The sequence below is a fragment of the Rossellomorea aquimaris genome (assembly GCF_008180865.1).
In the GTDB taxonomy this organism is placed as follows: Bacteria; Bacillota; Bacilli; order Bacillales; family Bacillaceae_B; genus Rossellomorea; species Rossellomorea yichunensis.
The window spans coordinates 514,381-745,066 of sequence record NZ_VTEX01000002.1 but is presented as its reverse complement, the minus strand read 5'-3'; the positions used below and the strand labels follow the sequence as shown (position 1 = coordinate 745,066).

Genomic DNA, 230,686 nt, shown 5'->3' with positions numbered 1-230,686 from the left:
CTGTTTTCCCACTTCAGTCTCCATCTGATCCTCAGGCTCTTCACAGCCACCAACACAGAATAAAAGGAACAAACCAGCCATTATAGATTTCCTCACCAACCAAATCATCCCTTTTAGAAATTCCTTGAGGTCCGTCCCTGAACTTTGGCTCCAATACTTTTAGAGGTCCGTCCCTCAGCTACTGTATCAGACGAACGACAACGTTGAAGTGTTACACCCACGGTATGCTATAATACACATACAAGTTTTGTGCGGAAGGATGAGGATGATGGTGATGAGGGATGTTAAGGTTGAAGGACCTTATAATTTTGACCGGGTACTGGAGAGGCTGGCGCTGGATCCGTTGAATGCAGTGGAACAGGAAAACCGAAGCGTGAAGGTTCCATATTATCTCCCGGATGGGAATGGGGAGGTCATCAAGGTTCAGGCGACAGGCACCACTGATCAGCCTGAATTCAGCATGACTTTTGAAAATGAAGATAACATTGAGCAAAAACTGAACCGGATTTCAGACATTTTCCAGTGGCACACCGGTCTTCGCGATATGCACGAGCACTTCCTGCAGACCGATCTGAAGCCCATTTTCGAGGAGCATATCGGGACGCCCATCATCCTTGAATTCGACCCGTTTGCGACGATTATCAAAAGCATTATCCATCAGCAGCTGAACCTGAAGTTTGCCTTCACCCTGACCCATCGTTTTGTCACGAAATATGGCTGGCAAAAAGACGGGGTCTGGTTCTATCCATCACCGGGAACAGTCGCCGGGCTTACTGTGGAAGAACTGCGGGAGCTGCAATTCAGCCAGCGGAAAGCGGAATATGCAATTGGCATCGGACAGAAGGTAGCAAGCGGAGAACTGGACCTGGACAAACTAGCCGAGCAGCCGGACGAAGAAGTCATCAAGGAACTTACCAAAATCCGCGGCATCGGCCCATGGACAGCTCAAAGCTTTCTGTTATTCGGATTGGGTCGGCCGAATCTCTTCCCGAAAGCGGATATCGGCATCCAAAATGCCATCAAGAAATTATTCCAAATGGATCAGAAACCGACCATGGACGAGCTGGACCAATTCAGCACATCCTGGCATCCTTATTTAAGCTATGCATCCTTGTATTTATGGAGAAGTATCGAATAGAACGGACGTGAACCAATGAAAAAGCAATACGAAAAAAAGCAGCACAATGAAGTGAAAATCGAGCTGAAACAACAGTTTCCTCTGACGATAAAAAAAATCGGCATTAACGGTGAAGGAGTCGGATTCTTTAAACGAAAGATCGTCTTCGTACCAGGAGCGCTGACAGGGGAAGAAGTGGTCGTGGAAGTGACCAAGGTCCACCCGAAATTCACCGAAGCCCGCATCAAAAAGATCCGGAAGAAGTCACCACAGCGCACCAAAGCTCCCTGCCCGGTCTACGAGCAGTGTGGAGGTTGTCAGCTTCAGCATCTCTCATATGAAGGACAGCTGGATGCAAAACGGGATATCCTGCTTCAATCCCTCGAGCGTCACACAAAGCTTAGATTGGAAGACCTGGACATCCGTCCGACGATTGGAATGGACAATCCATGGCACTATCGGAACAAAAGCCAATTCCAAGTGGGGATACACAACGGCAAGGCTATCGCTGGCCTATACAGCATGAACTCAAACAAGCTGATCGACATCGACGAATGTATCGTGCAGCACCCGCTTACGAATAAAGTAACAACGGAAATCAAACGCATCATCAATGATTTCAACATCCCTGTCTTTGATGATAAAAATAAAAAGCCGATCCTGAAAACGATCGTCACACGTGTCGGGTTTGAAACAGGGGAAGTTCAGGTCGTACTCGTAACGTCGGAGAAAAAAATCCCCCGCAAGGAATTGCTGATCAACGAGATCCAGAAACGACTTCCGGAAGTCGTCTCCATCGCCCAAAACATCAATCCGAAAAAAACGGCACTCGTATTTGGGGATGAAACAATCCATTTGTCCGGAAAAGAAAGCATCGAAGAACGCCTGGAAGAGTTCACATACGAATTATCCGCACGCGCGTTCTTCCAGCTCAACCCGATCCAGACGAGCAAGCTGTATAATGAAACGAAGAAAGCAGCTGCCCTCACAGGTGAAGAAAAAGTCGTCGATGCCTACTGTGGTGTCGGTACCATCGGATTATGGCTTGCTAAAGGAGCCAAAGAAATCCGCGGAATGGATGTCATCAAGGAAGGAATCGATGACGCGAAGAAGAATGCAAAGAAATTCGGAGTGAGTCATGCTGAATACTTCGTCGGAGGTGTCGAAACCCTCATGCCTAAGTGGAAGAACGAAGGCTGGCGTCCCGATGTCGTCGTGGTTGATCCCCCAAGAACCGGTTGCGACAACAAACTTCTTGATACGCTGAAAGAAGTAAAACCGAAGACATTTGTCTATGTCTCCTGCAACCCATCGACTTTGGCGAAGGATATCGATTACTTGAAGAAACAGTACAGGGTGGAATATTTGCAGCCGGTGGATATGTTCCCGCAGACCGCACATGTGGAGGTTGTGGCGAAGCTGGTTCTTAAATAAAAATTGTAGGAATCCTCTTTCTTAACAGCGACAATTTTAGAAGAAAGGAAGAGTTTAATGGGAAAGGTGAAGGTAAGGTATCTAAGATATGATGATATTCATGATAGACACTACTACTCAGATACAATTGGACGTAGATTAAATGATGGTTTTGTGATCACAGATATTGAATTCGGCTATGGGATTGAGAGGATCTTCGAAGAAAGAGATGGGTACTGCTTTGTTCGTGATGGCGATGACTTTACTCCTATTATTGTTGATATAGATAATGCAGGTGACATCGATTTCTCCCATGAAGCCGTAAAGAAATTTTTTGAGTATTTGATTGAAACCACACTACAAAGCAAGTAATAGGGCATTCCTCAGTCGTTGAGGGATGCCCATTTTTCATAATACCGGCACATCCTCCAAGCAGATGTCTGGTCAATAAACCTGTTTATCTATTAAGATGTCCCTTGAACAACCACAAGGAGGCAAAATCATGAACAGTAAATATAAAGAGCTATTATCCCCCTATACTTTCAAAAACGGAGTGGAATTAAAGAACCGCATCATCATGGCGCCGATGACGAACTTCTCTTCGGATGAGCAGGGTAACGTTACGGATGCAGAGGTTACTTACTATGCGAGACGTTCCAATGATGTCAGCATGGTGATCACGGCTTGCACATATGTAACGCCTGATGGAAAGGGATTCCCGGGTGAGTTTGGCGGGGACTCCGATGAAATGATCCCAAGCCTTGAACGTTTGGCAAAGGGAATAAAGGATCAGGGCGCTAAAGCAGTCCTCCAGATTTTCCACGGAGGTGTACAATGTCCACCGGATCTGGTTCCAGATGGGGATGTTGTGAGCGCAAGTGAAGTAACGGGTGAGAACGGTGAGAAGAAAGCGAGAGCATTAACAGAAGCAGAGATTGAGAATATCATCGATGCTTTTGGTGAGACGACCCGCCGAGCGATAGAAGCGGGATATGATGGCGTGGAGATCCACGGAGCGAACGGTTATCTGATCCATCAATTCTTTTCCCCGATGACAAATCGTCGTGAAGACCGTTATGGCGGCAGCCTGGAAAAACGGATGACGTTCCCGCTTGCCATCGTGGATAAGGTGAAGAGTGTGGTCGCTGAGCATGGGGATGCATCGTTCCTGGTTGGATACCGTTTCTCACCTGAGGAGCCTGAAGACAATGGATTCACAATGGGTGACACCCTTACCCTTGTAGATGCCCTTGCAGACAAGGACCTTGATTATCTTCACGTTTCCCTTTTCGAGTTCTTCTCGAAGCCAAGAAGAGGCGTTAAGGACGTTGAGAAAACAAGAATGGACTATCTATTGGAAACCATCGGTGACCGTACACCGCTGATTGGTGTAGGTTCGATTTACTCTGCCGACGATGCACATAAAGCGTTCAGTACAGGCGTTCCGCTATTGGCCCTTGGTCGTGAACTGATCATTGATCCCGATTGGTTGATGAAGATAGAAGAAGGAAGAGAAGATGACATTGTGACGGAGATAGATAAAGGGAAACAGGAAGAATTGGTCGTTCCCGATCCGTTATGGAATGCAATTGTGAATACGCCTGGCTGGTTCCCGGGAGTGTAGGGAGTCAGTCTTGAAAAGAAATGCCCTGTGAAGATTCACAGGGCATTTCTTTTATCTAACTTTCACTATGCTGAGATTCTTTGTTTCCCGGTGCGAACCACCCAAACAAGGCGATAGCCACAAGGACTCCGTAAAATGTGAGGGTCCAAAGGGTGCTATGAGGGAAATCGTGATCCAGGATATGAATATCTTCATGAGCCAGTGTGATGACGGCCAACTTCACCCCGACCCAGGCGACAATGGCATAAGCGGTTGTCTCTAAAGCAGGGCGCTTTTCAAGCAGCTGCACAAACCAGGTTGCAGCATATTTGATCAAAATCAGCCCGGCAATTCCTCCGAGGACAACGATGATAAATTGTCCGCCGTCCATCCCGCCAAAATCATCAAGGGGTGAATCGGGGAGTCCAAGGGCAAGGGCCACGGCTGCGAGGATCGAATCAATGGCAAAGGCAAGGTCTGCCAATGCAATCTTTCCGACTGTCGGCCAAAATCCTTTTCCTGCAGCTTCCTCTTCAGTATCTTCACGAATATTTTCATTCTCTTTTCCAAAACGTGCTTTAATGACATGCTTTAAGCCCAGGTAAAGAAGGTAGGCTGCTCCGATCGCCTGGATCTGCCAGACATTCGCAATAAAGGAAATCGCAAACAAGGCACCAAAACGAAAGGCAAAGGCAAGGAAAATCCCGTATTTTATGGCCCTTTTCTTCTCATCGTCCGGAAGGTGTTTCGCAATGACGGCGAGAACAAGGGCATTATCTGCAGATAATAATCCCTCAAGGCCGATTAGGATCAGTAATGTCCATCCATATTCTAACCAGATTGATTCCAAATAAAGTGCTCCTTTCCACTAAACATCGAGCCAACACATAAAGCTGGTCGACCAGTTAATGTAATTCTAGTCCTCAGTCTTTATCATACCACTGATTGTGAATCTAATCCTTTATTGGTATTGGTTTTTTTTAGATATTCTCAATTTCCTTTTGCACTTCCAAATCATTTCATGATATAGTGAACTTACTAAAAATGACAGGAGTGATGGGTGGACGATGAAGTACTGATCTTATTTTCGCGAGGTTTGAAATTCCATATTTCAAATTAACCAAAATAGGATTAGTCTGCCCATTTTTATACATCGTCTGAGCCGTTGATTTCCAAATGGCTTTCTTTGAGCGCGACAGGTACGGCTAATCCTTCCAGAAAAATGGGGAGGATTTTTTTGTTCTCCCTTTGATGAGAGGGGAAGATGGTATGAGAGAATTGATGAAGTTAGTGAATATAAGCTATAAAATGATGGATCAGCCTATCTTTAAAGGGGTCAATGCGAGTGTGCAGGAAGGGGATGTCATCGGAATCATCGGGCAGAATGGTGCCGGGAAGTCTACTCTGCTTCAGTTGATCCACGGGGATTTAGTGCCTTCCGAAGGTACAATCCAGTGGTTGCATCAGGACTTGAACATCGGGATGGTCGAACAGGAAACGGAGTCCTATTCCTTTAACGAAACGACACCTTCTGAAGCCCGGCTGCTGGAAAAATGGCAGGTGCCGAATCATGAGTTTCTGCACTTGAGCGGCGGAGAAAAGCTGAAGGCCCGACTTGCAAAAGGGTTTGCGCAGAATGCCGACCTCCTTCTATTGGATGAACCGACGAACCACCTGGATCACGGGAGTATGGAACTCCTGATGAATCAGATCATGGAGTATAAAGGGACGATCATTCTAGTATCACATGACCGGTATTTTTTAGATGAAGCGGTGAACAAAATCTGGGCGATCGAACATGGGAAGCTGATTGAGCATCGGGGCCATTATTCGAGCTACATGGAAGCGCGAAAACAGAAACGGCTCACGCAGCAGCGTGAATTTGAGAAGCAGCAGAAAATGGTGGAACGGATCGAAAGTCAGATGAAAGAGCTCACATCCTGGTCACAAAAAGCCCACGCCCAGTCCACGAAACAGGAAGGGTTTAAAGAATACTACCGGGTAAAAGCAAAACGGACGGACAGCCAGGTGAAATCGAAGCAGAAGCGTCTTGAGAAAGAGCTTGAAAAAGCAAAGGTGGATGCGGTGCAGGAAGAACATACTGTGCGATTCTCCCTGCAGGCCTCAAAAAAAACAGGAAAGCGATTCTTGGAAGTGAAAGATCTGACGAAAGCATTTGATGGACAAATACTATTCAGAAAAGCCAATTTCACGATCCAGCATGGGGAAAAGGTGTCCATCATCGGACCGAATGGAAGCGGGAAGACGACATTATTAAAGGTAATCATGAGGCAAGAGGCGGCTGACGGTGATGTATGGACTTCACCATCTGCAGAGATCGGCTATCTGACGCAGGAAGTGTTCGACCTTCCCCTTGACGAAACGCCTGAACAGCTTTTCCACAAGGAAACCTTCGAGGAGAGAGGGAAAGTCCAGACGCTCATGAAACACCTGGGATTCCAGACGACCCACTGGCGGGAACCGATCGGGAATATGAGTATGGGAGAGCGCGTAAAGTGCAAGCTGATGAAGTATATTCTAGAAGAAAAAGATGTGCTGATCCTGGATGAGCCGACAAACCATCTTGATCTAGCTTCCCGTGAACAGCTTGAGGATACCCTCTCCCAATACAATGGGACTTTGATTGTCGTGTCCCATGACCGTTATTTTCTAGAGAAAACGACGAGTACGAGACTCGTGATCGCGGACGGCAGGATTCAAAAACAGTTGAATGAGCCTGCTTCAGAACGGGATGACCAGGAAGAACTGCGGTTGAAGCTTGAGACGGAGAGACAGGAAGTGTTGGGAAGGCTCAGTTTTATGATGCCAGGGGATAAGGAATATGAGGAACTGGATCGGAAATTTAAAGAGCTCACGGAACAAATAAATAAGATGAAGTAAAAACGGGACAATTCAATCGAATAAAAACGATTGAATTGTCCTTTTGTTTGAAAGAAAGCAGGTGCTTACATTTCTCTGTATTCTTTTTCCGTCCCATCAGGAAATGTAATCTCCAGCTCGAACTTCTCATAGCCATCCTCAACTGAAAATGCTTCTTTCACTTGTTTGATGACCTCTTGTTCATCGGTATCCTGATCAAACGAGAAATCTTTGAAGATCGGGGTAAGCTTAGCCATCGCTTCATCAGAAGTCAAATTTTGATCATTAAGATCATCCTGATATTTTGCTTCCGTCGAGTCTTTCTCGTTCTCGTAATCCACGTCGATTGTTTTATTTTCCTTGTAATCAACCTCTAAATCAAAGTTCGCAAAAGTAAAAGCTTCATCTTTCGCTCCCTCATTATTATTGGCAGTGTCCTCAACTGGTGCATTTTCAGGAGGGTTCTTAACCTCTTCCTTGTCATTACAGCCGGCTAAAAGAACGAACGAGAACAGAACAGCGAAGATACATGTTGTTTTCCTATGCATACAATGACCTCCTTTATGATGATAAGGATAGTTTACCCAATTGTGGATAAATGAATCGTGTGCTTTCCTATTTCAACAAGAAAAAGGCATTGCACTCAGCAATGCCTTTCAAACACGAATTCTTCCTTATCAAATTACCGCCCGCCAGTCCAGAACTTCAAATGATTGGACTGCCCCTGGCAATAAGCATTATAACCCTCACTCTTGTGCGTATCATAGCAATCACCAGTAAGGTACCCTTGAGAAAAGTAAGTTTCTTTAATACTGCCCACGATAACCACCCCAGCCATGAAGGAAAGGGGAATCAGAACAAATAACCAAACCATTTTCGAAAACCTCCTTTTTTTATAAACCTTGTTAGGTAAAAGCAGGTGAACGTCCTGTAGGTGTTGCTTCTGCTACTATCTTACCATTATCATATGGAAAAATATAGATATTAATACTTGCGCAAAATGGGATTGCCAATAGGTCATGGATCTTGGTGGAATAAGGTTTAGATTTAGAAGGAATTGTAGATCACATACCGGAATAATATTCTTAGGTATGCTCTTTTTTGTTCCGGATCTAGGTTATAATGAATCTACAAACCTCAGGAGGTACATATGAAACAGCAAAACTATGAAAATCACAGTAAGATCGATCCAGCCTATCATGTTGGGATTGCCCTTTTATCCCTCATTACACTCATCCTTACGATTACGTTTTTCGTTAAAAATGTCGGGACAGAGACTTTGTTAAGCTTTGTTGTCCTGTTTGTTGTGTTGACGTTAATCCTCATAGGGGTAAAGCTAAGAACCTATGCTCTTCAGCTTCAGGATCGAATCATCCGCACGGAAGAAAGTTTCCGCTATTATCGTTTAACGGGAAAATCGCTGGATGCTTCGTTATCCCTGAAGCAGATGATTGCGCTCCGCTTTTCACCTGATGAAGAATTTCCAGGGCTAGTGGAAAGAGCAGTGACAGAGAAACTATCACCTAACGATATTAAAAAAGCTATACAAAATTGGCGTGCAGATCAACATCGCGTATAAACAACACAGAAGGACCGCTCACTATTGGGCGGTTACATTTTTGTAAAAGGAGGCTCGTTATGTCGAACGAAGTCATGGTGGATGTAAAAGATTTAGTGAAAAGGTATGGCTCCTTTACGGCAGTGAAGGGAGTGAAGTTCCAGGTGGAAAAGGGGGAGATCTTCGGATTGCTTGGTCCGAACGGGGCCGGGAAGACGACGACGATCGAGATGCTTGTGGGACTTCGGAAGCCGGATGAAGGGACGGCCGCACTTGCGGGATATGACGTACGGAAAGATGTGAACAAGGTGAAAGAGGTGATCGGGGTTCAGCTTCAGTCGACTTCTTTGTTTGAGTTGTTGAAGGTGGAGGAGATCCTTCATTTGTATGCGAGCTTTTACCCGAGTCATGTGGACATCAATCAATTGATCGAGGATATGCTCCTGACCGAGAAGCGGAAGGACCGGATCAAGGGTCTGTCGGGCGGGCAGAAGCAGCGGCTGGCGATTGCCCTGGCGCTGATTCATGATCCGGAGATTGTGTTTCTGGATGAACCAACGACGGGACTTGATCCCCAGGCGCGACGGACATTGTGGGACATTGTGCTGCGGTTGAAGGAGCGGGGGAAGACGGTGATTCTGTCCACGCACTATATGGATGAAGCACATGTGCTTTGTGACCGGATCGGCATCATGGATCAAGGGGAATTGATCGCCCTTGACACACCGACGAATCTGGTGAAAACCCTGCAGTCAACGAGTACGATTGAATTCCATCTCAACAATCCACCTGAACAGGAGTGGTTCATGAGAATGGATGGAGTCGAGGAAGTGGCCATCAAGGACACGTTCGTCCAGCTCTACACGGATGAGCTTCAGCTGGCACTGACCTCCCTCATTTCCATATCGACGGAACATCATTTGAAAATCCAGGATCTCGAGACGCGTCAGGCGACATTAGAGGATGTCTTCATTCATATGACAGGAAGGAAGTTGCGGGAATCATGAGAGCTTATTGGCAGTTAACTTTGGCACAATTACGGATCTTTGGACGAAACAAGCAGGTCCTCTTCTTCACGTTACTCTTCCCGGTCATCCTGATGGTGGCACTCGGGTCATTTGCAGGCGGAGGGAATTCACTGTCTTTAACTGTAGGGGTGACCGACAGGGATGACACCGATGCATCGAAGGACTTAAAGGACTTATTTTATAAAAATGAGGGAATCGAGGCTACGAAATATGAGAGCGTGAAGTCGGGAAAAGAAGCCGTTGAAAATGGGGATATCCAGCTTCTGATCGAAATCCCGAAAGGATATGAAAAGAACCTGAAGGACGGGAACGAGGCTTCCTCCCTTCCTGTATACTATAACGAGAAAAACCTGACTACGTCAGAGCTTGGATTGACGGTGGTGAACGGAATCATCGATCAATACAGCAAGGACATGGTTGACTATAAGCCGTTAGTGACGGTCGAGAAAGTAGGAGTCGAGGCGCTGAACCTTCGATATGTTGATTTCCTTGTACCGGGTATTGTCGCCATGATGATCATGAGCAACAACATGAACGGGGTCGCAGGTCAAATTTCCGCCTGGCGTGAACGGGGGATCCTCCGGAGAATGCAGGGGACGAGATTGAAAGCATCCACGTTCATCGCGGCCCAGATCACGGCGCGCCTGATGCTGAACGGGACCCAGGCATTGCTCGTCGTCCTCATTGCCGATCTCATCTTTAACATCAACGTAGCAGGTTCGTGGCTTGCCATGATTTTCTTTATCATACTGGGAACCCTTGCGTTTATGGCACTCGGCTTTATCATCGCAGGCATGGCGAAGAACCCGGAAAGTGCGGGTCCGATTGCGGGATTCGTGACGTTTCCGATGCTGTTCCTTGGTGGCGTGTTCTTCCCGATCAACAATATGCCGGATCTTATCCAGCCGATCGTGAAGGTGCTGCCGATCGCTCATCTGAGTTCGGCGTTGCGGGAGACGATGAATCTTGGTACCCCTTTTTTGGAATTGGGTACGGAGACACTGATATTGGGTGCTTGGCTGGTTGGCGGGTTTGCGCTAGCTAGTTATGTGTTTAAGTGGGAGTAAGATAGAAAAGTCCAATCGGATCACCCGATTGGACTTTTTTCACGCCCTCTTCTCCAAATCCTTCGCAGTTTGACTCGTTTCTACATCCTTTTCATCCTTCAAGGTACCGAACAAAGCATCGACGAAAGGCGTGGACACCCCGTACCAGTAGTTTTCGTTTTTGTAATGGTGCAGGATATGTGTCTTTTTGAGCCATTTTCCGAATCGTGTTTTCGGCTTGAGGGGGCGATGGGCGACATAGTGCTTCCACTCGTAGACAAAGAACATGAACAGAATGCCGGTGGCAAAGGCAAGGGATGCTGAGATCGAGCCGCTCACGAAGTAAAACAGCAGACATAGGATGAACAGGCTCGGAGCACTGTACCAAATGGGTAAAAACAGAAGCTTCAGGTCATTCGGTTTTTTATGATGATCGTAATGCAGACGCTTAATCAATTTCAGAAGGAAAGCGTTCTTCGGCGACTTGATGTGGAAGACAAAGCGGTGGGTGAGGTATTCACTGAACATGTAGGCGATGATCCCAATCGCAAAAAATAAGAAGGCGGATAAGGAAAGCTCCATGGTCATTAAAAAGCCGACCACCACAAGAAAGATACCTAACATGACCAGAATATCAAAATGTAAGAAGAAATCACGATACAATCGATTCTCTTTCATCCTCAATTGCCCCCATTCATTTTTTGTTTCCACAATCGTAAGCTGGTTTCCATCATTTGTTTAATGAGGCGCACTGCCTGTTCGATGTCCCCTTTTAAGATGAGGGCCAACAGTTTTTCGTAATAGTCACGTGAAGCTTTGCGATGGTCCGGTTCGCAGAAATATTTCTCGGCTATCCTACTGTAGAAGTCTTTGAAGCTATTCAGGATGAGAAGATAGATGGGATTGGGCGACAGCATGGCGACACTCTGCTGCAGCTGCCAGTCGAAATCCGCATATGATCGTGCATCATCCTGTACCTCTTCAAGAGGGACAAAGAGTGAAATGACCTTGAGCCTGTGATGATGGATGGCATCCCTGAAATAGGTAGGGGTCAAAGAGATTCTAAGCTCGAGCATATGATGGATGAAGTCATCGGGTACTTCTTCCTGGTGCTCGAGGATATTCACGATCGTCATTAAATTCCCCTGCTTCCAATAATCATTCACAACCGCAGGCATCCCTTTCCGTCCCGCAATCCATCCGTCCCGTTCCAACCTCTGCAGTGCTTCCCGGATGGTGGGTCTTCCTACTTGAAAGCGGGTGGCCAATTCTCTTTCGGATTGCAGTGGTTCATGAACTTTAATGTGCCCTTCCAGTATGGATTGAATGAGTGTGCCGGCGATAATGTCTGATGAACGTTCTTTCACTGGAATGTCCCTCCTGTTGATTGGTAATACCAATTTTATACTTGGTATTACCATTATATGATCTTTTGCGGGAGATTTGTCAATCAATTCTGAAAATGATTCTGTTGCGTGAAATTCTTGAGGTTTCAGCCAAGTTTGCCCCAGGGAATATTATATAAATACTTATGAGTCTGCATGATCGCTCAATAAGGGTATAAACTAACCATAAAGATTGAATAGAGAAGAGGGAGAGTATAATGAAAGCTGTTCAAGTTACCGGATATGGGGGAATCGACAAATTAGAAGTGGTTGATATTTCGACCCCGACTCCGGAAAAAGGTGAGGTCCTTGTAAAGGTCAAAGCATGTGCCATTAACAATACTGAAATTTGGATGAGGGAAGGGGCTTATGGAACAGAAGAGAAGTCAGGCTGGCGTCCGGAAGGCGTTCACTTCCCAAGAATTCCGGGATCGGATATAACGGGTGAAATCGTAGGGGTAGGTCCAGATGTTTCTGATACTTTGATAGGAAAGAATGTCGTTCTGTTTCCTTTCACTTCAAGCGGCATGGAGGGTTTCGAACACATTTCAGAGGATATGTCATTCATTGGCTCCGAATATGATGGAGGGTATGCCGAATACGTCGTTTGGCCGTCAGAACTCTGTTATGATATGCCTCTCCCTGCATATGAAGAAAGTGCCGTTTTTTCTGTCAGCGGATTGACTGCATGGCATATGGTGGAGCAGATCAAGGCTAAGCCGGGAGAAACGGTCGTCGTTACTGGTGCAAATGGAGGTGTGGGATCATTGAATGTTCAAATCGCCTCCAGAGTTTTTGGATCTAAGGTGATTGCGATTGTAGGTGACATGGGATTGGAAGATAAAATGAAAGAATTGGGGGCTACTCATGTATTATCCTACAAGTCCCAAACCCTTGCCGATGAAATAGTAGAAGTCAATGGAGGTCCGGTGGATTCTGTATTGGATGTAGTCGGGGATGCGTTGTTTGAGACATCCATAAGCGTTTTAAAGAATGGCGGGAAGTTTTGTATATCAGGCTCGGCTGGGGGACAGAAAACGGAACTCGATTTCAGGACCATTTATTTAAAACATATCACGTTATATGGATCGGTCCTGGGTACGAGAGACGAGTTTAGACGGATGCTTGATGCCATTTCTGCAGGTAAGATCAAACCGGTCATTGAACGTACCTTTCCTCTCGAAAAAGCGGGAGAAGCACAAACCTACTTCAAAAATTCAGGAAAACTGGGGAAGATCATTTTGCTTCCGGAAAAATAGTATGACACCAAACATGTGGACGGTTCTGATGCTTCCAAAGCAAAAGAACCGTCCATATGTATTTATTGATGAAAGAAAATCTTCTTTTCTTCCATATCACACTCTATATAAGCCTCAGCAATCCCCATCTCTTCAATCAATCCCCTTGTGACTACTTTGTACTGCAACGATACGTCGAAGTCCATGTCAAAAGGATAAGGATCAAGGGTCACTTCATTTTCATTCACCCACCGGGACATGAGCGGCTGGTTTTCGGGATGAAACATTTCTGTATTCTGAAATCCATTTTTAAACCACGGATGCTCATCCTCTTTATCCGCGCCGGGCTCATTTAGACACAGATATAAGGACAGGTTATCCGAGAATTGCAGTAACCGGAAATGCTGTTGCAGTAATTCTTCATCAAGGTCAGGGAACGACTCCTTAAGTTTCATTTGTCTTCTGGCTTCTCCTGTTAAAAAAACGAGGCAGCCTTTATTTTTAGATTGGGAAAAGAAAGAAGAGAAGTGCAGGCTGCAGAGAAGACTCGCATACGTGTTTACTCTCTCAATCTCGTCCACCCCGATTTTATAGAATGCGAGCTTTGGCAGGAGGGGGTAGTCTGAAAAGGTGTAGGGGATTTTCTCCCTGTCATTCCAGATTGGTGTCTCGTCCAAACCAATCCAGCTGCGGTCGTGCTGATAGGCTGCATATAAGGCATCGTCAAAGAATGCATCTGATTTTAGTAGGGAAGGCTTGAAGTGCTTGATGAGTTCGCCTGATAAAAAGGCGTGGTCGTGCTGCCTGATCATGATAAATGAATCCTTGATTTCACGAATGATCATGATGGGTGGGCTCCTTTCTGTGGGCGTCTATGAATCCATTATAGCAAAGGTGTAGTCTATTACAGGAAAAAATATGGGAGAAGTGATGAGGAGGTCAGTCTTTTCTTCAAATGATAAGACCGTAAGCAAGTATCTGCTTCCGGTCTATTGTCATCAATGGTGAGAATCATGATTTCCACTATCATCTGGAGTCTGCGCATTCAGGGCTTCGACATCAGCCTTGGATAGCTCACCGACAGCGAAAGGCAGGGTCGGCATGATGGTGGATCCGTTGTTTGCGGCATGGACCTTGATGTAATAGAGACCATCTTCCTTCAGCTTTTTGCTGAATGTATAATTCCCGTCTCCGGCATTATCGGCTTCCTCCATCTGATCATGGAAGGAGCCGTCACCTTTCCATATTTCGACATGGACAAAATCAGCATCATCGACGGATTGACTGTTTTGCGTGAGGGCAATCTTGATCGGCTCACTTCCGGAAAACTCTTCAGGCATGGTGATATCCGCCTGAAGCGGGGATTCCTGACGGTAAAGCCCGGCTGCATCCTCTTTCGGGGAACAGGCTCCGAGCATCATGCAGATGAGGATGAGCCCAATGTATTTCGTACGATTTTTCATGAAGTATCGTCCTTTCTTATTCCGCACCGAGGAATTTATTTAAATCCGGGATCCGTTTGATAACCAGCCAGTCAAGAAGCAAGATGACGATCAAGGAAGCTCCCACCAGAGGGAATAGGATACCCAAGACAATCATAAGAAGCAGAAAGAGCTTCATTTTCAAGATGCTTGGCGCTTTCGGTGCGCCCATTTCTTTTTTCGGTTTCCGCTTTAACCATAGATAGAATCCGCTCACAACCACCAGGATGATCCCTAGGCAAATGAAGAGACTGATCAATTGGTTGATGAAACCGAATTGTGTGCCGGTATGAAGGGTAATGCCCATGGCGACGACTTTCCCGCCGATACCGTAATGATCGAAGCGATAATCAGCCAGTACAGCTCCTGAATATTGATCAAGGTGCATGGTGACCTCATTCTGAGCTTTTGCTGGAAAGGCAGATAGTGTAAAGACGCCTTTCTCATCTCCAGGAATGTACACCGTGTAACTCGGGTCGATTCCTTCTCTGTCGGCGATGCTCACGACATCATTGATCGATACGGGAGTGTAGCCTTCGAGTGCCGATACAGGGACTTCAAGGTTTTCCGCTGCCCATGGGACGTCAGCGATTTCTTTTGTTTTCACAACGGACTGTGGTGCTTCTCCTGTCCAAATCGATGGAGGGTATCCGGCACCTGCATTCGTCATGAGATTCTGGAAGTTCGTTCCCCAGAAGCCCGACCAAGGCAAGCCTGTCATGATCAGGAACAGCATTCCCGCTGTAATCCAGAAAGCGGGTACAGCGTGAAGATCCCGGCGCAGGATGCTTTTTCCTTTACCGAAACGGGGGAAGAGCACTCCCGCCAGCTTGTCCTTCTTACGTGGAAACCATAGGAATAATCCTGTGACAATCAGAACGATGGCCCACGAGGCGACAAGCTCAACGATACGGTCTCCGATAGTTCCGGCCATCAGTTCCCCATGAAATTCCACTATTTTATCCATGATCCGGTCCTCAGGCTTTAACTCGCCAAGTGATTTTCCGGTGTAAGGATCCAGGAAGACAGTGGCCGACCCATCGTCGGTGCTGATACCGATTTCACTGGAGCGTTCGGGACTTTCTCCCGGACGATACTTGGTGATTTGTGCATCCGGGTGGAGTTTCTTCACTTCTTCGATTTGTTCAGAAGCAGGAAGTTTCTCCCCTTGTGCTTTCACTTCGTAATACTCTTTGTAAAGATTTTGTTCGATCTGTGGCTTGAATAGATAAATGGACCCCGTCACAGCCAGGATGAGCAAGAACGGGGAAATGATGATCCCGGCATAGAAATGCCATCTCCAAATCGTTTGATAAGGAGACATGTTCGATTTTTTACGCATAGTAGATTCCTCTTTTCTTAGTCATGACAGCAGTCTGAGCCTGACATTTCTTCTGAAATGACCACGATGGCCTCTTGAAAGCTGTGAAGATGCCCTCCAAATCCCGTTTGGAATTGACGGGCCTGTTTGTTCGATTCGAATGCGATTACCTGGGGCTGGCAGCAGTTCAGGTTTAAGTCGGCATCGATCAGGAAAGTGGCGGTCTTCCCACTTATCGTCATATCCGTTAAGAAATCACGACACATGATCTGCACGACCTCTCCCTGAATGTCCCCGTAACGGAGTAATCCACAGTGAGGACAGCAGGCCTGCTCGATCGTGTGATCTTTCTTCACTAATTGAACCGATCTTCTGGAAGTAGCCGGCTTCAGGCAATAAATACAGTTATTTGTGGGAATGGTTTGATCCTTGATGGTTGAAATGCCATTGGAGGTTTTGTGAACCCTGTTCTCTTCAAGGAGTGGCTTCAAGTCCCGATACACCGTCATTTCCGAAACTTCAAGGCGGGAGCTTATATCCGATACACGAAGTGTCCCTTCCTCTTCCAGCCATGTTAAAATTTGTTGCTGTCTGTCGATGGGCAGCATAATCAACGGCCTTTCGAATGAAATCGCTTTATAGTTAAATAGTATGGAAGGATCATAGGTTATTCAAGAGAATGATTGTTGGTAAATGTGAAAAAATGTTGATTTGTAACACAATGGACAATTGGACTTCATATTTTTCACACAAATGGGTTTCTCGGCTTTCATTCTTGATAGAGAGGCATGAAGGAAACGTATTCTAATGGGATTTGGATCATAGAATTTGTAATTAATTTTGAAGGGTTCTGATCTTACTTCAATTCAGGTTTTTGCACGGATGGTACCAGGTTGTCATGTATTGTCACGAATGTTCAGTGTCCAATGTGTCCTTATTCTGGACAGTTTGGGACCTCCTCCCGTTATAAATACGGCCAAATCAAGCTTGGCACAATTCTTGCAATTTAAAAGTTGAATAGATAAAAAAGGGAGGCCATTCAATGAAAATCAGTGAATCAATCGCCATCGTGACAGGCGGAGCGTCAGGGCTAGGGGAAGCGACAGTGAGGCAGATCATCAAGGAGGGCGGGAGAGCAGCCATATTGGATTTATCCGATAAAAAAGGCCAATCGCTAGTGGAAGAACTGGGAGAAAGAAGTATGTTTGTCAGGACCGATGTAAGTAGTGAGGAGGAAGTTTCCCACGCTATTCAAAAAGCTGTGGAGTCTTTCGGAAGTATTAATACGGTTGTCAACTGTGCAGGCATCGCAATTGCATCCAAGCTGATATCACGAAAAGGCATTCATTCTCTCGATACGTTTTCGAAGGTGATATCGATTAACTTAATCGGCACATTCAATGTGATCCGATTGGCAACGGAACAAATGGTGAAGAATGAACCGGGCGAATTGGGTGAGAGGGGTGTCATCATCAATACGGCATCGGTTGCTGCATTTGAAGGACAGATCGGACAGGCAGCCTACAGTGCCTCGAAAGGTGGAGTTGTCGGAATGACCCTCCCGATCGCAAGGGAACTTGCTTCGTACGGTATCCGGGTGATGACGATCGCGCCAGGTTTGTTTCATACGCCAATGTTTGAATCGTTACCGGAGGAAGCAGTTGAATCACTTGGAAAAATGGTTCCATTCCCTAAGCGTCTGGGGCATCCTGATGAATATGCCCAATTGGTGGGAAGTATCCTGACAAACCCGATGCTGAACGGGGAGACCATCCGTCTAGACGGTGCCATTCGCATGCAGCCGAAATAATGGGATACTAAAAGTAGATAGAATGCGAGATCAGGGTTTCAAATCCTCTGATCTTTTTTGTTTTGCTTCCCATTATTTTTTCATTGTACCCAATAAGAAATTGAAGAAGTGACCTTTATTACCCAAAGCTTTATAATAAAAGTAACAGATTGAATTTTCAGACTTTAACAAAGGGGGATTGTAATGATTCAGTTCCGGGATATGGTCACGCCGGTCGATTGTGTGATGACGGAAGATACTACATTAAAAGACGCCATTCTTATCATAAAGGAAAAGAAGTGGAACCTCCTGCCGGTTACAGACAGTGATCGGAACCTTCAGGGTGTGTTCACACGCAGCGGATTATACCAAATGATCCTGGACCAGATGCCGCTTGGTACACCGATCAAAGCTTACATAAAAACGGATACACGAACGATTCGGATAGATACGCCTTATCACGAAATCGAGGAGCTGGTGAAAACCAGCAAGGCGGGAACGGGGATTGTCCTTGATGAGGAAGGCAAAGTGATGGGATTACTGACCAAAACAGAAATGGTGATGACGTTATTGAAATCAGCCAATACCTTAAAGGATCAGCTGGAAACCATCTTGATGCATTCGGGTGTGGGCGTATTGATGACAGATGAACAGTTACAGATCATCTATGCTAATGAAGCGTTTTTGAAGATCACGGGACGCACCATCGACTCCATTCATTCTCACAATCTTCAGGAAGTATTTCCAGGCATGAAAATAGAAAACCATGGACATCACCATGATGAAACGTATCAATGCATCCTGCATATTTCGACCTATGAAACCGTGAACCATAAGCAAGGAAAAATCATTCTTTTCCAGGATATTTCTGAAATTGAAAAGATGGCTGAGGAGCTGCAAACGGTCAAAAAATTGAAGCTCACCATTGAAACGACATTAGAGCATGCGTATGATGGCATCTTGATGACGGATGAACGGAATACCATCACAATGGTGAGTCCACCATTACTTGAACTTTTCAACCTCGAGAAGACAGAGGTGTTGCATCGGGATGTGGACAGTGTGCTGCCCCAATTGAAACTTCGGAATGTCTTTAAGACGGAAACAGCTGAAATCAGTGATTTTTACGAAAGGCAAGGCATTAAATATATTGTGCACAGAATTCCGATCAAGAAGGATGGCAGGGTCATCGGTGCCATCGGGAAAGTGATGTTCCGTCAATTAAATGAGGTAAGCGAGCTGTTTAAGAGGCTGCAAAAGGCTGAAAACAAGGCAAGCTTCTACCACCAGCAGCTGCAAAGATCCGAAGCAGCACGGTTCACCTGGGATCACATACTCAGTGAATATCCTTATATGGAAAAATTAAAGAAAAGTGCGGCCAAAGCAGCGAAGGGCAGGTCGACTGTGTTGCTTAGAGGGGAAAGTGGGACAGGAAAGGAATTGTTCGCACATGCCATCCATAACAGCAGCGCCCGAAGCGAGGGCAAATTTGTCATCGTCAACTGTGCAGCGATCCCTGAGGATTTGCTTGAATCTGAGTTTTTCGGGTATGAGGAAGGTGCTTTTACTGGAGCGAAGCAGCGCGGAAAAGTCGGGAAATTTGACCTGGCCAATGGGGGAACGCTGTTTCTCGATGAAATCGGGGATATGTCGATTGCGCTTCAGGCCAAGCTGTTACGAGTTCTGCAGGAGCGTGAATTTTATCGGGTCGGGGGAAATGAACGCATCAAGGTAGATGTGCGGATCATTGCGGCAACCAATCGGAATCTTGAGAAAATGGTGAAGGAAGGGGAATTTCGGGAGGATCTCTACTACAGACTGAACGTCATCTCCTTGAATATTCCACCATTACGTGAACGTGTTCATGATGTGGAACATCTCACCCATAAGCTCATGATTGATCTCAATTCCATGCTTGGCACGAGCATCACCGGCATTTCTGCCCAAGCGAACACAGCGCTACTTCAATACGACTGGCCGGGAAATGTACGGGAACTTCGAAACGTACTTGAGCGTGCCATGACGTTTGCCGAGCATGGAAATATACAGGTGGAAGACCTTCCGGATTATCTGGTCTCGAAGGTTTCAGAACCACCGATGCCGACCGTCAGTCTTGCAGAGGATGCGGAAGTTGGCGCTATTAAAAAAGCCCTGAATCAATCAAATGGAAACAAAGCACAGGCAGCCAGGCTACTTGGGATCAGTCGTTCAGGATTGTATGATAAACTGAAGAAGTACCAGCTGTCCGTATAGAACGGGTAAGCCGTTCGTAGAAGCTGTCCAAATCAAGGTGTCCAATTTCTGGACACCTTGATTGCTATTCCATCGTATGATCCCTATGATTTCCTTTTTCTGAAAGTTGGCACAATTATTGCATAAATAAGAATGAATGCGTTTTCAAATATTTGATCAATAGGGGGAAATGGATAATGGATATCGGTTCTTATTTAGCACAAAATGCGAGAAAGAAGCCGGAGAAGCTGGCGGTTGTATGTGAAGGAAGAACTTATACGTATAAGCAGTTGAACGAAGAAGTGAATAAACTGGCCCATGGTCTTTTTGGTCTCGGGATCCGTAAAGGTGACAAGATGGCACTGATGATGAAGAATTCTGATCAGTTCGTGCTTGCTTTCTTTGCAGGTGCCAAGATCGGGGCGGTGATCGTGCCTGTCAATTTCCGTCTGACGTCATCGGAGGTTCACTATATTTTCGAACAGTCCGAATCGGTTGTCGTCTTCTGTGACGAAGAATTCGAGGAGACCGTCACTTCTGCCAGGGAAGGTACACATGTCCTGCATGTGATTACAACGGGAACTCCGAAAACAGTGGGGCATCATTCATTCGACCGGGTACCCGTTTCGAATACAGAGGATCCGTCAGTTCAAGTCAGGGACGATGACGATCTGGAAATCTTATATACATCCGGTACGACGGGAAGACCTAAAGGAGCCTTATTCGATCATAAGCGGGTATTCAATGTCGGGCTTACGATGATGATCAGCATGGGCATCAACGAAAGAGAGAACTTCCTTCATATTGCGCCGTTGTTCCATTCCGCCCAGCTGAATCTGTTCCTTCTCTCAGGGGTCGTACTGGGAGCGACCCATGTCATTCACAGGGATTTTCATCCGGTGAAGACCCTTGAAGCGATACAGGAGCATAAGATCACCCACTTCTTTGGGGTGCCTGCCATGTATACCTTTATGCTCCAGGTGCCAAATGCCGCAGATTATGACCTGTCTTCGATTAAACGTTGTGGATATGGTGCAGCACCGATGGCCCCTGAGGTTGTCCGGAAGAGCATCGAATTGTTCAAGACAGACCAGTTTTATAATCTTTGCGGGTTGACTGAAGCGGGACCAGGAGGAATCCTGTTAGATCCGGAGGGCCATAAAGCTCATCTTGGAAAAGGTGGAAAAGCCGCATTCTTGACCGAAGCTAGAGTGGTCAATGAGGAAGGGAAGGACATTACACCAGGTGTGGTCGGAGAGTTCATCCTTAAGGGTGAGTCGATCATGAAGGAATATTATAGGAAGCCCGAGGAAACGGGGAAAACCCTGAAGGATGGCTGGCTGTATACGGGGGATCTCGCGACTATTGATGAGAAAGGCTACATCACCCTAGTAGACCGGAAAAAGGACATGATCATTTCAGGCGGGGAAAATGTGTATTCCATCGAAGTCGAGGAAGTCCTTTATGAGCATCCTTCCGTGCTTGAGGCCGCAATCATCGGGCTTCCTGATGAAACGTGGGGAGAAGCCGTCTGTGCTGTCATCGTACCGAAACAGGGTGCAAGCATTGATGAACAGGAATTGAAAAGCTTCTGTCGTCAGAAGCTTGCAGGCTACAAGATTCCAAGAAGAATCTTTGTGGAAGAAGCCCTGCCGAGAAATGCTTCCGGGAAAATATTAAAATTTCAGCTGCGCCAGTCTCTAAACGGAGTCAAACAATAACTAAAATGTGATTTTCATAGAGGAGAGGGTAACATGGAACACCTATATTTAACAGATGATCACGACATGTTCAGACGGTCATTACGGAAGTTTTTAGAAAAGGAAGCGTATCCTTACTACGATCAATGGGAGGAGGAGCGGATGATTCCCCGCTCCTTCTGGACGAAGATGGGTGAGCAGGGCTATCTCTGCCCGGATATCGAGGAACAATATGGTGGGAGTGAAGTGGACTGGGGATTCTCCGTCATCATCAACGAAGAGATAGAGCGAGTTGGGTCCGGTCTTGTTGGCATCGGGCTTCATAATGATATTGTGGTTCCCTATCTCACAGCTTATGGAACGGAAGAGCAGAAACAACGCTGGCTCCCTAAATGCGCGACGGGGGAAACCATTACGGCCATTGCGATGACAGAGCCGGGAACAGGGTCCGATCTTGCGAATATCAAGACAACGGCTGTACTTGAAGAAGATCACTATATCGTCAATGGTGCCAAAACCTTCATCACCAATGGGATTCACTCGGATCTGATTGTGGTCGCCTGTAAAACGGATCCAAAAGCGAGCCCGAAGCATAAGGGGGTCAGCCTGCTGGTGATCGAGGGGGATGCTCCCGGTTTATCACGGGGAAGGAAGCTGAACAAAGTAGGACTCCACTCTCAGGATACGGCGGAACTCATTTTCGAGGACTGTGTCGTACCGAAAGAAAACCTGCTTGGAGAAGAAGGGAAAGGCTTCGTTTATTTGATGGAAAAGCTCCAGCAGGAACGCTTACTCGTGGCCATTGCCGCACAGACGGCATCGGAAGTGATGCTGAACCAGACCATCGATTATGTTAAAAGCCGTGATGCTTTCGGAAAGCCGGTGAGCAAATTCCAGAATACTCAGTTCAAAATCGCGGAAATGGCGACAGAAATCGAAATGGGCAGGGCCTTCCTTGATCAGCTGATTGCTGAGCATATCGCAGGGGAAGATATCGTGACGAAGGTGTCCATGGCCAAGTGGAAGCTGACCGACAGTGCCAAGAAAATAGCAACCGAATGCATGCAGCTCCATGGGGGATATGGATATATGGAAGAATACGAGATTGCGAGGAGATTCCGGGATATTCCGGTTGCGAGCATATACGCAGGAACCAATGAAATCATGAAGACGATTATTGCGAAGAACTTAGGTTTATAGAGTACGGGATTTCAAAAGCAGAAAGGAAGATGAAACATGCGTGAAGTGGTCATTGTTGAAGGTGTGAGGACACCTGTAGGAAGAAGGAAGGGGTTATTAAAGGATATCCGCCCCGATGATCTGGCGGCACAGGTCCTTGAAGAGGTGGTCAAACGGGCCGGGATTGATCCTGGACTCGTGGAAGATGTGATTCTTGGCTGCGTGTCTCAATCAGGGGAACAGGCAGGGGATATTGCCCGTGTATCTGCTTTGATAGCGGGCTTTCCGATAGAAGTACCCGGGACCACCATTGACCGCCAGTGCGGCTCGAGCCAGCAGGCTGTCCATTTTGCCGCACAGGCGATTTTAGCAGGGGACATGGATGTCGTGATCGCAGGCGGCGTGGAGAATATGTCCAGAGTACCGATGGGATCCAATTATGGGGATGCCGTCCCGTTTAGCCCGAAGCTAAAAGGACGCTACGAAATCATCCATCAAGGATTATCAGCCGAACGGATTGCGGAGAAATATGGATTTACCCGAAAGGAACTCGACGAATTCTCGGCCGAAAGCCATCGCCGGGCGTTGAAGGCACAGGCTGAAGGACATTTCAAAAAGGAGATCATGCCACTTCAAGTCACTGATGAAAATGGGGAAACCACCACTGTGAACGAGGACTCGGGTCCAAGGGAAGGGACGACTCCAGACGTTCTTGCCGGATTGAAGACGGTCTTCAAGGAAGACGGTGTCATCCATGCAGGAAACGCGAGCCAAATCAGTGACGGGGCAGCCGTCCTTCTATTGATGAGCCGGGAAAAGGCAGAGGAACTGGGCTTGACCCCACGCTTCAAGGTTCATACACGAGTGGTTGTCGGCTCTGATCCTACCTTGATGCTGACAGGACCGATCCCGGCAACCGAAAAAATACTGAAAAAGTCAGGATTGACGCTTGAAGATATTGATGTATTTGAGGTCAACGAAGCCTTTGCCTCTGTCCCACTGGCCTGGCTCAAGGAAACAGGAGCGGATCCTGAGAAACTAAACCCGAATGGCGGAGCGATCGCCCTCGGTCACCCACTCGGTGCAAGTGGGGCACGCTTGATGCTTACCATGATGCATGAGCTTGAAAGAACGGGAGGCCGTTATGGATTACAGACCATGTGCGAAGGCCATGGAATGGCGAATGCCACCATCATTGAGCGGCTCGGTTAAGAATGAAATCCTGTTCCGGGCACGAATGAGCAGGTTCAAACAAGGAGGTGTGATATCCGACCATGCTGAAGGGCATTCAAGTAATCGACTTTACCAACTATATACCTGGACCTTTTACCACCCTGCGGCTTGCGGAACTTGGAGCGGAAGTGATCAAGGTAGAATCCCCGGAAGGAGATCCGGCAAGACATAATGGAAACGGCTTGGTGTTCAACGCTCATAACCGTGGCAAAAAAAGTATCGTCTTGAATCTAAAACAGGAAGAAGGGAGAAAGATTGCCCTTGACCTGATCGAAAAGGCTGATGTGCTCATTGAAAGCTTCCGGTCCGGTGTAATGGAAAAGCTTGGTCTTGGTTACAAAGAGGTCAGGAGCATCAATCCTGCCATAGTCTACTGCTCCATCACTGGCTATGGGAACAGTGGGAAGATGTCTCAGCTCGGAAGTCATGATTTGAATTATATGAGTGTGAGCGGGGCCCTTGCACAGCTGAAGGACAAGAGCGGAAGACCGGTTCATCCGAGCCATACGTTTGCCGACTATATCGGCGGATTAACCGCAAGCGAAAGGATCCTGGCCGGACTTGTGGCGAGGGGGATATCAGGAGAAGGAAGCTATCACTGCGTTTCCCTTGCGGAGAGCATGGCTTCCTTGATGACCAATCATGTCCTGATTGAAAAGGAAACAGGATACCCACATGGTGTTCAGGTATTAAACGGTACCGTGATTTCATACGGGCTGTATGAAACGAAGGATAAGGGATTTGTCAGCCTCGCCGCCCTGGAGCCGAAATTTTGGCGGAACTTTTGTCAGGCTCTTGGCAGGGAGGACTGGCTGTCAGCACACTACTCGAAGCCGGATACGGAAAATCCCGTATACTGTGAACTGGTCGATTTGTTTAGGAACAAAACACGATCGGAGTGGTCCGGGTTTGGCCAGGAAGTGGACTGCTGTCTTACCCCGGTTTTGGATGCGGGAGAACTTGTTGAATACCCTTTTTATAAAGAAAAGGGATTTGTTACAAGGGACGGGCAAGTGGACATGTACGGGGATTTGAATCGAGGGGCTGCCACACCCCCTCCGGAAAAAGGGGAACAGACCAAAGAGGTTCTGCGGGACTGGCTTGACGTCACGGATGAGCGGATACTGTATTGGGAGAAGAAAGGTATAATTGGATGAATAGATTAAGAGAAGATTCCATCTTGAGTTTGATGGGATATTTTGAAAAAAAGAAGGGTTTCTCCCTGTGATAACGAAATGATTATAGTGAATGATAGAATCTAGGGAGGTATGAACAATGGGAAGAATGGTACATTTCGAAGTGCACGTGGATGAAATGGAGAGAGCAAAGACGTTCTATGGAGAAGTATTCGGCTGGAAGTTCGAAGACTGGAGTGAATTCGCCGGAATGCCTTACTTTGGTGCGGTTACAGGGGATGAAAATGAGATGGGGATCAATGGTGCGTTGATGCAGCGTCAAAGTCCTCCACCAGAACCGAATCAACCGATGAACGGCTATTCGTGTACGATGGGTGTGGAAAATTATGATAAAACGGAGAAACTGATCCTTGAACATGGGGGCAAGGTTGCCTTACCTAAGTACGCCCTGCCTGGTATGGCTTGGCAAGGTTACTACATAGATACGGAAGGTAATGTATTCGGGATTCATCAGCCTGATAAGGATGCGAAGTAGGATCATTATAGATTGATAAAAACGATGTTGCCTGACCCGCCGTGGGTCAGGCAACATGTGTGATTGGATGGCGATTGAATCATCCGTACTGGTCATGACCGGGCTAAATGATGGAAATACAGGAATTGACATGGCGCGGGATATCTATCGGAATCTGCCAGATGGAAGACCGGAGAAGATGGCAGAGGTTGTGAAAGAGATTGAATAGGTGAGAAAACAGACGTCCTTGAGAAAGGGCGTTTTATTTATGGTTGAGTTCATCTGATGTGGTAAAATAAGGATGAATTCTAGGAGTCTAAGCAATTTTATAAAGATAATTGGGGAGTATGCATTGAAATGGATTCATCTATCTTATCCCTTATCTCGAAGACATTGTTTACAAAAGAGGAAAAGAGGGATCAACTGTGCTGAAAAAATCAAGAAAAACGTTAAGCATCATCGTTCTGGCACTATCACTCTATGGATTGATTTCAAATAATAATGATTTACTTCCTTTTACCATGGCTGGGTTGGCGGTCCTCATGGTAATCATGGGAGCAGAAGATCTTCAGAAAGATCGGAAATCGTATCGAAGTTATCTGTTTTTTGGAGTAGCCGCTTTCTTACTCATGGTTTTCATACAAGGTTTTATATACCGAGTAATCCCATAAAAGGAGGATTCTACCTAATTGATGAATTGTTTAACGTGGAAGTCTGGAGGGGGGAGTGAAAGTGGATTATCTATTAGAACAGGTGAACAATCAAATATTTGTGTTTGCGGTTTGGGATGTTGAATGGAATACATATACGAATGCATACTTTATTCAGGAGGATGCTGGATTGACAGTGGTCGATTCATGTAAAGAGGGTCACTCGGTGTTTCTCCAGCACGCCTTAAACAAAATCGGGAATACGGCTAACGATGTAAAGCGGATGCTCGTTACCCATGGTCATGAGGATCATGTGGGAGGGGTGTCGCTATTCGCTGAGGCAATGAAAGTCATTCATGCTGATGAGACTTTCACGGCTGCGTCTTCCATCAGCAGGGAGCTCTTTGATAGGGGAACGATAGGGAATTTTGAATATACCAAAGTCGGCTATCATTCTCCGGGTTCTGTTATTTTCTTTCATCGGACAACCAGAACAATATTCACGGGTGATTTCCTCTGTTTCTTTGGGGACCCTTTGTCGGAAGGAGGGCTTGTTTCAAAAGGGGACGACCTTAGACAAGCCTGGATTGAATACCTTCAATGTGGTGGGGTTTCAAAAGGGGACTTACCGCAATTTCTGACTGGATTAAGAACTATGAAGGAATATGATCCGGACGTGATGTGCACAGGACATGGGGGAGTGTTAGTGGGAGATCTGGACGTGTTCCTTGATGAGTTAATCTCTATTGGAGAGAAGAGATGAAAAAGGAAGGGAAGGGTGGAAGTAGAGATGCCCAACCCTTCTTTTTTCAACGGGATACTTTTTCTTCCGGGTTCTAAGGTCAGTAAATACATGAAGGCAATGGAGTCATCAATACCAGGGTCGGCAAGTGAAATGGTGTTAATCATGGGAATTCTGTATTCGATTTTCTATAACGTATCTGAGGATTATTCCATTCCTTGATAAAATGAAACGGCAGCCTCAGCCATCTCAAGGATCTTTTCCTTCAGGCTTTTGGGGTTTATTACCTTAACCTGGTCGGCAAACCCCAAAAGATATCCCTTTGCTTCTTCTTCTGTATCAAACGAAAGGGTCACGGGTATCCAGGATGGCCCATTTCGTTCTCCGACTTCAAGGACCCGGGCAAATCGACCGGTAAATGTGAGTCTAGATAAAACCTTTGGCGAGACCTCGACATTCACTTCATAAGAGGGAAGTTTCTGAATGAAGGATCGGGCAGAGGAGGACCAGTACTGAGCAAGGTCGAATCCCTTAGGTCTCTCAAACGTTTCGTCCATAAGGTCGGCTGAGTGGATGCGGGACACTCTGTAATTTCGGATATCACCGTTTTGTTTAGTTCCAACGAGATACCAGAGGTCACCTTTCGCTACGAGCCCGAGTGGTTCAACTAAGCGGTCATCCGTTTCCCCATCGGCACGTTCGTAAGTGATTGATAATTTGATTTCCTGAAATATCGCCTCTTTGATGATTTCAAGTGAGGCAGTCTTGTCTTTCTGCTTTCGCCAGGAGCTTGTGTCGAGATGGATCCGGTTCCAAACATCCTTCGCGTTCTCACGGTAAGTGGCTGGGAGGGAGGCGATGAGTTTATTCCTTGCTTCTTCGGTAGTGCGTGTCAGACCGAGGTCCTCGAGGAGATGAACTGAAGGTGAAACGAACAGAGCACGGATTTCCGTTTCCTTCAACCCGGTCAGATCCGTCTGATAGTCTTCGAGTAAGGACCATCCCCCGTTTTTCCCGCGCTCTGCCACCACGGGGATCCCTGTTCCGCTCAGTGCGTCCATGTCCCTGTAAATCGTCCGCTCGGAAACTTCCAATCTCTCTGACAGTTCTTTTGCGGTCATTTGGCCGTGTGTTTGTAATAATAAAAGAATGGACACCAGTCGGTCGCCTCTCATTTTTTCACCTTTTTTCTGAATGGATTAGTTTTATTTAATTAAATATGACAGTTGGTGTCAAGAATAGGATCGTATAATGAACGTATCTTGTAGATGAAAGGAATGGGTTATATGAAATCACTGACTGGTAAGGTTGCACTTGTAACGGGAGGAAGCAGGGGGGCAGGACGCGCGATTGCCGTTGAATTGGGAAAAGCCGGAGCGACGGTATATGTCACGGGACGCAGCACAAAAGAAAATTCCACGCAAAACTTTCCTGGAACGATCGACGACACGGCTTCACAAATAGAAGAAGCTGGTGGGGAGGGTATTGCAGTCCGTTGTGATCATACGATCGATTCAGAAACAGAAGCGGTCATCAAGCAAATCCGTGAAGAACAAGGCAAGTTGGATATTCTGATCAATAATGTGTGGGGAGCCCATGACATCGGAGTGAATCCGGGATCGTTCTGGGAACTGCCCCTCGCCAATTGGGATACGATGTTCACGGCCGGTGTACGGGCTCAACTGGCTACGAATCACTTTGCCATCCCGTTGCTCCGTGAGAATAAAGAAGCTCTCATCATTCACACGACTTTCTGGGATGATGGCAAATACACGGGGCAGTTCTATTATGATCTGGCGAAGAATGCACTGGTGCGAATGGCGTATGGACTTTCAGAAGAACTAAAAGCAGATCATATTGCGGTCCTTGCCGTTTCGCCAGGATTCATGAGGACAGAGCTTGTACTCGACCATATGGGAGTTGACGAAGAACATTGGCAAGAATCTGAAGACTTAAGGAAATCGGAGACCCCTTATTATGTTGGACGTGCCATCACGGCGCTCGCGATGGATCCAGGGGTGATGGAGAAGACGGGTCACGTGTTGAAAGCCGGAGACCTGGCGAAGGAGTACGGATTCACGGATGTGGATGGACGTTACATTCCGCCGTTTACGATGTAGGATGGGGGTCCCCCTTTAAAAGGGGGCTTTTTCAATTTGTAAACGGCATTCTTAATCAACCTATAAGCCGAATAGACTATTCATGATAACCACTTTCAAAAGGAATAGGGGTGGCATGATGTTTTCGGTGACAGAGATGCGTACGTTCGAGTTATTTTCTGTTCCACATATTGCTGTGCTTTTATTGTTTGTGGCTTTATCGTTTATGCTTGTTTACTTTAAACGCTTCCTGAAGAGGTATCAGGCATACATGAAGGGGACGTTATTCTGGATGTTGGTCCTGTCAGAAGTGTCGTGGCACATCTGGCTCGTCGCAACAGGGACTTGGGAGGTGGGGGATCTGCCTCTGCAGCTATGTTCAGTCAGTACTTTTATCGCGATTTATTTATTCCTGAAGCCGAATCAGAAGGCATTCTATCTGCTGTTCTTTATTGGTTTTCTTCCTCCGATCTTAAGCATGGTAACACCTGAAATGGCATATCAATTTCCTCACTTTCGCTTTCTTAAATACTTCCTTCACCATGGAGCCATTGCGTGGTCCGTCCTATATTTCATCGTGTATGAGGGATACCGGGTGCCAAGAAAAGCTGTATGGACCGGCTTCCTGATGGTCAATCTTCTTGCCCTGCCGATCTTCTTTCTTAACCTTCTTCTCGACACGAATTTCTTCTACTTAGCCAATCCGACGGAATCTAAAACGATCCTTTCCTTTTTCGGTTCGGGTGTCATGTATTATATCACTCTGGAAATTGTGGCACTTGTGGTGTTTTTCGTGACGTATCTTCCGATGGGGATGCTTATGAAGAGGGAGAGGTTGAATGGGTAACCCTTTTCTGATTTCTTTTCGGTGGAAGTGAAATAAGTGAATCTGAAAGGATCTCCCACCATTCCGGTAGGAGAGCCTTCTTTAAACTTGAAACTCAAACTGCTTCGAATACAGTCTGGAATATGGACCTTCTTGTTTTAGTAATGCTTCATGGGTCCCTTCCTCAACAATCTTTCCATCTGACAAAACCACAATTCTTTCAGCGTTTCGGATGGTCGATAAACGATGGGCGATCACGAGCGTCGTTCTTCCCTTTGCCAGTGACTCCAGGGATTCCTTGACGATGCTTTCGCTTTCGTTATCCAGGGCACTCGTTGCTTCATCGAGAATGAGGATGGGCGGGTTCTTCAAGAAGACACGGGCGATACTGACCCGCTGTTTCTGTCCTCCGGATAATCGCACGCCACGCTGTCCGATCTCGGAATGATACCCTTGTGGCAAACGTGTTATGAATTCGTGGGCGTTCGCCTGCCGGGCAGCCATCATCACTTCTTCGTCTGTCGCTTCCGGATGCCCGTAGCGGATATTATCCATGACGGTTCCTGAAAAAAGGTACACATCCTGCTGCACGATCCCGATGTTGCTTCTAAGGAACTTCAAGTCCATGCCTTTCACATTTTCACCATCTACATAAATCCCGCCAGCCGTGACGTCATAAAAGCGCGGGATGAGGGAGGTAAGTGTCGTCTTTCCGGCTCCGGATGGTCCAACGATAGCTGCGTATTCACCTGGAAGAATCTCCAGAGAAAGATCTTTGAATACCGGTTCTAAGGACGAGTCGTAATGAAATGATATGTGTTTCAATGAAATGTGTCCCTTCACGTTAGAGAGAGACTTTGCTTCAGGCTCATTCTCGATGACCGGTTTTGTGTTCATGATTTCCATGAACCGCTGAAAACCTGTGATCCCCTCCTGGAATTGCGTACTCATATGAGTGAGCCTCTGGATCGGTTCGATCATAAAGCCTATATACAGCAGAAAGGTGATCAAATCAGGCAGGTCCAGGGACGCATTCACAATCTGAATGGATCCGAAGATGACGATGGTGATCGTAATCAGTTGAATGAATGCTTCCGTCCCGTTATAGAAGTAAGCTTCTGCACGATAGGTTCCCTTCCGGCTCTCCAGGAATCGTTGGTTCTCCCGGTTGAATTTACTGATTTCAAGAAATTCATTGGCAAACGACTGAACCACGCGAATACCGGATAAGGAATCCTCCACCTGGGCATTGATATCGCCAATCCGTTCTTTGTTATCCGTCAACGCCCGGTTCAGCCTCTTATTGAAATAAAGCGAAAAGAAACCGAGGACCGGAAAGAAACAGAAGACGGTAAGGGTAAGAGGAGCATTGATCCAGAACAGAATCACAAACGCTCCAATAAAACGAACGAGGTATTTCACATAATCTTCAGGACCGTGATGATAAAGCTCCGATACCATTAAGAGATCATTGGTCACCCGGCTCATCAACCGGCCCGTCTTCTCTTTATCATAAAAGCTGAAAGAAAGCTTCTGCAGATGAGCGAATAATTCGCCTCTCATATCGGTCTCCATTCGTGCCCCGATCTCATGCCCCTTGTAGTCCACAATATAATTGCCGATATTTTGGGCGATCACAAGAAGAATCATCAAAACGCCGACCCAAAGGACATCGGTAAAAACCGTGGAAAGACTACCGGCCAAAACATCCTTCGTCACATAACGAACAAGCAACGGAAAAACGAGAGTCAGGGAAGACGTAATCAACGCACAGAACAATACAATAAGAAAAATCGAACGATACGGTTTGTAATACGAAAGAAATTTTTTCACTGGAAATGACATAATATACCCCTTTATGTGTTAGTTCACAAAACACATATAAGGGGGAAGACCGTCAACGTTAAAAAGGTGTTCCACCCTTATATGATTGTACGGTTACCATAGCAATGTTTCTCATGAAAACAGCCTCCTTTAGTTTCGATATATTCATTGTATGATGGGGATGAAGAAAAATAAAGTTAATTTTCTGATAATGAAAGTGAATCATGTGCAAAGAACAAATGGATAAATACTTTCATCACAAAGTATCCAGTTTTGATTCAAATCTCTATATAAAGGTTGAGGGTGAATGGGTGACGGAGTGGAAGGGGGGAACGCAAAATGGTGAAAAGGTACAAATTCAATTACTAAAGGCAAGGGTATACACCTAAAGTGGCGGCCCTCCATTCCCCATACCTGAAACGATATGAATCAGTCATGATTACGGTACAGAACAGATGCGAAAACAAAAAGAAGATTTTTAGAGAAAGAAGAGATAGTAGAGAACAACAACAACGCGCGTGTGACGGGAGCGCGTTGGGATTGTTTCCGTGACCTGAATAATAGATCTAAAACCAGAAATGGGCTGTCGATCATTTAGAACTTGTATGATGTTTTTGTCAGAAAAAAAGAGTAATAGACCAAATTAACCCTTCCAAACATCCAAAAAATCTATGATTCTATCCTTTGTCTTTTGTGCGGATTCTTTATGAAAGTTTGACGAATAGGGGTCACTGAATCCATGTTTACCGCTATATTTCTGAATGTCGATGTGCTTTCGTCCTAATGCCGCAATGACTTCGTCCACCTGAAAGGAGGGTTCTTCTTCTGGGAAAAACAACATGGTTGGACACATCGGTGTGACCTCCAAATAGTTTCTAATGCGTGAACCGTAGAAGCCGATGACACCATCAACCTTTTCATATTCACTGCATAACCAGGCAACCGTTGCCCCCACACTGAACCCTATGATCACGACTCGTTTGTATTCCCGTCGATAGGTTGAGAGAATGGCCTTTATTTTTTCTGACGACTGTTCAAAGCCTATGTGCTCTATGAAATGTTGGAAAGCCATTTCTTCTTGAGAATAATCAAAAGAATATCCTTTTTCTAATAGATCCGGGCAGATGACGTCATTTCCCAGTTCTGAGATGAATTTGCAAAAGCTTTGTATATGCTGGTTGATTCCGTAAATTTCGTGAAGTACTATGACGAGTGTACTGGAGTTTTGTTCAAGTTGAAACATGTTAACCCCTCATATTCTTAAATATATTATTAGGAAGAGGAGGCGCGGAAGGGAAGGACCTTCTACATGCATTTTTATTACTTCCCGGAAACGTGTTTGTCTACTGCCTTGGACCAAGCAGCATCACACCAACCCCAACCAAACAAATCCCGGCACCAACCCAGTCATACACATCTGGAGTCTTCTTATCAATTCCCCATCCCCATAGGACGGACAGCACAATGAACACCCCGCCATAAGCAGCGTAGACCCGGCCGAATGAAGGGAAGGACTGAAAGGTAGCGATGACTCCGTACAGGGCAAGGGCGATTCCGCCTGCAAGTCCCCAAGAGATTGGCTTCCCTTCCCGTAGCCATAGCCAGATGAGGTAGCCTCCGCCGATTTCTGCGATCCCGGCAAGGACGAATAAGATGACAGCGTTAAGCATGTGGATCACTTCCTATATAAGTTTATGTACTTGGATTATAACGTACTTCGATGCCTAAGGTTTAAAACTCACCTTTCCAAACATTTGTCTATTTCCACCAAACCTTCTACAATATAAAGAACAAGAGATGGTTGGAGGTGGAAGTAAAATGGATAACACCGAAAAGCATTATTCAGAGGAAAAGTTTTGGGATAAGTTGAAAAGGTACGGATTGAAGGCGGGACATTCCGTCGTGTATACGGCGCTGCTCCTTTATTTTGTCCTGCAAAAGCCGGATGTTCCGAAGAAGTCGAAGATGATCATCATCGGGGCACTCGGGTATTTCATCCTTCCGACGGATTTTATTCCCGATATGGCCGTAGGAGTTGGTTTTACAGACGACTTAGGTGCCTTGGGTCTTGCGTTATTGCAGGTGGCCATGTATATCGATGATGAGGTGAAAGCGAAGGCCAAGGCGAAGTTGAGTGACTGGTTCGGGGAAGATGTGGATACGTCTGAGGTTGATGGGAAGTTGTAGGGAGATCCTTTGGAAGAGAATCATCCCTTTGCTCCAAAATAATAGGCGCCTGGGTCTGATGAGTTCCCTTTTCAGACCAAGCGCTTTTTTTTATTGGTTATTCATCATGTCATCAATCTGTACCCGGTCATAATCTAATATCCAATTATTACATTCTCTGTATAGGGAACGCAGGTCCTCTTTATCAGACGCAATGATGTCGCAACCACGGTCATCATATAGATGAAAAATCATCTTTCGTGTGACATTCACGAAGTAAATATCTATACCCGCGTGTTGGGAACCTTTTAAAAGTTGAGTCGGATGGGGGAAGTCCTCGCAGGAAATCGCCATTAGGAGTGGTTGATATCGGATATCATGCTTTTGACAAGGCAGGATGAACCGATGTGTGACCATGTTTTCATCTTCTTCTTTAATATGGAAGAGCTCATAAAAAAGCTTGTACCTAGTGTCTTTACGCCTGACATATTTCTGATACACTTTTGTGGGTCTATTCTCAAGAAAACGGTCATCCTTCATGGTATGAACATCCGTAATAAGAAGGATATCATCTGAATCCTTGAATACCTGGTCGAATAGACGAGTGGTTCGATCCTTTATTTGCTTCAGGTTCCTCTTGTTCAAATGATTCACGCCAGGAATGGATATTTCAAAGCGCAGACCATATTTAGATGAATAAAATAGGGATGGCCGAAGCACTAGACCGTCGAAATGATTTTGCATAAAAGGGTATAATTTATTCTGCATACAAGACTCCTATTGAAATGATTGATATGGATCATACATTGTCCAGCGTCTTCTTTTCCTCTTTTTTTTCATATTTTTTCGTAAAGTAAAACGTAAGGATTACCCCGAGTACCACTAAGCCGATACAAACAGATAGAGGGAAGTCCCAACGTGCATAGAGGACCGTCGAAGCCCCGATGATCGTGATCCATTCGAAGGCTAAGAAGGATTTAAGGTATTTCATTGGATGCGCTCCTTTTGTTCCATATTTTTTTATTGGAGGTAGATTAATATTCATCTATTACTTTTCATCGAATAAATCCTCGTCCCCTGTGGTTCTTTGGTTCCATGCTTATCTTCGAGGAATTGTTGATGCCGTCCCGAACGGCTCTTTCGATAACCAGATAGAAATTTAGTAAACTGACTAGTGCCCCCAGAATCATGAATGGGATCTCCATACTTACACCTTGTATATTTTACTCCAATTCTATTCTTTGAACCTTCAAGCCAGGTACAGTGTGGATTAATTCCACTAATTTATCCACCCATTCAACACCATCCCCACATTCATCACCATATGAAAAACGATCGAAGGGTAGATGCTATCGGTCTTTAACACCACGATGGCATAGAATAGTCCTCCGAAAGAAAAGAGGAGGCTGAGTAGCAGCGGGATTCCGATGGATAAATGTAACAAACCGAACCCGAGGCTTGTGACCGTGACGGCATATAGGACGGATACGTTTCGTTTCAACGATGATAGCATGACGCCTCTCCAGATAAGCTCTTCCAGTGTAGCGTTAAGGATGGTAAATCCTATAGCGAATAGGAATAATGTTTTCACCTCACTGACTTCGGGTGACCATATGAGTGGGATGAAGATGGTGCTTGATCCCGCCAGCCCAATCAGTAAGAATGAGGGCAATGATATGGTATGGGAGGGCATGGAGATACGCCTTCTCCAATTCGGGAACACAGTGAAGAAACGGATCTTTTCTTTTGATATCAAGTGTGAAAGTGCTAATGCCAACAGAATAAATAGAAGAAAACTTCTGTTCAACAGGATTTTCGTTTCTTTTGAAACATCCCACTCGTTGATCCAGCCGGTTACAAGTTGAAACAACAGTAACCCGAGCAGGAAGAAGAGGAATAGGGAAATGACGGACCGGTTCTTTTTAGGAGAGAGATAGAGAATGAATAGGCCCAGTAGAGGAAGCAATCCCCAATCGAATACTCTATATGAAAGAAGGGTGATGCCTGAGAAAAACAGGGCGGCCGAACTAATAAGGAAAATCAATTGCTGTGAACGGATCATCAAGCCCCCCTTTTGTTATCCTTGAAAATATTTTAGCATAATTTTCCTTTTTATATGAACTCTTTTTTACATTGTAATGGCGAGTGATTTTCTTGTGGTAAAATAAGGATAGTTTTATAAAAGGGGGAATGATCATGTACAAACATATCATTTGGGACTTCGATGGCACACTTTTTGATACATATCCCGTGATGGCGGGGAGCTTCAAGGAAACGCTTGATAGTCATGGATTCGAAGAGCCGTTAGAGGAAATTACGAAACAGATGAAGGTATCGATCACGTCTGCTCTGAAACACTATGAAAAAAAGTATGGGATTGGGAAAGAGTTCGTCACAGCCTACGACTCCCGCAGAAAAGAAGTGGAATTCGATTTGTCCAAGCCCTTTGAAGGAATCGTGGAGCTTTGTAAGCATATTCATGAAACGGGCAGAAAGAATTATTTGTATACTCACAGAGGAGAGTCTTCGATCAAGATGCTGGAGAATTACGGGCTGACGGGCTATTTTTCCGACTTCATCACCTCTCAACACGGGTTTGAGCGAAAGCCGAGTCCGGATGCCATCCAGCATTTGATTCGAACCCATCATATCGATCTTTCTGAAGCGATCATGATCGGGGATCGGGATTTGGATTTGGAAGCGGGGAAGAATGCCGGGATCAGCTCCTGCTTTTTTACGGATAAGATGGAAGAGAATCCTTATGCTGATTATGTTGTGACGAGTGTGGAAGAATTGTATTCGATCATTTGAGGGTTGAACTACGATGATTTTTTGTGGTTGAGTTCATTTGCTGCAGTGAGTGACAAACTTAAGTGAGCCGAGCAGGAAGCATCGGTGGTTAACAAGAAAAGCGGGTCGTCCTAAGGATGACCCGCTTTTTATACGGGAAGACATAATCGGTCATTTTCATGCTCATACTATAGCATATACGTTTAAAGGAGCGAGTACCATGACTGAATCCCAGCAGACCATGCTTGGCCGTTTAAAAGAGATCCAGGAGAATCAAACTGACATGTGGACCAGCTACTGGCAGCAATATTCGGATTTTGCCACCTGGCCATTTTGGGTGTTGGCTGCATTGTTTATTCTCCCACTGATTGTGCTATTTTTAATGTTGGATAAGCGAAAAGCCCTTCTTTTAGGGTTCTATGGTTATAATGTTCATGTTTTCTTTACATACGTAGATGCCATAGGAGCCAACATGGTGAAGTGGTTTTATCCATATAAAATTTTCCCGTTGCTAGCGAGCTCGGTTTCATTGGATGTGTCCGTAGTCCCGGTTTCCTATATGCTCATGTATCAATTTACATTAAATCGTCATAAAAATTACTACCTGTTCATGTTTCTGCTCAGTGCAGTCTTTGCATTTGCTTTCAAGCCATTGCTTGTTGCGATAGGTTTGTTTGAGATGAGTAGGGGGACGAATTATTTCACCTTATTCATTGGATACGTAGTTGTCGGTCTGATTGCGAAGTGGATCACGAATGTCTTTGTTTACTTTGAAAAGAAAGCTCATTGATCTTTCAGGGTCTCCCGTCTGCCTTTCCCATGACATTGATAAAATCTTCGACAAACATTGGATAGTCCAATTCAAGGTAGATGTTGATGTTTTTTTCAGCCGGCTTGGAAGTGGGCCTGAAATCTGCGATGGACGTTCCCATTCCTGTTCCCGTGGTCAAGATGTTGATCTCTCTTCTGATGGACTTGCCCATTTCCGGGTTCGCCATCAGCGATAGGGTCACGACATCATGCATGGGTGCACCGTTTATTCCAGGAACGAGCTTCTTATAAGCATCAATATAGTACTCCATGACTTCATCCATGATTTCAATCAATGGGTTATCTGACATCTGCTGGATATAACGGATTTGGTCCATGGTGATGATGGCTTTGTTCGAGACATTCAAGGGAACGACGAAAAGGTTGTTCAGATCCCTGACCACCACCTGTGACGCAATGGGATCTCCATAGAAGTTCGCTTCTGCAGAGGGGGTAACGTTTCCAGGAACCAAAAAGGCGCCGCCCATAATGTAAAATTCCTTGATTTCCTCGACGATCTTTTCACCTAATAAGTGAAGGGTGGCAAGGGATGTGTTTCTCCCCACGTCAACTATGGTGATATCGTCCTGTTCCTTGATGATTTTGAAGAGTTCTGAGAAATTGGTCAGTTCACCAGATATGCTCTCAGGAGGTCTGATGGGTCCGAGCCCTTCCTGCCCGTGAATCTCAGGGTAGTAAGTTGGGATTTCCCCTGATGATGGACTATTGGTTCCGCCGATGATCGGGACATCCTCTCGTCCGGCGAGCTTGAGCAAGTAGGCAATATTATCCGTTGCCTGCTCTTTTGTTGTGTTCCCATAGCTGGACACGATAGCGAGTACCTTGATGTCGGGGTTCAATAAGGCGTACATGATGGCAATGGAATCATCAATGCCTGGGTCCGCAAACAAAATGATTTTCTTCATCGGACATTCTCCTAATCAATTATGATGTATTTATATAACGTATCAATGGAAAAAAGGGATTATGCCTTTGAATGGAGTCTATTTATATGAAACTACTGCCCAAACAGAAGATTTGTCATCATTCACGAAACATGTGATGATGAATTCATATCAAATTTATCGGATAAGGAGATGAGGATATGAACGTAGCAGTAGTAGGAGCGAACGGACAAATCGGGAAGCAAGTGATCGGGCTCTTAAAAGAAAGCAGCGAGCATACGCCAAGGGCCATTGTGAGAAAGGAAGAGCAGGCCCGGGCCTTTGAACAGGATGGGGTCCAATCTTCACTGGTGGATTTGGAGGGAACGGTGGACGAGATTACACATGGTCTGAAGGGTGCAGATGCCGTGGTATTTACAACCGGATCCGGTGGCAAAACGGGAGCGGATAAAACATTGCTCATCGATTTAGACGGAGCGGTCAAAACGATGGAGGCGGCCAAACAGGCAGGAATCGACCGGTTCATCATGGTGAGTGCCCTGCAGGCTCACAATCGTGAGAACTGGAACGAGTCCTTAAAGCCGTATTATGTGGCAAAGCATTTTGCCGACCGTGCACTGGAACAGAGCGGATTAACCTATACCATCATCCGGCCTGGCGGTTTGTTGAAAGAAGCGGGTAAAGGGAAGGTGACCGCAGGAGAGAATCTATCAAGAGAGTCGATTCCACGTGAAGATGTAGCGGCCACGATCGTAGCGAGCCTGGACGAAGAGCGTACATTTAATAAGGGCTTCGATTTGATTTCAGGTAATGATGGAATTGAAGAGGCTGTTCGGAACGTATAATGGAGAAGAAGGAATGATCATCCTGAGGGTGGTCATTCTTTTTTTTCTAAAATGATTGGGTGTAGAAGACTCCTTTTTTTGATCCATTCATGTTGAGGGATTGAAGGATAGTGGCAGCTGTTCTCCGTGAAGGAAGCAGAAGGAAATCCCTTAATTCCCGATTGGTGATAGTTGGTTTGATTAATAGGAAGTAGTCGTCAATGGCTTGGAAGTGAGCGGTTTTGGATGAGTGGCGGCAGTGGGGACAATACCAGGTACCGGTCATTCTGGTCATGACTCTTGTGCATTGTTCACAGAGAACCCCTTTTATCAGGTCTGCTTCTTGTAATTGATAGGTGGTCAGGACGGATGAATGGTGTTCTTGATGCTGATTTAATAGAAGTCTTTTAGTTTTTTTGAGATCAATGATTTCATTTTCTTCCCCATTGTATTTTGCATTGAGTTTGCTGATTTCACTGACGAGATTTTGGGCATGAATCATTTTGTCGTATGGGGAGATGAGTCTGTGACCGTCAGCCATCCTCAGAATGGTTGACGGGTTGCTGAATACTACGAGGAATTCAATGGGCGGGCACGGAAGTTTGTTGTTATAAAACCATTTTTGCAGGAACAACATCTGACGTTTCGCCTGTGTAATCGGATCGGGGTAACCGGTTTCGATACCATGGTAATGTTTAGAAAGTTGATTGAATTCCGGGTCAATCGTCAGGGTGCCGGCGATGTTCTTTATTTCAATCGGTAGTGAATAGTGTGGAGTCACAATAAGGCTATCAATCTGAAAGTAATCCGGTGCAAGGGGGAGTTTCAGGTCGTTGAATATCATGTACTTCTTGTCTGTCAGAAAACTTAAGTGATAATCCACGGCTTTTTCTCCGTTGTATCCCGCTTTTCTTTTCTTCAGATCCTTTTCGATGATGGGGCGTTTCGGATGGTCTGGAGGTTGCAGCCTTCTTAAGATGGCCTCGGTTTGGATAAGTTTGCGAGGGAGGGTTCTTACTTTTACGATCAAGGGATCACTCCTTTGTTGGGTTGTTATAGAAAAGTTCTCCATTTTGAGTGGAAATCCTGCTTTTGGGGTTAAATTATTGTTGTTTCATCGATTTTAGACGTGAAAAAAGTTGTAGTGAGGGGCTTATCGAGGTTTTTTCTTCATGTAAGGATTTTATGAACCAGTTTTCACTACTTATGATCCGGTTTTTGAATATATGACCCGGTTTCCACATTTATGATCCAGAATCCTGAAATGTGATCCACTTTTTCATTTTATGACCCCTATGTCGAATTTCCTGGATTTTAGAACTGAATCATACCGAAAGAAGAGTGACCTTCGTGAGGATGTCATTCTTTTTTTGGGAAATTAATGATTGTGATTAGTATCCTATTTTGAAATAATTGGTAGTAAGACTAGGGGGAATTAAATGAACTGTACTCATTGTAATAATGAAATGGTAAAAGGATGTGACGTCAATGTGGAAGGTGTCATATACGGGATAAAGATAAGTAAAAAACGTAAAGGTTTATTCAATAAGGTGTCGGCAAAACCGAAAGCAGCCGTTTGTTCGAACTGCGGCTATGTGGCTTTTTATATTGATGATTTTAAACAATTCAGAGAGTAGAAATATGAATACATAACAATTAATTTTCTCACAACCGATATTAAATGGTGAAGGGGGACATAGCGTGATTAAGAGAAAAGGATTCATTCCTTCGTTGCTATTCGGAAGTATCATTTTGTGCACGATCGCAGTCATTGCGTTCTTTGTATTTCAAGGTGATGAGGCGAGAGAAATAATCAAGGATGGATTCTCAGATGATGAGCAAGTCTCCCAAACGGACGAAGAAGTAATCAATTAACACGGAAACATCAGTAATCTAGAAGCTTTAGATACCTTTATTGATAAGTTGAAAGATAAACAAAAGGCAAAAATCAATGTGATTCAATATGGGATTGAGGGGCAGAGAGTGGTTGAAGAATTGACCTATAATGGGGAGGATGTCCACGTTTATCGAAGTGTAGATGAGGAGTTCATTGAAGAATTCCGGTGTGAAAATGTGTTGATGAATGAAGATGGTCGAATGAAACAGTATATTTTAAAGCAATGTACAGGTAATTTCACTGGGGATACTGTTTTATTATTTGAAAATATTGAGGATTAGTTCCGTTTGTGCAAATCATCAATTTTCTAATAACAACAACGGCTACTGTTTTGCTGATTCGGAAGCAATAGGGGGATGAAAATGACTTTAAAAGTAGGAGACATCATCAGCTTTGAACGGACTTTTAATAGAAAAGATGTTGAATTGTTCACCGAGATTTCAGGTGATGAAGGCATTCACCATTTAACGCCGGATGAACAAGGAAAACTAGTGGTTCAAGGATTGTTGACGGCTACTTTACCAACTAAAGTAGGTGGAGATCATAACGTATTGGCTCGGGAGATGAATTTTGAGTTTTTAAGACCAGTATTTACTGGGGATACCATCATGTGCGAAGTGAAAATTGAAAATTATGAAAGAACAGAAAATGGCAGAACAGCTATCAGGGCCACTTTTTTATGCAGAAATCAGAAAGAAAAAGAAGTTTTAAGAGGGGGTTTTTCAGGAGTAATACTTTAATCCGACTCGCTGGGAATGACGAATACTCTGGAGACATAGCTTGATGGACCTAAAGCAACATAAGGGAGGGAATCATGGGCTTTGTTATTACATTTATGAACATATGGTTATGCAGTTTTCTGATTGCGAGATTGCTAAGTCCGTTTGGGAAGATGTATTGGAGAAATGATTTAACGATTACTTGTGCACAAGCATTTCTGATTACCTTCCTCTTGTTTTTATTTTCTGGAGGATTCAACTGACGTTAATGGAATTAAGATGGCAGCCACCCAAAAAGAAAACCGGATTGACGTTCTGGTTGCTGAAGAGGTTATAACCAATTTCGAGGGGTAACTTTTTAGAGTAGAAATAGATTGGTAGAGGAGTATTTTCAAATGCTGAAAAATAAAGAAGATGTCATCAAGTTGATTGAGAACGACCCTGGCATGATGGAGATTATTAAGGCTGCAAGTTCATTGGATCTACCCGATTGGTGGATATGCGCTGGATTTGTACGTTCAATAATATGGGATACTCTCCATGGATATAAAGAAAGAACCAATCTTCAAGATGTTGATGTCATCTATTTTGATAAAGAAAATTGTGATGAAGGAATCGAAAAAAGGTTAGAAGCAGAATTACGATCCATCATGCCTCACATTCCCTGGTCTGTTAAGAATGAGGCAAGGATGCATGTTGTAAACGATCTTCCCCCTTATACTTCTTCTGAGGACGCAATTTCAAAATTTCCTGAGACAGTCACTGCTCTTGGAGTGAAGTTGGACAGGGAAGGTCATTTGGTCCTAACTGCTCCTTGTGGATTGGATGATGTGATCAAGCTGGAAGTTAAGCCGACTCCTTTTTTTAGAGAGACGGAAGAGCGGGTTTCCATTTATGAAGAGCGGATTAGGAAGAAGGATTGGAAGGGGACTTGGCCTGGGGTTATCGTTCATCATGTATAGAAGAGGAGAAAACGTGAAAAACGCTACAATTCTAAAATATGTATTTTTATTTATAGTTGTTATAGCCCTTACTGCTTCTTGGGCTTATGCAGAAGATCAGGACTCGTATTCAGAACCGCACAAAGCCATTCAGGCGGTGGATAAGGACCTTCAGTTGATTCTTGCCTACAAGCTAGGGGATGAGTCCCTGTACTTTTTCATTAAAGATAAGACCAATCTTGGGGCTACGAAGGTTCGAAAGGGAATATTCGGCTGGAAAAGCGGGATGTTTACCTGGGGGCCGTTTGATCCAGACAGGGATTATGAAAATCTGCAAGGGATCCAAGGTCATGAAGAGGGCTTGGTGTATGGCTTGATCAGAAATGGTGATGAGAGAGTCGTGACCGTTGATGATCAAGAAGCTTCGATGGTGAATTTGTCCATGTTATCCCCCTCAGTAGTAAAGGAATATCAATTGGAGGGGTTATATATTTGGTATTTTAAGAGTGATACCCATGAACAGGTTAAGTTGCTTCGTAAGGATACCAGGGAAATCATCGAATCCCTAGATTTATAGAATCGAATACATACAGGGGGGGGGGAGGACGTGAAATGGATTCATTATGGTTGAAATTCATTCTATTTATCACAAGTTATGCTTTATTGATCTTCTTGTTTAATAAAGGAATGAGAAAGTGGTTTAAAGTGAAAAAGAAGAAGCTGTTATCCTATCATCATTTGAATGGAAAGCACAAGAAGATAGATTGGATGATCAGAATTACCTTCGTTATCCTGATTTTCGTTGGCGGTTTTTACAATGCTACCCTGCCTCCACTAGATAGAATGTGGTTCTTGGAAACTCATATCCTGCTTTTTGTCTTCGTCCTTTTGTCTGAAACGGTTAGAGCAGTTATGGAGAAGCGATACGCAGAAAATAGGAATGATTATAAACTCACTATTTCTCAGTTAACCTTTCTATCATTTTCGTTGTTATTGATCTTCAGCACTGATTTTTTTGGGTTGTTTGAATAATCATACTTAATAAGTACATGACGAATGAAACTTTCACCGGTTTCAAACGTATGTAAGAAAAAGTAAAATTGGCAATAGTGTAAAAGATGCTATTTCTTATTTTAAGGAAAGAAAAGAGGATGGAGATCGTGGTTGAACAGGAAAATGTGGTTTTAGAATGGGTTAAAGCTTTGGTGATCGCATTAGTCGTTGTCTTTATTGTCCGTACGTTCTTAGTCACTCCAATCATGGTGAAGGGATCTTCGATGAATACGACTCTGCAAGACCGGGAGCGGATGATTGTGTCCAAGTTAGGGGATACAGAGCGATTTGATATCGTTGTGTTTCACGCAAATGAGGAACAGGATTATATTAAGCGTGTGATTGGCCTCCCTGGAGATAAGATCGAGTATAAAAATGATACCTTGTATGTGAATGGAAAAGCGTATGAAGAGCCGTACCTTAATGAGCAAAAAGAGAATGTACAGGGTGAATTGACCAGGCCTTTTACCTTGGAGGATACGGCTGTTGGACAATCGACCGTTCCGGAAGGCCATCTGTTCGTGATGGGGGATAACAGAAGGGATAGCAAGGATAGCAGGCATATTGGGGCGATTCCAATGGAGGAGATAGTTGGGACCACGAATGTTGTGTTTTATCCGCTTAAGGATATGAGGATTGTGGGAGAGTAGTTTATTTTGGAAAGACGCTACAAAATCGTAATGGCTTTTTCTCTAGTGCTAGAAGCAACTCATTTAATGAATAAAGATGGGTGTGAAAGATATGGAAGTAAAAGTCTCAAAGAATGACGAAAACTTAAATATCAAATGGCAATTAAGTAACATCATTATTCCTTTATCTGATATTAAAGAAGTGCGAGATGATGATACATATAGCGGTGAAGGGAAAACAGCAATGAGAATAGGTTATCCATATGGACACACGGATAGAGTCGTGATTCAAACAAATTCAGAAACGTTTATTCTGTTCACTAGTAATGGTTTGAAAGAGAAGATTTTGTCGTACATTGGGGCACCAAAAGGATTGTCTTGATCACTAGCGGTCATCTAATTAAGTAAACACTAATAAACAGGGGGAAAACCTATGAAAAAATCAATCACCATTCTCCACACCAACGACCTTCACGGAAACTATGATTTGGTAGTACGGCAGGCTGCGTTCATAAAGAAACGTGTCAGGGAGCTTAAGGCGCAAGGAGAAAGTTATTTATTGGTGGATGGCGGGGATCATTTGGATATGAGCATCAATGAGTGCTTGGCGACAGATGGCCATATGCATTTAGAGATGCTTGCGGATGTCGGGTATCATGCGATGTCTGTGGGGAATAATGAGCTGCTGCGATCGACACCGGCGTTGATACGAAAGCATAGCCGGGAGACCAGAGTGCCGTGGTTGTTATCGAATCTTGTAGAGGGTGACGGGACTTCCATCGGCGGGATGAAAGAAACGCTCCTCGTGACAGTGGATAACGATGTGAAGGTTGGATTATTTGGAGCGACCGATCAATTCGAGGATCTTTATGAAAATAAGCACGGATTCAGGAATCGGGAAACCCTTACGGCCATCAAAAAAGCGGTGGCGGACTTAAAAGCTCAGGGTGCAGATGTCATCGTCTTTCTATCCCATCTGGGTTATGGTGCCGATGTGGAGATGGCGAAAGAAGTCAGTGGCCTGGTCGATGTGATCGTGGGGGCTCACTCTCATACGGTGCTTCAAAGTCCCGTTGTGGAATCTGGTGTCCTGATTGTTCAAGCAGGGTCTCACGGACAATATGTCGGAGAGCTACAATTGGATTTACATATCGAGAATGGTCTTCCTAAGGTTGAATCATTCGAAGGGAAATTAGTAGAAATCACTCTCGATTCCGAAAACGATGCCAGCATGGAAGCCATTTTAGAAAAGGGTCGTGAGGAAACGAATGAATTTCTGTCTGAGGTATTGTTTACGACGAGGGAAGACCTTACTCATGCTGATGTCATTCAGTTAATGGCTGAAGCCGTTCGGGACTACTGGAAGTCTGAGGTTGGCATTATGTATGGTGGAGCCGCTGTGGACCAAGGCTTGGAATCCGGCGATGTGACGAAGGGCGATGTGTACAACAGATGCAAAAGCATGCATTCTCCAGTATTGATGGAGCTTAAAGGTAAACAAATCGTGAGATTGATAGAAGATAGTTTTAATGGGGAGGTTACCTCCAAACAGGTATACGGAAATGGATTCAGGCCGCACGGCATCCCGATTGGGGGTTTAGTGTTTTCTGGAGTTACGTGGAGTCACCATGACGGAATAATTTCTGATGTTAAAGTGAATGGGGAAAGCCTGGTGGAAGAGAAGGTCTACAGAGTAGGGACAGGGTCTCCGTTACTGTACGAAGAAGTATGTGGATATTCTTCGGTGAAGGGGAATACATTGATCGAGGTTGGAAAGACAGAGATGGTGAAGGATGTGTTTATGAATTATCTAAGAGCCTGCCGGGAAAATTCCGTGATGTTAAATCTATAGGATGTCAGTGACCAGGACGGGATTCAAGTGACCGTCCCTGGAACTTCTTTTTGAGTAATGACCCCTAATTTTCAACTTATCTTTTGTCGACAATTGGGGTCAGACTCCCGTTAATCCTGCTATTCAGAGAGAGCGAGATCCCATCGTTCTTCCATTAATGTAGTCCCGGTCCATTCTTCATTTGCCTTTTCTTCCGTTAGTTTAAATTGATATTTCTGGTAGAGGTACCGAGCGGTTGTTAATGTGCTCACAGTCCATAAGAATACATGATCATAGCTGTTTTCTTTACAGAAATGAAGGGCAGTCTCCATGAGCTTTTTTCCTATGCCCATTCCCTGATAGTTCTCGTCTAATACGAACCACCTAAGCTGAGCAACGGTATCACTTGACTTCGCTATGGCAATCGAACCGACGATTTCATTATCTATTTCAGCCACCCATAGTTCTCCTCCATCTGAATTCATCATGAATTCAGTCAACCCTTTCATGACGTAATATTCGAACATCGGTCCAAACTGATATTTTCTGTCGTACAACCTTCCATGCAAGTATGCGACGTATCCCAGATCGCCCGGTTGAAATGGTCGGATGGAAATCACTGGCCGGGCTTGCGGTTCATCCGAATAAATGGTTTCGATTGTTTCCATAGATGAAACTAATTGGGACAGTTCTTGTTCGGACAGGTTTTCAATCATTTTAGCTACTCCGATATTAGCATTTTCAACCAGATCATGATAAATGCCCGTACCCTTGTCGGTGAGGTAAAGGGAATATTGGCGTTTGTCATGGCTGGACTGCTTTTTCATAATGAGGTTTTCGTCTTCAAACCGTTGAATGATCCGGCTCATATAGCCTTTATCAACTCCAAGATTCTCTCTAATCTCTGTGGAGGTACAGCCGTTCCTTTCATGAATGTCTGTTATGACTCGGGCTTCTGTTAATGAAAAAGGCTGGTTATACAGTTCCTGATCAATCTTACCAAGTACATTTGCATATAATCTGTTGAATTTACGGATCTTCTCGATAACTTTAATTGATTCCATGAATAGACCTCCTTGGGATCGTGAATCTATCTACAAAATAAGTGTAATGTATATTAGTTGACTAAGTCAACTATATCCTGTATGTGTAATCTGGAAAAATTCTAACAGGTATATGGTTTATGATACGCTTTGGCAATCTTTGATTACTTGTTTAAAATTAAAACTTTTAGAATTCTAAACAAGTAAGAGTTGGAGAATAGTTCAAAAAAAGGTAAAATAAGAACATACGTTTCGTTCGGAACTTGATAGGGGGAGATAATGGTGACTCAAACAAAATATAATCCAATATGGAATCTCGACAGCATCTTCAAAGGTGGAAGCACATCACCCGGATTGCATGACCATATGAAACAGACAAAAGCCAAGATCATGAAGCTGGAGGAGACCATGAAAAAGTGGACGACTCCACTTAGCGGTTCGGATCAACTAGCAGGCTTCCTTAATCAGCTTAGAGAAATAAAGCAGTCCATATCACAAGCAAGATCCTACGCCATATGTCTTCTTTCAGAAAATCCGAAAGACCAGGGCGCACAATTCTATAGAGGGGAAACCACGGTTCTTCAATCAAAATATGATTCTATTACCAGTGACCTGAAAAGGAAATTAGCCCATACGGAGGAACCGATATGGAAGCGTTTGCTTGATTCAGAGGACTTAAAGGAGTATCGATTCATCCTGGGTGAATGGCGTGAAGAAGCGGACCGGGAGCCTGTAAAGGAAGTGTCGGGCCTCATGGCAGACGGGTACCACGCCTGGGGGCAGTTCTATCAATCGTACATGAGCAGTATCAAGGTCCGGGTGAATGGTCAGGATTTCTCGGTTGGACAGGCGATCAATCTGCGTTCGCATCACGATGCTTCGGTTCGAAAAGAATCCCATGAGGCACTGGTGGAAAAGTGGACGGAACATGAGGGACAGTTCGCGCAAATCCTGAATCATCTCGCAGGATTCAGGTTGAACATGTATAGGAGCGTGGGGATTGGAGACGTCCTCCAAGCCCCTCTCGCCCAAAACCGGATGAAGGAAGAAACGCTGAATAGCATGTTTTCAGTCATGGAGAGATATAAAAAACCCTTTACCGATTATCTGAACGTGAAAGCCTGGATGAACGGTGATGCCAAAATGAAGTCCTATAACTTTTGGTCCCCAATGAATGACCATCACCAAGGAATCGAATACGGAGAAGCCGCCGCGTTGATCGAGGAACAATTTCGTACGTTCGGTCCGGAAATGGGACGGTTCGCGGAGAAGGCTTTCCGCGAAGGCTGGGTCGAAGCGGAAAACCGTCCTGGAAAGTCTGCGGTTCCCATTTGTGCAGGATTTCCGTTAACAGGGGAGTCCAGGGTTTTCATCACCTTTCCCGGCACCTTCAAAGGGGTGTTGACCCTTGTGCATGAACTGGGTCATGCCTTTCATAACCATGCGATGAAATCGGTGAACGGGATGAACAAAGCCTATCCCATGAGCTTGGCCGAAACGGCGTCGACCTTCGCAGAGATGATCATCCTGGAGGCGGCCATGGAAAAAGCGGAGTCGGACGAAGAGAAGCTGTTTATCCTTGATGAAAAATTGAAAAGAAGCGTTATGAACTTTATGAATTTACATGCACGGTTCATCTTTGAAAGGGACTTTCACGAAGAGCGGAAAAAGGGGTTCGTCCCCGCAGCACGCTTGAACGAACTGATGGAGTCTGCCATGGAGAAGGGGTATGCCGGTTCCCTTGATGAAGTTCCGGTGCACTCCTGGATATGGACGCCCCACTTCTATAAAACAGAATCTCCTTTCTATAACTTTCCTTACACCTTTGGGTATTTACTTGCACTCAACTTCTTCGCAAGGGCGAAGGAAACGGGGAAAGGATTCGAGGAGCATTATATGGACCTTTTGCGGGATTCAGGAAGCATGTCGGCAGAAGACCTCGTCATGAAGCATTTAGGGGAAGACATTACCGAAGAAGCCTTTTGGGATAAAGGGATGAGGTTATGTATAGAGGATAGCGAGGAATTTGTAAGATTGGCAACTTCCCGATGAAAAAGATTCAGTTGCTGATAGCCCTTCCTTCTATTCTATTATTATGTGTTTCTCTGTTTTTCGATCTCGATTACATACTCTATCTATCCCTGGCCGGATTCTTACTGGCAATGGTCATCAAGCAATTAAGGATGCGGAATCGGATGTATGAACTGGGGCATCCAGACCGGAATCTTGATCGGCATGAGGATGGGGACGAGGGTGATTCAGAAATCGATGTCAGCGGGGATGATTGAGAACAGCTTAAAAATGAGGAGAGAATTCATGGACAAGGCCTTACATAACATAGTCAAACGATTAAACAAGCAGGATGGCAGAATGGTCATCGGCATTTCAGGACACGGTGCTTCCGGTAAAACTACGTTTGCCAAAAAGCTTTTGACGCTCCTGGAAGGAAAAGGGGTCAATTATATCAACACAGATCCTTATATCGTCAATTCCGACGTCAGAAAGCACACCTCCATCCAATATGAATACAACAATGACATCCATCAATCCAAAATGACCGCCTGCCATCCTGCGGCCCACCATCTATTCGCCCTCGACCGGGACGTCAAGATGGTGAGGGAGGGAATGGATTTCTATACACTGGACGTCCCCTATGAGCGGAGTCAGGTCATCTCGTCCCGAAATGACCTGACGATTGTAGAAGGGATGTCTGTTGCATTCAGCAATCCCGATCTTTACGACCTAAAAATTTACTTTTATACGGATGGTGAGACGGAGCTCTTGAGAAGGGTGATCCGCGATGTTTCCGAAAGAGGGATGGATGTGGAGTATTTACGAAAAACCCACGACGAGCGAAGAATTCAATATGAAGTCTTTATGCATCCGAAGCATGAGAAGTTTGATGTGGTGGTGAGAAATTCGGATGAGGGGTATTGGGTGGAGAAGGACATAGAGTAGGTACAGTTCTAATTATGTTTTTTAAACATGATTGGTATTGAGTAAGTTTGATGACATATAAACTACAGGAGGCTAAATGGTGAAGAGACCTTTAGGTGTATCAATCATTGGCTATTTTTATATTTTTGGCAGCATCGTATTATTGTTTACCGCTATTTTTTATCAGGCTGGTGCCGACACCATTAGCATTGCAGAACGATTTGGAGTATCAGTTGTACCCGAACGGATCATGAGAATTGTAGTGGCATTCTTTTCTCTGTTGATGGCTTATGGATACATGAGGTTGAAAAAATGGGGTTTTTGGTTATTGATCTCGTACTCGGTACTATTTGGATTCATCAGTTTCATATTATTTACGAATGAACCTCAACAGCCCTTTATCGGAAATGTTGTTTTTTCGGTCATTGTCTTGATTTATACGAACTATGTGAAAGAGGCATTTTTCAAGTCTGCTCCGAGAAATCAGTCTATTTAAGACAGGAGAGATACGATGAAGGATAAGAAAGGCACTAACATACTGATCTTCGTCGGTTGGTTGTCGATCATTTTGGCGTTCTTCACCCCCTCGATTTTTCACGGTTTTATCGCCTTTTGCGTGGGGCTGGTCTTAAGAAAGGACTACGAGAAAAAACAGTATGGAATGGTTTTCATGGTATTAGGGATTATGAGTGAGATAGTACCTCATGTGATAGGATTTCTATTGATTGGGTACATGGAAAAAGCGTTTTAAGGGAGTTTATCTACAGAAGATAAGCTGCAGTTGGAGTGAAAGTATTGCAATTCAACGTTGACTGAAAATTGAAACTTTTCTACAACTCTTTTCGTAAGTATTAATAATACGAGGGGGAATGAATATGAAAAAATTCATAACACGAACATCATTAATAACGGCTGCGATACTTGCTATTGGCATTTGGATCGGGAGCCTTCTGTTCTCTTTTTCTTACGGGGAATGGAGCTTTTTCATCGGTCTCGGAATAACAGTGGGACTTTTCTTTTTCAATAGTAGCGGTGGTGCGCTATCGAAAGGGGCTACTATGGAAGCAAGTGAGGCTGGGTGGAAGATTCAGAAGGACAATGAGCTGAAAGCAAATGTAGGTTCAGTGTTTTATGGAGCGGTTTTTTTTACGTTGATCAGTTTTATCATTATGATGGTTACATATTTTTAATGATAGCATAAAAGGTTTCAAGGATATTCTTGACTAGCGATGATTGAGTAGGGAAAGCGAAGGAACCAGCAGAAATAAAAGGTATAACTGCAGTAGAAATAAAAGGACAAAGGTGCTTACAACCACCTTTGTCCTTTTATTATTTCAAAAAATAAAACTTTTTTTGAAAAAAGTGATCCATATCAAAATACGCTTCGTTATCTTACCAGAACACAAAAAACAAAACAAAAAAGGAGAGTTAAAAAAATGAAAAAAACAAAGATACTTAAGAAAATTGCAGCACCGATGTTAGGATTATCTCTATTAGCTCCGACGGTAAGTTTCGCGGCAGAAACGCCGACAGCGGTGACGCCGGCTTCCGACCTTCGTTCCACATTGGACCAATTACTATCTGAACATTATGTATTAGCGGTCAATGCCATGGTGAAGGATTATAAAGATGCACCGGATGAGAAACAGGCATATGAAGCACTCAATCAAAATGCACTGGACATGACACCGGCAATTGAATCGATTTACGGTAAAGAAGGCGCTCAGAAATTCGAAGAGATCTTTGCCGGACATAATGACTACTCTCCGGATTTCGTAGAAGCGGCACAATCCGATGATGCGGAAATGAGAAAAGCTGCGGAAGCCGAAGTGAAAGAATTCGTCAATGAATTCTCAGCATTCCTTGCAACAGCAACAGAAGGAAATCTTCCAGAAGAGGCAGCAAAAGAAGTACTGGCAGCACATGAGCAGGATGTCATCGAAACATTTGACAGCTATGTAGAAGAAGATTATAAAGCGTATCAAACGAACTTCAAAGAAGGGTACGACAGAATGTTTGATATCTCTAAAGCGTTATCCGGAGCGATCGTAACGCAGATGCCGGATAAATTCAATAACACAAAAGCAGACGCACCGGCAGCGGAATTACGCTCTACATTAAATAATCTGGCAGCAGAGCATTTCGCTTTAGCGGCAATGAGTATGCAAAAGGGTGTAAGTGAAGCACCTGATTATGACACGGCGACTTGGGCTGAAGACATGAACACAGAAGCCTGGACGAAAGCCATCGGATCCATTTATGGTGAAGAAGGAGCGGCACAATTCAAGAAGTTATGGACGAGTGAGCACATCAATGCACAGGCAGACCTTGTAAGTGCGACATTAGCAGGTGACGAAGAAGCAGTGAAGGCAGCGAAAGACAGCCTGGGTATGTTCACTGAAGAATTCGGTACATTCCTTGCGACAGCAACGGAAGGAAATCTTCCGAAAGACGCGGCCATCTCTTCTCTGAAAACACATGAAGATCAAGTTGTGAAAACGTTCGACTCGTATGTAGCGGAAGATTACAAAGGAAGCATGGATAGCTTCCGTGAAGGATATGCGTTCATGTTCGGTGTAGGGAAAGCACTGGGCGACGCTATTGTGAAGCAAAATCCTGAGAAGTTCGCATCCAGTGACATGCCGGAACAAATGCCAAACACCGGTATGGGCGGTGCAGCTGATCAACAAATACCAATGGCTGCATGGATCACATTTGTCGCAGTAGCATTAATGGCTGGTGGAATCATCATCAAGAAAAAATTTGCTGATCAACAATAATTCATAGAGCCATGGGAAGAGCGGGAATCTGCTCTTCTCTCTTCTCTTAAGTGGAGGGAAAATGATGAAGAAACGAATACTTATCATACTGATCGCGGTCCTTATGATTGGTGTTGTCAGCTTTCAGGCAATTGCAAAGGACGGACCTGAGAAAGAAAATCAGACAACTCAATCCGATAAGAAACAAACAGTGGAAAAAGAAAAAGTGAAAACCGGGGTGGGTACCGCCCATAAGGAAGAAGAGTTTGTTCTTCTTGACTCTTTAAAGAAGAAAAAAACAGAGCTTGAAGAGCAGATAAAGGTTCAAGAAGAAGGAATTACGCCTTCCCGTGTCCAGATTCCGAGCATGGACATCGATACCAGCATCATTCCCGTGGGATTACTTGAAAATGGGGAAATGGAAGTTCCTGAAGAAACCGATGTGGTCGGATGGTACGACCGCGGGGTGAAGGTGGGGGCAAAGGGAAATGCCGTCCTTGCTGGACATGTCGACAGTAAGAAAGGCCCGGCGATCTTCTTCTACCTAAAGAACATCAAGGTAGGGGAGAAGATCATCGTCACGGATAAAAAGGGGATGAAACGAACCTTCGAGGTGAAATCGAAGGAAAGCTATCCGAGTGCCGAAGCTCCGATCGAGAAAATCTTCGGACCCTCGGACAAACGGAACCTGAATATCATTACGTGCACAGGTACGTTCAATCATGACGAACACCTTTATCCGGACCGGCTGGTCGTGTATACAGAGCTCATATCTGAAACCAAAGTCAATGAGCTTGAAGCTCCTGAACCACCGACGGCAGTCGAATACGATACCGGATCCCTTTCCTGGCACTCGGTCAATGATGATACGGTGATGGGTTACAGAGTGTATAAAAAGTCCTCAGGCGCGGAAAAGTTCGAACATATCGAAAGCATTTCAGCACATGAACGGAAGAGCTTTTTTGATGGAGGGGGTAAAAAGGGAGATTCGTATTATATTACAACTGTGAATATTGAGGATATGGAATCTGACCCGTCTGAAAAAGTGGTAGTGGAATAAGATTTGGTAGGGGCCCCTTCTCAAACGGAGGGTCTCTTTCTTTAGAATGATTAACGAAGCTAAAGGGAGGGGGAGTCTCCTTCGAAGGGGACTCGTTTGGATTAACATGAAATATTAGAGCAGTTTCCCAGCTTATATCCGATATGATAGTACATAAAAAGCCGGGCTCACCAAAATAGAGATCGGCTTATTTTCTATTCAACAAACGTAAGTCTGACCGGCTCAACAGATTCCAGGCTGGCCTGATACAGTGTAATCTCACCCGCAGGAGGATTGGGATCATTGGAGTGACTTTGGAAATTCTCATTCAGTCCGATCGTCCACTCCGCTTCCCCGTCATGGACGAGGACGATGGCAATGGTGCCGAATTGAACGACATTGTCCCAATTGTACTTCTCGATTTTTCCATCGTGGTCGATGGAGATTCCCTCTGTCGTGCTGTCGATCCTTGCACCATCTCCTTTCCACTGACCCTGAATCGTTGGTCCGACATAGGAATACGAAATGCCGGAATCCCTCGCACCGTATGTTCCGATGTACTGATGGATGCTGTTGTCAGCGGCTGGATAGGTCAATACCGCTATATCTTTCTCCAGCCATTTCACCTTGAATTCACCTTTCGTTTGATAAGGTAGCACTTCCTTTGGCCGGGCGAGGATCCGATAGTATGTTCTGTAATAGGCGGCTTTCCCGGTACCTATATCTTCTTTTAGGACGAATTGGTTCTTCATGCCGGGTGAAAAGCTTACAACCTGTGTCGTTTGCTGACCATGGTGGATGATCAATCCTCCTTGAAGAAGAATGAGGATCGCTACCACCACGGAGGATAGGACTTTCCATGTTTTTGGCAAGGTGAAGAGAATGAAGATGGAGGCAGCCATGCCAATGATGATCAGGATATTGAAGAGATAAAACAACCGATTGTCGATGTATTCCACCTTATATGTTGCGTGCAGGAACAGGTAACCCATCTGGAAGATGAATAAGGTGATGGATAGGATGAATAGCACACGCCCGGTTATTTTCTTAGTCGATTTCATCAGGCTGTACCTCCTCTTGGAATGACCAGGTCCGTCCCCGGTCTATTGAGATGAATTTTCCTTTGACCTTCCCACCCTTATAATCGCCGTTCGGACCTTGATTGACATAGACGGCCAGGTGATCTTCTTCTTCGAACGGGACTTCCGCTATGACGAAGACTTTTTCATATTGATCAGGGATGTCCATCGAAGCCTCGTTCCATGATTGTCCCCCGTCTTGTGTGACTTGGAGGTCGGGCTTTTCCGGATTAAGGATGCCAAATGACAGGAAACCGGTATTTTCGTCAACAAATCCGCCATCAGATATGAGTCGCGTGATATCGGGGCGGGGCATCTCATTCCACGATTTCCCGCCGTCTTTCGATAAGTAGACGGTCGTCAATTCCTGTGACATTGTCCGGTCGGCTGAAAGGATCGCATAGGCGAAAGAATCGTTGATAAAGGCGACTTTCCTAAAACGTATGGGCGGAGAGGAGCCTGTTACCTTGGCATCTTCCCATGTCTGCCCTTTGTTATTTGAGTAGATCAATCGGACGCCTTTATCTGGGGAGCTGTAGTCATGAGCATATAAAAAGGCAGCACGATTTTGGTTCAGAACATAGCTCGCCTCGATCAGCTCGTCCTCATTTCCACTATATTCCCCTTCGAAAAGAAGTTCTTTTTCTATAGGGACTTTCACCCACTCATCTCCTTGGTTGTATGTAATCTGCAGCTGATCCTGCTGAAGTGAGTATCCAACTGGGGCAGCTTCGTTCACTGGTTGAAGCGGAGGGGGAACGGGATCACTTATTTCTGGCGTCTCAGGTTGGTTTACGTTTGGCGTTTTTTCAAAAATGAATGTGCCTGCGATGATTCCGATGACCATCAAAAAAGCCGTCCCAATCATGATGTATTTCACGTTATCAGACTCCTTTGGTTATATTTTCTATTTTATCATGAGGGAAGGATTGAATAGGATAACATATTTTGGAATAATAAGGGTGAGGAGGGATTGTATGAAGACTAATGGGTATCTCATCCGTTTATCATTCTCCATCATGTTGATATTTGAAGGAACGCTTGCGATTAATTATAGTAAAACGGGAAATTTTCTTGTGTATAACCTTATCATGACGTGTGTTGGTATGGTTCTCCTTTTGGCATCTTGGATGTGGAGGACCAGGAACAAGGCAAAAGAGGGAGAAATGATATGATGGTTTGGCTTAATATCGGCAGCCTGTTACTCGGACTTTTGGCATGGACACTACCTTTGGTGAACCTCTTCCAAAACAGAAAAAATCACGTCGCTTTTACCATGTTGAGCATGGGGGCGTGCGCCGTATCCCTGTCTTTCCAGATCTTTTATCACTATCATCTGGTCACGATCGGGGACTGGTCCGCGATTATGGACATATCGGGAGCCGTGGCGTTCGCTGCCGCCGTGCTTCTCGGAGGCACGATTCTTTTGAATGCCCTTACATTGATTCCTCATAAGAAAGAGGTGATATCATGACTTCGAATGGAAATGTGAAGATTTGCGACAAAGGTCACACCTATGTGAAAAAGAGTGATTGCCCGACCTGTCCCGTTTGTGAAAAAGAACAAAAACCTGAAACCGGATTCCTTTCCATCCTTGCAGGTCCGGCGAGAAGAGCGCTGGAGAATAACGGAATCAAGAATTTGGAAGAGTTGGCTGCCTGCAGCGAGAAAGAGATTCTGGCTTTGCATGGAATGGGCCCGTCGTCCATACCGAAGCTTCGGAAGGCGCTTGTAGAGAATGGGTTGTCGTTTAAAGGGGAGAGGTGAGGGCACATGAACATCATACATAGACGATACAATCGTATACAATATTACGGCCGAATACGAACGCAACTTGAACAAGAGTACGAAACATATGGGACGAAGTTTGATCATAATTTCGCTATATTTGAATTTCAATATGTCCTTTCGTCTGGATAGGGAGAGTCCGTTACAGATAAAAGTGAAGTATTGGAGAGTGTACCCCTTTGGTTTAATGGGAATTGGTTAGTCGGTGTCCTTGATGATAAAGGGAACATTGCCCTTGTCAAAGTCCTTAAAGCGAATAAAGCTCAGATCAAAATCATCTGCTCTGAGCTTTATTCGCTTTTTTCCCACTCAACACCATCGCATTTCCCAGTACTTTCTTGTTCCGCAAGATCTTTGGGAGAGGCAGGATGTCTGTCAGTTTGTCATCATTCAATTCAATTTCCCCATGCTTCGTCAAGTCAGCTACCAGCTCTGTTTTCTTCCCAAATGTGCTCTCATCCATGAAGAGGTCCATGAAGACGAAAGTACCACCAGGCTTGACCAATCTCAGTGCCTCTTTGATGACCTCCGTTTTATTCTTTGAATCCTTTACTTCATGAAAGGTGAGGCAGCTGACAACCACATCGAATTCACCATTCTGAAAAGGAAGGTGTGAGGCACTTGCCTTTACAAAATGGATGCGATCAGAGACCCCTTCGATCTCTGCGTTTTGTTCACATTGTGCTTTCGAATATTCCCAATTCTCACCCCAATAATCGATCCCGGTCAGTGTGGAGTTTGGAAACGCCTTTGCGAGCTTGATAATCAGTGAACCGCTCCCTGTCCCGATATCCAGTATCTTTCCACTGCCATCCTCGACTTTAGAAACAATCAAATGGTGAATCTTTGACTGGAAACCTCCTCCAAAAGTTGCGAATTGATAGACAGAATAGGAAAGGATAAAGGTTATATAAAGAAACGGCAAGGCGAGCATTCCTGCTAAGACGCGGAAATATACCTGAACGGAGTATAATGTAATCAAGAGAAGAAGAAGTGAAATGCCCAAGAAAATAAGGAGTTTGTTCATTCGAATCCACGTTTGGTAATTTGTTTTTGTATTCATTTAATCCGTCATCCTTAACATCTAGTATTGGTTTGTTATTATTATAAAGGAATTGACATCGTAAAAGAAGGTGAGCAAGTGGACATCAGGCACTTAAAATATTTTATAGAAGTAACAAGATTCAAGAGCTTCACCCGTGCTGCGGATCATTTGTATGTGACCCAGCCGACGATCAGTAAGATGATCAGGAACTTAGAGGATGAGCTGGGGGTGGAGCTGTTCGATCGTTCCCGGAAGCAGCTCGTGCTGACGGATGCGGGACGGGCGATTTTGAAGCAGGCTCAGACAATCGATAAGGCATTCGAGAATGTCCAGCATGAACTCGATGACCTGATCGGCCTGCAGCGGGGGCATATCCGGATCGGACTGCCTCCGATCATGGACGCGGGTCAGTTCATCAAGGTGCTGGGGGAGTTCCACGCCCTCTACCCAGGTATCACTTTCCAGTTGATCGAAAATGGGACGAAGCGGATTGAAGAAGATATCCTCGCCGACCAGCTCGATGTGGGGGTAGGTGTCCTGCCTGCTGCAGAGGAGGATTTTCACCATTTTTCTTTTATGAAAGAAGAACTTCGGATCGTGGTGCCAAGGACCGGATCCGCGGGGCTTGCAAAGAAGCAGGTTTTCTCCCGAAAGTGGTGTCTGAAAGTTCTCAATGGGACTTCATCGGGAAGATGATCGAAGCGGAACTCGGGATTTCAATCCTGCCTAACAGCGTTTACAGGCAGCTAAAGGAGGATCTCGTCGCTATCCGCGTCGTAAAGCCTGTCATCGAATGGGACCTCGCCATTATTTGGAGAAAAAATCAATACTTATCGTATGCCACAAAAGAGTGGCTGACTTTTACCCAGGAACGGTTGATGGGGAGCATTTCTGACTAAGGAATGCTCTTTTTTTGTTGTCTATTTTGGAAAAGTGGAGATTGATACCATTCAGTTGTAAACCATTGCATTGACAGTATCTATGATGATGATAAGAAACATTCATTTCACTTATCCTGCTGCTGGGCTTACACTTTGGGTATCAAACGTTTGAGAAACCACTTTACAATAGAAGGGACTTGTTCTTCATGGCAAAAACGAAGCATCCGAAAGAGAGTCTGGTCGTCAGCACGGACCAGGTGATGATCAATGATTTAAACAACTACAACACCCTGTTCGGCGGGGTCTTGATGAAGAAGCTCGATAACAATGCGACGTTATCAGCGAGACGTCATGCACGGGTGAAAGAATGTGTGACGGCATCAACGGATTCCATCGACTTCCTGTATCCGATCCATCAAAGTGATTCCGTATGCGTCGAATCCTTCGTCTCATACGTCGGGAATAAATCCATGGAAATCTTCTGCAAAGTGATCGCCGAAGACATGATCACTGGCGAAAGACGAATGGCTGCGACAGCTTTCCTGACCTTCGTCGCACTCGATGAAAATAAAAATCCAGTTAAAGTACCGGAAATTGTCCCGGAGACAGAAGAAGAGAAATTTCTGTTCGAATCAGGAAAAGAACGGGCAGAACGAAGACGGGTCCGCCGCAAGCAGAGTAAAATCCTGAATGACATCATTGGACTCGAAAAACCTTGGAACTTGGGAGGGGAAGCATCATGACCACAATGCTGGCTGGAATGAACGAACTGCACGAGGCGAAAAAAGATGTGGAATCGCTCAAACAGGAATATCCTGAGCTGAATGAGCAGCTCATCCACGTCGTAAGCCTGACGAGACAATTACAGTTGAAATATGGATACATGGGATCACTACTCCGTGACAAGGAGCTGCCGGACTATGAGCCGAAGTTTGTAAGAGGCTCGATCCTGTCCCTCTATCAGGAGGAAGTGCAGAAGCTGAAAGAAAACCCTAATATCGTTCAGCTGAAAGACATCATGAAAAAGCACCGACAAATCAGTGATTCGAAATTATTTTTATTGATCCTTGGCGCGAAGCCGGAACTGTTGCAGGGGTCGACGATTATTAAATAATGGATGGATTTGCTGCAGAAATTGAAGATCATTCCGGAAAACTAAAGGAGATAGCTTATCTATAGCGGGTAAGCTATTTTATTGCATAAAAAGGATTGAGATAGATTCTATTTTTTGAAATAATTAGAAAAAGGCATGGAGGATTAAACATGATTTTTCTTGTGAATAGTATCATCGATATCCTGAGTGGGGTCGGGATCGTCTTTTTAATCTTGATCTCCTTTTTGATTTTTACGATTTTAAAAGATAAAAAGTAATGGATGGTAAAGAGGTGGAAACTTGGATATGAAAAAGAAGTGTCTAGTTGTGCTTCAAATCATTGGGGCGGCAGGTTTTGTACTAGGAGTCTTTCAATTTAAAATCGGATTTTTCATCGGTTTCCTCTGTACGGGTCTTTTTTTTTATTCTGGACAATACAGAGAACGTGAAAGTGTGGGCATGGCCACAAGTATCATCGCCATTTCCTTTCTTTCTACTCACTGGCGGTTTAGTCCATGATGAAACGATTGGTAGAAAGCCTCATTTACCTTGTCTTCACGCTGTTTATATTCATTGTGTTATGGAAAGGGACGGCTTTCTTATGGGATGCTTTCGTGCCGTGGAATTATAAGACCGATTTATTAGGGCTCTTAGTTGTAACGCCGATACTCATCGCCTTGTCATTCATTTTATCAACCCTTGCCTTTCAATACACGAAAGATTCTTGAGGAGGTGCATGGGTGAAAGGAGACATTATTCCTTTCCATCCGCAGTAGGTTGAAGAAACCGTGGTTATGTGGAGGGAAGTCCATAAGGGAAAACATGGAGTGGACAGTCACCTGCATTTGTCAACGCCTATCCTTCACCTACAATTTCCGGGGTGGATTGATGGGGACGGGGGTTTAAGACCATCCATGATATGAATAAAAACCATCAGGAGTCCGGGGACATCTGATGGTTTTAAAAGAAGTGAATCCTTAATTCGCTCCATTGATGATGAGGGTCGGTGAGGTTCCCCCGTTGCCGCCCCCGTAAAATTCGACCTGGTTGGCAGTAAAGCCTGCGACCGTTACAGCCTTCAGCCGAAATTGAGTTTTCCCATTTTTGTTCAGTTGTGAGATGGTGGCAGCGGGAATTTCCACATCAATGTAACTTGAGGTGGCAGGGGGTTGAAAGCTGGTGATATTGGTAAGACTCGGACTGGCGGAATAGTCGCTAGATTCAATGGGTGCACTGCCAAAGGTTCCACTCTTGATATCCATCGTGATGGAAGGAACTGTACCGGTAAGGGATTTGGTGTAAAGGCGGATCGTGGCAGACTCTACGGTCATTTGCTCAATCACACTCGTGTCAAACGATAGAATCCCTCTAAAGGTGTCGGTATTGTACATGCCTTTGTCGCCAATTTTGATGTCACCGGTCCCTTTCCCATCTGCAAGGAATTTCCCGGAGAAGCCGTCTTCCTCTGGAATGGAGTTGATGGTGACCCGGTCATCTGGAGCGCCTTCATTTATCACATACACTTCCTGTTTGATGGCTTCCTTTTGCCCTGAACTGTCCTGACTGAAAAATGTAAGGGTTGTATCATCCGTGATCTGGATGGGGTTTGAGTACAGAGTAGATTGCACTGTTGGGTTCGATCCATCGGTTGTGTAATAGGTGTCGGCATCTTGATTCGTCACCAGCTCCACCTCGATGGGTTGAGAATAGGTTCCCCCTTTGGGAGTAGCTGTCGTAACGAGTGCTGTCTCGTCACCTCCTCCAATGTCATCACTGAATGAATCAAAGAATTCCCACATCATCCGGCTCGCGTCTGGACCTTGTGGATCTGTATAGCTGCCTTGTGAACTCCCCCCAGACCATGCATGCCCCATGCTCTGGACCTTCACCATTTTCATCCAAACCTTTCCGTCACCACCTTCATAATCGTTGACGCTATAGCTTCTTCCACCGGATACTGTCCCGTTTTCTGTCCGGTCAGGCTGATCATCCATCCACCCGTCTTCCGACCCATTTTGTGCTAAGTCATTGGTGACCGACCACTGAGTGATGACTTGATCGCCATTCACCGGACTTACCGTATAATCAGAGGTTCCATGGAAAACGATGACGGGCAGAGTGGATGCGCCACTGCCCATTGCCTGATAGGCCAATCTTCCTTGTGTGCCTGGGTTCGGACCACCGCTGGACATGGCAGTGAATGCACCGGTCATACTTGTCGCCGCCTTATACTCAAGCCCTGATCCCACCCCGATTCCTGAGAAGATATCAGGATAAGTTGCTCCCAGGATTACACTCATTGCCGCGCCGGCTGAAAGCCCCGCCGCATATATTTTTTCACTCTGAATTGAATAGTCATTCTTTATAGAATTGACCATCCCGGCAATGATAGCAGGTTCCCCACTTCCACGGGACTGATGGGCTGCTTCAAACCAGTTCCAGCACTTATTAGAATTAGAGCTGCTCGTTTGTTCCGGATAAAGGACCAAGAACCCTTTTTCATCCGCAAGTGTATTCATCTTGGTGCCAGTGGAGAATTGACTTGCATCCTGTGTGCAACCGTGAAGCATTACATATAGGGGATAAGACCTGCTTGAGTCATACTGTTCAGGAATATACAATTTGTAGGGCTTTCCCCCATAAGAACCGTTCAGAAACTGACCTGCAGCAGAAGACGGACCCGGAAACAACGTACTTGCACCTAACAACATCAGCGTAACAACTGTCACCCACACTTGTTTACCTTTCAACAAAAGACATCAACCCCTTTCATCTAATGAGTCAAGTGTAAGAAAATACAGTTACAAATGAGTTACATGGAGATTATGGAAAAAACAGGATTATCCCCGCGATCTGGCGAATAATTTAGAGTGTGAAGGAGGGGGCTTATGTCTGAATCCAGAGTGTTGCCCGAACCGCATCGTTTTTCAGTGTGTTCAGCTGCAGATTTGGCGATAAAAAAGTTCTATAAAAATGTATTTGAAGACATATTCATATTCTTCCATCCATTTATTAAGCCACTGACTATCGACTTTGCATTGTTTAATCCGGATACGTATCCCGGTAAAAGGGAGATCGTGGATCATTGTGAGAAAATCACCTGGCAGGAGTTCATGGGGATATCCAGATTATCGAACTTGGCAGAAGTGGATATCGGCCTCAGAAGTATCATCTTGGGACTGAATAAAAAATATGAAAATCGATCCTTGGCAAAACGTATCATGGAAGTGTGTGAAAAGAGAAAGATTGTGTTTCCTTCCGAGGGGCTCTTCCCAGACCTCGTCATGGATGATCTGCTTCGTGCCATAAAAAAAGAGGGATATGACTGGATATGGTGCGGGGATGAATTTTGCACAGAAAGAAAGCTTGAGCATATGGACGATGTTATACAAGATGATGGCACCATTCTTCATCTGGAACGTCGAAACCTCTTCACCCACGATCAAAAAATCCTCGTGACCACCCATTGGGACAGTCATTTTTCTATGATATGCGGCGATAGTCAGACATTGAATCGAATCGTGGAGTCTGCTGACCTGGAGGGATTCTTCTGTGATGAGGAGACGGAGATCTATTGGAGTATCAAGAATGGTGCTCCATAAAGGAGGAACATATGACCCAACATACAAAAGAAAAACAAAATCGGGTTCAAGAACTTTACCGGAAGAAAAAGAGTGAGGGTCCTTCAAATAATAGTTGGACGCTGATCCTGATTCTCTGTGTAATCCCGGTGCTGATCCTACTTGTGACGAGCGCATTATTCGATCTTGGTGTACCGTTGCCTGATTTTTTCGGAAGATGAGAGATAGGACGTGTAAAAATGAAACATTTACTGATTGGATTGACTTGCTTATTGGTAAGTGCCATTCTATATGGTTCAGCGCTGATTACGGCAGCCATCTATTCCCGCATGTTGGGTGAAACGGATGGCCTCGGGTGGGACAGTAGATACGGAATATATGGGACGGCAATACGGGACGTGGGAGCATTCCCCCTTGTGTTGGCGGTTTTAACAGCGATCACCGGCATTACATTGATCGTAGTATCTATCAGGAAAAATATTCAAGTAGGAAAAGATTGAAAGAAAATCCCGATATGAGGCGGATCTACCGCAATCGATGAATAAAGCTGATGTTGGTGAGGGATGGACGGATGAAAAAATGGTGGATAGCAGCTACACTGCTCTTGATGGTCGTCATAGTGGGAGGGACTTATTTATGGGTAAGAGAGAATCCCCCAATGGAGATTGGCATGATTAGTCAAAATGAGGATGGGACATCTGTCTTGGTTGAAGTAACCAATCATGGTTTCCGTGAAGCGAAAGTGGCGAGGGTCACAGTCAATCATGATGATGCTCCTGAGAAAGTGAAGATGCAGGTGAGTAATCTTTTGAAAGGATACGTCCTTGGTGATGATGATCGAAATGAAAAAGTCGAATATAAGAACCTAAAGGATGTAGTCATCGAAAGGGGATCTTCTCAATCAAAACAAATGGAGAAGTTAAATAATGGAACTGCCACAAAAGAAGATACCATCTATGCAGTAAATGTATTTCATGACGAAAGAGTCCGTCAGGTGAAGATCGAGTATCAGTACTTTGGAATGACGTTTATTGAAACTGTGGAGATCCCTTTTTAATAAAAAGAGGATCTTTTTGAATAGATAATCACATTTAAAGAGGAAACGCTACTCTCCAACTTGAAAGTATTAGTGATATGAAAATACAGGAGGGGAAAAAATGAACGCCAAACAAGTCCTACTCATTCAACTGGATGCCTGCCACGATCAAAATACCTGGTTTGTATCATTGATCAATTCCATCAAGGATCTCACCGAGGAACAAGCAACGTGGAAGCCGAATGAAGCCACCAATTCCATTTCTGAAATCGTCCATCATCTCATCTACTATAATCAACGCCATTTAAATCGATTGAAAGGTATTGAGAATGAAGAGAGTACAGGTGAGAGCACGTTCAGGAATAAGGAAGGTCTCAGTTGGAGTGAAACGTACGAGAGGATTGATCAGTTGATGGCTGACTGGAAGGAGGTTGAAGAGGCGGATGAGGTGAATCTGACTAACTGGACTGAAATCATTGCCCACCTCACCATCCATACCACATACCATGCAGGTCAAATTCTTTATATTCGAAAATTACAGGGGTCTTGGGATTCGCGAGCGGGAGTGAAGGGGTAACGCCTAAGAGAGAGGACTTGGTGGCAAGTCCTCTTTTATGTTGATCGTGCTAGGTCCCTTCTCCCCAACCAAAATGAAATCCCAATGGAGATTACGGAGAGAGAGACAATCATCCACACGACACCTGGCCAGTTAAATTGATGATAGAAGCTTCCGCTGACGGTTCCTCCGACACTCGATCCTGCGTAATAGGCGGATAAGTAGAGGGCTGAAGCCTGTGCTTTATCATGGACGGCCAATCGTCCCACCCAGCTGCTGGCGATGGAGTGGCCGGCGAAGAATCCGTAGGTAAAGACGGCGATACCGATGATTTTCACCCACAGATTCGGATGCAGGGTGGCTGATACCCCGGATAACATGATGATTAGCGTCAGAGGCAGGATTCTTTTTTTTCCATACTGATCGGCGAGCATCCCCATCCAGGTCGAGCTGAAGGTGCCGACGATATAGACGATGAAGATGAATCCGACGACGGTCTGACTGAGTGAGTATGGCGGGGCGATCAGCTCGAATCCGATATAATTGTAGAGGGATACGAATCCTCCCATCAATAGAAATCCGATGGTGAAGAGAAGGGTAAGCCCTGGCACTTTAAATTGGCTGAACAGGGTTCCGGCCAATGATCTAAACTGAAATATCTGCGGTTTGAAATGAGCAGATGGCGGGATAAGCACAAGGAAGATGACGGTTGAAATCAAGCTGATGATCCCCACTCCCATCAACGCGACATGCCAGTTGAAATGGTCGGTAAGGACGCCGCTGATGATCCGACCCGACATTCCCCCGATGGAATTTCCGCTGATGTATAACCCCATGGCCATCCCGAGACTCTTGGCTTCGATTTCCTCACCCAAGTATGCCATGGCGACGGCAGGAAGCCCAGCGAGTGTAATCCCCAGCAGGATCCGGCCAATGATGAGCATATGGAAACTTGTTGCAAATCCTGTGCAAATGGCAAGGAGGGAAGAGGCAAGTAACGAGAAGGTCATGACAGACTTTCTTCCATACACATCTGATAGAGACCCAGCAATTAATAGGCTGATAGCTAAGGCAATCGTTGTGGACGATTGGCTGAGACTTGAGGTGGCTGGTGATATCGCAAACTCCTTGGCGATGTCCGGAAGCAGGGGCTGCGTTCCCCACAGGACGGCGAAGGTGCTGAATCCGCCTGCAAAAAGGGCCAGGTTTGCATGTTTGAAGGCTGGTGTTCCCCGTTTGATGTAATCCATGTAGCAAGACTCCTTCTATACTAATCCTCTTTAATTCCTTCATCATACACCTCTGTTAGGAAGCAAGTTCTTCTAGTAGTAAGGATTCATGAATCATCCTGTCTTAACTTAAGTGTAAATTAAATTACAAAAATGTTAAAAACCCCCACAGTCTGTTTAACGTTCATCTCATGAGGTAAATAACCAATGTACAAACGTACAACACCATTTTTACTAAGCTTAAGGAGGATTTTATTTATGGCAAACAGTAACAGCAATAACAACAGTAAAAACAATGGCAACAAAATGAGTTACGAAGAAGCTGGTCGTAAAGGCGGCGAACAAACGGCTAAGAACCATGACAAAGAATTCTACCAAGAGATCGGTGAAAAAGGTGGAGAAGCAACTTCAGAAAATCACGACAAGAAATTTTATCAGGAAATTGGAGCGAAAGGCGGAAGTCAGTCCGGAAACTCCAATAACTCGAATAACTCCAACAGTTCAAGCAATTCCAATAGCAATAAATAGCCAACGGATGGTTCCCTTAAATTCAAGAAGACCTGTCGACGACGACGGGTCTTTTTGAATTGAATCTATGGTTCATTTATTAATAGCTAAGTGTGCAATATATGTTCTAATAAGGCTAAAGCGGAGTCGATATCATGATAGCTGATCTCGGAGTCATTTTGAGTGATGACGAATGAGTTATTTTTCTTCGAGTAAGAAACCAGCAATACGTCAGAATCACCTTCAGAAAATGACTGGGTAATATCACAATCTGAAAAAGTTTGAAGCGTCTGCAAAATGGTAAGCAGCTCACGATTTCTTGACATTATCTTTAACTCCTTTCTTAAAAAGGGAAGAAAATTGTCTGATTTTGGCTAATTTTAACATAATAGCAAGATGCTTGAAAGGGAGAAAAGTCATGATTCTTATTTAGAAGTATGTATGAATGAAGGCCCTTTAATTGGTAGAGACTATAAGCGAACACCCTTCATAAGCTTTCATTGCCCTCTTAACTTGAAGAGGGTCTTTTTTATAAAAATCTTGTGCACAGGAGACGTGTATGCTGGAGAGATATGATCAAATTAGAGAAAAAGATGTAGTCATTAACCAAGAATACATTCAATATTGGCTGGACAATTGCTTTCTATCCCCACGCTGGTGGTTTATAGTAGTCCTCTTTATCCTATCCTGGGCCATCTTTTTTCGATTAACGAAAAGAGAGGAGTGGCCGAAGCTTCTTTTTCTTGGATTGACTTGGATTCTGGTCGCCGCAAACCTGGACGGAATTGGATATGATCTTGGCTTATGGGGCTATCCAGGACAACTGATCCCCATACTTCCAAAAGCATACGTCTTTGACTATGCGTTGATCCCTGTCACGTATATGCTCTTGTATAAATACTTTCCTAAAGGAAAAGCGTTTCTGTATGCGAATATTATTCTTTCGGCAGGAGCATCGTTTATCGCAGAGCCTATATTTCAATGGTTACATATTTATAAGATCTATCATTGGAAGGTTGGGTTGTCCTTTGTCATCTATATCGCTCTTTCGTACTTGATCAGATGGGTAGTGGAGTTGGTTTTTAGAGGAAAAGGTAGGGAAGATGAATAACAGGTGTGAAGCTTTGATGAATCTTTTACACTTTGAAGAAATATTTTTTTCGTTGTTTTCATTCAGCCACTCGTTTGGAAAATGTTTTTGTATCAATTGTCGGCTACATGAGGCACATCAAATAGGAGATTCAAGAAACACCCTGCCCTCACTTAAGTGTAAATTAAATTACAAAAATGTTAAAAACCTCCACAATTTGTTTGATTTTCATCTCATGAGGTAAATATCCAATGTACAAACGTACAACACCCACTACACTTAAGGAGGATTTAATTATGGCAAACAGTAACAACAACAACAACAGCAACAGCAACAACAGCAACAACAGTAAAATGAGTTACGAAGAGGCTGGTCGTAAAGGCGGCGAACAAACAGCTAAGAACCATGACAAAGAATTCTACCAAGAGATCGGAGAAAAGGGTGGAGAAGCAACTTCAGAAAATCACGACAAGAAGTTTTATCAGGAAATAGGAGCAAAGGGCGGAAGCCAGTCAGGTAATTCAGGTAACTCTAATAATTCCAACAATAATAGCAACTAGTATTTAGAGAATAATCCCCTATGCTGTTTCATGCATAGGGGATTCTTGTGTAAAAGGCCGTCTCCTCATGTTTGTATAAATATCCTAAACGAACTAGTTTTTATGTTATACTTTTATTGTGAATAATTTCACAAGATTGCTTTTGAGGGGAGACAGGATGAATAAAATAAAACCGGCATTGTATACAAGTTTGATTCTTTCTACTTTTTTGATGATTTTTAGCATAATGGACGGGGGCATCTGGCTCTTTCCAATTGTATTTACATATTCCTTTGCAGGTAACCTCGCGTATGGGGCTCCCGTTTCCTTACTTTCAGATTGGTTAACAAGAAAGCTCGTTAAGGGAAGGTTGTTTGTTGCGGCATTCATCCATGCGTTCTTTGGAGCTATTACGTATTTTGTGATAGACGGGTTTGCGTGGTTTGCTGTCATTTGTGCGGTAATCTTCTTCTTCGTAGATGAATGGTTGAAAAGGAAAAAGACAACGGCTCCTCACCGGGAGAACAAGCGATTTTACCTCACATTAGTTATCGTGGTCTGCGTTGTGGCGATTATGATGTTAGCTGTGAATTGGATATCCGGTAACAATCAAGGAGAAAGAATCAAAAACCGTTACCTGATTCCTGAAGGATACGAGGGTACGGTTGTCATCTTCTATGGCATGCCGGAACGACCTGCCCTTGAAAAAGATGGAGAGTTTACCGTCATTCCTATAAAGATTGAGAGTCTGCCCACGTTGATGAGGACGGATATTGAACGGTATGGAATTTATCAAACGTCTACGCAGGACAGGGGTTATAGCATCAATCAGAATCAGTATTTCTATGTGGATGAAGAAGGAAAGCGGACCCTGCTTGATAAAGATTGTATTTACCATAGTGGAGGCGGGGGTGTGACCGGCTCCGATGGAAAAGAGATTGTATATGATAAATTCCAGGTGACGAATTCGGCTTGCAGCAGGGATTTCTCCTTAGATGGGAATGAACGATATTCCGCACAGGGGCGGGAAATAGGGAAGTATTGGTCAAGTTTGTATTAGCGAGACAAAGTTGAAATCTGAAATAAGGGTGTTTATCGTAATATATTTGATTAAATTCTTATAATTAAGTAAAATCTTAATATATTATTTTATAAAAACGGCTGGAGGGATAATAATGGGACAGAGAAGCTAAGACACGTGTCAGCTAAGCGATGCTGTGTAACATTTGGTTCAATGGTTCGATCCGGGTTGCTGGAAGCTGAACGTTCTACTTCTCAATATGGGTTCTATGCAATCCCTTCTAGAGATAAGTAGTTCAACTTCATGCTTTCATCAATCCAACCATTCACTTAGTGGATGAAATTTATCATGATGGAGGTGTAAGCCTTATCCGAGGATAAGGCTGCTAATTGACAACGTCTATAAACTTAATTTTAATCGTTTTATTGATTGCTTTAACTGCTTTTTTTGTAGCGACGGAATTTGCGATTGTAAAGGTTCGGGGTTCCAGGATTGATCAGCTCATTGCGGAGAATCGAAAAGGATCAATTGCCGCTAAGAAGGTCGTGACTCATCTGGATGAGTATTTATCTGCCTGTCAGCTTGGAATTACGATTACTGCCCTTGGATTGGGGTGGCTTGGCGAGCCGACTGTGGAAAAGATTTTGCATCCACTTTTTGATTATTTCGAGTTAAATGAAGCGATCACGCATATCCTGTCCTTTGGTATTGCCTTTGCCCTTGTAACATTCCTTCACGTTGTAGTAGGGGAACTTGCGCCAAAAACGGTTGCGATCCAGAAAGCAGAAGCCGTTACGTTGTTATTCTCGGGCCCGATCATTTGGTTCTACCGGATCATGTATCCATTTATCTGGTTCTTAAATGGATCTGCGCGTGTGCTTGTGGGAATATTCGGGTTGAAGTCGGCTTCTGAGCATGAAGAAGTTCATACAGAGGAAGAGCTTCGGATCCTGCTTTCGGAAAGTTTTAAAAGCGGTGAAATCAATAAGAACGAACTAAAGTATGTGAACAACATCTTTGAATTCGATGAGCGGATTGCGAAAGAAATCATGGTTCCACGAAAAGAAATTGTCTCCCTTTCCATAGACGATACCCTCGCGGACGTGATAGATACCATTCGAAATGAGAATTTCACGCGTTATCCTGTCGTAAACGGTGATAAAGATAACGTCAAAGGATTCGTCAATATGAAGGAGCTTCTGACAGAGGCCATGGTCAACGAACTGGATGAAAACTTTACTCTTCGACCTTTTATCAATCCGATCATTACAGTCATTGAGACGATTCCGATTCATGACCTGCTTGTGAAAATGCAGAAAGAGCGGGTTCATATTGCGGTTCTAATTGATGAATACGGGGGTACTTCCGGCATCGTGACGGTTGAGGATATCCTTGAAGAAATTGTCGGTGAAATTCGGGATGAATTTGACGAGGATGAAGTGGCTGAAATCCGAAAGCTTAAGGATGGACATTACATTCTTGATTCAAAGGTCCTCATCAATGATGTCAACTCTCTTTTGAACATAAACATCGACATCGGGGAACTGGACATCGACACCATCGGGGGCTGGTACATGACGCAAAACCTTGATGCCAAAGTCGGCAGCTTCATTGAGGAAGAAGGGCACCGCTTCAAAGTGATTGAAAAAGACGGAATCCAGCTCCGCTATATAGAAGTGACAAAGATGTAGATATGGAAAAGCAGCAACTGGCTCTTGAAATCGGGCTGCTTTATAGGGGGCATCCTGATTGGATGGTCCCTATTTTTTATCCACCTAGATTTATTCTGATTTGGAACTTCCTTAGAAGGAAAATCTGCACAGGGTCTGGAAATAAGTAAGTATTTTAATGTCAGCAGGGGCTCTACGAATAGTTTAGCTTCTTTTTTTATATGGGATTGAGTTCACGTATCTCTTTTGAAATAATTGGTAGTGACATAGTTTGGGAGGTTACGATGAACGACAATACGTTTAGATCATTTCTTGATGCATGTTTAGAAGTTTGGAAGAATTCCACTATGGAGGTCCGTCCCTGATTGAGGGGATTCGCTGATAAAATCCGTATTTCGCTGATAAATTGATGTGGAAGCTTATGATGTAGTGGAATGATGAGGGGATTCCTGTATATTGGTCTATCCGGGATGTTTTTTTTATCTAAGCGGCCATTTTTACCGAGAAATCGATAAAAAATGATCAAAATAACGCAAGCTTTTCAAAAGAACTACACAACGTGGGGGAAAATACCCAATCAGTATAAGCGCAGGGATTCCGTAACGGAGAGACATAATGCTATAAAGCATGACGATCATTTTCAGGCGAATTTTATATCGATTATAAAGGAGAGAGCTCATGAAACTTGTTCTTCTATTTGGACCTCAAGCAGTTGGCAAGATGACAGTTGGACAAGAATTAGCTAAAATAACGGATTTGAAACTTTTTCATAATCATATGACGATTGATTTGGTCAGTCATTTCTTTGATTACGGCACTAAAGAAGGAAAGAAATTAGTCAGTCTGTTTCGTCGTGAAATATTTGAAGAAGTATCAAAGAGTAATTTGTATGGAATGATTTTTACTTATGTCTGGGCATTTGATATGCAAGAGGACTGGGATTATGTTAATGAAGTCTCCCGGTTGTTCGAGTCCAGGGGAGGCACGGTTTACTTTGTCGAGCTTGAGGCAGATGTAGAAGAAAGACTTGAGCGAAATAAAAGTTCAAATAGACTTGAACATAAGCCATCAAAAAGGGATATTGAATGGTCTGAGGGTGATTTGAAAAAGTCGATGGAGACATACAGATTGAATTCATTAGAAGGTGAAATAAAGTATTCAAACTATATAAAGATAAGCAATACAAACTTGAGTGCGCAAGAAGTTGCAAAGATCATTAAGGGGAAATTTCTATTATAATAGAGAAAAACTTATTCCTCGCGGTAAAGTCAGTTCACTGCTTTGTGTTAAAAAGGGTCAATAGTACAATATCGTAAACATGGAGGTCAAAATGAAAACAGTCATAGCATTCAGCGGTGGAAAGGATTCCACCCTGGCATTATATAAAATTCAACAAAATCCGGAATACGAAATTGATTCATTGCTCGTGACGCTGACGGAAGGGTTCGACCGGGTTTCGATTCATGGCGTCCGGTATGAGTTGTTGAAGAGGCAGTCGGACTCACTTGGGATTCCGCTTCGTGAGGTCTGGATCCCGGAGGAGTGTTCGAATGAGATGTATCAGGAGCGGATGGAGAGAGCGGTCTCAGATATGCTGGAGGACGGGGTTTCACACATGGTCTTCGGGGATATTCATCTTAAGGATGTGCGGGAATATAGGGAGAAGATGCTTTCGGGAACGGGGATCACTCCGGTCTTTCCACTTTGGGGTCGGCCTGTCGGGGAACTTGGCCGTGAATTCATTGACCTTGGATTTCAAACCGTGCTCACTTGTGTGGATATGGATCAATTGGATCGGTCCTTTGCAGGGAGAGTATATGATGAGGCGTTTATAGGGGATTATCCGGAAGAGACTCGTGATATTTGCGGGGAGAACGGAGAGTTTCATACGTTTGTATTTGACGGGCCGAACTTTGCTTTCCCGATCCGATATGAGATGGGGAAGGAAAGAGTGACGCCGGATTATCTCACGAAGAAGGATCGGTTCTTATTCATAGATCTACTACCAGTTAAACCAAGATAACTTTCTAATCAAGGTTGATTTTCCAAACAGATTAACGGTGCAATGCGCATTGCGTGAGTAATTGAACTATCATCTAATGGATAGCTCTTAATAAGGAAAGCCGGCCATTGGGGAAGTGGCCGGCTTTTTTAAAAAATGAACGATCCTGTTTAATCAACGAATGCAAAGATTTACTTAAGATTGTTAGACCCGAGGATCTCAACGTTTACCTTTGGCTTTATCGTCACTTGTTGATAGTCCTGTTTCCACGCTTCGGCATTCCAGGAATCAGGATATTTCGTGGAGAGATCTTTGGCGATTCCTAAAGCGTCACTATTCGCTTTGATTAGAAGGTCGGTAAGTTCCTTTGCTTTTTTCGTGAGTTCCTTTGAAGCCAAAGTATTTAAGCTTTTGAAATCTTCAGAAGGTTTTTCTTCATAATAGCTTTGTATCCTTGCTTGAAGATTAGCTGTAACCGTGCAGGTGACTTTCCCGTTTTCTTTCTTAACATCCATTTTTGTCTTGGCATTATCAATGACAATGGTAAAAGGCTGACTTAACTCGTCTGATTTTATACTTAATAGGGCCCTGTATCCCAATTCATTTCTTAATATGAGCAGAAGTGAGGTCTGGCTTGTTGTCAGTGTATCACCAGTGAATTTATCACCGTTAAATAAAGCCGACCCTGCCAGCATCACCTTGTCTTGGTTATCTTTTTTAATATAGGGGAGAAAGATATCATTGGTCTTGTCTGATATTTCATTCCAAGCCGTAAACGTGGTTTCTTTAGGAATAGATGTTCCTTTTGTCCCGCCTGTAAGCAGATTATCCACCTCGAAAACAATGGGACTATCTTCAAGCTTCAAGGACAAGATTTCATGGCCCTTTCCTTCACTTATCACGATACGCGAGGAGATATATCCCCTGGTGGATCGAAGAATCGGCTCTACTAGTGAAGTGATGCCCTTGGTTTGGGCCAATTCTTCCCCGACAATAATGACAAATGCTTTCCCTACATCCATATTCCCGGATACTTTGTCTTGAAGATCCACCGCAAGCTGGGTGACCGTTTCGTTCTCCGTTTCATAAAATTCATCCATGACTTCAAACTTACCGCCACCAGCACTGCGTATATTAATCGCCCTGACTGTCCCCAAAATCTGATCGGACTCTTCAGCTTTGTCAAAACTGATCCCGTTAACCAGTCTGTTGTCGTTTAGCTGGTTTTGGTCCCAGCACCCTGCCAGAAGGAATACAGCAATGAAAATAACCGGAATCTTTCTCAATAGGAAACCTCCTTTTCCCGTTTCTTTACTAGGTAAGAAAACAATAGCAATATGCATGGAATGGCGAATACGACGGCATAGCTCAAATATTCAACATAGTTGGAATAGAGATCTTGTGAGTCTGGATCTTTCTTTGCGATCGTAAATAGGACGAAAATCAATGTGCTATTCATCAAAACCAGTTTATAGGGTTTGCCCTTGAAAAAAGAAAGACTTTTACTGCTCAGATATATATAGATGACAATCGATGCTGCCAGTGGGACAATCCAAATCGATATAAATAGTAAATCGATACGGTCTACCATTTGAAAATGAAGGGGCCGCAAAAAGTAGATAACGGGATATTTAATTTGTTTCAGGACGGATTCACTGAAAATCAGGATGCAAAGAATGACAAAATAAGTAGTTAAACCTGTTACAAAAACATTGGCCCATGTGATCACTTTTAAGAATGTGGTCCCCTTCTTGGAAGCGAGGGGATATAAAAACAAGATCACCTCAAATCCCAAGATGGCTAACAGACAATCTTTGCTGCCGATGGCAATATCCTTTATACCGGTGTTTCCTAAAGGGAGAATATGATGTAAGTCCAAAGGCAATAGAAAGGAAAAAAAAGAAATTCCGAATAAGAAAAGAAAAAGAATCGATATGAGCCCAAAGAATCTGGCGATAATTCGAATGTCACTAATGGCTAAATACGTACAGGTAAGCATCATCAGCAATCCGATTACCCAATAAGGAGTGATCGTCAACAGGTGTTCTTTTATGATGGACGCAAACCGAAGTAATACAAACGATGCAGTGACGATAAAGTAAAGATACATGATCATATTTACAAAATTCCCTGCATATTTCCCCAGTAAGAATATGGTGATTTCGGCATAGTTTAAATTGGGGAAACGCCTCAATAATAGCCAGATAATACCTAGAAACAGCTGGAGAGCCACTCCTGCCAAAAGGACCGACATCCAGCCGTCTCCTTTACTTGTACTTTGCAATGTATTCGGCAGTGTTAATATGGCGAATCCGACTTGAGTTTGAGTCATTAGAAAAAATATCTGCCAGTTCGTTAGGGATCCTGTCTGTGACATTGACGATTCCACACTTTCGTTTCTGGATTACGTTTGTTTTAAAGTATTATTTCTCTTTTTGATTTTGATAAGTGAATCTTTCATTCCCTTGAAGTGTAATGGGGCTAAGGGTTCCAAGTAAGGTTTTCCGAAAGACTCCAACCTGCAGAGGTGTATGAGTAATACGGAAAGAGCAAGGACAATGCCTAAAAAGCCAAAAAAAGTGGCCGCGAGCATAATCGGGAAAGCCATGATCCTGGCACCTGTCCCCATTTGGTTGACAGGTGCTACGAAAGAGGCGATGGCAGTAAGTGCAACGACGACGATCATCGTGTTGGAAACAAAACCTGCTTCTACTATTGCCGTCCCGATGACCAAACCGCCGACAATCCCGATTGTTTGTGCAATGGGTGAGGGGAGGCGGATCGCAGCCTCCTTCAACAGTTCCAGTACCAGCTGCATCGCAATGGCTTCAAAAAATGGTGGCAGCGGGACGTATTCAATTTGAACTCTGATCGCATATTGAATCCCTATGGGCAGAACTTCTGAATGAAAGGAAACGACTGCAATATAAATGGCGGGTAAGCAGATGGCCACCAAAAAGCTGAATATCCTTATGAGCCGGAAAAACGACCCGATGATCCATCTGCTATTATAGTCATCAGGTGACTGATAAAAGCTGAAAAAGGTAATAGGAGAAACCAGAACATGTGGAGTTCCATCCACGATGACAAGTGATTTCCCTTCTAATAAATAGGATGCCGCCCGGTCGGGTCTCTCGGTTGATAATATTTGTGGAAATACTGAATAGCTGTTGTCTTCAATTAATTCTTCCAGTTCCCCCGCAGATTGAAGCTCCCCGACATTCACCGCTTCTATCCTTTTTATTAACACGTCTAATGGACCATGATCCACCAGTTCTTCAATATAGACAATCGAGGCTTTTGTATTTGTTTTAGAGCCCAACGTATAATTTTTAATTCGTAATGAAGGGTTTTTCACTCTTCGTCTGATTAGGAAGATGTTTTTATCAATGTTCTCCAGAAATCCATCATGGGATCCTTTGATGATATGTTCATTTTCCGGTTCATTAATGGACTTTGAATCCACGGCGCCAACGGGCATCAAAAGGACGGAATGTACCCCTTCTGTTAACAGGGCACAGCTCCCCTCGAGAAGACCATTCACGGTCACTTCGAGATCGGTCGTTCTACTATACTCCGCATTCTTTATCACGGATTCCGGGCCAGTTTCCTGTTTGCATTCAAGAAGAGGTTCAATGATGTTTCGTTCGATCAACTTTTTATCCACCAGGGAATCGATGTAGAGTAGCTTGCATGGTTTGTCTAGAAAAATGAGATCCCTTATCTTCAAATCTTCCGTCTGATACAAGGCGGAGTGAATTCCCTTTATATTCTGTTCGATTCTGTCGACGATCTTTTTAGAAGGACTCATTCGTAATTCACCTGCCGTCTTTTGATGGTTGTTATTATTTTGCCTGAAAAGGGATTATTTATGTTCGGAAATAAGGGAGGATTTCGTGGATGGTGAATGGAACGAAAAGATAGGTGTTCATTCATGAAACAATTACATGGAATCCGGGGGATTAAGCAAAATAAGAAAGATGATTTACAATATGACTGAAGAGGGCATGGGGTATCGCAGTGCTTGACGAGGAGTGAGAGGGAATGACTATACTTGTGACGGGGTTTAACGGAAAAGTAGGGATAGAAGTAGCCAAGAAATTAAAAGAACGGAATGTCTGCATGAAATGCGCCGTAAGAAATGTTGAAAAAGCGAAAGATATCTATGGAGAAGATTATGACTTTACAATGTTGGACTTGTCCGATCCTGGGACGTTTAATGAGGCCTTGGATCAGGTGGATCAAGTATTTCTGATGTATCCCCCAGGAGACAAACTGGAGTTTCAAGCTTTTCTAGAAGCGATGAAGAATAGGGGCATCCAGCATATTGTTTACTTATCCGTCAAGGATGTACAATATCTTCCTTTCATTCATCATCATAAAAACGAAAAGATGATTAAAAAACTGGGTATCCCCTATACTTTCATCAGAGCCGGATATTTCATGCAAAATCTCCAGGACTTTTTGGCAGGTGAAATCAAAGAAAATAGAAGGATATTCATTCCTGCAGGAAAAGGGAAAACCAGCTTTGTCGATACAAGGGACCTTGCTGAAATTGCCATACATGCTTTTCAACACCCTCAAGAGCATACGAATAAGAATCATGTCATCACAGGAGATCGGGCTATCGATTTCTATGAAGTAGCCGAATTGATGTCGACGATACTCGGGGAGAAGATCCAATACTCGAATCCTTCAGTGAAGGAATTTAAATCTTATATGGTGAAAAAAGGTGAAAAAGAGGACTTCGTAAATGTGGTCATCGGGATTCATTTTCCAACCAAGTTAGGGTTGGCGGGGGGAGTCACGCATGAATTCAAGAAAATAACCAATACGGATCCCATTCGATTAGAACGATATATAGAAGATTACCAGGGAAACTGGGAGAAAAACTAGGGGAAGGTATCATTGGATTGTGTCCAAACATCAGCCAAAATCCTTGGGATCATTACATAAAGGTCAGAAAGAGTTGATCCCTTACCGCTTTCTGACCTTTTGGATGCTTCTAAAGTGATTTCTTGTACATAAATAATGAGAGGCGAAATACATAACTGTATAAATCGGAAATGAATAGATGTATTTCCATCCTGTATAAACCACATATTCACTCCACACAAATATCGGCTCTGCTACAAAGGAAATCAAGAAACCATAAAGTATTCCTTTAATAAAGAAATGTGCATGTGGTTAGGAATCAAGGTAATATCCCACGGTTTATAAGAAGGGGAGGACTTCATAGATTGTAATGTCATAAGCCCAATTGAACCCCTATGCTGTCCAGCCAAATCGCGATGAACATGACGCAAAAGGCGATATATAATAATCGGTGGGTACTTTCCATTTGGCGGTGATTTACGCACTTGAGGAAAGAGGGACGGACCTCGAAATGGTTATTGAGGGTGTACAAATGAGAAAAATCTGTCATAAGAGTCCGTCCCTCTGGAGGAGCATATGTTAAAATTTAGTGAAAAGTAATTGTGTAGGAAGAAGGTCAAGCTGGCATTATGATTCTACTAATTATACGTAAAGAGGGATGAGAGATGGCAACCATTAAAGAACTACAAAACCGGACTGAGATGATTCAAGCCTATCCGGTGATGAATGAGTTACGTACCGATTTGTCGAAAAAGACATATCTGGCATTGGTTGAGGAAATGAGGAAAGAGGGATATCGCTTGTTTGCTTTATATGAGGACGATGAGATCGTGTCTCTCGCGGGTATTGGGGAACGGGTCAATTTTTACAACAAACATCATATGTACATCTATGATTTTATCACGTCTTCCAACCATCGCTCCAAGGGATATGGAAAGCAATTGTTGGAGTATGTCCATCGATTGGCTGATGAAATCGGGGTGAAATATGTGGCCCTGGAGTCCGGACTTGAAAGACGGGATGCCCACAGATTCTATGAAGAGAAGCTTGGATATGAGAAATGGTGTTTTTCGTTTAGAAAGAAGTTGTCCTGAATATATGAAGGTCCGTCCCTCAAGTTGGAGGGACGGACCTCTATAGTACATCAATTCCGGATAAGGTAGTCGAATGCGCCAAGTGCGGCGTTCGCTCCTGACCCCATTGAGATGATGATTTGGTTGTATGGGCTGTCTGTACAGTCTCCTGCGGCGAATACGCCAGGAACGTTGGTGGCACCATGTTTGTCCACCACAATTTCACCGAATTTAGTGCGTTCTACAAGGTCGCCGAGCCAGTCTGTGTTAGGAACAAGACCGATTTGGACGAATACTCCCTGCAACTCGACGTGTTTTTCTTCATGGGAATCCCGATCGGTGTAGGTAATGCCATTCACCTTATCCGTACCGGCGATCTCCTGAGTTTGCACGTTCGTGAGCACTGTGACATTCGGCAGGCTGTAAAGACGTTTCTGCAGCACGTCATCTGCCTTAAGTTCAGGATTGAACTCAAGGACCGTGACGTGTTTGACGATTCCTGCAAGGTCGATGGCTGCTTCGATTCCTGAGTTTCCTCCACCGATGACAGCGACATCTTTGCCTTCGAACAGTGGTCCGTCACAGTGAGGGCAGTACGCCACTCCTTTGTTCTTGAACTCCTGCTCACCAGGAACGCCGATGTTCCGCCAGCGTGCACCTGTCGAGATGATCAGACTCTTACTCTTCAGGACCGCACCGTTTTCAAGCTCAAGCTCGACAAGGTCTTTTTTCTCAAGACGGCTTGCGCGCTGAAGGTTCATGACATCGATGCCGTAGTCTTTCACATGCTCTTCTAGGCTTGCGACAAGCTTCGGTCCTTCCGTGTGCTTCACACTGATGAAGTTCTCGATGCTCATTGTATCAAGGACCTGACCTCCGAAGCGTTCAGCAACGATTCCTGTACGGATGCCTTTACGTGCAGCATAGATCGCCGCACTTGCTCCTGCAGGTCCGCCACCGACAACAAGGACGTCATAAGGGTCCTTATCCGATAGCTCATCTGCACCGGGACCTTCCACGATTTTAGAAAGGATTTCTTCCAGGGTCGTGCGTCCACCGTTGAAGAATTCCGCATTCAGGTAGACAGCAGGAACGGCCATCACGTTCTTGCGCTCCACTTCTTCCTTGAAGGCAGCTCCGTCGATCATCGTGTGCGTGATGTTCGGGTTAAGGACACTCATGATGTTCAGTGCCTGCACCACGTCAGGACAGTTGTGACAGCTTAGGCTGACATACGTTTCGAAGTGGTGTTCACCTTTGACACTCTTGATCTGGTCAATGACGCTTTGATCCACTTTCGGCGCTCTGCCGCTGACTTGAAGGAGAGCAAGAACCAGGGATGTGAATTCGTGTCCAAGGGGGATCCCGGCAAAAATGATGCCGGTCTCTTCACCAGGACGGTTCACGCTGAAGCTTGGTGTTCTTGTCAGTTCTACTTTTTCAACACTGATGCGTGATGACATGGAAGAGAGCTCCTGGACAAGAGCCAGCATGTCCTTCGAAATGTCATCGTCGCCTGCACTGACTTTCAGGACGATGTCGCCTTCCATCATCTGCAGGTACTGTTCTAATTGTGCTTTAATATCTGCTTCGAGCATGTTCAGCACTCCTTATAATTTACCAACTAGATCAAGGCTTGGCTTAAGTGTTTCAGAACCTTCCTGCCATTTAGCCGGGCAAACTTCACCTGGATTGTTGCGCACATATTGTGCCGCCTTGATTTTGCTTACTAGAATATCTGCATCGCGGCCGATTCCGCCTGCGTTGATTTCAACTGCCTGAATGATACCATCCGGATCGATGATGAACGTTCCGCGGTCAGCAAGACCATCTTCTTCATTTAATACATCGAAACCGCGAGTGATGCGTTGTGATGGATCACCGATCATCGCATATTTGATTTTACCGATTTTTTCAGAGCTGTCGTGCCAGCCTTTATGTGTAAAGTGAGTGTCCGTAGAAACTGAATATACTTCTACGCCAAGCTCTTTAAGAGTTTCATAGTTATTTTGAAGGTCTTCAAGTTCTGTCGGGCATACAAATGTGAAGTCTGCAGGGTAGAAGCAGAAAATGCTCCATTGACCTTTCAGGCTTTCGTCTGTAACAGTGATGAACTCACCATCTTTGAATGCTTCTGCTTTAAATGGTACGACTTGTGAACCGATTAATGACATAGTGTAAATTCCTCCTAGTAGTTGTGTGTGATTGAGAATCATTAATAGATTATAATAATTCTAATTCGATATTTATTATTATATATATGCGTTTCTTTGTCAAGGGAAAAGATTGAGGTTCTGATAGAAAGGAAGATGGAGTTGAACAAACGATTGCTTGTCCTGTTTACGATGCTATTCACCATGCTTCCCGTCCATATTTATGCGGCGGCACCATTTGTGATGGGGGAAGGGAAAGCGGGTGGTTATCAGTACACGGTCTTAAAAGGGGAAGATGGGCTCATATGGAAAATCGGTTATCAAGATCACCTGGTGACGATTGACGAGAAAGAGGAAAATCAAGCTCATCTGGACCATTTTCGAACGGCTGTGAATGATCTTGGCAGTCACACATTCGGGCTCATTCTAGCGATTTCCTACCTTATCATTGTCGGCACAACCTCACTGGTCTTTTATAAAAAAACCAAACATATCCCCCGGGTAAGTGGGATGATCATAGTTTGTTTGGCTTTGGGTGCGGTGTATTATGCTATTACGTCATTTATAGGAATGCAGGCAGCGATCGAGGATGTGGGATATTATTACGTCAGCTTGACTGATTCTTAATTGTCGGCACTGGCGGTGGGGCAGATTCAGATCCTTTTGTCAAAAAAATCGGTTTAGTGAAGTGATGCAGGAATAGGTTACTACCTGTCGAAAAATACATAAACAAGAGGTGAAATTACATGTATTCTACAGAAACCCTGCCCCAATGGTTTTGGATTCTCTATTACTCCCTCACGATATTAACGATTGCCTCTGCCTTCCTTTCGATTTAAAAACAAGGGTATATATGGGGGGCGATGCTCACTATCTTTGTGACCATTTCCATCCCGGTTGTCGGCATGGTGAATGGAATTTATCGAGGGGAAAATCAGAATGAATTGGAGCAATGGCTGAGCCACCTGAGAATAGGGGAGTTATGGGCTTTCTATCTTCTGTTCGGTTATATATATGTGATCGCCTGGTGGGTGTTATTGATTCGAAATAGAGTTAGTAGACAGGGGTAGTTACAGCGGAATATTAGGAGGGGAAAACATGACAAACATAATCAGATTCAACCTTTTCCTACTGGTATTGTATTCAATTCTTTTCTATTTTTCTATCAGCAGGATGCATCTGTTTGGACATTTTACAGCTTTCATTAATCTATCGATAATCCTCATCCTGCTAGGGTTGGGGATCTATTACCCCAGATTCAGTAAGGGTATTCGTGATGGAAAGGTAAGCAGGATAAAATTAATCTGGAATGCGTCGTTTTTGCTGCTGTTTGCTGGATTTCAAATGTCTACGGGAATGATTCGGGACAGTATATTTTATGTCATTGTCATGATCACGATGGTGTTGATGGTGATGAATTTCAGGAGAAGCCATGAGTAGGGGGGGACAGCCTCTTAAGGAAAAGGTGAATTTTTGAGGGCTTAAAGGGAAGGGACCCCAAGGTATTTGTCAAATACGTTTTTCTGAATGTATAACGGGTAATGTGGAATACTAGTATCTACCAGTAATTAGGAGGTCGTATGATGACAAATGCTTTTGAAGCGATTTCAGCCATAATGAAAAATTTTGTAGATGAAGCACCTAAACCCCCTCTGCATGTGGGAGAAGTGATGGACCTCTGGACGGCATTCACTGCGTTTCATGAAGCTCACGCTCTTTACCAAGTAGGAATGAATACCACCACGGATAATGATGTGCAACATGTGCTACAAAGCGCATTGGAAGGGAGCATGTCAGATACAAAAAAAATAGAGGCATTCCTTTTGAAAGAAGGGGTTCCATTGCCTTTGGTCAACCCTGAAAAACCGATATCAGAGCAAAGTGCCGTGCCAGAGGGGGTTAAGCTGAAGGACGATGAAATCACCAACCTCATATCGGCAAAAGTAGCAGCTTCTATCACCTTTTGCGCTCAGGCAATGTCAAAGACAGTCCGAACCGATGTAGGACTCATGTTTTTTTCCATTCAAATCAACTTAATGAAGTTCGCTGCTCCGTTAAAAAATTTGATGATATCGAGGGGGTGGCTCCGGATTCCGCCGGAGTATAATCCTCCAGGTGCTCCGAGTAAAGAGTGACGCACCCATTTCTCCTCATGAACAAAAAAGAGTGGGAATATAGGCGTAATATGTTTCGCTCAAGGGATCTCTTGTTGCAACAATACGAGAGGTTGAACGTGAAAAAGCTACGAGAACGGTTACTTAAGTGGAATTTTCCCGGCAACCAAATAACCTATGAAAAAAGGCAGCCCGTCAAACGAAAAGGCTGCCTTCTTCATCTATTCTTTTATCGCGAATGAAATTTTATAATTGAATCTATTATCTGGTCCCAATCTTCGCTATGAATCTCATGTCCTGATCCATATAGAGGCATCAATTCAGCATGTGGTATGGCTTTTGCAAGGGCAAGTCCGTGTTCGTATGGCAGTGCTGGATCTTCTGTGCCGTGAATAATGAGAACCGGAATGCTGATCTCATTCATTCTATTGTAATAAGCTTCCCCGCCTTGAAGGAGGGCATGATTAAACCTGCTCGGCAGCTGTTTGGCACGGTCATACTCCCTTTCCGCCAGTTTAACCATTCTTTCCTGTTCATAAGGTTTGGAACCGGCTAACGTCTTCCATCCTTCTGCCAGATATCGAATGGCCACTTCACGATTTGACCAATCGATGGAAGCACTCTTCGCATGGTGATCGAGTATGCGCTGATCCATTGGAGGCAGTTCTTCCATCGCGGTCCCGAATACACTTGATGCAAGGAGTGTAAGGGTCAGTACGCGCTCAGGATATTTCAAGGTAAGAACCTGGCCGATCATTCCACCTAACGACATTCCAACGATATGAGCCTGCTTAATGGAATAAGCACCGAGAACACCCGCTGCATCGTCAGCCATGTCGGTTACGGTATAGTGGGAAGTTCCAGGAGGATAAATGGTTGATTGCCCCAAATCCCGATGATCGTAACGAATGACAAACACCCCTTGATCAGCGAGACGCAGACAGAAATCCTCATCCCACCAATCTAATGAAGACATCGAACCCATGATCAGAAGCACAGCGGGGTCTTTAGGGTTTCCGAAACTTTCTGTACAAATTTCCACGTTATTTATGTTCAGTATTCGTTCAGTCATGTTTTTACCTCCGTATGATTTATTATCTATTCGCTGTCAGGAAGCAGTAGATGAATAAATGCGTTTTGGAGCATGATAGGCAGCCCCACTCATTATCGTATGCGTATCCACTTGATAATCATGACGAGGCCTCCTTTTTCCTTTTGATAAAAAGGTGTGATATCTATATGTATGACTATAACATAGAAGGTTTTCTCCTGAATCCATTTTCCGTATATGTATGTATGGCCTTCTCCGTGACTACATTAAACTTGGTCGAGAAACTTCAGCAGAATAAGGGAATTGGGGACGTAGAGGGACTTTCCTCACAATTGTTTGACTTGGTGAGTAGTTGACTGCAATATGATAATCTGAAAATCGGTTGTTAACAGGACTGATTTACTGAATATTTACTTGGTAAGAAGGAAGTAAGGGAGGCAATAGGTTCTACTGGTTTACCAAAACACCAAATCGGCAACCCTTAGGACATATGTCCTTTCACAAAAATCCGTCCTCCTATTTAATAGAACAAAGAATAGGAGGATGAACGATGAAAGGTGCTTTATTTGCGCTGCTTGGTGGACTTTGCATCACTATGCAGGGGATTTTCAATGCAAGAATGAGTGACGCGATCGGCGGGTGGCATACGACTTCGATGGTTCACCTTGTTGCCTTTACGATTGCGATGACGATATATATGAAAGTAAGAGATGGAAAAGGAAAGAGCTTCAGGCAGGTGCCTTTCCTGTATTTGATCGGGGGATCGTTCGGTGTGATCGTGGTGTTCTCGGAACTGACGGCGATTCACATGATCGGCCCGGCATCGGCCATTGCGATCCTTCTCGTGGCACAGATCGGGACGGCATTCCTTATCGAGTCACGGGGATGGTTCGGGGAGAAGAAGATCCCGGTTACGCCGAGGCAGGCTGTTGGACTCTCAATGATGCTTGTAGGGGTCGTCCTTTTCCAATTGTAGAAAGAAGGAGTCATACGATGAAAGAAATACAGAGTGTTGAACCAGAACATTATATAAAACAATTCGAGCTTGATGAGTTATTCCCGGCGGATTTCAGACAATATATCAAGATGTATTCCTTTGAAAAAGGGGACAATCTTTTTTCGACAGGAGAAGAGCTCGATGAACTATACTTCCTCATGGAGGGGAAAATCAAGATCTTCACCCATACACCGGAAGGGAAGCTGTTGATCAATCGGTTCAAGCGTCCACTTGCCCTGATCGGGGATGTGGAATATGCGAAGGGTACTGCGGTACTCAATTCGGTGGAAGCCGTCACGGACGGGGTTTTCCTATCGGTTCCGTTCACGGATCTCTCAAGGCTTGAGAAGGAGCATCCAGCGATCCTGCGCTTTCTATTTGATACAGTTGCCCACAAGTTTTACACGGAATCACATATCACGAGCATGCACATGCTGTATCCCGTTGAAGTGCGCCTGGCAAGCTACTTACTATCCATTTCAGAAGCGGGCGAAGGGACCATGTTCCATCAGGAGATGCATACGTCCAATCTCATGGAGCTCGCCGAATGGATCGGCACGAGCTACCGTCACCTGAACCGGGTACTGAAGAAGATGGCAACGGACGACCTCATTGAACGGGTCAACGGGTCCATCACCATCAAAGATCTTGAAAAACTCAGCATCCTCGCGAAAGGAAACATCTATGAATAAGGAGGGACTCATATGATCGGAATCGGACTTGCCATCATGGCAGGAATCCTAATCAGTTTACAAAATGTATTCAATGCAAGAGTCAGTGAAAAAACAGGCCCATGGGCAACGACGAGCCTCGTCCTTGGCCTCGGCCTCGTCTGTTCTCTGCCGGTCTTTTATACAATGGAAGATAAAAGTCTGCTGGACTTCAGCGGGGTCAATCCCGTCTTTCTGTTCAGCGGGGTATTCGGAGTCGGTATCGTGTTCTTCCTGATGAGGGGAGTCACGTTGATCGGACCGGCGTATGCGATCTCGATCGCGCTTATTTCTCAGATTACCATCGCCTTTATCGTCAACACAGGTGGATGGTTCGGTTTTGAACCGTCTGCACTTTCCTGGGAGAAGGTTCTGGGGATTGGGTTGTTGATCGGCGGGGTGTTGGTTTATAAGTTGGAGAAGCGGACGGATGAGAAACGGGATGTTGTTCGAGAACGTGAGAGAGTGGGGGCTTAATGGTTTCCCTCTTAGAGAAGGTCTCTCCGGGCAGTTATATAAAATATGAAAAAGCACGCCCATTCCAATTAGGAAAAGGCGTGTTTTTTCATCTCTCATGATCTAGCAAAATCACTTCAGTTTCAATGATTTGATCGCTTGTTTAAGAGTTGCTTCCACTTTAATACCTGAGAGGTCACTGCGGTATTGAATGACTTTTTGGGCGAGGTCGGGACGGATACCGGTGAAGATGGTGGTGACTCCGACCAATTTCAGAGAATCTGCGATTTTCATCAAATGGAAGATGCTTTCTGAATCGATGCTGACGAGACCGGATAAGTCGATGATAATGTATTCCAATTCACCTTTTGCGGCTTCGAACAGGGTATGCTCGATGACCCGTGAGGTCCGTTCGGAATCTACCTCCCCAATGAGAGGGAGGACAGCAACTTCATCAAAGATCGGTACAAGGGGAACGGATAGCATCTGCACCTGCCCGTTTTTCTTTTCAAGGTCCAACACGTTCTCGAGCAATGCAGCCATGGCCATAAATAAGTCCCGATGTTCCTGAGTAAAATGAAACGGACGCAGATCCATGCCGCAAAGGGTACCGTAATTCACCCCATCCCTATAATAAATGGGGACCCCGATAAGCGAGCCGCCGCCAAGACTTTTCGTCACGTCCATGTCTTTCGTTAAGGCTGATACATTCAAATCTTCAATGATGAGTGGTTCACGACCACCCTTTACGATAAATTGTCAGAATGAATCACGATATAAGGTTTCAAAACCAGTTGGCAGAACCACGTCATCACGATTGTATGCCCGGACGATATTGACTTCTTTTTTGTCATTTTTAGCAAGAAAAAAGGTGTTCACATCTACAAACTTACTGATGAGTTCCAGTACATCATCAGCCGTTTCTTCAATCGGTTTGAATGCTTTCAACAATGTATTTGTCATTTTTGTCACCTACTTCCCTTGCTGATTTCATACAGCTATAGATATAGGTGTATAAAAATACCTATACTGACAGTCTATCAGATTTGCTATTTAATAGTATGAGTTTTAAATCCGTTGATAGAAAAAAAAGATGGTGTTCATGAAAAGTGTTTTTATTCGAAAAACCTTTACACCCGTCACATCAAAAAACACGCCTCATCCCAACAGGGAAAAGGCGTGTTCACTTTATCTCAAATCAAACCGATCCGCATCCATCACTTTCACCCAAGCGGCAACAAAGTCACGGACAAATTTCTCTTTATTGTCATCCTGCGCATACACTTCCGCTAAAGCACGAAGCACTGAGTTCGAACCGAACACCAGGTCAAAGCGTGATGCCTTACGAACCACTTCACCCGTCTTCCGGTCGCGGCCTTCATACTTATTGAAGCCGGCCGGTTTCCACTCGATGCCCATATCGAGCAGGTTCACGAAGAAATCGTTGGTCAATGCACCGACGCGGTCTGTGAATACGCCATGATCCGTACCGCCGTGGTTGGCGCCAAGAGCACGCATACCACCAAGAAGGACCGTCATTTCAGGAGCAGTCAGTCCTAACAATTGTGATTTATCCACGAGCATTTCTTCCGGGCTGACAGTGTATTCCTGCTTCTGGTAGTTACGGAATCCGTCTGACACGGGCTCCAGTACGCCGAAGTTTTCAGCGTCGGTCTGCTCGGCCGTTGCATCGCCGCGTCCAGGAGAGAATGGAACGGTTACCTCGAAGCCGGCGTCACTAGCGGCTTTCTCGATGGCTGCGTTTCCTCCTAAAACAATCAAATCAGCGAGGCTGACTTTTTTATCAAGCTTGCTTTGAAGGTCTTCGTAGACTCCAAGGACTTTCTCAAGCTGCTGTGGTTCGTTCACTTCCCAGTCTTTCTGAGGAGCGAGACGGATGCGTGCACCGTTCGCACCTCCGCGCATATCCGAACCGCGGTACGTGCTTGCGGATGCCCAAGCGGTTTTCACGAGCTCGCTCACGGTTAAGCCTGTGTCCAGGATTTTCTCCTTCAGCGAGGCCACTTCACTATCAGATAGATCATAATCCACCGCAGGAACCGGATCCTGCCAGATCAACTCTTCATCCGGAACCTCTGGACCCCAGTATCTTGCTTTCGGACCCATGTCGCGATGAAGGAGCTTGAACCAGGCACGGGAGAAGGCATCGGCAAACTCTTCCGGATTCTCATGGAAACGACGGGAGATCTTTTCATAGTCAGGATCCATACGCAATGCCATATCAGCGGTCGTCATCATCGTCTTCACTTTGATCGATGGATCTTCGGCATCAGGTGCCATATGTTCTTCCGTCATGCCGACCGGTGCCCATTGGGAAGCGCCTGCCGCACTCTTCGTTTTCTCCCATTCATAACCGAATAGGAGGTCGAAGTAGCCGTTATCCCATTTGGTCGGATTCGTCGTCCAGGCACCATCGACACCACTTGAAATCGTATCGCGGCCTTTTCCGCTTCCGTGTGAGCTCAGCCAGCCGAATCCTTGAGTCTCAAGATCCGCCGCTTCCGGATCATCACCTACAAGGTCGGCGTCACCGGCTCCATGGGCCTTCCCGAAGGTGTGACCGCCTGCCACAAGGGCAACGGTTTCATAGTCGTTCATCCCCATGCGTCCGAATGTATCGCGGATATCACGGGCACTTCCCAGTGGATCGGGTTCTCCGTTCGGTCCTTCAGGATTAACGTAGATCAGCCCCATCTGTACGGCAGCGAGTGGATTTTCAAGCTCACGGTCGCCGGAATAGCGGTTGTCAGCAAGCCATTCCTTCTCATTCCCCCAATACACATCTTCCTCTGGATGCCAAATGTCTTCGCGTCCTGCACCAAATCCGAATGTCTTCAAGCCCATGGATTCAAGAGCAACATTACCTGTTAACACAAGCAGGTCAGCCCAGGAAATCTTATTCCCATACTTTTGTTTGATCGGCCATAAAAGGCGGCGGGCTTTATCAAGATTGACGTTATCCGGCCAGCTATTAAGTGGGGCAAAGCGTTGTGAACCTGATGAACCGCCTCCGCGTCCGTCCGTTTCACGGTATGTACCTGCTGCGTGCCAAGACATCCGGATGAAGAATGGACCGTAGTGACCGTAGTCGGCAGGCCACCAGTCCTGGCTGTCTGTCATCAGATTGTGAAGATCTTGCTTCAATGCATCGTAATCAAGCTTCGAGAATTCTTCCTTATAATTGAAGTCTTCCCCCATTGGGTTTGATTTGGTGTCATGCTGGCGAAGGATGTTCAAATTCAACATGTTCGGCCACCAGTCTTTATTCGTCGTACCCCCTGGAGCCGTCGTCGTCGTGATGGCACTATCCTTGTGGTGGGTGACAGGGCACTGTCCTGCAGCTGCTGAGTGATCCTTTTGGTCTGGGCGATTGTTGTTTTCCATTTACATTCTCCTTTCAGATATGTGACACTGGCTTGAATAAACCATTACCATTTGCTAGAGGTGAAGAGTTAGATTATTATGATAATTCTTACTTATATTATAGTGGACGATGAGTCTGATTCAAAGTGAGAAGTGTTCAATCGACGGATTTTTATGGAAAATGTATCAAGTAGAAGGCTTCTTATAGAATAAGAGTAAGTCGAGGGGGAATAACATGAATGAAACAGATTCCGAATATGTCTTCTTAGGTGAAGGGGCGGCTGGTCGGAACCTGTCCATTGATTCTGCTTCCGTGATAAAATATGTTGATAAAATGAATGACGGTTAGGGTGTATGTATATGAAAGTATTGTTGGTAGAGGATGATCGGACGATTGGGGCCGGGTTGGAGTATTCGTTGCGTCAGGAGGAATATGAGACGATTCTTTGTTATGATGCTGAGTCTGCAAAAGCGATGATTCATGGTCGGTTAGAGGAAATCGATTTATGTTTGTTTGATTTGTCGCTACCTGATGGGAGCGGCTATGATTTGTGTGAGATGGTGAAGAAGCGGGACGATAAGCCGGTGATCTTTTTGACAGCGCTGGATGACGAAGTGAACGTTGTGATGGGGCTGGATATGGGTGCGGATGATTATATCACGAAGCCGTTCCGGGTCCGTGAGCTGCTATCCCGTATCAGGTCGGTGCTCCGGAGATATCATAAACAACCGGCACAGGCAAACGTGTGGCTCGATATTGAGGATATCCGTATTAATACGTTAGAGGGCAAAGTGTATAAGAATGGTGACGAGGTAGTATTGACCGCTTTGGAATACCGGCTTCTCCTCATCTTTGCCAATCACGTCGGACAGGTGCTGACGAGGGCCCAGCTTCTTGATCGGATCTGGGACGTGGCCGGTGATTTTGTCAATGACAACACGCTGACCGTTTATATCAAGAGGCTGCGGGAAAAGCTGGAGGACCAACCACAGCGGCCAACGATCATCAAGACCGTCCGCGGTATGGGATATAAGGCAGGCGATTGATATGTGGCGGAATTGGGAAGTTCAATGGTTTTTCATCAGTCTTTTATCCATCAGTCTTGCGGCATTCATATTGGCAGGTTTTCTTTTTTCGATTCGGGTTGCGTTGTTTGTGCTGGTCACATCCGGTTTGCTAGCAGGATGCAGCTTAATCTTTACAAGGTGGCGGTACCGGGAAATTGAAAAGCTTTCGGGTTACTTGAGGAAGATCAGCAGCGGGGATGACAGCCTTGATGTCCGGGATAACCAAGAAGGGGAGCTCAGCATATTAAAGAATGACATCTATAAGGTGACCTTGATGCTGTCTGAGCATCGTTCATTTTTAGAGAAGGACAAACTCACTTTGACCACCGCCCTTTCTGACATCTCACATCAGTTGAAGACACCTTTGACTTCGATGATGGTGATGGCCGATCTCTTAAGTGACAGCACATTGGAGGAGTCCAAGCGTGCCGAATTCACTCAACATATCCGGGTGCAGTTGGAGAGAATCGAGTGGCTTGTTTCTTCGCTTTTGAAATTATCCAAGATCGATGCGGGAACCATTTCGTTTAAGAAAGACAAGGTGGTCGTCCGGGATTTGATTCAGAGTGCGGTGCAACCTGTCTTGATTCCGATGGATATTAAAGAGCAGACATTGAGCGTGAGCGGGGACGAAACGGTTACGTTTACCGGTGATCTTCGCTGGACGGCCGAGGCCCTCATCAATATTCTGAAAAATGCTGTGGAGCACACGGGAGAAGGAGGGGTGATCTCTATTTCATTTTCGGAGAATCCGCTCTACACTGAAATCACCATCGCGGATAATGGACACGGGATTCCAAAAGAAGATCTTCCCTACATATTCAGGCGTTTTTACAAAGGCAAGAATGCAAGCGACGACAGTGTCGGAATCGGTCTGGCGATGGCTTACAGCATCATCACCAGTCAGCAGGGGGATCTTGAGGTCCGAAGTGAAAAAGGAAATGGTACCGTGTTTTCGATTAAATTTTATAAATAGGAGGGTGTTTATTCTTGCTCCCCGTACCCCCTAAAGTGAATAAATTGTCACTTTCATAGTCACTTTAAAGTCATATTGGACAGATATACTAGGGTCTACATCAACATTATGGAGGTACCAAATGAATATTTTACAAATTGAAAATCTGTCTAAGATATATGGCAAAGGGGAAACGGCGGTCAAGGCACTTGATGATGTCTCATTCTCTGTAAGAAAAGGGGAATTCGTGGCGATCATCGGTCCTTCTGGATCGGGGAAATCTACTTTGCTTCACCTGCTTGGAGGCGTCGACCGTCCGACAAGCGGGAAAGTGCTAATCGATCAAACCGATATTTATCAATTGGATGAAACCCAGCTGGCTGTTTTCAGAAGAAGGCAGATCGGGTTGATCTATCAGTTCTACAATCTGATCCCTATTTTGACGGTGGAAGAGAACATCACCCTCCCCATGTTATTGGATCAGCATAAAGTGGATAAAAAGCAGTTGACGGATCTAGTATCGAGATTGGGCCTTCATGAAAGGCTGAACCATCTGCCGAACCAATTATCCGGCGGACAGCAGCAGCGTGTATCCATCGGGAGAGCGCTGATCAGTAATCCGGCCATCATTCTCGCTGACGAGCCGACAGGAAATCTTGACAGCAAGAACTCTACGGAAATCATCGAACTGTTAAAAATGTTCAACAAAACCTATAACCAGACCTTGATCATCATCACTCATGATGAGCGGATTGCACTGCAGGCAGATCGTGTGATCGAGATCGCAGATGGAAAGATCGCTAAGGATGAGGTGATCCGTCCGTGAATATCATCAACAAACTGACGTTACGGCATCTGAAAGAAAACAAAAGAAGAACCCTTGTAACCATCACCGGGGTCATCATCTCGGTGTCGATGATCATGGCCGTTGCGACACTCGGCGTGTCATTCCTGGACATTATGAAAAGGCAATCGATCGCCGACAATGGCGAGTGGCATGTTCAATATCAAAACGTCAGCCCCGATCAAATTGAAGCAATAGCGAATGACGAGGATACGGGAAGCTTGCTCCTATCCAATGAATTGGGGTATGCAAAGCTCGATGGGGCCAAAGTGGAAGATAAGCCCTACTTATTTATAAAAGAATATAATGAAGAAGGCTTTAAGCAGTTTCCGATCGAGTTGAGTAAAGGCCGCCTGCCTTCCGATGAACAGGAAGTGGTCATTTCTGAGCAAATCGCGAATGATGCCGGTGTTCAGTACAAGATCGGGGACCAGATCAAACTGGCTATCGGGAGCCGGATGATGGAAGGGGAAAGCGAGCCATTGGGACAGAATGACTCGCTCCAAAGGGATGGTGAAGGTATTAAGGAGAGGCTTGAAGTGAACTCCATGGAGACCTTCACTGTTACGGGCATCATCGAAACCCCATCATGGGAACCGGCATGGTCTCCAGGTTATACAGTGCTCGGCTATATCGATAAGGGTTCCTTGAATAAGTCGGATATGGTGGATGCGATTGTGGTGTTGGACAAAGTGAACTCCTCCGTCTTTGAGCATGCCGGGAAACTGGCAAAAGAGAATGGGATTGGGAAAGTAGCTTTCAATGATGAATTACTGCGCTACTACGGTGTGACGGACAATGACAATCTCCGCTTCACCCTGTTTTCCTTACTTGGGATCATCATGGCCGTCATCATCATCGGTTCGGTATCGCTTATTTATAATGCATTTGCCATCAGCGTATCTGAACGATCCAGACACTTAGGGATGCTTTCTAGTGTGGGGGCGACGAAGAAACAGAAGAGAAATTCCGTCTTTTTCGAAGGGATGGTCATCGGAATCATCAGCATCCCCCTTGGTTTATTGGCAGGGGCGTTGGGGATCGGAGCTACCTTTTGGTTTATCAATACCTATATTGACGGAGCATTGGGCATTTCGGAGAGACTTCAGGTTGTCGTCACGCCGTCAACGGTCCTGGTTTCCTGTCTGATTTCAAGCGCGACAATTTTCATTTCTACGTATATGCCTGCACGAAAAGCCTCGAAGATTTCAGCAATCGATGCGATCCGCCAGACGCAGGATGTCAAATTGACTGGTAAGACGGTCAAAACGTCCAAGCTCGTCCGGAAGCTGTTCGGGTTGGAGGCGGAAATCGGATTGAAAAATCTGAAACGGAATAAACGGCGTTACCATGCGACGATTTTTTCCCTGGTGATCAGTATCGTTCTCTTCTTATCGGTGTCTTTCTTTACAGATAACCTGAAGAAATCGGCAGTCATGTCCCAGGAAGGCACGAATTTCGATATTTCCGTAACGGCCAATACCGGGGATACAGAACAATTGGAAGACTTGGTTCAACTGGAGAATATCACAGCATACAGCGTCCAAAAAAGTCTGAATCCGACTGCCCTTATTGACAAAGACAAATTTCCTCAGGAATTGAAGGACATGATCGAACGGGATAATATTCCCCTTGATAATGGACGTTATCAATACTATGTGAACTTACATGGATTGGATGAACAGAGCTTTAGAGACTTTGCAAAAAAAGCAGGCGCAGAACTCGAGATGTTCAATGATCCCGGGAAGCCAACAGCCATCGTCATTGATCAGATTTCCTATCACGATCCGACGACGACCAAGTTCATCGAGGCCAAATCGATCGTAACCGAACCGGGGGACGTACTCGATTTGATCTTCACGAACTATGATACAGAGAAATCGAAACCATTGGGATCGTTTACGATCGGGGCCATGACAGACCAAGTGCCCATGGGGATCCGTACCGCAATGATGGGCGGATTGGATGTCATCGTACCGATGAAAACGATGGATGCCTTGATGGATGACGAGATGAAAAAGGAAGTCCGGAGCCAGTTATATATGAACAGTACCGACCCGATGGAAACCCAGAAAGCCCTTGAAGAAGTGGTGCCATCGAATCTGTATATATATAATGTCTATCAAGACAGACAGCAGGAAGAACAGCTCATCCTGTTACTGTCAGTCTTCACGTATGGGTTCATCGCACTGATTTCATTGATATCCATCGCGAACATCTTCAATACGATTTCAACGAGCATTTCTTTGAGAAAAAGGGAATTCGCCATGTTGAAATCCGTTGGGATGACGCCAAAAGGATTTAATAAAATGATCAACTATGAAAGCATCTTTTACGGCGTCAAATCCTTGCTGTTTGGACTGCCGATCAGTATCGGTGTCATGTATCTGATCCACAGATCTGTTGGAGAGACCTTCGATTACGGATTCGAGCTGCCGTGGATTGATATACTATCTGTCATCGCTGCGATTTTTATCATCGTAAGCTCGGCCATGCTTTATTCAATCGGAAAGGTCAAGAAGCAGAATATCATTGAAGGTTTGAAGCAAGAGAATATATAAAAAGAAAGAAGAGATGGGCTAATTGAGGCTCATCTCTTTTTTGCTTAAGTATACTTACTTGTCTTCGTTTCTCTTCTTTATTAATACGTACGCAGTTTCAACCAGAAAAATCGAAAGAAGAAAAAAGAGGACGAATACTTCCGTTATTTCCATTACCCGAAAAGGACGTACGGCATTATACAATGCGTCTGAAACATCAAACCCTTGGAGAATATCGAGACTTAGAGAAAAAGCCATTAAACAACCCATCATTAAAAGGGCAATGCCCATGATTTTCATGCCGATCACACTCCTCCAACTAGTTTCTTCTCTTTGGACTTGTATCATTCAGTCATGCGTTTGTTAATAATTACATAAAAACCCCTCATATGGTTAAAGTAATAAAAAATAAAAGAAGGGGGTCTGAATCTATGCCTTCGTTCTTTAAAGGTCGAAAACCAAAAAAGAACCACCAGTCGAATGCTGAAAATCATGCTGCTGATCACTCGGCAGAACATATACAAGATTCGTTGTCAGTCAATCTTGACATCATTAGAAAGAAAACAGGAAACAGTTCAGACCTCGTCGTTCGTCATCTGAAAATGGGGAGAGATTCCGATATTAAAACAGCAATTGTTTATATCGAAGGAATAGTAGACAATCGAACGATTCAGGAATTCTTATTGCAGACCATGATGAAAGATGATGATAAAGAACAATTGAATGAGCATGATGCGTTAGAACGGATTTCTGAGGACATGATGACGGTTGGGAACGTGTTATCGCTCAATACCTGGGAAGACCTGTTCTCATCTTTAATGGCAGGTGACACCCTGATCCTGATAGATGGCATTTCAAAGGCTTTGAGTGCGTGTACGAGAGGCGGGGAGAAACGCTCCATTTCGGAATCCAACACTCAAATGGTGGTCCGTGGTCCAAAAGGGGCGTTTACAGAGTCGATTGATACCAACACAGCCATGGTAAGGCGCATCATTAAGACCCCTGATTTATGGATGGAGTCTTTGAAGGTTGGCCGTGTAACCAAAACCGATGTGACGCTTATGTATATACATGGCATTGCCAATGAAAAGGTCATTGAAGAAGTTCGTCAGCGAATTAATAAGATCGACATTGATAGTATTTTGGAATCAGGCTATATCGAGCAACTGATCGAGGATCAAACACTGTCTCCCTTTCCCACTATTTTCAACACTGAAAGACCGGATGTTGTGGCAGGGAATCTGATTGAAGGACGAATTGCCATTTTTGTCGATGGTACCCCTTTTGTACTGATTGCACCAGCTGTGTTTATACAATTTTTCCAATCGGCTGAGGATTATTACGCCCGTTTCGATATAGCGACATCGATTCGGCTTTTACGCGTTTTGATGTTCATGATTTCGCTGATTGCACCTGCTACCTTTGTCGCTGTCACCACCTTTCACCAGGAAATGGTGCCGACAACGCTCATTGTCGCCATTGCAGCACAGAGGGAAGCCGTTCCTTTCCCTGCATTCGTGGAAGCTCTTCTGATGGAAATAACATTTGAAATCCTACGGGAAGCAGGAATTCGACTGCCGAAAGCGATTGGTTCGGCTGTATCCATTGTCGGTGCACTTGTTATTGGACAAGCAGCCGTTCAGGCGAGTATTGTGTCACCTGCCATGGTCATCATTGTATCGATCACAGCGATTGCCAGTTTTGCGACACCTTCTTTTGACATGGCCATTTCAGCTCGTTTAATCCGGTTTTTGTTTATGGTTGGTGCGGCCACATTCGGCTTCTACGGAATTATTTTGATCCTCTTGATGATTGTCGTCCATCTATGCAGCTTACGTTCATTCGGTGTTCCTTATATGGCCCCTTTTGCTCCCTTTATACCTGTGAACAATGGAGATACATTTGTAAGGTTACCATGGTGGTCACTAAGACAAAGACCCCGCTTAATTAGTGCCAATACAGTACGGGAAGGGAAGAATCAGCGTCCCGAGCCTCCTGCATCCCGTGCAATGGTCAATCGGGATTTTAAAGAGGGTGGCAACGATGAAGCATAAGTTGATCTTCCTTATAGTATGGGTGACAATGACCGTCTTGCTTTCCGGATGTTGGAGCAAAAAAGAGCTAACCGATCTTGCTATCGTGGCAGCCCTGGGAGTAGATAAGACGGAAGACGGAAAATATGCCATCACCCTTCAAATTATTAATCCCGGGAACGTGGCTGGAGGCATGCGTGGGGGAGGTGGCGGGACTCAAAGCCCACCTGTTACCATCTATTCGGCAACTGGAAATAATTTAGTAGAAGCAAGCAGGCGTGCTTCAAGCAAAATTTCCAGAAGATTATATTATGCCCATACCAACCTGGTGGTGGTTGGGGAGAACCTTGCAAGAGAAGAAGGTGTAGCTACATTAATCGATGCAGTCGATCGAGATCATGAATTTAGAATCACGACAACCATGGTGATTGCCAATCAATCATCTGCAGAAGACCTCGTGAAAACATTAACACCCGTTGATAAAATTCCAGCGAATAAGGTGCTGAAAACGTTGGAATTCTCTCAAAAGGTATTGGGAGAGACTATAAAGACGTCGATCCAAGACGTGATGAAAGGGCTGCAATCCCCTGATGAAGCAACCGTGGTTTCAGGATTTCGCCTTGTGGGAAATCCCAAGCATGCGAGCCAGTTAGAAAACATTCAAGAAAGTGAGCCTGAATCTGCCCTTGAAGCAAGTGGAATCGGCATCATAAAAGAAGGGAAATTAGTGGATTGGTATCATGGGAAAGCGGCAAGAGGAACCGTATGGATCAGAGATGAAATCCAGGGAACAGACATTAACATTGATTGGGAAAGAAAAAAGGAAGCCATCGCCTATCAAACAGTCCGTCAAAAAACAACCGTATCTGCGAAAGTGAAGAATGGAAAGCCCCATATCTCTATTCATACACGTGCGGAAGGAAGTATAGGGGAAATGAATGTACCTGTAGATATCACAGATGTAAAGGTTATTTCAAAGATGGAAGAAGAGCTGGAGAAAGAGGTTAAAAAAGAAATAAAAAAAGCGATTGAACAGGCTCAAACAAATAAAGCGGATATCTTTGGGTTTGGCGAAGCCATCCGGCGTTCCAGTCCCGGTGAGTGGAAGAAGCTTAAACCGATGTGGAACGAGGTGTACTTTCCGGAATTAAAGGTGGATATTAAAGTGGAAGCCTATATCCGCCGTGCGGGATTACGAAACAAATCGTTTCTTTCAAGCTTAAATGATGATCAATAGTGAGGGAAAGGGGGTACCAGTAGAGTGGAGAAAGCCAAAATTAGTGCCAGTCAGCTCTTTGTCTTAATGGTTCTGTTTGAACTGGGGAGTGCTTTACTCGTCCCTCTTGCCATAGATGCAAAACAGGATGCCTGGTTGGCCATTCTGCTTGGAATGGTCGTCAGTTTCGTTCTTTTATTAGTCTATCATAAACTCTATTGGTATTATCCCGATCTGTTGCCTACCGAGTACATGCATAAGATTCTCGGTAAAGTGCTGGGAACCTTGGTTGCCTTCCTCTATCTTTTTTTCTTTATGTATGATGCTTCGAGGGTTCTTCGAGACTTTGGGGAAATGCTGTTAACCTTTGCCTATCCCGAAACGCCTTTATTCATCGCCAATGCACTGTTAATGCTCGTCATTATTTATACGGTCCATAAAGGAATAGAGGTCATCGGGCGATCAGGTGAACTGCTTTTTATGCTTATGTTTATGCTTTCGGTCGTTGGATTTATATTGATCGTGAGTTCTGGTCTGATCGACTTAACCCACCTACAGCCGGTACTTGAAGAAGGGATTGCACCTGTCCTAAAAGTGGTTTTTACTCAAACCTTATATTTCCCGTTTACAGAAGCCATTGTATTTACGATGATTTTGCCGTACATGAATAATCCCAAGAAGGTAAAGCTTACGATGATATGTGCAACGGGGTTAAGTGGAATCAACCTCATACTTACGATGCTCATTAATATTAGTGTGCTTGGTGTGGGTCTGACTGCACGGTCACAATTTCCGCTTCTTAGTACGGTTCAGACCATCCAAGTAGCCGATTTTTTAGAACGGCTGGATGTATTTTTTATGCTTGCCTTAGTGATCGGGATTTTTTTTAAGATAAGCGTGTTGTTTTATGCAGCGGTCATAGGCTCAGCCAGCTTATTTAAGGTCAAATCGCCTTCACGGCTGTCCTATCCTTTGGGCCTGGTCGTTTTATTTATGTCGATGACGATTGCGAGCAATTTTCAAGAGCATATCCAAGAAGGACTAGAGATAGCGATATTTGTCTTACATCTGCCACTCTTCGTGATCATTCCCATCCTCCTGCTTCTTATTGCGTTTTTGAAAAATAGATCGAAGAATAGAGGGTAACTGGGGTGTTTGGATCATTCTTTCGGGGGTGAAGGGAGTTAAAGTAGCCAAGACTTATAGTACCTTAACGATTAAAAGAAGGAAATAAGACAAACTTGTCAAATTTATTCAATAGTACGATAGATCTTAGGAGGTCATTCCATTTGAGTATCCCATTCGAAGTGAAAAGAAACTTTCAGGTCTCCAAAGAAGAAGCCTATGCGAGTCTATTAGATCTTGCTTCTGCCAAACAGTGGATGCAAGGGTTGGTGGGAATAGAGCGGATGGATGAAGGGCCGATCCGTGAAGGCAGTCAGTGGAGGGAAACGAGAAAGATGTTCGGCAAAGAGGCTTCGGAATATTTTGAGGTAGTGGAGCTTAAAGAACCTGATAAGATTGTGCTGCGATGCGACGGCACGAAGGGGACGACAGGCAAAGGAGAATTTATCTTTACCTATTTGCTGACTTCATCAGGTGATCAGACAGAAGTGACGTTACTTGGGGAAATCAGAGGGCTGACCGGCCTGTCGAAATTGTTCGGTAAATTAATGGCAGGCGTCTTTAGGAAGGCTTGCGCAAAGGATTTGGATTCCTTGAGAGATTATTTGGAAAAAAATAAAGTGGTGAACTCCTGACAGTGGCAATCGGAAATGGTATAATCTTTTAGTAGGAAAGTTAGCGCTAATAGCAGTTAGTTTTGATCTCTTACATTTTATTATAATGATAAAACCTTTTTAGGAAGTGGATTTTTATAGAGGCAGCTCTATTTTCGCCACACAATGTCAATTGACAATTGTGTGGTTTTTTTATGTGTAAAAAAGGGGGAGAAAAAAATGAAAACGTGGCAATATGCATTGATTGTTTTTTTAGGTGGATGCTGTTATGGGATCTTATCTACATTTGTCAAACTTGCTTATTCAGCAGGTTTTTCAGTAACAGAAGTGACAGGTGGCCAATATTTATTCGGAGCTTTGCTTACCTGGGTGCTGGTTCTGTTTACAAAAAAGAAAAGGATACCTTTCAATCAAGCTTTCAAACTATTATTATCTGGAATTCCATTTGGACTGACAGGTGTGTTCTATTATCAGGCGCTGCAGACACTGAATGCTTCGCTTGCAATCATTTTTCTATTTCAATTTGTTTGGATCGGCACGTTATTCGAGTGGATCTTATATAAAGAAAAGCCAACTAAAGGTAAAATCATCTCAATTGCCATACTAATAATCGGCTCCATTTTAGCTGCTGGTGCAGTTGCAAAGAGCGAAGTTGTTCTATCCTTGCAAGGGACTGTTTGGGGATTACTATCTGCTGTGACGTTTACCACTTTTATCACACTCAGCAGTTCTGTCGGAAAAGATTCTCCACCCGTCTTGAAAAGTGCTTTCCTTTCAACAGGTGGTTTAATTGTCGTATTTTTAATTTTTCCACCCACGTTTTTAGTTGATTTACCTACTTTGACGGGGGTCGCACAATATGGTTTATTGCTCGGCTTCTTTGGCGTAGCTTTACCACCTCTTTTATTTTCAATCGGCATGCCCCATGTCGGACCAGGGCTTGGCACAATCTTAACGGCTTCTGAACTTCCAGTGGCTGTAACCATGTCCGCTCTAATACTAGCTGAAGTAGTCAGTTTTTCACAATGGATAGGGGTCGTCATCATTCTATGTGGAATCGTGCTCGGCAATTTAAAACTGAAAGGCAGAATGAAATCCATATCATAATGCGAGCACAATGATAAAAAAGAAAAGAGGTCCGTCCCTCAATGCGGTAAAGCTTTACCGTGGTGAGGGACGGACCTTTTGTTTTCTCTTGATCCAAACGTTTTGAACAGTTCATCTGCACTGAGCATGAACAATGTTTACGAGAGTGATTAAATCCCTTCCTTATAAATAAAGTAATCAAAGTCAGCATGCAGCTTCTGTCCGGAAGTGTCCTGGCATTGCATTCCTACGAAGGCTCCTGTGAAAAAGCCTCCTCCCTGGATGTAATCGTCTGAGAGTTTGTAAGAATCGAGTTTAACAGGGACCTTTGTCCAGTTTTCTCCGTCGAAGGAGTAGGAATATTCATAGATGGCAGTGCTTACATTTACACGCAAGCAGACATATTCTACGTTTTCCGGGATGACGATCGGGTCATCTTTCATCGGCTGAGTGAATGTGAAGTTGTCACAGACGGTCAGATCGAGAATCCGGCCGTGTTCTTCGTGCCAGGTGATTTGCAGGGCAGACCAGTTTTGCGTATTGTAGTAGTTTACTAGACCGGCTGCCTGCTGGAAAGTGTCCGGGTTAAAGGCGACCTTGGTTTCGGCAGTGAAGTTGAAATGCTGCCAGCGCCTTGCGATATGGGCCTGTGTGAATTTAGAAGATAACGATTCTCTGCCATATAAACGCAGGTGTCCAGGGTTATCCTTTAATGAAACGATATCTTCACCTAATGGAATGCGCAGGGATTGGAAGTGAAGATTAAGAGAATCATGGTTAAAGTCGTCCTTCTCCTCAACATCTCTTTCCCATTGAACTTCTTCAACAGCAGGTCCCTGTATTTCTACGGACGGTTGATTGCCTCCTGTGACATATGGCCAATCATTTTTCCATTCAAGACGCTGGATGGCGGTTTCCCGGCCGAGTGGACAAAAGCCGCGAGGGTCAAGCAAAGGTTTATTTTCCTGCGGCAGCGGGCGTCCTGTTAAATGAACAAGGAACCATTCATCCGTATGGGTCTGAACGATGGAAGCGTGCCCGGCTTTTTGCAGCGGGTTTCTTGGATACGGGAACGACGTGATCAATGGATTGTCAGGATGCACTTCATATGGTCCCCATAGATCCTTCGAGCGGGCGATGGTGGCCTGATGATCGTATTTCGTTCCGCCTTCTGCTGTGAGCAGGTAGTAATAGCCGTTTATTTTGTACAAGTGAGGTGCTTCCGTCAGCTTGATATCCGTTCCTTTGAAGATGATTTCCTTTTTGCCGATCAGTTTTCGCTCGCTTACACTGTATTCCTGCATGACGATGCCGTAGAAGTTGTGATGGCCAACGCGGTGATCCCAGAGCATATTGACGAGATACTTCCTGCCATCTTCATCATGAAAGAGTGACGGGTCGAAGCCTGAGCTGTTCAAATGGATCGGTTCAGACCACTCACCGTCAATGGTGTCACAAGTAACGAGGTAATTATGGCTGTCCTTCCACTGTCCTTCGACGACTTTCACATCGGTGTAGATCAGCCAGAACCTGCCATCACGATAAGAGAGGGCAGGGGCCCAGATCCCGCCTGAATCGGGATTGCCCATCATATTCAATTGACTGAGGCGGTTCAGGGGACGGGATACGAGTCGCCAATTTTTTAAGTCCTTTGAATGGTAAATCCCGATTCCCGGGAACCATTCGAAGGTAGAGACGGCAATGTAATAATCCTCTCCTGCACGGCAAATACTCGGGTCAGGATTGAAGCCTGGTAAAATCGGGTTTTGAATCGTTGTCATTGTTCTGCACCTCTCCTACTAGAAAATAGATTTACACTTCCTGGATATCGATGGTTAAGAAGTTTTCACTTGCATAAGCAGCCACGCCCAATGCAGTGGCATGAGTGGATAACTGTGAAAAATCGATGCTCAAATCTTTCTGATGCGTAAACAGAGTTTGACCTTGTTTCTTCTTTAATGGTTCTTCCAGCCATTTAGAGCACGATGCCAGGCGATTTCCGATGATGACTTGTTCAGGATTGAAGATATTGATGATGTTATTGATCCCGATCCCCAAATATCCACCGATTTCTTCGAATACACGAATGACATGTGCGTCCCCGTTTTCGGCAAGTTCATTTAAGCTTTCAAGAGAAAGCGCCTGACCGCTTTCGGGCTTGATGCCATGCTCTGTGGCAGATTGGACGAGTGCTTTTTCCGACGCATATAATTCCCAGCAGCCCTGGTTCCCACATCGGCATTCCGGACCGTCGACTTCGATGGTCATGTGGCCAAGTTCTCCGGAAAAACCATTATTTCCTTTATACAGCAGACCATTTAAGATAAGGCCGACGCCGATCCCGATCCCGACACTGACATAAATGATATTGCTGGAATCTTTACCTGCACCGAATTTCTTCTCGCCGTAAGCCCCCGCGTTTGCTTCATTCTCGATTTGAACGGGAACGTTAAATTTGGCTTCCATTGTCTTTCTAAGGTTGATATTCTTCCAATTTAAATTTGGAGCGAGGAGAATCTCTCCGTCTGTGCTGACGGTTCCCGGGACCCCGATTCCGATACCTACCAATCCATAGGGGCTTTCAGGCATTGACTCAATCAGGGAATCGACAATGGTAAACAGTTCGTCCTTTATTTCTTCATACGTTCGATCTTGAAATTTAATCAGTTTTTCATTCCTGATGTTGCCCTGCAGGTCGGTCAGGATTCCGAGAATATAGTTCACACCAATATCCACCCCGATGGAGTATCCGGCTAAATGGTTGAATAACAGCATGACGGGTCTTCTTCCGCCGCTTGAGACTCCGGGACCGGACTCGAGGATCAGGTTTTCGTTAAGGAGCTCACTTACCTGGGAGGAGACCGTTCCTTTGTTCAACCCTGTTTGATTGGCAATGTCTGCTCTTGAGATAGGGGTGAATTCCTGAATGGTTTGTAAAACTAATGACTTGTTGCCTTTTTTGACAACATGCTGATTGTAGGTTTGTGACATTTTCATTTGGAAGCTCCATTCTTTCTCAATTTTTCCTTTAGTGTACCATTTTCTAATTCTATTATAAACTTAGTTTATCCACTAGACAAACATTGTTTTCGGTGGTAATCTAAAATCAGTAACATATCTGGTTTCAAAAAAACGAATATTGGGGGTATTTAGTTTGAGAAATAAGAAAGCGGTTACAACAGTCTTCACTCTTTTTTCCTCTCTGTTACTGATCACCGGCTGTTCTGGATCTGATGAGAAGGCCAATGGGTCCGGAGATGAGAAAACAATCGAGTTCATGCATCTTTGGCCAGAAGGAAGCTCGAAGCAGCACAATGAGATTGTAAGCGGTATCATCAAGGATTTTGAAAGTGATCATCCTGATGTGAAAGTGGACCTTGAAGTGCTGAGCAATGAGCAGTACAAGGATAAGCTTAAAGTACTATCAACTTCGAATGAATTACCGGATGTGGGGATGACTTGGGCTGCAGGATTCTTGGATCCTTATGTAAGCGGGGAGAAGTTTGCACCTTTAGATGATTTGCTTGAAGGGGATTTAAAGGACAAATTCGTCTCAGGTACGGCAGAAGCGTATGAAGTGGATGGAAGCACTTACGGACTGCCCCTTGAATTGAACATTGCCACGGTTTTCTACAATAAAGCGATTTTCGATAAATATAACTTGGAAGCACCGAAAACATATGAAGAATTAGAAAATGTCGTAAAGACGTTGAAGAAAAATGATGTGGCGCCAATCGCTCTTGGAAACAAGGATCGCTGGACTGGATCGTTATGGTATATGTACCTGGCGGACCGGATAGGCGGGGGGGACGTCTTGACGAATGCGATCAACCGAACGGGTTCGTTCGAAGACCCTGCACTTGTTTCAGCCGCGGAAAAAGTACAGGATTTAGTTGGTATGGACGCTTTTGTCAAAGGATTCAATGGTCTTTCAGATGAAGAAGCGAAGAGCATGTTTATGAACGAACAGGCTGCCATGTACTTGATTGCGACATGGGATCTGCCAAACTACACAACCAATGAAGATGTTCCGCAAGAGTTCAGGGATTCTGTCGGATACTTCAACTTCCCGACGGTTGATGGGAATGGAGATATGAACAGCTTCGTCGGAGGTCCAGGGGTAGGACTATTCGTTGCGGAAGACTCGGATGTGAAGGAAGAAGCGAAAGAATTTGCCTCCTTCTTCGTACAGGAATGGGGAGAGAAGTCGGTGACCGATGCCGGGGTCATCCCTGCAACGAAGGTCGATGCTGAGTCATTGGATCTTCCGGATATGTATGTCGACGTATTGGATGATCTAAACAATGCCAGCAACATTACATTATTCGCAGACGTTCAAATGAGCGCAGATGTCGCACAGGTTCACTTGGATATGATCCAATCGCTCTTTGGTAAAGAAGTTACACCGGAGGAATTTGCAAAAGAACATGAAAAGGCACTTTCGGAAGAATAATAGATTTTCTGATGGTCAATTAAAGAAAAGGACATACCCGTAGGCTGGATTGTCCTTTTCTATTTTTAAATATGGGGTTGAATGTTATGAATAAAGTAATGTCTAACAAGTGGATTATCGCCTGTTACGTTCTCCCTGCACTCCTTTTGATCGGTGTCTTCATTTTCATCCCATTAATCCTGACTGCGTACTACGGTTTGATGGACTGGGATGGCATCGGGGAGATGGAGTTCATAGGGCTTGATAATTATATCCATGCGATTTCTGATGAGAAGTTCTGGGATAGTGCACTTCATTCTTTTTTACTTGCTGTATTTTCAACACTTAGTCTGATTATTTATCTGGCAATCTCGTTAATATTGGCTTCAAAAATCAAAGGGGCCGACCTTTTAAGGAAGATCTATTTGATTCCGATGCTGTTGTCATCCGTTGCTATCGCCCAGTTATGGATCAAGGTGTTCAACCCGTCGAACGGGATGCTCAATAGCATACTGATGGAGATCGGAGTAGATGATCCGCCCGCGTGGCTTGCTGAACCATCCGTTGTATTGTATGCCATCTTCATCCCGATTCTATGGCAATATGCGGGTTTCTACATCTTGATATACTATGCTGCCTTGAAGAATATCCCGGAATCCCTGGTGGAAGCGGCAAGAATCGATGGGGCGACACCTCTTCAAATTGCCTATAAAATCAAGCTGCCTTTAATAATGGGAGTCGTCAAGGTGACCATTGTGCTTGCGGTTGTCGGATCACTGAAGTATTTTGATCTGATTTATGTCATGACCGGCGGCGGGCCGAACGGTGCCAGTGAAGTAATGGCTTCTTATATGTATAAACTGGCTTTTTCAAGTAATGACTTTGGATACGGAAGCGCCATCGGCTTCCTGCTGTTGATCATCACATTAATCGTGACCGTCATCGTCCGTAAAGTCACTGCGACCAAAGAAGAAATTCAATATTGAAGGGGGTTAGACCATGAAGCGTGCGGGTTACTTTATTCTCTATCTTTGTTTAGCTATTGTCGCAGTCTTCCAGATATTTCCAGTCATCTGGCTGTTCCTGTTTTCATTAAAGGATAACCAGGATATCTTCTCGAAATCTCCATTTTCCCTGCCTTCTGAATTCAGATGGGAGAATTATGCGAAGGTATGGGAAGGAGGAATCGGGATTTACTTCTGGAACAGTATCTGGATTACAGGTGTAGCGATCATCTTGACGGTATTGTTTGCAAGCATGGCGACATTCGTCATAACCAGAATGCAGTGGAAGCTAAGTAAACTGGTATTGGGGTTATTCATGGTTGGGTTGATGATTCCGATTCATTCAGCCATCATACCGCTATTCAGCATGTTTTTAAATGTGAATTTAATTGATAATCCATGGTCGATCGTCATTACGTATACGGCCTATAATCTGCCGATTACGATGATGATTCTGCTTGGATTCTATTATACGTTACCCCGTGAGATAGAAGAGGCGGCTATAATGGATGGATGTTCGGTTCATCGGATGTTTTTCAAAATCATCCTGCCGATGACAATCCCGATCATGTCGACGACAGTCATTATCAATATGATTTACAATTGGAATGAGTTTGTCTTTGTGAACACATTTATCAGCTCCGATGAATACAAAACCCTTACCGTCGGGATCCAGAATTTCATCGGGCAATACATGACAGACTGGGGAGCCATAGGTGCCACGCTCATTATCAGTGTGCTGCCGATCCTGCTTGCATTCCTCTTCTTCAGCAATAAAGTTGTGGAAGGAATTTCTTCAAGTGCGGTAAAGGGATAAGCAATAAAAAAAATCACTTCGAGAGAGAAGTGATTTTTTTATTATGCCTGTTTCCCCTGAATCCGTTTGAATGCATGCAGGCTAAGCCATGTCGTGATAAAGGCATAAGCGCTGCCGCCGAAGATAAACGCAAGAGCCGGTACCCTGTACATGATAAAGAAAAGGGAACCGAGACAAAGCAGCATCAACAGCGTATGGAGCGGATGGATCAGCATGATCAGAAACGCTTGTTTGATCAGTTGCCTCACGCTCAAATCGAAATGCACAAAGGCCGGTAACAGATAAAAGGAGAAGAATAGAAAGAGCAGCATAAAGGCGAATAGCGGAATATGGGTCCAGGTGAACAGCTCACGGAGATCCATTTGGATATACCAGATATCGATGCCGATCAGGAGTGAGGCGGCGATGATGACGATTCCCAGGCGGTTGCTCTTCCAGAATTCTCTTTTGAAATAGGTCAAGAAGGTACTGAATACCGGTTCCTCCGTATTTCCCCTTAACCAATCCCGTACAATCGCGAACATGGCCACCGTAGAAGGGAAGAAGCCGAACAGGATGCCCCCTGCCAAGGTAAAGAGTACCCATAAAATATTTATGAAAGCGAAACGCGTGATCCATTCAAAGATGGTGTAGATCGCACTGTTTAACGTGTTCATGGACATAGCCACCTCCATCGATGAGTAAGTTGTATGCGCAATCATGAACTATTATACGGTATCGGGGCTTGTTTGGCAGTAGTTTATAAAAACTTAGTTTATTCAATAGACAAACTAACACTATGTTGCTATAATGACGTTGTAAGCATTTACATTTATAAAATGGTGCAGGCGGCCAATCGGTTCGCCCGCATATAAAGAACCTGTTATAAAAGCTGATCACGTTTCGAGTGGCAGTAAGGAAAGTCCGAATCAGTATCGCTCATCCGGATGGGCGGTGAGCCGGAAGTTGAAGCACTTCATTATAAAATTTTAGGAGGAACGATCAATGGCTTACTTTAAGAACATCGACAAAATTAACTACGAAGGTTCAACATCAACCAATCCATTTGCGTTTAAATTTTATAATCCAAAGGAAGAAATCGGTGGCAAAACAATGGAGGAAATCCTGCGTTTTGGTGTAGCTTACTGGCATACCTTCACGATGGACGGCTCCGATCCATTCGGAAGCGGCACAATGATCCGCTCATGGGATCAATATACGGGAATGGATTTAGCAAAGGCACGCGTAGAAGCGGCTTTCGAATTCTTTGAAAAGCTTGATGTACCATTCTTCTGTTTCCATGATGTCGATATTGCCCCGGAAGGAAGCAGCTTAAGAGAAACCAATCAAAATCTTGATACAATCGTAAGTATGATAAAGGACTACATGAAAGACAGCAAAACGAAATTACTTTGGAACACGGCGAACAATTTCACGCATCCCCGCTTTATCCATGGTGCTGCTACGTCCAATAGCGCAGACATCTTCGCTTACTCTGCAGCGAAAGTGAAGAAAGGATTGGAAGTAGGGAAGGAATTAGGTGCAGAAAACTATGTATTTTGGGGCGGACGTGAAGGCTACGAAACCCTTCTTAATACAGACATGAAGCTTGAGATGGATAACCTGGGACGCTTCCTTCATATGGCTGTTGATTATGCGAAGGAAATCGGCTTTGATGCGCAATTCCTCATCGAGCCAAAACCGAAAGAGCCAACGACTCATCAGTATGATTTCGATGTGGCGACAGGCTTTGCGTTCCTTCAGAATTACGGACTGCAGGACCACTTCAAGTTCAATATCGAAGCGAATCACGCGACATTGGCAGGACATACATTCGAGCATGAACTGCGCTATGCACGTGTGAACAACATGCTCGGTTCAGTGGATGCCAACCAGGGCGATCCGTTACTTGGCTGGGATACAGACGAATTTCCGACAGACTTGTATTCTACGACTCTTGCAATGTATGAAATCCTTAAAAATGGAGGACTTGGCCGCGGCGGTCTGAACTTCGACGCGAAAGTGAGAAGAGGTTCTTTCGAGCCGGAGGATTTATTCCATGCGCATATCGCCGGAATGGACAGTTTCGCAGTCGGGCTTAAGGTTGCTCAGAAGCTGATTGATGATAACGTTCTGGATGGTGTGGTTGAAAATCGTTATAAGAGCTACACAGAAGGCATCGGTCTTGAAATCGTGGAAGGAAATTCAGACTTCCGCAAGCTTGAGGAGCATGCGCTGGGCTTAACAGAAGTGAAGCACCAATCAGGCCGTCTTGAGAAGATCAAGGCAACCATCAATCAATATTTACTGAAAGCATACGCTGGAGAATAAGGTTAAACGTAGAAGAGGTGTAGTGATGAAATACGTAATCGGCGTTGATCTGGGAACAAGTGCAGTGAAAATCCTGCTGGTGAACCAAACCGGGGAAGTCGTTCAGGAGGTTTCAAAGGATTACGAACTAATCCAAGAAAGAACGGGTTTCAGTGAACAGGATCCGAAAGCGTGGGTGGATCAGACCGTTGCTGGATTGTCTGATCTCCTGCAAAACTTCCAGGGCGATACGGAAGATATCGAGGGCATCAGCTTTTCAGGCCAAATGCATGGACTTGTACTCCTTGAGGAGAACAACGAAGTGCTTCGCAATGCCATCCTCTGGAACGATACAAGAACGACCGCACAATGCAGTCAGATATACGAGGTCATCGGAGAAGAACGCTTGCTCTCGATTACGAAAAATCCTGCATTGGAAGGCTTTACGCTTCCAAAGCTCCTTTGGGTGAAGGAGCATGAGCCGGAAATCTATGAGAAGGCGAAAACCTTTGTGCTTCCGAAGGATTATCTCCGCTACAAGTTGACGGGGAAGCTGCATATGGACTATTCCGATGCAGCAGGAACGCTGTTGTTGGATATCGGGGAAAAAGCATGGAGCAAAGAAATCTGCGACCTCCTGGGAATTGACCCCGCGATTTGTCCACCATTGGTCGATTCCTATGAGAAGACGGGCAGCATAAGCCCTGAAATCGCAGAATCGACTGGTCTATCCACTTTCACCCAAGTATTTGCCGGGGGAGCGGATAATGCGTGCGGCGCAATCGGATCCGGAATATTAGAAGAAGGCAAGACTCTATGCAGCATCGGGACCTCTGGTGTAGTGCTATCCTATGAATCCGGCAATGACAAGGATTTCGAGGGGAAGGTCCATTACTTTAATCACGGGGCCCCGGAAGCTTATTATACGATGGGTGTCACCCTTGCAGCAGGTTACAGCCTGAGCTGGTTCAGGAATGTGTTTGCCAAGGATGAAAGCTTTGAAGAGTTGGTGAGGGAGGCAGGGACCGTGCCTCCCGGGTCAAATGGTTTACTGTTTACACCGTATGTGGCGGGGGAACGGACCCCTCATGCAGATGCTGCGATTCGGGCGAGCTTTATCGGCATGGACAGCTCCCATGAACGAAAGGACTTTGTACGGGCAGTCATGGAAGGCATCACCTTTTCATTGAATGAATCCTTGGCGATCTTCCGCGGCAGCGGCAAGCAAATCGAGACGATTGTCTCCACTGGAGGCGGGACGAAGAATGAAGACTGGCTGCAAATGCAGGCGGACATATTCAACGCCAGAATCGTGAAGCTCTCGAGTGAGCAGGGGCCGGGAATGGGAGCAGCGATGCTAGCAGCCTATGGGTGTGGCTGGTTCGATTCCCTGAAGGAATGTGCCGATGAGTTTCTGAAAGTAGAGAGAGAGTTCATCCCGAATGACGCCAACGTAGAGATATATAAGGAATTGTTCCATCTCTATCAGGACGTATACGGGCAAACAAAATCGTTAAATGAAAAACTGGTAAACTATCGAAAATAATACCGACAGATGATAAGGCTGCTTCAGAAGAGAGTTCCACTGCTTCTATAGGCAGCCTTTCTCGTATGAAAGAGAGGAGAGGGAAGCATTGAAATATAATCAGCTGGGTAACACGGATCTGAACATAAGTGAATTAAGTTTTGGGACATGGGCCATCGGCGGCGCCTGGGGCAAGCTCGATGACCGGGAAGCACTGAAGGCATTGGACAAGGCGATGGATGCAGGGGTGAACTTCTTTGATACGGCAGATGTGTATGGGGACGGACATAGTGAAGAACTGCTTGCGAAATCGACTAAAGGGAAGGTAGCATCGATCCAGATCGCGACGAAATTTTGCCGCAGCGCCGATATCCATGACCCTCGGACCTATTCAATGGATAGCGTGCGGGCATTTTGCGAGAACAGCTTAAGAAGGCTGGACAGGGAAGCAATCGATCTGTACCAGATTCATTGTCCACCGTTGGAAATCCTAAAGGAAGGCAGCGTATTCGAGGTACTGGAAAAGCTGAAGGAAGAAGGGAAAATCCGCTACTACGGTGTGAGTGTCGAAACAGTAGAAGAAGGCATCTTCTGTCTCGAGCATACAAAGGCAAGCTCCCTGCAGGTCATCTTCAATCTGTTAAGACAAAAACCGCTGGAAAAGCTGTTCCCGATGGCGATGGAAAAGGATGTCGGGATTCTTGCCCGTGTACCGTTGGCAAGCGGGCTATTAACAGGTAAGTTTACAAAAGACACGACATTCGAGAGTGATGATCACCGCAGCTTCAACCGCAACGGGGAAGCGTTCAACGTCGGGGAAACCTTTGGTGGATTGGACTTCAAAAAAGGGGTCGAACTGAGTGATGAACTGAACTGGATCGAAAAAGGGAGAGGCAACCGTACCAGAGCTGCGATCAAGTGGATCCTTCAGCAGGAAGAGGTATCGAGTGTCATTCCAGGTTTCAGAAGTGTCAAGCAGGTCGAGGATAATCTTAAGGCGCTGAATGCAAAGGAATTCAGTCCTGAGGAACTGCAGACATTGAAAAGTTTTTACGAAAAAGAGGTCCATACCCATATTCGGGGAGCATATTAGTAGAACCTCCAGCTAAAGGCTGGAGGTTCCTTTATTTCTCAGTTGAAAAGGTAAATACAGTGCGCTGCTGATAGCGTTCATTCGGCTGCAGGATGACAGGGGGCAGGCCATCATGATGGAGAGAGGCAGGCGGACATTGTGTTTCAAAGCAGACGCCCAAATGCTTTCTCGACGTTCCTCCATGAAGCTCCAGTCCGTTTTGGAGATTATTCGCCGTATACATGACCATGCCGGGTTGATCCGTCTCGATGGTCAGCACACGACCGCTCGTTTGTTCTGTCATCATGACGCTTTCTGACCTGCTGTGATCAAACAGGAAATAGTGATCGTAGCCATGACCGGCAATGTCGTTCTGCTCCGTTTGCGCCGTTATACCGTCTTGCAGTCTGCGCCCCTTACGGAAATCAAATGGAGTATCCGCAGCATCCATCACAGTCCCAGTCGGGATCAACTCCTCATCGAGCTCAAGAAATTGATGGCTGTCGATCGTGACATGATGATGATGGATCGTCTCTTTTCCATTCCCGCTTAAATTAAAGTAAGCATGATTTGTTAAGGTAAGGGGAGTGGGCTGATCCGTCACTGCCTCATATTCGAGAATCAGTTCATTTTCATTTGTTAAAAGGTATGTGACAGACACATCGATCGTGCCGGGATATCCTCCCTCACCGTCCTTACGTGAATAGGAGAGAACCACACCGACCCGGTCCTCATCCTGTAAGGGGTCCGTGTCCCAAAGAACCTGATGAAATCCATTTGAGCCTCCGTGTAAATGATTTTCTCCATCATTTGCTTCAAGCATATAGACATTCCCATCCAGTTCAAAGGCGGCACCCTGGATCCTGCCGGCAACAGGGCCGATCAATGCTCCGAAGAAATTAGGGTTCGTTTCGTAATCCTCAGCCTGTTTATATCCGATCATCACATTTTCAACCGTGCCGTCCTGATCAGGCACCATCACCCTTGTGATGATTCCCCCGTAATTTAATAGACTGACAGACATTCCATGATCGTTCCGTAAGGTATACTCTTTCCAATCCCGTTGAAGATGTTTTATGTCGATTTTCATGCTTCCACCCCATATGTAAAGTAATCTCTTCATCTAGTAAAAGAAGCATCTGTCTTTCAACAGATGCCGCGTAATACGAGACTATATTGCCTTAGATTTTGTTGCAGAAGGCACCTTCCACAGGTCTTCCATTTGTTCAAGTGATTTTCCTTTGGTTTCAGGTACGAACTTCCACACAAAGATGGCGGAAAGCACACTCATCAAACCATATATTCCGTACGTCATCCCGCCGCTGTATTCCATCATCATCGGGTACGTGGAGGAGACGAGGTAATTCGCTGCCCACTGTGCTGCCACCGCAATGGCGACTGCCTGCCCGCGGATGCGGTTCGGGAAGATTTCTGAGATCAATACCCAGCAGATCGGACCCCAGGACATCATGAAGGAAGCCGTGTACACAATGATAAAGATTAACGTGCTGATGCCGATGATATTCGAGAACGCAAGCCCCGCGACACCGAACATCCCGATCGCCATCCCGATTGAACCGATGATCATCAATGGTTTGCGTCCCCAGCGATCGACCGTCATGATCGCAACTACTGTAAAGATGACATTGACCAAGCCCATGACGATCGTCTGCATCATGGAAGCATCCTTTGCTGCCCCCATACTTTCAAAGATCCGGGGTGCATAATACAGAGCCACATTAATCCCGACAAACTGCTGGAACACAGAAAGCAGGATTCCGATGATGATGACGGTTTTCCCATAAGCGAAGGTGGAGAGCTTTTCAGTCGACACATTCACCGATTGTTTGATCTCCCGGAGGATTGCCTTTGCAGATGCGGAGCCATTGATCTTCGTCAGAATCGCCAATGCGCTTTCATCTTTGTTCTTCAGGGAGAGGTAACGAGGCGTTTCCGGTACAAAGAAAAGGAAAACGCAGAACAATATGGCCGGAATGGCTTCTGAAGCAAACATGTATCTCCAGCCGACATCATTGATCCAATCCAGGGGCTGTCCTTTGGCAATTCCCCAGTTGACAAAATAAACGACAAGCATCCCGAATATGATCGCAAACTGATTAAATGAAACGAGGCGTCCACGAATCCCTGCCGGTGCGATTTCCCCGATGTACATCGGTACGAGGGCAGAAGCAAGACCAACACCGATTCCGCCGATGATCCGGTAAAAGTTAAAGGCAATCAGCAATCCCATCGTCGGTTCCCCTGCAGAGAAGAAGAGGAACTCCGGATAAGCGGACCCTAAAGCAGATAATAAGAAGAGGATCGAAGCAATGATCAGCGACTTCTTACGTCCGAATCGTGATGAAAAATAGCCGGAGATCACTCCCCCGATAATACACCCGATCAGGGCACTGGAAATCGTCGCACCGTGAATGAATGAGCTTAAGCCGAGGCCATCGATCAAATAAGCCTGAATCGATTTTTCAGCCCCTGATATGACAGCCGTATCATACCCGAACAGGAGACCTCCGAGCGTGGCTACTAATGTAATAGAAAAAATATAAAGTGAACTTTTTTGCTTTGTCATCATGTGTTGAGGCAGATCCCATTTTGTTCATGATGCTCGCGACAACGCTTACATTATTACGTTAAGAGTGATAAAGCGTTTACAAAAACGAGCATAAAAAAGGACACTGCCGTCATTCCCCCCTTACCTTTTGTTTTATTATTCTGAATTATAGCAGACAATAAATAGTTTGTCTAATGGATAAACTAAGTATTTTTTACCTGTTTTGAAATACTGAAACACCAAAATCCAACAGAATAAGACAAGGAAGTTCCCCAAAAAACGATTGCCCCAGCAGGGTTCCTCTGCTATGATTATCTTACTTATAAAAGAAATGGAGGTTTTTCTGTTGACAGCATCAATCAGATTGCGTTTCCCGCTTTTCACTCGTTAATTGAATACGTTTGAAGGCTCTGCCTATGTTCAGAGCAATGGGATTGATCTGTCTATTTTTAAGAAAACCTGTATTTGTCGGTATTTTTAAAGAGGGGAGGAGTCTCCTCTCTTTTTTATGTCTTAAAAATAACAAGTAGGCAAGGCTTATTTTTATAGTAAATATAATAGAAATGAGTTGTTGGGAAATGAATGTAGTAAATCAAAATCTGAAGGAAGATTGGTTAAGGAATATCATTCTCTTTCTAAGCAGTCAGACGATCTCGTTATTCGGGTCGTCCCTTGTACAATACGCGATCATGTGGCATATCACGTTAGAGACGGAGTCCGGGTTGATGATGACGTTGTTCATCATTTGCGGATTTATCCCGACCTTCCTCCTGTCCCCGGTTGCGGGTGTCTGGGCGGATCGCTATAACCGGAAGCTGCTGATTGTGTTATCGGACGGACTGATCGCGACTTCAACGTTGGTTCTCGCGATTCTCTTCTTAATGGGATACGATTCGATCTGGCTGCTGTTTGTCATGGCAGCAGTCCGGGCCCTTGGAACCGGGATTCAGACACCGGCTGTCGGTGCGATTTTGCCGCAGATTGTCCCAAAGGATAAGCTGACGAAGGTGAACGGGGCAAATGGAAGCATTCAGGCTGTCATTATGTTCGTGTCCCCCATGGTCAGTGCGGCATTACTTGGGATGGCATCGATTGAAATCATCTTCTTCATCGATGTCATTACGGCAGCCATTGCCATCATCACACTGCTGGCCTTCTTAAAAATTTCGGTGCATGAGAAGGCAGCGGGCAAACAAACAACAAGCTACTTCAGTGACTTCAAGCAAGGCTTGCAATATGTCAACAGCCATGGGTTCCTGAAGAAGTTCTTCCTGTTCTTCTCCATCTTCTTTGTTCTGATGGCACCTGCGGCCTTTCTGACTCCGCTGCAGGTCGCCAGAAGCTTCGGGGACGATATTTGGAGACTGACGGCCATCGAAATTGCCTTTTCCATCGGGATGATGGCAGGTGGAGCCATCATTGCTTCGTGGGGCGGATTTAAAAATAAGATTGCCACGATGACCTTCGCAAGTCTGATTATGGGGTTCTGCACCTTTGCCCTTGGCATCGTTCCGGTCTTTTGGTTCTATCTCGTATTCATGGCATTATTCGGAGTGGCCATGCCGATTTTCAATACACCGACAATGGTTTTGCTTCAGGAGAAAATCGAAGAGAATTACTTGGGAAGAGTCTTCGGGGTCATGGGGATGATCTCCACCTCGATGATGCCGATTGGAATGCTGATATTTGGACCCTTGGCAGATATCATCGCCATTGAATGGCTCCTCATCGGAACAGGCGTATTGACCATTCTCCTTTCCGTCATGCTGGGCCGCGATCAAGTGTTGATCGAAGCAGGTAAGCCTGCACCTGCGCTAGAGTGAATATAGTCTTAAAAAGAGCTGTCCTTGTGGCAGCTCTTTTTTCTGTCATGAAATAAAGGAACAGCACTATGTAGGGAGAATACTTATACTAAACAGGACCATTCAATTTAGTTTGCAAGACAGATGAAAAGTGAGGGGGACAGGGGCATGACCAATAACCCAACACCAGAAAGCGAATTGCCCAAGATGAGTAAACCCGCGAACCGTGAGCTTCATAACGCCGGGTTTATCGCCTTGAGCAATTTACCAGCGTGTCGGAATCCGATATTCTGAAGATTCATGGGGTAGGACCGAAAGCAGTGCGAATTCTGAATGAGGCCCTGAAAGAAAAAGGGCTGTCTTTTACAAAAAAATCATAGAACGATTTGATTCAAGTGTAGTTGTGCTGAGATGGACAACCCATAAAATAAAGGAAGTGGATAGAATGGATTCACAAACGGTCATGCAAGAACTGGAGGCACTGGGCAAGGAACGATCGAAGAAAATGTACATATCCAATGGTGCCCACGAGCCGGTCTTTGGCGTCGCGACAGGTGCGATGAAGCCGATCGCCAGGAAAATCAAGAAGGATCAGGCGTTGGCCGAGGAGTTATATGCAACGGGGAATTACGACGCCATGTATTTTGCCGGTGTCATTGCCGATCCGAAAGCGATGACGGAGGCAGACTTTGACCGCTGGATCGAAGGGGCGTATTTTTATATGCTTTCCGACTACGTGGTGGCGGTCACTTTGGCTGAAGCGGATATCGCTCAAGACGTGGCAGACAAGTGGATCGCAAGTGGGGAAGAGCTGAAAATGTCCGCGGGGTGGAGCTGCTACTGCTGGCTGCTTGGGAATCGCAAGGACGAAGAGTTCTCGGAATCGAAGCTCGCGGGAATGCTGGAGCAAGTGAAAGAAACCATCCACATTGCACCTGAACGAACGAAATCGGCGATGAGTAATTTTGTCACGACAGTCGGGGTTTCTTATGTACCTCTTCATGAACTGGCTCTTCAGACGGCAAAAGAAATCGGACCTGTTGAAATGGTACGGGAAGGGAAAAAGAACAGCACCCTGAAGGCTGCCGATGATATTCTGAAGCAAGTGGAGAAAGGGAAGATTGGGTTTAAGCGGAAGTATGTGAGGTGTTAATGAGGGGAGGGGGGCAGCATGCTGCCTCCGTCTCTTTTTTTAAAGCCTTGTGACATGGATCGCTGAAACAGTGGTTCAGATCCTTTTTTCGTCAAGCTTGATCTCCAACGCCATTCCTGTATGTTCTTCTGGACGACTTCTCAAAAATGATACGAATAAACTACGACGCCAGTCCAATCAAAGTTGGAGTTTTAAAGTAATATATTGTATACATGTTTAAAACTCCCGGACAGGGAAGGTCCATCGGTTCGGGAGGGATAGAGCATCATCTTAGGAAAGGGGGTGACATTGCATGAGTATCATATATATCGTCGGTGGTAAGCAGAAGAACAGACTTGCAGCTGAGTGGCACCAATATGAGAAAGGGGTCATTCTTAAACTGGACATGGAAACCAAACAATTGATTGACCGGTTCGAGTATGTATCACCTCCGGAGGTATGCCCGGATCAAGATCCTTCCATCGTGTTCAAAGCAGGAACGGTAAAAGAAAAAACATTATACGTGTGCACGGAAAGGGAAGTCCTGGTCTATTCCTTACCTGATATGACACCAAAAGGATATGTGTCAATTCCTTGTTTTAATGATGTTCATCATGTCCTGCCAGCACAGAATGGAAATTATCATGTCGTCACGACGGGATTGGATATGGTGGTGGAGGTCGATAAGAAGGGAAAGCTTATTCACGCCTGGAATGTCCTTCAGGAGGCTCCATGGGAACGCTTCTCAAAGAAGGTGGATTACCGGAAAGTACTGACAACGAAACCTCACCTTTCGCATCCGAACTTTGTCTTTCATATCGGGGATGAGGTTTGGGCAACACGCTGTTTGCAGAAAGACGCCATCTGTTTAACGAATCCCGACAAGCGGATCGACATCGGCGGAGCCTATATCCATGATGGGGTCCTGTTCGGAGACACACTCTTTTTTACTAGAGTGGATGGTCATGTCGTGACGGTCGATGCGAAAACACTCAAGGTGATAAACGACTATGATTTAAACGAATGGACACACCATAATAAGAAGATCGGCTGGTGCCGGGGGATCAAGATTCTGGATGATCATACCGTCATAGTGGGCTTTACCCGGATGCGTCCAACGAAAAATCCATTGGATGGCCATCAAGCCTATCAGGCGCATGCTGACACCTTGCCAACACGGATTGCCTGTTATGACTTAAGAAAGGGGAAGTTAGTGTGGGAATGCGGTCTGGAAAGATTTGAGTTCAATGCCGTATTTTCGATTCATTGTGAAAACGAATAAAAGGAGGAAAAGAGACATGAAAGATGTAGGTATGGTCATGCCTGTCTATAATCAACTGCCCCGTTACTTACGAGCAGCTCTACTTTCCATTCTCAGGCAGCAGACCTATGACCAATTCCATTTAATCATCGTCATAGACGGGGCAAATAAAGAAACAAAGTCTGTTGTCTACGAATTTGCGATTGATCCAAGATGTACCGTTATTGAAAAAGAGAAGAACGAGGGGATATCCAAGGCTCTCAATACAGGATTTGACTATTTGTTCAAATTAGATGAAGTGAAATATATAACCTGGGGATCAAGTGACAATCTAGTATACCCTGAATTCATTAAGAAGCTCCGTGATAAACTCGTCAGCTCATCCTCTAAGGTAGGATTGGCCTTCAGTGCCTTCGATCATATAGATGAGAACGGCCGATTACTTTTTGATAAGGAAAGACAGGATGCACTTCGAGAATGGCAGCAAACAAGAACAAAGGAAGACTTGTTGGAATCAAGCTTTATCGGCACCTCATTTATGTACAAGAAGAAATATGCGAAACAGATCGACGGCTTCAATCTTGACCCGGTGCAAACGTATGATTTCTGGCTGCGTCTGACCGAAATCTGTGAAATTGCCTTTGTACCAGAGGAATTGATGGGATACCGCTTAAATTCCCCGATGAGTCTATCGAAGAAAATCGTCAAGGAAAAGGAGAAACATCGCTGGTGGAGGGACCAATTCGCCCTTGCCAGGCATCAGGCAAGGAGAAGGAGGAAGCAGCCATATGAAACCACGATCTACTTTCCGGTATACACATTGGATGCAGGGACAATAGAAGAAATCGAGAACCTGTTAGAGCAGAAGTATGCAGATTACTTGCTCGTCCTCATTGACACGACGCACCGGCTTCCTGCCAAATTGAAAGAGCTTGGGATCCAAGACTGTCGAATCATTGTGACGGCTCCGCCGGGGTCGGATCTTGAGCTTCCAGAAACGACCTACAAAATGGTCTATTTCTCAGATTCCACGGACATGACCACAACCATAAATACCATCAAAAGGGTGTTATCGTGAACCGGAAAGGAGAACCATCTTGAAAAAAGTACTATTTGTGTTCTATGTGCCAAGTGGCGGGGTTGAAACCTTGAATCGCCAACGATGTGCAGCGCTTAAAACGTTCAATATTGAAGGCCATAGTCTTTATTATCAAAAAAAGCGGGATTTGCTAAACCCTTCAGAAGGACGTACCTTCATCGGAAAGGATCCCGAGATGATCAAGCGGGTTTTAACAGAAGGGAAGTATAGTGCCATCGTCGTCATCTCTGATTATCAAATTCTTCCTTTATTCAGAAAGTTGGGTTATAAAGGAAAATTGATCATTGAAATCCAGGGGCTCGGATCCAAAGAGAGGGCAAGGCAATTTCTGACTCAGGGTAAATCCATTATAGAAGCTCATGCAGACGCATTGCTTAACCCGAAGACCCCGCATATCGAAAAACTACTCCACGAACTTTTCCCTTCCACCCCGAAATTCAGCTTTAACAACTGTTTTGATACCCGTGCATTCCATTATACTCAAACAAAGAAAAGCGCTTATCCCATCATCGGGTGGACCGGACGGATCGACGATAATAAAAATTGGAGTGAATTCCTCCGTATCGGTCACCGACTCATTAAAGAAGTCAATCCGAACACCCAGCTTTATATGTTTGAAGATCCCAGCCTTTGCGACGCCGAGGAACGGAAGCGATTCTTTCAAATGATCCGTACCCTGGATCTGCAAAAGAATCTATCACTCTTGCACCATGTCCCTCATGACAAAATGCCAAACTATTTCTCTGCCATGGGAGAATCTGGAGGATTCTATTGTTCCACCTCCAAAGTAGAAGGAGCCCCTTACTCGGTTCTCGAGGCATTAAGCTGCAAGTGTCCCGTCTTAACCACCGATTCAGACGGGGTCCGAAGCGCCGTCATCGACAATGAAACGGGAATATACTACACCCTCGGAAATATCCAAGAAGCTGTAAAGGAAGCAAGGGAACTTATGACGAATTCAAAAAAACGGGAAGAAATCCGGGATTCAGGATTAAAGCATGTACAGCATCATTTTCACCCCAATCAGTACAGCACTCATTTCATTCAGATGCTTACCTCGATAGGAGCAATGTGAGGGAGGGAATGCTTCAAGTGATAGTCCCCCCTTGCTGACTTCGGTACAAAACAAGGAATTCATTCCTCCGTGTCGAACTCTATTATAAAACCAAAAACCAGAGGGACAGGTCCCGCGGCTCATTTTGAGACTCCGTGCCAGGGTACCTGTCCCTTTGGCTCTTTGGGTCACTATTAGGAGGTTGGAAATACTCATGCAAATAACCATTCAACCGCCTGTCAGCCTTGAAAGGCTCTCCCAGTATATTGAAAAGAAGAACAATCAATCACAGCATCATATTGGATACTGCGGAGAGAAGGCAAGTGAAATTCTTGACTCAATACAGACGGATTTTTCCGATTTGGGTGTGTCAAATTCCATCCTGGTTGCCTACCGAGGGGAGGAAATGATTGGTGCTCTGGGGTTTGATATCGACTTGGAAGACCAAACCGCAGAGGCTTGGGGACCTTTTGTGGACGAAGAGGAAGATTGGGGATATGTAGCAAATGAACTTATGAGAAGGCTACTTTCTTCTCTGGAAAACCCTTTAGAGAGAATCTATTTCTTTATTAATGAAAGAAATGAACAAGCCAAGGGGTTTCTATCTGATATAAAAGCCGTAGAGAAGGGTGACCATCTCATTCTTAAAGTAAAGCGGGCTCATTTTCATTTAGTAGATTCCTGTGAAGTTGAACACTTTTCTCCTCATTTCAAGGAGGCATTTTCTGAGCTTCATCATTCCGCCTTTCCGGGCGCATATTACAGTGCTGATGACATTCTTGGTTTCCTTTCCGATCAACACAATCAACTTCTCATTATTAAGGATGAATGTCAGCAAATAAAAGGCTATTCCTATATCGAGGCTAAACCTGAGCACGCAGAAGGAGATATTGAATTTATTGCGGTTTCCCCTTTGTATCGAAGACAGGGGATTGGGACCCAACTAGTCAAAGCTTCTATCCAACAGCTTTTCAATCACGATGAAATTGCTGAAATCACCCTTTGTGTCAGCAAGCAGAATCACCAGGCTATAAATCTATATAGAGCTGCCGGGTTTGAAGTTGTTCATGGGGTGATAAGCTATGAATGGATGGCGAAGAGTTAGAGAAGAGAGGTGGGTCATGAAAGAGTGACTCGCCTCTTTTTTTCGTTTATTGACTATCTAATCGATGAAGTACGAGCATAGCTATCGCCTCTCATCATTTCCTTCGTACCGTCCCACTTCATTTCTTTTCTTCAAAAAACCCCTCCTTGTCAATTGAAAATACAATTATTAACAATTCCGCCACAATCCTTTGTCCATTTAACAAATAAAGTAAATCATCCTATACATAATGCAATGGATACCTTACATTTAAGTTAATTAATCCATTAAAGGAGAAATGTGGTAGATGTTGAATAATTCTGTTCGTGAACTGCGCGCCAGGTTCCGTTTTACCCAGCAGGATCTGGCTGATCTAGTTGGCGTCACCAGACAGACGGTCGGATTGATCGAAAAAGGGGATTATGCACCGTCCATCACGCTGGCTCTGAAGATCTCACACGCATTTGAGGTCCCGGTGGAAGAGATATTTCGATTGGAAGAGGAGAGAGGTTCATGTTAAAGAAGATATTTCAGTCACCACTGTTCAATGCCGTTCTCATCATTGGCCTTGGGATCATCATGTTGGGAGATCATTATGCGGCCCATATCCCGGATTGGCTCGTGGTGGATTCGATGGTGCTCGGAATTCCGATCCTCATCATGATGGCGGTCATCCCTGTTTATAACAGACGGCATCCGCAAAATCGGATCAAGCCGAGCGCGATTCCAATGGAACTGCGGGAAGAAGATGAGGGGATGCAGTGGCTGACGTTCAAGGCGACGAGGAAGGTGTATATCTTCTTTGCTTTCGCGATTCCAACCGGCATTGCGCTGACTGCTTATCTCCACCACATTCCTTATGTTCCGATCATTCTATTAATCGGAATGGGCGTCGTTCAATATCTCATTTATTGGTTCCAGATGAAGCGTTTCAGCTAAAGGGGGAAACAGATGGATACTCAGTTGATCATCTCAATCATCATACTCATTACCCTGGCGGAAGTCGGTGCCGTCATCCTGTTTGTGAAATACAGAAGGGGGGACATGGACAGCAACCCGTTCATGACTATCCTGAAAAAAGAGTGGATCATTCTTTTCTATGCTTTATTCAAATGGAAGAAAGGTAATGACAAAGGAGTCCAGAGCTATTATTATCACAAAGGATCGAATTACTTCTGGCTGTTCATCGCGCTCCTTCATGAGCAGGTGATCGAAGGGATTGTCTTTCACATTTACTTAAAGGAAATCGATCCCCTCAGGGCAAATATCCTCGTTGTGCTCCATGTCTACAGCATCCTCTACATGCTGGGGGACTACAACTTAGTCAGGAACTCGCCGATCATTCTGAAAGGGAACAAAGTTGTCATGAACATCGGGGTAAGAAGGTCACTGACCTTTCGTATCAGGGATGTAGACACCATCCAACCGGCAAGGACGCAGTATAACAAGAGCGGTGGCATCATACATGAGAAAAATGCCTACCATGTCAGCATGCTTCCAAGAGTGTTCACACGGGTATTCGGCATGATGGATGAACTGAAATATGAAATCATCTTCAAGGAACCCATTTACGCCAGAGGATATTTCGGCCAGAAAAAAATAGTAACGAGGGCTTTGATATCGATGGACAACCCAGAGCCGTTCATTAGGGATCTTCAGGAAAAAGTGGAGTGCTATGTTGAAAGCGAAGAAACGGAAGATCATCGATTGGTCGCTGCTGCTTATGAGGGGAAAAGACCGAGTATCATCAACGGGAAGGTCTATTTTACGCTTCTCATCCTGAATATATTGGGCGCTTTGGCGATTGCCCCCTATGCAATGGCACGGGAGAATCTTCATGAAGTCATGGGACTGAGCAAGCTATCCTTCACCATGTTATATGTCATTCAGGTTCTGCTGGAAGCGGGAATCCTGCTGTTCATCGCCTTATGGCTCGCTAAGAAGGTGAAGCTCAAGGCACCGATCATCGAATCTTTTTTCAACAAAACCCAACCGCTTCATTCTTTTAGAAAACCCGTCCTGAAATCCGCCCTCTATGGGGTACTCACAGGTGTGGCCATCAGCATCTTCAGCCTGATCGTATCGAAGCCACTCGGAGTGGACAATTCTTCACTCAATGAACCCGCTTGGTGGCTGGGGACATTGGGGTCATTTGGAGCGGCCGTGAATGAAGAATCGATTTTCCGCCTGTTCCTGGTCACCCTGCTCATTTGGCTGCAGGTGAAGATGTTTAAAGGAACGGTGACAAAAGCGAAGAAATGGACGGCCATCATCGTTGCTTCCCTGGTCTTCGGCATCATGCATTATGGTGTGGCGGCGTCCAATTTCGATATGACGCTGGGACTATTCATCAGCATGCTCGTCATCAATGGGATAGGAGGGCTTGTGTTCGGGGCACTCTTCGTCTTTGTGGGACTTGAATTCGCCATGATCGCTCATTTCACAGCGGATATTGTGCTGCATGTGGTTGGTCCGCGGGTGGTGGAGTGAGGGAGCCATGGTGACAGGTCCCATGGCCCCATTTTGATGCCTGGCCCGTTGCATTATTGTATGAACGCAACGGGCCAGGCATTTTTCTATGAATTTGAAGTGTTACATAAAACAGTTAGTGGTAATAGTACAACAACCGTGATGGGAATCAGATCCCCTTTTTCATGCAAGATGCAATGTTTCTGCATAATTGGTGGGTAACAATGAACTATAGCAGATATCGATTACAGAAAAGGAGATGGTCATTTGTTAGAATTGATTGGCGAATCTGCGAAGACCTCACTAGGGTATTTCTGGAAATCCGGTTGGGCATTCGTACTTGGATACTTAATCAGTTCCATGATTCAGGCTTTTGTACAGAAGGATAAAATGGTGAAGTATATGGGGAATCCAAGCTTGAAGTCTGTTGGGTTATCCACACTATTCGGGGCGATCAGCTCCTCCTGTTCCTTTGCAGCCCTGGCAGCAGGGCGGAATCTTTTCAAAAAAGGGGCTCATTTTATTCCGACCCTTGCCTTTCTATTTGCTTCTACCAATCTGGTGATTGAATTAGGCATACTTATTTATATCTTTCTCGGGTGGCAGTTTGTGGTTGCAGAGATGATCGGGGGCATCGTTCTGATCTTTATTACCTGGATTCTTGTGAAAATCACTTATCCAAAGAAGCTTGTGGAGGAAGCGAAGGATCATGTGGAGGACGAGAAGGAAGACGAAGAAGGATTCAATTGGAAAGAGAAAATCAAGTCCAAAGAGGGCTGGTATCAGGTCGGACATGAATTTGTGATGAATTGGCAAATGGTGTGGAAAGAGATTACGATCGGATTCACCATCGCGGGGATCATGGCCACATTCATTTCAGAGAATACGTGGAAAATGTTCTTCCTCGCCGATCACCCGGACTCATTTTTAAAGGTACTGGAAAATGCACTGATCGGTCCGCTCGTTGCCATGCTCACATTCATCGGGTCCATGGGGAATATCCCCATTGCAACCATTCTCGCTTCGAGCGGAGTGGCCTTTGCAGGAATCATGGCCTTCATCTATTCAGATTTGGTCGTACCACCGATTGTTGCGGTTCACAAAAAGTATTATGGTTTAAAAACGGCATTATACATTGCAGGTATCTTCTACCTATCGATCATCCTCACAGCATTAGGAATGCATTATGCGTTTACGGCTATCGGATTAATCCCGGAAAACGCAAAACAAGTGATGAATGAATCACCCTTTCAAATCGATTATACCTTCTGGCTAAACATCGTATTTGCCGTCGTGGCGATGGTCTCTATCTATTTGAATCGACTGTTCATGAAATCCGGACATCACCATTCGATGATGAGCATGGAAGGTGACTCGAAAGTGAAGACGATCGTAACGTATATTTGTATCGGATATTTAGTGGTTGGCATGTTTGTCCATTTTGTGTGATCAGTTCAGTGGGGTTGCCTGTGACTTATGGGCAACCTTATTTTTGTGTGTTCGGCATATGCATATGCTTTCAGGGGAATGTCACGATACTTCCCTTTATCAAAACGAATGAGGTGAAACATGACATTGGGCCTGCCCCCCTGTACACCAAAGTGGTAGTACATCGGGGATCAGGCCCTTTATTGCAGTTACCTTATTCATAAAACTCCTTTGTATCAGCCAGTTTGTTTGGAAGACACAAGAAACCAAATCATTGCTGGAATAAGTACAAGTGAAACGATTCCCCCACCTATCGAAAGGGCGGGATAACTGGAGAAAGCAACGATGACCCCCGATAGCACACCGCCAGTTGCACCTGCTAATGCGACAAAGACGTCCACCGTTCCTTGGGTTTTTGCCCGGGTAGCAGGATCTGTCGAGTCGACAAGAATGGCTGTTCCGCTGATCAATCCAAAGTTCCAGCCAAGTCCAAGAAGTGCCAGTGCAATGGCAAGAATCAGGATTGAATCGGTTGGTGCCATCGCTGCCAGGATTCCTGAAGCAAGAAGCGTCAGGGCAGATGCAAGAACCATGGGCATCCGCCCGATCTTATCAACAAGTACCCCGGTAACGAGTGAAGGAAGGTACATCGCACCGATGTGAATGCCGATAATTAGACCGATGGCCGTTAACCCATGTCCATGATGGCCCATGTGGACAGGTGTCATGGTCATGACGGCGACCATGACGATTTGAGTCAAAATCATCACTGTCGCCCCAAGGAAAACACCCCGTTGGTTTCTTTCGGAAGAAGTGATTATTTCAGTCGCAATACTGTCATCCTTTGTTTTCGGTGCTGTAGAAAGAGCTCTCGCCACGAAATATGGGTCTGGACGCATAAAAGTAAATATGACAATCCCGGCAAGGGTGTATGCAGCAAATGCCAGAATGAACGGTCCGCCCAGGGGTGGAATGCCGATTGATTCGGCAAACCTCCCCATCACATCAACCAAGTTAGGGCCGGCGACTGCACCGAAAGTGGTCGAGACCATGGCAAAACTGACCGCGGTGGCTCTTTGTGAAGGTTTTGCCAAGTCTGTCCCTGCATAGCGCGTCTGCAAGTTAGTGGCAGTACCCGCACCATAGATCAACAGAGAGAAGAAAAGAAGGATAATCGAATTGGATACAGCGGCAGCGACGGCCCCCATTGCACCAATGCCACCGATCAAGAAACCGACAGAAAGTCCGATCCGTCTTCCATAGCGCTGGGACAGCCGTCCAACAAAGAGGGCAGCCCCGGCTGAACCCAGAGTGAATAGGGCAACCGGCATGCCTGAGAAGCTGTCCGTCCCCAGCATATTCTGAGCGAGAAGGGCCCCTACCGTTATCCCGGCAGCAAGCCCTGCGCCTCCAAAGATTTGAGCGATCATGATGATCATAAGCGTTCGTTTATATAGAACTTGTTGATGTTCGGAAGAGTCCTTACACCTTGTAATGGCTTCTTCATTATTTGTAAAACCAGAATTCATCTTCATCCGCTATCCATCCTATTCTGGGGTATTAGTTTGATTCGTTTATTAATCTCCTAATTTTCTAAAGAATGATAGAAGTATATTTTATTATATTCCTATTCAGGTATGTAAGTCCAAGGGGACATGTCCCTTGGACAAGTGAGCCATGGAACGTGCAGGTGGCTCTTTTTCATGAATACAACAAGGATTTCATTTCCCTGTGTCGAACTTTACCTCTAGGGTAAATACCTCGAGATTCGTCAGCTGACAAGAACAACACCGGGGTATAACTGAATTTCAACTTACCGGTGAAGTATATGATATTCCTTCCCAAAGAACATGATGTCAAAGGATCCGTTTCGAAGGGAAGGTTCTTGTAATCCATTAAAGGAGGAAAGCTTATGAACTTTATATTAAATGAAGGAATACAGGTCTTGGATAGAACTCCAAAGACCCTTGAATATTTCCTTTCCGGTTTGTCGAAAGGATGGTTGGAGTGTGATGAGGGGGAAGGGACCTGGAATGCCATTGGAGTTGTGGAGCATTTAATCGAAGGGGAAAAACACAATTGGATACCGAGGTTGAAGATGATCTTCGAAGAGGGTGAAAGTACGGTGTTCCCTGTTTTTGATCGTTTTTCACATTTAGAAGAGTCTGCTCCAAAGAGTCTTGAGGAGAAGATCATGGAATTTGCTTCCCTCAGAGCAACAAATGTGAATGAGTTAAAAGAGTTAGCGGCTCGGTATACCCTTGATGCAACGGGTATGCATCCTGCTTTTGGCAAGGTCAGCGCCCGTGAACTAATCTCCACTTGGGTGGTCCATGATTTGACCCATATTACTCAAATTGTAAGGGTGTTTTCCAATCGTTATATGGAAGATGTGGGGCCATGGAAGGAATATTTAGGGGTATTGAACTCTTAAACATGAGTGAGTCTTCGGATTCGTCAAAATAAATGGAGGGAACAACATGAACAGAAAAATATCATTGATTCGATCAGCACATTTAGCACATGTTGATTATGCATACGCTTCAAGAGTACCTTCGGACATGGATCTCCTGTTTTTGGCTGGAGCCTGTCCTCTTAATAAAGAAGGGGAAGTTCCTCATATCAATGATTACGAACTTCAAGGCAAACTGTGTGTGGAGAATATGAAGGAAGTACTGAAAGAGAGTGGTGCCTCCTTGAAGGACGTGGTATATACCCGGGTCCTTGTAGCTTCTCTGAATCAGTCAGATTTATTAACGGCTTGGAACGCGATAAGAGAAGAGTTTGGGGATCATGACGTCCCGAGTACGTTATCAGGAGTGACTGTACTGGGGTACACAGATCAATTGGTGGAAATCGAAGCGATCGCAGCAGTAGAGAAACGAACAAATGTATAGTTGGAAGGAGGATCATTATGTATATTCCAAAAGATTTTAAGGTCACAGATGAATCGGTTGCCTACGAAATCATGAAAGAACATAGTTTTGCGACTCTTTTTTCTCAACACGATGGATTGCCATGTGCCACTCATATACCCTTAATAGTAAACAGGAAGTACTTATACGGACACTTTGCACGCCCGAATCCTCAGTGGAAAGATATTGAAAATCAAACCGTCCTGGCGGTTTTCCATGGTCCCCATTGTTATATCTCACCGTCCTGGTATGAGACGAATAAAGCAGTGCCGACCTGGAATTACGTGACCGTCCATGTGTATGGAGAAGTCGAGCTTCTGAGGGACGAAAAGGAGTTAATGGAATCATTCCATGATATGGTCATGAAGTATGAAGCTCCTGACAGTCCATACAGATTACAGGATGCAGGTGCTGAGTATCTCGCTGGTATGAGCAAGGGAGTTCAAGGTTTCAAAATGAAAATCAGTAAAATAGAAGGAAAAGCGAAGTTGAGTCAAAATCATTCCTTACAGCGACAAGAGCTGGTGATCAATCAACTTGAACAAATTCCATATACAGATGAGCAACAGATTTCATCATTGATGAAGGCTAATCTAAGAAAGTGATGTTTGAATCACAGGATTGGTTCAGTAATAGTATATAAGTCTGCTTTCTAAATTAGATTTGGTTGATAGGAAGCTTCTATACATCTATGAAAAAACAAGGGTAACTCTATTTGTCTATTTGTTTAACCTGTTTATGCCTAGGGTGATTTTATACTTAGTCATTTCTGCTACGATTATTTTGGTTACCTCCTTCTTTATTTTAAGGAAATCGGGGTTAAGATGTCATGCATTCTACTTGATAGGATTTATAGTTAAATGGCTATTGGGGTTAAATGGTTTTTTTTAGAATAACCTAAAAGACATTAAAAAAGCAGATTAACTCATTAAAATACTGAAAATTAACAATTTTCAAATTGGCATAAAACTTGCACTTAGTTTAAGTGTAGGGAAGATAAGACGTCCCTACAAATAATGAAGTGTGGGGAGTGCAAGAAACATGAAGAAATATTTGAAAATGGCTGCAACGATTGGTTTGTCATTGGGATTATTGGCTGCTCACGGGCCTGCTGAAGCAGCAAGTAAGGATTATACGTATTACGGCTATGGAGACACGACAAACATTACCCGATCTACCACTTATGGGCTTAACTTAATGGGTGGGTCAACAGATGTGGATGAAGCAATGCTATGGATGGCGGAAAAGGCAAACGGGGGGGACTTTGTTGTTCTACGAGCATCTGGTGGTGATGGCTATAATCAATATGTGTACGACTTAGCCGCAAGTAACGGTGTTCCCTTAGACTCAGTGGAAACCATTGTATTAAATAATCGCAATGCTGCGTACGATTCGTTTGTAATTGATAAAGTATTTAAAGCAGAGGCCGTTTTCTTTGCGGGTGGTGATCAGTCTTTATATGTGGACTATATAATAGATACACCACTTGCAGATACATTAAATGATTTAATTTCAATCTACGATGTTCCAATAGGTGGGACGAGTGCAGGACTCGCGATTCAAGGACAATTTGTATATGATGCGAGAAACGGTTCGGTTTATTCAGATGAAGCATTAAGTAACCCAAGCAATCGTTACATGACGTTTACACGCAACTTATTAGATAACCCTTATTTAACAAGCACCATCACGGACACGCATTTCGAGCAATGCGACCGTATGGGGCGATTTGTTGGGTTTATGGCTCGTAATATCATGGACGGTTGGACGACACAGGCAAAAGGGATTGCCGTTAACGAACAAACTGCTTTATTAGTGGAAGCAGACGGCTCAGCACGTGTTGTATCTCAACCGGGAAGTACGGATGCCGCTGTATATATCGCTCGTACAACAGGTGCACCAACAAGTGGCTCACGCTCACCATTAACAATGAAAGACATTGAAATGGTGAAGTTAGAAACAGGTGATACATTCTCCTTCCCGACTTGGACAAGCAGCAACGGCCTGAAATATAAATTAAATGCTCAGAATGGTGTATTGACGTCAACGACCGGAAATATTTACGGAAATCAATAGGAATTTCATTTTTATAATGATCCTCCGAAGTAATTCGGGGGATTTTTTTTGATTTAACCGCATTAAGACGTGGAAGCAGTTGAAAACACTGATATCATCTACCCTCGGAATAAATCCTTACTTTAAAGAGAAACTAGATGAGAGCAAGCTTATTTAGGAGGTTTGTTTAGTGGATTTTCTTCATAAGGTCATTGGATTCCTTCCCGATTTTAACGTATTCGTCTACGCCATATTAACGTTGATCGTACCCATTATCATTATGAAAATAAAGACCTTACTTACTGGTGCAATAAATCAACCCGGCCCACCAAAACAGAAGGAATCAACCCTTAAGATGACAAGCGATCTATCTGAGAATGTATCGATGATCAATGAAGTGCTGGGAGAAAATAATGATATCATAACCCGGGAATTTTTCATGAATGATTCAAGAGCTTCGATCATCTTCACGAGAGGGTTAGTGGATACAGCCATTATCAATAATAATATTTTGGACCCCCTCATGTTCAACACGATAGATGACGAGAGGATCCCTTATTCTCTTAAAGAAATGCTTCCTGTGAGTGAATGTCATGAGGAAACGGATATACATACAATCACCTCCTATATTTTAAGAGGGGAAACAGCATTGCTTCATGAGAAATCTACTGAAGCAATCATTTTAAAGACAAGTGAATCAAAAGATCGGAGTATTGAAGAACCTGTAACCGAGCAGGTGGTGAGAGGTCCCAGAACGGGTTTTAATGAAAATATTAATGATAATCAAGCCATTCTAAGAAAAGCCGGTGTGAATAAGGATCTCAGGTTCATTAGCGTCCAGGTTGGAGAACGATTTAAAAAGGAACTGGTTATCGCCTATATAGAGGGGATTGCCAATGAAACCATCATACAGAACGTGAGGGAGAAGATTGAATCGATTCACATCGATAATGTACCGGAATCTGGATATATTGAGGAATTTATTGAAGAGAATACTTTCTCACTTTTCCCGCAAATTCAAAGCACGGAACGACCTGATCGGGTGATTGCTGCATTGTCAGAGGGGAGAGTAGGCATCTTGCTGGATGGTACCCCATTTGTTTTGATTGCTCCAGTCACCATCAATATGTATCTGCAATCACCAGAAGACTATTATGCTCGATGGATTCCCGGCTCATTGATCCGGTTGTTACGATATACGGCCGCTTTCATATCGGTCTTCACTCCCGCTTTATATATTTCCTTTGTCTCATTCCATCAGGGTCTGATTCCAACAAATCTGGCCATTTCCATTATAGGCTCACGTGAAGGAGTGCCATTTCCTGTTCTCATTGAGGTTCTGTTAATGGAAGTTTCGATTGAAATATTAAGGGAGGCAGGGTTGCGTTTACCAAAACCCATCGGCCAAACCATTGGGATCGTCGGGGGGCTTGTGATTGGAGAGGCTGCGGTGCAAGCAGGTATCGTTAGTCCGGTTACAGTCATTGTTGTGGCCATAACGGCGATCTCATCGTTTTCACTCCCGCAATATACGCTAAGTATTTCATTACGTATCCTACGATTTATAGCCATGTTTTTAGCTGCTACTCTGGGACTCTATGGTGTCATCGTCTTTTTCCTTTTTTTCTGTATTCACCTTGTCCGGTTAAAAAGCTTTGGAGTCCCGTTCCTCGGCCCTGCAGTACCGTACCAAATCAGCGACTGGAAAGACTTTTTAATCAGGCTGCCGATCCAATCAATGAAAAAGAGACCCGAAATTTTGAAGCCTGGCGACAAAATCAGAAAAGGGTAGTCATGGACTTCACTTATTGAAAGGACTTGTCATGAATGAACTTGAATCAACAGGAAATTAGTCCTACTCAAGCGATCATCCTCATTATTAACTTTGTTCTTGGAGTCGGTATATTAACGCTTCCAAGGACCGCTGCTGCTGAAGTAGGGACGCCCGATATCTGGATAACCATTATCATCAGCAGTATTTTTCCCATCATAGTAGGGATGATCATTTTAATCCTTAACAACAGATATCCTGACAAAACTTTTTTTCAGTATAGTAGAGAAATTGTCGGGAGAATATTCAGTGTCATCCTTGGGGTAACAATGATTATTTATTTCCTTACACTCACCAGTTTTGAAGTAAGGGTTATGGCTGAAGTAACCGAAACCTATTTACTTGAGGGGACTCCCATTCCAGTTTTAATTGTATTATTTCTTTGGCTTGCCTTTTATTTAAATACGGATGGAATTAATTCCATTGCACGTGTGTTCCAGGTGATTTTCCCCCTTACCGTCATCATTTTCATCTTAATTGCCACAATGAGTTTAGGTTTATTTGAAATCAATAACCTGCGCCCTGTCATGGGAAATGGAATCCTCCCCGTGTTAAAGGGCGTTAAGACAACGTCACTGTCTTACATTGGGATTGAGCTAATGATTATTTTATCGGCCTATTTAACGGATCCCAAGAAGGGGAAAAAGATTGTTTTTATTGGAGTATTACTACCCATGATTTTTTACCTGGTTACAGTCGTTATTGTCATAGGTGCATTATCAATAGATGGGGTAGGGAATCTTGCCTGGCCGACTATCTCTCTCATCAATTCGTTTGAATTTCCAGGCATCTTTTTTGAACGCTTTGACTCGCTATTTTTGATCGTATGGATACTACAAATATTCGCTACGATCTCCATCACGCTTTATGTTGCCTCTCTTGGTATTTCACAATTATTTAATAAGGACATAAAGGTGTTTCTGCTACTATTTCTTCCCATCGTATTGATCATCTCCATGGTCCCGAATGATATCCACCAATTATTCGCATTAGGAGATTTGCTTGGAAATGCTGCGATCCTTTTATTTGGTATACTGCCAATCCTATTATTAGCGGTCTCTTTCTTAAGGAGGAAATTCAATTGAAGCATGCTGCATATCTTTTCTTCTTACTCACTGTTCTACTGTTGACAGGATGTTGGAGTTCTAAGGATATTGAAAAATTGGACCTTCTATTGGGCGTGGGGATCGATGAAGGGCAAAGGAATAGTCATGAGTATTCAGGAGAGGATGTAATGGATGTGACCTTTCAACTTGTGAATGTGTCCGGCAATCAATCTTCTAACACGTATTCAGGTAATGCAAAGCCTTTTGTTAATGTGAATGAAACAGGTGGATCATTACTTGAGGCCGCACGGGAAGTTTTACTAAAACGAAAAAACACTTTGAACGGGCAACATCAAAGACTGGTTGTATTAAGTAGTAAAATAGCCCAAAAAAGAAATATCAGAGAACTATTGGATTTCTTCATTCGTGATCCCGAGGCAAGGATGAGTTGCCTGGTCATGGTTACGGATGGATTGTCCAGGGACATCATGAACACGGAAACAAATGAAATTCCTGCGGTGCATATAAAAGAGATTTCAGATCATCTTAAAAAATCGAATAAGCTAATTGAACCCATGACTTTTTCCAAAATCAATGCAACGATGGAAGCGAAATCAAGCTTTCTTCTGCAAAATATAGAGAAGAGAAATAATGAAGTCATTCTCAGTGGCGCAGCTGTGATTAAAGGGGACACTCTCACTCAAGTAGGATTTCTAAATGAAGAAGAATTGGTAGGAATGAATTGGATAACGGCTTTAACAGATGGAGGAATCGTAAAGATCAAGGAAGAAGGCAGTAACAAACCGGTTACATATGAGTTGGAAACCGTCGATAGCAAAGTCAAACCTCTACTAAAGAATGGACGAATATCCTTTCAAGTTGATACTAAAGTAAGCGGGCACATATCGGAACTGCTCGCAGAAACGGATGAACTCACCAAGAAAGAAAATATAAAGGACCTAGAAAAACAAATAGAAGAAAAAATCAACGAACAAATAAAAAAGAGTTTAGAGAAAATCCAACAGGACTTGAAAGTGGATGTGTTAGCATTTCACGATTACGTTAGAATTCAACACCCGGACTATTGGAAAAGTCATAAAGATGACTGGGAAGATACTTTCAGTCAGGCTAAAATCGATTATCAAGTAGATGTCCAAATATCTTCGTTGAATATGAATATAAATGAATAAATAAAATGTATTCTAGGTAAGTATATAATGATAAAAAACGCCAAGGTTTCCTTCCAATAAAGGATCTTTGGCGTTTTGCACTATTGGTGCAAGCAGACCTTCCATTCTGCTACTATCAGTCCTTCTTTTGTCGTAATGGATCCGAAGTTCATGTCCCATTCCTGCAAGTATTGGACAACTGGTCTCAACCCTTCCCCAAGAGGGGTCAACTCGTATTCTACTTTGGGTGGAATGACGGGATAGACCTTAACATTTATTTGGTTTGTAAAACAAAATAACCCCTCATGGAGGTTTATATGGATAAATGGGTGAGGGTAGGGAATGTGGATGTAGCGTATTCCGTTGATGGAGACGGACCGGGATTGAGAAGGGCGTTTAATTTCTGAAAGAATATTTGAATGACCTCGATTTATGCAAAAAAAAATGTCCTGCCTCTTTGAATCAAAAGGTGAGGACATTTTAGTCGATTCCCTACTCAGGATCTTTGGATTTAGACAACTTTTCTTTATCTATTGTACCTGGTGGTTCTTCCAACCATTTATTCTTAATCATTATATTTGCACCGTCTTTTGCATATTGTCCTATTTCCAATGAAAGTCTTTCATAGATAAGAACTAAATCATTTCTCTGACTTGCAGCTGCTGCAGTTGAATAATTACCCACCCCAGATGCGCTTAAAAAAGTCATAAGAAATAATGTTAATTTATCTGAAAAAGGTGGAGTCGTCTCGTTTGTAATGGATACGTCTGAAGACATAGGAGATTGTATATTATTATCCAGTAATTTTTTTGAAAATATCTCAATATGCTTTTTTGCAATATCGCTTCCTCGTAACATCCATTTTTGGACATCCTCACGAGGCGAGGTTTGAGCAAAACTTATTGCGAGCTTTGTTCCAAGTACATTGGTTTTAATGTTCATAAATAAATATGAAATTTCAATAGCATTTAAAGGGCGTTCCTTATTAAAAAAGGAAAAACCAGATAAATAGGATTTATTGTCGACAAAATCGTTTCTAGTGGGATATGCAATATAAGGTGCTTTAACATATAGCCCTTTAAGAAGAGCGGCATCAGTACATGCGTCAAACAATTTTGTTGTCTCATGTAATTGTTCAATTAGATAAGTTCTTATGTCTTTTCGAGAAACCATTGAAATAAATCCGCCATAGGCAATTAACCCTGATTTTGACATAAGGTCTAAAAAAGTTAACATAAATTCATCCGTATATAACCTGGGTGCATTTAAATTAACATCTTTTTCAATAGCAAATCCATTAGGTAAGAGCAACCCTTCATCCTTAAAAATAAGAGTGATTTTCTCAATATGTGTTTTTGTAATGGTTCTTGCATATCCAACAAGCGGACGTATTTCTTTATCCTTTGCATGAACATAAAAATATTCTAAGATGCAGTGAGCCATGGTGTCATTCATATAAGCAGACCAAAGGGTGGCAATTTCAGCCGAAGTTAATTTGATTTTGTCTGTTGACATGGTTATCCTCCATTGGAAATGGTTAAGTAGATATATTCTTTACATTTATGAAGAATATTATTAGTAGGAGGTTTACATTAAACTGGCTTTACTTTCACTCCAACCTCTAACCGAACTGAAAATTTGTCGTTTAATTACGGATTAATGATCAAGATGTTGAAAGCTTACAGATTGTTTTGTACAAAGCATAGGTAGGTGGCCAACTGGGAAAGGAATCTGATAAGGAAGAGGACTGGAGATGAAAATCGTATGGGTGTGTTGCCTTTCTCAGCGTAGTATGTGAGAATGCTGACCAAGGAGTCCTGACTTTAAAAAGTGATACGGGAAACGAGAAGGAAACTGAAGGGGATGGTTATCCTATTATGAATCCAACTAATTCGATGCTCTCATGTAAAAAGATTTCTCACAAACGGCTCATATAATGGCATTGTTGGCTCATATATCAGAATTCCTGCTCATATCTCGCCGGAAATGGCTCGTAAAGAGCGAAAAAAAGCCTCACATAATGGGTGAGGTGATGAGAATTGAAGTTGGAGACCCATAAATAGGTCAATATGACGGTCCTTTTAATATGAAAACTAGAGCAGTTTCCTAAAATTTACTCAAAATCTAATAGAAAACGAGCTATTTTAAATAAAATTAGAGTATAAGAGACAAGTCACAGGTCAAGGTGGACCAAGTAAACGGGCCCGCGGCAACCGCCACGGGCCATAATCTATTTCTTATGTCTTCGGAAACGTAAATCCTTCCCCGAACACATCCCTCACATCATGGACCACCACAAACGCTTTCTCATCAATGTGCTGGATCATCTTCTTTAAGAGGAAGAGCTCCTGCTTATTGATGACCACATACAAGATATCCTTGGATTCTTTCGAATAATGACCTCTTGCATTAATGACGGTCACCCCGCGGTCCATTTCAGCGCTCACTTTTTCAGCGATGGCGTCGGTATGAGCGGAAATGATCGTGACGGCCTTTCGGGTATCGAAACCATCAATCAAGTAATCCAGGATCTTCGTACTGATATAGATGGAAATTCCCGTGTACATGGTATTCTCTACCCCGATGACAAACGATGAACCGAGAACGACCACAATATCGAACACGAACATCGTTGTACTGACGGCCCAGCCGAAATGCTGATTCAGCATGCGGGCAATGATGGTGGATCCTCCCGTCGTCCCACCTGAACGCAGGACAATCCCGAGACCTAATCCGATGAACACACCGGCGAAGACCGTGCCGAGCATGATATCGACGGACTTCCCCATGCCTTCAGTCAAATGAATGAAGAGAGAGGAAAAGAAAATCGCAAGCATGGTGTACCAGGTCACGCGTTTATTTAATACTTTATAACCGATCGCTAAGAGGACCCCGTTCATGACGAAGTTCGTGATACCCGGTGACCATCCCAATACATAATAGAGGGTCATGGATATACCTGTCACGCCGCCTTCCCCAAGCTCATTCGGGATCGCGAATAAGTTCACGCCGAGGGCAAAGAAAAGGGACCCTATAATAATCAACGTAATTTCCTTCACAGTCGTATTCATTTCATCACTCCGTTCTATTTGAATACTAGGATACTATAGCACAGGGAAACTTCATGAGGAAGCACTGTTTTTGATTTTTTGTTGCAAATGCAATAAAGTTAGGATAGATTTAAAATATATTATTTACTAAAAATAAGGAGTTCATTATGAAAGGGATTCTTCGTGAAATTGGAATGATTGCAAGGGCGCTGGATTCGATCAGTAATATAGAATTTAAGGAATATGACCTGACAAAAGGGCAGTATTTGTACCTTGTGCGTATTTGTGAAAACCCGGGGATCATTCAAGAAAAGGTTGCTGAGATGATAAAAGTGGACCGGACAACAGCATCTCGTGCCATAAAAAAACTTGAAATCAATGGTTTTATTGAAAAGAAAGAAGACAATCAGAACAAAAAAATTAAAAAGCTTTTTCCAACAGAGAAAGGGGAGACGGTCTATCCCTTTATAAAAAGGGAAAATGATCATTCCGATCTTATGGCATTAGAGGGGTTTTCCGATAGTGAAGAGGAAATGATTTTAAATCTTCTTCAAAGAGTAAGGGCAAATGTCGAAAAGGACTGGGAATATGTTAAAAAAGGAAATAAGAGAAAGTATTGAAGAGAGGAGCCGCTTATGACGATCATGTTAAAAAAATGTACCCTTGAAGATGCACGCACCCTTCAAGAAATTAGTTATGACACATTTAATGAGACCTTTAAGCATCAGAATACACCGGAAAATATGGAGAGCTATTTGGAAAAGGCTTTTAACTTAAAACAAGTGGAAAAGGAATTATCCACTCATTCCTCACACTTCTTTTTTGTGTACGCTCATCATGAAGCCGCCGGTTATTTAAAAGTGAATACTGATGAGGCACAGTCTGAAGAAATGGGGGATGAATCACTCGAAATCGAGAGGATTTATATAAAGAATACTTTTCAAAAACATGGTCTTGGCAAATATCTTCTGCATAAAGCGATTGAAATGGCCAGGGAACATCACCTAAAGAAAATCTGGCTTGGCGTCTGGGAAAAGAATGAAAACGCCATTGCCTTTTATAAGAAAATGGGGTTTGTTCAAACGGGAGCGCACTCTTTTTATATGGGGGATGAAGAGCAAACGGATCTGATCATGACCAAAACACTCTTATAATATTGTTAAAAGGTGGATCGCTATATTCCAAACGACTTTAAAGTCACAGATGAACCGGTGGCTTACGGGATCAGAGAACACCGGCGGCACTTATTAATCAATAAAATGGAAGGACGATTTCCACACATTTATCGCTACTTAAAAACAAGGAGAATACGGTTATTGCGCTGGAAGATGCTATGTCTTTCTATTAAACAAAAAAACAACCGGCAACCGCCGGTTGTCCTCACTCAAATTAACTCTTCTGTGCATTCATCGCTTCCCATTCTTCCTTACTCGGACCATACACGCCGGGAACATTCAAATCAGCCTGTCTCATAAGAGTCGTCAATTGACCACGGTGATGAGCCTGGTGCTGAATAAGCAGACGGAATACGGCTTGCACCGGCATATCCATCCCGAACAGGTTCACCACTTCGTTCATTTTCTCATCTGAAACCTGTTCAGAAACGGCTTCAGCAAGACGAGTACTTACCGTTCTATACGTTTCACTGATTTCTGAGGCAGATGCAGGTGCTTCTTTTCGAAGATCCGGCACTTCAAAGGTGATACCAAGCTGGGCCGGGAAGTAATAAACGGATCCCGTGATATGCCAGGCGACGCTTCCGATGCTGTACAAGTCAGGTGCAACTTCATGTTTCAATGACTCATCCGTCAGTGCATCCAGGACCTTTTGGGTAACGGCGGCTTCTTGTTTCCATTCTTGTACGAAACTACTTACTGTTGTGAACATGGTAATTCCCTCCTTAATGTAATCAACATCATTGTAGCATGTGAAGTGATCATTGTGCTTCTTTTAAGGGCTGACGTTTCTTCCCTAATGACAAACCGCGACGGCCTGGCCAGTCGCGGTTTTTAAATTACTCAGCAATGAGTAACTTCGTCTCACAAGTGCTGAATTCCCCAATCCACTGAGGGCTGACATGCTGATCGGTGACAATATACTCGATCTTTTCAAGTGGGGCGATCCGGACGGTGACTTCCTTGCCGAATTTTGTGTGGTCTGCTGCCACATAGACTTCTTTCGAGATCTCGATGATTTTTTTCCTTGTGACGGCTTCTTCAAGGTTATAATCCGATATGCCTCGCCCAGTGGTGATTCCGCTCGCACAAATAAAGGCTTTGACAATGTTCAACTCATCGAAATTAAAAATATAATCATAGGCGACCACCGAGCTTTCGTGTCTTCTGATTTTGCCCCCGATGATGATAAGTTCGACTTCACTGTTGATGAGTTCCGTGATGACAGGCAGAGAATTGGTCACGACGGTCAGATTTTTTCTATTCTTGATGGCTTTTGCCAATTGGTAGGTCGTGGAGCCGCTGTCGATGTAAATGCAATCTCCCTCTTGAATCTGTTCATTGCATAGTCGCGCGATGTTTTCCTTTTCTTCCAGGTGGCTGACCATTCGATCAGCCATCGCGGATTCCCCTGTGTCAGTTTCGACTAATTTGATCCCTCCATAAATCTTCTCGATCTCATTATTGTCAGAAAGGATGTTTAAGTCTCTCCTAAGTGTATCAATGGATATGCCTAACTCTTCCGTAAGTTCTGCGTGCTTTAGTACCTTCTTCTCTTTTAATAAGTCAATGATTCTTTGACGTCTTTCAAGTGGAAACATAACCTCACCCATTCATTATTGTTACTTGTAGTCTAAGGGTACTGGTGGAATCTTTCAATGATGATCTTGTAAAAATATGAAAACATCTCTGTTAATATATGCAAAAGTTAATTAAAAGTTAGGTAAGATATGTGCAACTTTTACATAACGTTTACACAAAAAGTGACGTCTGTTTACAGAGAGTTTTTATACTGAGGGTGTGATTAAGGAGGTGACGCGTTTGCTTACATTACATGGAGTTCGCAAACAATTCGATAAAAAAGTCGTGTTAGAGGATATCACGATTGACATTAAACAAGGGGAAATCGTTTCGCTTCTGGGTCCGAGCGGGAGTGGGAAAACGACGCTGCTCAACATCATCCTCGGACTGACCAATATGGATGGTGGACGAATTCTCTTCAGCGGGCAGGACGTTTCACATGTTTCCATGAAAAAGCGCGGATTCAATATCGTCTTTCAGGATTATGCGTTATTTCCTAATTTGAACGCGTATCAAAATATCGTGTACGGCCTTAAAAATCAGAAAACGAAAATATCAGAGGCAGAATTGGAGGAATACATTGACTTCCTGGAGCTGAAGCCACATCTGGAAAAACGGATCGGAGAGTTGTCAGGCGGTCAGAAACAACGAGTCGCACTTGCACGGACATTGGTGACCAGGCCGAAAGTGCTGTTACTGGATGAACCGCTTAGTGCACTGGATGGCGTGATCAAGGAGTCCATCAAGGACCGGATCAAGTCGATCGCGAAAGAATTGGGGCTCACGACGATCATCGTCACCCATGATCCCGAGGAAGCACTGACGCTTTCCGATAAAATTCTCATTATTAATGAAGGAAAGGTCGCCCAGTTTGGAACGCCCACGGAAATTATCCAACAGCCAGAGGATGAGTTCGTCCGGGAGTTCATACTAAAGCAATTACAAATTAAGCGAAACAATATTTATGCCCTGTTTGGTGATAGCCATGATTAAAGTGAAATCGGAAATGAGGATCATCTTTTACGCGGCAGTAGGACTGTTTCTAATCTTTTTGGTGCTGCCTCTCATGGTCTTACTGATGAAGTCCCTGGAAAGTGGTCAGGGTTTCACGTTCTCGACGTATCTCGATGCCTTATCCAATAAGGACATATTAACCGCGATCGGGAACAGCTTTAAAGTATCGGCTGTAACTGCATTGATCACAACGGTCCTGGCATTTGTAATGGCCTACTCAATCAATGCAACGAGAATACATCCCACCTTCAAGGGTGTATTGAAGACAGGTATACTCCTGCCCATGCTGCTTCCTACGATTACATACGGGTTTGCCATTATGTACTCCTTCGGAAATCAGGGGCTGTTTTCGAAGCTGTTTGGCTCACCGCTCTTTAATATGTATGGCTTTAACGGGCTGCTTATCGGTTATGTGATCTACACTTTACCGCCGGCGTTTCTCGTCATTCATAATTCATTTCAGTACATTGACAAGAAATTCATCATCGTCTCAAAGCTGATGGGGGACAGTACACTTCGAAGCTTTATGAACACGATTATCCGCCCGCTGTGGGGGACGCTTGGAGGGGCCTTTGTCCTTTCGTTCATTCTCAGCTTTACAGACTTCGGGATTCCCGCCTCCATCGGCGGAACGTATACGGTGGTCGCGACCCTGTTGTATCAGGTGATGCTCGGAGCGATACCGGATTTCAATCAGGGGGCCGTGATCGCCGTACTGATGCTGCTGCCGGCTGTCTTGGGGATATTGCTCCTTCACTATTTGGAGAAATTGAATTTTCATTATGACAAGGTGACGGACACGGAACTGATGCGAAACCGGTGGAGGGACACAGTACTCGGATCACTGTCCTTTCTTATTTTATCAGGAATGGTCGCGACGTTTGCGATTATGTTCATTGCTCCGTTCCTGAAGCAGTATCCGTTCAATAATACGTTTACCTTGGAGCATATCATCGATACGTTCAGCTCCAATGATTTGACGGGAGTCTATAAGAATTCTCTTTACGTTTCCGTACTGACGGCGATCTTAGGAACCATTGTCGCCTATGGAGCGGCCCTGATCAATGGAAGGACAGCTGTGAAGGGGAAATCCGTCATGGACTGGATTGCGATGGTGACGAATACGGTTCCCGGGATGGTGCTGGGACTGTCTTATCTGCTTCTATTCAATGGGACAAGCTTTAAAGGCACCTTTGCGATATTGATCTTCTGTAATTTGATTCATTTTTTCACGACCCCTTATTTGATGGCGAAGCATTCTCTGTCGAAGATGAATCCAGGCTGGGAAACGACGGGGGAGCTCCTCGGGGACAGCTGGTTCAAAACCGTGCGCCGGGTCATCATTCCGAACTCAGCCACGACCATTCTTGAGATGGCGGGCTACTATTTCATCAACTCGATGGTCACCATCAGCGGAATCATCTTTCTGATTACGGCCGAAACGTCATTGGTCTCGAGTAAAATCCAGCAGCTTCAGCACTTTGCCAAGTTTAACGAGATTTTCGTTCTGTCCCTGCTTATTTTCGGAACCAATCTGATCGTCAAGCTGCTTTTGGGCTTTTGGCAAAAAAGAGCATCACTTCAAACGTTTTGAAAGGTGGCGGCCCATGATAGTGGTCGCAAGCCTTGAAAATAAAAAATCTACTCAAAGGGAGAAATGAACATGCTAAGCAAAATGAAAAGAGGGTTTCTACATTTAATGGTGGTATTATGTGTTGCAACGCTGGCAGCATGCGGCAGTTCAGCATCAGGAGAAGAAGAAAAAGTGGTGATCGCAACGAATGGGGATGATGAAGCGGTGGAAGCGATGGAAACCGCATTGAAGGGCGCAGGCTATGAAGGGAAATATGTCCTTCAATCCCTCGGAACATCTGAATTAGGCGGAAAGCTTTTAGTAGAGGGAGATAAAACGGATGCTGATTTGATTACGATGAGTTCCTACTATATTGAAAGTGCTCAGAAAAAGTATGACATGTTTGCTGATTTAACGTTCGAACCGAAGGCATTGGATCAGAATCCAGCCTACTATACTCCGATTCTATCGAATACTGGTTCCATTTTTGTCAACACGGAAATCCTGAAACAAAAGGGCTTAGAGATGCCAACGTCCATCAAGGATTTAGTGAAGCCGGAATATCAAGATCTCGTATCGATCCCGAACATTATGGATTCTTCTACAGGCTGGCTCCTCGTTCAATCAATCATGAGTGAATATGGTGAAGAGGAAGGGAAAGAGATTCTAAAACAATTGATTTCGAATGTCGGGCCGCATCTTGAAAGCTCAGGCTCCGGACCCATCAAGAAGGTGCAGGCAGGCGAGGTCGCCGTTGGATTCGGACTCCGTCACCAGGCAGTGGCCGCTAAGGAAAATGGAGAGCCGATCGACTTTGTCGACCCGACAGAAGGGAACTTCTCGTTAACTGAATCGGTAGCGGTCGTGAAAAAGGATGAAGCGACCACGGAGCTTGCGCAGGAAATGGCAAAGGTCATTATTGAAGACGGACGGGAAGCGTTGATTGAGTCCTACCCGGTGGCGCTTTATGAAGGTGAGACCGTATCTGAGAGTAATAAACCGGCACATTCGAAAACATTTTCTGAGCCGTTGACCGTTGATCTATTGAAAGAACATCAGGAATTCTTTAAATCTGCCAAATAAGGAGGGGGAACCTATGAACGCATATAAGTTGTTAACACCGGGTCCTTTAACGACATCGGGCACGGTCAAAGAAAAAATGCTTGTTGACCGCTGCACATGGGATCAAGACTATAAGACGATCACTCAAAAAATACGGCAGCAGCTGCTTGAACTGGGCGGATGTTCAAACGAGGACTACACGGTTGTCCTCATGCAGGGAAGCGGCACATTTGCGGTGGAGTCCGTCATGATGAGCGCCATTTCTAAAGAGGATAAGCCCCTCCTGATCACCAATGGTGCTTACGGGGAGCGGATTGTCAAAATGGCTGAGGCGATTGGCATGACATTCAGCCAGTACAGTGTGGAGTATGATGAAGTCCCGAAGGAAGATGAGATTAGAAGAATACTAGAGTCAGATCGTGACATTACCCATATCGTAATGGTCCATTGTGAAACGACGACCGGGATCCTGAATCCATTAGAGATGATATCTGATGTATCCAAGCAATATGGGAAAACCCTCATCATTGATGCCATGAGCAGCTTCGGGGGGATTCCAATCAACGTACCGGAGCTTGAGATTGACTACATAATCAGCTCGGCGAATAAATGCATCCAAGGCGTTCCCGGCTTCGGTTTCATCATTGCGAGACGGGATAAGCTGATGGCCTGCGCAGGAAACAGCAAAAGTCTGTCACTCGATTTATACGATCAGTGGAAAGGGATGGACGTGGACGGCAAATGGAGATTCACATCACCGACCCACGTCGTTGCAGCCTTTTCACAAGCGATCGATGAACTGCTGGAGGAAGGCGGTGTTTCCGCGAGGTTCGATCGGTACCAAACGAATAATAGAGTTTTAAGAGAAAAACTAAACGGGATCGGCTTTGAATCCTATATTGCAGACGAGCTTCAGTCGCCGATCATCACATCGTTTATATACCCGACGGACGCATTTAATTTCGAGGACTTCTACACGTACGTAAAAGAAAGAGGCTATGTGATCTATCCCGGGAAGCTGACGGAAGTAAATACCTTCCGTATCGGCAACATCGGGGAAATCTATGAAGACGATATTCAAAAACTTTGCGACGTTATCGCAGTATACATGGGAGATGAGACGGAATGAATAGACTAGAAGCTGTCATTTTTGACTGGGCAGGAACGACTGTAGACTATGGATGTTTTGCCCCTGTCAAGGTGTTTATGGATATCTTCAAACAGGTTGGCATCGTAGTGACCATGGAAGAGGCACGTGCACCGATGGGAATGCTGAAGATCGATCATATCAGGGAGATGCTGAGCATGCCGAGAATTTCCGGTCTGTGGGAGGAAGTGTACGGTCGACCTTTTGGGGAAGAGGATGTAGAAGCTCTTCATTCGACCTTTGAAACGACTCTTTTAATGACTCTCGAGGACTATACGGATCCGATTCCACATGTCATTGACACAGTGGAAAACCTCAGAAATTTGGGGCTGAAGATTGGTTCCACAACGGGCTATACTGGTTCCATGATGGAAATCGTCGTGCCGCATGCAGAGAAGAAAGGGTATCGACCGGATTTCTATATCACGGCGGACGACACAAATTCCTTCGGCCGACCGTTCCCTTATATGATTTTCCGGAACATGGAGGCTCTCCAATTGACGGCACCGTGGAAGGTCGTCAAAGTCGGTGACACGGTATCTGATATGAAAGAAGGTGTCAATGCAGGAGTCTGGACCGTGGGTGTGATTGAAGGGAGTTCAGAAATGGGACTGACTCAAGAGGAGTTTGATAGTCTTTCAGAGACGGAGAAGGACCAGATCCGAGCCAAAGTGGAGCAGGTTTTCTATACGAACGGCGCGGACTTTACGATCCGGACGATGAAGGAGCTGCCGGAGCTGATTGAAAGAATCAACGAAAAGATCGCACAAGGAAAGAGGCCGTATGAGCTTAAACGAATTGAAGCGTGAGGGAGATATAAACAAGAGTTCCTTACGTTCTCAGTGGAATAAGCAGTTATCCGAGCAAAGTACCACGCTCCTTCAGGAGGATGAACGGTCTTTTCTAAAGCAATCGATGTCGACTCCCTGCCTCGAGGCGGTGTCGGATGCGGAAGGCTGTTATATTACGGATGTGAATGGAAAGAAGTATCTAGACTTCCACGGAAACAGCCTTCATCAGGTCGGCTACAAAAACCCGTATGTCGTGGAGGCTGTCAAAAAGCAGGTAGAGGAACTGCCATTCATTCCGAGGCGATTTACTGCGGACATCACGATTCAAGCGGCTCAGGCTCTCGTGAACAAAACGATGTCAAAGGATTATCGGGTCCTGTTTACTCCTTCAGGCAGTGCGGCTGTTGGACTCGCTCTTAAAATTGCCCGCAAGGCGACCGGCCGCCACAAGGTCATCTCCATGTGGGAATCGTTCCACGGGGCAGGACTTGATACGATTTCCGTCGGGGGCGAGTATGTGTTCAAGAAAGACATGGGTCCCCTCATGCCGGGAGTACTGAAAGGGATTCCGTATAATGGATACCGGAATCTCATCAACAGTGAAGATCCTGAAGAGATCGCGTCCTTTTGCCTTCGGTATCTGGAATACATGATCGAAAACGAAGGGAACATCGGTGCGGTCTTACTGGAGCCAATCCGGGCCACCGATACGCATATTCCACCGCGCAGCTATTTTGAAGGACTGGGGAGGATCTGTGATCAGAATGGTATTCTCTTAATCTTTGATGAAATCCCAACGGCCCTGTACCGGAGCGGTACGTTCTACGTCCATCAGCAGTTTGGCGTCGAACCGGACATCCTTGTATTGGGAAAAGGCCTGGGAGGAGGAATTATTCCCCAGGCTGCGGTCCTTGTCAAGACGGAGTACGATTGTGCCGGGGATATCTCCCTCGGACACTATACACACGAAAAACCGGCACTCGGAAGCGCGGCCATCTTAGCTACGATCGACTATATCGATGATCATAAGCTTGGGGAACGCTGTCAGGTACTTTCTGCGTTTATGCGTGACGAACTGAACAAGCTTGCAGAACGCCATGAATGCATTGGAGACATCCGGATCGCGGGACTCTTGATTTCGATTGAACTGGTGAAAGACAAGGGAACAAAAGAAAGACATGATGATTTAGCCGAGCGCGTTTTATACTACTGCCTGGAAAGAGGTTTGTCGTTTAAGGTTTCAGGCGGGAATTGTCTGACGTGGCATCCTCCGCTAGTTGTGACGGAGGAGGAGCTGTGGTGTGCGGTAAGTTTGGTTGATGAGGCGTTCACTGCCTTAGGAAAATAGATTGAGGAAGCAAGGGGAACGCATGACGGTTCTCTTGCTTCAAAAAAGGGGACCACGGGAACAAGTACCGTGGTTCCCTTTTTGAGCCTGTGTGCCAAGGGGATTGGTCATAAAGTCACATTTAGTATGGTGAGAGGTTTTGTTTGTTGTCAATAGTGGTAAAAAAGAACGATGAATATTTTCCTTTTTTTGTCATGGGCTCATTTCGAAATAGAATGAGGAAGAAAAGGGTGGTACGATATCAGTAGCTATTGGGACTTAACAGGTGTTTTAGCGGATCAATCTATAAGGGAGATGCCGATATGGGACTCTACAATGACTTGAACTACATTCAGAGTGTGATCCATTCCCGATCGAGCGATATTCAAGAAAAGATTTCTCGGTTGAGGGAAGCAAAAAGCGCCATTCTGAATGAACAAAGTCAACTACTAAATGAAATAAAGCAAATCCAGCAGCCGGAATTACATAAAAATTGGATGGGTCCGAGGTCCGAAGATTATCATGAGGAACGAGATTCTGCCCTTCAGGCGATGAGGCAAATAGGACATGAAAACTATCACGAATACGTTAGTTCCATAGATTCAAAGATTTACTTATTGGAAGCGCAGCAAGGGGCTATTAGCTTCTATGGCAACCTGGCCAATGATGCAGAATATTTACTTTCCAAAGGTGAAGATTTTTATGATCAGGTTTCCCATAAAATCAGTGACTTGAAAGGGAGGTTATTTTAAATGAATGCGATCCCGGGATCTGGCGGTGGATCAGCGCAGCAAATAAAGCTCAACCATACTGCGGTCATGGCGAAACTTAATGAAGTGATCAACTCCCTGGAACGGCTTCAGCTTAAGCCGCCAGCACAGGAGCAGTTGGGACGGAACAAGCTGAATTATACGGATGCATGGATTCAGCGCGAACAGAACATTCAACTGTTATTGAAGGAATATATCGCCACAGTGGAAAAGAATATTGAAGATACAAAAGCAAATGTAGAAGCTTTAAAACAACAGGATGAAGCCATAATAAGATCCTGATAGAAAGGCAGACGCGACCATTGAAAGTATATGAAGCTCCCACTTTACTCGACGCAATGTCATCACGTCAACATGAATATGAGACATTAAGAGACCAACTTCTTACACTTAAAAGTTCTTTTCAAGCCATTGTGGAACTTGACAATGAATTCCAGGGAAAGGGTGCCGATGCCATTAAAGGCTTCTACGGCGCTCAAATCAATGTCGTTGATATTTGGATTCAACTTGCTGAAAGTAACATCGCTTTCTTCAATGGCATTCAAGGTGACGCAGAAGGGCGAAACCTTGGCAGGGAAACGCTGGAACTTCCATTCCTGGAGGAAGATCTTCATCAAAGCGAGCGACGTTCGGGTGAAATGATCGCTGCACAGCAGCAGGAACTCCAAAGAATCCTCAATCGCATAAGCGACATCCATCCACTGAATGTCTTTTCAAGGGATCGATTCGATACTCATATGGAAGAGGCGAGGAGGCAGCGAGAGGATACACTTGACTCCGTCAATCGATTTGATGAAGAATTAAAAAGGGAATATCAACATTTAGAAGTCAGCGAACAAATACTCGCAGGGCTAATGAGGCAGTTAATGGAATCGTCCAGTCAAGGGAGTCACATCTCACCGCTCTATTTCAACGCGACAGCCTATTATTCCAGTGATGCCTATCAGCTAACGGACGACATCACTGCCCAGACCGACTCTTACTTGAAATTCAAAGAAGCACAAGAACAGGCAAGAGAGCCTAAACCGATCCCGGAAGAGGAAGTCAACGAAAACCCCATCACCGAATCCCTCAACAGTTTCAAAGAAATCGGACAGGATCTCTGGGCCGGGATGGAGAAAAGAAATGAAACCAAATTTGACTCCATCTATGATTTTGGAAACTACATTACGGTTGGCGGACTGGATGTAGGCAAGGGCTTCGCGAGTGGTCTGAAGGAACGCGCTGAAGTAGCAACCGAGTCAGGCTCAGACTTTATCAACTACCTGACGATTGGTGGAATGGACCTTTTCAATGGAGCAGTTAATCCAGATGATTCCTACTCAAAGGAACATTGGTTGAACAGTTTCGGACTGGCAGCACTCCTTGTCGGCGGTGCTAAACCAGGGCTCAACGTGAAAGGCGGCACGAACATATCAACTCCTACACCTAAGACCGTTCCGAAAGTTTCATTGAATCATAGATGGGATCAGATCCGATTAGGAATTAATGATCTTTATAACCGGCCTATGATGGTTGCTGATAATGGGATGTTGGTTGGTGGAGAGCCTGGGTGGAGTCGGTTTTCTGTGGAGAGGACGGTTAATAGGAGAGAACAAGGAACTGGTGATAAGGGTACAGTAAATTCAGATCATACTAATGAAAATTTAGCCAAATCAATTAATGAAGCAGATAGAAACAGATTAGAAGGCTGGAGATTTAGACCGAGCGATGACCAGTACTTGAAATACAAAGAAACATTCGATAATCCTAAATACTATAACCAAGAAACAGGTGATATTAATTGGCCTCCCAATAATGGATTTGATGGTGAGCCAGGAATAAAAGTCCTTGAAGAAGGTGAACGGATTGATCGATATGGGCATCCGAATGGTACTTTTGTATCCCCAGCAGGTATACCTTATGAGCAAAGGGCTTTAGCATTACACAGTGATGGTGCTCCTTACCACGTATATAAAGTTTTGGAACCTTTTGAAGTTGAAGCAGGTATTATTGCTCCGTGGTTTGATAGACCTGGAGGAGGGACCCAATTTTTTACTGGTAACCAAAAGGTATTAGACGTAGACAGTGGAGAAATGGTAGAAGCTACAGTTGAAAATTTGGAGAGACTTGGCTATATACGTGAAATTAGTCAGTGAGGTGACGAGATGAACATTAGCATTGCAGCAAAAATCATGAATAAGGTAGGAAAGCAGATAACAATAGAACCTGACAAGTTAGTTGAAATAAATCCCCCTTATGAAAACTATCACTATCTAAAAAAAGTAAGGGAAGAGTGGGAATTTGGCTTACTGTTGGTAGAGAGACAAGAAATTCCTAATGAAAAAGTGATAAAACTGTTCAAATCAGAAAAGGAAGCAGCAGTGTACTTTTTAATGAATAGGCTGTCTGCCTTCTATTTTGCTAAAAGAATCCGTCCGTTTATGATGGAACATGAGGAATTTGATATTGGTGGTCCGGAATTTAATGAAAGAAAGTTTCATGAAGCCATATATCTAATAGGGATCCCCCCAACTCTGTTTTCTTTAAATGACACCATCTTAAAAACTAACAGAATAATAGTAGATGCAGAAGATGATAAATTTATAGTTAAGTATAGAGGTGAAGATGGGAAGACTATCAGCTCTACCTTACCTATCAGTAAGAAAAGAGCACTTTTCTTTGCTTTTAAGAAACTATTTCTGATTTATATATTTAATAAAGAAGTTAAAGATCTACTGATAGAACATGGGGAGGGAAATAATATTACCGATGAAGACATTAGTGTATTCTTAACTTAAAAATCTTTATAAATAAAACTTAAAGTAGTATTTAGATGAATAGAAAAAAGTTTACAATACTTAACTAATAACACTTGAGGCATTAAAGGAAGAAAAAGCACGGGAACAGTTCTCGTGCTTTTTTTTGCAATAAGCATAGAGGTGTGTGAAATTTGGACATAAATGGTATATATCATTTAATTGAAACAGAATTTAAAGTGGTCAAAAAGGAAAAAGATCTTATTTGCGTCGCACCAGTAAATGGAGAAGAATATCCTGAAACTATTGTTAAATTAACTCTAAATGAAGTAAATAATCATTATGAGCTTTTTGAAGTTGTTAGAGGAAAAGAATACAAAGTAGATGTATTTTCAGATAAATATAAATCCGTAATAGCCTTATATTTTTTTTCGAAAAGTAAGTTAGAAGTGAGAAAACATAATACAAATGGTCGGAATGAGATTGAAAGTGCAGCATCATTAAATGATATTCAAAAGACCTTAAGAACTTTTTCAGATGAACAATATTATGCGTTTTTTAAACTTACGCCAAATAAGATAATTTTAGAAAAAAGCATAAATGATAGGTATAATGTTTTATTCTTAGGTAAAAGTGACTCTAAGATTTATATAGCTGAATCTAGAAACTTGAATAGTGCTACGATTGTTCTATACAATTTTTCTATTAAACTAAGCCAATTTTATGATTCTATTAATAAGACTGAAGTGAAAAATGATCCTGATTTTATAGAAACTCTAAAAGAATTATATCTTTTGGGGTAAAGAATGCAAATATATGAAGCACGGGGACGGATCTCGTGCTTCTTTTTACATTAAGAGGAAGCACCAGAACCGTCCCCGTGCTCCACGGGATTCATGGATGACTACGGAAATATGGTAGAAGCAACAGTAGAAAATTTGTTAGACTACGGGTATATCGAGAAAATAATTGAGTAACGAAGGGAAGATTTCCTTGAATACAAAACAGTTACTACATATTTGTAAAGAATTAGGTATTAAGCTAATTGTAGATGATGCATCAATAAGAGAACAAACAGGATACTATGAAAATTATAATCAAATAGAGGCTAGTAATAAAGAATGGTATTATTCAGAGATGAACTTTGAAAATAGGCCTTCCCCTGAAAGAGAAAAAATAAAAAAATTCCATTATAAAGAGGCAGCAATTAAATTTTTAAAGACGTTGAAGAAACTCTATTTTGAAAAAATTCATTTTCCAAATAATCCTATTAGAAATATGAGAACCTTTGAAGAAACGAAAAAGTTCTTTGATTCTTTAGGCATTAGGGAGGAATGTTATAGTTTCAATAAAATGAGACCTCAATCAATTGTTGCCGAGGTGCTAGATAGTAAGCTGGTAGTAAGTTATATTGATCAAAAAGAAAAGATTAGATTTTCTACGATGCCCTTAAATTTCGAAAGGGGTATTTTTGCAATGTACAAACTGACATATTCCCTTCACCTACTTAAAGTAGTTGAGAAGATATATATAGAAAATGGAGTATTAGAAAATGAATTTGATGATGATGATATTGAGATCTTTATTAAGTAAAGGAAATTTATGGAGTGGTTGATGGGACGTGATGCACAGGGACGGATCTTGTGCTTCTTTTTACATTGGTAGAAAGCATCAGAACCTTCCACGCGTTTCAGGTCCGCACCTTCAAACGGGTAAACCATATATTGGAGGCTTAGAACAATGGTATATAACGAACCTAGACAGCTTAATAAAACCGTAAACTTTATAAAGGAAGCTGAAAAAGTGAAATTGAAGCTAGAGTGTGAAATTAAAGCACACCAATTAGGTCAAGGTAAAGATGGGACTATAAGTCAACTTGAAAGTTTCTATCAAGATATCGAACTAATGATTAGAGGCAAAATCCATATCCCGTCATATCCAAGAACTATTGCTGACTCGGGGGATTTAATAGTGAACTTGGAAAACAATTATTAGATTTATATGAGAAATATAAGAAGCTAAGTTAACTACCGCTGAAAGAAACAATAAGTAACTAGGTGATAAGGGAGCTCGGGGACAAATCTCGTGCTTCTTTTTACATTGATAGGAAGCATCAAGCATCAGAACCGTCACCGTGCTTCTGAACCGTCTCCATAAAATATTAAAGAAAATGCCGAAAACGGATAAGGCAAAAGAGGTATATGAAAACTATTTGAAAGAAAAAGAGGAGAACGGTCAAAGGTAAAGAAATGGATTTCCATTATCAAAAAACGTCCAGAGTAAATAACCCTGGACGCTTTTTAATGATAAATATCAGCTGCCTGTATGTTGTTTGTCTTTTTCCACGGCTTTCAGTCGTTGACCTTCGTCTGCAGAAGTAGTCTTCTCTTGATCGTTTCCATTCATAAGATCGCTGGTAGCACTTTTGAATTCTTTTAATGTGCTTCCGAAAGCACGTCCGATTTCTGGCAGTTTGGAAGGTCCGAAGATGATCAACGCGATGACTAGGACAAGGATTAATCCTGGGATTCCGATATTGGTTAGCATAATTTCCGCCTCCTGATATGTTTATAGAATGGGCATGCCGTGGCGTGCGAATGCAGCTGCTTCTAGGTCTGACATTCCCTGGACTTCGGCAAAGGCCGATAGTGTGTCTGAAATTTTCGGTGCGTAGGCGGCCGGCGGTGCAGCATGGCCCATCAGCCTTCTACGGGATGCATTTTTTCTGGCGAATGGTCCCCAGATCGCAAAGGTCATGCCGGGTGATTGAATATTGATGAAGAATGTTCGGCCGTCTGTAGAGAACGTTGGTCCTGCAAGCTCAGAATTGTTCACTTTATTTTCTGCGAACACGTACGTTTCGCCTTCTGGTGTCATCCCGATGACACGATCGACTCCACCGCCGTCTTCCGCGATCCACAGGTCTCCCCATGGTGTGATGCAAATATTATCAGGCATTTCAAGGTCATTCTGCGCAGTAGATTCATAGAAAAGCTCCAGTGTGTTGGTGGCCGGGATATAGCGGTAAACACGGCCCAGATCTTTATCCCCGGCGGATGTATCATCAAACCAGAACACGCCGCCTTCAAAATAAGCCCCCTCGAGACGGCTGAAGGCAATGCATCCTTGTCTGCCTGCATCAAGGGTCGGTTTCTCTGGATTGACATCCTTCCATACAATCCCGAATTTCTGACCGGTATGGAAAGAGCTTGTTTCGTCTCGGCTCATCTCTTCGAAGGCTGCCGCTTGAAGCTTTCCGCCTTTTTGCAGGGCACCGACCCTTTGACTGCGGTCGTTCGGAAGGAAGCGATACAAGTAACTGGGACCGGCGTCTTCGGTTAAATAGACGATTCCTGTTGCCGGGTCAATGGCCGTGGCTTCATGGGAAAAGGCACCCATGTCGCGGATCGGGGTTTTTGAGATGTTGTTTTCTGGGTTGTGTGGATCGACTTCAAACACATAGCCATGACCTTCTGCAAGCGTTTCTTCACATGTGAGCCATGTGCCCCATGGAGTCGCTCCGCCTGCGCAGTTACGGATGGTACCGGAGGAAGAGACATATTCCTTCATGACTTGGCGGTCAGGACCGATCACCAAGGAAGTTGTCCCGCCCGACTCTTCACGACGGTAAGGATTTTTCCCGATCACGGGATATGGACTATTTCCGCTCAATTCATGGTTTCTCACGAGGATGGTGGAGTTATGGGGACCACTATAGGCGGCCATCCCATCGAACTTGGCTGGGACGGGTCTGCCATCGGATAATGTCCCGCCTTCCTCTGAAATGATCCGGTACTGGAAACCGCGGGGAAGATCCATCACTCCGCCAGGGTCCTTGACAAGCGGCCCATACCCGCCGGCTGCTTTACTATTTTTCGACGTGCCGGCAAATGCTTTATTTCCACCGAAAGACATCAATCCAGTGCTGCCGAGGGCAAGGGCAGCTGTACTGATCCCGCTTGCTTTCAGAAAGTCTCTTCTGTTCATATCGTGTTTATTCACGTTTTTTCACTCCTTAGAACTAAATTCTCTTGACCTGCATGTGACTCCGTCGATTGAGAAGCACGTTTCTTATAGGCGATCGTTGAACATGTAATGCTGATTTCATATAAAAGAAGAAGCGGCAAGATGACGAGTACATCCGACAGGAAATCCGGCGGCGTAATCAACACGGAAATGACAATCAGTAAAAAATAGGCGATCCTTCTTGATTTTTTCAATTTGGCTGGATCCAAAATGCCAAGTACCGTCAGAAAGACGATCACTAAAGGCATTTCAAATAACAATCCAAAAGGGAGAGTAAGGTGCAGCATAAACCGGAAGTATTTTTCCGCCGTGAACATCGTTTCAAATTGGCTGGCTGACAGGGTGGTCAAGAAATTCAGGACGATGGGAAAAAGTAAAAAGTAACCGAACCCAATCCCGGAAATGAACAAAAAGAACAGTGCTGGTATGAAGCGTAAGGTGACTTTTCTTTCTGTCGGACTCAGACCCGGAGCGACAAACCGCCATATTTGGTAGGCAGCGACAGGAATGGTTGCAGCCAGTGAGAAGACAGCGGCAATCATCAAATACACCCAAAGAATCTCACTCGGTCCGAGAATCGCAAGCTTCATGTCTAAATCCCTGATCAGCCACCCGTAGATCGGTTTCATAAAAGCCATCCCCACTATAAGGAAACCAATGAAGGCGAGTACGGTTTTAATGGCCCGGCTCCTGAGCTCTTCCAAATGTCCAATCAGCTGCTGGTTGCGATTTTTCATGGCCTCAGCCTCCTTGGTGCTAGTTCATTTGCATGTGTTTGCCTTTTTGAGCTTGTTTTTTATGGGCTCGGGTGTGCGCTTCATGACGATCCTCTTCCACCTCAGTCGACATTGGTTTCCCTTGAGGAACGGTTGACGTTGATATTTCCTTCAGCCCTTCTGAATCTTTCTCGTAAACAAATGATGCTCTGGTTGAAATATCTGCACCGGGACTCGAGACGAATGGAACCACACGATAATCTGCTCTCCACTCGTTCGGCGTGACATGACAGCGGACATACCCGCGATAATCGTTGAAAAATTTAATATGTTCGTTCTGGGCAAGAATGCGGTCCGTGTCTGCGCGCTTGTCTGCCCCGTTTCCACCTGATGTGATCGACGTGCCGACAAACTCGGCTCCAAGCATGTGGGAAGACGGATCATCAAAGTCTGCCAGGAGATTGGAAGCCCAGTTCGCGTGTACATCACCTGTCAGGACAATCAAGTTATCCATGTTTTCTTTACGGGCAAATTCCGTGATGCGCTCCCTTGCAGGCGTGTAGCCATCCCAGCCATCCATGCTGTAACGAGGTTGATCAGGGCTTGGACCATAATTCCTTTTGGCAAAAAAGATTTGCTGGGCAAGTACATTCCAGGAGGCAGTCGATTTGCCAAGATGATCAAGGATCCATTGTTCCTGCTCGCCGCCCAGCAATGTGCGTGAAGGATCCAGGGATTCTGCCGTCTGGGGAGAGCTTTTATCTCCATTCGCTTGATCTGAACGATACTGACGGGAATCGAGCACCATGAAATTCGCTAAGTTCCCGTATGAGAACTGACGGTAGAGCTGCATGTCCACTCCATGTGGCATCGACGATCTTCTTAACGGCATATGTTCATAGTAGGCTTGGTAGGCAGCCACACGCCGGTTCACAAACTCTTCCACAGACTGGCCTTTTTCCGGGATCATGTCAGCATAGTTGTTTTCCACTTCATGGTCATCCCATGTGACAACCCAAGGGAAAGTCGCATGAGCAGCCTGCAGGTCCGCGTCTGAGCGGTATTGTGCATGACGGTTTCGGTAGTCCTCTAACGAACGGATTTCAGGACCTTTATGGTGTCGTACGTTTCCTGTACTTGCTACATACTCATCAGGACCGTATTCATAAATGTAGTCGCCAAGATGGAAAACGAGATCAAGGTCTTCTTTGGCCATGTGCTTATAGGCAGTATAATAGCCATGCTCATATTGCTGGCAGGAAGCAAAGGCGAAAGTCAGGCTTGCGACGTCTGCATTCAGGGCAGGAAGGGTTTTCGTTTTCCCGATCGGACTGTAATCCTTCCCGACTTTGAACCGGTAATAGTACACCGTACCTGCTTCCAGGTTCCCAACTTCTGCATGAACGGAGTGAGCGAGGGCAGAACTTGCAACTTCCGTACCGCGCTGAACAATACGACGGAAATGTTCATCTTTCGCGATTTCCCACTTCACTGGAATGTTCCGATCAGGCATGCCGCCGCCATTAAGGGGGTCGGTGGCTAAACGTGTCCATAATACGACGCTATCCGGGAGCGGGTCACCAGAAGCTACCCCGAGTAAAAACGGATAATCCTCCAACCCGGCTTCTTCTGCAGAGACAGAAAAACCACCCATCGATTGAGCCATCACCATCCCTAAAGAAATGCCGGCGACTTTCCCCGCCCCTTGGAGGAAGCTGCGACGGTCGACCCCTTTATGTAAGGTCTCTTCATTCAGTTTTTGAATCCAATTTTCCATCGATCTATCATTTGTCATGCGGATGTCTCCCTTCATGAATCTATTGAATCGAACAGTTCATAGTATAGGAGACCATTTTTAAGGTACTGTAAATGAATGTAAACAGAGGATAGAACAGGAGGGTCGTCATTCCCGGGACAAAAGGATGTTTATTAATTGAATATTTCAATAAGTGGGGAAGATTCAGCAGATTTCACCAATTTTTAGTAGGAGGTCAGCCCCAATTTTCTTAACATGGGTGAAAAGAAAACTACATAATAAAATAAATAGCATGGTAAATGGAAAAATGGATTTTCGGTATGCAAAGGGGTTACATGGGGACGGTTCCGACTCTGCTTCTGTGGGTGAGATGAAAGTGGTTTAAGAAAAAAACTAAGAATGGTGATTAAGTATATTCTCTAAGGAACCTGTTTTCAATCATCTCAAAAACGGTTATAGAATAGAGAAAGAAATATTGACCGTAGCAGATTTTGTCCTATAAGATGATATGCTTTCGTTTTAACATTTGCAGTGAGATAATTTGAGAAACTAAAAGCTAGAGGAGGAGTTATTAATGAAGAAAGTCATGAACAAACCTGAAGATTTGGTCGTGGAAATGTGCAATGGGATGGCTATGGCTCATCCGGAGCTCGAGTTTATGAAAAAGTACAAGGTCATGAAGAAAAAGGATTTAAATGAAAATAAGGTAACCTTGATCAGTGGCGGGGGAAGCGGACATGAGCCTGCACATGCGGGACTTGTGGGGAAAGGGATGCTCGATGCTGCTGTGTGTGGTGATGTGTTTGCGTCGCCTTCGCAGATCCAGGTCTATCAGGCGATTAAAGCAACAACCGGTAAAAAGGGAGCCCTCTTGGTCATTAAGAATTACAGCGGGGATATCATGAATTTTAAAAATGCGGCTCACTTGGCTTTAGAGGATGGCATCCCTGTGGAATATGTCAAAGTCGATGATGATATTGCCGTGGAAGACAGCCTTTATACAGTGGGGCGCCGTGGTGTCGCAGGAACCGTGTTGGTACATAAAATAGCCGGAGCGGCTGCTGAAGAAGGCAAGGACTTGATGGAAGTCAAAGCCGTGGCAGAGAAGGCTGCTGAAAATGTCCGCAGCATTGGCTTCGCACTGACATCCTGTACCGTCCCAGCCAGTGGATCTCCGACTTTCAAATTGGATGATGATGAAATCGAATATGGCGTCGGGATTCACGGAGAGCCGGGGACAAGACGGGAAAAAATCGCGTCCGCTGATGAATTGGCACAGCGTATGGTGAGCGACCTTCTGAAGGATCTGAAAATAGAAGATGGGGATTCTTCCGAAATCGCGATCCTAGTAAACGGCTTTGGGGGTACGCCCTTGCAAGAACTCTATCTTTTCAACCATGCCGTTACCAGAATCTTATCGGGTAAAAAGATTGCGATTAACCGTGCGTTTGTCGGCAATTACATGACAAGCATCGATATGGAAGGCGTTTCCCTGACCGTAATGAAGCTCGACGAAGAGTTGAAAACATTGCTGTCAAGCGAGAGTACTGCGCCTGCGTTCAGAGTGGACGGACCGGTACCGGGTGTGGAGTACATCGACCTCGAGGAAGATGATGAAACGAAGCCGGTATCATTCGAGGTGGAAACGCCGGAAGAGTATGCTGTGATCAAGAATAATAAGGCAACACTTGATAACGTGATCTACCTCGTGGATAAAATGAGCGACATCATTATTAAGAATGAAGTACCTTTCTGTGAATTGGATTCACATGCAGGGGACGGAGATTTCGGAATGAGCGTCTCCAAAGGCTTCAAGCAATTGAAACGGGAGTGGAAAGATATCCTGAGTCAGGATAATCTCACAATCGGCAGCTTTTTAGACGCAAGTTCCATGGTTATCATGGAATACTGCGGTGGTGCTTCCGGTCCGATATGGGGATCTGCATTCCGGGCTGCAGGGAAAGCGGCAGAAGATCGAATGGAGCTGACCGTGGAAGAATTCGCTAATATGCTGCAGGCTGCCGTGAAGGGAATCCAGGATACAGGCGAAAGATCCTTCGGCAGAGGGGCAGAGGTCGGCGACAAAACACTCGTGGATGCACTCGTTCCTTGTGCGGATTCCTGGTCAGAATGCGCCGCAAACGGTGATGACTTCAAGACTGCTTTTGAAAAAGGAGCAGCGGCCGCTGTAGAAGGAGCCGAGAAAACCAAGGAAATCGTTGCCCGGATGGGACGTGCCGGTACCGTAGGGGAAAGAAGCCTCGGTCATCCGGATGCCGGTGCCTATGCGCTGGGGGTTATCTTTACGGAGCTTTCGGGGAGTTTGAAGTAAAAATGGAAGGAAGCAAGGGGACGGTCCTCTTGCTTCTTTTTTTTGTGCGTCGGAAGTAGCAATAATGTTTTTCAATACTTTTAAGTCTTTTGAATGAAAATTATTGGGTTAATCAGGCATGGAGTTTATGTTGATTTGTGTCGTTTTTTGCACATATAAACGATGGTGCCTATATCCAAGGTGCCTGCAATAACCCAATTGCTTTATAACAGAATAACGGAAATAATTTAAGATGAACGGTTAGTGAAAATATAGTTTGATAGGGGAGAGAAAACACGGAATGAAAAAAAAGCTGCAAAAAGCGACCATCATTGCGTTAGGAGCAGGGCTCATTTCTGGAAGTCTACCAGTATCGTATTCTGGTCTGCCTTCAGAAGCACAGGCTGCTTCTAAGACACCGGACGTTTTAATCCAAGACTCGGTGAAGGTAGAGGCTCAATCAGGTTCTTCACCCACTGAGCAGGCACTTCAAGAATTGTCTCCAGAACAAAGGGAAGCCCTTGTAAAGCTGCAATCGATCAATCAAACAGGTTTGCATCTGGCACCGGAGATTGATCCGGATAGTACGGAAGAAATTTCTGTTATCGTTGAGTTTAAACAGAGTCCGTCCAAAGTGGCAGTCATAAAAGCCAAAGCAGAAGGAAAAGACTTGTCTGAAGCACAAGCCAAAGCTCAAGTCGAGAAGGAACATGATGCGTTTAATAAAGACTTAGATAAGATATTGGATGGAAAAGGGAAGGGCAAAAACGCTGGATACATAGTAAAACGATCGTATAAAACAGCCTTTAACGGTGTATCTATGAAACTCCCAGCCAATCAAGCGAAAGCATTATTACAATCCAATGCCGTTAATGCTGTGTACAGTGATGCTGACGTTCAAGTAGAACCACTTGTTCAAACGAAAGATATCGATGCTGAACACAGTGGAATCGGCATGTCAGATGAACGTTCCTACTTACAAGTGGACAAGCTCCATGAAGAAGGCTTCACAGGAAAAGGCATTAAAGTAGGTGTGCTTGATACAGGTATCGACTATAACCATCCTGATTTGAAAGCCGCTTATAAAGGTGGATATGACTTTGTCGATAATGATGAAGATCCAATGGAAACGACCTATGAGGATTGGAAGGATTCAGGAAGGCCGGAAGTTTCGGGTGGCAGAGTCTATTATACAAGTCATGGGACGCATGTGTCAGGGACGGTTGCCGGTCAAGGGACGAATCAGAGTAAATTCGCCACAAAAGGGATTGCACCCGATGCTGAATTGCATGCGTACCGTGTTTTAGGACCATATGGATCTGGAACGTTTGAAAATGTCATGGCAGGGATAGAACAAGGGATTGAGGACGGCATGGATGTGATGAACCTGTCACTCAGCGGTGCCCTGAATGATCCAATGAACCCTGTGAGTATGGCTGTGAACCATGCCGTATTAAGCGGGGTAACGATGGTGCTTTCTGCCGGGAATTCAGGGAATGCCATGTATACGCTGGGTACTCCGAGTGCCGCTGCACTGGCGCTCACGGTAGGGGCGAACGATGTACCAGTGACTCTCTCTACGTCAACAGGATCATTGGATGCATTGTCTGTAGACTTGCGTCTCATGGCGATAGGATACGGGGATGATCTTGACCAGCTAGAGAAAGATACCCTTCCAATTGTTTATGCAGGTATGGGAGCGGAAGCGGATTTCACAGGCAAGGATCTGGAAGGCAAGATTGCCCTTATAAGCAGAGGGCAAAGCATTCCACTAGTGAATAAGATCCTGGCTGCAAAGGAACTTGGTGCAGCTGCCGTGCTCCTATTCAATGATAATCCGGAAGAAGGCCATATCCCTGCGTATTTTGCTGAAGGACGGGAATACATTCCCACTTTTTCACTAAATAATGAAGAAGGATTGGCTCTAAAAGAAAAGCTTGAGTCTGGTGAGAATGACTTTACATTTGGAGAAATGAAAGAAGAGAAAACACAAGGTGATACGCTGGCAGAATTCAGTTCGCGGGGACCATCCCGTACAAATTACGATATAAAACCCGAAGTGACAGCACCTGGGGTCTCTATGATGTCCACCGTTCCATCAGATGTAGTGAACGGGGATAATGGGGACGATTATCAATACGCGTATCAACGATTCTCCGGTACCTCCATGTCGGCTCCGGTAGTAGCAGGTATATCGGCACTGTTAATTGGATCGAATCCTGATTTGAGTCCGTCCGACATTAAAACGATCCTGATGAACACAGCAGATCCATTAAGCAAGCCTTACAGCGTATTTGAGCAGGGGGCAGGGCGGGTGGATCCGTATGAAGCCATTCATTCAACAATGGAAATCACAGTAACAGATGAAACTCAACTGATTGAAAACGGGGAAACCGAGACGATCGATGAAGAAACAGGAGGTCTTAGTTTCGGCCGGGTGGTTTACACCGGGGATCACATGTTGGATAAACGTTCTGTAAAGCTTACCAACAATGGGAAAAAGGATAAAACATTTGATGTGACGGTACAATTCCAAACAGGATTGAGTGAATCCAAAGACGCAGAAAAAAATGGAGTAAACGTCACAACCACTGATACCATCACTGTAAAAGGGAACAAAAGTAAAAATACGTCTGTTTTTCTTTCTATACCAAAGACAGCAGAAAAGGGGACATACGAAAGTTATGTCACCTATACAAATATAGAAGATCCTTCTGAAACGTACCAAATCCCTTTCGGTGTAACATATGAAGAAAATAAATTTGAGAAGTTTGACATTGTATCCGGCCAAACGATGGCGTCAGTGGGGTATTCAGATGTCAATCCCTTTATGAAGAATTATCTTATGATGAACTATCAGGTGAAAGGTCATATTAAACGTGTGGATTTCTTGTACGTAGATCCTGAAACAGAAGATATAGTCGGTCATGGTGGGTTCGTCAGTGGATTGAATGTAAAACCAAATAACGGTAATTTGGTATTGAATACAGGGTTTTACTTACCATTCATTGGTGATCAGAAAGAGCCGTTTTCAACGGATCCTGAATACTTGCAATCTCAATTCTCGAATGTGGTGGCTCAGTTCGTTAAACATGGAAATTATACACTAAGGGCCGTTGCTACAGACGATCAGGGGAACACATTTACCAAAGATCAATATGTGTTTGTTGATAATTCTGCCCCTGAATTCTCTATCACCTCCCTGCCACATGGTGTCTATGAATATGAAGAAGGACAGAAATCCGTTCGGGTAGAGGGGAGCATCCATGAAGAAAACATCGACCACATGAAGAAGTATGGGTTCGATGTTAACCAGGCTTCCAACGAAGTTGTACTATACTACAATAAAGAAGTTCCAAAGTACAACCAATACATCACTACTGCTAAATATGCGCCAAATGGAGACGTTCCACTTAATCCGGATGGAACATTTGCAGCTAATCTGCCGCTTGATGATTCCCTTCCGATTCTACCGGTTCGATTCTTCGGTGTCGGAATATCGAGTGCGGTGAATTATCCAAACGCACATGCCACCTACTTCGTCAAGAAAGGAACACCATATGTGGATGCGACACCGGATAAAATTAACCCGACAATGGGAGAGACTGTCACCTATACGATCAAAATGAATAATACCTCAGGAATCAAAGATCAAACCTTTACCTTTGATTATTTGAGTGACCATTTTGAGATAGAAAGTGTAACCGTCCATCCGGAATTGGAGAAAAAGGCAAGCGTTCAGATGAATCATGAGGATACTGCAAATGGAGCGGGAACGAGAAAACAAACGATTCATTTGGACATAAACAATCCAGAGAGTCTAACCGGCACCACCCCTGCTGTGAATGTAAAAGTGAAAGTGAAAGATGAAAAATACTATGAGGGTGTCCTACAATTACAAAATATAACGTCTACCTATACGAATGGGGAAGGCACTGAAGTCTCTCTTCCTAGTGTAGCTGTGGAATCCTATGTTGACCCGTCTTTTTCACAGGTGAAAGTTCCTGTTTTTGCAGAGGGAATTCCGTTTGGGAATGATTTTACCAAAGCAGGGATTGATGGGTATGCAACAGATGATTCCAACAATCAGTACGACGGAACGATTGTCATGGAGAATAACGGGATTGCTGAATATCCAAGACTTTATGTTAAATTGCCGATTACAGACGAAGAATTCACCTACTCCATCCATGTACCGGGGCACTTTAAATATAGCAACCCATTCACGGTCTTTAAGCAAATCGGGGATAAGATCCGAGGCGAATTTGACACCGAGGGCTTTCCTCAGATGATAGCAGGCGATGTCAACGGTGACCAGGTCATTGATATCATGGACGCCATCTATATGCAAACATACTGGGGAACGGATCACCGTGATGCGGATATCAACTTTGATGGTATAGTTGATATGAACGATTTCAAATTCATCGAAACAAACTATGGCCTACAAAATCCTACCGATCCACGTGCACCGAAAGCAAAAACGAAATACAAAAATAAGACGCTGGAAAAAGTGAAGAAGGAATTAGAAAGCTAGAAAGCTAAAGAAGCAAGGGGACGGTTCCCTTGCTTCTTTTTTCGATTAAAAGGAAGGCAGAAGAACCGCCCCACATGTTCCTCCCGATTCTCCCTTTGAAAAGATTGGTCCCTTGGTTGTTAAAAATGGGGAGCCAAGGGACCTGTCCCTATGGTCTCAATCAAAAGTCTTAGAAACATTTCAAACGAATTTCGGAGCCATTCTTTTTGGCAGGATACTAAAATGAAGGAAAAAAGGAGGTACCACCATGATTAAAGGATTATATGAAGCTCATTTACCTGTAAGTGATATGAGACAGTCCATCGAATTTTATCAGAAGCTTGGTTTGGAGCTGGCTTATGAGAGCGGGAAGGTTTCCTTTGTCTGGATTGAGAAAGGGAGAAGCTGGCTTGGGTTGTGGGAGGCGGATGAGGTGAACATCCCGTATCATGCTTCCATCCGGCATATTGCCTTTCATGTCGAAGTGGAGGATATCATTAAGGCGAAGGAATGGTTAAAAGAAAGAGAAGTCGAGGTGCGGGAAGCGTTCGGGTTTTCAGCAGAACGGCAGCCGATCGTCCTTCCCAACAATCCACAGGCCCATGCTTGTCTGTATTTCGATGATCCCGACGGAAATTCACTTGAATTCATCGCTCCATTGCGATTGGATCATCAAGAAGAGTTTGAGATGATGACGCTTGAGGAGTGGATGGATAGGAGGAAGTAAAGCACGGGGAAGGTTCCTTTGCTTCTTTTTTTGATGAATTGGAAGCGGGAGAACCGTCCCCGTGCTTCTATTCTGAGGCAGCATCCCTCAAGAATTCGCTGCAGATTGTTGAGTAAAAAAATGATGGCATCCCTTTGGAACTAAATCCCACCTCAAACGTAAATAAAATAAAGACTCAAAAGTGGGAGGCAAAATCATGAATCAGCTTTATATCAAGCAAAAAGTATTCAGCCTTAGCGGGAAATTCACGGTAAAGGATCAAGAGGAGAAGGACCGATATTATGTGGAGGGAAGCTTTATGAAGGTTCCGAAGACTTTCTCCATAATGAATACAAGCAGGGATGAAGTGGCCCTTATTACGAAGAAGACGTTCAGCTTTTTACCGAAGTTTTTTGTTGAGGTGAATGGTCAAGAGGTATTGACGATCAAGAAGGAATTCTCCATTCTGAAAGCTCGCTATACGATTGATGCGGCAGGCATTGAAGTGCAGGGGAATTGGTGGGATATGGATTTTCAAATATTGCAGCATGGCGAGGTTGTAGGCGAAGTGGGCAAGGAGTGGTTCACTTGGGGCGACAGTTACAGGGTGAAAGTAATGAATGAAGAGATGGAGACGATGATGATTGCTCTTGTTATTGCGATTGATTGTGTGAAGGCGGATGAAGCGGCTGCTTCTTCGGTTAACTGAGAGTGTAAAATGGAACAGCACGGGGACGTATTCGAGGCTTCATATGATGAAGCCTCGAATACGTCCCCGTATAATTGATAGACTAACTTCACTAATCCCAGATAAATAGTAAGTGTTCTTTCAATAATTAAGTAAATAATAAGACTGCAACCCTTTTATAGGATATCAATTCATGTATAGGCGAAAAAACCCTAATAATACAACTAGGTATAGTAGAGCATATACCATTCTAAATTTAATTTTATTAGAATAAAATAAATATATATAGATAACTGTTAAAACTATAAAAATTAATAGATATATATTATCCGACATACTCTCACCGCCGATTTTTAAATTTTATTTATCTAGACTTACATTTATATGTCAAAGCCCAAGTCATATCAAGAATAACACCTTTACCTTTATTATGCGATTTCATGGTTTTCTCTAGTTTTTGACAGTATGCCCCTATGATACCTCCGATACCAGCCACAGGAGGTAACCAGAATAAGGAAGCCAAAAGGAATTGTTCATGATCTGCAGCGTCTTGCAATTGCTTAATTGCTGTTTTAGCTTGTGAATTACTATATGTAGCTCTTACTTCCCACCAATAAGTTTTAGAAGTATAGCCTTTACTAGCAGCAGCAAAAGATGCTTGGAAATTAGATTTATTAGCGATTGATAAATCGTCATTAACTACTACTTGTCCATTTGCCACTTGCCTATTAACTTCTTTAAAAGCCCCTTCTAAAACCTCTACTTGATTTTGAGAATCTTAAAGTTAATATTGTTGTTGCTCCTAAAATAAGTGTCTTTTTCATTTTACAAACTACCCCTATGTAATTAATATTTATGCCCAGTCTTTGAAATTAGATTTCATAGACAGTTATCCCCTTTCTTAAACTTATTAATATTTAATAAGTTTATATTCACCATACAATTTTTTCATTTTCCCCTATTAAAAATATTTTTTCAACGAGAATGATTTTAACATACTATACATTTTTTTCCTTTGTAATCAATCTTAAATAATCCTTAAATTTCATTCTTCCCTTTTTTAGGGTGGTTGTTGAAGGCTTGGGGGAACCGGGGTTAGTCAAGACGGAACGGAGGGACGGGTTCACTGTCCCAGTTGCAAGTTAGACATTATTAGGAAGCTCCAGAACCGTCACCGTGCTTGGGTATATCACCTAGCCTGTCAGTCTATTTTTATTGGAGAGACTTATGTTGCTTTAGGTGAAAATGCCCAGAAAATATAGTTTAGTAGTATATTTTTACTGAAATGTAAAAATGTGTTGATTAAATTTTGTTTTAGCAGGATAATAAATTTGCTGTTTGCGCAAATGGTAAAATTTACGTTTTAAGAGGATGTCTGGAAAATGAAAAAGAAATTAACAAAGGTATTTGGAGTGGTGATAATAACTGCTATTATGATGACACCAATAGCTGCTCAAGCTGCTTTAAAGAATTTTACATTTGATATGACCCACCAACTTACAATTGGTACATATACTTCTACAAAAGAAAGTGTAACGGGTACAATCAATATGACTAGTTGGGGTGGAGATAACTATTTCACTATACATGTTTATGAAAAAAAAGGCGGTTCAAGCGTTTTGATCACTAGATTAGGTTATGAGAAATCTAGTACCGGGTCACCTTACGGAGATACTGATACTGCAGTAGTCAAAGGTCATACGTACACTTATGAATTATGGAAAAATTATAATGGACTTAGAATAAAGGGTTCAGGAACTTTAGATTATTAAGTTTTAGATTTTGAGAGGTTGGAGTTCTAGTATGTTTAATGCGTTGTATCCTACTATAATAATCATTTCTTTATTTACTATTTTTTTGGGTTACAAATATTTAAAAGGATATATATCCGTTCTCCATTATGTTTATTGGTTGATTTTTTCTGTTTATGCTTCAAACCTAGTGGTTATAACACTATTCCCTTTTCCATATCAAAAAGAGTTAATCCAAATCATGATAGAGGACAATTTAGGGGTAGAGCATAATTTCATTCCTTTTAAAGCAATAGCAGACGCGATAAACTTTGGTGATCCAATTATAGCTTTAAAGCAAATCGGAGGAAACATCCTATTATTTATTCCATTGGGATTGGCGTTACCCATTCTATTCCCGACCATAAAAAAAGGTAAGGTTATAGTTATCGGCTTTCTCATAAGTCTAAGTATTGAATTAATACAATACATGGCTGGCTTTTTCCTTGGCTTTAATTATAGAAGCTTTGATGTTGACGATTTAATGACTAATACGTTAGGAACCGTAATAGGCTTGTTCGTATACACTCTACTTTCTAATTTTCTCGGGAAATCAGAATTGTTACTAAATCATACTGTTAAAGAACATAAATAATCATCAAGGCAGAAATTGAGAAATTAAGTTTCTTTTAGGAACTATCTAAAGCTTATCATTACAAAAAACTAATAGATTTCAGGCATTTGAGGAGGAAATAAAATGAAGAAAAAACTGATTACATTTTCTTTACTTTCATTGTTAATAGTAAGTGCGATTATACCTTTGGCAGCTTCTGCGGCTGAAACATGGGATTATGGTTATGACAAAACGAATATGCGCCATTATAACCATTATTACCATTCAAGTTATAGTCATTATACGACAACGACTAAAAATGGCATCACTTATTTTGGTCCGACAGCAAGCCCAGGTTATTGGTCCCGCTTTTACTTAGATTACACTGGTCCATATAAAGTTACTTTTAACAAATATATTAAGTAAACGGCGAAGGGGAATTATATTGTTTGAATATAATTCCCCTTCCTTATGAAAAGGAGAGTAGAAATGATCAAGATTGAGCGTATGAATAAATCTTTTCAACGAAAAACGTTATTCAAAGATTTTAACCTGGAAGTGGGATCAGGAGAATTTATCGGGATCATGGGGAAAAGCGGGCAAGGGAAAACAACGCTCTTAAATATGATGGGCACTCTCGAAAAACCGGATTCAGGGATGGTCGAAATCATGGGGCATCGTTTGGATAATAAGAAGACGCAGAGATTCCTATTAAGAAATCATATAGGTTTTATCTTCCAGAACTATGCGTTAATTGATAATGCAACCGTAAATGAAAATTTAGAAATCGCCCTTAAACATAAGAAAATGACGAAACAACAGAAACGAGAGGCCATGACAAATGCTTTAACGGAAGTCGGTCTTAAAGACTATGAGAAAGAAAAGATCCATACCTTAAGTGGTGGTGAACAACAAAGGGTGGCATTGGCTCGGTTACTTCTGAAGGACCCGGACATAATATTAGCGGATGAACCAACTGGATCTTTGGATGTGGAGAATCGGGACAGGATTGTTTCTCTGTTCCAACAACTACATAACCGCGGAAAAACCATCATCATGGTCACGCATGATGAAGATTTGTCCCAAGTGTTTTCAAGAAAGATACAGCTGTAAAGGGGGAGCACCATGAAACGATTACTCTACTTCCTCCTGACAATCACTTTTCTACTAGTAAGCTTTCTATCTATGAAACAATTCGAATTCCTGCAATTCCAGTCGTTCAATCAACACAATACAAACGACGAAGCTTGGAATGTCATAATCAAAGAGGGTGATCCTCAGAAAGACAAAGATGAAAAATTCCAAATGCTTGAGGAGATTGCACTCAAATCAAAGGTGAACCTGCAAAGAGTTTCGTATGAAAAGAGTGAAAAAAACGAGGATAAAGTAGTATACTACGTCTATCTTTATGATGAAGAGAAATATTTTGAATCCATTCCTTTAACAGAGGGAAATTATTTAACCAAAGGCAGCGGTCCGGATGCATTTCTGTCCACCATACAGACCGGTGATCGAAACCAGATCGGTCAAATGGAAATCTTCCATAGTTTTGATCCGATTGAAATCAGGCCACTGGCAGCTGCTAAGAAAGCCCGGAATCTAACCGGAACTTACACCATCATTGGAGACCAAAAAGCTCAAGAGTTTAAACGAATAGCTGGTAAATACGGATTACCGGTCGAGATCTCCAAAGAACAAACGCAAGGTATTTTCACTGAATACCCTTATCAGAAGATGATGTATATATGCGCTTTGGTTCTTTCCTTATTAATCATGCTTGCTCTGGTCTATGATGTGATAAATCATTTTAAAGCTGTGGCTGTGCGGCTTTTATTCGGAGATAACTTCTTCCATGTCGGAGTGTTCCTGGTAAGGAAATATAGCAAGATCTTTTTAAGTTCATTGGTTTCCTCCATTTTAGGGTTTACATTCTTTTTATATTTTTACAATCAACTTCAACAATTTGTTTCCTTTTTATCTTTCTGGATGGAAAACGTATTAAACATGGTGCTGATCTTGACTTTATTGTTCATTGGGACTTGGATAGGGACAAAATATATTAACATCTCGCACATGATAAAAAATAAAAAGCCAATAAAAATAGTATTCTATATCAATATTTTTGTCAGGTTAGTATTATCTGTCTTTCTTATTTTAGGACTACAGCAAGGATTGAGCACTTTTATCGAGTTGAAAAGTACCAACGCATCACAACAAAAATGGTCTGTACTCAAAGATTACACCTACATGGGGGTTGTGGCGAATCCAGGTACGGAAGTCTTTAACTTTGAACAAGATAGTGAAAAGGGCAGGAACTTTCGTGCACTGTATAAAGAATTAGAGTCTCAGGGAGCTTTTTATATTTCTCCTTCCAATTACTATCTGGACGACTTATCGGATCCCCCGTTAAATCCTAATCCATGGGGTATGGAAGGGAAAAAAGTAGAAATAAACAGAAACTATCTAGATGTTAATCCAATAAAGGATACGAACGGCAATCCTATAACAATCCCTTCCCCGACTAAGAGTGAAATTCAAGTACTTGTGCCCGAAAAATTCAAAACATATCAAAAGGATATTGAACAGTCGATCGAACAAGACTATCAAGGCGTCTATAATCTGATAGATCCCGCACCTGTAGAAGCGAAAATCATCTATGTAAAGAATGAGCAATCCTACTTTACTTATTCTACGCAAATGGCATCCAATCATCATTATGAGATTGATGACCCGATTGCTGTCATCGTAAACGCCGATTTCGATCCAATAATTTTGGCAAATACTGTGGCCCGCGGGTATGGATACTATACGAAAGTCCAGGAACATGATGACCCGTTCAAAGGGACTCAAAACACGTTAAAGAAGTATGAGTTTCATGACATCCTTCAACCAGTATCTGTAGCCTATTCGACTGTAGAGTTAAAAATGGCGAAAATGACAGAGGAGATTCAACTAACATCGATCTATTCTTTACTCCTATTAATCTTGGCTTTTGTTCTGTTGTTTTTTTCTTCTATTTATTATTTAGAAATAAACAAACAGACTCTGGCGATCCAATGGATATTTGGATATTCCTTTTTTGAAAAGCATTATCTAGTCTATTTATCCATACTGGTGTTTTGGAATGTATCTCTTATGATTTCATTCTTTGCCGCTCATACACCTTCATTCATTACAGGAATCGCGTGTTCCCTTGCTTGTATAGATGTAGTGCTGATGACGATCGTAATCATGATAAAAGAAAGGAACGCAGCAAAGGATGTACTGATTGATCAATAACGAGAGAAAGGGAGAGACGAAATGGTTAATAGAAAATCCATGGTATTCATCTTAACGGCAGCTTTTATATTCTTAGCTTCTGGAAGTGTGTACTACTACTTTACAATGGATAAGGAGGAACATACGAGTGTGAAGGAAGGCCTACCTTCTCCGGTACATCAATCGGCCAATTCCACCCCTGTTCCTCCTGAAGAGTCAAGTGATCCTGTGCCTGTTCAGGAGAACAAGTATTATGTCATTTACATTCGTCAAGACAACGGTGCAGGCTCATCCTTCGTACCTGAAACACTTAATCCTGATTTCTCCAACAGCTCTGATTTCAATGTCCGGATTTCGTTCGACGATGACGGAAACATCATAAACGACGGAAAAATAATCGAAATTGATCATTTCGAAATCTCGGACGAAAACAAAGAAACGATAAAAAAGATATCCGGGGAAGACCACTATGATGAAGCATTGAAGGAAATTGAGGAACGAGTGCTGGAAGCGAAGAAGGATCAAGAAGAGAGTAAATCTAGTGAATAAGTGAGAGTTGAGGGAAGCACGGGGACGGTTCTCGTGCTTCTTTTTACATCATTAACAAGAATCAGAACCGTCCCGATAAGGAGTGGTTAGGAGCTACCGGAAGATTACTTTAGGAAGGGGAATTAATAGAGTGGGAGATATGATGATAACTTTACTAATTCTTTTAGGTATCATCCTAATTGTGGAGTTACCCTTACACGTTATGAAGATAAGAAAAACGAAGGTTATTAACTTTTTAACCTATTTAGCTATGGCTTTCATAGCGTTTGGAATAGGAGAGTTCTTTGAGGGTGAGTACTCGGGTTTTACATGGATTCTATCCATTTCATTCATTGGAGTTGCTGTTGTATCTTTGTTTAACAAAGGTGAAGAAGTATGAAATGAATTGACATTTCCTGTTGGGACTTATAAGAGGAAACATTAGCCCTCGCCCTATGCACCTTGTTAGAAAGTGAGTTTGAATGGAATTGGAGAAGTGCTTTGGGAAAGTTAGAGAGGTAAAAGGATGTATTCTATGAAAATGATTCGTTTCTTATGTTTGTTAATGGTGATTTTCTCAAGTCTCGGGATGGCTGGGATGTTCATGGAGGAGCCGATTGTTCCCATTGCGGTTAATTATGGGGCGATATTTCTGCTTTCTCTTGGAATTGTGGTGATGGCGAATAAGAGGAAGGTATAAGGAGAGGAGGGGAAAAGGGATGGTTAACCATAGGGTGTCTGATACTCTTTGTGTTATAGACTTTCGCCCCGAAGACCAGGCACCAACTTTGAAAGAGCTAACTCAAGTGATATTATTTCCTTTGTCTCAAGGAAACGTAAAGGACAGATGCAAGATATAAAATCGCAGCTACCATACCCATCTGATAAGATTGTTCGGGAGTAGAAGATGCTGTACTTACCACTATCACAATGAATAGTCCAAGGATAAACACGAATGCGCCTGATAAGAGTTCTTTAGTCAATTGATATCTCTCCCTTAATAAATGTTTAAGCGGGAGAAGCTTTTTCTACGTTAGTTCCAAAGCCTGCACTCATCTATACTAAATCCAAGAGAAATATCTCTAGATTTCCATTCTAAGTGGCCGTATTCACCAGAAGTATTTGGTGCAGTAACTAAGGCTTGTGAAACCATCTTCTCCATGTACCAATCCCACATCATACCTTACTTCTGTTTCTCCATCAACATTGATTCTGGTAAGACCTGTATGTCTAACTTGTGTTGGACTGTCTGGGAAATGCATGAAAATGTGCAGACGTCTGTTTATCCCTTTTCCTTCCTTACCCTATTGTTCTTCATCCTCAAGGGCAGGTATGATCTGTTCCTCAATTGCATCATCCAGATCTTCTATTTTCACTTCGAGATTGCTGATTAAGTGGTTTTGCTCAGTGAGTAATACGTTTTGCCTGAATACGACGATGGCCATGATGATTAATATGATTAGTAGTAGTGTGGTTTGTATTTTTTGAAACATTTGTTCACCTCTTCATTGTGAATTAGTATCTACAGCTTATCACAATGAACAGGAGGGATTTTATAGTGTAAGAGGTTAATATATCGAAGTTATATAATCCATAGAAAAGGAAAGTTGTAAAAACGTTGCGCAAACGCAACGTTTTTTTCATGAATAATAGACTTGAAGGTCTTTTTCTTATTTTTCAACCTTATTTCCTTCGAAAGAATGGCACTCACGCAACACTTGTTGCTATATTGCAACATTTTGAGATGTGTTTTATAGTTTAAATATTGTAAAACATTAGAATAATCAGTATTTTAGGAACTTTCTAATGTTGGCACACTTCTTGCAATAGAAATAAATGAGTGGATCACTCAGAGGGAGCGAGCACAGTGTTAGTGAAAGATGCGATGACTAGTACTTCTATAAAGTATTTTGAAAACGATTACATTGAAGTTGTTGCAAATCGTTTACTAGAATCTCGAGTGAAGGGCGGGTTGGTTTATAACATTAAGGATGAGTTGGTGGGATGTTTTACAGAGAATGATCTTTTAACTGGCATGCTAAAGAAGAAAAGAGCATTATCTGAAATTCATAAAACGAACTTTCATTTTCTTAAGGAAATGGATGAATTAAAAAATCTGGCCGAGACTGATCACGAAATCTGGCCGGTAACCAATAAGAACGGACAGATTTCCGGATTTTTGACGAAAGATCAGTATTTAGCCACTTTCGCAAGATTTTCTCAACTAGAAGTCAGTCGATGGGACGCGATTTTCAAATCTGCACATAATGGTATTCTCTCGATTGATCTCGAGGGGAAAATCACATCGATCAACCCTCCTGCGGAAAAAATGGCCATGACGTCAAAAGAGAAAGCGATTGGTGAATTTTTGACGGATGTTGTAACACCAAGTGGACTATTAAATGTGATCCGGACTGGTAAAGGTCACACAGAAAAATATCGAGTGGGAAGAAGAATGTATTTAACGCACAGAACACCACTTTATAATGGTGAAATTCTTACAGGGGCAGTAGGCGTCTTTCAGGATATTTCAGAAATAGAATTCGTTTCAAATGAGCTGGAATCCGTCAAGCAGCTTTTAAGAGAGCAGGAAAGTGTCCTAGAAAATTCAACAGATGGAATCTGTATTACAGATGGGGAAGGAACCATTATTAAAAGTAACCAAAGCTTTTGTCATCTTTTTAATCTTGACTCCGACAAAGAAAATAAGACACCTGCCTTTATTAAAGAGATTGTCAGTGAGGTGGTAGCCAAAGGCAAACAGCACAATGTCATGGAAACAAGTATCGGGAACAATAATTCTTTAATCATTTCGGCAAACCCAATTAAAAATAGCAGCAATCAAATGATTGAAAGAATTGTCATTTATGTTAAGGATATGACTGAGTTTGATGCATTAAGGACTGAGCTTGAGAAAACAAAGTCACTGTTAGAGACGTTGCACTTATCTGAGAAAACGGGGTCTTTCATTGCTGAATCATCAGAAATGAAGAGGTTGATCGAAACCGTTGAACAGGTAGCGAAAGTGGATGTCACGGTTCTTTTAACTGGTGAATCTGGTGTAGGAAAAGAAGAAATAGCCAAGTTAATTCAAGAAGCAAGTCCGAGGGTGGAACAGCCATTCATTAAGGTGAATTGTGGTGCAATCCCTGAAACGCTCATGGAATCAGAGCTGTTTGGTTATGAGGGTGGAGCATTTACGGGTGCTTTAAAAAAGGGAAAATCCGGATTGTTTGAACAAGCAAACAATGGAACGATTTTTCTCGATGAGATTGGAGAAATCCCTACCCATCTTCAAGTGAAATTATTGCGGGTCCTTCAGGAGATGGAAATAACCCGGGTGGGTTCGGCGGTCCCCAAAAAGATAGATGTTCGTGTCATTGCTGCTACCAATAAAGATCTGCAAGAACTGGTTCAAGAAGGAAACTTTCGTGAGGACTTATTTTATCGGCTAAATGTAATTCCGATTTCTATTCCTCCTTTAAGAAAGAGAATGGAGGATATACCACTTCTGGTGGATATGTATTCAAGAATGTTTGCTTCTAAATATGATAAGCATCTTAGTTTTTCTAAGAAAGCCATACACGTTCTTAGTAGCTATAAATGGCCGGGAAATGTTAGGGAACTTGTCAATATTGTTGAAAGAATTTATGTAACAGCTACAAACCATGAGGTTAGTGAGCAGGATGTGCTTTCTATGTTCAATAAAATCGATGAGCAAAAAGCGAGTACGAATAAGGCGATCGTTGTAAATGAAATATTGCCACTAAAAGAAGCAATAGAAGAGCTTGAAAGAGAACTGATTTATAAGGCATCTCTAATTGAAAAATCTTATCGGGGCATTGCCCGGGTACTTAAAGTAAACCCCTCCACAATTGTTAGGAAGGTAAAAAAATTAGAAGGGGGACCTTTAAAATCATGAGTACAATACAGTCGATAGTTTCTCCTAATAGTATTGCCATCATAGGGGCTTCAGAAAGGTTTCATCAAAATGCTGGGCGTGTGATGGTCAATCTCCAAAAATCAAATTTCACTGGGGATATCCATTTGGTGAATCCCAATTATGATTCGATTTCAGGAATGGCTTGTTATCCAAGCGTACTTGAGATTAAGGAAGAGATTGATCTGGCATGTATAATCATTCCTTTTATACATACCCCGAAAATTTTAAAAGAATGCGTTGAGAAACAAGTTAAGAATGTAATCATCCTAAGTTCAGGTTTTTCTGAAAGCGGTCCTGATGGAATCATCAGGGAAGAAGAACTTAAAAATATCGTCAAGGGGACAGATACAAGGGTTTATGGACCAAATTCACCTGGTTTTTATCATTTTATTGGGAATTGGGGAATCTCCTTCTCACCTCGATTTGAACCTAAGAATTTTCATAAAGGGTCTGTTGGGTTGATCAGTCATGGCGGAAGTATAGGCAGGGCAGTCCTGGATGCGAATGAGAAAGGTCTCGGCTTTTCCTACTGGCTTTCTCCTGGTAATGAGATGGATATTAACATGAATGACTGCTTTGAGTTTTTGATTCATGATCCTGATACAGAAACGATTCTGTTAATTATTGAATCTATTTCAGAAGAAGAGCGGTTTTTCCGTCTCCTTCATCAAGCTTATCTTCAACGTAAGCCTGTTGTCTTACTCCCGATTGGTCATTCGAAAATTTCAAGAATTGCTGTGAAGCATCACCTTGGTAGAAATAATGATTATGCGATTCCGTGGGATATGGTTAACCATCCAGGGTTAATAAAGGTAGAGAGTATTGATGAGGTGGTCTCGATTTCCTGGCTTTTCGATTCATACAAGAAGGCAAAGGGAGGGAGAACAGTCATTTTTTCATGGGCGGGCGCTACTTCGATTTACTTAGCGGACTTATGCGATAAATATGGCATTGACCTTACGCCTCTATCTGAAGATTTACAGCAACAAATGATTCACATTACCGGAATTGAGAAATCCTTTATGAATCCTTTAGATGTGACCACCATTGTTTATGACGATCTTTCCAAATTGACATCGTGCTTAGAGGTACTTCATGAATCAGGAGATTATGATAATATCATCGTTCCGTTTCCGTTCCAAGTAGACTATCAAAATGAAATATTATCAGGACAAATCCAAAAGTTGATGAGGGAGAGTAATTGTATATTTCTACCTATATTTATGTCACAGGGATACAACGATGAGTTGGCCATAGACACTTTGAAGGAGACAAAGAAACCCTACTTCTTTAATGAAAGCACAGCAATTAAATCATTTTCTGCTTATGTGAACTACTCGGTATCTCAAAAACAAGGGGAGGAACATAATGAAGAAACTATTAAGTCTGGATGATGCACTGCTTCACATTCATAGTGGTGACACATTGTTGGTGGGAGGTTTTGGCCTTTCCGGGACCCCACTGACCCTGATAGATGAACTGGTGAATTCAGATAAAGACAAACTAACCATCATCAGTAATAACCTGGGAGAGGAAGGGAGAGGCCTCGGGAAACTTTTAATTGCCGGAAAGCTCAAAAAGGCAAAAGGATCGTACTTCACGACAAACCGGGACGCAGTCAAAGCCTGGTCTAAGGGTGAATTGGAAATTGAACTCATTCCCCAGGGGACATTAGCGGAAGCGATTCGCTGCGGGGGAGCTGGAATCGGTGGTTTCTATACGAAGACAGGTGTGGGAACGAAACTGGCTGAAGGAAAGGAAGAAAAAGTGATTGATGGTGAACCCTACATTTTTGAAAAAGCAATCAAAGGGGATGTAGCCATTATCAAGGCACTGAAGGCAGATACGCTGGGAAATTTAGTTTATGACAAAACAGCAAGGAATTTCAATCCAGTGATGGCAACGGCTGCGAAGATTGTAATAGCCGAGGTGGATGAAATAGTCGAAGCAGGGTCATTTGCTCCCGAAGAAGTCGTTACACCTCACTTATACGTGGATTATATCATTCAAAACCGCTACGTGAAGGAAGGAGGAAGATACGTTGAGTCATTCTAAAAGAGTCACAATTGCTAAGAGGGTTGCTCAAGAATTAAACGAAGATGAAATTGTAAATTTAGGAGTCGGCATCCCCACACTTATTCCGGATTATCTCGGAGACAAAAAAGTATACCTCCAATCGGAAAATGGACTGCTCGGAATGGGACCTACTCCAACTGGTGAAGACGTGGATATGGATTTGATCAGTGCGAGTAAAAAACCCGTTTCCATGGATATCGGCTCCTCCTTATTTGACAGTTCAGATTCATTCTTGATGATACGCGGGGGACATATCGACACAGCAGTCCTTGGTGCTTTGCAGGTGGACCAAACCGGGGAAGTTGCCAACTGGGCAGTACCAGGCGAAACCATTCTAGGAGTAGGAGGGGCCATGGACTTAGTTGCAGGTGCGAAACGTATGATCATTGCTTCCATGCATTTGTCTAAAGGGGGAAGTTCAAAAATCGTAAAAAAGCTTTCTTTCCCAAGCAGTGGAGTGAGAAAAGCAGACATGATTGTGACGGAGCATGCTGTATTCAAGTTCATTGAGGAGAAAATGTATCTAGTTGAAATCCTTTCCGATGTTTCTGTGGAGAAGTTGCGAGAAATGACTGATGCTCAATTTTATTTATTAGAAAAGATAAAAATACAAACAAATTAAAGGGGATGTAATAATGAAAAAATTTTTAATTGTATTGGCAGCCTTTTTATTAGTGGTATTAGCGGCGTGTTCATCTGATGAAGCAGGAAGCACAAAAAAAGAAAATCCAGAGGGTGCTCCTAAAGACATGGCGTTCGGATCAGCAACGGTCGGCGGGTTCTGGTATACATTGTCTGGTGCTATGGGGGAAAAAATGAGTGAAGTATACCCTGACTCATCTGTAACAGTAGTAGAAGGTGGCTCTGTTTCTAACCTTCTAGGTCTAAGTCAAGGTACTTTCGCTCTTGGATTCAGTAACGGTCAGACGGTTCCAGAGGCTTTAAAGGGAGAGAACGCTTTTAAAGAAAAAGTGGATAATGTCAGCACGGTAGCAACCTTATACCCTAATGTGTTCCATATTGTTGTCCGCGCAGACTCTGATATCAAATCCGTTAAGGACTTAAAAGGGAAAAAAGTGAGCCCTGGAATCAAAGGATATAGCGGTGAGCTTGCTTTCATGGATATCTTAGAGCTTAATGACATGTCTTACGATGATCTTGGTGGAATTGAGTACATTGGTACAGCAGATGGAGCAGACCTTCTTCGTGATGGTCATATCGATGCAATCGTAGGAATGGTTTCCGCGCCTGTTTCCACGTTCCAAGAACTTGATACAACACTTGGAATCCGTCTGATTCCATTGGATGATGAGACGGTTAAAGGGCTTCATGATAAAAATGAGGGATACCTGGAGTATACCGTTGAAGGCGGAACGTATTCAAACGTGAAAGAAGATGTTAACACGGTTGCGGGCTATACCGTCCTGTTAGTTAACGACGATCTAATGGACGAAGAGACAGTTTATAAGCTAACGAAAATGATGGTTGAAGAAAAGGACACGTGGACAACTCTATCCCCCATTATGAAAGACTTTAATGCAGAGTATTCAGTGAAAAACAATGTAGGAAAGCTTCATCCAGGTGCGGAGAAGTATTATAAGGAAGTCGGGGCTCTTGAATAAGCAATGTACCTAATAATATTCATGAAAAGAAGGTGAAAATATGTCTAAACAGATTTCATCACCAGAAAAAGAAGCCTCTAAAATTGTAGCTCAATATGATGAGGACGGCAACCTTAACAGTAAGCTGCGCTCTTTAAAGGGTGCAGCTGCAAGAATCATTACAGTGGTAGCTGTCCTGATGTCATTGTTTCATTTATATACGGCATTCTTTGGAGTATTTGAGTCGATTTTACAGCGGTCTGCCCATCTGGCGTTTGCTTTGATCCTCACATTTGCTATTTATAAGCCATCCAAAAAAGCAGTGAAAAATGAAAGCATTCCATGGTATGACTGGTTGTTTATGATTTTGTCCATTGCCTGCTATTCCTATTATGTGATGAACTCTCAGGTGATTTCTTCACGGATGAGTTATATTGAGCCACTGACCATGCTTGAAGTTACCATTGGTATAGTATCAGGCTTATTGTTAATCGAAGCTACACGACGTGTGATAGGGAATACGCTAGTCCTGATTATTTTCATTTGTTTAGTGTATGGGATTTGGGGACATTTGATCACGGGTGAACTTTCACATCGTGAATTTACCGCCATGTGGATTATTGATCATCTTTTCTATACAGTGACAGGGATTTTTAGTGTCCCTCTTGGTGTATCAGCAACATTTATCTTCCTTTTTATCTTGTTTGGGAAGTTTCTGGAGGTTTCGGGGGCTGGCCAGTTCTTCATTGATTTATCTGTTGCAGGTATGGGGAAATATCGTGGCGGCCCAGCCAAAACGGCCATTGTGGCCAGCTCCATCTTAGGAACTATTTCAGGAAGCGCTGTAGCCAACACGGTGACAACAGGTGCCTTTACAATTCCCTTAATGAAGAAGACAGGATATAGAAGCCATTTTGCAGCTGCAGTGGAATCGGTTTCTTCTACTGGAGGGCAAATCATGCCTCCGATCATGGGAGCCTCAGCTTTCATTATTGCTTCCTATCTAGGAGTGCCTTATATGGATATAGCGGTTGCTGCTATAATCCCCGCGGTCCTCTTTTACTGTTGTTTATATTTCCAGGTCGACTTAAGGGCTAAGCGGCTTGGACTGAATGGTTTAAAGAAAGATGAATTACCAAAGGTTTCAAGCGTTTTAAAGCATGGCTTCATGTTCTTTATCCCCCTTATCGTCATAGTCTTCATGCTGGCATCGGGAGCATCTCCTATGAGGGCAGGTTTATTTTCAATAGGTGTGACGATTTTGGTGGCTGCTTTTAAACGTTCTACAAGACTATCATTCTCGAAAATGTATAAAGCTCTCGATTTAGGGGCAAGGGCTGCCATTGAAACGGCGATTGCTTGCGCAGCGTCAGGTTTTATTATTGGGATCATCGGACTGACTGGAATTGGATTGAAATTCAGTGGAATGATCATTGATATCTCAGGTGGGATTTTGATTGTTACTCTCATTTTCACCATGATCACGAGCATCATCCTCGGGATGGGACTTCCAACGGTTGCGGCTTACATCGTTCAAGTACCTCTGACCATTCCTGCATTGATTGCACTTGGTGTATCACCACTTGCGGCCCATATGTTCGTATTTTATTTTGCCGCTTTATCTGCGATTACACCACCAGTGGCACTGGCGGCATTTGCTGCAGCGGGACTTTCGGGATCGGATCCCATGAAAACCGGGATGACAGCGGTAAGGCTCGGACTTGCAGCATTTATCGTTCCTTATATGTTTGTTTATGGGGAGACATTGCTACTGGTTGGAGATGCTCCGCATATTATTCTATCAGTGGTTACATCCATTATTGGAATCATAGGGGTTGCTTGTGCTGCAGAAGGATGGCTATTAAGAAATGCCCTTTGGTATGAGAGGGTCCTACTATTTATTGGGGCAATCCTCATGATCAATCCGGGGATTGTAACAGATCTAATTGGATTCGCCATTCTGGCACTAGTTTTCTTCTATCAAAAATTCAATCCGAAAAGCACGACTGTTGAACATACAATATCCAGCTAAGGGGGCTTTTAGGTGCAAAATATTACAGTGGTAGGCTCGGGAGTCATGGGAAAAGGAATTGCGTATACCTGTGCGGTTTCGGGTTTTAATGTTTACTTGAATGATATAAACGAAGAAATCCTGGAAAAAGCAAAGAAAGATATATTCAGTCTGTTGGAAGGCAGCTTACAAAAAGGGTTTATTTCTGAAGATCAATATGGGAAGGCAAAGGATCGCCTACTTTTCGAATCGGATTTAGAAACTGCGGCAAAAAATGCTGACCTAGTCATTGAAGCTGTTCTGGAAAAAATGGAATTGAAGATTGATATTTTCAAAAGGTTGGATCGTATCTGTTCCAAAGAAACCATTCTAGCAACTAATACGTCAACCATGAGTCCGACAGAGATTGGGGCTCAGACGTCACGTCCCGATAAAGTGGTGGCGATGCACTTCTTTAATCCGGTTCATAAAATGAAGCTGATCGAAGTCATCCGGGGCTTGGAAACGTCAGATGAGACAGTAAAGCTTGTGAAAGAAGTCGGTGAGAGACTCAAGAAAGAAACGGTCGAAGTAAATGAATTGCCCGGGTTTGTGACTTCCAGGATGAACTGCCTGATTGGGAATGAGGCTATGAACATGCTGATGGAAGGGGTGGCATCGGCTGAAGATATTGATAAAGCATTGAAGCTGGGACTCAATCATCCGATGGGGCCACTTGAGTTGGCTGATTTAGTAGGTTTGGATACCCGGCTAAGAAATATGGAGTACTTGCATCAGACACTAGGTGAAAAATATCGACCTAGTCCTATCTTACTTAAATATGTAAAAGCGGGCCGGTTTGGGAAAAAGAGCGGAAGTGGTTTCTATCACTATTCTTAAGGGAGATGAGAGCGTGCATCAATATGAGAATTTGCTAGTTCAAATCGAACAGGGGGCGATGTGGCTGACGATCAACCGCCCAGAATTCCGGAATGCCCTGAACCTCGAAACCCTTCAAGAGATGGAGGATGCTGTCGGATGGGCAGAGGCAAGCGATGAAGTAAAGGTCATCGTGGTGAAAGGGGCAGGGGAAAAGTCATTTGCTGCAGGAGCGGATATTAAGCAGCTGCAGCAAAAGAAAATGCTGGATGCCCTCGTACCAGGGATGCAGGGACTATATAAAAAAATTCAACAGAGCAGCAAAGTGACGATTGCGGCAGTCGAGGGCTATGCGTTGGGTGGAGGATGCGAGCTTGCTTTAGCCTGTGATATCCGGGTTGCGACAAAAAGGGCAAAGTTCGGTTTACCTGAGCTCAACCTTGGGATCATTCCCGGAGCAGGAGGGACGCAAAACCTTTCAAGGATCATTGGGAAGGGAAGGGCCCTTGATATGATTCTCACGGGTAAGATTATTGATGGAGAAGAGGCAGAAAGGATTGGCCTTGTTTCGTATCTTGCTCCTGAGGGTGAATTGGATAAACAAGTAGAAGAGGTAACAGCTCAGATTTATAAAAAAGGCCCTGTTGCTATCAAACTGGCAAAGCTTGTCGTTCATAAAGGATTTGATATCGATCTCGAGACAGCGATGCTGATGGAGAAGCTTTCACAAGCGGTAGCATTTGGAACAGAGGATAAACAGGAAGGCACTTCAGCATTTTTGGAAAAACGAGCAGTGGAATTTACTAATCAATAAGGGAGAGGTACAAATGGACTTTAATTTTTCAGAAGATATAAAATTCTTAAGAGATAATGTACGGAAGTTTGTGAAAGAAGCAGCGGAACCTTTGGCGATGGAAATTGAAGAGAAGGATATGATACCGGAAAAACTGGTTGAAATGTCGAAGGAAATGGGGCTCTTCGGATTGAGTATCCCGGAAGAATACGGTGGCCTGGGACTTGATATGGTGGGGAAATGCGCCATATATGAGGAGCTTGGTAAAACGCATAATGGCTATACGACCCTGATCGGTGCTCACACAGGGATTGGGTCTGTAGGAATCGTCGAGTTAGGGACAGAAGCACAAAAGCAGAAATACTTGCCTAAGATGGCCACTGGAGAATGGATTGGTGCATTTGCTTTAACCGAACCAAGTGCAGGCTCCAATGCAGCAGCGTTGAAAACGACTGCGGTCAGAAAAGGCGATAAATACATCCTGAACGGTTCCAAGCATTATATTACCAACGCAGTCGATGGGCATGTATTTACTGTAATGGCGGTAACAGATCGTGCCAAAGGAGCGAAGGGGATCACTTCCTTTATCGTAGAAAAGGATTTCCCAGGCTTCGTATTAGGAAAGGTTGAACAGAAAATGGGGCTGAAAGGGTCTCATTCAGCTGAGCTTTTCTTCGAAAATATGGAAGTTCCTGCAGAAAACGTCCTTGGAGCAGAAGGACAGGGCTATATCAATGCGTTAAAAATACTGGCGAATGGTCGCGCCGGACTTGCGGCAAGAAACCTTGGTTCTTGTGTCAAACTTCTGGAACATTGCCTGCAATATACACAGGAACGGGAACAGTTCGGCAAACCGATCATCGAGGTACAGGCCGTTCAGCATATGCTTGCAGAGATAAGTATGCAGATCGAGGTTCTTAGATCGATGACGTATCGTGTTGCCTGGATGACCGACCAAAAGATAAGGGTAGTGAAAGAAGCCGCCATAGCGAAACTATTTGCTTCGGAAGTATATAACAAGGTGGCGGATTTAGCGGTACAAATCCATGGTGGAATCGGATATATGAGCGATTATCCAATTGAGCGTTATTATCGTGATGCGAGAATTACAAAGATTTATGAAGGAACGTCTGAAATTCAGCGCAATATCATTGCGAATGAGCTGAAACGCGAATCCTCATACGTGGGGGTGTAAGGAATGAATCAGCCATATATCGTTGAATCAGTCCGGACGGCGATTGGAAGAATGGGAGGAAGCATAAAAGGTGTTCCTGTAGACCATCTTGCAGAGAAAGTCATTAGGGAAGTATTGAATAGAAGTCAGTCCGAAGTGGAAGTGGATGAAGTCATTCTTGGTCAAGCAAAGCAAAGTGCAGATACCTCAAATCTTGCCCGTCTCGCTGCTTTACGGGCGGAGCTTCCGATTGAGGTTACAGGCTATACCGTCCATAGACAGTGTGGATCGGGACTTCAAGCCATTAATAATGCGGATATGCAAATCCGGCTTGGATATTCCGATGTTGTCGTAGCCGGGGGAGCAGAAAGCATGAGTACGGCACCTTACTATATTCGAAATGCCCGTTATGGTTTCCAAGTTGGTAATTCGCAAGTATTGGATCCAAATACGGAAAGTCAACCGTGCTCTCAGCCTATCGAAAAGTACGGCAACCTGACGATGGGGCTGACCGCGGAAAACCTTGCTGAAAAATATAATATCAGCAGATCCGAGCAGGATGAGTTTGCCCTCAGAAGCCAGGAGCTTGCTCAGTCAGCCATCGAGTCCGGACGGTTTGAAAAGGAAATTGTTCCAGTTGAATATAAGGAAAAAAGAAACACTCTACAATTCAGTACAGACGAACATCCCCGGAGCACGACCATAGAAAAGCTCTCAAAGCTGAAGGCCGTCTTTAAGGAAAATGGCACCGTGACAGCCGGTAATGCGAGTGGAAGGAATGATGGTGCTTCCGCGGTCCTCATGATGAATGAAGAGAAAGTCAATGAGTATGGGATAAAGCCGAAAGCCAAAATCATAGCTCAGGCTGTGAGCGGAGTATCTCCTGAAATAATGGGGATTGGACCAGTGACTTCTACCTTTAAAGCTTTAAAGCAATGTGGACTATCGATAAATGATATGGGTCTGATCGAGCTAAATGAAGCGTTTGCCGCCCAGGCGCTTTCAGTAATTCGTGAATCAGGAATGGATATCAACAAAGTAAATGTCAACGGAGGGGCTATTGCGTTGGGTCATCCAATTGGAGCAACGGGAGCGATCCTGATGACGAAGCTTCTTCACGAGATGGAACGCAGGGGTGAAAAATATGGTTTAGTCACGCTTTGTATTGGCGGTGGTCAGGGAATCTCGACTATTATTGAGAATCTACAAGTCTAGCAGGTGATGTGCCAAAAGGGAGTGTTGTAATGGATAAGCCTCATATTGTTCAGATTCTGCCCATGTACCATCCGGATGGGGAGGAGCGATTGAACAAATACGCCGAAGTAAAGAAGTTCACTGAGTTTAACGAAGCGGAAATATGCGATTACCTCCAACACCATCATGTGGATGGAATCATCCTCCGGGCTCCGGCCAGGATCACACCTGCGATTTTGGACAGTTGTCAGCAAGTCAAAGCCATTTCCGGGGCGGGTGTGGGACTTGATAATATCGATGTACGATATGCGACGACAAAAAGGATTCCCATTTTACATGCACCAAAGCTAAATAGTACGGCAACCGCAGAACATGCGGTGAGCCTGCTATTGGCGGTCATGAAAAAAACGGCTTTTTTCGACAGGGAAACGAGAGCAGGAAACTTTCAGTCAAGGGATGGAGAATATACCCATGAACTGGAAGGGAAGCAACTGGGAATTGTTGGATTCGGGAGCATAGCTCAAAAAGTTGCTCAGATTTTAGTCCATGGTTTCGGGATGAAAGGGATGGCGTATGTAAGGAAAATAGGCAAGGATAAACAGCATACTGCTGATCAAATAGGGGTGGAGTTAACCACATCTCTGGAGAAAATCTTTTCAGATAGTGATGCAGTGAGTTTACATATCCCTCTGACGAAAGAAACAGATAAACTTGTTGATCATCAATTGTTGACCCTTATGAAGGAAACAGCCGTCCTCATTAACACAGCCCGTGGCGGTGTGGTAAATGAGCCGGATTTAGTGGATGTGTTGAATCAGAATCGCATTCTCGGAGCGGGAATCGACGTGTTTTCAAATGAACCGCCGCCGGCTGATCATCCATTTTTTCAGTTGAAACAAGTCACGATGAGTCCACATATCGGGGGAATCAGCCTTGAGGCAGCCCGTCAGACCTCGATCCTGATTGCAGAGAACCTGATCCGTGTGATCAATGGAGAGAACCTTTCAGTCATTGCCAATCAAGCTGAACTTCAAGAAACCGGAAAGGGGGCATTTTCATGACAGCAGAACATTTGCAGAAAGTAAGATCAGATTTTGAAAATAGCCCGTTCTGGAATTTCATCGGATTGGAGCTAAAAGAATTGAAAGAAGGTTATGTTCTACTGGCTCTTCCTATCCAGAAAGAGTTTATTAATGTGAGAAATTCAGTTCATGGAGGTATATATGCGTCTGTACTTGATACAGCCATGGGCATGACGGGACGAACATTAGGATTCGATGAAGTAGCGACACTCCATTTAGATATTCAATATCTAAAGTCAGTCATGGAAGGGACGGTTTATTCAGAAGCATCAATTATTCATCAAAACCGGAATACGGCTTTCATTGAAGGAAGGCTGAAAAATGAAGACGGTGAACTCCTGGGTCACTGTACTGGAACATTTAAGCTCTCGAAGGGTGAAAGAATATGATGAATACAGCTATAACAAAGATGTTTAACATTCGCTATCCCATCATCCAAGGCGGACTCCAGGGACTTGGAACCTCGCCGCTCGTTTCCGCAGTATCAGAAGCAGGAGGGCTCGGGCTCATCACAGCAGGGAGCTATTCGTCCAAGGAAGAGATGCTGGATGATATCTCAGTTGCAAGAAGACTCACCTCTAAGCCATTTGGAGTCAATATTGCCATTGGGATACGTAAACCGATGGATGAATTCGTTGAGGGTGCCATAGAAGCCCATGTACCAGTTGTCTTTACTTCAGGGAACAACCCTGAGAAATATATGGACAGTTTGAAAGGAAACGAAATAAAGGTGGTTCATGTTGTCCCATCCGTCAGGTTTGCCAAAAAGGCGGAAGCGATCGGCTGTGATGCAGTGGTGGTGGTTGGATATGAGTGTGGAGGCCACCCAGGAAGAGAAGACGTCACCAGTCTTACGTTGATACAGAAGGCTGTGGAGGAACTTTCTATACCAGTCATTGCAGCAGGAGGATTCTCAACAGGGAAATCCGCTCTTGCTGCTTTTGCTTTAGGTGCTCAAGGCGTCCAGATGGGTACAAGGTTTTTAGCTTCGAAGGAAGTGGTCCTCCATGAATCGATTAAAAGGAGATTAATAGATTTACAAGAAACCGATACCATCCTTGTGAAAAAATCGATTGGAAAAGCCATGAGAGTGATGAAAACGGAACGGGCGGTGGAGCTTGTCGAAAAGGAGAGAGCAGGAGCCACCCTTGAAGAGATCTTTCCTTATATTAGCGGTGAATCTTATCAGGAATTACTCACTACCGGAAATGACCATTCAGGCGTCATTTCATTGGGCCAGACAATCGGATTAATCAACGAAATTAGAAGTGCTAAAGAGATCATTCAGAACATCGTGGAAGAATATGAGCAGCAGCTTGAGCGATTATACCAGAATCACAGAGGGGAGTGAGGTCATGCCAAACCTGGAGAATCAAGTAGCCATCGTGACTGGTGCCAGCAGGGGCATCGGCAGGGAGATTTCCAAAAAGCTTGCCATAGGAGGTGCCACTGTTTATCTAGTAGACATTCAGGAACAGGCTTTATTGGAGACCTATCATCAGTTCATGGAAGAGAATCTTTCGGTTAAGGCCATAACCGCCGATGTCACCAACGAAGCGGAAGTGGAGAAGCTATTCGCCGAGGTGGAAGGGGAACATGGGAAGGTAGATATCGTCATTAATAATGCCGGGATCATTCGTGACAATCTATTGTATAAGATGAGTTCCAATGACTGGGACGATGTGATGAATGTTCATTTAAAAGGGACGTTCCTTTGCAGTAAATATGCCCAGAAATCAATGGTGAAAAATCAGTATGGACGAATCATTAATCTATCTTCCGTTTCAGCACTCGGAAGCAGAGGTCAGGCGAATTACGCTGCAGCGAAGGCTGGCATACAGGGTTTTACTAAGACGTTAGCCATTGAGCTTGGGAAATATAATATCACGGTGAACGCGATCGCACCCGGCTTTATCATGACAGACATGACCAAAGCAGTAGCAGAACGGCTGGGGATCCCTTTCGAAGAACTGATAGAAGCCAAAGTAAAGCAAATCCCGGTCAACAGGGCTGGTACACCGGAAGACATCGCGCAAGCAGCGAGCTTTTTTGCGAGCCCGGATTCTTCGTTTATTAGCGGTCAGGTGTTATATGTTGCCGGGGGACCAAAAGCATAGGAGGTCGAGGATGATGAAAAAGATGAACATTGCCCTTATCCCAGGGGATGGGATAGGACCTGAAGTCGTAGCGGAAGGTGTAAAGGTACTAAAAATGATTGAGGAAGTCGATCCACGACTTTCTTTCAGCTTTACGGATTTTCCTTGGGGATGTGAGTATTATGTGGAAACCGGAAAAATGATGGCTGACGACGGAATAGATCAATTGAAGGAATTCGATGCCATCTACTTGGGAGCGGTGGGCTATCCTGGAGTTCCCGACCACATTTCTCTTTGGGAATTACTCTTGGAAATTCGCAAAAAGTTTGATCAATACGTAAACCTCAGGCCGATTAAACTCTTGCACCCTGGTTTAACCCCCCTTAAGAATAAAAGTGAAAATGAAATAGACTTTCTAGTGATTCGTGAGAACAGCGAAGGGGAATATGCTGGAGCCGGTGACTGGCTCTTTAAAGGAAAGCCTGAGGAAGTGGTACTACAGACGGGCGTTTTTTCCCGGAAAGGTACTGAACGGATTATCCGCTATGCATATGAAGAAGCACGGAAACAGAAGAAGACGCTGACGAGTATCAGCAAAGCGAATGCCCTTAATTATTCCATGGTCTTCTGGGATGAGGTATTTACCGAAGTAGGGAAAGAATATCCTGACGTCCAAACGTATTCTTACCTTGTGGACGCAGCAAGCCTTTATTTCGTCCTTCAGCCGGAAAGATTCGAAATTGTTGTGACATCCAATCTTTTCGGGGATATCCTGACGGACTTAGGTGCTGCGATTACAGGTGGACTAGGCTTGGCAGCGGGGGCCAATATCAATCCTGAACGAACCTATCCTTCCATGTTTGAACCCATCCACGGCTCTGCTCCTGATATTGCCGGAAAGGGTCTTGCAAATCCACTTGCTGCCATATGGTCTGTCAGTCAGATGATGGATCACTTTGGTGAAGAAGAATGGGGTCGTGCGATTTTGTCGACCATTCAGGAGATTCTTTCACAGAAGGATGTTCTCACCCCTGATCTCGGTGGTGGGGCAACGACTGAACAACTCGGGAATGAATTCAGGGATTTATTAAGGCATCATGCACCTCTTCATGACAAAGTACAAAAGGGATAAGTAACGATTTTCTAAATACGTATTTTAAGTAGTAGATTGTTAGAGACTTAAAGAGAGAAGGGACAACATGTTACGTTTTTCTCTCATCATGAGCATGTGTTTTCTTTATATTGTTGAGACTTTAATGCCAAACGTTTATATTGGTTTGGTTTTTAACATAGTGGCCACTGCCGTATTTTTGCTATTCCTTCCTTTATTAGAATGGAAAGGCCGGATATTTACACTGGGTCTGTTTACTGCAGGGGGAATCATTCACTATACGGTTGGAGATACAGGCTTTGATCTGGTTCAGGGAATCACGCAAAATATGCCCCTGTTATCGATTCTCATTTTAGCTCCACTTCTGTCAGTGCCACTGAGAAGAGAAGGAATCATTGATTCTGTAATCCTTTATTTGAATGAGTTGAAAAACAACCCACGAAAAACGTTTTATGGCATAAGCACGTTTATGTTAACCCTGGCACCTATCTTAAATATGGGTGCCTTGAGGATTGTTCATGGTTTTGTGGAAAGTATACACCTACCGTCCAAGTTACTATCAAGATCCTATTATGTAGGATTTACCCCGGCCGTCATATGGTCACCCTTTTTTGCATCTGTGGGGATTGTCCTATTCTATTTAGATATTACTTATCTCTCATATGTCGCCGTAGGAGTAATGTTTGCCGTTATTCAAATGACGGTGGGGATCGTTCTTTTTCGACCTAGGATCGTAGAAGAGACTGCTGCAGCCGAGGAAAAAAACGTATTGATATCACATGATAAAGGGCCAAAGAAGGATATGTATCTCCTCCTTGGTTTTGTCCTTGGATTGGTAGTACTGTTGATTGTCATGGAGCAGGTATTCCAGAAGTCCATGCTGCTCCTGGTCAGCATCATTTGTTTTCTGGTTCCTGTGGCCTGGGTGATTTTCCGGAAAAGACAATCAATTGTTAAAGAAGAAATCATTCTCTATAAGAACAAGCTCCACTCGCAAAAAATGGAGATCTGCCTCTTCTTAAGTGCAGGGCTGTTCGGGAATGCTGTATCCCATACACCCGTCAAGGAACTATTGGAGAAGTCCATACAGTGGTCGGCCACACAATCCATTGGCGTTTTGTTTCTCTTCATCATCCTTTTGGTAACCTTTATGGCATTTCTCGGAGTGCATCAGATTATCGTAACACCGTTGATATTAACCTCGCTTGATTTTGCAACCATGCCCAATGTAGCGGTCGCTAGTGTTGCGTTTATGTGCATTTTCACTTGGATGCTGTCATCTGCAATCTCGCCGTTGAATGCTATGAATATCATTATTAGTCAGTGTGTTAAGAGGAATGGGGTAACTGTAGCATTTAAGTGGAATGGGGTATATTTTCTTTCGATAACGGGGTTGGCGTTTGTGTATGTGTATGTCTTGAATTGGGTGTGAGGGAGGTCCGTTCCTGGGATTTGGGGACGGACCTTTTCTTGTTTTTCCTACTCCAAACTCCCCGCATAATGATCCTTCACCCAATAAGTCAACGTCCCATCCTGCTCGATGCGATAACGCAGGTCCGCTTTCTGCAATCCTTCAATCATCAATGGACGTAAATCACTCATCATTTGATTACTTTCTTCTATATAAGTAGAAAGGATTTCAGAATGATAGGTATTGGCATTTGCTGATGACATCAGATAATCGACGGCTGCTTGTTTGATGACGTAGTGTTCGACGGTTTTGTCATGTAGCTCCTTAAATTCCCTAGGAGGATTTAGAGCAATGAGCTTCTGATAATTTCGAGTGAGCATCATGTTGGTTTCATTAATGTCGAGTGCCAGGGATGAAAGGTTTCCGTTGGCGGCATTAATCTTGGTCATCAATTGTTTAAAACTTTGATCGCTGGAACTGAAGTATTGCTCTCGCTCCTGCAGGTAGCTTCGTATATTTTGTTCCTGTTGAATTGTGATTTCGTTGTAGATTTTCATTGGTAACCCGCTGGCGAACAATGCCAGGAGGATAAATCCGATGACGCCCCATGACCATTTGGGCGCTTTCTTGCTTTTGGGTCTATACCTGTAATCGTTCCAATAGTCTCTTTCTGTTATAGGCATAAGTGGCTCCTCGTTTCATTCAATACTAGTAAAATACTCCTTTTATGTTACCATAATATTACATGTTGTAATTGCAAATTTAGATAATATTAGACAAATTAATAGATAGGGAGCTTAACCTATGTCACCATTATTTAAAATGCCTGTTCCAGTAAAAATAAACGGGAGATCTTCTAGCATAACTAATTCATTTATCAATGGAATTATTCCTTGTATACAACCAACCGATCAAGAAATTAATGAAGTGTTGACTTTATTGGGTATGACTGATGCAATCGTGTGTGCTTACTGCGGTGATCGTCACACAGAATGGGATCATTTCCGTCCATTGGTGCAAAATAAGCGGCCGACAGGATATATTTCTGAAATACATAACTTGGTTCCAGCTTGCGGGAAATGCAATCAATCCAAGGGTAACTCTGATTGGAGGGAATGGATCCTGAGTGGTGCAAAACTTTCCCCATATACACGAGGCATTAAGAACATCACTGAAATCATTAGTAGGCTGGATACCTTTGAAAGATGGAGTAAACCAGAAAGTGGAGTTTGCTGAAATCGTTGATCATGAAACATGGGAAGAGCACTGGAGAAATTGTGATCGAATCCATCAGTTGATGAGAGAGAGTCAGGTTCTATCAGACAAGATTAAACTGGAAGTTCAAAGACAAGTGTTGAAAAATTCATCAAATGAACATGTAAGCCAATCTGAGGAGATAATAAAAGCAGGGGAACCTTATGATAAGAAGGTAGGTGTAATAGCGAAAACCACTCTAAGAGAAATACTGGAATCGAATAGTGTTCCAGAAAACGAGATTGCACGATTAACAACTGCTTCATATTCGAAGAAAGCATTCAATCTAAGTTTCCCATTACTGAAGCCACTGGATTATTCGTATGATGTTAAACAACAAATTAAAGATGCGTAATAGATATTATTCTTCCCCGATTAGAATAATGGAGAGAGAATACTATTTATGTTCTCAATGGTACGAACCCAGTAAAAAACATTTAATCAAGTGGATTGAGTTGAATAAAGCAGAACTAGTATAAAAGGAGGTAGTGATGGTGGAATTTGACTGGGATTGCAGAGATTATCATCTGTTTTCTACAAGCAATATTGAAAATAGAGTAAACGGAGATAAGTTATTTGTAAGTTTCTTGATGGAGGTTGAAAATCAACACAGAGGTATTCAGGGCAGCTTTAGACTAAAGGAGATAGCTGATCTTATACCAATAGGGACGGCAGGTATCCTTAAACAATCAACATATGGATACTCCTTTATGAGCATGCTTAGTACACAGAAAAGAAGAGACTATTTTATTTTTGAAAACAAAAATATTCAAGATGAACTTACAACTATTTGTAATAACAATTCTAGTAGAGATAATTACTTTTGGAAAAAACATTATGCTAATGAGAAGGTCAAGGTAAATTCGAAGTATATAAGGAGGCAACCAATGCCAACTCCCATCACTATCAGCAAAAATGATCAACCACTATATGAAGCTACCCATATTCAAGAAGCTGCAGGTTACCTTGCTGATTATCTCAATATAAAGAAATCTAAATGCTATGATCCTATTGAGAGGGGATACGTATACAATATTCCCTTCCATTTCGAAGGGGGCGAGTATCGTTTTATAGCACCACCAGAGATTGCTGCTAATCGTCGCCAGGAGTTAGAAGATAGGGATCATAAGAATGCCCGCCGTATCTGGCTGGTGCCGGCGAATCCAAACGAATATGACTTGGAAAGAGCATTCATCCATTATGAAAGCCTTGATTGGAAACGTTCCTTCAACTAAGAAAAATGGTGATATCTTATTTTTGTATGTTTCAGGTAGTGTTAAAAAGGTCAGGTATAAGGTGGAAGTAATAGAGGGATTGGTTCAAACGGATGATACGATCTATGATCAGTCGTTTTGGGTAGATCCAGAGAAGTATGATCAATCCATTGGTGGAGATAAGACGCGTGTCCGCTTGATAGATGTTGTTGATACGGATGGCTTATCACTTTACCGATTAAGGGAGAATGGGTTGAAAGGCAATATCCAGGGTCCATGAAACTTACCGGTGAGCTCCGTGACTACATTATGTCGTTCTTTCAAAAGGATTTATCAACTGAGGTTTATCCTGACGAAGTGCCGGAAATGTGGGAAGGGGAACAGAGAACGATTACGGTTAATTCATATGAACGCAATCCTCTTGCCCGGAAGAAGTGTATCGACCACTATGGTGCCCAATGCCAGGTGTGTAAGATGAATTTCGAAGATACATATGGGGAAGTGGGGAGTGAATTCATCCACGTCCACCACATAACACCCCTACATGAAATTCAGATGGGCTATCAGGTGAATCCGATAGTGGATCTTATACCTGTGTGTCCGAATTGTCATGCGATGCTTCATAGGAAAGAGGATGGAGTGTATTTAACGGTAGAGGAATTGAGAGAGCGCCTCAAAATGAAAATATGCACTCCATAAAAGATAATAAGAAAGCGGCATCTTACTCCCGATGTAAGTTGCGGCTTTCTCTCTTAGCCAACTTTATAACTTCCTTCACATCCGAACCCCTATATATTGAAGTTCTTCTATTATGATCTGTGAAATATATCTCCCCATAATCATGTCCACGGGTAAAGCCGATAATCATAAAATTGTATGTTTGCTTCCCTTTTAATAGGATCAATTCTTGTTTTTTGATGGTAATCCCCCCATTTAAACTACCAGTCAATCTTCTTTGAGTTTCTTCTCTTTTTCTATTTTATCAATTTCCTGAAAAATTTGGTCAATACTTATTCCGGTATTATTATGTATGTTACTCAGTGTAAGTGCACTTGGGATTCTTTTTCCCCGCTCGATCATTCCGTAGCCTTCTTCTGACATGTGAATAGTCCAGGCAAACTCCTCCTGAGTCATTCCACGTTCAAATCTTCCTTGTTTCAATAGTTGTCCCAGTGTTTTCGCAAAAGGCTTATTTTCTTCTTTTACCAAAGAATTCTCCCCTTTTTAACCCCATTATTAAATCGGAGAAAAAAGTACACCACGAACAGGTGGTTGGATTATTGAAAAATATGTAAAAAATTAGATGTATTTTTGCACGTTTTCTATTTTATAAAGAACCACTTCTGAAGATGACTAAAAGGGGGATTAAAAGTATGGAAGGGGTTGGAGTCACGATCTTTGCTCCATGGGCTACCTATAAAATGTTAAAATATAGATAATACAATCCATAGGAGGTCACCAACATGCCGACCTACAACAAGTTAGTGCGGGATAAAATTCCACAAATCATTGAAAGTAAAGGTAAGGTATTTTCAACAAAGACTCTTAACGACAAAGACTACATAAAGTATTTGAAAGAAAAAGCTTATGAGGAACTTGATGAATATTGTGCGGCTGCAACGGGTGGAGAAGCGGTGGAAGAACTTGCTGATCTGTTGGAGGTTATTAGGGCTTTGGCTAAGCAGCATGGATCTACTATTGAAGAAGTGGAAGCAGTGCGGAAAGATAAAGCTGAAAAGCGTGGGGGGTTTGAGGAGAAGGTGTTTCTGATTGAGGTACAGGATTGATTCTTTGGGAGTTTCAACTTACCTAATATATAAGAAAAAGGAAAATAGGGAGTGGCTCTGATGTTACTTTTGCATTAAGAAAAAGCATCAGAATCGTCCAGGTGCTTCTTTTTGTGTGATGTGGTCTTAAGAACCAATCTCTAGGAATGAAACAGGTTAACTCTGCTATTCTCATCAAATGGTATGATGTAATTCGGTGAAAATACATATAAATATTGAACGTTTTCTTCGCGAATGATATGATTTAGTAGCTGATGAGATGAAGAAATTTCTTGAAAATATTTCTCTTAAGAGGGCGGGTTATGAAACTTGAAGATATTCTAACAGTAAAGATAGGAAGAAACCTTTCTAGAGGAAACGATAAAAATGATCTAACTTTAGTGCCTTATTCATACGAAGATTTAATAAATGATTTAGATGGCTCATTTCTAGATGCAAAAGCTAGGTATTGTATTGTGAATTCAAAGCATAAAAACTGCTACTTGAGCAGTCCTGGAGAAGTTGTTTTCAGCTTTGTAAGTTCTAAAGCTGGGATAGTGAGCGACGTAAACCAGGGGAAGATAATCAACCAAAACTTCGCGAAGCTCACTATCGAACATGATGGATTGGATAGCACCTATTTATGTTATGCATTGAATGAATCGTACTCAATGAAGAAACAAATGGCCATTTCCATGCAGGGAAGTACGGTGCCGAAATTAACACCGTCAATATTAAAAGAGCTGGAAATCAAACTGCCAACCCTTGAGAAACAGCGAACTATTGGAAAAGCGTACTTTCATTTAAGAAAGCAGCAAGCATTGGCCAAGCAACAGGCGAAACTGGAAGAACAGCTGTATTTAGAAATGTTGAGAAAACTGGATCATTAAACTAAGAAAAGAAGTGGGGAACGCAACATGGCAACGTTAAATCAAAAATTATTCAGTGCCGCAGACAACTTGCGAAGCAAGATGGATGCCTCCGAATACAAAAACTATTTATTGGGATTGATATTTTACAAGTATCTATCAGATAAACTACTGGAAAAAGTGGTCGTCATAGCCGATGAATCACTGGAAGAATACAACACCCAGGAAAAACAAACAGAATTATACAGGAATTTGTTTGAAGACGAAGAAATCAAAGGGGACCTGATCGAAACGTTGGTCGATACACTGGGCTATGATATTGCGCCAGAATACTTATTCAATGTATTAGCCGAACAGGCGAAACAAAACACATTCCAATTAAATGGTCTAAAAAAAGCATTTACGGACCTGTCAAACAAATATGACCAATTTGGAGGGTTGTTTGATGATGTAGATTTGAATTCGAAGAAACTCGGTTCCGATGATCAGCAACGAAATATCACCATTACAGAAGTTCTGAAAAAGCTCAATCATGTGGATTTAATGGGGCATGGCGGTGACGTCATTGGGGATGCTTATGAATTCTTGATCAGTCAATTTGCCTCAGAAGCTGGAAAGAAAGCAGGAGAATTCTACACGCCTCATGAAGTATCGGATATGATGGCCCGTATTGCGGCAATGGGACAGGAAGACAAAAAATTGTTCAGCGTATTTGACCCAACCATGGGATCGGGTTCTTTGATGTTAAATATCCGGAACTACATCAACTACCCGGACAGCGTGAAGTATCACGGTCAGGAATTGAATACCACCACCTTTAACCTGGCAAAGATGAACTTGATCTTGCATGGGGTGAATAAAGAAGATATGCGTGTACGTAATGGGGATACACTGAACAAAGACTGGCCGACAGATGAGCCTTATACCTTTGATTCTGTCTTGATGAATCCTCCGTATTCTGCCAAATGGTCAGCAGATGATACGTTTTTAGATGATTCTCGCTTCAATCGTTACGGAAAGTTAGCGCCAAAATCAAAAGCAGATTTTGCCTTCCTTTTACATGGGTTCTACCACTTGAAGGATTCCGGAACGATGGCCATTGTCTTGCCACATGGCGTTCTGTTCCGTGGAGCAGCAGAAGGGGTCATTCGGAAGAAACTTCTAGAAGACGGCAGTATCGATGCCGTGATTGGCATGCCAGGAAACTTATTCTTTGGAACTTCCATTCCAACAACCGTGATCATTTTAAAGAAGAATCGTGAAGCGCGGGATGTCCTCTTTATCGACGCAAGTAAAGAGTTTCTTAAAGGAAAGAACCAAAATAAACTTTCGAAAGAAAACATCGATAAGATTGTGGAAACGTATCGAAATCGAGAGAACGTGGAGAAATATAGTCACGTCGCGAGCTTTGATGAAATCAAAGAGAATGAGTTCAATCTAAATATCCCTCGATACGTCGATACGTTTGAGGAAGAAAAAGAAGTGGATATGGCTGCGATTGGTGCCAAAATAATAGACATTCGAAAAGAAAAAGCAGAACTTGAATCAAATCTATATGACATGATTTCTTCGCTACAATCTGATGAAGAAAACGCAGAGTGGATTAAGGGTGCTTTAGAGGTGTTTAATCGTGGAAAATAATCAACCAGAAGTTCGATTCCCAGAGTTTTCTGAGAGTTGGAATAAAGTAAAACTTGGTAACGTTTTTGAACAAACTACAGAATATGTTAACCCAAAGACAAGAAATATTGAGCTTTGGAGCCTGACTGTTGAGAAAGGTCTGACCCCAAAAACTGATAGATATAATCGAGAATTCCTGGTGAAAAAAGAAGATCAGTTTAAAGCAGTTTCTAGTAATGAGTTTATTTATAATCCTATGAACATGACGCTCGGTGCAGTTGATTTGAATCAAACTGGTAAACAAGTTGCGGTATCTGGTTACTATATAACGATGAAAACTTTAAATGGATTCGATAATGATTATTTTAATATCTGGTTGAAGTCTCCTTTAGCTATTAAAATGTATAAATCATATGCAACTGGTTCTCTCATTGAAAAACAAAGGGTTCAGTTTCCAACATTATCCTTAATTAAAGCCTCAGTGCCACCAATGGAGGAACAAAGGAAAATCGGTAACTTCTTTAAACAATTAGACGACACAATCACTCTTCATCAGCAAGAACTAAGCACTCTTAAACAAACCAAACAAGGATTCTTGCAAAAGATGTTTCCAAGAGAAGGCGAGTCTGTGCCAGAGGTTCGTTTTCCAGGGTTTGATGGGGAATGGGAACAGCGTAAGTTGGGGGAAATGATGGATGTAACCTCTGTAAAGAGAATCCACCAATCTGATTGGACGGATAGAGGAGTGAGATTTTTAAGAGCAAGAGACATAGTAGCAATATCTAAAAATGAGGAGCCAAGTGATTATTTGTATATATCAGTTGATAAATATAATGAATATTCAAAGGTGTCAGGTAAAGTTGCTCAAGGGGATTTACTGGTAACCGGTGTTGGGTCAATTGGAGTACCTATGTTAATTTCTGGTGACGATCCTATATACTTTAAAGATGGGAATATTATATGGTTTAAAAATAACCAGACAATACAAGGGGATTTCTTCTATTATTCTTTCATAAATAGCAAAATCCAAAAGTATATACGCGATGTAGCTGGGATTGGAACGGTTGGTACATATACAATTGATAGCGGAAAGAAAACACCAATTTCATTACCAAACTTTGAGGAACAAACTATGATTGGTGAATTTTTCAAGAGAATAGATGATACTATCGCCCTTCATCAACGTGAATTAGTTGCCCTAAAAGAAACGAAGAAAGCTTTCCTACAAAAGATGTTTGTTAAATGAATGGAAAAGAGGGAGAAACGTGACTAAAATCGCTCATAATGATGAACTGGTAGTGGAACGCCGATTGATAGAAGTGCTAGGGGAAGGGCATAATCAGTGGAATTATCGTCCGGATTTAAAGTCGGAAGAAGACCTTTGGAAGAACTTACGGAAGATCATTACGCGAAATAATTTATCCGAAATTGGGGAACACCCCCTTTCGGATAAAGAATTTGATGCGATCAAGACCGAACTACTATCAAAAACACAGACACCTTTTGATGCTGCTAAATGGCTGAAGGGGGAGAATGGAATTGCCCGCATCTCGATTGAACGGGATAATGTATCTCTCGGTTCTATGTCATTGGTGCTGTACTCGAATCAGGACATTGGTGGTGGCATCTCTACATACGAAATCGTTCATCAAATTGCGAAACAAAAGGTAAATGAGGATGGCCGTGATCGCCGATTTGATGTGACCCTCTTAATCAATGGGCTCCCGATTGTTCAGATTGAATTGAAGCAGGTCAGCGCGAAAGACGGCGTATTCCAGGCATACAATCAAATCAAAAAATACGCGGAGGAAGGGATGTTTCGAAACAACATCTTTTCGACGCTTCAGCTCTTTGTGATCTCGAATGAACAGACGACGCGCTATTTTGCGAATGCGATGCCAAAAGACATGCATAAGAAATTCGTGTTTAGCTGGAGGACCACTGAGAATCGGAAAGTAGAGAACCTCTATGAGTTCGTCAAACAAGTCATGAATATCCCGGATGCGCATCGACTGATTGCCAATTATACCATCGTCAGTGAAGATCAGGACAGTAAAGCATTAATGGTCTTGCATCCGTATCAAATTCACGCCATTGAAGCGTTATTCACTTCAGCGATGAAGCACGAGTCAGGATTCGTATGGCATGCGACGGGTTCAGGGAAGACGCTCACGAGCTTTGTATCGACAAAGCTATTAGCTCGGAAACCGGGTGTCGATCGCACCATTATGATCATTGACCGGAAAGACTTGGACAATCAGACAACGACCGAGTTCACCAAATTCGCCTCCGAGTTTAATACGGGTATCTCGTCCGGTACGGCGAAGTCCAACAGCCTAATTGTGGGTACGGAGAGTTCAAAGAAGTTAAGTGAAACACTTCTTTCCGACAGCAATTCCAATACCGTCATTATCACGACGCGCCAAAAGCTGGAGGCTGCTTTGCGCTTTGCCCAAAAACAGGAAGAAAAGAACGGATCTCAACGGTTCAAGAAATTGATCGGGCAGCACATTGTATTCGTGGTGGATGAATGTCACCGTGCGTTAAGTGCAGAAGGAATGGAAGCCATCAAGGGGTTTTTCCCGAACTCGACATGGTTCGGATTCACAGGGACGCCGATCTTCAATGAAAATAAAAAACAGGCGAAGGGTCAATTGGCCCGGACTACTCGTGACCAGTATGGCGAAATCCTTCATACATATACCATTAAAAACGCCTTAGAGGACGGTTCAGTTTTAGGGTTTCAGGTCGAACACGAAGATACCATTGAATCGATTTCCTTGTATGATCATATCTTGGACCAACTGCGCCTGAATGAAAAATACGCAGAGTGCACGGACGATGAGCTCAACGAAATGATTGATGGTATGGATGGGATAGAGAAAGAAACGTATATTCCAAACACGTTGTTTGAAAACGATGAACATATTCAGAGAGTCATCCAAAAAATCCTTCGCCCAGATAACGCCTATACGAAATTTGATTTTAAAAATGGCCGTCCGCAAAAGTCCGCCATTTTAACGACAAGTTCCATCGATATGGCTAAGCGATATTATCATGGTATCAAAGATATGACAAAGAATCCTGATTGGATCGAACATGTATTTGCGGGCCACCCGATTCGGAAAGGCCGCACGATAGAAGACCCTGACTTCCCTCGTATTGCGATCACCTATTCATTGCAGGAAAATGAGGAAACGTCAAAAGAATCGCAGGATGAAATGAAACAGATCATCAAAGAGTACAACGGCTATTATCATACGGCCTGGTCAATAGAAGATATCGAACGATACAATGGGGATATCAATAACCGCCTGGCCCGTAAGAAAGCAGAGTTCAAGGAGTTTGGGAAGCATATCGACCTTGTGATCGTGGTGGATCGTTTATTGACCGGGTTTGATGCCCCGACCATCCAGACGCTATTTGTCGATCGGAACTTAAGCTATGCCAACTTGATTCAAGCGTTCTCCCGTACGAATCGAACATATCCTGGTAAATCGAAGGGATTAATCGTCACATTCCGAAAACCTTCCACTATGGAACGGAACGTGCAGGATGCGACGAAGTTATACTCGAATGAAAACGATGAATCGAAGCTGGTGTATCCAACATACGACGAATCCAAAAAACGCTTTAAAAAGGCACACAAATCATTGCAAACGCTAGTGCCAAACCCAACCGATATTGATGAGCATTCTTCCCTTGAAAAACGAATCGAGTTCGTAAAAGCCTTTCAAGAGCTGAATAATGGGTTCGAAGCGTTGGTGACCTATGATGATTACAACGATGAGATGGAGAAATCAAAGGCCCTTCAAGAACAGGTGAAGACTTTAGAAGAATATATTGGTGTGTACAACACGGTGAAAGGATCACTCGTGGAAGAAGGTGGCGATGGAGAGAACCCTGATTTTTCGGGTATTGAGTTCTATGGGGAAAATGCGATTAAAATCTATGATATAGACTCCACCTATATTGACCGTCTATTAGAAACGTATTCAGCCAATAATCAGGGAATCCGTGATGAGATTGAAAAAGCCCTTCAAAAACTGAATAAATCAGATATCGTGAAAAACGTGTACCATACCATTTTAAATGGCATTGATTCCAAAGAGATTGATATAAAAGAAGATATCTTTGCAGTGAAAAGACGCTTCTTTACCCACTCTTATCATAAAGCGATTGAAGATTTCGCGAACACCTGGTTTGTGGAAGAAAATGAGTTACACTCTTCTGCCGTTCAATATGAGATCGGCTCAGACCCGATCCCAAACATTGGTAGTATCATCAACAGCAAGCGATTTGATCAATATAAAGCCGTACATCCAGATGCAAAACCATTAAAATATGGACCGGAAATGAAGCGTCAGTGGAGACTTAAGTTGGATGAAGTGATTGTACCTTTGAGTGATGAATTAAGATAAAGTCTTTTTATAGACGGTTCTAAACAAAAGAAGCAAGGGACTGATGATCTCTCGCTTCTTTTGCTATTTTAATTAGTGAGAAAGTTGTTTTTCATAAGTTATCAAATGAATTGTAATAGTATATGTTTATCATAAATGCCTGTAGTATAATAGAAATAAGTACCAATTTATTTAATGATTATTGAATCAACATATTTTCTTCTGAATCAAGAGTAGTTAAGCTTCTTTACCACTTATTGTGAATATGTACAATTTAAATTTTATAGTAAGGCTTCCTTATGATCTGAACATGTGTAGTTTTAGATGAAGCTATAGATCATTGGATGATAGACGGGAGAATGTTATATATGGGCAAAGAAAGTCAAGAAAGGGTAGAAGATAATAATTTAAAGAACATAGTTATTGTAGGGAATGGATTTGATATGAGTCTTGGTCTCAAAAGTTCATATCATCATTTTATTGAATATATTAAGTATAGGAAACGCTTCTCTGGAGATAACGAATTATACAACTATAATCGACTATTTTTAAGAAAATACGAGGGGTTTCATTTAAACTGGTCTGATTTTGAAAGTTTATACGAAGAAACTGTAAGAAAAATCAATAATCGATCTCATAAAAATGAAGAACCGCAAGATATTTTTGATATATCATCTATAAATGACTCTATAAAAAAATTGGAAGAAGATTTTCAGGAATATCTTTCATATGAATACCCGAAATGGGTTCAACGCAAAACAATTGAAATTGGAAGTTCTGGGTTTAAAAGATTTACAGAACCAATAAATCCTTTCTTTATCAAAATGATTGAAGATGAAAATACATTCTTTATTAATTTTAATTATACTAACACAGTTGAGGATTTATGTGAGAGTGTACTTTATGATAGCAATTTGCCAGGGTCCAGTATGAAAGTGAAAAATGCAAAGGACAGAGTTTTCCATATACATGGAAGTTTAGATGAAGAAAATATTTTATTTGGAGGTGGATTTACTGACAGTGAGGATATTAATAATATTCATTATTCTCAGTCTTTAATAAATGATAAGTTATTTAGGATTAAAGAAAATGAATCACTAAATACAACAAGAAAAAAAATGATGTCTATTATTGATTTGGAAAAGGAAGAAGCGAATAATAACTTATATATTATAGGACACTCTCTTAAAGGTAGTGACTTCCCATTCCTTTCAAGAATAATAAAAAAAGCAAGCAAGGTATACATTTTTTATTACGGGGATGACTATATTCTTAAAATGGAAGAGATTTTAAGAGAGTTCGGTTCTTCTGTTGCCGAGAAAATTGTATTAGTTCCTTTCTTAGAAATATTATTGCATGATAAATTAATTGTTTCTAGCTATAAAGAATATGAGACTATAAGTTCCTTTTTGCCGAAAAAATTTCCAAATGAAGACATTTTATCGGAGTTATCATTGACTAGGCATCATTTTTCTTTTCAAAATATCAATGAATTAAGAATAAACCAAAGTAATGTAGAAAAAGTGCTTCAGTTAGTGGAGAATTTGCAAACGATTCGAAATGTTTTTAGAATTTCTCGACTTTACATCGAAGAAACCATTGATCCTACTGACTTTAATAAACTTAGTAATTCCAAAGAGTTTTTAAAGAATTTAAAATCGGTCAATAAAGTGATCTTTTCCAACACAGAGATTAGTACTAATTTCTTACACCAAGTATTAGTTAATGGTAGTAACCTGGTTTATATTAGAATGGAACATTGTACATTATTTAATAATATAGATAATTTCTATTTAGATATATCTGAATGTGAGTCTTTAAAGAGATTAGAAATAATTGACTGTTTTTTTAGTTCAGATTCAAAGGATATCTTCCTCATTAAATCTAATGAACAGAATAATATAGAGAACTTAACAATATTAGGAAATACAGATCTTGTAATTGACAATTGTGTTTTAGAACAATCGAAAAATTTAATAGATCTTAATATCGCAATAACAAATAGAAATGTTTATCAAGAAGAGATTCACCTTAAGGATTTGGAAATTTTACAAATTGATCATACCTCTGGATTTGTTCCTAACATAACAGTAGGTAATAATATTGAGGAAATAGTAATAATAGGATATTCTGAAAAATACTTTAGGCTTTCTTCAATTATGAAAAATAACGAAGGTTCAGTAGGATTTCCTAAACTTAGACTTTTACATCTGAAGAACCCCGATATCATGACTTTATGTAATAACGTTATTGTTGATGTTATTTTAGATGTCTTTTCAAAGGATACTAAATTTATTGTTGATAAAGATATAAAGTCTATTAATGAATATTACTTAGAAAATAAAGAGGCTTTTAATGAGAGATTAATAGATAATAATTTTTTATTAAAATTTAAAGATTTATTCGAAGAAATATCAAATTTGGAAGACCATTCAACTATTGAAGAAATTCTAGAAGACACGAGAGCCAAATTACAGAAAATTATTCAATCTGACAAACGGGCTGATAATGAACAAAAAGGATATGATATAAATCAAAAGATTGAATATAATTCAGGGAGAAAACGAGTCACAAATAATTCTTCCACATATACATCAATTGATAGATTTTTGTTTGATTACAAGGTGGGTAGTAAAACACGAGATGAATTGTTAAATGTCTTACAACAAAGGAAAAAACCTGAAATTGTAAGTGGAATTTATTACGATATCTTTAATGAGATTGACAGTGCAATTATAAATTCTATCGATGATGTGCGAGATATGAGACATCAGTGTTTTGCAAAAGCTCTTAATAAAATCATTAATGATTTTTCTGAAAAATGGTTCGTTTCAAAAGATGAACTTAAACTATCGGCTATACAATATGACCGTGCTAACGACATCCCTAATATTGGTAGGATTATTGAAAGCAGAGATTTTAATAAATTCAAAGCCAAACATCCGGAAATGAACACGTTTAGGTATTCTCAACAAATAAAACATTTCTGGAAGAAAGAATTAGATGAAAAAGTAGTGTGGATAAATAATGAAGTTAAACATGAGACTTCGTTAAATCATCTATTTGAATTACTAGAAGATATACATGAAAATAATTTGAATGAAGACGCAGCCCCAACAGAGATTGATGAAGAATGCTCAGTGAAGCATTAGATAGTGTGAAAATTCTTATTTATTAAAGCTAATCGTCGAAGCAAAAGGAAAGAACCTTTATGAACCACTACATGTTTCGATTCCATTCAATGCAGTGCTTTAAAATAAATATAAAGCGTTAAGCGAGTGGGCGTGTCTTATCTTCTAAAGTAAAAGATACGTCCACTCGCTTTTGATATTATCTACTGGGCATTAAGAGCTGGATGATTATTTTACTGCTGAAACAAATGGAGAAGAAGTATTGAATCTGCATAGAAGGAGATTAATCGGAATAGGATGGGGGACTTGAAGAAAAGATCTTTCTGATTAAGGTAGGGGACTGATTGGATGAGTTCAATTAAACTCGATAACCTTAAGGCATGACGCGGACGGGTTACAAGAAGAACCGTTTAAGGTAGATGCTTTATATCATTAGGTATTTAAGACTTCTTTGCATATTGCTGGAAGGCTTTTTTATTACATGGAAATAATTGTGATAAACTAGAGGAAATGACTATTTAGGAGACAACTATGATAATAGAAATTATAAAAGCATTGGCAGAACAAACAAAAATAGTAGAAACGTTAACGCAGAAGAAGAGGAATTACATAAGAAAGATAGATGAAAATGGGATTTTTGTAGAAACGGAGTCATCATTGGAGAAGTTCCAGCGTGGAGAAAAAACGACTTTAATGGAATCTATTTCTTTTGAGTTTCTAAAACAAGCATGGGAAGAGTTTTCCTCGAAACGAGTTGCTACTAAAGAGGACTTTGTTAAAACGAAGGGGAGAACTTCTTTTATTATGTCTTTCTTTGCTAGGCTGCCTTTTGTAAAGGTAGTGGAGAAAGTACAAAAAACAGCGATTTCGTTCATTGAGTTCAAAACAGATGACTTGCCGAATGAGCAAATCCATAAAGTAACGACCTTTTTAGAGGAGGTTATTGAGGGTAAGTATCAACCTGAAAGACTAAGTGAGCAATTGGAAGGTAATGAGTATCGAATCAAGTCAAGAGCACGTCAGGACTTAAGATTGTTAGGTTTCCTGGATAAGGATCAACATCAAAACGAGGAACTCTTCAATGAATACATTCAATCATCTAACAAGATAGAGCTATTAAGGGAACAAATTTTACATAAAGAGTATTTTAGAATCGCGATTGAAATATTGGGCTTATTAAAAGACCAAACCCCAATCGAGAAAAAGAGCGCATTGATTGAGGTAGGAAAACTAGTTGTAAGGAATTCACTTGGGGAAAATCTAATGGTGGATAGTGTAGCCAAAGAAAGAACGACCAATCTCCTTAAATGGCTTCAACATGTAGATTTAATCGATGATGAGTACTCCCCGAATATTCAAGTCAATACACCGAAGGAGCACCTTATTGTGAATACGTCGATACGAGAAAAACTCTTATATATCATGAAAAATTATGTGTCAGCTAAGGCCCAACCTTTTGGGAGGAATGAGCTTGGATCATATGTAAGAAATGATGTACCTAAAGAGTTCAAACAGCTGCATTGTTTGAATGAACAATATGCTGTTACGGGTTCAGTTGGTCAAGGAAACTGGGCTTCTGTTCCGTGGATTGCGATTATGAATAAAGAAATTACTATTTCTACTCAAAGAGGCTATTATATCGTTTATTTATTCAGTGAAGATATGAGTAGACTTTATTTAACGTTGGCACAGGGAGTAACAGAAACGACAAAAGAAGAAATGTTGAAGCGTAAGCAGGAAATCCGTGATCATGTAGAAATGAAGGCTACGGTTAAGAAGGATAATGATTTATATCTTGGTGAGTCAAGTAAAGCGAAGGGGTATGCTTTATCCACTGCTGCTTACATACAATATCTTAGAGATGACATGCCTTCTGAAGGAGAGCTTGTGGACGATTTAGAGAGCATGATTGCTTATTATGAGAGATACATAGAGTATTCTAATACTCAATACGATACAGAGGAGGTTCTACCTGAAGAAGAGGAAATCAAAGTAGAGTTTCAAAATGATGGTAAACTGATTGATCATATTCATGATTATATTTCTACTAAAGGGTACTATTATGATTGCAAAGATATCATTAACTTATACCTTTCTCTAAAGACAAAGCCCTTCGTTATTCTGTCTGGTATTTCAGGAACGGGGAAAACGAAGATTGTTCAGTTGCTCGCTGAAAGTCTTGGTGCCACAGCAGAAAATGGACAATTTGCCCTGATCCCAGTAAGACCTGATTGGAGTGACGGATCGGATCTAATTGGATATAGGGATATTAAAGGAGAGTTCCAGGCAGGACCGTTAACAAAAGTGTTGATGGAAGCAAATCAGCCTGAAAACCGAGATAAACCTTATTTCTTGCTGTTGGATGAGATGAATCTAGCGCGAGTAGAATACTATTTTAGTGACTTATTGAGTGTGATGGAAAGTCGTGATCGTGAGAATGGAGAGTTGACTTCTGCTCCTGTTGTGGAGGAAGAGGAAGTGGGGAGACTTCTTTTACGAGACAATTTCTATATTATTGGGACAGTGAACATGGACGAGACAACTCATCCGTTCAGTCCAAAGGTATTAGATCGTGCGAATACGATTGAATACAATGACGTTGTGTTAGATCATTTTGGTTTTTTAACAAGGGATTCCATTGCTGAACCAGTAGCTTTAGATAATCAACAAATGGCTGGAAGGTTTTCAAATCTGAAGGATGCTTTCTTTGATCATGAGGTTTTGGTGAGAGAGGTCACTGGGCTCCTTGTTGAGGTAAATACCATATTGGAGCCGATCAAGGCTCATTTCGGCTACCGGGTACGAGATGAAGTCTGCTTTTACATGATTTATAACAATGAAGGACAGCTGATGGAGTTTGACGACGCTTTTGACTATCAGCTTCTTCAAAAGGTTCTTCCAAGATTAACAGGCAACGACTTGAAAACAGAAGAAGCACTGAAGAAGCTGTTCCTGTTCTGTACAAGTCATGAGTGGGATGAGATGAATACAACCTCGATCGTGAAAGAAGCTCGTTTTTCAAAATCAGCCGAAAAGCTGTCTAATATGATCCCGAAAATCATGCATGATGGCTTCACTTCTTTCTGGGGTAGTTAAGGATGAATGGATCGGAAACGAAAGAGCTGCTGTACATTGAGACCGAGGGTTTCTCCCTTTATATCAAAGGTATGCCTTATAATGTGAGGTTCGAGAGTTTATCACAGTATCGGAAGCATTCTGCTCTTGAGAAGGAAGCGATGACTTTTACCTATAGCGGCGAGGGAGTTCGATCGGTTGAATTGTATGATGTGGAAACGGATTCTCTTGAAGAAGTGCAGGCGCAGTCTTTTGCACCTATTTTCTTTGAAAATGGAGTCTATCAGATTGTGATATCACCCAAGACAGATAAAACCCTGACCTTTTATCATGAGCACCCAGGTTTAAGGAATGCGGTTGAACCAGTAGGTAGAGGAAGCCATCCAATACTTATGGGGAATTTGCAGTTTATGAATGAAGTGGGATATACGAGCTTTTCGATTAAGCATCATGAGAAGACCTTGCTTGAAGTGAAGCTTGAGATTTTCCCAACGAAATTAAGCTATAAGGATGATTATCGTAAGCTGCTAGAGGAAGTAAATGATGAAGTGTATAATCTAGCTTTTCATTTTATCAAGAAGACGTTTCTCGGGGCTTCTAATCATTTATCGGAGAATCCTTCTTTGACGGAGTTTTATCGGTTGATTGAGTTTTATTTTCAGAGCTTCATCAAGTCGATTCAACGGATTGAGGAACAGCCTCATCACCAGCTGCTAACAGAGCATCAGATGGTGAGAGGGGAACGGATCAAGAGATTGGATAGTAGGGGGAGGAAGCATTTAAGAAGCAATCCTCAGTTGTTTATGGAAGCAGATAATGGTCTCGTGCTGCATGATAAGCCTGTTTTTCCTGTTAAGGGGTTAAATGCTCGAAAAACGATTACCTATGATACGTTAGAGAACCGATTTGTGAAGTGGATGATGGAGCGGCTTACTCATAAGGTAGCGGATCTTGCTGCTAAAATAAGCAGTCAATCTGGTAGGTATGAGCGGAAGGTAGATGAAGAGTTGCTGCTCAAGGTCAAAGGGATGCAAGGTACCCTGAAGGCTTATTTGAATAAACCCTTTTGGAAAGGTATTAGTAGGGTAGATCGAACGGTCACAAGCATGGTGATCCAGAAAAAGATTGGTTATCGAGATGCGTATAAAATCTATCTTGTCGTGACAAGAGGGTTGATGCTTAAGGGTGAGCTTTTCAAAATGTCAGTGAAGGATGTCGCGACGCTTTATGAGTATTGGACGTACCTGAAGATGGGACAGATATTAAGAACGAAGTATGTGCCTGAATATCAGGATGTTGTGGCGATTCGTCATGGGGCGTTATTCGTTGATCTGGATCAAACCTCGAATGCGAAGCAGGTGTTTACCCATCCTCAGACTGGGGAGCGGATTGTCCTTTCTTTTCAAAAGAGGGAAGGGAAGGTACCTACAGTTACGCAGAAGCCTGATATTATGCTTGAGGTGGAGAAGAAGTATTCTCATAATCACTATCATTATGTGTTTGATGCGAAGTATCGAATAGATTTCGGTTTCGGAGCTGATCAGGCTGAAAAGGTTGGACCGTTGGAAGAGGATATTAATACGATGCATCGATATCGTGATGCATTGGTCAAGAAGCATCATGAGAGGGATAGCTATGAGCGGTATTCTTTTGGTGCGTATGTGCTATTTCCTTGGAATGAAGAGCAGGCTTACTTAGAGCATCCTTTTTATAAGAGTATTGATGAGGTGAATATTGGGGGACTGCCGTTTTTGCCGAATTCTACTGTGCTGGTGGAGACATTAGTAGAACGGTTGGTGGAGAGTAATCCTGAGGATCTGCAGGAGGAGGGTGTTCTGCCTACTGGTGCTTGGAAGCATTGGGAGTCTTCTTTGGATGAGAAGGTGCTTATTGGAACGGTCAATGACAGGTCGAATTACCAGGAGTATAAGAGGGGCAAGTATTTTGAGCTGGACTCATCCTCTTTAAAGAGGGGATGGCAGGAGAGTTTGTATGTTGCCTTGTATGTGACTAGTGAAGCGAGTAGTGATGCTGGTCCTTTGAATGGAATTCAGTATTTTGGAAGAGTCGAGGATATTAAGGTTTATGACGGTAAGGTAAAGTTCGAGGTGAAGAGCTGGCACGCATTGAAGAAGATGATCAGGCCTGTTGGATACGGAATCCAGTCGCATATGATGACGACGATGTCATTGTTGGAACAGTCTGAGGAGCTTCCGGAGTTATTTATGAAGTCTGGGGAGGAGATTAAGCTTTGGCGGATGTTGAGGAGGTTGACTAGTAAGGTGTTTACTAGTTTGGATGATGTTTCGGTGGATCGTGCTCGGAAGGTTTTGGCTTATCAGATTGGGCATGTGGAGGTGTTGTTGAATAGGGTTAGTGAAAGGATTGAAGTTTTGCAGGATGGTGAGGTTTTGGAGGTTGTTTCTTTGGAGTTGTTGAGGAAGCAGCCAGGGATGGCTTTTCGGTTAATTAAAGATGCTGTTTTTGAAGAGAATTGAAGAAATATTTAGATATAAGCTAGAACAATAATTAATTAAATATGGAACTGGGAGTGAAGGTATTGAGTATTTGGTTATTTCGCGCTGGATCAAATGGGGAATTTGAGGATAAATTTTTACAAGATAATCGAGTGTACTTAACATGGGACGACCTTGATATTAATCTTAAAAAATTGGATAAGAAAGAAGATCTATATTCTTATTTAGTTGAAAAATATGATTTAGAAAAGCAAAAGACTGCAGTCAATTGGGCGTCTCAAATCTATCCTATAGCTCATAGGATGAAAAAAGGTGATTGGATTGCGTTGCCAAGTAAAATGAATCGTACTATTCATTTTGGGGAAATTACAGGTGAATATACGTACGATCCAAAATTAGGAAGTCCATATTTTCACTATAGAGAAGTTGATTGGTTCGGTCAAGATATTCCTCGGGATAATTTTGAGCAAGATATCCTTTATTCATTAGGGGCCTTTATGACAGTATGTAAAATTCATAAAAATAATGCCGAAGAACGAATAAAGAATATGTATAAAAATAACTGGAAAGTAGTAGACAAACCAATTCCAACTAAAATTGAAGAAACAGAAGACGAAATAATTCCTGATCTAGAAGAATTCATCTCTGATAGAATTTCTGAACATATTATTAAAAAGTTCAAAGGACACAAAATGGAAACATTAATTGAAGAGATATTAAAGGCAAAAGGATTTACTACATATAAGAGTCCCGAGGGTGCTGACCAGGGTGTTGATATCTTAGCAGCAGCTGATACACTTGGGTTTGGATCTCCAAAAATTTGTGTGCAAATAAAGACTACTGACACTCCTGTTGACAGACCCACAATGGATCAGTTAATCGGTACAATGAGTAATATGAACGCTGACTATGGATTGCTTGTTTCATGGAGTGGTTTTAAAAGCTCAGTAAAGAAAGAAATTCCAAAGCAATTTTTTAGAATGAGATTATGGGATTCTACAAAGATTATTGAACAACTATTTGAGAACTATGATTCGTTGAGTGATGATATTAAGGCTGAAATACCATTGAAGAAGGTTTGGATGTTAAATAAAGAAGAATAAATTTCACGAGATATAGATAATTATCAAGCACCCTTTACTGAAAAAGGGTGCTCTTTTTTAATAGTGTTTATCTTTCTCCCTGCTATTAAGGTAAAGGCGCTCGTTTTGATGTGAAGAACACTAATCATAAGTTTATATGGTTTGAAACCCGTTAACATTTTTTGTTAGGGTTCTTTTTTATAATAAAATCAAGCTCGGTTTCATTCTAAATCATCTACTGGTAAAATCAGGTTTATAACCTACTAAACTAACTAAAAATCAAAGGGGTGCGCCTTCCATGACCAATCAAGAACTGGAACGTCAACTTTTAAAAGATTCATACATAGATATTTCCTTCAAACGTTATCTGCAATTCAAGAACAATTCCCTTTACGACGAGTCATATAAAGAAGAGATTCTGTCTCGTTTAAACAATTTTATGGGTGAACAGGATATCACTGAATACACGGTTGTGGATATTGCGAGAAAGCTGCAGAAGGAGAATCCGACTGCTGGGAGCTTTGTTCATTGGAGCAATACAGCGGATTTGGTGAAGTATGCGGAGGAGCGGCCAAGTGAGGTTGCTGACCTATTAAATGAATTGATTTATTCCTCTGCTCCGTTGGAGGAAAGGATTGAAGCTTTCAGGGAGAAGGGGAAGGAATTCAATTCTACTATATCTTTGGGGGCTCCTTTATTCGGATATATCCTGGCGGCACTCGACTATACTAAATATCCATTGTATAAGCAGGAAGTCTTCATGGATTTGAAGCGGTCTTACGGAATTGATTTGAAGCTTTCGAGTGTTGGGTCAAATTATCAGACCTATTTACAATTGTGTGAGATTTCCCTGGCTCATTTAATGGAGAGCTACGTGGATATGACGATTCTTGATATCCAAGATTTCTTCTTTTGCAGTACTCAATATGATCAAATCAAGGTGGAAAGTGCAGTAGATTATTTATATGGTATAGCGACTGAATTGCATAGCTACAAGTTGGACCCTCAAAGGTTGCTGGACACTCTCTCCAAGTTTGATTCGGAAAGTCTCCAAACTCTGAAAGGCCAGTACAAAAATTCTCAGAAGGTCAACTTGATCAAATCCAAGGTCATTGACAAGATTATTGAGTTCGGTTCTGTGACAATTGAAGAGCTTGAAGAAATTAAGAACGAAGTGAAGGTGAAATACGAAACGAATATCCTGAATTCATGGAATGATTTCACGATCTTATTTCAGCTTTACTATGCCGATAAGAAAGCAAAGGTACAGGAGGAACAGAGGAAGATTCATGAGGCGTTAAGGAAGATCGAAGAATTCAAGGAATTCGAGCTGGTTAAAGATAAGGTGCTAAACGGCTTTAACTGGAATCAAAATTTCGGATGCTCGGAGTGCTGGCTGGCGGTTTATGAGAAAGGGCATATCAGTCATAAGACGGCTCCGCAGTTGTTTGTTTCGGTGGATGAAAAGGGTATTAGATATGGCTTGCTCTTTGGATCTGAGCATCCGAGGAGTGGAGAGGGAGATTTTGATAGGGAGACGAATATCGATTCTTTTACCTACGACAAGCTTCACGAGAAAATGGTGAATATATTGACTTTATTTAAAGAAGTGGACAGAGAAGGTTTTCAAGTGGAAGAGGAAAGCTTGGATATTCAGTATTATTACGAAGATAACCTTAGTATTGAAATGTGGCTGGAACTTCTACAGGATGAAGCGGTATTTATGAAAAGTGATTTAGTATACCTGCAAAAAATGCATGAGTTAGGTGGCGGTGCTACGCCTACTCAGTTGGCAGCAGCTCTTGGAAGACATTATTCATCTTTCAATACCCCGGTCGTTCAATTAGCAAAACGAGTTTTGAGATCTACAGGGATCGGTTCTGTTAAGAATGAAGATGGGTCAAGTTGTTACTGGTGCGTACTGTTTAATGGCAAAAATGAAGAGAATGGCCACTTCAAATGGATTTTAAAACCAAATTTAAAAGAGGCTCTTTCAGCAATACCTGTAGAAACTGAAGAAGTCTTTCAACCCTACTCAAAAGAAGATTTCCTTGAAGAAGTCTTCATTGACGACGACCAATACAATAAAATCACCAGTCTTCTGCGCTACAAGAAAAACATTATCCTGCAAGGACCTCCGGGAGTAGGCAAGACCTTTGTGTCCAAGCGTTTAGCCTACTCACTAATGGGAGTAAAGGATTCTTCACGGATCGAGATGGTTCAGTTCCACCAGAATTATGCTTATGAAGATTTCGTGATGGGGTTCAGGCCGGATAAGCATGGCTTTTCTCTTCAGTATGGGGTGTTCTATGATTTCTGCCAGCGGGCACTGGAAAATCCGGGTGAGGATTATTATTTCATTATCGATGAAATTAACCGTGGGAATCTGTCCAAGGTGTTTGGCGAGCTATTTATGCTAATTGAGCGTGACAAGCGGGATGAGTATGTCACGATGGGCTATTCGAAGAAAAAGTTTACGGTGCCCTCCAATGTGTATTTGATCGGTACGATGAATACGGCAGACCGTTCCCTCGCACAGCTGGAAGTTGCCCTTCGCCGGCGTTTTGCCTTTATCACGCTTGAACCTGCCTTTAATGAAAAGTGGTATAAAGCTGTTCAGGAGACAGGAGTATCAGTAGCCATGATGCAGCGAATCACGAATACCGTCACAAAAATCAATGATGAGATTGTGAAGGATTTTCAACTTGGTGCGGGGTATGCAATCGGTCATTCCTTCTTTGCAGGAAAGCCTGAGGAGATGGATGAAGAAGCTTGGTATCAAGGAGTTCTCATGTTTGAGATCCAACCGCTTTTGGAAGAGTACTTTTTTGACCGGCCGGAAATCTTCACCTCTCTGGTAGAAGGTTTGTAAGATGGACCAGATGTTCAAAGTACCAATCCGCAATCTGTTCTGCCTTCTAAGCTATGTCAATGACATGCCGGAGCTGATTGAGAGTCTGAATGATGTGGATGAGGATCTGATCACGTATGACTTCATCGTCAATCAATTCATCAGAGAAGTGGGATGGCTTCACCGGCGGGGGTTCGTCAAGGATTATGTGGAGAAGCAGGAAGTGACCAACCGGCTGGCTGGCAGAATACTAATCAATGAATCCATTCCTTACCTCGTCGGGAGAAAACCGGTACTTGTTTGTGAAAAGGATGAGTATTCACCTGATATCCTGCTCAATCAAGTGATGAAGTCGACGCTGCAGTCAATCTGTGTGAATCGATATGTAAAAAAAGAGACTCGAAAGAAGAGTTTCATGCAATTGGATTATCTTCATGAGGTTGGGGAGATCCAACTAACGAAAAAGATTTTTTCCCAGATTTATTTTGGAAGACAGAATGTGCATTACAAACGGATGATTCACCTCGCTAAGATGTTATTTGAGCTTAGGTTGTTGTCTCACAAACAAGGGAAGTGGAGCTTGTTTTCCGCGGAACTAGATGAAAAAGCCTTGAATGGCATCTTTGAAAAGTTCCTGTTTCATTTTTACCGAATTGAACAGAAGGATTATCGAGTGGCGTCGGAAGTTTTAAAGTGGGGGCTTGAAGGAAACACGTCCTTCCTGCCACAGATGAAAACGGATGTTTCCCTCACCCATCAAAATGGTTTGGAGAAAATCATCATTGACGCTAAATTTTATAAGAATGCATTTCAAGAGCATTTCGGGAAGTCTACTTTTCACAGCCATAACATGTATCAGCTGTTTACATACTTGATGCACCAGAAGAAAGAGCTTCAACTCAGGGGGATATTGATTTATCCCACGAATGGAACGTGTCTTGATGAGAAGTATCAGTGGAGTGAGAATGTCTGGATGGAAGTGATGACGGTGGATTTGGATGGTTCTTGGAAAGAGATTCATAGAAGTTTGATGGCAGTAGTTGATGAAGAAGACGGTATCAAGAAAGATGAAATTCAAGCTAAAATTGATAAGGTTTTTGATAGTATTTCTATCTATCCTGAGTACACTAGTCATATCATACGCATCACGGATTATAAATGGAACCAGGAGATGAAAGACTTTCGGGTGGAGTATCATGTTGGAAGAAGAAAGTATGTATTCCACTACCCAGATGAATTGGACGCCCTCGTCGAAGGTTATGAAGTGAGTGATGATAAGTTAGAACAGTTGGAGAATGAAGTGAATTATATTAAGAGAATGATGGAGAGAGGAATAGGGGAAAAGGAGTATTATCCGCTTACTGAGGTTAAGAGGTGACGGAGTGGTGCATTATATTTAGATAATAAAAAAACGAAATCTGATTGCTCTAGAACCTTCCCTCCCATATAATGATTCGGGGAGGGAATTATTATGAAAAAATTACTATTTATTTTGTCTGCTACTCTACTATTATTAGCTGCGTGTAATTCAGAAGAAACAATAAACAATGAACCACAACCAGTAGAGAAACCTGTTGATGAGGAAGTTCAAGTGGAGGATACGTCAACGAATGAGCCGCCAGTTGAAGAACCTGAGGAAGTAGTGGAAGAAGAGGTAACAGAAGAAGCAATACAGGAAGTAGAATCACCAGAACCACTCACGGAAGAGAAAATAAAGGAAATCATAGACTATTATTCAATCGGAGAAGGCGATGTATTATCCGATGTTTCTGTTGTAGATGGAGAAATCAAAGCAACGATTGATCTAGCACCAAATGAAATGTTCTCTGGAGAGGATATGGCCGTAAACAGATATAGTCAATTATCTGATGAATTATTGAACCATGAGGGTTGGGAAATCCTTACGATTACATATTCAAATATTGGAACAGTTAGTATGAACCGTATGGAGAAAGAAACAAATGATTACGGAGACTACTTTCCAACTTTGACGATTGAAGAAAGATTAAGATGATTTAGTGAAGCATTCTATTTTAGGATGCTTTTTCTTTATATATACGAAGTCAAGGAAACCCTCCCCTCTGTCAATCCCCATCGATAATATTTTGAATTTTCCACCTAATACAGGTACTATATTGATAGTGAGAAAAACTGTAAAAAGGAGGAAATGTTTTGGAGCAGACTTTAATTAAAGCAGATGATTATATAACGCTATGGGGAATCATTGTAGTGTGGGCTTCAGCAAGTATCTACTTAGAACAACGCTACAATTGGGCAGCGAAGATTTCTGGTGCCATTGTTGCGCTGATAGGTGCTATTATTCTATCAAATACGGGAGTTATTCCTACAGCATCGCCGGTTTATGATGCTGTCTGGACATTTATCATTCCTCTCGCCATTCCGCTGCTGCTTTTCCATGTGAACTTTAAAAAGATCTGGCAGGAAAGCGGACGGCTGCTCATTCTTTTCTTGATTAGCTCCATAGGGACGGTTGCAGGGGTGATCATCAGTTTCTTACTATTGAAGGATCATATCCCGGTCCTTGATAAGATTGGCGCCATGCTTAGTGCCTCTTATGTTGGTGGCGGGGTCAACTTTGCAGCGATGGCAGCAAAGTTCGAAGCGCCTGGGGAAATGGTTTCTTCTGCCGTGGTCGCAGACAATTTAATGATGGCCATTTATTTCATCGTGCTAATGATGATTCCGGCCATGAGCTTTTTCAGAAAACGCTTTAATGCACCGCATGTGGAAAAAGTGGAAAGCGGAAGTATGAGAGAAGAGGGAAAGACACTCGCGGAAAGTTTTTGGGAGCGAAAGGATATTTCTCTAAAGGATATTGCGTTGTCTGTAGGGACTGCCTTCCTGCTCGTGATGGTTTCGTTTAAAATCGCAGAATTCCTGGACGGAGTGATTCCTTCCGGTGAGGAGACGTCTTTCTTCCTCAATTTGTTGAATGGTTTGTTCGGCGACCCATACTTAATGTTGACGACATTAACATTCCTGGCACTTTCCCTGTTTCCAAAGTATTTTGAATCGATTAATGGAAGCCAGGAGATCGGTACGTTCCTCATTTACTTGTTCTTTGTGGTGATTGGTATTCCGGCATCGATCCCCCTCATTGTCCAAAATGCTCCGCTACTGCTCGTATTTGTGTTCATTATTGTCGTAGTGAACCTGGCTGTGTCTTTGACTGCAGGAAAGCTATTAAAGTATGACCTTGAAGAGATCCTTCTAGCCAGCAATGCAAATGTCGGAGGGCCGACAACCGCTGCTGCGATGGCTATTGCGAAAGGGTGGAAGGATTTGATTGGACCGATTCTTGTGGTAGGGACGTTGGGGTATATTATTGGGAATTATATTGGGACGACACTTGGATTGTGGTTTTCGAGTTTAATGTGATAGGCTCTGCCATGATTATTTTCTTAACCAGGAAAAGATCCACTCCTTTTATGGAAGGCGTGGATCTTTTTTATATGGTCATTACTCTGATCTTAGACCGGTTCAGGAGTGGATGAACTCATTCTCATATACTCTCTATAACATCTACTTAATTTCTTCTTCTGAAAGAATCGGATTATCTTCCTCCAATGCCTTCAATAACTGTTTTTCCTCATCAGGGTCTGTCACTTGATAACCGTCATCGTTACTGACTTCTTCTACTTCCATTAATAAGTACTTTCGTTTGCCGACTTGGATGTATGAATGCCCCGATTGAATTGCTTTTTTCACATCATCTTGATCAATTCTTATAGGTTCCATTTACATCACCAACTTTAATTTATTTATGTACATTATAAATCATCTGATATTAAGAATGAAGTTTAGGAGATTTTGTCATATATACTGATACCTTACATAGAAGCTTTTATACATTCACAAACCCTCTTTTAAACATTCGGACCCCATCCGAGTGTTTTTTTTATAAAAAATTTCTCCCAAGGGTGTCCATTTCATTCCCCTCCCCCTATATAAAAGATGAATACAAACTGAAACAGGAGTGATTCAAATGAGTGGATGGAGAAAACTAGAAAAAGTCATGGTGGATACGGAAATTTTTCATCACCCGGAGGATATCAGGTTGTATGTATGGATTCTGTTACATGCAACTCACACAGCCGGGGTTCAGGTGGGGGATGTGGTTCTTGGGGAGAGGCAGTACGTCAGGTCGATCGGGAAGCTGCAGGAGGATTTGTGGTTTTACAATGGGAAGAAGAAGGATGCGTATACGGCGTCGAGGATCCAGCGTTCGATTAAGCGGTTGGAGAAGTATGACTGGTTGAAGGCGGAGAAGTTTCAGCACGGGTTTATCTTTACGGTTCGACCTGTGAAGGATCCGTTGTGTGGGGAGTATTTGAAGTGGATGGGATTCCCTATGGAAGGAAAAGGGGATGATGAATCCACTGGTGACCAGCCTGATGAGGGGGCTGGTACCCCTTTGTCCTCGGCACGTGAATCAGATATGAAGGAGGAGCGAATGAGTTGTGAAAACAGACTTAAGAACTTAGAGAAAGAAGAGATCTTAGAGAACAACAACAAAGGAGCTGCTGATGAGGAAAGGCTTCGGGCACTGATCGGACATTTCGTCGGCAGGAGGGGGAGAGGGTTCTTCTTGACACCGATGGACCAGGTGGCGATGGAGCGGATCAGCTTGAACGAGATGTCGACAGCCGAGTTGATTACGTTTATGGACGAGCAGTTTGATAAGCAGGAGAGCATCAACCCGAAGCTGACGATCAACAGCCCCAGGTATTTGGAAAAGGCCCTTGAGTCGTATCTGCCTCCTGAGGTTTCGATGCGGAATCTGGACAAGATGCTGGACGGGTTGGAGGAGAGTGTGACGGAGGCATGACGTTCGGGGAGTTCAGAGAGCTGGTCAAGGTGATCCAGGGGGCCTTCCCTCACAGACAGCTCACCCATGACACGGCGGCGATCTGGTTCCAGCACCTGCAGAACTGTGATTATCATGGGGTGAAGAGGCGGATTGAAGCCCATATCAAAGTGAGCCACTATATGCCGACGATTGCCGAGCTGTATGAACAGCCGGTGGAAGAAACGACAATACTACAAACCATTCACATTTGGGAAAAAGAAGGAGCGGAACGAATTGAGGATGAACGACGAAACGAGTGGACACGACCTGCACCACCCTGGGCACGATGAACAGCTGCTTCGCGAGCTGCATGAAGCGGAAAGCATGATCATTGGAGCTGTTCTTATGGAGCCTGGTGTCCTGGATGAACTGACCCTTGAGGAGAAGCATTTCAGTCTGGTGAAGAACCGCCTGATTTTTAAAGCGATGAAGGGGCTTCAGAAGAAGAGGCTCGAGATCAATCTGGTCATGGTGGTGGAGGAGCTCCGTGATGACATTGAGAATGTCGGAGGGGTCCAGTTTCTCCTGGCCCTTGCCAACTATTGCCCGACGACGGTGAACATCGAGCAGTATGAACAGATCGTCCTGAAGTATTACGAACTGAGCCTCATCAAGAACTCGGCCCATCACTTCCTGAACGCCTACACCCCGGAATCCGCACAGGGCCTCTACAAAGCACTTATAGACATGCATACCAACACGATCACAGACGAAGAAACGAAGGACGACATCATCATGGATCTCTATGAATCTCTTTACATGGAGAGGGACGGACTTCCCGGTGTCTCGACGGGATTCGAGAGCCTGAATGCGCTGACGGGAGGGTGGAAGGAAGGGGAACTCATCATCTTAGCAGCGAGACCTTCCATGGGGAAGACCGCTTTTGCCATCCAGCTTGCTTGGGAATGCACCCGGGAGAAAGGTGTGAGCATGGTATTTTCCCTTGAGATGAGCTCCAGGCAGATCATGCAGCGCCTCCTTTCAAGCATCACGGATATCAACATGATGAAATGGCAGAATCCCTATAAGTATCTGACGAAGGACGAGATGCCGAGGATGCATGGGGCCATGAACGCGGTGTACAAGGCGAAGCTCGAACTCTCGCAAAATGGGATGATCACCCTGCCGGAGATCAGACAGCGGATCATGAATCTGAAGCGGGAGTACCCGACGGAGCCGTTTCTCGTGGTGATTGATTACCTGCAGCTGATCACGGTGAAGGAGCGGTTTGACCGGCATGATCTTGCGATTGGACATATTACGAAGCAGCTGAAGGGGATGGCGAAGGAGTTTGGGATACCGATTATTCTGTTGTCCCAGTTGTCGAGGGGAGTGGAGTCCAGGGATGACAAGCGGCCGAGGCTGTCGGATCTGCGTGACTCGGGGAATATCGAGCAGGATGCAGATGTGGTGTTGTTTTTGTACCGGGATGACTACTACTATTCGGATTCGAAGAACGGGCAGGAAGTGGAAGTGAAGATTGCGAAGAACCGGAATGGGCCAGTGGGGACGGTGAAGTTGGAGTTTGTGAAGGAGTTTGGGCGGTTTCGGGGTGGATGGATGCAGGGGGAGGGTTCTGTTGGTTCGGTTTGAGTGAGCCGGGGGGACAGGTCCCTTGGCTCGGGAGTAAATGATGAAAAGGGGAGGAATTGGCATGTTGGTGACGGAGTATGCGAAGAACGTGTCAGAGTTTCAGATTGATAGTTTGAAGGTGTATGGGGTGGTGATGGGGTTGTTGGATGATGGCCGGGTGAGGCGTGAAGATGGATATGCGTTTATTAGTTATAGGGAGATGTGGGAGGGGTGTCAGGAAGCTGGGATTTTGTCTGGGTATGAAGTGCCGTTTGCGGTGATGATGGATATGTTGGGTGTGGTGGAGGATGGGGGATTGATTGGGAGGGAGAGGGTTAGTGGGGGGAGTTGGGTGAAGTGTTGGTTGGGTTTTGAGGTTTTGTGTGGATGAAAAGGAAAGGAAAATCCACGTGGACAGGACCCGTGGAATTATTTCCTAATTTCGTAAAGTGGGAAGAGGTACATGTCCCCTTGGTTTTTTACTCCTTCGATTCATTCCCCGTATACAAGATAATGCGCGGTCCTTGGACGCCTCCGATGTGGCCGTCGTCTCCCTCGGGAGCTTTGAGCATGGTGCTGAAGCGGATGGTTTTCTTTTCTTTTGCTTTTAATTCAGCGTGGAACGGTGCCTCGTGATTAAGTAGAGGTACAGGTTTATAGTTGTTCTCATCGAAGCTGTATGTGAATGTCAGATTCTCATTGCCGGTGTTCTCAAATGTCATTTCGCAGTCGGCCGTCATGGTCCTGGGGTTATCCCAGTCCGAGACGTCAAACATACATACGCTATCGTCCGAGATATAGTTTACCTTTTCAACCCCTTTTGCCATGAATTGCTGATAGAAGTCCACGGCTAGTGCCGGGGAGGACAGGACAAAGACAAAAGCAATTATCACAGTGAGCAATTGGAATTTTTTCAGAGCGAACCAGAGCACGGTCACACTCGCAATCATCAATACATGTGAAAGTATGGAGAGATGAAAGGCCAGGTTGAGATGTCTCGTCAGAATGATTTCCATTTCAGGTGCTTTTAGTGAGGTAAACGGGAATCTCAAGAGGAACGAAGTGAGAAACAGAACGAATGATGCTGCTAATAATAAGGGTGATTTAATCATGGTTTACCTCCAATCCGGTTTGAGTTTGAAATTTAAAATGGAAGGGTCTTGGCGCCCATCATAAAGAAAATGCTGACGGAATACCTGAACACCACATAAGCAAGCGTCAGTCCGATCACCAGATGTAAGCCCCAACGACGCCGGATGGAGTTCAATAGAATGATATCGAGGACAAGCCAGACAACAGGCAACGCGGCTACAACAAAAAAATAGTAAAAATGGCTGAAAAACCCCAGCACAATCGACGCTGCAATCAACAGTGAAAAAATAACTTGAAGCAGATAAAATATCAACAAACTAATCTTTCTTTTCATCATTTCACCTCTCTTTGCGGGACAGGACAGGGGTAAGGTACATTGTCCCAGGTTGGATGCACAGCACAGTAGTTCTATTTTAAGATAAATACTGGTTTAATAGTAGGGTTTTATTAGAAAAGGAGAGTAGGAGTAGAGTGGGGACAGTTCCGACGCTACTTTTCTCATTTTACAAAAAAACACACCATCTAGTATCCTTCCATGCACAGCTTGGTTCACCGTGAAAAGTAGAACAAGAACCGTCCCGGTTTAACCGAAAGTAGACCGAGGTACATGTTTCGGTTGCCTCTTCACTATTTCTGATTTTTTAGAATTTTCTATTCACTTATACTTTCACCTTATAAATCGTGCTACTATAAAGGATAGAAAGAAAAGAAGAGGGGGGATTAACATATGAAAAGTACCGAGTTATTTATTAATAACCACTTGCTTGACCTCATTTTTGAAAGTACTTATTACGGAATTGTCATTGTCGATTGCAATGGGATTATCCAATACATAAGCAATAACTATTGTGAGTTTTTAGAGGCAGACCGGAATGCGGTGATTGGCGAGCATGTCACAAATGTGATTGAAAATACGAGAATGCATCTGGTGCCACGGACAGGGCAAAAGGATATTGCGGATCTGCAGCTGCTTAGAGGAGAGTTCGTGATTGCCAATCGAATTCCCATTATCGAAGACAATGAAATCCTGGGGGCGGTCGGGACGATCATTTTCAGGGACCTTGATGATTGGAAGAAAATGAACAGTCATATAAAGAGTGTCCTCTCAGAGCTCAATTATTACCGCAATGAATGGGACACCGAAAATGGACTTAAATATTCATTGCATGATTTAATTGGCAAAACGCGGGAGATTACCGAGTTAAAAGAGCGTGTAAAACGAGTCGCCAGAGGGGATATTTCCGTACTGCTCAGGGGAGAGAGCGGAACCGGAAAGGAGATCCTGGCCCAGAGCATACATAAACTTAGTGAGCGCAGTGATAAGCCTTTTGTAAAAGTCAATTGCGGTTCTATTCCGGAACATTTGCTGGAATCAGAGCTTTTTGGTTATGAGGAAGGTGCCTTTACAGGCGCGAAAAAGGGAGGGAAAATCGGAAAGTTTCAGTTTGCGGCTGGCGGGACGATATTTCTGGATGAGGTAGGAGATATGCCTCAGCACATGCAGGTAAAGCTGTTGCGTGTCCTGCAGGAAAAAGAATTCGAGCCGGTGGGATCGCTGAAGCCGAAAAAGATAAATGTCCGTGTGATTGCTGCAACGAATCGTCCTTTGGAAAAAATGATCGAAGACAAACTGTTCCGTGAAGATTTATTTTACCGGATTAATGCTGTTCAGCTTTTCATTCCTCCGCTAAGAGCGCGAACAGAGGATATCCATTTACTTGTTGAACATTTTCTTAAAAAAGTAACTGCCCGTATTGGGAAGCGTGTCACATCTGTACGTCCAGAAGTCCTTTCAATCATCGAACAATATGACTGGCCTGGGAATATTAGGGAGCTTGAAAATGTAATCTATGCAGGTGTCCATCTATCAGATGGCGAGGAAATGGAAATTGAGGCCTTGCCGGATTACATGAAAAGCCAAACCAGCAAGATGGAAGAACGAAGTCTGAAGGATATTATAGAAGAAACAGAAAAGAAAGCAATTGAAAGGGCTTTAAGGCGGTGCGGATATGATAAAAATAAGGCTGCTGAATCGCTTGGGATAGGGAATTCCACCATATATGATAAAATTAAAAAATATAATATTACTAATCCTCTTGAATAAATCCGGGATTTCGGAATCTTTTCCGAAGTTCCGGGTTTTTTTCTTTTTTCAAAAATATAAGATGTTACTTGATTTAATAATTAATAAATAATTTGAAAATTCTAAAAAGTAAACGTGTTTTCTGAGAAACCGGAAAGAACATTCTTTTGTTTAGTTAATAATTCAGAAAAATCAAGTGAAAAGTAGATTAGCTTTTTTGGCACGAATCTTGCAACAAGTTTATTAAATGGAAAGAAAAAGGAGGAAAGCATTTAAGAATACACATAATTGTATGCGCTTACATTCTTGAGGAGGGAATCTATTGGATATCGGATATTTTACAAGAAGAATGGCGAAAGATTTGAACCTTCAAAACCCTTCCAAAATCGCAATTAAAGAAGAATCGGGAAATTCGTGGACATACAAGGATCTTCATCAGATATCAAATGTTTATGCAAATAAGCTTCGCGAAATGGGTGTGGGAAAAGGGGATCGCGTTGGAATTTTGCTCTATAATTGCCTGGAATATTTCGGTCTTTATTTCGCTGCTGCCAAGATTGGGGCGATTGCTGTCCGACTGAATTTTCGGCTTTCAAGCAAGGAATTTGAATACCTGCTTAACGATTCAGAGACAAAAATACTCTGTTTCCATTCAAATTTGGCCAGTCAGCTGGAACCAGTTCACAGCCAAGTCCCTGTGGAGCGGTATATTTGCCTTCCGAACAAAGACGAGAAAATTCCAAATTGGTCTGAGAGCTGGGAAGTTTTAGAAAATGGGTCAACAGACGAACTCAGGTCTGAAAACATCAAATTGAGCGAACCGGTCATGCTTATGTATACTTCGGGAACGACCGGCAGGCCTAAGGGTGCGATTTGGACACACGAAACGACCTTTTGGTTTTCAGCGATGCAGGCATTAAAGTGGAACTTTACCGGTCAGGAGATTGGCATGACGACCGGACCCCTCTACCATGTGGGGGCAATGGAAGATATCGCCCTTCCCATTCTGATGATGGGCGGAACGGTTATCATCACAAAAAGCCAGGGATTCGAGATAGGGAGAATCCTTGGAGTGATGGAAAGGGAGCGTGTGAACGATTGTTTTTTATTCCCCTTTATGATTTATGAAATGCTGAATGATCCGGATATTGGAAAATATCAGCTGAAAGAATTGAAAACCATTTACACAGGGGGAGATCCCCTCATGCCCTGGGCCCTTGAAAAATTAAAAGAACAATTCCCGCATATAGGGGTAGTTCAGGTTTATGGACTGACAGAAGGAACGCCGATCGCAGCTTCATTAAATCCCGAGGATGTTTTTACAAAAGGTCATACGGTTGGCAAGCCTCTGCCTCTTACTGAGATTCATATTATTGATGAAAATGGGATTCCGCTCCCTCCAGGTGAGGTTGGGGAGATTGCCATTAAGAGTCCTGCCGTTTCAGCCGGTTATTGGAGAAAACCTGACGCCACACAGAAAACGTTCGTAAATGGTTTTTGCCGGACAGGGGATTTGGGCCAACTCGATCAGGATGGCTACCTCACAATTGCAGGCAGGAAAAAAGATATGATCCGAAGCGGCGGAGAGAATATATATGCGGCTGAAATCGAGGATGTGATATACCGGCTTGACGGCATAAGGGAGGTCTCCATAATTGGCATTCCTGATCCTCAATATATCGAAGCTGTTTGCGCTGTTGTTGTGAAAGATGAGGGAGCAAATCTTACAGAACAAGAAATTATTGATTTCTGTAAAGACCAGCTTGCCAGCTACAAGAAGCCAAGAAAGGTCATATTTGTAAAAGAATTGCCGCGCACGCCATCCGGTAAGGTTCAAAAATTTCTTTTAAGAAATCAATTTAGCCATGCTTAAGGAGGGGACAAATGAAAAAAATCCAAGTTGTTTCATGGTCAAAACAGCAAAATATTGCCACGGTTATCATTGATAATCCGCCTGTGAATGTGCTGAGTGCCGAGGTAATAGAACAACTGTCAGCTGTCGCGGATGAAATTGGAAGTGATTCCAATGCGAAGGTGGTCATTCTAACTGGTGCCGGTGAAAAGGCATTTGTGGCGGGAGGGGATATCAAAGGTTTTCCTGACTGGACTGGCAAAGGTGTGGAACTGGCCAAGCAAAAATCGCTTTGGCTGCAGGAACCGCTTAATAAGATTGAACGGCTGCCCCAACCTACGATCGCGGCGATTAATGGCTTTGCATTAGGTGGCGGCTGCGAACTTGCTTTAAGCTGTGACATTCGGATTGCTGAAGAACAGGTTAAGATTGGCCTTCCTGAAATAAAATTGGGGTTGTTTCCAGGGGCGGGAGGAACTCAAAGACTACCGAGGGTTGTAGGGAAAGCAAAGGCTAAGGAAATGATTTTTACGGGAGAGCCATTGACAGCTGAAGAAGCGAAGCAGATTGGACTGGTCAATCACGTTGTTCCTAAGGGCAAATCTTTGAAGAAAGCTGTTGAGCTTGCAGAAAAAATCAGCCGATATTCTTCTCCATCATTGTCCTTTGCCAAACGCTCCATTGATAACGGTTTTGAGCAGCATGTGGATGAAGGGCTTGTCACCGAAGCTGAATATTTCGGGCAGGTCTTTCAAACGAAGGACGTAAAGGAGGGGGTAGAGGCTTTTATCCAAAAACGGGAGCCGAATTTTGTTGACAGGTAATCGATTAAATTATTTTAAGGAGGGATTGACTTGTTTGGATTATCACCGTTAATGACATTCATGTTATTTGTATTTTGGCCGAGCGCCATTGTAGCAGCAGGAATTTGGGGCGCATTGGCGTTCAAAAATAATGAAGAGGAGGATGTTTCATGATATTAGCCATTGGGATTATTTATTTGCTGGTTATATTGGTTATCGGATTACTTTCAATGAGACATCAAAAGGATATGGATACGTTTTATACGGGGGGGAGGAGATTCGGCCCCTGGCTTGTTGCTCTCGCCGTTTCTTCCACAACCATGTCGGGATACGGTTTTATCGGGCTGACAGGACTCGTTTATGAACATGGCTATGCCATATTTATGATCGGAATCTTTGCAACGGCAGGAATATTTGTCAGCTTTTTAGTCTTGGCAAAGCCAATGAGGCGAATAACACAAAAATTTGGTGCATTAACCATTCCAGATCTTTTGGAAATCCGGTATAACAGTAAGGCCATTCGCGCGATCACCGCTCTTGCGATATTAGGTGGAGCGATCGGTTACCAGATGGCTCAATACAAAGCTCTGGGGAACATGCTTGAAACTGTTCTTGGTGTGGACTATAAGCTCGCTTTGTTTATCGGTGTGGCGATATTGACCGTTTACGTTGTTGGAGGCGGAATGATCAGCGCTGTCTGGACTGATTTTATTCAGATGATCGTCATGGTTGCCGGTGCTTTAATTGTCTTCATCGGCGGTATGAAAATGGTGGGAGGCATGTCCCAGCTTAACTCGGAACTTGCGGGCATAAACCCTGATATGGTGCAGGCATACCATACAACAGGCCCAATCGGCATTTTTGCTTTTATCTCTTATTTCTTTATTTATGTAATCGGGCACCAAGGACAGCCGCATGTTGTTTCAAAGTTTTACATGATCAGGAAGCTTTCCATGCTGAAATGGGCGTGTATCATTGCTGCAGGTACATATGCACTTACTGCCCTTTTATGGTTTGTGGGTCTATACACAAAAGTCATGGTCAATCGCGGGGAAATGGCAGCTCCTTCCTCTCCGGATATGGTGGCACCAATGTTTATCGAAACCTTCTTCCCCCCAGTGATTGCCGGATTAATCTTTGCCGCTGTCATGGCTGCAATCATGTCAACAAGTGAAGCGTTCCTGCTGGTTGCAAGCTCTTCCATTGTCAGGGATATCTACCAGCAGATCATTAAAAAAGGAGAAAAGCTTCCGGAAAAGAAAGAATTGGCCCTATCGAGATGGTTTACATTGGCCATTATTGTTGTGACATTCCTGCTTTCGCTTAATCCGCCAGATTTGGTGGGATGGCTCGGCAACGCTTCATGGGGAATATTTGCCGCTTCATTGGTGCCAGTATTAAGCATCGGAATCCTTTGGAAACGCGCCACTCGAACAGCTGCCATTTGGTCATCATCTCTTGGATTTATCTCCAGTATTGGCCTTTACATTTTAAAAGTGAAGGGGATCTATGTTCCTGCCCTTGACACCGGAGCCATTGCGATGATTATCTCAACCATTTCCCTGATCGGAATCTCCCTCATCACAAAACACGAAGCAAGTCAGATATTCGAAACAACCTCAAAAGAAAGAACAGCCGGGGAAGACCCAGCCGCAGCTAATTTTTCATAATTGGAGGTGAGAGGTACATTTAGCCCTTTAAAGCGAAAATAGTGATGGATTGTACTGATGGTTGAAAGAGTTGTGGAATAAGAAAAGGTGCCAGACCCTAGTAGGTCAGGCACCTTTTTGGGGTTCGATGGAAAGTCTAACGAAAGAAAAATCGAGAGATGGAGTATGGATCATAGTGATAGGGAACGAAAGTGTGGGTTTTGCTGGAAGCAGAACCGTCCCCACGCTTCCGTTCCCACGCTTCCAGCAGCTATACTTAGATGAATTTATAATCTTTCCTCAATACATTCTTCTGCCTTTTTGGGATGAATTGTATTCTTCCAATCCATTTATCTACCATACTTCAAGGAGAGTGGGGACGGTTCTTTCAGTCGGTATCAGATAAATGAAGTACTAATGGGACAAATCAAGCATAATTTGAAGGGAAATACAGAATCAATTTTCCCCTTCCACTATGGGACAAAGTTATGCAAACAAAGACTAGTAAAGTAAGCGAACGGGTATAGGAAACGTAAGAGCCGCGCGTCTCTCGATTTACCTGCACTGAGATTATATTCTGTAAGAAAGGCGGAGCTTTCATGAAAATTTACTCAATCGGGCACTCGACGCACTCCAAAGAACAATTCCTGAACATGCTTGATGCCGTAGAAATCGAATATATAGCGGATATCCGCGCTTTTCCCGCCAGTCGAAAACACCCTCAATTCAAGAAGGAGAACATGGGAGAGTGGCTGGGTGAGGCAGGAATGGAATACCGTCATTTCCCGAAGCTCGGAGG

The 230,686-nt window shown here is 43.4% G+C and carries 232 protein-coding genes and 3 pseudogenes (2 of these 235 running past the window's edge); 176 read left to right on the top strand and 59 right to left on the bottom strand.

The genetic code is table 11. The annotated features are described in order from the left end of the window. A protein-coding gene (locus tag FZC88_RS11310; protein WP_187443589.1) for a DUF4362 domain-containing protein crosses the window boundary here: on the bottom strand, positions 1 to 96 show its start. Its footprint begins 351 nt before the window's first position; only the first 96 of its 447 coding nucleotides appear in the window; it begins with the start codon at positions 94 to 96; its stop codon lies off the left edge, out of view. Positions 97 to 274: 178 nt separating this feature from the next. Between FZC88_RS11310 and FZC88_RS11305 the strand changes: the two genes are divergently transcribed. From FZC88_RS11305 to FZC88_RS11290, 4 genes are all read left to right on the top strand, one after another. Beyond that, a complete protein-coding gene (locus FZC88_RS11305; protein WP_397541183.1) occupies positions 275 to 1,138 on the top strand; it encodes a DNA-3-methyladenine glycosylase family protein in 864 nt (287 codons plus the stop codon). A 15-nt stretch (positions 1,139 to 1,153) separates the two neighbouring features. Next, the gene (rlmD, locus tag FZC88_RS11300) at positions 1,154 to 2,551 is read left to right on the top strand and encodes a 23S rRNA (uracil(1939)-C(5))-methyltransferase RlmD (RefSeq protein ID WP_148994935.1); all 1,398 of its coding nucleotides are present in this window, start codon (positions 1,154 to 1,156) and stop codon (positions 2,549 to 2,551) included. A 57-nt stretch (positions 2,552 to 2,608) separates the two neighbouring features. Further along, positions 2,609 to 2,902, top strand: a complete 294-nt coding sequence (locus tag FZC88_RS11295; protein ID WP_148994934.1) for a hypothetical protein — start codon at positions 2,609 to 2,611, stop codon at positions 2,900 to 2,902. Positions 2,903 to 3,032: 130 nt separating this feature from the next. Then, a complete protein-coding gene (locus tag FZC88_RS11290) occupies positions 3,033 to 4,154 on the top strand; it encodes an NADH-dependent flavin oxidoreductase (protein WP_148994933.1) in 1,122 nt (373 codons plus the stop codon). Positions 4,155 to 4,209: 55 nt separating this feature from the next. Here FZC88_RS11290 and FZC88_RS11285 read toward each other — a convergent pair whose 3' ends face one another. Further along, positions 4,210 to 4,983 carry a TerC family protein gene (locus tag FZC88_RS11285; RefSeq protein WP_148967434.1) on the bottom strand — a complete coding sequence of 258 codons (774 nt, stop codon included), beginning with the start codon at positions 4,981 to 4,983 and terminating at the stop codon, positions 4,210 to 4,212. 419 nt (positions 4,984 to 5,402) lie between these two features. Here FZC88_RS11285 and abc-f point away from each other — a divergent pair, with 419 nt between their 5' ends. Then, positions 5,403 to 7,034, top strand: a complete 1,632-nt coding sequence (abc-f, locus tag FZC88_RS11280) for a ribosomal protection-like ABC-F family protein (protein ID WP_148994932.1) — start codon at positions 5,403 to 5,405, stop codon at positions 7,032 to 7,034. Between the two features lie 65 nt (positions 7,035 to 7,099). Here the strand turns inward: abc-f and FZC88_RS11275 are convergent, their stop codons facing one another. Together FZC88_RS11275 and FZC88_RS11270 are read right to left on the bottom strand one after the other, a co-directional pair. Then, positions 7,100 to 7,561: a YusW family protein gene (locus FZC88_RS11275; protein ID WP_148994931.1), complete on the bottom strand. Its 462-nt coding sequence runs from the start codon at positions 7,559 to 7,561 to the stop codon at positions 7,100 to 7,102. Between the two features lie 134 nt (positions 7,562 to 7,695). Next, positions 7,696 to 7,887: a hypothetical protein gene (locus FZC88_RS11270; protein ID WP_148967437.1), complete on the bottom strand. Its 192-nt coding sequence runs from the start codon at positions 7,885 to 7,887 to the stop codon at positions 7,696 to 7,698. Positions 7,888 to 8,163: 276 nt separating this feature from the next. On the opposite strand from FZC88_RS11270, the gene FZC88_RS11265 reads away from it, so the two are divergent. From FZC88_RS11265 to FZC88_RS11255, 3 genes are read left to right on the top strand one after another with little or no spacing between them, the layout of a single operon-like run. Continuing rightward, positions 8,164 to 8,592, top strand: coding sequence for a DUF6526 family protein (locus FZC88_RS11265; protein ID WP_148994930.1), 429 nt, complete (start codon positions 8,164 to 8,166; stop codon positions 8,590 to 8,592). 59 nt (positions 8,593 to 8,651) lie between these two features. Continuing rightward, entirely contained in the window at positions 8,652 to 9,578 is a 927-nt protein-coding gene (locus FZC88_RS11260; RefSeq protein WP_148967439.1) for an ABC transporter ATP-binding protein, read from the top strand. Next, entirely contained in the window at positions 9,575 to 10,666 is a 1,092-nt protein-coding gene (locus FZC88_RS11255) for an ABC transporter permease (RefSeq protein ID WP_148994929.1), read from the top strand. Before FZC88_RS11260 ends, FZC88_RS11255 begins: the two co-directional genes overlap by 4 nt. A 39-nt stretch (positions 10,667 to 10,705) precedes the next feature. Here FZC88_RS11255 and FZC88_RS11250 read toward each other — a convergent pair whose 3' ends face one another. Together FZC88_RS11250 and FZC88_RS11245 are read right to left on the bottom strand one after the other, a co-directional pair. Next, positions 10,706 to 11,323 (bottom strand): sterol desaturase family protein, encoded by a 618-nt coding sequence (locus FZC88_RS11250; RefSeq protein WP_148994928.1) that lies wholly within the window; start codon positions 11,321 to 11,323, stop codon positions 10,706 to 10,708. Positions 11,324 to 11,325: 2 nt separating this feature from the next. Further along, entirely contained in the window at positions 11,326 to 12,018 is a 693-nt protein-coding gene (locus FZC88_RS11245; protein ID WP_148995169.1) for a GntR family transcriptional regulator, read from the bottom strand. 230 nt (positions 12,019 to 12,248) lie between these two features. Here FZC88_RS11245 and FZC88_RS11240 point away from each other — a divergent pair, with 230 nt between their 5' ends. Then, a complete protein-coding gene (locus FZC88_RS11240; RefSeq protein ID WP_148994927.1) occupies positions 12,249 to 13,289 on the top strand; it encodes a zinc-binding dehydrogenase in 1,041 nt (346 codons plus the stop codon). A gap of 62 nt (positions 13,290 to 13,351) precedes the next feature. Here FZC88_RS11240 and FZC88_RS11235 read toward each other — a convergent pair whose 3' ends face one another. The 4 genes from FZC88_RS11235 to FZC88_RS11220 form a co-directional block, all read right to left on the bottom strand. Then, a complete protein-coding gene (locus FZC88_RS11235; protein WP_148994926.1) occupies positions 13,352 to 14,113 on the bottom strand; it encodes a DUF3891 family protein in 762 nt (253 codons plus the stop codon). 153 nt (positions 14,114 to 14,266) lie between these two features. Then, complete coding sequence (locus FZC88_RS11230) at positions 14,267 to 14,731, bottom strand: FixH family protein (RefSeq protein ID WP_148994925.1); 465 nt, start codon at positions 14,729 to 14,731, stop codon at positions 14,267 to 14,269. A gap of 16 nt (positions 14,732 to 14,747) precedes the next feature. Beyond that, complete coding sequence (locus FZC88_RS11225; protein WP_148994924.1) at positions 14,748 to 16,091, bottom strand: PepSY-associated TM helix domain-containing protein; 1,344 nt, start codon at positions 16,089 to 16,091, stop codon at positions 14,748 to 14,750. A gap of 17 nt (positions 16,092 to 16,108) precedes the next feature. Beyond that, positions 16,109 to 16,678, bottom strand: a complete 570-nt coding sequence (locus tag FZC88_RS11220) for a DeoR family transcriptional regulator (RefSeq protein ID WP_148994923.1) — start codon at positions 16,676 to 16,678, stop codon at positions 16,109 to 16,111. A 434-nt stretch (positions 16,679 to 17,112) separates the two neighbouring features. On the opposite strand from FZC88_RS11220, the gene FZC88_RS11215 reads away from it, so the two are divergent. The 11 genes from FZC88_RS11215 (at position 17,113) to FZC88_RS23995 (ending at position 27,467) form a co-directional block, all read left to right on the top strand. Next, on the top strand, positions 17,113 to 17,880 hold the full coding sequence (locus FZC88_RS11215; protein WP_148994922.1) for a 3-hydroxyacyl-CoA dehydrogenase: 768 nt from the start codon (positions 17,113 to 17,115) through the stop codon (positions 17,878 to 17,880). 183 nt (positions 17,881 to 18,063) lie between these two features. Continuing rightward, a complete protein-coding gene (locus tag FZC88_RS11210; RefSeq protein ID WP_148994921.1) occupies positions 18,064 to 20,112 on the top strand; it encodes a sigma-54-dependent Fis family transcriptional regulator in 2,049 nt (682 codons plus the stop codon). A 176-nt stretch (positions 20,113 to 20,288) separates the two neighbouring features. Further along, positions 20,289 to 21,812: a class I adenylate-forming enzyme family protein gene (locus FZC88_RS11205; RefSeq protein ID WP_148994920.1), complete on the top strand. Its 1,524-nt coding sequence runs from the start codon at positions 20,289 to 20,291 to the stop codon at positions 21,810 to 21,812. Between the two features lie 33 nt (positions 21,813 to 21,845). Further along, positions 21,846 to 22,991 (top strand): acyl-CoA dehydrogenase family protein, encoded by a 1,146-nt coding sequence (locus FZC88_RS11200; RefSeq protein WP_148994919.1) that lies wholly within the window; start codon positions 21,846 to 21,848, stop codon positions 22,989 to 22,991. Between the two features lie 36 nt (positions 22,992 to 23,027). Further along, positions 23,028 to 24,182 carry a thiolase family protein gene (locus FZC88_RS11195; RefSeq protein WP_148994918.1) on the top strand — a complete coding sequence of 385 codons (1,155 nt, stop codon included), beginning with the start codon at positions 23,028 to 23,030 and terminating at the stop codon, positions 24,180 to 24,182. Positions 24,183 to 24,244: 62 nt separating this feature from the next. Beyond that, the gene (locus FZC88_RS11190; RefSeq protein ID WP_148994917.1) at positions 24,245 to 25,360 is read left to right on the top strand and encodes a CaiB/BaiF CoA transferase family protein; all 1,116 of its coding nucleotides are present in this window, start codon (positions 24,245 to 24,247) and stop codon (positions 25,358 to 25,360) included. Between the two features lie 118 nt (positions 25,361 to 25,478). Continuing rightward, positions 25,479 to 25,874: a VOC family protein gene (locus tag FZC88_RS11185; protein ID WP_148994916.1), complete on the top strand. Its 396-nt coding sequence runs from the start codon at positions 25,479 to 25,481 to the stop codon at positions 25,872 to 25,874. Positions 25,875 to 25,929: 55 nt separating this feature from the next. Next, positions 25,930 to 26,082 (top strand): hypothetical protein, encoded by a 153-nt coding sequence (locus FZC88_RS24000; protein ID WP_187443588.1) that lies wholly within the window; start codon positions 25,930 to 25,932, stop codon positions 26,080 to 26,082. Positions 26,083 to 26,278: 196 nt separating this feature from the next. Next, a complete protein-coding gene (locus FZC88_RS11180) occupies positions 26,279 to 26,524 on the top strand; it encodes a hypothetical protein (protein WP_262371834.1) in 246 nt (81 codons plus the stop codon). Between the two features lie 61 nt (positions 26,525 to 26,585). Continuing rightward, entirely contained in the window at positions 26,586 to 27,266 is a 681-nt protein-coding gene (locus FZC88_RS24795; protein ID WP_148994915.1) for an MBL fold metallo-hydrolase, read from the top strand. 15 nt (positions 27,267 to 27,281) lie between these two features. Continuing rightward, positions 27,282 to 27,467, top strand: a complete 186-nt coding sequence (locus tag FZC88_RS23995; RefSeq protein WP_187443587.1) for a hypothetical protein — start codon at positions 27,282 to 27,284, stop codon at positions 27,465 to 27,467. Here FZC88_RS23995 and FZC88_RS11170 read toward each other — a convergent pair. Further along, positions 27,452 to 28,420, bottom strand: coding sequence for a helix-turn-helix transcriptional regulator (locus FZC88_RS11170; RefSeq protein WP_148994914.1), 969 nt, complete (start codon positions 28,418 to 28,420; stop codon positions 27,452 to 27,454). The two genes, FZC88_RS23995 and FZC88_RS11170, sit on opposite strands and share 16 nt — an antisense overlap. A gap of 111 nt (positions 28,421 to 28,531) precedes the next feature. Here FZC88_RS11170 and FZC88_RS11165 point away from each other — a divergent pair, with 111 nt between their 5' ends. Next, positions 28,532 to 29,365 (top strand): SDR family NAD(P)-dependent oxidoreductase, encoded by an 834-nt coding sequence (locus FZC88_RS11165; protein ID WP_148994913.1) that lies wholly within the window; start codon positions 28,532 to 28,534, stop codon positions 29,363 to 29,365. A gap of 118 nt (positions 29,366 to 29,483) precedes the next feature. Then, the gene (locus FZC88_RS11160) at positions 29,484 to 30,191 is read left to right on the top strand and encodes a YwaF family protein (RefSeq protein ID WP_148994912.1); all 708 of its coding nucleotides are present in this window, start codon (positions 29,484 to 29,486) and stop codon (positions 30,189 to 30,191) included. Positions 30,192 to 30,272: 81 nt separating this feature from the next. On the opposite strand, the gene FZC88_RS11155 is transcribed toward FZC88_RS11160, so the two are convergent. The 3 genes from FZC88_RS11155 to FZC88_RS11145 all read right to left on the bottom strand — a co-directional run bounded on the left by FZC88_RS11155 (position 30,273) and on the right by FZC88_RS11145 (position 33,664). Next, positions 30,273 to 32,015: an ABC transporter ATP-binding protein gene (locus tag FZC88_RS11155; RefSeq protein WP_148994911.1), complete on the bottom strand. Its 1,743-nt coding sequence runs from the start codon at positions 32,013 to 32,015 to the stop codon at positions 30,273 to 30,275. A gap of 622 nt (positions 32,016 to 32,637) precedes the next feature. Then, positions 32,638 to 33,237 (bottom strand): dienelactone hydrolase family protein, encoded by a 600-nt coding sequence (locus tag FZC88_RS11150; protein ID WP_148994910.1) that lies wholly within the window; start codon positions 33,235 to 33,237, stop codon positions 32,638 to 32,640. A gap of 100 nt (positions 33,238 to 33,337) precedes the next feature. Beyond that, positions 33,338 to 33,664: a YnfA family protein gene (locus FZC88_RS11145; protein WP_148994909.1), complete on the bottom strand. Its 327-nt coding sequence runs from the start codon at positions 33,662 to 33,664 to the stop codon at positions 33,338 to 33,340. Between the two features lie 148 nt (positions 33,665 to 33,812). On the opposite strand from FZC88_RS11145, the gene FZC88_RS11140 reads away from it, so the two are divergent. Next, the gene (locus FZC88_RS11140; RefSeq protein WP_148994908.1) at positions 33,813 to 34,181 is read left to right on the top strand and encodes a YkvA family protein; all 369 of its coding nucleotides are present in this window, start codon (positions 33,813 to 33,815) and stop codon (positions 34,179 to 34,181) included. A gap of 90 nt (positions 34,182 to 34,271) precedes the next feature. Here FZC88_RS11140 and FZC88_RS11135 read toward each other — a convergent pair whose 3' ends face one another. The 3 genes from FZC88_RS11135 to FZC88_RS11125 all read right to left on the bottom strand — a co-directional run bounded on the left by FZC88_RS11135 (position 34,272) and on the right by FZC88_RS11125 (position 36,222). After that, positions 34,272 to 34,928 carry a DUF3885 domain-containing protein gene (locus FZC88_RS11135; protein ID WP_148994907.1) on the bottom strand — a complete coding sequence of 219 codons (657 nt, stop codon included), beginning with the start codon at positions 34,926 to 34,928 and terminating at the stop codon, positions 34,272 to 34,274. Positions 34,929 to 34,959: 31 nt separating this feature from the next. Further along, positions 34,960 to 35,151 (bottom strand): hypothetical protein, encoded by a 192-nt coding sequence (locus tag FZC88_RS11130; protein WP_148994906.1) that lies wholly within the window; start codon positions 35,149 to 35,151, stop codon positions 34,960 to 34,962. Between the two features lie 288 nt (positions 35,152 to 35,439). Then, on the bottom strand, positions 35,440 to 36,222 hold the full coding sequence (locus FZC88_RS11125) for a CPBP family intramembrane glutamic endopeptidase (protein WP_262371833.1): 783 nt from the start codon (positions 36,220 to 36,222) through the stop codon (positions 35,440 to 35,442). A gap of 134 nt (positions 36,223 to 36,356) precedes the next feature. On the opposite strand from FZC88_RS11125, the gene FZC88_RS11120 reads away from it, so the two are divergent. Together FZC88_RS11120 and FZC88_RS11115 are read left to right on the top strand one after the other, a co-directional pair. After that, on the top strand, positions 36,357 to 36,971 hold the full coding sequence (locus tag FZC88_RS11120; RefSeq protein ID WP_148994905.1) for an HAD-IA family hydrolase: 615 nt from the start codon (positions 36,357 to 36,359) through the stop codon (positions 36,969 to 36,971). 199 nt (positions 36,972 to 37,170) lie between these two features. Next, complete coding sequence (locus tag FZC88_RS11115; RefSeq protein WP_148994904.1) at positions 37,171 to 37,740, top strand: CBO0543 family protein; 570 nt, start codon at positions 37,171 to 37,173, stop codon at positions 37,738 to 37,740. 4 nt (positions 37,741 to 37,744) lie between these two features. Here FZC88_RS11115 and FZC88_RS11110 read toward each other — a convergent pair whose 3' ends face one another. Then, the gene (locus FZC88_RS11110; protein ID WP_148994903.1) at positions 37,745 to 38,686 is read right to left on the bottom strand and encodes a nucleoside hydrolase; all 942 of its coding nucleotides are present in this window, start codon (positions 38,684 to 38,686) and stop codon (positions 37,745 to 37,747) included. Positions 38,687 to 38,865: 179 nt separating this feature from the next. Here FZC88_RS11110 and FZC88_RS11105 point away from each other — a divergent pair, with 179 nt between their 5' ends. Further along, positions 38,866 to 39,510 (top strand): SDR family oxidoreductase, encoded by a 645-nt coding sequence (locus tag FZC88_RS11105; RefSeq protein ID WP_148994902.1) that lies wholly within the window; start codon positions 38,866 to 38,868, stop codon positions 39,508 to 39,510. Between the two features lie 46 nt (positions 39,511 to 39,556). Here FZC88_RS11105 and FZC88_RS11100 read toward each other — a convergent pair whose 3' ends face one another. Continuing rightward, a complete protein-coding gene (locus FZC88_RS11100; protein ID WP_187443586.1) occupies positions 39,557 to 40,519 on the bottom strand; it encodes a nuclease-related domain-containing protein in 963 nt (320 codons plus the stop codon). Between the two features lie 409 nt (positions 40,520 to 40,928). Here FZC88_RS11100 and FZC88_RS11095 point away from each other — a divergent pair, with 409 nt between their 5' ends. The 10 genes from FZC88_RS11095 (at position 40,929) to FZC88_RS11055 (ending at position 46,580) form a co-directional block, all read left to right on the top strand. Beyond that, entirely contained in the window at positions 40,929 to 41,126 is a 198-nt protein-coding gene (locus FZC88_RS11095) for a nucleic acid-binding protein (RefSeq protein ID WP_148994900.1), read from the top strand. Positions 41,127 to 41,190: 64 nt separating this feature from the next. Continuing rightward, positions 41,191 to 41,364, top strand: coding sequence for a hypothetical protein (locus tag FZC88_RS23990; RefSeq protein ID WP_187443585.1), 174 nt, complete (start codon positions 41,191 to 41,193; stop codon positions 41,362 to 41,364). A 9-nt stretch (positions 41,365 to 41,373) separates the two neighbouring features. Then, the gene (locus FZC88_RS11090) at positions 41,374 to 41,667 is read left to right on the top strand and encodes a DUF4362 domain-containing protein (RefSeq protein ID WP_148994899.1); all 294 of its coding nucleotides are present in this window, start codon (positions 41,374 to 41,376) and stop codon (positions 41,665 to 41,667) included. 81 nt (positions 41,668 to 41,748) lie between these two features. Beyond that, positions 41,749 to 42,126, top strand: coding sequence for a hotdog domain-containing protein (locus tag FZC88_RS11085; RefSeq protein WP_148994898.1), 378 nt, complete (start codon positions 41,749 to 41,751; stop codon positions 42,124 to 42,126). 374 nt (positions 42,127 to 42,500) lie between these two features. Next, positions 42,501 to 43,067 (top strand): nucleotidyltransferase family protein, encoded by a 567-nt coding sequence (locus tag FZC88_RS11080; RefSeq protein ID WP_148994897.1) that lies wholly within the window; start codon positions 42,501 to 42,503, stop codon positions 43,065 to 43,067. Positions 43,068 to 43,080: 13 nt separating this feature from the next. After that, entirely contained in the window at positions 43,081 to 43,623 is a 543-nt protein-coding gene (locus FZC88_RS11075) for an aspartyl-tRNA synthetase (RefSeq protein ID WP_148967477.1), read from the top strand. Positions 43,624 to 43,658: 35 nt separating this feature from the next. Next, positions 43,659 to 44,078 carry a DUF4181 domain-containing protein gene (locus FZC88_RS11070; RefSeq protein WP_148994896.1) on the top strand — a complete coding sequence of 140 codons (420 nt, stop codon included), beginning with the start codon at positions 43,659 to 43,661 and terminating at the stop codon, positions 44,076 to 44,078. Between the two features lie 128 nt (positions 44,079 to 44,206). Continuing rightward, entirely contained in the window at positions 44,207 to 44,749 is a 543-nt protein-coding gene (gene lepB, locus FZC88_RS11065; RefSeq protein WP_148968155.1) for a signal peptidase I, read from the top strand. Positions 44,750 to 44,840: 91 nt separating this feature from the next. After that, complete coding sequence (locus FZC88_RS11060) at positions 44,841 to 45,110, top strand: SunI/YnzG family protein (RefSeq protein WP_148994895.1); 270 nt, start codon at positions 44,841 to 44,843, stop codon at positions 45,108 to 45,110. Between the two features lie 51 nt (positions 45,111 to 45,161). Next, positions 45,162 to 46,580 carry a bifunctional metallophosphatase/5'-nucleotidase gene (locus tag FZC88_RS11055; RefSeq protein WP_148994894.1) on the top strand — a complete coding sequence of 473 codons (1,419 nt, stop codon included), beginning with the start codon at positions 45,162 to 45,164 and terminating at the stop codon, positions 46,578 to 46,580. A gap of 119 nt (positions 46,581 to 46,699) precedes the next feature. On the opposite strand, the gene FZC88_RS11050 is transcribed toward FZC88_RS11055, so the two are convergent. Further along, the gene (locus FZC88_RS11050; protein WP_148994893.1) at positions 46,700 to 47,623 is read right to left on the bottom strand and encodes a bifunctional helix-turn-helix transcriptional regulator/GNAT family N-acetyltransferase; all 924 of its coding nucleotides are present in this window, start codon (positions 47,621 to 47,623) and stop codon (positions 46,700 to 46,702) included. A 258-nt stretch (positions 47,624 to 47,881) separates the two neighbouring features. Between FZC88_RS11050 and FZC88_RS11045 the strand changes: the two genes are divergently transcribed. The 8 genes from FZC88_RS11045 (at position 47,882) to FZC88_RS11010 (ending at position 54,358) form a co-directional block, all read left to right on the top strand. Beyond that, entirely contained in the window at positions 47,882 to 49,654 is a 1,773-nt protein-coding gene (locus tag FZC88_RS11045) for a M3 family oligoendopeptidase (RefSeq protein ID WP_262371832.1), read from the top strand. Further along, on the top strand, positions 49,651 to 49,890 hold the full coding sequence (locus tag FZC88_RS11040; protein ID WP_148967481.1) for a hypothetical protein: 240 nt from the start codon (positions 49,651 to 49,653) through the stop codon (positions 49,888 to 49,890). The genes FZC88_RS11045 and FZC88_RS11040 overlap by 4 nt, the downstream gene beginning before the upstream one ends. A gap of 28 nt (positions 49,891 to 49,918) precedes the next feature. After that, positions 49,919 to 50,560: a uridine kinase family protein gene (locus FZC88_RS11035; protein WP_148994892.1), complete on the top strand. Its 642-nt coding sequence runs from the start codon at positions 49,919 to 49,921 to the stop codon at positions 50,558 to 50,560. A 79-nt stretch (positions 50,561 to 50,639) separates the two neighbouring features. Beyond that, a complete protein-coding gene (locus FZC88_RS11030) occupies positions 50,640 to 51,035 on the top strand; it encodes a hypothetical protein (RefSeq protein WP_148968157.1) in 396 nt (131 codons plus the stop codon). 15 nt (positions 51,036 to 51,050) lie between these two features. Then, positions 51,051 to 51,290, top strand: coding sequence for a hypothetical protein (locus FZC88_RS11025; RefSeq protein WP_148967483.1), 240 nt, complete (start codon positions 51,051 to 51,053; stop codon positions 51,288 to 51,290). Between the two features lie 124 nt (positions 51,291 to 51,414). After that, positions 51,415 to 51,729, top strand: coding sequence for a hypothetical protein (locus tag FZC88_RS11020; protein WP_262371831.1), 315 nt, complete (start codon positions 51,415 to 51,417; stop codon positions 51,727 to 51,729). A gap of 246 nt (positions 51,730 to 51,975) precedes the next feature. Then, positions 51,976 to 53,319, top strand: coding sequence for a copper amine oxidase (locus tag FZC88_RS11015; protein WP_148994891.1), 1,344 nt, complete (start codon positions 51,976 to 51,978; stop codon positions 53,317 to 53,319). A gap of 64 nt (positions 53,320 to 53,383) precedes the next feature. Further along, a complete protein-coding gene (locus FZC88_RS11010) occupies positions 53,384 to 54,358 on the top strand; it encodes a class F sortase (protein WP_187443584.1) in 975 nt (324 codons plus the stop codon). Positions 54,359 to 54,552: 194 nt separating this feature from the next. On the opposite strand, the gene FZC88_RS11005 is transcribed toward FZC88_RS11010, so the two are convergent. Both FZC88_RS11005 and FZC88_RS11000 read right to left on the bottom strand, forming a co-directional pair. Further along, a complete protein-coding gene (locus FZC88_RS11005) occupies positions 54,553 to 55,398 on the bottom strand; it encodes a hypothetical protein (RefSeq protein ID WP_148994889.1) in 846 nt (281 codons plus the stop codon). After that, positions 55,385 to 56,296, bottom strand: coding sequence for a WD40/YVTN/BNR-like repeat-containing protein (locus FZC88_RS11000; RefSeq protein WP_148994888.1), 912 nt, complete (start codon positions 56,294 to 56,296; stop codon positions 55,385 to 55,387). The genes FZC88_RS11005 and FZC88_RS11000 overlap by 14 nt, the downstream gene beginning before the upstream one ends. Positions 56,297 to 56,393: 97 nt before the next feature. Here FZC88_RS11000 and FZC88_RS10995 point away from each other — a divergent pair, with 97 nt between their 5' ends. From FZC88_RS10995 to FZC88_RS10985, 3 genes are read left to right on the top strand one after another with little or no spacing between them, the layout of a single operon-like run. Continuing rightward, the gene (locus FZC88_RS10995; RefSeq protein WP_148994887.1) at positions 56,394 to 56,591 is read left to right on the top strand and encodes a hypothetical protein; all 198 of its coding nucleotides are present in this window, start codon (positions 56,394 to 56,396) and stop codon (positions 56,589 to 56,591) included. Then, positions 56,588 to 56,890 carry a hypothetical protein gene (locus FZC88_RS10990; protein ID WP_148967489.1) on the top strand — a complete coding sequence of 101 codons (303 nt, stop codon included), beginning with the start codon at positions 56,588 to 56,590 and terminating at the stop codon, positions 56,888 to 56,890. Before FZC88_RS10995 ends, FZC88_RS10990 begins: the two co-directional genes overlap by 4 nt. Continuing rightward, on the top strand, positions 56,887 to 57,183 hold the full coding sequence (locus FZC88_RS10985) for an RNA polymerase alpha subunit C-terminal domain-containing protein (RefSeq protein ID WP_148967490.1): 297 nt from the start codon (positions 56,887 to 56,889) through the stop codon (positions 57,181 to 57,183). The genes FZC88_RS10990 and FZC88_RS10985 overlap by 4 nt, the downstream gene beginning before the upstream one ends. A 295-nt stretch (positions 57,184 to 57,478) precedes the next feature. Here FZC88_RS10985 and FZC88_RS10980 read toward each other — a convergent pair whose 3' ends face one another. Then, a complete protein-coding gene (locus FZC88_RS10980) occupies positions 57,479 to 58,267 on the bottom strand; it encodes a class I SAM-dependent methyltransferase (RefSeq protein ID WP_148994886.1) in 789 nt (262 codons plus the stop codon). Positions 58,268 to 58,345: 78 nt separating this feature from the next. Between FZC88_RS10980 and FZC88_RS10975 the strand changes: the two are divergent. From FZC88_RS10975 to FZC88_RS10955, 5 genes and pseudogenes are all read left to right on the top strand, one after another. Beyond that, positions 58,346 to 59,148, top strand: a pseudogene (locus FZC88_RS10975) (LysR family transcriptional regulator). Positions 59,149 to 59,336: 188 nt separating this feature from the next. Further along, positions 59,337 to 59,873, top strand: coding sequence for an acyl-CoA thioesterase (locus tag FZC88_RS10970; RefSeq protein WP_148967493.1), 537 nt, complete (start codon positions 59,337 to 59,339; stop codon positions 59,871 to 59,873). After that, a complete protein-coding gene (locus FZC88_RS10965) occupies positions 59,870 to 60,244 on the top strand; it encodes a hypothetical protein (RefSeq protein WP_148967494.1) in 375 nt (124 codons plus the stop codon). Before FZC88_RS10970 ends, FZC88_RS10965 begins: the two co-directional genes overlap by 4 nt. 285 nt (positions 60,245 to 60,529) lie before the next feature. Continuing rightward, the gene (locus FZC88_RS10960) at positions 60,530 to 60,742 is read left to right on the top strand and encodes a hypothetical protein (protein WP_148967495.1); all 213 of its coding nucleotides are present in this window, start codon (positions 60,530 to 60,532) and stop codon (positions 60,740 to 60,742) included. Then, positions 60,739 to 60,951, top strand: a complete 213-nt coding sequence (locus tag FZC88_RS10955; RefSeq protein WP_262371830.1) for a hypothetical protein — start codon at positions 60,739 to 60,741, stop codon at positions 60,949 to 60,951. Before FZC88_RS10960 ends, FZC88_RS10955 begins: the two co-directional genes overlap by 4 nt. A 249-nt stretch (positions 60,952 to 61,200) precedes the next feature. Here the strand turns inward: FZC88_RS10955 and FZC88_RS10950 are convergent, their stop codons facing one another. After that, positions 61,201 to 62,976: an extracellular catalytic domain type 1 short-chain-length polyhydroxyalkanoate depolymerase gene (locus FZC88_RS10950; RefSeq protein WP_262371829.1), complete on the bottom strand. Its 1,776-nt coding sequence runs from the start codon at positions 62,974 to 62,976 to the stop codon at positions 61,201 to 61,203. Positions 62,977 to 63,111: 135 nt separating this feature from the next. Here FZC88_RS10950 and FZC88_RS10945 point away from each other — a divergent pair, with 135 nt between their 5' ends. The 5 genes from FZC88_RS10945 (at position 63,112) to FZC88_RS10925 (ending at position 65,417) form a co-directional block, all read left to right on the top strand. Then, positions 63,112 to 63,825, top strand: coding sequence for a DUF2711 family protein (locus FZC88_RS10945; RefSeq protein ID WP_148994885.1), 714 nt, complete (start codon positions 63,112 to 63,114; stop codon positions 63,823 to 63,825). A gap of 11 nt (positions 63,826 to 63,836) precedes the next feature. Further along, positions 63,837 to 64,025: a hypothetical protein gene (locus tag FZC88_RS10940; protein WP_148967497.1), complete on the top strand. Its 189-nt coding sequence runs from the start codon at positions 63,837 to 63,839 to the stop codon at positions 64,023 to 64,025. 18 nt (positions 64,026 to 64,043) lie between these two features. Next, entirely contained in the window at positions 64,044 to 64,304 is a 261-nt protein-coding gene (locus FZC88_RS10935) for a phosphatase (RefSeq protein ID WP_148994884.1), read from the top strand. A gap of 71 nt (positions 64,305 to 64,375) precedes the next feature. Then, positions 64,376 to 64,861: a hypothetical protein gene (locus tag FZC88_RS10930; RefSeq protein ID WP_148967499.1), complete on the top strand. Its 486-nt coding sequence runs from the start codon at positions 64,376 to 64,378 to the stop codon at positions 64,859 to 64,861. A gap of 100 nt (positions 64,862 to 64,961) precedes the next feature. Continuing rightward, the gene (locus FZC88_RS10925; protein WP_148994883.1) at positions 64,962 to 65,417 is read left to right on the top strand and encodes a DinB family protein; all 456 of its coding nucleotides are present in this window, start codon (positions 64,962 to 64,964) and stop codon (positions 65,415 to 65,417) included. A 35-nt stretch (positions 65,418 to 65,452) separates the two neighbouring features. Here the strand turns inward: FZC88_RS10925 and FZC88_RS10920 are convergent, their stop codons facing one another. Continuing rightward, the gene (locus FZC88_RS10920) at positions 65,453 to 66,646 is read right to left on the bottom strand and encodes an MFS transporter (protein WP_148994882.1); all 1,194 of its coding nucleotides are present in this window, start codon (positions 66,644 to 66,646) and stop codon (positions 65,453 to 65,455) included. 237 nt (positions 66,647 to 66,883) lie between these two features. Here FZC88_RS10920 and FZC88_RS10915 point away from each other — a divergent pair. Further along, a pseudogene (locus FZC88_RS10915) lies at positions 66,884 to 67,108 on the top strand (KGG domain-containing protein); the annotation flags it as partial. A 131-nt stretch (positions 67,109 to 67,239) separates the two neighbouring features. Here the strand turns inward: FZC88_RS10915 and FZC88_RS10910 are convergent. After that, positions 67,240 to 67,458 carry a hypothetical protein gene (locus tag FZC88_RS10910; RefSeq protein ID WP_148967503.1) on the bottom strand — a complete coding sequence of 73 codons (219 nt, stop codon included), beginning with the start codon at positions 67,456 to 67,458 and terminating at the stop codon, positions 67,240 to 67,242. Positions 67,459 to 67,691: 233 nt separating this feature from the next. Between FZC88_RS10910 and FZC88_RS10905 the strand changes: the two genes are divergently transcribed. From FZC88_RS10905 to FZC88_RS10880, 6 genes and pseudogenes are all read left to right on the top strand, one after another. Beyond that, positions 67,692 to 68,243: a CBO0543 family protein gene (locus FZC88_RS10905; RefSeq protein WP_148994881.1), complete on the top strand. Its 552-nt coding sequence runs from the start codon at positions 67,692 to 67,694 to the stop codon at positions 68,241 to 68,243. Between the two features lie 275 nt (positions 68,244 to 68,518). Then, positions 68,519 to 68,746 (top strand): annotated as a pseudogene (locus FZC88_RS10900) (KGG domain-containing protein); the annotation flags it as partial. A gap of 193 nt (positions 68,747 to 68,939) precedes the next feature. Further along, the gene (locus FZC88_RS10895) at positions 68,940 to 69,821 is read left to right on the top strand and encodes a DUF6843 domain-containing protein (RefSeq protein ID WP_148994879.1); all 882 of its coding nucleotides are present in this window, start codon (positions 68,940 to 68,942) and stop codon (positions 69,819 to 69,821) included. A 350-nt stretch (positions 69,822 to 70,171) separates the two neighbouring features. Beyond that, positions 70,172 to 71,473, top strand: coding sequence for a hemolysin family protein (locus FZC88_RS10890; protein WP_148994878.1), 1,302 nt, complete (start codon positions 70,172 to 70,174; stop codon positions 71,471 to 71,473). A 657-nt stretch (positions 71,474 to 72,130) separates the two neighbouring features. Next, positions 72,131 to 72,691, top strand: a complete 561-nt coding sequence (locus tag FZC88_RS10885; protein WP_148994877.1) for an AAA family ATPase — start codon at positions 72,131 to 72,133, stop codon at positions 72,689 to 72,691. A 91-nt stretch (positions 72,692 to 72,782) separates the two neighbouring features. Beyond that, the gene (locus tag FZC88_RS10880; RefSeq protein ID WP_187443583.1) at positions 72,783 to 73,475 is read left to right on the top strand and encodes a Dph6-related ATP pyrophosphatase; all 693 of its coding nucleotides are present in this window, start codon (positions 72,783 to 72,785) and stop codon (positions 73,473 to 73,475) included. Positions 73,476 to 73,645: 170 nt separating this feature from the next. On the opposite strand, the gene FZC88_RS10875 is transcribed toward FZC88_RS10880, so the two are convergent. From FZC88_RS10875 to FZC88_RS10865, 3 genes are read right to left on the bottom strand one after another with little or no spacing between them, the layout of a single operon-like run. Then, positions 73,646 to 74,740, bottom strand: a complete 1,095-nt coding sequence (locus tag FZC88_RS10875) for a Ger(x)C family spore germination protein (RefSeq protein WP_187443582.1) — start codon at positions 74,738 to 74,740, stop codon at positions 73,646 to 73,648. Continuing rightward, positions 74,737 to 75,831, bottom strand: coding sequence for a GerAB/ArcD/ProY family transporter (locus FZC88_RS10870; protein ID WP_148994874.1), 1,095 nt, complete (start codon positions 75,829 to 75,831; stop codon positions 74,737 to 74,739). Before FZC88_RS10870 ends, FZC88_RS10875 begins: the two co-directional genes overlap by 4 nt. Positions 75,832 to 75,858: 27 nt before the next feature. Next, entirely contained in the window at positions 75,859 to 77,265 is a 1,407-nt protein-coding gene (locus FZC88_RS10865) for a spore germination protein (protein ID WP_148994873.1), read from the bottom strand. A gap of 233 nt (positions 77,266 to 77,498) precedes the next feature. Here FZC88_RS10865 and FZC88_RS10860 point away from each other — a divergent pair, with 233 nt between their 5' ends. Together FZC88_RS10860 and FZC88_RS10855 are read left to right on the top strand one after the other, a co-directional pair. Beyond that, positions 77,499 to 78,350 (top strand): SDR family oxidoreductase, encoded by an 852-nt coding sequence (locus tag FZC88_RS10860; RefSeq protein WP_148994872.1) that lies wholly within the window; start codon positions 77,499 to 77,501, stop codon positions 78,348 to 78,350. A gap of 644 nt (positions 78,351 to 78,994) precedes the next feature. Further along, positions 78,995 to 79,423, top strand: a complete 429-nt coding sequence (locus FZC88_RS10855; RefSeq protein ID WP_262371828.1) for a GNAT family N-acetyltransferase — start codon at positions 78,995 to 78,997, stop codon at positions 79,421 to 79,423. Positions 79,424 to 79,473: 50 nt separating this feature from the next. On the opposite strand, the gene ahpF is transcribed toward FZC88_RS10855, so the two are convergent. Then, positions 79,474 to 81,000 (bottom strand): alkyl hydroperoxide reductase subunit F, encoded by a 1,527-nt coding sequence (gene ahpF, locus FZC88_RS10850; RefSeq protein WP_148994871.1) that lies wholly within the window; start codon positions 80,998 to 81,000, stop codon positions 79,474 to 79,476. A gap of 12 nt (positions 81,001 to 81,012) precedes the next feature. Further along, entirely contained in the window at positions 81,013 to 81,576 is a 564-nt protein-coding gene (gene ahpC / locus FZC88_RS10845) for an alkyl hydroperoxide reductase subunit C (protein WP_113971351.1), read from the bottom strand. Positions 81,577 to 81,717: 141 nt separating this feature from the next. On the opposite strand from ahpC, the gene FZC88_RS10840 reads away from it, so the two are divergent. The 4 genes from FZC88_RS10840 (at position 81,718) to FZC88_RS10825 (ending at position 83,690) form a co-directional block, all read left to right on the top strand. Then, entirely contained in the window at positions 81,718 to 82,182 is a 465-nt protein-coding gene (locus FZC88_RS10840) for a geobacillin-26 family protein (protein WP_148994870.1), read from the top strand. Between the two features lie 236 nt (positions 82,183 to 82,418). Beyond that, entirely contained in the window at positions 82,419 to 82,625 is a 207-nt protein-coding gene (locus FZC88_RS10835) for a hypothetical protein (protein ID WP_148994869.1), read from the top strand. A 28-nt stretch (positions 82,626 to 82,653) separates the two neighbouring features. After that, on the top strand, positions 82,654 to 82,995 hold the full coding sequence (locus FZC88_RS10830) for a hypothetical protein (RefSeq protein ID WP_148994868.1): 342 nt from the start codon (positions 82,654 to 82,656) through the stop codon (positions 82,993 to 82,995). Between the two features lie 143 nt (positions 82,996 to 83,138). Continuing rightward, entirely contained in the window at positions 83,139 to 83,690 is a 552-nt protein-coding gene (locus tag FZC88_RS10825) for a DUF3231 family protein (RefSeq protein ID WP_148968160.1), read from the top strand. Positions 83,691 to 83,898: 208 nt separating this feature from the next. Here FZC88_RS10825 and mle read toward each other — a convergent pair whose 3' ends face one another. Continuing rightward, positions 83,899 to 84,741: an alpha/beta fold macrolide esterase gene (gene mle / locus FZC88_RS10820; RefSeq protein WP_148994867.1), complete on the bottom strand. Its 843-nt coding sequence runs from the start codon at positions 84,739 to 84,741 to the stop codon at positions 83,899 to 83,901. 529 nt (positions 84,742 to 85,270) lie between these two features. Between mle and FZC88_RS10815 the strand changes: the two genes are divergently transcribed. From FZC88_RS10815 to FZC88_RS10805, 3 genes are read left to right on the top strand one after another with little or no spacing between them, the layout of a single operon-like run. After that, on the top strand, positions 85,271 to 85,696 hold the full coding sequence (locus FZC88_RS10815) for a DMT family transporter (RefSeq protein ID WP_148994866.1): 426 nt from the start codon (positions 85,271 to 85,273) through the stop codon (positions 85,694 to 85,696). Positions 85,697 to 85,713: 17 nt separating this feature from the next. Further along, positions 85,714 to 86,409, top strand: coding sequence for a Crp/Fnr family transcriptional regulator (locus FZC88_RS10810; protein WP_187443581.1), 696 nt, complete (start codon positions 85,714 to 85,716; stop codon positions 86,407 to 86,409). 12 nt (positions 86,410 to 86,421) lie between these two features. Beyond that, a complete protein-coding gene (locus FZC88_RS10805; protein ID WP_148994864.1) occupies positions 86,422 to 86,904 on the top strand; it encodes a DMT family transporter in 483 nt (160 codons plus the stop codon). A gap of 111 nt (positions 86,905 to 87,015) precedes the next feature. Here the strand turns inward: FZC88_RS10805 and FZC88_RS10800 are convergent, their stop codons facing one another. From FZC88_RS10800 to katG, 3 genes are all read right to left on the bottom strand, one after another. After that, positions 87,016 to 87,609 carry an STAS domain-containing protein gene (locus tag FZC88_RS10800; RefSeq protein ID WP_397541188.1) on the bottom strand — a complete coding sequence of 198 codons (594 nt, stop codon included), beginning with the start codon at positions 87,607 to 87,609 and terminating at the stop codon, positions 87,016 to 87,018. A gap of 33 nt (positions 87,610 to 87,642) precedes the next feature. After that, positions 87,643 to 87,846, bottom strand: coding sequence for a hypothetical protein (locus FZC88_RS10795; RefSeq protein WP_148994863.1), 204 nt, complete (start codon positions 87,844 to 87,846; stop codon positions 87,643 to 87,645). Positions 87,847 to 88,071: 225 nt separating this feature from the next. After that, positions 88,072 to 90,288 carry a catalase/peroxidase HPI gene (katG, locus tag FZC88_RS10790; protein WP_148994862.1) on the bottom strand — a complete coding sequence of 739 codons (2,217 nt, stop codon included), beginning with the start codon at positions 90,286 to 90,288 and terminating at the stop codon, positions 88,072 to 88,074. A gap of 339 nt (positions 90,289 to 90,627) precedes the next feature. Here katG and FZC88_RS10785 point away from each other — a divergent pair, with 339 nt between their 5' ends. From FZC88_RS10785 to FZC88_RS10770, 4 genes are all read left to right on the top strand, one after another. Next, positions 90,628 to 91,314, top strand: a complete 687-nt coding sequence (locus FZC88_RS10785; RefSeq protein ID WP_148994861.1) for a response regulator transcription factor — start codon at positions 90,628 to 90,630, stop codon at positions 91,312 to 91,314. Position 91,315: 1 nt separating this feature from the next. Beyond that, a complete protein-coding gene (locus tag FZC88_RS10780) occupies positions 91,316 to 92,311 on the top strand; it encodes a sensor histidine kinase (RefSeq protein WP_148994860.1) in 996 nt (331 codons plus the stop codon). A gap of 121 nt (positions 92,312 to 92,432) precedes the next feature. Beyond that, positions 92,433 to 93,116 carry an ABC transporter ATP-binding protein gene (locus FZC88_RS10775; protein ID WP_148994859.1) on the top strand — a complete coding sequence of 228 codons (684 nt, stop codon included), beginning with the start codon at positions 92,433 to 92,435 and terminating at the stop codon, positions 93,114 to 93,116. Next, the gene (locus FZC88_RS10770; RefSeq protein WP_148994858.1) at positions 93,113 to 95,695 is read left to right on the top strand and encodes an ABC transporter permease; all 2,583 of its coding nucleotides are present in this window, start codon (positions 93,113 to 93,115) and stop codon (positions 95,693 to 95,695) included. The genes FZC88_RS10775 and FZC88_RS10770 overlap by 4 nt, the downstream gene beginning before the upstream one ends. A gap of 54 nt (positions 95,696 to 95,749) precedes the next feature. Here the strand turns inward: FZC88_RS10770 and FZC88_RS10765 are convergent, their stop codons facing one another. Further along, on the bottom strand, positions 95,750 to 95,974 hold the full coding sequence (locus tag FZC88_RS10765) for a YczF family membrane protein (protein ID WP_148994857.1): 225 nt from the start codon (positions 95,972 to 95,974) through the stop codon (positions 95,750 to 95,752). A 131-nt stretch (positions 95,975 to 96,105) separates the two neighbouring features. On the opposite strand from FZC88_RS10765, the gene FZC88_RS10760 reads away from it, so the two are divergent. The 5 genes from FZC88_RS10760 (at position 96,106) to FZC88_RS10740 (ending at position 101,769) form a co-directional block, all read left to right on the top strand. Beyond that, on the top strand, positions 96,106 to 97,728 hold the full coding sequence (locus FZC88_RS10760; protein ID WP_148994856.1) for a spore germination protein: 1,623 nt from the start codon (positions 96,106 to 96,108) through the stop codon (positions 97,726 to 97,728). Next, entirely contained in the window at positions 97,718 to 98,944 is a 1,227-nt protein-coding gene (locus FZC88_RS10755; protein ID WP_148994855.1) for a Ger(x)C family spore germination protein, read from the top strand. Before FZC88_RS10760 ends, FZC88_RS10755 begins: the two co-directional genes overlap by 11 nt. 24 nt (positions 98,945 to 98,968) lie before the next feature. After that, on the top strand, positions 98,969 to 100,069 hold the full coding sequence (locus FZC88_RS10750; RefSeq protein ID WP_148994854.1) for a GerAB/ArcD/ProY family transporter: 1,101 nt from the start codon (positions 98,969 to 98,971) through the stop codon (positions 100,067 to 100,069). Between the two features lie 143 nt (positions 100,070 to 100,212). Beyond that, positions 100,213 to 100,683: an SRPBCC family protein gene (locus FZC88_RS10745; protein ID WP_148994853.1), complete on the top strand. Its 471-nt coding sequence runs from the start codon at positions 100,213 to 100,215 to the stop codon at positions 100,681 to 100,683. Between the two features lie 198 nt (positions 100,684 to 100,881). Beyond that, positions 100,882 to 101,769 carry an EamA family transporter gene (locus tag FZC88_RS10740; RefSeq protein WP_148994852.1) on the top strand — a complete coding sequence of 296 codons (888 nt, stop codon included), beginning with the start codon at positions 100,882 to 100,884 and terminating at the stop codon, positions 101,767 to 101,769. A 149-nt stretch (positions 101,770 to 101,918) separates the two neighbouring features. On the opposite strand, the gene FZC88_RS10735 is transcribed toward FZC88_RS10740, so the two are convergent. Beyond that, a complete protein-coding gene (locus tag FZC88_RS10735; RefSeq protein WP_148994851.1) occupies positions 101,919 to 103,529 on the bottom strand; it encodes a glycoside hydrolase family 43 protein in 1,611 nt (536 codons plus the stop codon). A 31-nt stretch (positions 103,530 to 103,560) separates the two neighbouring features. Further along, positions 103,561 to 104,745, bottom strand: coding sequence for an ROK family transcriptional regulator (locus FZC88_RS10730; RefSeq protein WP_148994850.1), 1,185 nt, complete (start codon positions 104,743 to 104,745; stop codon positions 103,561 to 103,563). A gap of 157 nt (positions 104,746 to 104,902) precedes the next feature. Between FZC88_RS10730 and FZC88_RS10725 the strand changes: the two genes are divergently transcribed. The 3 genes from FZC88_RS10725 to FZC88_RS10715 all read left to right on the top strand — a co-directional run bounded on the left by FZC88_RS10725 (position 104,903) and on the right by FZC88_RS10715 (position 108,001). Further along, positions 104,903 to 106,201 carry an extracellular solute-binding protein gene (locus FZC88_RS10725; RefSeq protein WP_148967540.1) on the top strand — a complete coding sequence of 433 codons (1,299 nt, stop codon included), beginning with the start codon at positions 104,903 to 104,905 and terminating at the stop codon, positions 106,199 to 106,201. 86 nt (positions 106,202 to 106,287) lie between these two features. After that, on the top strand, positions 106,288 to 107,166 hold the full coding sequence (locus FZC88_RS10720) for a carbohydrate ABC transporter permease (protein ID WP_148994849.1): 879 nt from the start codon (positions 106,288 to 106,290) through the stop codon (positions 107,164 to 107,166). Positions 107,167 to 107,179: 13 nt separating this feature from the next. Further along, positions 107,180 to 108,001, top strand: a complete 822-nt coding sequence (locus FZC88_RS10715) for a carbohydrate ABC transporter permease (protein WP_148967542.1) — start codon at positions 107,180 to 107,182, stop codon at positions 107,999 to 108,001. A 41-nt stretch (positions 108,002 to 108,042) separates the two neighbouring features. Here the strand turns inward: FZC88_RS10715 and FZC88_RS10710 are convergent, their stop codons facing one another. Beyond that, the gene (locus tag FZC88_RS10710; RefSeq protein WP_148994848.1) at positions 108,043 to 108,657 is read right to left on the bottom strand and encodes a YesL family protein; all 615 of its coding nucleotides are present in this window, start codon (positions 108,655 to 108,657) and stop codon (positions 108,043 to 108,045) included. Positions 108,658 to 108,985: 328 nt separating this feature from the next. Between FZC88_RS10710 and xylA the strand changes: the two genes are divergently transcribed. From xylA to FZC88_RS10695, 3 genes are all read left to right on the top strand, one after another. Beyond that, the gene (xylA, locus tag FZC88_RS10705; protein ID WP_148994847.1) at positions 108,986 to 110,311 is read left to right on the top strand and encodes a xylose isomerase; all 1,326 of its coding nucleotides are present in this window, start codon (positions 108,986 to 108,988) and stop codon (positions 110,309 to 110,311) included. A gap of 25 nt (positions 110,312 to 110,336) precedes the next feature. Continuing rightward, entirely contained in the window at positions 110,337 to 111,836 is a 1,500-nt protein-coding gene (gene xylB / locus FZC88_RS10700; protein ID WP_148994846.1) for a xylulokinase, read from the top strand. An 88-nt stretch (positions 111,837 to 111,924) separates the two neighbouring features. Then, the gene (locus FZC88_RS10695; protein WP_148994845.1) at positions 111,925 to 112,908 is read left to right on the top strand and encodes an aldo/keto reductase; all 984 of its coding nucleotides are present in this window, start codon (positions 111,925 to 111,927) and stop codon (positions 112,906 to 112,908) included. 31 nt (positions 112,909 to 112,939) lie between these two features. Here the strand turns inward: FZC88_RS10695 and FZC88_RS10690 are convergent, their stop codons facing one another. Next, positions 112,940 to 113,977, bottom strand: coding sequence for an aldose epimerase family protein (locus FZC88_RS10690; protein WP_148994844.1), 1,038 nt, complete (start codon positions 113,975 to 113,977; stop codon positions 112,940 to 112,942). A gap of 81 nt (positions 113,978 to 114,058) precedes the next feature. Next, positions 114,059 to 115,474 carry a D-xylose transporter XylE gene (gene xylE / locus FZC88_RS10685; RefSeq protein WP_148995161.1) on the bottom strand — a complete coding sequence of 472 codons (1,416 nt, stop codon included), beginning with the start codon at positions 115,472 to 115,474 and terminating at the stop codon, positions 114,059 to 114,061. A 560-nt stretch (positions 115,475 to 116,034) separates the two neighbouring features. On the opposite strand from xylE, the gene FZC88_RS10680 reads away from it, so the two are divergent. From FZC88_RS10680 to FZC88_RS10630, 10 genes are all read left to right on the top strand, one after another. Continuing rightward, positions 116,035 to 117,279 carry an MFS transporter gene (locus tag FZC88_RS10680; RefSeq protein ID WP_148994843.1) on the top strand — a complete coding sequence of 415 codons (1,245 nt, stop codon included), beginning with the start codon at positions 116,035 to 116,037 and terminating at the stop codon, positions 117,277 to 117,279. 424 nt (positions 117,280 to 117,703) lie between these two features. Next, positions 117,704 to 118,411 carry a DNA alkylation repair protein gene (locus tag FZC88_RS10670; RefSeq protein WP_148994842.1) on the top strand — a complete coding sequence of 236 codons (708 nt, stop codon included), beginning with the start codon at positions 117,704 to 117,706 and terminating at the stop codon, positions 118,409 to 118,411. Positions 118,412 to 118,703: 292 nt separating this feature from the next. Continuing rightward, positions 118,704 to 119,672 (top strand): hypothetical protein, encoded by a 969-nt coding sequence (locus FZC88_RS10665; protein WP_148994841.1) that lies wholly within the window; start codon positions 118,704 to 118,706, stop codon positions 119,670 to 119,672. A 16-nt stretch (positions 119,673 to 119,688) separates the two neighbouring features. Further along, entirely contained in the window at positions 119,689 to 120,729 is a 1,041-nt protein-coding gene (locus FZC88_RS10660; RefSeq protein WP_187443580.1) for a glycosyltransferase, read from the top strand. A 19-nt stretch (positions 120,730 to 120,748) separates the two neighbouring features. Beyond that, complete coding sequence (locus FZC88_RS10655) at positions 120,749 to 121,825, top strand: glycosyltransferase family 4 protein (RefSeq protein ID WP_148994839.1); 1,077 nt, start codon at positions 120,749 to 120,751, stop codon at positions 121,823 to 121,825. Positions 121,826 to 122,018: 193 nt separating this feature from the next. Further along, on the top strand, positions 122,019 to 122,909 hold the full coding sequence (locus tag FZC88_RS10650) for a GNAT family N-acetyltransferase (protein ID WP_148994838.1): 891 nt from the start codon (positions 122,019 to 122,021) through the stop codon (positions 122,907 to 122,909). 286 nt (positions 122,910 to 123,195) lie between these two features. Beyond that, a complete protein-coding gene (locus FZC88_RS10645) occupies positions 123,196 to 123,408 on the top strand; it encodes a helix-turn-helix transcriptional regulator (protein ID WP_148967562.1) in 213 nt (70 codons plus the stop codon). Further along, complete coding sequence (locus tag FZC88_RS10640) at positions 123,402 to 123,827, top strand: hypothetical protein (protein WP_148994837.1); 426 nt, start codon at positions 123,402 to 123,404, stop codon at positions 123,825 to 123,827. Before FZC88_RS10645 ends, FZC88_RS10640 begins: the two co-directional genes overlap by 7 nt. A gap of 12 nt (positions 123,828 to 123,839) precedes the next feature. Beyond that, positions 123,840 to 125,378 (top strand): CPBP family intramembrane glutamic endopeptidase, encoded by a 1,539-nt coding sequence (locus tag FZC88_RS10635; RefSeq protein ID WP_148994836.1) that lies wholly within the window; start codon positions 123,840 to 123,842, stop codon positions 125,376 to 125,378. Positions 125,379 to 125,624: 246 nt separating this feature from the next. Further along, positions 125,625 to 126,806, top strand: coding sequence for a permease (locus FZC88_RS10630; protein WP_148994835.1), 1,182 nt, complete (start codon positions 125,625 to 125,627; stop codon positions 126,804 to 126,806). 215 nt (positions 126,807 to 127,021) lie between these two features. Here the strand turns inward: FZC88_RS10630 and FZC88_RS10625 are convergent, their stop codons facing one another. Further along, the gene (locus tag FZC88_RS10625) at positions 127,022 to 128,320 is read right to left on the bottom strand and encodes an MFS transporter (RefSeq protein ID WP_148994834.1); all 1,299 of its coding nucleotides are present in this window, start codon (positions 128,318 to 128,320) and stop codon (positions 127,022 to 127,024) included. A 377-nt stretch (positions 128,321 to 128,697) separates the two neighbouring features. Here FZC88_RS10625 and FZC88_RS10620 point away from each other — a divergent pair, with 377 nt between their 5' ends. From FZC88_RS10620 to FZC88_RS10590, 7 genes are all read left to right on the top strand, one after another. Continuing rightward, positions 128,698 to 129,219 (top strand): DinB family protein, encoded by a 522-nt coding sequence (locus FZC88_RS10620; RefSeq protein ID WP_148994833.1) that lies wholly within the window; start codon positions 128,698 to 128,700, stop codon positions 129,217 to 129,219. Positions 129,220 to 129,265: 46 nt separating this feature from the next. Then, complete coding sequence (locus tag FZC88_RS10615) at positions 129,266 to 129,682, top strand: RidA family protein (protein WP_148994832.1); 417 nt, start codon at positions 129,266 to 129,268, stop codon at positions 129,680 to 129,682. Positions 129,683 to 129,699: 17 nt separating this feature from the next. Then, complete coding sequence (locus FZC88_RS10610; protein WP_148994831.1) at positions 129,700 to 130,305, top strand: FMN-binding negative transcriptional regulator; 606 nt, start codon at positions 129,700 to 129,702, stop codon at positions 130,303 to 130,305. Positions 130,306 to 130,741: 436 nt separating this feature from the next. Beyond that, complete coding sequence (locus FZC88_RS10605; RefSeq protein ID WP_148994830.1) at positions 130,742 to 131,776, top strand: cyanophycinase; 1,035 nt, start codon at positions 130,742 to 130,744, stop codon at positions 131,774 to 131,776. Positions 131,777 to 132,035: 259 nt separating this feature from the next. Beyond that, complete coding sequence (locus tag FZC88_RS10600) at positions 132,036 to 133,547, top strand: spore germination protein (RefSeq protein WP_148995160.1); 1,512 nt, start codon at positions 132,036 to 132,038, stop codon at positions 133,545 to 133,547. 35 nt (positions 133,548 to 133,582) lie between these two features. Next, positions 133,583 to 134,671 (top strand): GerAB/ArcD/ProY family transporter, encoded by a 1,089-nt coding sequence (locus tag FZC88_RS10595; protein WP_148994829.1) that lies wholly within the window; start codon positions 133,583 to 133,585, stop codon positions 134,669 to 134,671. After that, positions 134,668 to 135,822 (top strand): Ger(x)C family spore germination protein, encoded by a 1,155-nt coding sequence (locus FZC88_RS10590; protein ID WP_187443579.1) that lies wholly within the window; start codon positions 134,668 to 134,670, stop codon positions 135,820 to 135,822. Before FZC88_RS10595 ends, FZC88_RS10590 begins: the two co-directional genes overlap by 4 nt. Before the next feature lie 80 nt (positions 135,823 to 135,902). Here FZC88_RS10590 and FZC88_RS24470 read toward each other — a convergent pair whose 3' ends face one another. The 3 genes from FZC88_RS24470 to FZC88_RS10575 all read right to left on the bottom strand — a co-directional run bounded on the left by FZC88_RS24470 (position 135,903) and on the right by FZC88_RS10575 (position 138,872). Further along, entirely contained in the window at positions 135,903 to 136,031 is a 129-nt protein-coding gene (locus FZC88_RS24470; protein WP_397541182.1) for a hypothetical protein, read from the bottom strand. 262 nt (positions 136,032 to 136,293) lie between these two features. Next, entirely contained in the window at positions 136,294 to 137,316 is a 1,023-nt protein-coding gene (locus tag FZC88_RS10580; protein WP_148994826.1) for a DUF3231 family protein, read from the bottom strand. A gap of 722 nt (positions 137,317 to 138,038) precedes the next feature. Continuing rightward, complete coding sequence (locus FZC88_RS10575) at positions 138,039 to 138,872, bottom strand: YitT family protein (RefSeq protein WP_148994825.1); 834 nt, start codon at positions 138,870 to 138,872, stop codon at positions 138,039 to 138,041. Positions 138,873 to 139,018: 146 nt separating this feature from the next. Here FZC88_RS10575 and FZC88_RS10570 point away from each other — a divergent pair, with 146 nt between their 5' ends. Both FZC88_RS10570 and paiA read left to right on the top strand, forming a co-directional pair. Next, positions 139,019 to 139,471, top strand: a complete 453-nt coding sequence (locus FZC88_RS10570; RefSeq protein WP_148994824.1) for a MarR family winged helix-turn-helix transcriptional regulator — start codon at positions 139,019 to 139,021, stop codon at positions 139,469 to 139,471. Positions 139,472 to 139,486: 15 nt separating this feature from the next. Continuing rightward, positions 139,487 to 140,005, top strand: a complete 519-nt coding sequence (gene paiA / locus FZC88_RS10565; protein WP_148994823.1) for a spermidine/spermine N(1)-acetyltransferase — start codon at positions 139,487 to 139,489, stop codon at positions 140,003 to 140,005. A gap of 235 nt (positions 140,006 to 140,240) precedes the next feature. Here the strand turns inward: paiA and FZC88_RS10560 are convergent, their stop codons facing one another. Both FZC88_RS10560 and FZC88_RS10555 read right to left on the bottom strand, forming a co-directional pair. Continuing rightward, positions 140,241 to 140,738, bottom strand: a complete 498-nt coding sequence (locus tag FZC88_RS10560; RefSeq protein ID WP_148994822.1) for a DinB family protein — start codon at positions 140,736 to 140,738, stop codon at positions 140,241 to 140,243. A gap of 127 nt (positions 140,739 to 140,865) precedes the next feature. Beyond that, positions 140,866 to 141,627 (bottom strand): DeoR/GlpR family DNA-binding transcription regulator, encoded by a 762-nt coding sequence (locus FZC88_RS10555; RefSeq protein ID WP_148994820.1) that lies wholly within the window; start codon positions 141,625 to 141,627, stop codon positions 140,866 to 140,868. A 220-nt stretch (positions 141,628 to 141,847) separates the two neighbouring features. On the opposite strand from FZC88_RS10555, the gene FZC88_RS10550 reads away from it, so the two are divergent. The 13 genes from FZC88_RS10550 (at position 141,848) to FZC88_RS10495 (ending at position 154,024) form a co-directional block, all read left to right on the top strand. Further along, positions 141,848 to 142,600, top strand: coding sequence for an ABC transporter ATP-binding protein (locus FZC88_RS10550; protein ID WP_148994819.1), 753 nt, complete (start codon positions 141,848 to 141,850; stop codon positions 142,598 to 142,600). Beyond that, entirely contained in the window at positions 142,593 to 144,215 is a 1,623-nt protein-coding gene (locus FZC88_RS24245; protein ID WP_222928940.1) for an ABC transporter permease subunit, read from the top strand. The genes FZC88_RS10550 and FZC88_RS24245 overlap by 8 nt, the downstream gene beginning before the upstream one ends. Before the next feature lie 69 nt (positions 144,216 to 144,284). Next, complete coding sequence (locus tag FZC88_RS24240; protein ID WP_222928939.1) at positions 144,285 to 145,277, top strand: extracellular solute-binding protein; 993 nt, start codon at positions 144,285 to 144,287, stop codon at positions 145,275 to 145,277. A gap of 13 nt (positions 145,278 to 145,290) precedes the next feature. After that, complete coding sequence (phnW, locus tag FZC88_RS10540; protein ID WP_148994817.1) at positions 145,291 to 146,385, top strand: 2-aminoethylphosphonate--pyruvate transaminase; 1,095 nt, start codon at positions 145,291 to 145,293, stop codon at positions 146,383 to 146,385. Further along, positions 146,382 to 147,212 (top strand): phosphonoacetaldehyde hydrolase, encoded by an 831-nt coding sequence (gene phnX, locus FZC88_RS10535; protein ID WP_148994815.1) that lies wholly within the window; start codon positions 146,382 to 146,384, stop codon positions 147,210 to 147,212. The genes phnW and phnX overlap by 4 nt, the downstream gene beginning before the upstream one ends. Beyond that, on the top strand, positions 147,187 to 148,542 hold the full coding sequence (pbfA, locus tag FZC88_RS10530) for a (R)-1-hydroxy-2-aminoethylphosphonate ammonia-lyase (protein ID WP_148994813.1): 1,356 nt from the start codon (positions 147,187 to 147,189) through the stop codon (positions 148,540 to 148,542). The genes phnX and pbfA overlap by 26 nt, the downstream gene beginning before the upstream one ends. 302 nt (positions 148,543 to 148,844) lie before the next feature. After that, positions 148,845 to 149,273 (top strand): YwqH-like family protein, encoded by a 429-nt coding sequence (locus FZC88_RS10525; protein WP_148994811.1) that lies wholly within the window; start codon positions 148,845 to 148,847, stop codon positions 149,271 to 149,273. Beyond that, entirely contained in the window at positions 149,274 to 149,573 is a 300-nt protein-coding gene (locus FZC88_RS10520) for a DUF5344 family protein (RefSeq protein WP_148994809.1), read from the top strand. A 20-nt stretch (positions 149,574 to 149,593) separates the two neighbouring features. Then, complete coding sequence (locus FZC88_RS10515) at positions 149,594 to 151,429, top strand: T7SS effector LXG polymorphic toxin (RefSeq protein ID WP_187443578.1); 1,836 nt, start codon at positions 149,594 to 149,596, stop codon at positions 151,427 to 151,429. Positions 151,430 to 151,438: 9 nt separating this feature from the next. Then, positions 151,439 to 152,071, top strand: coding sequence for a hypothetical protein (locus FZC88_RS10510; RefSeq protein ID WP_148967588.1), 633 nt, complete (start codon positions 151,439 to 151,441; stop codon positions 152,069 to 152,071). A gap of 152 nt (positions 152,072 to 152,223) precedes the next feature. Beyond that, positions 152,224 to 152,832, top strand: coding sequence for a hypothetical protein (locus tag FZC88_RS10505; RefSeq protein WP_148994807.1), 609 nt, complete (start codon positions 152,224 to 152,226; stop codon positions 152,830 to 152,832). Positions 152,833 to 153,022: 190 nt separating this feature from the next. Beyond that, entirely contained in the window at positions 153,023 to 153,622 is a 600-nt protein-coding gene (locus FZC88_RS10500) for a hypothetical protein (RefSeq protein WP_148994805.1), read from the top strand. Between the two features lie 147 nt (positions 153,623 to 153,769). Further along, positions 153,770 to 154,024: a hypothetical protein gene (locus FZC88_RS10495; protein WP_148994803.1), complete on the top strand. Its 255-nt coding sequence runs from the start codon at positions 153,770 to 153,772 to the stop codon at positions 154,022 to 154,024. Positions 154,025 to 154,342: 318 nt separating this feature from the next. Here the strand turns inward: FZC88_RS10495 and FZC88_RS10490 are convergent, their stop codons facing one another. The 4 genes from FZC88_RS10490 to FZC88_RS10475 are packed head-to-tail and all read right to left on the bottom strand — an operon-like array spanning position 154,343 to position 158,566. Then, on the bottom strand, positions 154,343 to 154,576 hold the full coding sequence (locus FZC88_RS10490; protein WP_148994801.1) for a twin-arginine translocase TatA/TatE family subunit: 234 nt from the start codon (positions 154,574 to 154,576) through the stop codon (positions 154,343 to 154,345). Positions 154,577 to 154,597: 21 nt separating this feature from the next. Then, positions 154,598 to 156,031 carry an alkaline phosphatase PhoX gene (locus FZC88_RS10485; protein WP_148994800.1) on the bottom strand — a complete coding sequence of 478 codons (1,434 nt, stop codon included), beginning with the start codon at positions 156,029 to 156,031 and terminating at the stop codon, positions 154,598 to 154,600. Next, positions 156,028 to 156,792 (bottom strand): twin-arginine translocase subunit TatC, encoded by a 765-nt coding sequence (tatC, locus tag FZC88_RS10480; RefSeq protein ID WP_148994799.1) that lies wholly within the window; start codon positions 156,790 to 156,792, stop codon positions 156,028 to 156,030. Before tatC ends, FZC88_RS10485 begins: the two co-directional genes overlap by 4 nt. Positions 156,793 to 156,811: 19 nt before the next feature. Then, positions 156,812 to 158,566 carry an alkaline phosphatase D family protein gene (locus tag FZC88_RS10475; protein ID WP_148994798.1) on the bottom strand — a complete coding sequence of 585 codons (1,755 nt, stop codon included), beginning with the start codon at positions 158,564 to 158,566 and terminating at the stop codon, positions 156,812 to 156,814. A gap of 535 nt (positions 158,567 to 159,101) precedes the next feature. Between FZC88_RS10475 and dhaK the strand changes: the two genes are divergently transcribed. From dhaK to FZC88_RS10455, 4 genes are all read left to right on the top strand, one after another. Then, positions 159,102 to 160,859, top strand: coding sequence for a dihydroxyacetone kinase subunit DhaK (gene dhaK, locus FZC88_RS10470; protein WP_148994797.1), 1,758 nt, complete (start codon positions 159,102 to 159,104; stop codon positions 160,857 to 160,859). Between the two features lie 280 nt (positions 160,860 to 161,139). Beyond that, positions 161,140 to 165,375 (top strand): S8 family serine peptidase, encoded by a 4,236-nt coding sequence (locus FZC88_RS10465; RefSeq protein WP_148994796.1) that lies wholly within the window; start codon positions 161,140 to 161,142, stop codon positions 165,373 to 165,375. 247 nt (positions 165,376 to 165,622) lie between these two features. After that, positions 165,623 to 166,081 carry a VOC family protein gene (locus FZC88_RS10460; RefSeq protein WP_148994795.1) on the top strand — a complete coding sequence of 153 codons (459 nt, stop codon included), beginning with the start codon at positions 165,623 to 165,625 and terminating at the stop codon, positions 166,079 to 166,081. A gap of 196 nt (positions 166,082 to 166,277) precedes the next feature. Then, entirely contained in the window at positions 166,278 to 166,769 is a 492-nt protein-coding gene (locus FZC88_RS10455) for an LURP-one-related/scramblase family protein (RefSeq protein WP_148994794.1), read from the top strand. A 343-nt stretch (positions 166,770 to 167,112) separates the two neighbouring features. Here the strand turns inward: FZC88_RS10455 and FZC88_RS10450 are convergent, their stop codons facing one another. Next, positions 167,113 to 167,469 carry a hypothetical protein gene (locus FZC88_RS10450; protein WP_148994793.1) on the bottom strand — a complete coding sequence of 119 codons (357 nt, stop codon included), beginning with the start codon at positions 167,467 to 167,469 and terminating at the stop codon, positions 167,113 to 167,115. A gap of 661 nt (positions 167,470 to 168,130) precedes the next feature. Here FZC88_RS10450 and FZC88_RS10445 point away from each other — a divergent pair. The 8 genes from FZC88_RS10445 (at position 168,131) to FZC88_RS23985 (ending at position 173,577) form a co-directional block, all read left to right on the top strand. Continuing rightward, a complete protein-coding gene (locus FZC88_RS10445) occupies positions 168,131 to 168,520 on the top strand; it encodes a hypothetical protein (RefSeq protein WP_148994791.1) in 390 nt (129 codons plus the stop codon). A 31-nt stretch (positions 168,521 to 168,551) separates the two neighbouring features. After that, the gene (locus FZC88_RS10440; RefSeq protein ID WP_148994790.1) at positions 168,552 to 169,133 is read left to right on the top strand and encodes a VanZ family protein; all 582 of its coding nucleotides are present in this window, start codon (positions 168,552 to 168,554) and stop codon (positions 169,131 to 169,133) included. 102 nt (positions 169,134 to 169,235) lie between these two features. Further along, positions 169,236 to 169,517, top strand: coding sequence for a lactococcin 972 family bacteriocin (locus tag FZC88_RS10435; RefSeq protein ID WP_148994789.1), 282 nt, complete (start codon positions 169,236 to 169,238; stop codon positions 169,515 to 169,517). A gap of 63 nt (positions 169,518 to 169,580) precedes the next feature. Continuing rightward, positions 169,581 to 170,204: a putative bacteriocin export ABC transporter gene (locus FZC88_RS10430; protein WP_148994788.1), complete on the top strand. Its 624-nt coding sequence runs from the start codon at positions 169,581 to 169,583 to the stop codon at positions 170,202 to 170,204. 12 nt (positions 170,205 to 170,216) lie between these two features. Beyond that, entirely contained in the window at positions 170,217 to 172,370 is a 2,154-nt protein-coding gene (locus FZC88_RS10425; RefSeq protein ID WP_148994787.1) for a DUF1430 domain-containing protein, read from the top strand. 21 nt (positions 172,371 to 172,391) lie between these two features. Continuing rightward, positions 172,392 to 172,898 carry a hypothetical protein gene (locus FZC88_RS10420; protein ID WP_148994786.1) on the top strand — a complete coding sequence of 169 codons (507 nt, stop codon included), beginning with the start codon at positions 172,392 to 172,394 and terminating at the stop codon, positions 172,896 to 172,898. 130 nt (positions 172,899 to 173,028) lie between these two features. Then, the gene (locus FZC88_RS10415) at positions 173,029 to 173,277 is read left to right on the top strand and encodes a hypothetical protein (protein WP_148994785.1); all 249 of its coding nucleotides are present in this window, start codon (positions 173,029 to 173,031) and stop codon (positions 173,275 to 173,277) included. 135 nt (positions 173,278 to 173,412) lie between these two features. Continuing rightward, positions 173,413 to 173,577, top strand: coding sequence for a hypothetical protein (locus FZC88_RS23985; protein ID WP_187443577.1), 165 nt, complete (start codon positions 173,413 to 173,415; stop codon positions 173,575 to 173,577). A 112-nt stretch (positions 173,578 to 173,689) separates the two neighbouring features. Here the strand turns inward: FZC88_RS23985 and FZC88_RS23980 are convergent, their stop codons facing one another. Both FZC88_RS23980 and FZC88_RS10410 read right to left on the bottom strand, forming a co-directional pair. Continuing rightward, the gene (locus tag FZC88_RS23980) at positions 173,690 to 173,860 is read right to left on the bottom strand and encodes a hypothetical protein (RefSeq protein WP_187443576.1); all 171 of its coding nucleotides are present in this window, start codon (positions 173,858 to 173,860) and stop codon (positions 173,690 to 173,692) included. A gap of 321 nt (positions 173,861 to 174,181) precedes the next feature. Next, complete coding sequence (locus FZC88_RS10410) at positions 174,182 to 174,370, bottom strand: hypothetical protein (RefSeq protein WP_148994783.1); 189 nt, start codon at positions 174,368 to 174,370, stop codon at positions 174,182 to 174,184. Between the two features lie 374 nt (positions 174,371 to 174,744). On the opposite strand from FZC88_RS10410, the gene FZC88_RS10405 reads away from it, so the two are divergent. The 16 genes from FZC88_RS10405 to FZC88_RS10330 all read left to right on the top strand — a co-directional run bounded on the left by FZC88_RS10405 (position 174,745) and on the right by FZC88_RS10330 (position 192,248). Next, on the top strand, positions 174,745 to 176,799 hold the full coding sequence (locus tag FZC88_RS10405) for a sigma 54-interacting transcriptional regulator (protein WP_187443575.1): 2,055 nt from the start codon (positions 174,745 to 174,747) through the stop codon (positions 176,797 to 176,799). Further along, on the top strand, positions 176,796 to 178,214 hold the full coding sequence (locus FZC88_RS10400) for a CoA-binding protein (protein ID WP_148994782.1): 1,419 nt from the start codon (positions 176,796 to 176,798) through the stop codon (positions 178,212 to 178,214). Before FZC88_RS10405 ends, FZC88_RS10400 begins: the two co-directional genes overlap by 4 nt. Further along, on the top strand, positions 178,189 to 178,875 hold the full coding sequence (locus FZC88_RS10395; protein ID WP_148994781.1) for a CoA transferase subunit A: 687 nt from the start codon (positions 178,189 to 178,191) through the stop codon (positions 178,873 to 178,875). The genes FZC88_RS10400 and FZC88_RS10395 overlap by 26 nt, the downstream gene beginning before the upstream one ends. Continuing rightward, on the top strand, positions 178,862 to 179,518 hold the full coding sequence (locus FZC88_RS10390; RefSeq protein ID WP_148994780.1) for a 3-oxoacid CoA-transferase subunit B: 657 nt from the start codon (positions 178,862 to 178,864) through the stop codon (positions 179,516 to 179,518). Before FZC88_RS10395 ends, FZC88_RS10390 begins: the two co-directional genes overlap by 14 nt. Positions 179,519 to 179,531: 13 nt before the next feature. Next, complete coding sequence (locus tag FZC88_RS10385) at positions 179,532 to 180,518, top strand: TAXI family TRAP transporter solute-binding subunit (protein ID WP_148994779.1); 987 nt, start codon at positions 179,532 to 179,534, stop codon at positions 180,516 to 180,518. 40 nt (positions 180,519 to 180,558) lie between these two features. Beyond that, entirely contained in the window at positions 180,559 to 182,529 is a 1,971-nt protein-coding gene (locus FZC88_RS10380; RefSeq protein ID WP_148994778.1) for a TRAP transporter permease, read from the top strand. Between the two features lie 12 nt (positions 182,530 to 182,541). Then, entirely contained in the window at positions 182,542 to 183,387 is an 846-nt protein-coding gene (locus FZC88_RS10375) for a 3-hydroxyacyl-CoA dehydrogenase (RefSeq protein ID WP_148994777.1), read from the top strand. A 13-nt stretch (positions 183,388 to 183,400) separates the two neighbouring features. Beyond that, the gene (locus FZC88_RS10370; protein WP_148994776.1) at positions 183,401 to 184,180 is read left to right on the top strand and encodes an enoyl-CoA hydratase/isomerase family protein; all 780 of its coding nucleotides are present in this window, start codon (positions 183,401 to 183,403) and stop codon (positions 184,178 to 184,180) included. A gap of 13 nt (positions 184,181 to 184,193) precedes the next feature. Continuing rightward, positions 184,194 to 185,354: an acyl-CoA dehydrogenase family protein gene (locus FZC88_RS10365; protein ID WP_148994775.1), complete on the top strand. Its 1,161-nt coding sequence runs from the start codon at positions 184,194 to 184,196 to the stop codon at positions 185,352 to 185,354. A 3-nt stretch (positions 185,355 to 185,357) separates the two neighbouring features. Further along, positions 185,358 to 186,548, top strand: coding sequence for a thiolase family protein (locus FZC88_RS10360; RefSeq protein ID WP_148994774.1), 1,191 nt, complete (start codon positions 185,358 to 185,360; stop codon positions 186,546 to 186,548). A 29-nt stretch (positions 186,549 to 186,577) separates the two neighbouring features. Further along, on the top strand, positions 186,578 to 187,588 hold the full coding sequence (locus tag FZC88_RS10355) for an NAD(P)-dependent oxidoreductase (RefSeq protein WP_148994773.1): 1,011 nt from the start codon (positions 186,578 to 186,580) through the stop codon (positions 187,586 to 187,588). Continuing rightward, positions 187,585 to 187,998, top strand: a complete 414-nt coding sequence (locus FZC88_RS10350; protein ID WP_148994772.1) for a PaaI family thioesterase — start codon at positions 187,585 to 187,587, stop codon at positions 187,996 to 187,998. The genes FZC88_RS10355 and FZC88_RS10350 overlap by 4 nt, the downstream gene beginning before the upstream one ends. Next, complete coding sequence (locus tag FZC88_RS10345; protein ID WP_148994771.1) at positions 187,995 to 188,960, top strand: NAD(P)H-dependent flavin oxidoreductase; 966 nt, start codon at positions 187,995 to 187,997, stop codon at positions 188,958 to 188,960. The genes FZC88_RS10350 and FZC88_RS10345 overlap by 4 nt, the downstream gene beginning before the upstream one ends. A gap of 4 nt (positions 188,961 to 188,964) precedes the next feature. Then, entirely contained in the window at positions 188,965 to 189,726 is a 762-nt protein-coding gene (gene fabG / locus FZC88_RS10340) for a 3-oxoacyl-ACP reductase FabG (protein ID WP_148994769.1), read from the top strand. A gap of 13 nt (positions 189,727 to 189,739) precedes the next feature. Next, entirely contained in the window at positions 189,740 to 190,837 is a 1,098-nt protein-coding gene (locus FZC88_RS10335; protein WP_148995157.1) for a tartrate dehydrogenase, read from the top strand. Between the two features lie 67 nt (positions 190,838 to 190,904). Next, complete coding sequence (locus tag FZC88_RS10330) at positions 190,905 to 192,248, top strand: hypothetical protein (RefSeq protein WP_148994767.1); 1,344 nt, start codon at positions 190,905 to 190,907, stop codon at positions 192,246 to 192,248. A 47-nt stretch (positions 192,249 to 192,295) separates the two neighbouring features. Here the strand turns inward: FZC88_RS10330 and FZC88_RS10325 are convergent, their stop codons facing one another. Next, positions 192,296 to 192,910, bottom strand: coding sequence for a hypothetical protein (locus FZC88_RS10325; RefSeq protein ID WP_148994765.1), 615 nt, complete (start codon positions 192,908 to 192,910; stop codon positions 192,296 to 192,298). A gap of 121 nt (positions 192,911 to 193,031) precedes the next feature. On the opposite strand from FZC88_RS10325, the gene FZC88_RS24235 reads away from it, so the two are divergent. The 5 genes from FZC88_RS24235 to FZC88_RS24455 all read left to right on the top strand — a co-directional run bounded on the left by FZC88_RS24235 (position 193,032) and on the right by FZC88_RS24455 (position 195,394). Continuing rightward, the gene (locus FZC88_RS24235; protein WP_222928938.1) at positions 193,032 to 193,463 is read left to right on the top strand and encodes an HNH endonuclease; all 432 of its coding nucleotides are present in this window, start codon (positions 193,032 to 193,034) and stop codon (positions 193,461 to 193,463) included. Next, positions 193,450 to 193,836: a hypothetical protein gene (locus FZC88_RS24230; protein WP_222928937.1), complete on the top strand. Its 387-nt coding sequence runs from the start codon at positions 193,450 to 193,452 to the stop codon at positions 193,834 to 193,836. Before FZC88_RS24235 ends, FZC88_RS24230 begins: the two co-directional genes overlap by 14 nt. Positions 193,837 to 193,975: 139 nt before the next feature. Then, positions 193,976 to 194,716 carry a hypothetical protein gene (locus tag FZC88_RS24465; RefSeq protein ID WP_262371824.1) on the top strand — a complete coding sequence of 247 codons (741 nt, stop codon included), beginning with the start codon at positions 193,976 to 193,978 and terminating at the stop codon, positions 194,714 to 194,716. Next, positions 194,682 to 194,975, top strand: a complete 294-nt coding sequence (locus FZC88_RS24460; RefSeq protein ID WP_262371823.1) for a hypothetical protein — start codon at positions 194,682 to 194,684, stop codon at positions 194,973 to 194,975. Before FZC88_RS24465 ends, FZC88_RS24460 begins: the two co-directional genes overlap by 35 nt. Further along, entirely contained in the window at positions 194,972 to 195,394 is a 423-nt protein-coding gene (locus FZC88_RS24455) for an HNH endonuclease (RefSeq protein ID WP_262371822.1), read from the top strand. Before FZC88_RS24460 ends, FZC88_RS24455 begins: the two co-directional genes overlap by 4 nt. A 246-nt stretch (positions 195,395 to 195,640) precedes the next feature. Here FZC88_RS24455 and FZC88_RS10310 read toward each other — a convergent pair whose 3' ends face one another. Beyond that, positions 195,641 to 195,904, bottom strand: coding sequence for a helix-turn-helix transcriptional regulator (locus FZC88_RS10310; RefSeq protein WP_148994763.1), 264 nt, complete (start codon positions 195,902 to 195,904; stop codon positions 195,641 to 195,643). Positions 195,905 to 196,158: 254 nt separating this feature from the next. On the opposite strand from FZC88_RS10310, the gene FZC88_RS10305 reads away from it, so the two are divergent. The 13 genes from FZC88_RS10305 to FZC88_RS10245 all read left to right on the top strand — a co-directional run bounded on the left by FZC88_RS10305 (position 196,159) and on the right by FZC88_RS10245 (position 219,365). Then, a complete protein-coding gene (locus FZC88_RS10305) occupies positions 196,159 to 196,482 on the top strand; it encodes a nucleoside triphosphate pyrophosphohydrolase (protein WP_148994761.1) in 324 nt (107 codons plus the stop codon). A 302-nt stretch (positions 196,483 to 196,784) separates the two neighbouring features. Beyond that, positions 196,785 to 197,351 (top strand): restriction endonuclease subunit S, encoded by a 567-nt coding sequence (locus tag FZC88_RS10300; protein ID WP_148994759.1) that lies wholly within the window; start codon positions 196,785 to 196,787, stop codon positions 197,349 to 197,351. Positions 197,352 to 197,378: 27 nt separating this feature from the next. After that, positions 197,379 to 198,971, top strand: coding sequence for a type I restriction-modification system subunit M (locus tag FZC88_RS10295; RefSeq protein ID WP_148994757.1), 1,593 nt, complete (start codon positions 197,379 to 197,381; stop codon positions 198,969 to 198,971). Beyond that, a complete protein-coding gene (locus tag FZC88_RS10290) occupies positions 198,961 to 200,196 on the top strand; it encodes a restriction endonuclease subunit S (RefSeq protein ID WP_148994755.1) in 1,236 nt (411 codons plus the stop codon). Before FZC88_RS10295 ends, FZC88_RS10290 begins: the two co-directional genes overlap by 11 nt. Before the next feature lie 19 nt (positions 200,197 to 200,215). After that, complete coding sequence (locus FZC88_RS10285) at positions 200,216 to 203,371, top strand: type I restriction endonuclease subunit R (RefSeq protein ID WP_148994753.1); 3,156 nt, start codon at positions 200,216 to 200,218, stop codon at positions 203,369 to 203,371. Positions 203,372 to 203,718: 347 nt separating this feature from the next. After that, the gene (locus FZC88_RS10280) at positions 203,719 to 206,502 is read left to right on the top strand and encodes an AbiH family protein (protein WP_148994751.1); all 2,784 of its coding nucleotides are present in this window, start codon (positions 203,719 to 203,721) and stop codon (positions 206,500 to 206,502) included. 510 nt (positions 206,503 to 207,012) lie between these two features. Next, positions 207,013 to 209,577: an MrcB family domain-containing protein gene (locus tag FZC88_RS10275; protein ID WP_148994749.1), complete on the top strand. Its 2,565-nt coding sequence runs from the start codon at positions 207,013 to 207,015 to the stop codon at positions 209,575 to 209,577. Between the two features lie 2 nt (positions 209,578 to 209,579). Beyond that, a complete protein-coding gene (locus FZC88_RS10270) occupies positions 209,580 to 212,054 on the top strand; it encodes a restriction endonuclease-like protein (protein ID WP_148994747.1) in 2,475 nt (824 codons plus the stop codon). Between the two features lie 62 nt (positions 212,055 to 212,116). After that, a complete protein-coding gene (locus FZC88_RS10265) occupies positions 212,117 to 213,136 on the top strand; it encodes a restriction endonuclease (RefSeq protein ID WP_148994745.1) in 1,020 nt (339 codons plus the stop codon). A 277-nt stretch (positions 213,137 to 213,413) separates the two neighbouring features. After that, positions 213,414 to 215,987, top strand: coding sequence for an AAA family ATPase (locus tag FZC88_RS10260; RefSeq protein WP_148994744.1), 2,574 nt, complete (start codon positions 213,414 to 213,416; stop codon positions 215,985 to 215,987). 1 nt (position 215,988) lies between these two features. Continuing rightward, entirely contained in the window at positions 215,989 to 217,344 is a 1,356-nt protein-coding gene (locus FZC88_RS10255; RefSeq protein WP_148994742.1) for an McrC family protein, read from the top strand. 93 nt (positions 217,345 to 217,437) lie between these two features. After that, positions 217,438 to 217,980, top strand: a complete 543-nt coding sequence (locus FZC88_RS10250) for a hypothetical protein (RefSeq protein ID WP_148994741.1) — start codon at positions 217,438 to 217,440, stop codon at positions 217,978 to 217,980. 158 nt (positions 217,981 to 218,138) lie between these two features. Further along, positions 218,139 to 219,365 (top strand): DUF819 family protein, encoded by a 1,227-nt coding sequence (locus FZC88_RS10245; RefSeq protein WP_148994739.1) that lies wholly within the window; start codon positions 218,139 to 218,141, stop codon positions 219,363 to 219,365. Between the two features lie 144 nt (positions 219,366 to 219,509). Here FZC88_RS10245 and FZC88_RS10240 read toward each other — a convergent pair whose 3' ends face one another. Further along, a complete protein-coding gene (locus FZC88_RS10240; RefSeq protein WP_148994737.1) occupies positions 219,510 to 219,725 on the bottom strand; it encodes a hypothetical protein in 216 nt (71 codons plus the stop codon). Positions 219,726 to 219,972: 247 nt separating this feature from the next. On the opposite strand from FZC88_RS10240, the gene FZC88_RS10235 reads away from it, so the two are divergent. The 4 genes from FZC88_RS10235 to FZC88_RS10220 all read left to right on the top strand — a co-directional run bounded on the left by FZC88_RS10235 (position 219,973) and on the right by FZC88_RS10220 (position 222,799). Then, positions 219,973 to 220,815 carry a hypothetical protein gene (locus FZC88_RS10235; RefSeq protein ID WP_148994735.1) on the top strand — a complete coding sequence of 281 codons (843 nt, stop codon included), beginning with the start codon at positions 219,973 to 219,975 and terminating at the stop codon, positions 220,813 to 220,815. After that, positions 220,812 to 221,126, top strand: a complete 315-nt coding sequence (locus FZC88_RS10230) for a hypothetical protein (RefSeq protein WP_148994734.1) — start codon at positions 220,812 to 220,814, stop codon at positions 221,124 to 221,126. Before FZC88_RS10235 ends, FZC88_RS10230 begins: the two co-directional genes overlap by 4 nt. After that, positions 221,077 to 222,429, top strand: coding sequence for a replicative DNA helicase (locus FZC88_RS10225; RefSeq protein ID WP_262371854.1), 1,353 nt, complete (start codon positions 221,077 to 221,079; stop codon positions 222,427 to 222,429). Before FZC88_RS10230 ends, FZC88_RS10225 begins: the two co-directional genes overlap by 50 nt. A 61-nt stretch (positions 222,430 to 222,490) precedes the next feature. After that, entirely contained in the window at positions 222,491 to 222,799 is a 309-nt protein-coding gene (locus FZC88_RS10220; RefSeq protein WP_148994731.1) for a hypothetical protein, read from the top strand. Positions 222,800 to 222,887: 88 nt separating this feature from the next. Here FZC88_RS10220 and FZC88_RS10215 read toward each other — a convergent pair whose 3' ends face one another. Together FZC88_RS10215 and FZC88_RS10210 are read right to left on the bottom strand one after the other, a co-directional pair. Then, positions 222,888 to 223,520 carry a hypothetical protein gene (locus tag FZC88_RS10215; protein ID WP_148994730.1) on the bottom strand — a complete coding sequence of 211 codons (633 nt, stop codon included), beginning with the start codon at positions 223,518 to 223,520 and terminating at the stop codon, positions 222,888 to 222,890. A 32-nt stretch (positions 223,521 to 223,552) separates the two neighbouring features. Beyond that, positions 223,553 to 223,834, bottom strand: a complete 282-nt coding sequence (locus FZC88_RS10210) for a hypothetical protein (RefSeq protein WP_187443573.1) — start codon at positions 223,832 to 223,834, stop codon at positions 223,553 to 223,555. A gap of 393 nt (positions 223,835 to 224,227) precedes the next feature. Here FZC88_RS10210 and FZC88_RS10205 point away from each other — a divergent pair, with 393 nt between their 5' ends. The 6 genes from FZC88_RS10205 to FZC88_RS10180 all read left to right on the top strand — a co-directional run. Continuing rightward, positions 224,228 to 225,604: a sigma-54 interaction domain-containing protein gene (locus tag FZC88_RS10205; protein ID WP_148994728.1), complete on the top strand. Its 1,377-nt coding sequence runs from the start codon at positions 224,228 to 224,230 to the stop codon at positions 225,602 to 225,604. Positions 225,605 to 225,905: 301 nt separating this feature from the next. Next, complete coding sequence (locus FZC88_RS10200; RefSeq protein WP_148994726.1) at positions 225,906 to 227,456, top strand: AMP-binding protein; 1,551 nt, start codon at positions 225,906 to 225,908, stop codon at positions 227,454 to 227,456. Positions 227,457 to 227,467: 11 nt separating this feature from the next. Then, positions 227,468 to 228,259, top strand: a complete 792-nt coding sequence (locus FZC88_RS10195) for an enoyl-CoA hydratase (RefSeq protein WP_148994725.1) — start codon at positions 227,468 to 227,470, stop codon at positions 228,257 to 228,259. Positions 228,260 to 228,289: 30 nt separating this feature from the next. Continuing rightward, entirely contained in the window at positions 228,290 to 228,412 is a 123-nt protein-coding gene (locus tag FZC88_RS24450) for a hypothetical protein (RefSeq protein ID WP_262371821.1), read from the top strand. Continuing rightward, positions 228,409 to 229,908, top strand: a complete 1,500-nt coding sequence (locus FZC88_RS10190; protein ID WP_148994724.1) for a sodium/proline symporter — start codon at positions 228,409 to 228,411, stop codon at positions 229,906 to 229,908. Before FZC88_RS24450 ends, FZC88_RS10190 begins: the two co-directional genes overlap by 4 nt. A gap of 578 nt (positions 229,909 to 230,486) precedes the next feature. After that, positions 230,487 to 230,686 carry the beginning of a DUF488 domain-containing protein gene (locus tag FZC88_RS10180; RefSeq protein WP_148994720.1) on the top strand. 355 nt of this gene lie beyond the right edge of the window, so the window shows 200 of its 555 coding nt (coding positions 1–200); its start codon is at positions 230,487 to 230,489; the stop codon falls past the right edge of the window.

Coding starts and splice junctions, on each gene's coding strand:
- FZC88_RS11305 (WP_397541183.1), top strand. CDS start 275: ATGAGGGATGTTAAGGTTGAAGGACCTTATAATTTTGACCGGGTACTG.
- rlmD (WP_148994935.1), top strand. CDS start 1,154: ATGAAAAAGCAATACGAAAAAAAGCAGCACAATGAAGTGAAAATCGAG.
- FZC88_RS11295 (WP_148994934.1), top strand. CDS start 2,609: ATGGGAAAGGTGAAGGTAAGGTATCTAAGATATGATGATATTCATGAT.
- FZC88_RS11290 (WP_148994933.1), top strand. CDS start 3,033: ATGAACAGTAAATATAAAGAGCTATTATCCCCCTATACTTTCAAAAAC.
- abc-f (WP_148994932.1), top strand. CDS start 5,403: ATGAGAGAATTGATGAAGTTAGTGAATATAAGCTATAAAATGATGGAT.
- FZC88_RS11275 (WP_148994931.1), bottom strand. CDS start 7,561: ATGCATAGGAAAACAACATGTATCTTCGCTGTTCTGTTCTCGTTCGTT.
- FZC88_RS11270 (WP_148967437.1), bottom strand. CDS start 7,887: ATGGTTTGGTTATTTGTTCTGATTCCCCTTTCCTTCATGGCTGGGGTG.
- FZC88_RS11265 (WP_148994930.1), top strand. CDS start 8,164: ATGAAACAGCAAAACTATGAAAATCACAGTAAGATCGATCCAGCCTAT.
- FZC88_RS11260 (WP_148967439.1), top strand. CDS start 8,652: ATGTCGAACGAAGTCATGGTGGATGTAAAAGATTTAGTGAAAAGGTAT.
- FZC88_RS11255 (WP_148994929.1), top strand. CDS start 9,575: ATGAGAGCTTATTGGCAGTTAACTTTGGCACAATTACGGATCTTTGGA.
- FZC88_RS11250 (WP_148994928.1), bottom strand. CDS start 11,323: ATGAAAGAGAATCGATTGTATCGTGATTTCTTCTTACATTTTGATATT.
- FZC88_RS11240 (WP_148994927.1), top strand. CDS start 12,249: ATGAAAGCTGTTCAAGTTACCGGATATGGGGGAATCGACAAATTAGAA.
- FZC88_RS11235 (WP_148994926.1), bottom strand. CDS start 14,113: ATGATCATTCGTGAAATCAAGGATTCATTTATCATGATCAGGCAGCAC.
- FZC88_RS11230 (WP_148994925.1), bottom strand. CDS start 14,731: ATGAAAAATCGTACGAAATACATTGGGCTCATCCTCATCTGCATGATG.
- FZC88_RS11225 (WP_148994924.1), bottom strand. CDS start 16,091: ATGCGTAAAAAATCGAACATGTCTCCTTATCAAACGATTTGGAGATGG.
- FZC88_RS11220 (WP_148994923.1), bottom strand. CDS start 16,678: ATGCTGCCCATCGACAGACAGCAACAAATTTTAACATGGCTGGAAGAG.
- FZC88_RS11215 (WP_148994922.1), top strand. CDS start 17,113: ATGAAAATCAGTGAATCAATCGCCATCGTGACAGGCGGAGCGTCAGGG.
- FZC88_RS11210 (WP_148994921.1), top strand. CDS start 18,064: ATGATTCAGTTCCGGGATATGGTCACGCCGGTCGATTGTGTGATGACG.
- FZC88_RS11205 (WP_148994920.1), top strand. CDS start 20,289: ATGGATATCGGTTCTTATTTAGCACAAAATGCGAGAAAGAAGCCGGAG.
- FZC88_RS11200 (WP_148994919.1), top strand. CDS start 21,846: ATGGAACACCTATATTTAACAGATGATCACGACATGTTCAGACGGTCA.
- FZC88_RS11195 (WP_148994918.1), top strand. CDS start 23,028: ATGCGTGAAGTGGTCATTGTTGAAGGTGTGAGGACACCTGTAGGAAGA.
- FZC88_RS11190 (WP_148994917.1), top strand. CDS start 24,245: ATGCTGAAGGGCATTCAAGTAATCGACTTTACCAACTATATACCTGGA.
- FZC88_RS11185 (WP_148994916.1), top strand. CDS start 25,479: ATGGGAAGAATGGTACATTTCGAAGTGCACGTGGATGAAATGGAGAGA.
- FZC88_RS24000 (WP_187443588.1), top strand. CDS start 25,930: ATGTGTGATTGGATGGCGATTGAATCATCCGTACTGGTCATGACCGGG.
- FZC88_RS11170 (WP_148994914.1), bottom strand. CDS start 28,420: ATGAGAGGCGACCGACTGGTGTCCATTCTTTTATTATTACAAACACAC.
- FZC88_RS11165 (WP_148994913.1), top strand. CDS start 28,532: ATGAAATCACTGACTGGTAAGGTTGCACTTGTAACGGGAGGAAGCAGG.
- FZC88_RS11160 (WP_148994912.1), top strand. CDS start 29,484: ATGTTTTCGGTGACAGAGATGCGTACGTTCGAGTTATTTTCTGTTCCA.
- FZC88_RS11155 (WP_148994911.1), bottom strand. CDS start 32,015: ATGTCATTTCCAGTGAAAAAATTTCTTTCGTATTACAAACCGTATCGT.
- FZC88_RS11150 (WP_148994910.1), bottom strand. CDS start 33,237: ATGTTTCAACTTGAACAAAACTCCAGTACACTCGTCATAGTACTTCAC.
- FZC88_RS11145 (WP_148994909.1), bottom strand. CDS start 33,664: ATGCTTAACGCTGTCATCTTATTCGTCCTTGCCGGGATCGCAGAAATC.
- FZC88_RS11140 (WP_148994908.1), top strand. CDS start 33,813: ATGGATAACACCGAAAAGCATTATTCAGAGGAAAAGTTTTGGGATAAG.
- FZC88_RS11135 (WP_148994907.1), bottom strand. CDS start 34,928: ATGCAGAATAAATTATACCCTTTTATGCAAAATCATTTCGACGGTCTA.
- FZC88_RS11130 (WP_148994906.1), bottom strand. CDS start 35,151: ATGAAATACCTTAAATCCTTCTTAGCCTTCGAATGGATCACGATCATC.
- FZC88_RS11125 (WP_262371833.1), bottom strand. CDS start 36,222: ATGATCCGTTCACAGCAATTGATTTTCCTTATTAGTTCGGCCGCCCTG.
- FZC88_RS11120 (WP_148994905.1), top strand. CDS start 36,357: ATGTACAAACATATCATTTGGGACTTCGATGGCACACTTTTTGATACA.
- FZC88_RS11115 (WP_148994904.1), top strand. CDS start 37,171: ATGACTGAATCCCAGCAGACCATGCTTGGCCGTTTAAAAGAGATCCAG.
- FZC88_RS11110 (WP_148994903.1), bottom strand. CDS start 38,686: ATGAAGAAAATCATTTTGTTTGCGGACCCAGGCATTGATGATTCCATT.
- FZC88_RS11105 (WP_148994902.1), top strand. CDS start 38,866: ATGAACGTAGCAGTAGTAGGAGCGAACGGACAAATCGGGAAGCAAGTG.
- FZC88_RS11095 (WP_148994900.1), top strand. CDS start 40,929: ATGAACTGTACTCATTGTAATAATGAAATGGTAAAAGGATGTGACGTC.
- FZC88_RS11085 (WP_148994898.1), top strand. CDS start 41,749: ATGACTTTAAAAGTAGGAGACATCATCAGCTTTGAACGGACTTTTAAT.
- FZC88_RS11080 (WP_148994897.1), top strand. CDS start 42,501: ATGCTGAAAAATAAAGAAGATGTCATCAAGTTGATTGAGAACGACCCT.
- FZC88_RS11070 (WP_148994896.1), top strand. CDS start 43,659: ATGGATTCATTATGGTTGAAATTCATTCTATTTATCACAAGTTATGCT.
- FZC88_RS11060 (WP_148994895.1), top strand. CDS start 44,841: ATGGAAGTAAAAGTCTCAAAGAATGACGAAAACTTAAATATCAAATGG.
- FZC88_RS11055 (WP_148994894.1), top strand. CDS start 45,162: ATGAAAAAATCAATCACCATTCTCCACACCAACGACCTTCACGGAAAC.
- FZC88_RS11050 (WP_148994893.1), bottom strand. CDS start 47,623: ATGGAATCAATTAAAGTTATCGAGAAGATCCGTAAATTCAACAGATTA.
- FZC88_RS11045 (WP_262371832.1), top strand. CDS start 47,882: ATGGTGACTCAAACAAAATATAATCCAATATGGAATCTCGACAGCATC.
- FZC88_RS11040 (WP_148967481.1), top strand. CDS start 49,651: ATGAAAAAGATTCAGTTGCTGATAGCCCTTCCTTCTATTCTATTATTA.
- FZC88_RS11035 (WP_148994892.1), top strand. CDS start 49,919: ATGGACAAGGCCTTACATAACATAGTCAAACGATTAAACAAGCAGGAT.
- FZC88_RS11025 (WP_148967483.1), top strand. CDS start 51,051: ATGAAGGATAAGAAAGGCACTAACATACTGATCTTCGTCGGTTGGTTG.
- FZC88_RS11020 (WP_262371831.1), top strand. CDS start 51,415: ATGAAAAAATTCATAACACGAACATCATTAATAACGGCTGCGATACTT.
- FZC88_RS11015 (WP_148994891.1), top strand. CDS start 51,976: ATGAAAAAAACAAAGATACTTAAGAAAATTGCAGCACCGATGTTAGGA.
- FZC88_RS11010 (WP_187443584.1), top strand. CDS start 53,384: ATGAAGAAACGAATACTTATCATACTGATCGCGGTCCTTATGATTGGT.
- FZC88_RS11005 (WP_148994889.1), bottom strand. CDS start 55,398: ATGAAATCGACTAAGAAAATAACCGGGCGTGTGCTATTCATCCTATCC.
- FZC88_RS10995 (WP_148994887.1), top strand. CDS start 56,394: ATGAAGACTAATGGGTATCTCATCCGTTTATCATTCTCCATCATGTTG.
- FZC88_RS10990 (WP_148967489.1), top strand. CDS start 56,588: ATGATGGTTTGGCTTAATATCGGCAGCCTGTTACTCGGACTTTTGGCA.
- FZC88_RS10985 (WP_148967490.1), top strand. CDS start 56,887: ATGACTTCGAATGGAAATGTGAAGATTTGCGACAAAGGTCACACCTAT.
- FZC88_RS10980 (WP_148994886.1), bottom strand. CDS start 58,267: ATGAATACAAAAACAAATTACCAAACGTGGATTCGAATGAACAAACTC.
- FZC88_RS10970 (WP_148967493.1), top strand. CDS start 59,337: ATGGCAAAAACGAAGCATCCGAAAGAGAGTCTGGTCGTCAGCACGGAC.
- FZC88_RS10965 (WP_148967494.1), top strand. CDS start 59,870: ATGACCACAATGCTGGCTGGAATGAACGAACTGCACGAGGCGAAAAAA.
- FZC88_RS10960 (WP_148967495.1), top strand. CDS start 60,530: ATGAAAAAGAAGTGTCTAGTTGTGCTTCAAATCATTGGGGCGGCAGGT.
- FZC88_RS10955 (WP_262371830.1), top strand. CDS start 60,739: ATGATGAAACGATTGGTAGAAAGCCTCATTTACCTTGTCTTCACGCTG.
- FZC88_RS10945 (WP_148994885.1), top strand. CDS start 63,112: ATGTCTGAATCCAGAGTGTTGCCCGAACCGCATCGTTTTTCAGTGTGT.
- FZC88_RS10940 (WP_148967497.1), top strand. CDS start 63,837: ATGACCCAACATACAAAAGAAAAACAAAATCGGGTTCAAGAACTTTAC.
- FZC88_RS10935 (WP_148994884.1), top strand. CDS start 64,044: ATGAAACATTTACTGATTGGATTGACTTGCTTATTGGTAAGTGCCATT.
- FZC88_RS10930 (WP_148967499.1), top strand. CDS start 64,376: ATGAAAAAATGGTGGATAGCAGCTACACTGCTCTTGATGGTCGTCATA.
- FZC88_RS10925 (WP_148994883.1), top strand. CDS start 64,962: ATGAACGCCAAACAAGTCCTACTCATTCAACTGGATGCCTGCCACGAT.
- FZC88_RS10920 (WP_148994882.1), bottom strand. CDS start 66,646: ATGGATTACATCAAACGGGGAACACCAGCCTTCAAACATGCAAACCTG.
- FZC88_RS10910 (WP_148967503.1), bottom strand. CDS start 67,458: ATGTCAAGAAATCGTGAGCTGCTTACCATTTTGCAGACGCTTCAAACT.
- FZC88_RS10905 (WP_148994881.1), top strand. CDS start 67,692: ATGCTGGAGAGATATGATCAAATTAGAGAAAAAGATGTAGTCATTAAC.
- FZC88_RS10895 (WP_148994879.1), top strand. CDS start 68,940: ATGAATAAAATAAAACCGGCATTGTATACAAGTTTGATTCTTTCTACT.
- FZC88_RS10885 (WP_148994877.1), top strand. CDS start 72,131: ATGAAACTTGTTCTTCTATTTGGACCTCAAGCAGTTGGCAAGATGACA.
- FZC88_RS10880 (WP_187443583.1), top strand. CDS start 72,783: ATGAAAACAGTCATAGCATTCAGCGGTGGAAAGGATTCCACCCTGGCA.
- FZC88_RS10870 (WP_148994874.1), bottom strand. CDS start 75,831: ATGTCACAGACAGGATCCCTAACGAACTGGCAGATATTTTTTCTAATG.
- FZC88_RS10865 (WP_148994873.1), bottom strand. CDS start 77,265: ATGAGTCCTTCTAAAAAGATCGTCGACAGAATCGAACAGAATATAAAG.
- FZC88_RS10860 (WP_148994872.1), top strand. CDS start 77,499: ATGACTATACTTGTGACGGGGTTTAACGGAAAAGTAGGGATAGAAGTA.
- FZC88_RS10855 (WP_262371828.1), top strand. CDS start 78,995: ATGGCAACCATTAAAGAACTACAAAACCGGACTGAGATGATTCAAGCC.
- ahpF (WP_148994871.1), bottom strand. CDS start 81,000: ATGCTCGAAGCAGATATTAAAGCACAATTAGAACAGTACCTGCAGATG.
- ahpC (WP_113971351.1), bottom strand. CDS start 81,576: ATGTCATTAATCGGTTCACAAGTCGTACCATTTAAAGCAGAAGCATTC.
- FZC88_RS10835 (WP_148994869.1), top strand. CDS start 82,419: ATGCTCACTATCTTTGTGACCATTTCCATCCCGGTTGTCGGCATGGTG.
- FZC88_RS10830 (WP_148994868.1), top strand. CDS start 82,654: ATGACAAACATAATCAGATTCAACCTTTTCCTACTGGTATTGTATTCA.
- FZC88_RS10825 (WP_148968160.1), top strand. CDS start 83,139: ATGACAAATGCTTTTGAAGCGATTTCAGCCATAATGAAAAATTTTGTA.
- mle (WP_148994867.1), bottom strand. CDS start 84,741: ATGACTGAACGAATACTGAACATAAATAACGTGGAAATTTGTACAGAA.
- FZC88_RS10815 (WP_148994866.1), top strand. CDS start 85,271: ATGAAAGGTGCTTTATTTGCGCTGCTTGGTGGACTTTGCATCACTATG.
- FZC88_RS10810 (WP_187443581.1), top strand. CDS start 85,714: ATGAAAGAAATACAGAGTGTTGAACCAGAACATTATATAAAACAATTC.
- FZC88_RS10805 (WP_148994864.1), top strand. CDS start 86,422: ATGATCGGAATCGGACTTGCCATCATGGCAGGAATCCTAATCAGTTTA.
- FZC88_RS10795 (WP_148994863.1), bottom strand. CDS start 87,846: ATGACAAATACATTGTTGAAAGCATTCAAACCGATTGAAGAAACGGCT.
- katG (WP_148994862.1), bottom strand. CDS start 90,288: ATGGAAAACAACAATCGCCCAGACCAAAAGGATCACTCAGCAGCTGCA.
- FZC88_RS10785 (WP_148994861.1), top strand. CDS start 90,628: ATGAAAGTATTGTTGGTAGAGGATGATCGGACGATTGGGGCCGGGTTG.
- FZC88_RS10780 (WP_148994860.1), top strand. CDS start 91,316: ATGTGGCGGAATTGGGAAGTTCAATGGTTTTTCATCAGTCTTTTATCC.
- FZC88_RS10775 (WP_148994859.1), top strand. CDS start 92,433: ATGAATATTTTACAAATTGAAAATCTGTCTAAGATATATGGCAAAGGG.
- FZC88_RS10765 (WP_148994857.1), bottom strand. CDS start 95,974: ATGAAAATCATGGGCATTGCCCTTTTAATGATGGGTTGTTTAATGGCT.
- FZC88_RS10760 (WP_148994856.1), top strand. CDS start 96,106: ATGCCTTCGTTCTTTAAAGGTCGAAAACCAAAAAAGAACCACCAGTCG.
- FZC88_RS10755 (WP_148994855.1), top strand. CDS start 97,718: ATGAAGCATAAGTTGATCTTCCTTATAGTATGGGTGACAATGACCGTC.
- FZC88_RS10740 (WP_148994852.1), top strand. CDS start 100,882: ATGAAAACGTGGCAATATGCATTGATTGTTTTTTTAGGTGGATGCTGT.
- FZC88_RS10735 (WP_148994851.1), bottom strand. CDS start 103,529: ATGACAACGATTCAAAACCCGATTTTACCAGGCTTCAATCCTGACCCG.
- FZC88_RS10730 (WP_148994850.1), bottom strand. CDS start 104,745: ATGAAAATGTCACAAACCTACAATCAGCATGTTGTCAAAAAAGGCAAC.
- FZC88_RS10720 (WP_148994849.1), top strand. CDS start 106,288: ATGAATAAAGTAATGTCTAACAAGTGGATTATCGCCTGTTACGTTCTC.
- FZC88_RS10715 (WP_148967542.1), top strand. CDS start 107,180: ATGAAGCGTGCGGGTTACTTTATTCTCTATCTTTGTTTAGCTATTGTC.
- FZC88_RS10710 (WP_148994848.1), bottom strand. CDS start 108,657: ATGAACACGTTAAACAGTGCGATCTACACCATCTTTGAATGGATCACG.
- xylA (WP_148994847.1), top strand. CDS start 108,986: ATGGCTTACTTTAAGAACATCGACAAAATTAACTACGAAGGTTCAACA.
- xylB (WP_148994846.1), top strand. CDS start 110,337: ATGAAATACGTAATCGGCGTTGATCTGGGAACAAGTGCAGTGAAAATC.
- FZC88_RS10690 (WP_148994844.1), bottom strand. CDS start 113,977: ATGAAAATCGACATAAAACATCTTCAACGGGATTGGAAAGAGTATACC.
- xylE (WP_148995161.1), bottom strand. CDS start 115,474: ATGACAAAGCAAAAAAGTTCACTTTATATTTTTTCTATTACATTAGTA.
- FZC88_RS10680 (WP_148994843.1), top strand. CDS start 116,035: ATGAATGTAGTAAATCAAAATCTGAAGGAAGATTGGTTAAGGAATATC.
- FZC88_RS10670 (WP_148994842.1), top strand. CDS start 117,704: ATGGATTCACAAACGGTCATGCAAGAACTGGAGGCACTGGGCAAGGAA.
- FZC88_RS10665 (WP_148994841.1), top strand. CDS start 118,704: ATGAGTATCATATATATCGTCGGTGGTAAGCAGAAGAACAGACTTGCA.
- FZC88_RS10660 (WP_187443580.1), top strand. CDS start 119,689: ATGAAAGATGTAGGTATGGTCATGCCTGTCTATAATCAACTGCCCCGT.
- FZC88_RS10650 (WP_148994838.1), top strand. CDS start 122,019: ATGCAAATAACCATTCAACCGCCTGTCAGCCTTGAAAGGCTCTCCCAG.
- FZC88_RS10645 (WP_148967562.1), top strand. CDS start 123,196: ATGTTGAATAATTCTGTTCGTGAACTGCGCGCCAGGTTCCGTTTTACC.
- FZC88_RS10640 (WP_148994837.1), top strand. CDS start 123,402: ATGTTAAAGAAGATATTTCAGTCACCACTGTTCAATGCCGTTCTCATC.
- FZC88_RS10635 (WP_148994836.1), top strand. CDS start 123,840: ATGGATACTCAGTTGATCATCTCAATCATCATACTCATTACCCTGGCG.
- FZC88_RS10625 (WP_148994834.1), bottom strand. CDS start 128,320: ATGAAGATGAATTCTGGTTTTACAAATAATGAAGAAGCCATTACAAGG.
- FZC88_RS10620 (WP_148994833.1), top strand. CDS start 128,698: ATGAACTTTATATTAAATGAAGGAATACAGGTCTTGGATAGAACTCCA.
- FZC88_RS10615 (WP_148994832.1), top strand. CDS start 129,266: ATGAACAGAAAAATATCATTGATTCGATCAGCACATTTAGCACATGTT.
- FZC88_RS10610 (WP_148994831.1), top strand. CDS start 129,700: ATGTATATTCCAAAAGATTTTAAGGTCACAGATGAATCGGTTGCCTAC.
- FZC88_RS10605 (WP_148994830.1), top strand. CDS start 130,742: ATGAAGAAATATTTGAAAATGGCTGCAACGATTGGTTTGTCATTGGGA.
- FZC88_RS10600 (WP_148995160.1), top strand. CDS start 132,036: ATGAAAATAAAGACCTTACTTACTGGTGCAATAAATCAACCCGGCCCA.
- FZC88_RS10595 (WP_148994829.1), top strand. CDS start 133,583: ATGAACTTGAATCAACAGGAAATTAGTCCTACTCAAGCGATCATCCTC.
- FZC88_RS10580 (WP_148994826.1), bottom strand. CDS start 137,316: ATGTCAACAGACAAAATCAAATTAACTTCGGCTGAAATTGCCACCCTT.
- FZC88_RS10575 (WP_148994825.1), bottom strand. CDS start 138,872: ATGAATACGACTGTGAAGGAAATTACGTTGATTATTATAGGGTCCCTT.
- FZC88_RS10570 (WP_148994824.1), top strand. CDS start 139,019: ATGAAAGGGATTCTTCGTGAAATTGGAATGATTGCAAGGGCGCTGGAT.
- paiA (WP_148994823.1), top strand. CDS start 139,487: ATGACGATCATGTTAAAAAAATGTACCCTTGAAGATGCACGCACCCTT.
- FZC88_RS10560 (WP_148994822.1), bottom strand. CDS start 140,738: ATGTTCACAACAGTAAGTAGTTTCGTACAAGAATGGAAACAAGAAGCC.
- FZC88_RS10555 (WP_148994820.1), bottom strand. CDS start 141,627: ATGTTTCCACTTGAAAGACGTCAAAGAATCATTGACTTATTAAAAGAG.
- FZC88_RS24245 (WP_222928940.1), top strand. CDS start 142,593: ATGATTAAAGTGAAATCGGAAATGAGGATCATCTTTTACGCGGCAGTA.
- FZC88_RS24240 (WP_222928939.1), top strand. CDS start 144,285: ATGCTAAGCAAAATGAAAAGAGGGTTTCTACATTTAATGGTGGTATTA.
- phnW (WP_148994817.1), top strand. CDS start 145,291: ATGAACGCATATAAGTTGTTAACACCGGGTCCTTTAACGACATCGGGC.
- phnX (WP_148994815.1), top strand. CDS start 146,382: ATGAATAGACTAGAAGCTGTCATTTTTGACTGGGCAGGAACGACTGTA.
- pbfA (WP_148994813.1), top strand. CDS start 147,187: ATGAGCTTAAACGAATTGAAGCGTGAGGGAGATATAAACAAGAGTTCC.
- FZC88_RS10525 (WP_148994811.1), top strand. CDS start 148,845: ATGGGACTCTACAATGACTTGAACTACATTCAGAGTGTGATCCATTCC.
- FZC88_RS10520 (WP_148994809.1), top strand. CDS start 149,274: ATGAATGCGATCCCGGGATCTGGCGGTGGATCAGCGCAGCAAATAAAG.
- FZC88_RS10510 (WP_148967588.1), top strand. CDS start 151,439: ATGAACATTAGCATTGCAGCAAAAATCATGAATAAGGTAGGAAAGCAG.
- FZC88_RS10495 (WP_148994803.1), top strand. CDS start 153,770: ATGGTATATAACGAACCTAGACAGCTTAATAAAACCGTAAACTTTATA.
- FZC88_RS10490 (WP_148994801.1), bottom strand. CDS start 154,576: ATGCTAACCAATATCGGAATCCCAGGATTAATCCTTGTCCTAGTCATC.
- tatC (WP_148994799.1), bottom strand. CDS start 156,792: ATGAAAAATCGCAACCAGCAGCTGATTGGACATTTGGAAGAGCTCAGG.
- FZC88_RS10475 (WP_148994798.1), bottom strand. CDS start 158,566: ATGACAAATGATAGATCGATGGAAAATTGGATTCAAAAACTGAATGAA.
- dhaK (WP_148994797.1), top strand. CDS start 159,102: ATGAAGAAAGTCATGAACAAACCTGAAGATTTGGTCGTGGAAATGTGC.
- FZC88_RS10465 (WP_148994796.1), top strand. CDS start 161,140: ATGAAAAAAAAGCTGCAAAAAGCGACCATCATTGCGTTAGGAGCAGGG.
- FZC88_RS10460 (WP_148994795.1), top strand. CDS start 165,623: ATGATTAAAGGATTATATGAAGCTCATTTACCTGTAAGTGATATGAGA.
- FZC88_RS10455 (WP_148994794.1), top strand. CDS start 166,278: ATGAATCAGCTTTATATCAAGCAAAAAGTATTCAGCCTTAGCGGGAAA.
- FZC88_RS10445 (WP_148994791.1), top strand. CDS start 168,131: ATGAAAAAGAAATTAACAAAGGTATTTGGAGTGGTGATAATAACTGCT.
- FZC88_RS10440 (WP_148994790.1), top strand. CDS start 168,552: ATGTTTAATGCGTTGTATCCTACTATAATAATCATTTCTTTATTTACT.
- FZC88_RS10435 (WP_148994789.1), top strand. CDS start 169,236: ATGAAGAAAAAACTGATTACATTTTCTTTACTTTCATTGTTAATAGTA.
- FZC88_RS10430 (WP_148994788.1), top strand. CDS start 169,581: ATGATCAAGATTGAGCGTATGAATAAATCTTTTCAACGAAAAACGTTA.
- FZC88_RS10425 (WP_148994787.1), top strand. CDS start 170,217: ATGAAACGATTACTCTACTTCCTCCTGACAATCACTTTTCTACTAGTA.
- FZC88_RS10420 (WP_148994786.1), top strand. CDS start 172,392: ATGGTTAATAGAAAATCCATGGTATTCATCTTAACGGCAGCTTTTATA.
- FZC88_RS23985 (WP_187443577.1), top strand. CDS start 173,413: ATGAAAATGATTCGTTTCTTATGTTTGTTAATGGTGATTTTCTCAAGT.
- FZC88_RS10410 (WP_148994783.1), bottom strand. CDS start 174,370: ATGTTTCAAAAAATACAAACCACACTACTACTAATCATATTAATCATC.
- FZC88_RS10400 (WP_148994782.1), top strand. CDS start 176,796: ATGAGTACAATACAGTCGATAGTTTCTCCTAATAGTATTGCCATCATA.
- FZC88_RS10395 (WP_148994781.1), top strand. CDS start 178,189: ATGAAGAAACTATTAAGTCTGGATGATGCACTGCTTCACATTCATAGT.
- FZC88_RS10385 (WP_148994779.1), top strand. CDS start 179,532: ATGAAAAAATTTTTAATTGTATTGGCAGCCTTTTTATTAGTGGTATTA.
- FZC88_RS10380 (WP_148994778.1), top strand. CDS start 180,559: ATGTCTAAACAGATTTCATCACCAGAAAAAGAAGCCTCTAAAATTGTA.
- FZC88_RS10365 (WP_148994775.1), top strand. CDS start 184,194: ATGGACTTTAATTTTTCAGAAGATATAAAATTCTTAAGAGATAATGTA.
- FZC88_RS10360 (WP_148994774.1), top strand. CDS start 185,358: ATGAATCAGCCATATATCGTTGAATCAGTCCGGACGGCGATTGGAAGA.
- FZC88_RS10355 (WP_148994773.1), top strand. CDS start 186,578: ATGGATAAGCCTCATATTGTTCAGATTCTGCCCATGTACCATCCGGAT.
- FZC88_RS10350 (WP_148994772.1), top strand. CDS start 187,585: ATGACAGCAGAACATTTGCAGAAAGTAAGATCAGATTTTGAAAATAGC.
- FZC88_RS10345 (WP_148994771.1), top strand. CDS start 187,995: ATGATGAATACAGCTATAACAAAGATGTTTAACATTCGCTATCCCATC.
- fabG (WP_148994769.1), top strand. CDS start 188,965: ATGCCAAACCTGGAGAATCAAGTAGCCATCGTGACTGGTGCCAGCAGG.
- FZC88_RS10335 (WP_148995157.1), top strand. CDS start 189,740: ATGAAAAAGATGAACATTGCCCTTATCCCAGGGGATGGGATAGGACCT.
- FZC88_RS10330 (WP_148994767.1), top strand. CDS start 190,905: ATGTTACGTTTTTCTCTCATCATGAGCATGTGTTTTCTTTATATTGTT.
- FZC88_RS10325 (WP_148994765.1), bottom strand. CDS start 192,910: ATGCCTATAACAGAAAGAGACTATTGGAACGATTACAGGTATAGACCC.
- FZC88_RS24235 (WP_222928938.1), top strand. CDS start 193,032: ATGTCACCATTATTTAAAATGCCTGTTCCAGTAAAAATAAACGGGAGA.
- FZC88_RS24460 (WP_262371823.1), top strand. CDS start 194,682: ATGAAAGCCTTGATTGGAAACGTTCCTTCAACTAAGAAAAATGGTGAT.
- FZC88_RS24455 (WP_262371822.1), top strand. CDS start 194,972: ATGAAACTTACCGGTGAGCTCCGTGACTACATTATGTCGTTCTTTCAA.
- FZC88_RS10305 (WP_148994761.1), top strand. CDS start 196,159: ATGCCGACCTACAACAAGTTAGTGCGGGATAAAATTCCACAAATCATT.
- FZC88_RS10300 (WP_148994759.1), top strand. CDS start 196,785: ATGAAACTTGAAGATATTCTAACAGTAAAGATAGGAAGAAACCTTTCT.
- FZC88_RS10295 (WP_148994757.1), top strand. CDS start 197,379: ATGGCAACGTTAAATCAAAAATTATTCAGTGCCGCAGACAACTTGCGA.
- FZC88_RS10280 (WP_148994751.1), top strand. CDS start 203,719: ATGGGCAAAGAAAGTCAAGAAAGGGTAGAAGATAATAATTTAAAGAAC.
- FZC88_RS10275 (WP_148994749.1), top strand. CDS start 207,013: ATGATAATAGAAATTATAAAAGCATTGGCAGAACAAACAAAAATAGTA.
- FZC88_RS10270 (WP_148994747.1), top strand. CDS start 209,580: ATGAATGGATCGGAAACGAAAGAGCTGCTGTACATTGAGACCGAGGGT.
- FZC88_RS10260 (WP_148994744.1), top strand. CDS start 213,414: ATGACCAATCAAGAACTGGAACGTCAACTTTTAAAAGATTCATACATA.
- FZC88_RS10255 (WP_148994742.1), top strand. CDS start 215,989: ATGGACCAGATGTTCAAAGTACCAATCCGCAATCTGTTCTGCCTTCTA.
- FZC88_RS10250 (WP_148994741.1), top strand. CDS start 217,438: ATGAAAAAATTACTATTTATTTTGTCTGCTACTCTACTATTATTAGCT.
- FZC88_RS10240 (WP_148994737.1), bottom strand. CDS start 219,725: ATGGAACCTATAAGAATTGATCAAGATGATGTGAAAAAAGCAATTCAA.
- FZC88_RS10235 (WP_148994735.1), top strand. CDS start 219,973: ATGAGTGGATGGAGAAAACTAGAAAAAGTCATGGTGGATACGGAAATT.
- FZC88_RS10230 (WP_148994734.1), top strand. CDS start 220,812: ATGACGTTCGGGGAGTTCAGAGAGCTGGTCAAGGTGATCCAGGGGGCC.
- FZC88_RS10225 (WP_262371854.1), top strand. CDS start 221,077: ATGAACGACGAAACGAGTGGACACGACCTGCACCACCCTGGGCACGAT.
- FZC88_RS10220 (WP_148994731.1), top strand. CDS start 222,491: ATGTTGGTGACGGAGTATGCGAAGAACGTGTCAGAGTTTCAGATTGAT.
- FZC88_RS10215 (WP_148994730.1), bottom strand. CDS start 223,520: ATGATTAAATCACCCTTATTATTAGCAGCATCATTCGTTCTGTTTCTC.
- FZC88_RS10210 (WP_187443573.1), bottom strand. CDS start 223,834: ATGAAAAGAAAGATTAGTTTGTTGATATTTTATCTGCTTCAAGTTATT.
- FZC88_RS10205 (WP_148994728.1), top strand. CDS start 224,228: ATGAAAAGTACCGAGTTATTTATTAATAACCACTTGCTTGACCTCATT.
- FZC88_RS10195 (WP_148994725.1), top strand. CDS start 227,468: ATGAAAAAAATCCAAGTTGTTTCATGGTCAAAACAGCAAAATATTGCC.
- FZC88_RS10190 (WP_148994724.1), top strand. CDS start 228,409: ATGATATTAGCCATTGGGATTATTTATTTGCTGGTTATATTGGTTATC.